This is a genomic window from Ensifer adhaerens, from assembly GCF_000697965.2.
Classification (GTDB): Bacteria; Pseudomonadota; Alphaproteobacteria; order Rhizobiales; family Rhizobiaceae; genus Ensifer; species Ensifer adhaerens.
On record NZ_CP015880.1, the window covers coordinates 3,475,215 to 3,705,900 of the forward strand.

Genomic DNA, 230,686 nt, shown 5'->3' on the forward strand with positions numbered 1-230,686 from the left:
CATGCTTCAGTTGTGCCCGCCTTTGCCGCGTTCCGCAAGACGAGGCGAACCGCCGCACCCCTTTCGAAAGCCCGCCTCTTGCAAGTCCGAAGGCGCGCCCCCACATCGCCATCAGAAAGGTGACGATTATGCAAAGCATTCGCTCTGTTCTCTTTACGGCCGCAGCCCTGACCATCACGTTCGCGGCCTTTGTGCTTACCGCCTCGCTGGCGCTGGCACTGGCCGGCATCGCCGCCGTCGTCGTGGTCGGCAGCGCCATTGCCACCCGGCTGAATTTCAGGCCTGCCCGCGCCACCGCGCGCCCGGCTGCCGCAGGTGCGACCCAGAGCCAGCGCGAGATGCGCATCTGGAACGACGGCCGCGGCACGATCATCGACCTCTGATCCCCCTGGGTGTCGAAATCGATCCCCGGGCGTCGGAATCGATCCCCGGCGATCATTGCAATCGGGCCGATCCGTGATCGGCTCGAACCCTGTTGGTGGCCTTCAAAAACCGTCATGCAGCCGGCCGCGATTTTTTTTCGACCCCATGTCGGATCGGAGATTCCATGTCCGTCCTTGAGGCAGGCCAGCACGGTCCTGGCTCTTCGAACAGGATGGAGAACGATATGGATACCCAGACGCAGCAGCCGGCACCGGTCCTCAACGGCCTTCTGCCCTATCTTCAGGTCGATGGCGCCGCCAAGGCGTCCGAATTCTACCAGCGCGCCTTCGGGGCCAAGGAAGTGGGCCGGCACCCGCTCGACGAGCAGGGCCGCACGATGCACATCCACCTCTATGTCAACGGCAGCTCGCTGATGCTCGCCGATGCCTATCCGGAATACGGCCATCCGCTGGAAAAGCCGCAGGCCTTCACCCTGACGCTCACCGTCGACGACATCGATGCCTGGTGGGACCGTGCGGTTGCCGCCGGCACCGAGGTCGTGATGCCGATCGAGGTGATGTTCTGGGGCGACCGCTACGGCCAGCTCCGCGATCCCTTCGGCGTTCTCTGGGCCATGAACAGCCCGGTGAAGGCAAGCTAAGTCCCTGCAGACAATCGAGATCCGGACGAAGCTCTCGCCGGGCGGGCATTTTCACCCGCCCGGCGAAGCGTATTTGAACAGATTTTCCTTCATTTCGGCGCAAAACTCATCTAAACGCTAGCGCAACATTCTTCTGAAATCGAAGGCCTGAAGTTATGGAAAAATTCGTCAAGCTCACCGGTGTCGCTGCCCCCCTCCCCGTCGTCAACATCGACACGGACATGATCATTCCGAAGGACTACCTGAAGACGATCAAGCGCACCGGCCTTGGCAAGGGCCTCTTCGCCGAAGCCCGCTACAATGAAGACGGCTCGGTCAACCCCGACTTCGTGCTCAACAAGCCGGCCTACCAGAACGCCAGCATTCTCGTTGCCGGCGATAACTTCGGCTGCGGCTCCTCGCGCGAGCATGCTCCGTGGGCGCTGCTCGACTTCGGCATCCGCTGCGTGATCTCCACGTCCTTTGCCGACATCTTCTACAACAACTGTTTCAAGAACGGCATCCTGCCGATCGTCGTCAGCCAGGCTGACCTCGACAAGCTGATGGACGACGCCTCGCGCGGCTCCAACGCCATCCTCTCGGTCGACCTGGAATCCCAGGAAATCACCGGTCCGGACGGCGGTTCGGTCAAGTTCGAGGTCGACGCCTTCAAGCGTCACTGCCTGCTGAACGGCCTCGACGACATCGGCCTGACGCTGGAAAAGGCAACCGCCATCGACAGCTTCGAAAAGACGGTCGGCGCCGCGCGCCCCTGGGCTTAAAACGAAGATATGGCGCGCAAGCTCATCTCCTCGGGCTCGCCCTTCGAAAAGACGGCAGGCTATTCGCGTGCCGTCGCGATGGGTGACTGGTGCTTCGTCTCCGGCACGACCGGCTATGACTACGCCACCATGACCATGCCCGAGACGGTGGAAGAGCAGGCGCGCAATTGCCTGAAGACGATCGAGGGCGCGCTGAAGGAAGCGGGCTTCTCGATGAAGGACGTGGTGCGCAACCACTATTACGTCACTGATGCCAGCTTCGCCGACCGGGTGTTCCCGATCTTCGGCGAAGTCTTCGGCGAAATCCGCCCGGCCGCAACGATGATCGTCTGCGACCTGATCCGCCCGGAAATGCTGATCGAGATCGAGGTCACCGCGCTTCGCGGCTGACCCCTTGATCGCGCCCACCCTCAAAACGATTCCGATTTAAGCCATTATGCGATAGTCCATAGGGCATGACTTCGCCTGACTTACGCTGAACCGGAAGACGCCCATGCAATTTCAAGGCACCGCCGACTATATCGCCGACAAGGACCTGATGATCGCCGTCAACGCCGCGATCCGGCTGGAGCGCCCACTGCTGGTCAAGGGCGAGCCCGGCACCGGCAAGACCGAGCTTGCCCGCCAGATCGCCGCCGCCCTTGGCCTCGAACTCATCGAATGGAGCGTCAAGTCGACGACCAAGGCACAGCAAGGCCTCTATGAATATGACGCCGTGTCGCGGCTGCGCGACAGCCAGCTCGGCGACGAGCGTGTCAACGAGGTCCGGAACTATATCCGCAAGGGCAAGCTCTGGCAGGCCTTCGAGGCCGATCGCCGCGTGGTGCTTCTGATCGACGAGATAGACAAGGCCGACATCGAGTTTCCGAACGACCTGTTGCAGGAGCTCGACCGCATGGAATTCCATGTCTACGAGACCGGCGAGATGATCGGCGCGCGTCACCGGCCGATCGTCATCATCACCTCCAACAACGAGAAGGAGCTGCCGGACGCGTTTCTGCGCCGCTGCTTCTTCCACTATATCCGCTTCCCCGATGCAGACACGCTCGCCCGCATCGTCGAGGTGCATTATCCCGGCATCCGCAAGACGCTGCTTTCGGCGGCGCTCGCCGCCTTCTACGACATCCGCCAGGTGCCGGGCCTGAAGAAGAAGCCCTCCACGTCAGAGGCGCTCGACTGGATCCGCCTGCTCGTCGCCGACGAGGTCGATCCGGCCGACCTCAGGGCCGATGCCAAGACCATGCTGCCGAAGCTGCATGGTGCGCTCCTGAAGAACGAACAAGACGTGCACCTCTTCGAGCGCCTCGCCTTCATGGCCCGCCGCGACGGATGAGGCCGGACGCGCACAAGGTCCTGATCTACGCCACCTGGCAGGACCGCCTGCTGGTCTTCGACGAGCCGGATTTCCCAGACATCGAGCTGCAGGTGCCCGGCGGTACGATGGAACCAGGCGAAAGCCCGGAGACATCGGCTCAGCGGGAATTCATCGAGGAAACCGGGCTGACGCCGCCGGAAGCACTCACCCATCTCGTCACGCAGGACTACCACTACCCGAAGGACGGCAGGACGATCTGTCATCGGCGGCACTACTTCCACATCGCCCTTGCCGGCGAGCAACGGCAGACCTGGATACATCAGGAAATGACGCCCTTTGGCGGCGGTGACCCGATCCGCTTTCGTTTCTTTTGGCTCGGTATCGATCAGGCTGACCGCCGGCTGGGTTATGGCATGCGGGATGCTCTACGCCTGCTGCAGACCAGCCACTCTCCCTGACCCTCTCCCCGCAGGCGGGGAGAGGGGACGAGGACGACGGCTGCCCCCAAGCCGAGACGTGCCGACAGCGAACCCGGCTACCAAGATGGGCCGAACGGCCGCTGAGCTTAACTCGTGGAACGATCGGGTGCGGCAAGGCCACTTCTCCCCGCCAGCGGGGAGAAGTCGCAGCAGCGGGATGAGGGGCAGCCGCCCCCAACGCGAATCGTTTTTCTTGACCCCCGCGGCCCACTCGCGCTATCAAATTCTCCGTGGTGATTTGGCCGGCCGGCTTGCAGCCACGTTAAACAAGTCGCTAAAGGGCCGAGGAAAGTTGGATTTCCGAGGACCGGTCGCGATCAATCGCTGCCGGTTTTTTTGTATTGATCGAGTGGAAGCCCATGCCCATCAAGATTCCCGATACGCTGCCCGCCTTCGAAACCCTCGCGCATGAGGGCGTGCGGGTGATGACCGAGACCGTGGCGATCCGTCAGGATATCCGCCCGCTCCAGATCGGGCTCCTGAACCTCATGCCGAACAAGATCAAGACAGAGATCCAGATGGCGCGCCTGATCGGCGCTTCGCCGCTGCAGGTGGAACTGTCGCTGGTGCGCATCGGCGCGCACCGCGCCAAGAACACCTCGGAAGATCACCTGCTCTCCTTCTACGAGACCTGGGAAGAAGTGCAGGGCCGCAAGTTCGACGGTTTCATCATCACCGGCGCCCCGGTCGAGACGCTCGAATACGAAGACGTCACCTATTGGGACGAGCTGAAGCGCATCCTCGACTGGACCGAGACCAACGTGCATTCGACGCTCAACGTCTGCTGGGGCGCGATGGCGGCAATCTATCACTTCCACGACGTGCCGAAGTATCCGCTGAAGGAAAAAGCCTTCGGCGTCTATCGTCACCAGAACCTCAACCGCTCCTCCGTCTATCTCAACGGCTTCTCCGACGATTTCGCCGTCCCCGTTTCGCGCTGGACCGAAGTGCGCCGCGCCGACATCGACAAGGTGCCGAGCCTCGAAATCCTGATGGAATCGAAGGAGATGGGCGTCTGCCTCGTGCACGAGAAAAAGGGCAACCGGCTCTACATGTTCAACCACGTGGAGTATGATTCGACCTCGCTGTCGGACGAATACTTCCGCGACGTGGATGCGGGCGTGCCGATCAAGATGCCGCACGACTACTTCCCGCACAACGATTCGACCCTGCCGCCGCAGAACCGCTGGCGCAGCCATGCACATCTCTTCTTCGGCAACTGGATCAACGAGATGTACCAGACGACGCCCTACGATCTCGCGGAGATCGGCACCGGGAAAAGCTGAGGTCAGATGTTCATTCCCTTCTTCCTCGAACTCAAGGCAGCGAAGGTCCCGGTCACGCTCCGGGAATTCCTGTCCTTGATCGAGGGGATGGAGGCGGGCATCGCCACCTTCGACGTCGAAGCCTTCTACTATCTGGCGCGCACGGCACTGGTGAAGGACGAACGCCATATCGACCGCTTCGACCGGGTGTTCCAGCACTGCTTTTCGGGTCTCGAAGCAGTCAACCCGATGGAAGCGAGCGAAGAGGCGGTCATCCCCGAGGATTGGCTGCGCAAGCTCGCAGAGAAGCATCTGAGCGAGGAAGAAAAACGCCTGATCGAGGCACTCGGCGGCTTCGACAAGCTGATGGAGACCTTGCGCCAGCGGCTGCAGGAGCAAAAGGGCCGCCATCAGGGCGGCTCAAAATGGATCGGTACCGCCGGCACCTCGCCCTTCGGCGCCTATGGCTACAATCCCGAGGGTGTGCGGATCGGCCAGGACCAGTCGCGCCACCGCCGCGCCGTCAAGGTTTGGGACCGGCGCGAGTTCAAGGATTATGACGACACGATCGAGCTCGGCACGCGCAACATCAAAGTTGCGCTGAAGCGGCTCCGACGCTGGGTGCGCCAGGGTGCCGCCGACGAACTCGACCTCTCCGGCACCATCCGCGCCACCGCCGAACACGGCTATCTCGACGTGGTGACGAGGCCGGAGCGCCGCAATGCGGTGAAGCTTCTGATGTTCTTCGATATCGGCGGATCGATGGACGATCATATCCGCATCGTCGAGGAGTTGTTTTCAGCGGCCCGCAGCGAGTTCCGCCATATGGAGCATTTCTACTTCCACAATTGCGTCTACGAGGGCCTGTGGAAGGACAATCGCCGCCGCCGTGTCGACATTACCCGTACGACGGAAGTGCTGCGCACCTACGGCGGCGACTATCGCGCCATCTTCGTCGGCGACGCTTCGATGAGCCCCTATGAAATCAGCCACCCCGGCGGCTCGGTGGAGCACTGGAACGATGAGGCGGGCGCCCTCTGGCTCTCTCGTCTGACGGCTCATTTTCCGCGCTCCATCTGGCTCAATCCCGTGCCCGAGCAGCACTGGGGCTATACCCAGTCGATCACGATGGTGAAGAGCCTGTTCGAGGGACGCATGTTCCCCTTGACGCTCGCCGGCCTGCAGGAGGCCACCAAGCAGCTGTCGCGCTGACATGTCTGCCGAGAGGTCGCTGTAGCACCTTGAATAGCTGGATGTTTTCGCTCTCAGGCCGGAGACGGCGCCAGGCCGCATTTAGTATGATTTTCCGGTTGCCGTGCCTTTGGAAATGACGCAGGTTGCTGCGATCGCACCGTTGCATGTTTCCTTGGATCCTAACCGAGCCAAGGACAAAACATGCAGCAATTCAAAAGTGTACGGCGACCTTTGTGCGTCTGGGGAGACGCGCAGCGCTGTAGTGGGAGCCAGCGGTGAATATGCATCAGAACACGGAAATCTTCGGCCACCTGCCATCCGGCGAGCCGGTCCATCGTGTGGTGCTCTCCGGTGGCGGCCTCACCGCCCATGTCTTGACCTGGGGCTCGGTGATCCAGGACCTGCGCCTGGAAGGCCATGAGCCGCCGCTGGTGCTCGGTTTCACCGATCTCGAAAGCTATCTCGCCCATTCGCCCTATCTCGGCGCCACGCCTGGACGCTGCGCCAATCGCATCGGCAACGGCCGCTTCACGCTCGATGGCGAGGCCTACCAGCTCGAACTGAACGAGAAGGGCGTCACGCATCTGCACGGCGGCAGCGACAATATCGGCAAGCGCAACTGGACGATCCTAAAGCAGACGCCCGACAGCATCACGCTCGCCATTACCGACCCGGATGGCCGCGCCGGTTATCCCGGCAACTGCAAGGTCACCTGCACCTACCAGCTGAAGCCCGGCGGCGTCTTGAGCGTCGTCTACGAGAGCGAAACCGACCAAGCGACGCTCGCCAATGTCTGCCAGCACAGCTATTTCAATCTCGACGGCAGCGCCGACGCCCTCGGCCACGACATCATGATCGCTGCCGACCATTATCTGCCCACCAGCGAACGCCAGGTGCCGACGGGCGAGATCCGCCCGGTCGAGGGCACTGCCTTCGATCTGCGGGAAATGACGCGGCTCAGCCGCCAGACCGAAGGCGAGCGTATCGCCTACGACCATAATTTCTGCCTTTCGAACGAACGCATGGCGAAACATTCGGTGGCGCTTGCTCGCAGCATCGATTCGGGTGTCACGATGGAAGTGCTGACGACCGAGCCCGGCGTGCAACTCTATACCGGCGCAAAGCTGAACATCCCCGTCCCCGGCCTCGAGGGCCGCCGTTACGGCGCCTTTGCCGGCTTCTGTCTCGAAACCCAGATCTGGCCGGATGCGGCCAACCACGCCGGCTTCCCGAACGCGGTACTTCGCCCCGGCGAGATCCGCCGGCAGGAGACGGACTACGTGTTCATGAAGAGCTGAGCGCGGAAACGGCGACCGGCTTTACCAACAAAGGCAAAATGCAAAAGGAGCCGTCTCGGCGGTCCGAACCACATGGTGCGGACGGCACTATCGGCGCATGGAATGCCTGACGGCAAATGCCGTTTCATTCCAGAAATGACTGTGAAATGAAGTGGTTGGGAGAAATTGGAGCGGGTGAGGCGATTCGAACGCCCGACCCCAACCTTGGCAAGGTTGTGCTCTACCCCTGAGCTACACCCGCTCATCATCCAAGGTCCGGGGGTAGTCGGTGGACCGTGGCGTCGGCGCTGTCTTGCGGCGACGGGCGGTATATGGCCTAAGCGATTTTGGAATGCAACAGGGAAATGACGAGAAATCGAATATTTTTTTGGACACCCTTCGCAAAGCCCGGAAATGCCGCGTTTTCGGCCGGCCTCGCCGCCTGTGAGATTGCGTCCTGACGGCCTTCTCCCCTAAAGCAGAGACGAAACGAACGCCGTGGGGATGAGAATCATGCGTGAATCACAGCCGAAAACCGCCGAAGACCTCTTCAATTTTCTCGATGGACTTGGAATCGAGTATAAGACGAAGAACCACGCTCCGGTTTTCACCGTGGCCGAATCGGTGGCGCTTCGTGACGAGATGCCCGGTGGCCACACGAAAAACCTCTTCGTGAAGGACAAGAAGGACAACTATTTCCTGCTCACCGTCGAGGAGCACGCGACGGTGGACCTGAAGACCGTGCACCAGGTGATCGGCGCGGCAAGCAAGGTATCCTTCGGCAAGCCGGAGAAGCTGATGGAGTATCTCGGCGTCATTCCGGGGGCCGTAACCGCCTTCGGCGCGATCAACGACACCGGAGGCAACGTCAAGGTCATCCTCGACGAGGCGCTGATGACGTTCGATATCGTCAACTGCCACCCGCTTTCCAACGACGCAACGACCTCGATCGCTTCGAAGGATCTGTTGCGCTTCATGGAAGCGACCGGACACGAACCGCTTGTCTTGAAAGTCACGGCCTGACATACGATCTTTGGCGCGAATGCAGTAAGCTGGCGGACGAGCCGGCGAGGAGAGAAGAATGACGGGCAGCGACAATCCCTATGCAGGGTCTTTCGGCACTCAGATGACGGCTTCGGCCTCCTTCGGCCAGCCGGCGCCGGCGGCCGCGTCGGGCGGTGACCTGATCAAGGAAACCACCACTGCCAACTTCACCAAGGACGTGCTCGAAGCCTCCAGGCAGCAGCCCGTTCTCGTCGATTTCTGGGCGCCCTGGTGCGGTCCCTGCAAGCAGCTGACCCCTGTCATCGAAAAGGTGGTCACGGAAGCCGCAGGCCGCGTCAAGCTCGTCAAGATGAACATCGACGATCATCCCTCGATCGCCGGCCAGCTCGGCATCCAGTCGATCCCGGCCGTCATCGCCTTCGTCGGCGGACGCCCGGTCGACGGCTTCATGGGCGCAGTTCCGGAAAGCCAGATCAAGCAGTTCATCGAAAAGATCGCCGGTCCCGCCGTTGACGACAGCAAGGCCGAGATCGAGGCGGTTCTCGCCGACGCCAAGGCGCTCATCGATGCCGGCGATGCCGAGAACGCCGCCGGCCTCTATGGCGCCGTGCTGCAGGCCGACCCGGAAAATGTCTTGGCGATCGCCGGCATGGTCGATTGCATGATCGCGCTCGGCCAGCTTGCCGAGGCCCGCGAGGCGCTGTCCAGCCTACCGGAAGATCTTGCCAAGGATGCCGGCATTGCCGCCATCGGCAAAAAGCTCGACCAGATCGAGGAAGCCCGCAAGCTCGGCGATCCCAACGAGTTCGAACGGCGCCTCGCCGCAAACCCCGATGATCACGAGGCGCGCGTGCTGCTCGCCAAAATCCGCAACGTCGAGGGCGACCGGATGGCTGCGGCCGACCATCTGCTCACGATCATGAAGCGCGACCGGGCTTACGACGACGACGGCGCGCGGCGCGAGCTGCTTTCGTTCTTCGAGGTTTGGGGCCCGAAGGATCCGGCAACCATCGCCGCGCGACGCAAGCTCTCGTCGATCCTGTTCTCCTGAGCCGTCAGACATGTTTTTGAAAGGGGCGCTATCTGCGCCCCTTTTCGTAAGCGGATCCGATCACGATCCATCTTCACCTGTGAAGATCGACGGGCTCGTCCCTTGAGATTTTCAAGCAGCGCACCATCTTTTGATCTGGTTGACCACGCTTCCTTGGCGGGGCAAAGCGAATACCGGCAGGGTCTATCGGAAATGCACGTCGGAAATGCACGCTATCTCGGTCCGAAGGACTTGCCGGAGATCATTCCGGTGTTTCCGCTGACCGGTGCATTGCTGCTTCCCGGCGCCCAGCTTCCCCTCAACATCTTCGAGCCGCGCTACCTCGCCATGCTCGATGACGCCCTTTCCGGCAACCGCCTGATCGGCATCGTACAGCCGTCCTTCTGCGAGGGCCGCAACGACACCGCCACCGGACCGATGCAGGCGCTCTGCGAGGTCGGCTGCATCGGCCGCATCACCTCCTTTGCCGAGACCGGCGACGGCCGCTACATCACCTCGCTCACAGGCGTCTGCCGCTACCGGCTGTTTTCGGAAGTCGGGGGCACCCGCGGCTACCGTCGCTTCCGTATCGGCCCCTTTGCGGCAGATCTCGAAAACCGCGACGACGAGACCCTCGTCGACCGGGCAGCGCTTCTGGCCGCCTTCAAGGCCTATCTCGAAGCCAACAAGCTGAAAGCCGACTGGGAAAGCGTCGAGCGGGCGAGCAACCGCACGCTCGTGAACTCCATGGCGATGATGTCGCCCTATGGCCCGGCGGAGAAACAGGCGCTGCTCGAGGCTCCCGATCTCAAGACCCGCGCCGAAACCCTGATCGCCATCACCGAAATCGTGCTTGCGCGCGACTTCGGCGATATGGACAGCATTTTGCAGTGAGCAACGGATAGATGGATATCAACGCCAGCAAGGTCGATCCGAAACTGCTCGAACTGCTCGTCTGCCCGCTGACCAAGGGACGCCTCAGCTATCACGCCGAAGCCAATGAACTGATCTCGGAAAAGGCGCGCCTCGCCTATCCCATCCGCGACGGCGTACCGATCATGCTGATCTCGGAAGCACGCAAGATCGAGGATTGAGGGCCGCGTCGGCCCGTTACCCGTAGAGTTCTCGACTGCCCCTCATCCGGCCTGCCGGCCACCTTCTCCCCGCAAACGCAGCGAGGCGTCCCCTCTCCCATCCTGCGAGGAGAGGGCTAGTCCTCGGGTTTAACCCGAGGAGAGGGGCAACCCCAGCCGTAAAGCCTCAGATCGGCTGACCCGACAACAACCGCGGATCGGTCTCCCCGGCAATACCGGCCGCCTGGCGGATAAAGAAGCTCTTGAGAGATGGCAGCCGGTCGACGAGGCCCAGGCCGAAATCCCTGGCGATCCGGACCGGGGTGATGTCGTTGGAAAACAGCCGGTTGAGCACGTCGGTCGTAACACCCATGCGGAACGTGTCGAAACGCCGCCAGCTCTGGTAGCGCTCAAGCACCGCGAGCGAACCGATGTCGAGCCCGAGACGATCCGCCTCGACGATGGTTTCGGCAAGTGCTGCCACATCCTTGAAGCCGAGATTGAGCCCTTGCCCCGAGATCGGGTGAATGCCATGGGCGGCGTCACCGGCAAGCGCGAAGCGTGGTTTCACGAAATCGCGGGCAAGCGTCAGGCCGAGCGGAAAGGCCCGCCGTCCGCCGACCACCTTCAGGTGACCAAGCTTGTGGCCGAAGCGGCGCTCCAGTTCTTCCTCGAACAGGAAATCGTCGCCCTTGACCAGGCGTTCGGCGTCCTCGGTGCGCTCGGTCCAGACCAGTGACGAGCGATTGTTCTTGAGCGGCAGGGTGGCGAAAGGCCCGGCCGGCAGGAAATGCTCCTCCGCCGTGCCCTCGTGCGGCCGCTCATGCTCGACGGTGGTGACGATGCCGGACTGGCCATAGTCGAATTCGACGGTCTTGATGCCGGCGGCATCGCGCAGCTTGGAGCGCACGCCGTCACAGGCAACCAAAAGACGGGCCTCCAGTTCTTCGCCGCCGGCAAGCGTAACGGCAACTGCGTGGTCGCCGCTCTTGAAGCTCTCGACCATGGTCGACTGGCGATTGACCACGCCGAGCGCCGAGCAGGCACCGCGCAGTGCGCCGACCATCGCCGTATTAGGCACCATATGGGCAAACGGACGACCCTCGCCGCCGTCACCGTCGAAGGTCAGGAACACAGGCCGCACCGGATCGGCCGCCTTCGAATCGGTAATCACCATGCGGCGGATCGGCTCGGCCTCCGGCGCGATCTCATCCCAGACGCCAAGCACGTCGAGCATGCGCTCGGCCGCGGACGCAACGGCGGAAGCGCGCTGGTCCTTCTTCCAGGCGCCTTCCGGCGCGCCGTCGATCACCATCACGTCGAGATGAGGCGCCGCCTTCTTCAGCGAAACCGCGAGCGAAAGGCCGACATAGCCGCCACCGGCAATCAAGACATCGAGCATCGGCTTTCTCCGTCGCACTTGAGCATCGTTTTATGTCTATATAGATCAATGCCATCGACGTTCCTACCATCGGAGAAAGCCGAAATGTCGCGCCCCACCGAGACCGCCACCCCCATGGATGCGCTGCTGGCCATTCTCGATCTCGAAAAGCTCGAGGAAAACCTGTTCCGCGGCCGTAGCCCGCAGGTCGGCTGGCAGCGCGTCTTCGGCGGCCAGGTGATCGGCCAAGCGCTGGTCGCCGCGCAGCGAACCGTTGATGAGGGGCGTTACGTGCATTCGCTGCACGCCTATTTCATGCGGCCGGGCGATCCTTCCGTACCTATCATCTATGAAGTCGACCGCATCCGCGACGGTTCGAGCTTCGCCACCAGGCGGGTGGTCGCCATCCAGCACGGCAAGGCGATCTTCTCGATGTCCGCCTCTTTCCAGTATGACGAAGATGGTTTCGACCACCAGATCGACATGCCTGATCTCGCCATGCCCGAGACGCTTCCGGGCGAACAGGAACTCAAAGAGAAGTTTCTCGTCCACGCGCCCGAAGCAATCCGGCGCTATTGGGAAAGGCCGCGGCCGATCGAGATCCGGCCGGCGTCGCTGCAGCACTATTTTACCCGCAACGACGGCAAGCCGATCCAGGATGTCTGGGTCAAGGCCGTCGGCACGGTTCCGGACGAGCGCCATATCCAGGCAGCGATCCTTGCCTATCTCTCCGACATGACCCTGCTCGACACCTCGCTCTATGCGCACGGCACTTCGGTCTTCGACCGGAACCTGCAGGTGGCGAGCCTGGATCACGCCATGTGGTTCCACCGGCCCTGCAAGATGGACGACTGGCTGCTCTATACCCAGGACAGTCCGAGTGCGCATGGTGCCCGCGGGATGACCAGAGGCAGCCTTTTTACGCGTTCCGGTGTGCTGATCGCCTCCGTCGCCCAGGAAGGGTTGATCCGGAAAAAGGCATCTGAATAGGAAATAAGCAGAATCTTCGTTCTGCCTATTTTTTAATCTTCTAAAGTGACGATTTTTTGATGCGCCGCAGCAATCGTGCTGCGGCTTTCTTTTTTTCTATTTGTTTTCATTACTTTAAGTCGAGCGTCAGAATCTGGCACGCCCCTTGAATGTCATGGTTCGGTTGCACGGCGCTCTGGCGCTCCGCAGCAAGGAGAGACGGCCTCCGCCGGAGGCGAACAAGGATGAAACCAGATGAAAATTGTGATGGCCATTATCAAGCCGTTCAAGCTCGATGAGGTTCGCGAAGCCCTCACTGCTGTCGGCATCCAGGGCCTGACCGTGACCGAAGTCAAAGGCTACGGCCGCCAGAAGGGACATACCGAAATCTACCGCGGTACCGAATATGCCGTGAGCTTCCTGCCGAAACTGAAGGTCGAGATCGCCGTTCCTTCAGAACTCGTCGACAAGGCCGTTGAAGCGATCGCCGCAGCCGCCAAGACCGGCCAGATCGGCGACGGAAAGATCTTCGTCTACGCCATTGACCATGCGGTGCGCATCCGCACCGGCGAAACCGATTCAGAAGCGTTGTAAACCACGCCGTTCAGGGAGCACTACCTCGATGTCATCACTTAAGCTTTCCACCTCTCTTGGACGCCTGGGCGCAATGACCGCCGCCCTGCTTGCGCCGGCCGTGGCCTTCGCGCAGGAAGCGGCACCGGCGGCGGCCGCAGCTGTACCGGTGCCGGACAAGGCCGATACCGCCTTTATGTTCATCTCGACGCTTCTCGTCTTCTTCATGCTGATCCCGGGCCTCGCGCTGTTCTACGGCGGCCTGGTGCGCGCCAAGAACATGCTCTCGGTGCTGATGCAGTGCACCGTGATCGGCGCGACGATGATGATCGTCTGGGTCGTCTACGGTTACTCCTTCGCCTTCGGCGGCTCGACCAGCCCCTATTTCGGCGGCTTCGCCAAGATGTTCCTCGCCGGCGTCACCACTGAGAGCACGTCGGCCACTTTCTCGGAAGGCGTCGTCATTCCGGAATACATCTTCATGCTGTTCCAGATGACCTTCGCGGCACTGACCCCGGCGCTGATCGTCGGCGCCTTTGCCGAGCGCATCAAGTTCTCCGCAGCCGTGCTCTTCTCGGTACTCTGGGCGACCTTCGTCTACTTCCCGATCGCCCACATGGTCTGGGACGGCAACGGCCTGCTCTTCGGCATGGGCGCGCTTGACTTCGCCGGCGGCACCGTCGTTCACATCAATGCCGGCGTGGCTGGCCTGATCGGCGCGATCATGGTCGGCAAGCGCACCGGCTACGGCCGCGACATGATGGCACCGCACTCGATGACGCTGACGCTGGTTGGTGCTGCCATGCTCTGGTTCGGCTGGTTCGGCTTCAACGCCGGCTCGAACCTCGAAGCCTCGGGCGGCGCCATGCTCGCGACCGTCAACACCTTCCTTGCAACCGCAGCCGCCATCCTTTCCTGGTCGGCCGTCGAAACCTTCACCCGCGGCAAGGCCTCGATGCTGGGCGCCGCCTCGGGCATGATCGCCGGTCTCGTCGCCATCACGCCCGCCGCCGGCATTGCCGGCCCGATGGGCGCGATCGTCATGGGCGTGCTCGTCTCGCCGCTCTGCTACTTCTTCGTCTCTGTCGTGAAGAACAAGTTCCACTATGACGACACGGCAGACGTCTTCGGCGTCCACGGCGTCGGCGGCTTCTTCGGTGCGCTTGCCACCGGCATCTTCGCCTCCTCGTCGCTCGGCGGCATCGGTTATGCCGACGGCGTCACCATGGGCGGCCAGTTCATGACCCAGCTGACCGCGGTTGCCATCACCATCGTCTGGTGCGGCGTCGTCTCCGTCATCCTCTACAAGCTGGTGGACTCGATCGTCGGCCTGCGCGTCTCCGTCGAAGCCGAACGCGAGGGCCTCGACCTCTCGTCGCACGGTGAAGCCGCCTACCACAGCTAAGCGGATCGCGGCGCCGGCAATCCGGCGCCGCCTACAGTCCCGTCGCGATCCGCCCCACGCGGATCGCCCTTGGCCCGGATCGGAAGCTCCGGGCCTTTTTCGTGCCGATCGGTCCGGCTGCGACTGCTATTTTAGCGCCAACTACGCATGGTTAATGTCGCATTAACCGTACACCGCTTAGGTTGATTCCATGGCGCGCAATGCGCCGTGAAGATCGAGACGGGCAGCAGGCAACATGAGCAGAAGCAATCCGGCAGCGCTTGACAGCCGTTCCAACCGGTTCGTGCTAACCACCTTCGTTTGGCGACAGATCGCGTCGCTGGCGGGCTTTGCGCTGTTCGGCGCATTGGCGCTGGCCGTCGCAGCGCTCTCGACATGGAACGTCGCCGATCCCAGCTTCTCCTACGCTACGTCACAAGCGCCGACCAACGTGCTCGGTTACACGGGTGCTGCCTTTGCCGACATCTTCATGCAGTTCTTCGGGCTGGCCAGCGTCGTCGCCCTCCTGCCGGCCGTCGCCTGGGCCCTGGTGCTGATCGGCGGCAAACGTTTCGACAAGGTCTTCAAGCGCCTCGGTCTCTGGTTCGTCGGTTCCGTCCTAGCCGGCGCAGCACTCAGCTGTGTTCCCGCCCCCATCACCTGGCCGCTGCCCAACGGCCTTGGAGGCGTCTTCGGCGACATGATCCTGCGCTTCCCCGCGCTCTTTACCGGCGCCTTTCCGACCGGCACGCTTGCGACCATTCTTGCCTGCATCTTCGCCGTCCCCGCCGCCTGGTGCCTGGTCTATAGCGCCGGCCTGATCGGCGTCAGCGACGAGGAGGAGGAAGAGGAAATTGCCGAGCCGACGCCGAGCAAGGCGCGCACCGTGCGCGACGAACTGGACGAGGACGACAGCGAAGGCCCCTTCACCCTGCTGATGGGCTCCTTTGCCCATATGCGCTACACCATGCACGCGCGCATGCGCCGCATTTTCGGCATGAGCGGCACCCGCGCCACGCCCAAGCGCCAGTACGACGAACCCTATGATTTCAACAACGACGAGTTCGGCACGCTGAACGAACCCGCCCGGCCGAAGCCGATGGCCGCCGGCGACCGCATCGAGCCCTCGCTCGACCGCTCCGAGCGCCGCATCCTCACCCCGCCGCCGATCATGGCCGACGACGAGGATGACGACCTGCCCTTCGACATTGACGAGCGCCGCCCCGCCGGCATTCTGCCTGACGACGAAGACTACGATGCAGCCGCCGACTGGGCGCCGAAGGCGGCACCGCCGAAGCAGGGCCTGCCCAAGGGCGGCTCGCGCGTTTCGACGCCTGCTCCTCGCCCGAAGACGGGCCAGCGCGTCGAGCGCGAAGCCCAGCGCTCCTTCGTCGACGACAACGATGGCGACTTCACGCTGCCGCCGATGCATTTCCTTGCCGAGCCGAAAAACGTCGGCCGCGACGCCTCGCTCTCGCCCGATGCGCTGGAGCAGAACGCCCGCATGCTCGAAGGCGTGCTTGAAGATTTCGGTGTCAAGGGCGAGATCATCCACGTTCGCCCTGGCCCGGTCGTTACCCTCTACGAACTGGAACCGGCGCCGGGCATCAAGTCCTCCCGCGTCATCGGCCTTGCCGACGACATCGCCCGCTCGATGAGCGCGATCGCCGCGCGCGTCGCCGTCGTTCCCGGCCGCAACGCCATCGGCATCGAACTGCCGAACCAGCGGCGCGAAACCGTCTATCTGCGCGAACTCATCGGCTCGCGCGATTTCGAGACCTCCAAGGCCCGCCTTGCCATGGCGCTCGGCAAGACGATCGGCGGCGAGCCCGTCGTCGCCGATCTCGCCAAGATGCCGCATCTGCTCGTCGCCGGCACCACCGGTTCGGGCAAATCGGTCGCGATCAATACCATGATCCTGTCGCTGCTCTATCGGCTGAGCCCCGATCAGTGCCGCCTGATAATGATCGACCCGAAGATGCTCGAACTTTCCGTCTATGACGGCATCCCGCACCTGCTTTCGCCGGTTGTGACCGACCCCAAGAAGGCGGTCGTCGCACTGAAGTGGACGGTGCGCGAGATGGAAGAGCGCTACAAGAAGATGTCGAAGATCGGCGTGCGCAACATCGACGGCTTCAACAGCCGCGTCGAGCAGGCGCTTGCCAAGGGCGAACAGATCACCCGCACGGTGCAGACCGGCTTCGACCGCCAGACCGGCGAAGCCATGTACGAGACGGAAGAATTCGATCTGGCGCCGATGCCCTACATCGTCGTCATCATCGACGAAATGGCCGACCTGATGATGGTCGCCGGCAAGGACATCGAGGGCGCCGTGCAGCGACTCGCCCAGATGGCCCGCGCCGCCGGCATCCATGTCATCATGGCGACGCAGCGCCCCTCGGTCGACGTCATCACCGGCACGATCAAGGCCAACTTCCCGACCCGCATCTCGTTCCAGGTGACCTCGAAGATCGACAGCCGCACCATCCTTGGCGAACAGGGCGCCGAACAGCTGCTCGGCATGGGCGACATGCTCTACATGGCCGGCGGCGGCCGCATCCAGCGCGTCCACGGCCCCTTCGTCTCCGACACCGAGGTCGAAGAAGTCGTCGCCTACCTGAAGACGCAAGGCGTACCGCAATATCTCGATGCCATCACCGAGGATGACGACGAGGATGGCGAGGGCGGCGGCCCGGCCGGCACCTCCAATCTCGCCGATTCCGACGATCCTTACGACCAGGCGGTTGCGGTCGTCCTGCGCGACGGCAAGGCCTCCACTTCCTACGTGCAGCGTCGCCTCGGGATCGGTTACAATCGTGCCGCATCGCTGATCGAGCGCATGGAGCAGGAAGGCATCATCGGGCCGGCGAACCACGCCGGCAAACGCGAGATCCTCGTTCCGACCGAAGAGTAAGTCACCGGACCACAGGGCAATTCCCGCAGATTCGCGTGAGGCGAATGCATTGATAGAAAAGACGCCCGGCGGATGCGGGCAGAGGCTCTGCATAAAGGGCCAAACCGGTAACAGTCATGTGAGAGCGCGAGCGAAAAAGCTCGAAAATGGCGCCTTGAAGGCGCCGCACTTGCGCTCCAGATGATTCGTAAATGAAGGAGACCGAGATGACAGAGACTAAGACTGGCGAGCGCAACCACCCGGTGATGTCGCGCCGCCTCTTCGTGTGCGGGCTTGCGGCACTTGGCGGCATCGGCGGCACCGGTCTCGACCTCGGCCAGGCCTTCGCCCAGGCCCCGAGCGCTGCCCAGAAGATCGCCGACCATTTCTCCTCGGTGAAGACCATGGCCGGCGAATTCGTCCAGTTCGGCCCGCGCGGCGAGCAGACCGGCGGCAAATTCTATATCCGCCGCCCCGGCCGCATCCGCTTCAACTACGAGGCCCCCTCGCCGATGCGCGTCATCGCCGACGGCAAGTCCGTCGTCATCGGCAACATGAAGCTCAAGACCTGGGACATCTATCCGCTGTCGAAGACTCCGCTCAACCTGCTGCTCAGCGAGAGGATCGACCTGACCGGCAAGATGGTGCGCGACGTCAAGGAAGAGTCCGACCTCATCACCATCGTGCTTGGCGACCGTTCGATCTTCGGCGATTCGACCATCACCATGATGTTCGACCCGAAGACCTACGATCTGCGCCAGTGGACCATCACCGACGCGCAGAAGAAGGACACCTCGGTCATGATCTTCAATGTCAAGACCGGTATGGCGCTGGACGACAAGGTCTTCCAGATCCCCTATGACGAGGTCCGCAACAAGCGCGGCGGCTGAACGACATCACGCGCCAAGCCGACCTTCGCGCGTCCATAGGACGCGCGGTTTTTAGTGCGGCCTCGTTCAGGCATTCCTTGTCCCGGCGCGCCGGACCTGCTTAAAGCTCGGGTCAAACATCCATCCCGAGCCGGCCTTCCCTTCGCGAGCGTCCGGCCCCAGCCGATCAGGGAATGACGCATGGCCCTTTCCGTCGCCACTTGGAACATCAACTCCGTTCGCCTGCGCATGCCGCTGGTCGAGCATCTGCTGCAGACCTGGCAGCCTGACATCCTCTGCCTGCAGGAAACCAAGTGCCCGAACGACCAGTTTCCGTCCAAGCCCCTGAAGGCGCTCGGCTACAATCATATCGAGATGCACGGCCAGAAGGGCTATCACGGCGTGGCGACGATCTCGCGCCTGCCGCTGCATGAGCTTAGCGATCGCCGCGACTATTGCGGCATCGGCGACGCCCGCCATCTCTCGGTCGTTTTCGAGGCCGGCGGCAAGAAGATCCGGCTGCATAATTTCTACGTGCCTGCCGGCGGCGATGAGCCGGACCGCACCATCAATCCGAAATTCGGCCACAAGCTCGATTTCGTCGAGGAGATGAAGCTGCTGCACGCCGAAGCCGAAGCCGGCATTTCCTCGATCCTCGTCGGCGACCTCAATATCGCGCCGCTGGAAGACGACGTCTGGTCGCACAAGCAGCTCCTGAAGATCGTCAGCCATACGCCGATCGAAACCGAGGGGCTGACCACGGTCATGAACGGCGGCGGCTGGGTCGACCTGATGCGCCAGCACACGCCATCCCCGACCAAGCTCTACACCTGGTGGAGCTACCGGGCGAAGGACTGGGAAGCTGCCGACCGTGGCCGCCGACTCGACCATATCTGGTCGTCCGCCGACCTCGCGCCGGCGCTCAAGAACGTCGATATCCTGCGCGAAGCCCGCGGCTGGGAGCGCCCCTCAGACCACGTGCCCGTCATCGCGCACTTCGACATCTAGGACGTCATTTTCTGGGCGGCGGCACGCACCTTCGGCGCCCGCTGTTCCATCAAGAAAAACATGACTAAAAGAATCATATTTTTCTTGATGCGCATTTCCAAACGGACTATCCCTCTTGTCGGGCGGCGGGGACACCGCCTCCGATGGCCGCTCAGCCGTCGTTTTCACTGATATTCGGGTGCTTGGCTCTGGCTTTGGCCGGAGGGTTTTCGTGCGCCCGCAAGAGGGCCAGAGATGCCAAAGACCTTGCCGACCACCTTCCTGCGCGCCTCGCGCCGCGCGCTGTCCGCGACCACCGTGCTCGCCGCAAGCGCTGTCGCCGTGATCCTTTCGCCGACAGCGACCCATGCGCAATCGGCCGAAAGCCAGAAGACCACCCGTCTGGAAAAGATAGAAGCGACGGCCGGCAAGGCAGCTGCGGCGATCGCCGAGGATAACGACACGATCGTGCCGACACGCAACGTCTCGGCGCTGAAGACCGACACCCCGCTGATCGAAACGCCCCGCTCGGTCTCGGTGGTCACGCGCAAGGAGCTCGAAGAACGCGGCGTGCAGGACATGATCCAGGCAACGCGTTATGCCGCCGGCGTCACGACCGGCGCCTTCGGCTTCGATCCGCGTTTCGACCAGATCTATATCCGCGGCTTCGAGACGACGACGACCGGCGATTTCCGTGACGGCCTGCGCCAGCCCTACATGAACTACGGCACCTTCCCGACGGAGGTCTACGGCCTCGAGCGGATCGAGATCCTGAAAGGTCCGGTCTCGGTCATGTACGGTGCTGCCGGCGCCGGCGGCATCGTCAACCGCATCTCGAAGATGCCGGAGGAGGAGCCCCACCGCGAGGTCGAGCTGCAATATGGCACGATCGGTCGCGCCCAGGCCGCCTTCGATGTCGGCGGACCGGTAACGGCTGACGGCGACGTCCTCTATCGCATCGTCGGGCTTCTGCGAAACGGCGAGACCAACTACGACGTTGCCGACGATCGTTACCTGCTGCAGCCCTCCTTCACCTGGAAGCCGGACGAAGGCACGTCGCTGACGGTCTATGGCCTGGCGCAGAAGGGCGAAAGCGACGCCAGCCCGCGGGTGCTCGAGCATGACGGCCGGCTGCTGCGCTACAGCGACCCGGACTATGACTACCAGAAGGTCGGCCAGGTCCAGGCCGGTTACAAGTTCGAGCACGAGTTCGACAACGGCCTGACCTTCCGCCAGCACGGCCGCGTCAGCGATCTGGACCTCAAGGCCCGTTACCTGCAGTTCGGGACGGAGGTCGCGCCCGGCGTCTTTGACCGCTCACCCGTCGCCATCAAGGACGACCAGCGCGCCTACCAGATCGACAACCAGCTCGAAGCCAACTTCGACACCGGTGCGGCCTCGCACACGCTGCTGACCGGCCTCGATTACACCTGGATCACCTCGGACTTCGGCCTCGGCTTCGGCGCCGTCGATCCGGCCTATCGCTTCGATCTCAACAACCCGACCTTCGGCGTCGGCGGTCCGACGCCAGCACTTACCAGCTTCAGCGGGCGGGACCTTCGGCAGACGGGCATCTATGTCCAGGATCAGCTGGAGGTAGGCAACTGGCGCGCCGTTGGTGGCCTTCGCTACGACTGGGTCGACCAGACCAGCACCAACAAGAACACCGGCGTCGTCGATCGCAAGGACGATGGCGAACTCACCGGGCAGGCCGGTCTGCTCTACCTCTTCGACAACGGCATCGCGCCCTATGCCAGCTACAGCACCTCCTTCGTGCCGCGCACAGAGCTTTCGGCCGATGGCCGCGTGCTCGATCCGACGACCGGCGAGCAGGTCGAACTGGGCGTGAAGTACCATCCGGAAGGCGAAGCCTATTCACTGAGCGCGGCCTATTACCGGATCGTCGAAAGCGGCGCGCCGCAATACGTGTCCGACCCGTCCCTTCCCGTCGGCTACTACTACAAGTCGGCCGGCGAGGTGACGACCAATGGTTTCGAGGTGGAAGGACGCCGGGAGTTCGACAACGGCCTGAGCTTCATCGCCGCCTACAACTACAACGACGCTGAAATCACCGGAAACGTCGATCCGTCGCTGATCGGTAACGTGCCGTCGACGAAGCCGCGCCATGTCGCATCGCTGTGGGTGAACTATCTTTTGCCCGAAGACAAGCAGCTTGCGGGCCTCAGCCTCGGCGGCGGCGTACGGCTGGCGTCAAGCTCCTACACGTCCGATGCCAACACCGCCAAGAACGGCGGCGCCGTCTATTTCGACGCCTCGATCGCCTACGACTTCGGCGTCAAGAATCCCGAACTCGACGGACTGTCGCTCGCCGTCAGCGCTACCAATCTCGGCGATCGCCGCGAAGAGGTCTGCACCGATGGCTACTGCTATTTCGGCCAGGGCCGCACCGTGCTCGGTTCGCTGAAGTATCGGTGGTAGCGGGAAACCGTAGCGCGGTTCAAGCAAAACGGCCGGCGAGCGCGCCGGCCCGGCGGATCATCGCCTGCAGGTTTTCGCGGATGCGCGCTTCGACGAGCTCGGCCACTTCAGGATATTCCTCCAGCATGCGGCGGAAGAGCGGCCGATTGATGCGAATGACTTCGCTGTCTTCCTCGGCCGTTGCCGTGAACTTACGCTCGACCATCGAGATCAGCGCCAGTTCCGACAGAAGCGCTCCGCGACTGACGGTCGAGACCGTCGTCTCAGAACCGTCGAAACCGGCCTTCGACAGGGACAAGCTGCCGCTGGCGATCGCATAGGCGCAATCGGCCGGCGCCCCCTCGCGAAACAGCTCCTGTCCCTTGAAGATGCGGCGCCGCTCCGCGCCGAAGGCGATCAGCCTCAGCTTGTCCTCGCTGATATCGGCAAACAGCGGCACGTTGGACAGAAGCACGATATCGTCGTTGAGCGCCAAGCGGCTAACCTCCCACGGTCACGCCAGTGCCGGTCCCGATGGACCGGATCGCGCACGCGACCCATGCAAACAACAGTCTACGGAGAACGCGCGAGAAGTGGATTGCCACCCTGCGCACCCCGGCTACGGAACGATCTTGTAGCCGCCGTTCTCTGTCACCAAAATCTCGGCATTGGAAGGGTCCCGCTCGATTTTCTGGCGCAGACGATAGACGTGGGTTTCGAGCGTGTGGGTGGTCACACCGGAATTGTAGCCCCAGACTTCTTCCAAGAGCACGTCGCGCGTCACCACCTTCTGGTCGGCGCGGTAGAGATAGCGGATGATCGCCGCTTCCTTTTCGGTAAGCCGGATCTTCTGGCCGTTTTCGAGCGTCAGCAGCTTCTGGCTCGGCTTGAACGTGTAGGGCCCGACGCTGAAGGTTGCGTCCTCGCTCTGCTCGTGCTGGCGCAGCTGCGCGCGGATGCGGGCGAGCAGTACGGCGAAACGGAACGGCTTCGTCACATAATCGTTGGCGCCGGCCTCAAGGCCCAGAATCGTATCGGAATCGGTGTCGTGGCCGGTCAGCATGATGATCGGCGCCTTGAAGCCGCCCTTGCGCAGCAGCTTCACCGCTTCGCGACCGTCCATGTCCGGCAGGCCGACATCCATGATCAACAGGTCCACCTGCTGGGCACGCGCCGTCTGGATGCCCTTGCCGGCAGTCGCTTCCTGGATGAGGTCGAATTCCTCGTAGAGCGAGAGCTGCTCGACCAGGGTCTCGCGCAGGTCATTGTCGTCATCGACAAGAAGAATGGTACGGGTCGCCATGGGACAATTCCTGTTTGCTTCCGTTTTCAAACTAGCTCAAATGCCTGTGTTGGCAAGCGAACCAGCGTTGCTACCTCTTTATATCCGTAACCGTGCTTATGGTGCCCCCCAAATCACGGGCAAAGCAAAAATCCGTGAGAATGATGCTCAAGAAAACGTCGGGAAGAAGACCAGCCAAATCTGTCATCACCGTGCGCGCCGCACCGCGCGATCGCAAGCGAGCACTTGTCTCGTTCGACGGCCGCGTCGAGCACGCCGCCATCGGGCGAAGTGGCATTACCAGCCTGAAGCGCGAGGGCGATGGCGCCACGCCACGCGCCGCGATGAAGCTGATCGGCGGCTATGTCAGGCGCGACCGCCTCCTCCTGCCGTCGACGCCGCTGCCGACCCGGACGACGCGCACGGGCATGCTGTGGTGCGACGCGACACGCCACGCGCTCTACAATCGCCCGGTCAAGGCACCCTTCCAGCCGAGCCATGAGGAATTAATGCGTGACGACGGGCTCTACGACATCTGCCTGGTGATGGACTGGAACCTGCTCGCGCGCCGGCGAAATGCCGGTTCGGCGATCTTCTTTCACCTGATCCGGCCGGGCTACGAGCCGACGCAGGGCTGCGTCGCCGTCAGCCTGCCGGCGATGCGTCGGCTGATCCCGCATATGCGCCGCGGCACCGTCGTGAAGGTAATCTGACCTCGACGTCCGATCGGCTCAATCGAGCGAACGCGGCGTCACGAAGCGCGCGAGCCTGGCCCCGCCGGACAGAAGCTCACGCCAGCCAGTCGCTTCGAATTCAAGGACGGCAAGCGCCGCCGTCGGAAACTTGTCCGCCATGCGCATACGCAGATCCGCATCGCCGGAGCCGACGAGTTCATGCGCCAGGTCCTCCATGCCGGGATTATGGCCGACGATCAGCAGCGTCCTGATGGCCGGGTCGGTTGCACGAAGCACGCTGAGGATCTGGGCGGCCTCCACCTCATAGATCGCCCGGGTGTTTTCGACCGTGATGCCGGGCGGCAAGGCAGCGGCTACCAGTGTCCAGGTCTCCTGCGCCCGTTTCGCGGTCGAGACGAGGGCGAGATCCGGCACGAGCGCATGCCGAGCCATATAGCCCCCCATCAGTGGCGCCGCCTTGCGGCCTCGCTCGCCGAGCGGTCGGTTGATGTCGGCAACGCCGTCCGGCCAGGCGGACTTGGCATGGCGCAACAGCAGCAGACGGTAGCGTTGCACAGGCAGATCGTCGCTCATCCCATCGTTCTCCCCAATGTGCCTCGGCCCGCACAGCTTAACCCATTTCAGGCGCGCGGGCGGGGAGAGCGCCAAATAAAAAAGGCCGCCCCGAAGGGCGGCCATTGACGCCGGAAAAGCTCAGACCCGGCCTATCTCCATTCGCGGATATCGACGAAATGACCCGCGACCGCAGCGGCTGCCGCCATCGCCGGCGAGACCAGATGCGTGCGGCCCTTGAAGCCCTGACGGCCCTCGAAGTTGCGGTTCGATGTGGAGGCGCAACGCTCGCCAGGCTTCAGCCGGTCGTCGTTCATCGCCAGGCACATGGAGCAGCCCGGCTCGCGCCAGTCGAAGCCCGCTTCGCGGAAGATCTTGTCGAGGCCTTCGGCCTCGGCCTGTTCCTTCACGAGGCCGGATCCCGGAACAATCATCGCCGAAACGGTCGAGGCGACCTTGCGGCCTTCGACCACCTCGGCCACGGCCCGGAGGTCCTCGATGCGGCCGTTGGTGCACGAGCCGATGAAGACGCGGTCGACGGCGATGTCCGTGATCTTCGTGCCCGGCTTCAGGCCCATATAGTCGAGCGCGCGCCACTTGGAGGCCCGCTTGTTCTCTTCCTGGATCTCATCCGGATTGGGAACGATGCCCTGAACCGAGATGACGTCTTCCGGCGACGAGCCCCAGGAGACGATCGGCGGCAGGTTGGCGGCGTCGAGCACGACGACGCGATCGTAATGCGCGCCCTCGTCCGTGTGCAGCGTCTTCCAGTAGTCGAGCGCCATGTCCCAGGCCTTACCCTTCGGTGCGCGCGGCTTGTCCTTGATATACGCGAACGTCGTTTCGTCAGGCGCGATCAGGCCGGCGCGGGCGCCGCCTTCGATCGTCATGTTGCAGATGGTCATGCGGCCTTCCATCGACAGCGAGCGGATCGCTTCGCCGGCAAACTCGATGACGTGGCCGGTGCCGCCGGCAGTGCCGATCTCGCCGATGATGGCGAGGATGATGTCCTTGGCGGTGACGCCCGGCGGCAGCTGGCCGTCGACGCGCACCAGCATGTTCTTCGCCTTCTTCTGGATCAGCGTCTGGGTCGCGAGCACGTGCTCGACTTCCGACGTGCCGATGCCGTGGGCCAGCGAACCGAAGGCGCCATGTGTCGAGGTGTGGCTGTCACCGCACACGATGGTCATGCCCGGCAGGGTGAAGCCCTGCTCGGGGCCGACGATGTGCACGATGCCCTGGCGCTTGTCGTTTTCCGAGTAGTATTCGACGCCGAAGTCGGCGGCGTTCTTGGCGAGCGCCTCGACCTGGATGCGGCTTTCCTCGTTCTTGATGCCGAGGTGACGGTCGGCCGAAGTCGGAACATTGTGGTCGACGACAGCGAGCGTCTTTTCAGGCGCACGGACCTTGCGGCCGGCCATGCGCAGACCTTCGAAGGCCTGCGGACTCGTCACTTCGTGAACGAGGTGACGGTCGATGTAGAGAAGACAGGTGCCGTCGTCCTGTTCGTTGACCAGGTGATCATCCCAGATCTTGTCATAGAGGGTACGCGGTGCGCTCATGGCGGTATATCCATCGAGTTTTCAGAAAAAGTAGGAAAGCCGGCGGCAAGGCGGCCGGAAGCACTGATCAGGAGATCAGGATAGGCGGCTTGTAAGCGCCCCGTGGACGCGCGCAAAGAAGCGTGCCGGCAGGCGCTTGTGGTCCTGCAGCACGACGATTTTCTGCTCGCTACATCCGAATTTGGATTCCATGGCCGTGTTCATATCAATTTTCTGACAGGTCGGCAATTGCCGGAAACGGACTCAGCGCTGCTCCGCGCGCCTGAGCCGCCGCTCCAGCCCCCGCAATCCCAGCGACAGACCGATGGTCAGCACGAGATAGACATAGGCAACGATCGAATAGGTCTCGAAGAAGCGAAAGGAGCCGGAGGCATAGACCTTGCCCATCTGCGTGATGTCGGCGACGCCGAGCACCGAGACGAGCGAACTGTCCTTGACCATGGCGATAAAGTCGTTGCCGAGCGGCGGCAGGATCACGCGGATCGCCTGCGGAAAGATGACGAGACGAAAGCGCTGGTAGCGTGAAAGCCCGAGCGCCTTAGCGGCTTCGACCTGCCCCTTGTCTACCGAGAGGATGCCCGCCCGGAACACTTCGGCGATGAACGCAGAATAGCCGATCATCAGCGCCAGGATCGCCCGCCACATCAAGGAGATGTCGCGCACGACAACCGGCTCCATCCAGCCGGCGCTAATCAGCGGTGCTGAGATGAAATTGGCCGCGACGACGAGCCCCGGCGCGCCGACGAAGGCAATGTAGAACAGAAGCACCAGGATCGGAACGCCGCGGATGACTTCCGTATAGAAGCGGGCGATCTGCCGAAGGGACGAGTGCTCGGAGAGCGCCATCAGCGCGATGCCGAGGCCGAGCGTCGTCGCCAGCACGAAGCCCATGAGGGTCACGAAGACGGTGACGCCAAGGCCCTTGAAGACGACGGTGAAGACTTCCGAGAAGATGTCATTGCTGATGATCACGGCGGCGAGCGACACAGCGATCACAACAAGGGCGACCAACCACCAGGGATAGTCGCCCTTGCCGGACATGTCTGAAGATTGTGGAGCGGCCATAGCCTGCTATCAGCCGCCCATCTTGTATTCGAGGAACCACTTCTTATCGAGGGCGTCGAAGGTACCGTCTTCCTTCAGCGCCTTGATCGCGGCGTTGACCGGAGCCACGAGATCCGAGCCCTTCGGGAAGATGAAGCCGAAATCCTCGGTGCCGAGCGGCCCACCGACGACCTTGAGCTTGCCTTCGGAGGAATCGACATAGCCCTTGGCGGCGACGCTATCGGTCAGGACCACGTCGACGTCGCCGGCCTTCAGCGCCTGAACGGTCGCGCCGAAGGTCTCAAACAGCTTGATGCGCGGGTTCTGCTCGTTGCCATCGAGCATTTCGTAGACGGCGGTGTAGAACGGCGAGGTACCCGGCTGTGCGCCGACGAGACCGTCGGCAAAGGCGCCGAAGCTCTTGCCATCGTTGAAGCGGGCCTCGTCGCTGCGCACCAGCATGAACTGCTGCGAGCGCATGTAGGGGTCCGAGAAATCGACCTTTTCCTTGCGGTCGTCCTTGATGGTGATGCCCGTCATGCCGATCTGGTACTGACCGTCATGCACCGCCTGGATCATCGCGTCCCAGCTGGTGTTCTGGTATTCGACCTTGAAATTCAACCGCTTGGCGATCTCGTTCATCGCGTCGTACTCCCAGCCCTTGGCTTCGCCGGACTTCGGATCGACAAACTGCAGCGGCGGGTAGGCGTTCTCCGTGACGACGACGACCGTCTTGCCGCCGAGGTCAGGCAGGTCGGCGGCCAGCGCCGGTGCAGAAAACGCAAAAGGTGCTGCAAGTGCGGCTGCGATGCCCGCAAGCACGTGGCGACGGATTGTCATTGGAGGAGCTCCCGAAAAGTGTGGCAGCGGAAAATGTCACAAATTCCGTCGAAAAGACAAGCGGATAGTACCAAAAAAGAAAGGCGGCCGAGGCCGCCTTTCCAACAATCCCTAGGGATTGAAATGTTATTCTGCTGCGGCTTCCGCTGCTGCCTTTGCTTCGGCGGCTTCGGCTGCTGCCTTCTCGGCGGCGAGCGCCTGAGCTGCTGCAACCTTTTCAGCCTCGATGCGTGCCTTTTCCTCGGCAAACGCCTGACGCTCGGCTTCGTTCAGCTTGCGGGCGCGCGTGCCGGTGTTCTCGACGATACGAGCCGACTTACCGCGACGGTCGCGCAGGTAGTAGAGCTTGGCGCGACGGACCTTACCGCGGCGAACCACTTCGACGCTCTCGACGAGCGGAGAGTAAACCGGGAATACGCGCTCGACGCCTTCGCCGTAGGAGATCTTGCGAACGGTGAAGCTTTCGTTGATGCCGCCGCCCGAACGAGCGATGCAAACGCCTTCATAGGCCTGGACGCGGGTACGGTTGCCTTCGACAACGCGGACGTTGACGCGGAGCGTGTCGCCTGCGGAGAATTCCGGGAGCGTGCGCTTGGCGGCGATCTTGGCGGCCTGTTCGGCTTCCAGCTGCTGGATGATGTTCATCGGTCTAACCTTTCAAGTTCTTCTGAAACAGCCAGAGCGCTCTCGATGAACCTGTCGGGCCAGCCTTCAGGTCTTGCCGGATACCGGCAGGAGCGGATTCGCCATTCTTTGTTTTGGTCGACGGGCATGCAACCCGAACCGGGGCGGCACTTACACCAATCGCACTGCCTTGTCATCCCCGAAGGCCATAATTTCTAAGGCATCCGCGCCAGGAAAGCCGAATTTATCAGAAAATACGCAAACACGCGCGTGATCATTGTCCGATGCAACGGACTTGCGGCCGGCACAACCACCGGCTATCCCGAGCATGAGGGGTCGGGGGAGACCATGAACATCTTCGAAATACTCATGCTGTTTGCGGCCGGCTTCCTGTCCGGCGTCGTCAATGCCATTGCCGGCGGCGGAACCTTCCTGACCTTCGGGGCGATGACGCTTGGCGGTCTCTCGCCAATCGTCGCCAACGCGACCTCGTCGATCATCCAGTTTCCAGGCTACATCACCTCGGCGCTCGCCTATGCCAAGGAGATCCGCGCCGACAAGCGCTATGCGATCCTGCTCGGCGTCATCTCCGCACTTGGCGGTCTGGCCGGCGCGCTGCTGCTCATCTCGCTCTCCAATGCCTCCTTCCGCGCGCTTGTGCCCTGGCTGCTGCTGGCCGCGACGGCGATCTTCGCTGCCGGGCCGCTCCTGAAGCCCAGGGCCCGCGTCGACGAGCATGCGATCAATCCGGTCGGCATCGGCGCCCAGTTCGTCACCTCCATTTACGGTGGCTTCTTCGGCGCCGGCATGGGCATCATGATGCTGGCAGTGCTGGGACTTGCGACCGGCGGCGGCTATCACCGGCTGAACGCGCTCAAGAACTTCATCTCGATCGTTATTGCCGCGATCGCCATCGTCGTCTTTGCCGCCGGCGGGGTCGTGTCCTGGCTGCACGCGGCAATCATGGTGCCAGGGGCCGCCCTTGGCGGCTACAGCGGCGTCTGGGCAGCAAGACGCGTGCCGCAGGCGGTCATCCGCGCGCTGGTCGTCGCCGTCGGTCTGCTGCTTGCCGCCTATTACTTCTTCACGGGTTGATTAAGAAGATCGGGCCGGCGCTCGGCGGTCAGCCGCCGCGCCTCCGCCTCGCGCCATTTGGCAATGGCGCCATGATTACCCGAGGTCAGCACTGCCGGGATTTCGCGGCCTTCGAAGACCTGTGGGCGGGTGTAGTGCGGATGCTCGAGCAGCCCGCCTTCGAAGCTCTCATGCACACCCGAAAGCTCGTTGCCCATGACACCCGGCAGGATGCGCACCACCGCATCGAGAAGCGTGAGGGCCGCCGGCTCGCCGCCCGAAAGAATATAGTCGCCGATCGAAACCTCTTCGAGGTCGCGGGCGTCGATCACCCGCTGATCGACACCTTCGAAGCGTCCGCAAACGATGACGACGCCGGGGCCGGCGGCGAGTTCACGCACCCGCTCCTGTGTCAGCGGTCGGCCACGCGGGCTCATCAGCAATCGCGGCCGATCGTCGTTCTCCGAGACACGATCGATCGCGCGCGCGAGCACATCCGGCTTCAGCACCATGCCGGCGCCGCCGCCAGCCGGCGTGTCGTCGACTGTGCGATGCTTGTCTTCGGCGAAATCACGGATCTGCACCGGCTCGATCGACCACTGGCCACGCTCGAGCGCCTTGCCGGAAAGCGAGGCGCCGAGATGGCCCGGAAACATTTCGGGATAGAGCGTCAGGATGGTGGCGCGAAACGTCATGGCCGCGATGCTCACTTGCGCTTCGCGGAAAACGGACTACCCGGATCCTGGTCCTTGTCGTCGGTAAGGCCGGCCGCAACCGGATCGACCAGCAGCCGCCCCGCTTCCAGATCGATCTCCAGCACCGACCATTCGGTAAACGGGATCAGCACCGGACGTCGGCCTGGCCCCTTCAGCTCAAGGAGATCGCCGGCGCCGAAATCGAAGACACCGCTGACCTTGCCGTAGCTCGTGCCATTGCCGTCGATCGCTTCCAGGCCCTCGAGATCGGCATAGAAGAACTCGTCCTCGTCGAGATCGTCATCGGGCAAGTTGTCGCGCTCGATGAACAGGTCGAGGCCGTTGAGCGCCTCGGCGGCATTGCGGTCATTGACGCCGCGAAAGCGAACGATAACGACGTTTTTCGCCTCGCGAATCTCCAGCACCTCGAACACACGGCCGTCTGCGCTGTGCAGATTGCCATACTCGCCGAGCGCCGTCGGATCATCGGTAAAGGACTTGACCCTGACCTCGCCGCGCAGGCCCTGCGCCGCGCCGATCGTCGCCATCAGAACCGGGTTTTCGAGTTTGCTCATCGTCCGCATCCGTTTCGGTATATCTCGGTGCACATAACGGAAAACGGGCGGCATGGAAATGCCACCCGTTTCCTTAAGCCACGGCTAGCCGGAGAGCTGCGTCGGCAGATGACCGCCGATCACTCTCCGGACCGTTCGCCGGCTGTTATTCAGCAGCAGCAGCAGCGGCGTCTTCAGCCTTCTGCTTGGCTTCAGCAGCGCGCTCCTGAGCCTTCTTGCCCGGGGCACCCTTGGTCGGGTTGCTGCGAGCCGGGCGCTTTGCGAGACCGGCCTGGTCGAGGAAGCGCAGAACGCGGTCGGTCGGCTGGGCGCCCTGGGCGATCCAGTGGTTGACGCGCTCGGCGTCGAGCTCGACGCGCTTTTCGTCGTCCTTGCCGAGCATCGGGTTCCACGAGCCGATCTTCTCGAGGAAGCGGCCGTCACGTGGGCTGCGGGCGTCGGCAACGACGATCTGGTAGTAAGGACGCTTCTTGGAACCGCCACGGGCGAGACGAATTTTCAGTGCCATTTGAGTAACTCCTTGCAGGCTTTCTTGACCGCTTGGTTCAAGCGGAATGGTTTGTGCCGGCGTTGCCCGCGGAATGCGAGCGATCGGCGGCGATGGCTTCATGATGCCGGATGACTTCCTTGATGATGAAGTTCAGGAACTTCTCGGCGAAATCCGGATCCAGATTGGCATCCTTGGCCAGGCGGCGCAGGCGTTCGATCTGGTATTCTTCGCGCGCCGGGTCGGCCGGCGGCAGTTCGTGCTTGGCTTTCAGAACGCCGACTGCCTGGGTGCAGCGGAAGCGTTCAGCCAGCATGTGGACGAGCGCGGCATCGATATTGTCGATCGACTGCCGGTAGCCCGCCAATTCCTTTTTGATTTCGGGATCAATCATCTTTTAAGCGATCCTCACTTCTTCTTCGGCAGGCCGGGAAGGCCGGGGAAGCCGCCACCAAGACCCGGAAGCTTGGCGCCACCCAGACCTGGCAGGCCACCGCCGCCAAGGCCAGGCATACCGCCCGGCTTCAGACCGGCGGCTTCCGCCTGCTTCTGCAGGGCTTCGAGCTGCTTCGGGTCGAGCTTCGAGAGATCAGGCATGCCGCCGCCACCGAGGCCGCCAAGGCCCATCTTGTTGGCAAGGCCGCCCATCATCTGCTTCATCATGCCGCCTTTGCCCTTACCGCCCATCATCTTCATCATGTCCGCCATCTGGCGGTGCATCTTCAGAAGCTTGTTGATGTCGGCGGCATCGGTGCCGGAACCGGCGGCGATGCGCTTCTTGCGCGAGTGCTTGAGCAGATCCGGGTTGGCGCGCTCGGCCTTGGTCATCGACGAAATGATGGCGAGCTGGCGCTTGAACAGGCTGTCGTCGAGGCCGGCCGCGGCCATCTTGTCCTTCATGCCGGCCATGCCGGGCATCAGGCCCATGATGCCGCCCATGCCGCCCATCTTCTGCATCTGGCCGAGCTGGTCTGCGAGGTCGTTCAGGTCGAACTTGCCCTTGGCCATCTTGGCGGCCATGGCGGCCGCCTTCTCGGCGTCGATGTTCTCGGCAGCCTTCTCGACGAGCGAGACGATGTCGCCCATGCCGAGGATACGGTCGGCGACGCGGCGGGGGTGGAACTCTTCGAGTTCGCCCATCTTTTCGCCGACGCCGATGAGCTTGATCGGCTTGCCGGTGACCGCACGCATCGACAGCGCTGCACCGCCACGGCCGTCGCCGTCCATACGGGTGAGCACCAGGCCGGTGATGCCGACGCGTTCGTCGAAGTTGCGGGCGAGGTTGACGGCGTCCTGACCGGTCAGCGCATCTGCCACGAGCAGGATTTCATGCGGATTGGACTTCCGCTTGATCTCCGCCATCTCGATCATCAGCGGCTCGTCGATATGGGTACGGCCCGCCGTGTCGAGAATGACGACGTCGTGGCCGCCGAGCTTGGCAGCCTGAACGGCGCGCGCAGCGATATCGGTCGGCGACTGGCCGGCAATAACAGGCAACGTGTCGACGCCGGTCTGCACGCCGAGCTGGCGCAGCTGCTCCTGGGCTGCTGGACGACGCGTGTCGAGCGAAGCCATCAGGACCTTCTTCTTGTCCCTGGTCTTCATCCGGCTGGCGATCTTGCCGGTGGTCGTCGTCTTACCGGAGCCCTGCAGACCGACCATCATGATGACGACCGGCGCCGGCGCATTGAGGTCGATGGTGACGCCCTCGGAGCCGAGCATCTCGACGAGCTGGTCATGGACGATCTTGACGACCATCTGGCCGGGCTTGATCGACTTCAGGATCTCGGCGCCGACGGCCTTTTCACGAACCTTTTCGGTGAAGGAGCGCACGACGTCGAGCGCGACGTCGGCTTCGAGCAGCGCACGGCGAACCTCGCGGAGCGCAGCGGAAACATCGGCTTCCGACAATGCGCCGCGGCCGGTCAGTCCATTCAATATGGAACCAAGGCGGTCCTGGAGGCTCTCGAACATTCTCACTTCCTTCTGGTTTCCGGTGGCGATCAACTCGCCGGAAACGTGGGTTCCTTCGCGCAGAAAACAAGGCGCAAAGCCAAAAACCACCCGAGGGCGCCACGCGCTGTCGGGTGTTGACCTCCGGGTTCTCTTTATACCTTTACGGGACCCGGTCGGTGGCTTCGAAGACTTGAGCTTGCGAAGGAATTGGCGCGGATAAACAGGAAAGCGCGGCAAAAGTCAAGGACGGCAGGCAAATGAGGCGCTTTCGGCTCAGAGCGCCTCGTCCTTGCCGGCGTCGTCGAGTTCGCCAGCCAGCTGCTCGAAGGCGGTCGACACCCGCGTCATCACCCGAAGTGCGGCCACCACTTCGGTCTGGTTGATATCGCCGAGCAGGGCATGCAGCAACTCCACCTCGCGGCGATGGATTTCCGCGAACAGATCACGCCCGGCCGCCGTCGGCGCACAAAGATAGGCGCTGCGGTGTTCCGGGTTCGGCCGTCTTTCCAGCAACGTCTTGTCCATCAGCCCGTTGACGACCCTGAGCACGAACTGCCGTTTCATCGACAGGCGCCGTCCGGCTTCCGGCACCGTCAGCGGCATTTCGCAAAAAAGTTCGAGAACCGCCCGCTCCGCCACTGATATGCCGGCACCATCGAGCATATGTTCTGCCGAGCGCTGCATATTGAGATGGATGGAGCGGACCAGCTTCAGGGTCTTGTAGAGACGTTCTTGCGGGTCGAATCGAACGAGCATGGAACCACGATAGCAATCCAGTTGCTGTCTTCAAGAATTTATTAAACCTTGACCTTTCAACCAAGGCGAACCGCCCGGATGAAGACACGCAATCCCTATTACCAAGGTCCCGTCACCGATCATTTCGACGGCACCAGGTTCTTCAATCCCGACGGCAAACCGCCCAAGGGCGCGGCAGATCTCCTGCGCTGGCAGTTCGGCAGCGGCAAGGTGCGCTGGCCCGCGCACAATCCAAGCCCGTTCGCGCCGGTGAAGCCTGAACTCAGCGTCGAAGGCGATCGCCTGCGCGTGACGATGGTCGGACACGCGACGCTGCTCATCCAGGTGCATGGGCTCAACATTCTCACCGACCCCGTCTGGTCGCATCGCGCCAGCCCGTTTGCCTTTGCCGGCCCGCAGCGCCGCAACGCGCCCGGCATCGAACTCGACGACCTGCCGCCGATCGACATCGTGCTCGTCACCCACAATCACTACGACCACCTCGATGTCGAGACGCTGGCAGCCCTTCACGAGGAACATGCTCCCCGCATCGTCACGCCGCTCGGCAACGACACGATCATCCGCCGCGCCGTTCCCGACGTCGAGATCGACGTGGTCGACTGGGGCGACCAGCTCGATTGCGGCGATGACGTCATTCTTCACGCCGAGCCCTGCCACCACTGGTCGGCGCGCGGCTCGCGCGACCGGCGCATGGCGCTCTGGGCCGCCTTCGTCGTGGAGACGCCGGCCGGCAAGATCTACCACGTCGGCGATACCGGCTTTCACGACGGCATCAACTATCGCGCCGCCCGCGAAAAACACGGCGCCTTCCGCCTCGCCAACCTGCCCTTCGGGGCCTACGAGCCGCGCTGGTTCATGCAGGACCAGCACCAGAACCCGGAGGAAGCCGTGCGCGGCATGGTCGATTGCGCCGCCGCCCATGTCGCCGGCCACCATTGGGGTACGTTTCGCCTGACCGACGAAGGCGTCGAAGAGCCGCGACAGGCGCTGGAACGGGCGCTCGATGCGGCGGGCATCGCCCGCAGCCGCTTCCGGCCGCTTCGCCCCGGCGAAATCTTCGATGTACCGACCGGCGGCGAGGGAGCCGAATAAAGGCGGCACTGGTATTTTCCGGGCTTTTCCGCCATATACAGCCCGAATGAAGGATGGCCCGCCCGGAGCGGGCCCGTTTGGACAATCGCGACATGACCGACAACGTGCAATTTGCCAGGATGAACGGGCTTGGAAACAAGATCCTCGTCGTTGACATGCGCGGTCGGAAGGATCGGGTGACGCCGGCCGCTGCGATCGCGCTCAATGCCGATCCGGCAACCGCCTTCGACCAGATCATGGCGATCCACGACCCCAAGGCTCAGGGCACCGACGCCTGGATCGATATCGTCAATTGCGACGGCTCCATGGCCCAGGCCTGCGGCAACGGCACGCGCTGCGTCGTCCAGGCACTGGCCGCCGAAACCGGCAAGAAGGCCTTCACCTTCCAGACCATTGCAGGCATCCTCAACGCCACCGAGCATGAGGACGGCACGATCTCGGTCGACATGGGCAAGCCGGTCTTTGCCTGGGACAAGATCCCGCTTGCCGAGGAATTTGCCGATACGAGCCGCATCGAACTGCAGATCGGACCGATCGACAATCCCGTCCTGCACTCGCCCTCGGCCATGTCGATGGGCAATCCGCACGCCGTCTTCTGGGTCGACAAAGACCCGATGTCCTTCGATCTCGATCGTTTCGGCCCGCTGCTCGAAAACCATCCGATGTTTCCCGAGCGCGCCAACATCACGCTGGCGCAGGTGCTTTCGCCCTCGTCGCTGCGCACCCGCACCTGGGAACGCGGCGCCGGGCTGACGCTTGCCTGCGGTTCGGCGGCTTGCGCGGCTGCGGTCAGCGCCGCGCGCACCGGCCGCACCGGCCGCAAGGTGGCGATCGACGTCGCATCCGCCCCTGCCCCGGCAAAGCTTACGATCGAATGGCGTGAGCACGACGATCATGTCGTCATGACGGGACCTGCCGAATGGGAATGGTCCGGCACGCTGAACCCGACGACCGGCAATTGGCAGCGCGACGAGGCCGAAGCGGGCGGAGCCCGGGCGCTTTGAGCGGCGTCGAGGTCATAACCTTCGGCTGCCGTCTCAATACCTACGAATCCGAAGTGATGCGGGCGGAAGCCGAAAAGGCGGGGCTGAACAACGCCATCCTCGTCAACACCTGCGCCGTCACCGGCGAGGCGGTGCGCCAGGCGCGCCAGGCGATCCGCCGTGCCCGGCGCGACAATCCGCATGCCCGCATCATCGTCACCGGCTGCGCGGCGCAGACCGAAAAGGAGACCTTTGCCGAAATGGCCGAGGTCGACGCCGTGCTCGGCAACGAGGAGAAGCTGAAGAGCGCCTCCTATCGTTCACTGCCGGATTTCGGCGTCTCGGCGGAAGAAAAACTGCGGGTCAACGACATCATGAGCGTGCGCGCCACCGCACCGCAGATGGTCAAGCACATCGATGGCCACGTGCGCGCCTTCATCCAGGTGCAGAACGGCTGCGACCACCGCTGCACCTTCTGCATCATCCCCTATGGCCGCGGCAATTCCCGCTCCGTGCCGATGGGCGCCGTCGTCGACCAGGCGCGCAGGCTGGTCGAGAGCGGCTATTGCGAGATCGTCTTGACCGGCGTCGATGCCACCAGCTACGGCGCCGACCTGCCGGGCACGCCGACCCTCGGGCTGCTCGCGAAGACGCTTCTGAAACAGGTTCCGGAAATCCGCCGCCTGCGGCTTTCCTCGATCGACGGCATCGAGGCCGACAAACACCTCTTCGACCTGATCGCCGACGAGGCGCGCTTCATGCCGCACCTGCACCTGTCGCTGCAGCATGGCGACGACCTGATCCTGAAGCGCATGAAGCGCCGTCATTCGAGCGCCGACGCCCGCGCCTTTGCCGATCAGGTCCGGCGCTTGCGCCCCGATATCAGCCTCGGTGCCGATATGATCGCCGGCTTTCCGACCGAGACCGAAGAGATGTTCGAAAATGCCGCGAGCCTCGCCGAGGACTGCGGCATCGCGCATCTGCACGTCTTTCCCTACAGCCCGCGTCCCGGCACGCCGGCGGCACGCATGCCGCAGCTCGACCGGGCGCTCGTCAAGGATCGTGCTGCGCGGCTTCGCGCCGTCGGCGCGACGCTCTACGCCCGCCACCTCGAAGGTATGGTCGGCAGCGAGCAGACGATCCTGGTCGAGAACAACGGGCTTGCCCACACACAAAACTTCACGCTCGTCGACGCGGCTGACCTGACGCCCCGTGCGCTTGTCCCGGTCTCAATCACCGGCCACAATGGCAAGCATCTGACGATGCAGGTAAAACAGATGGCTGCGGCCTGATTTATGCGGAATTCCTGAATGGCAATGGGTTTCATCAAGAGGATCTTCACCTTCGGCAAGGGCGCGGTGGAGGAAACGAAGCCGCCGGAAGGTGTACCGGAGGAGACGATCGTCTCTGCGCCCGAAGTCGAGGCGCAGCCGGAGCCGAGCTCCGAGGCGGTCGAACCGCCTGCCGCCGTTGCCGAGGCAGAGATCGTCGAAGAGAGCCCGGAAACCGCCTTCGAACCACCTGTCGACATCGAGACCCTGCCGTTGTCCGACGACGATCCGGTGCTTGGGGCCGAGATCGAGACGGCCGGTGGCCCGGCCTCCGACGACGCCGAAGAGCTGGCGCGCGACGAAGCCGCCCCGGTCGAAGCTGTGGTAACGCCGGCCGAGACTGAAGCCGCGATACCCCCCTCTGTCCCTTCGGGACATCTCCCCCACAAGGCGGGAGAGCAGACGGAGACCAAGGCCACAGCTGAGGAAGCAACAGCTGCCACCGAGACTGCGGCGCCTGTTGCGCACAAGGCGCCTGCTCCCTCCGATGAGATCATCGTAGCCTCCCGCGAGGCCGAAATCGTCGAGAGAATCGAAGAAGCTGCTGACGATGCCGAACCCACGGCAAGCGACGTCACGACTGCCGAAGCAGACGAGGTCACGCCAACCGAAACGCTTGCTTCCGAACTCGAGAGCGAGCCCAGCGTGATCTCCGCCCCTGTGGGGGAGATGCCCGGCAGGGCAGACGGGGGTGAAGCCGCAGCCCTCCGCGAAAGCATCGAGACCGCAGAAGCCAACGCAGCAGAAGCCGCCACCGACGTCGCGCCGACCGAGACAGCAGAGGCCGAGCCCACCGCTACGCCCGCTTTGCCCAAGGGCTTCTCCGCCACCGAGCGCAAGCCCAAGGAAGAACCCGTCGCCGCGCCGAAGGAAAAGCTCAGCTGGTACCAGCGCCTGCGCCGCGGCCTCGCGCGCACCTCATCGCAACTGACCGGCCAGATCGCCAGCCTGTTTACCAAGCGCAAGCTCGACGAAGCGACGCTGCAGGATCTCGAAGACCTGTTGATCCAGGCCGACCTCGGCGTCGAAACGGCGATGCGCATCACCGACACGCTCGCCTCGGAACGCTACGGCAAGGATGTCTCGGGCGAGGACGTGTCGCGCATCATGGCCGGCGAGATCACCAAGGTGCTTTCGCCCGTCGCCAAGCCGCTGGAACTCGATCTCAGCCACAAGCCGCACGTGATCCTGGTGGTCGGCGTCAACGGCACCGGCAAGACCACGACGATCGGCAAGCTCGCCGCCAAGCTTTCCGGCGCGGGCCTGAAAGTCATGCTCGCCGCCGGTGACACCTTCCGGGCCGCGGCAATCGAGCAGCTGAAGATCTGGGCCGAGCGCACCAACTCAGAAATCGTCTCGTCCAAACTCGGCGCCGATGCCGCTGGCCTTGCCTATGAGGCTTTCCAGCAGGCGCGCGAGAAGAAGTCCGACGTCCTGATCATCGACACCGCCGGCCGCCTGCAGAACAAGGCGGAACTGATGGCCGAACTCGAAAAGATCGTGCGCGTGCTCGGCAAGCTCGATCCGGATGCACCGCACACCGTGCTGCAGACGCTCGACGCCACCACCGGCCAGAACGCGCTGCAGCAGGTCGAGATCTTCCGCAACGTCGCCGGCGTCAGCGGGTTGATCATGACCAAGCTCGACGGCACGGCGCGCGGCGGCATCCTCGTCGCCATCTCCGCCAAGCACAAGTTGCCGGTCTATTTCATCGGCGTCGGCGAAGGGATCGACGATCTCGAGCCGTTCGAAGCCAAGGATTTTGCCGAGGCGATCGCCGGCGTTGCCGCCTGACGGGACGATCGGGCCTGCGCGTAGTTACGCCGGCCCGTTGCCTTGATATGGTTTTGCCGCAAAGCTGGTGTTATGAGCAGCAGGTACATGCAGAAACAGGACCCCCAGATGTCGTCGATCGAGGCTGCCAAGCCGCAGAAGGAAGTCAGCCCCTTGCTCAAGTTGGTGCTGGAGCTTGGGCCGCTGATGGTCTTCTTCTTTGCCAATTCGCGTGGCGAATGGTTGGCCGGGCATTTTCCGGCGCTCGCCGAACTCGGCGGTCCGATCTTCATCGCCACCGGCCTGTTTATGGCCGCGACCGCAATCGCGCTTGCCGTCTCCTGGGTGCTGACCCGCACCCTGCCGATGATGCCGCTGATTTCGGGCATCGTCGTCTTCGTCTTCGGCGCGCTGACGCTCTGGCTGCAGAACGACACCTTCATCAAGATGAAGCCGACGATCGTCAACACGCTGTTCGGCACGATCCTGCTCGGCGGCCTGCTGTTCGGCAAGTCGCTGCTCGGCTACGTCTTCCACTCCGCCTTCAAGCTGGATGAGGCCGGCTGGCGCAAGCTGACGCTGCGCTGGGGCCTGTTCTTCCTGGTCCTCGCCGTGCTCAACGAAGTGGTCTGGCGCTCGTTCACGACCGATTTCTGGGTCGCCTTCAAGGTCTGGGGCACGATGCCGATCACCATTCTCTTTACGCTCGCCCAGATGCCGCTGATCATGAAACACTCGCTTGACCAGGAGAACGCCGAGTGAGCACGATGCTCGAGGAGAATGACAGCCGCAACCGGCACGCACTCCTCTGGCTCGCCGCCTGTTTTGCTGTTCTCATCATCCAGATGGTCACCCAACATCTGATGGGTCGCCTCTGGATCTGCGAATGCGGCTACGTCAAACTGTTCGAGCCCGTGGTCAAATCCAGCGGCAACTCGCAGCATATCGCCGACTGGTACACACCGTCGCACATCATCCACGGCTTCCTGTTCTACGGCCTCGGCCATCTGCTCCTGCGCGGCAAGCCGCTGACGGCAAAGCTCTTCCTTGGGACCGTGATCGAATCCGCCTGGGAGATCGCCGAAAACACGCCGATGGTGATCAACCGCTACCGCTCGGCAACGATTTCGCTCGACTATTTCGGCGACAGCATCTTGAATTCGACGATGGATACACTGGCCATGGCCGCCGGCTTCCTGTTTGCCGCCCGCATGCCCGTCTGGCTGACCGTAACGGTCGCCATCGTCTTCGAGCTCTTCACCGGCTGGCTGATCCGCGACAATCTCACGCTCAACGTACTGATGCTCGTCTGGCCGCTTGATGCGGTCAGGGACTGGCAGGCGGGGATTTAAGCGGGCTTCGGTCGCCGTCGCAGCCCCTCATCCCGCATCCGCGACCTTCTCCGGCAGATGGGGCGAAGGGACTTGAGGCACTCACTTCATTCCACGACTGCCCGGCAGGGAAGGCACGGTTTTACGCCGTCGATGCGATGCGAGAGTTTAGGGCAACCGAGCGCTACGTGTCTTCTTCGCCCCGCTTGCGGGCAGAAGGAGCCGGCAGGCGGATGAGGAGCAAATCCCTCCCATCCGAATGAGAGCTAATGCCGGGAGCGGTTACGAACCCGCAGTCGCCTTTTCGATCGCCGGCAGCAGACCCGTCTTCACGCTGTTTTCGTCGAACGGGCCGACGCGCTTGTAGAGGATCGTGCCGTCAGCGCCGACGAGATAGGATTCCGGAATACCGTAGACGCCCCAATCGATCGCCGCCTTGCCGCGCGGGTCGACGCCGATGGCGGAGAAGGGATTGCCGAGTTCGCCGAGAAACCTGAGCGCGTTTTCGTTCTGGTCCTTGTAGTTGATACCGACGACGGTCAGCCGCGGATCCTTCGACAGTTCCAGGATGAAGGGATGCTCCTGCCGGCAAGGCACGCACCAGGAGGCCCAGATGTTGACGAGCGTCAGCTTGCCCTTGATCGCCGCATCGGTCAAAGCCGGCATCGGGTGGCCATCGCGCGTCGCACCTTCGAGCGCCGGCATGTCGAGTTTCGGCGCCTTGGTGCCGATCAGCGCGGAGGGGATTTCGCTCACGTCCTTGCCGGAATTGAGCTGGCTCCAGAAGATCGCCGCAAGCCCGGCGAAGATGACGAGCGGCAGCGCCGCCAGCACGAAACGCATGGGGCCGGGTTTGCGCTCCTCGTTACCCGGAGCGGGTGCGCTGCTCATCGTGTTTCTCCGAAAGCCGGTTCGGCCGAGCGCCGGCGGATGCCTGCGGCTTCGAGTTCGGTGAGTTCACGCCGGCGGGCACGACCGTCGAGCACGACCCAGGCAATCAGACCGAGGACCGTCAGCGTGGCTATTCCATAGCTCGTGAAAACGTAGGCGGCGTGGCTCATCATTGTGCGCGGGCTCCCCGTCCGGCAGCACGGGCCGCAAGGCGCCTGAGCGCCGTGACGCGCCGGCGCAGGATTTCGTTGCGCATGGCGGCGATGTGCAGCGTGAAGAACAGCAGCGTGAAGGCTATCGCCATCACGATCAGTGGCCACAGGAACTCCGGATCGATCGTCGGTCCGTCGAGCCGCATGACGCTCGCCGGCTGATGCAGCGTGTTCCACCACTCGACCGAGAACTTGATGATCGGGATGTTGACGAAGCCGACGAGAACCAGAATGGCCGAAACCTTGGAGGACCGCGCCGGATCGTCGATCGCGCGGTTGAGCGCCATCAGTCCGAGATACATCAGGAACAGCACGAAGACCGAGGTCAGCCGCGCATCCCAGACCCACCAGGTGCCCCACATCGGCTTGCCCCAGAGCGAGCCGGTGACGAGCGCCAGGAAGGTGAAACAGGCGCCGATCGGGGCTGCCGCGCGCGAGGAGACGTCGGCAAGCGGATGGCGCCAGACGAGCGTACCGAGAGCTGCCAAGGCCATCACCGAATAGCACATCATCGACAGCCAGGCCGCGGGCACGTGCACATACATGATGCGCACCGTTTCGCCCTGCTGGTAATCGCCTTCCGTCGTGAAGGAAAGCCAGACGCCGGCAACGAAGAACAGCGCCGTCAGCCCGGAAAGCCAGGGCAACAAACGGTCGGCCAGCGCCAGGAACCGCGTCGGGTTGGCGAGATCGCTGAATTTGCGGATGGCCAGGCTGTTTTCGCTCATGGTCGCTCTTTAGCGCTTAAGGCGCCCGCCTGCAATTGATCCGCGTCAATCGCCCGATCACGATCGAGTTGGAACGCGGATCATAAATGTTATCGATCTGAACAGCTTAGCGACAAATCCATGGGAATGCCGCAAACACTTTCGCCCGTTCTGGCCCGATTGCGTCAATCGGACGCGTGCCGAAGTGCTGCGGCGGCGGCAACCGGGCCGATGACGGCGAAGAACAGGGTGATTGCCGCAAGGATCATCAAAGGTGGCAGGAACGGCGCCGGATCCTCGATCGCCGCATAGACAGCGCTGACACCGAAGATCAGCACCGGGATCGCCAACGGCAGTACAAGGATCGAAACCAGCAGCCCGCCACGCGGCAGCGACACGGCAACGGCCGCCCCCACTGCACCGATGAAGGTGATCGCCGGCGTGCCGATCAGAAGCGTCAGCATGGTGGCGCCGATGGCGATCTCGCTCATGTTCATGAAGAGGCCGAGCAGCGGCGAGGCGATCACCAGCGGCAGGCCGGTCGCCGCCCAATGCGCCGCACATTTGACGAAGACGGTGAAAAGCAGCGGCGTTTCCTGCATCAGCATCAGGTCGAGCGAGCCGTCGTCGCGCTCCGCCTGGAACAGCCGGTCGAGGCCGAGCAGCGAGGCGAGCAGCGCGCCGATCCACAGGATCGCCGGACCGATGCGCGAAAGCAGGTTCAGGTCGGGACCGACACCGAAGGGAATGACTGCCACCACAGTCATGAAGAAGAGCACGCCGATCATCGCCCCGCCGCCGGCGCGGATCGACAGTTTGAGATCGCGGAAAAAGAGCGCGATCATAGCGGCAACCTCCGGATCGGCACGCGCGCGTTTTCCGACAATGGGCTTCCAGGCATTGCGACCCTATGCATCATGCCAGTGATCTCCTGCCAGATGCTCGAACCCCGTCATGTGCAGCTCCTTCGTGCGGTCGAGCCCGAGTGGCTGGTGGGTCGCCGCAATGACGATGCCGCCTTTGCCAAGATGCGCCTTCACCAGATCGGCAAACAGCCGGTCGGCGCCGGCGTCAAGCGCTGCGGTCGGCTCGTCGAGGATCCAGATCGGGCGATAGGCAATGACCAACTTGGCCATCGCCATGCGCCGCTGCTGGCCGGCCGAAAGATAACCGAAGGGCAGATGGGCGATATCGGGCAGGCCGACCGCTTCGACCGCCTCGGTGAGCGTGGCGCCGCGCCCCCCGGGCGAATCACCCATGAAGTCTCGCCAGAAGGAAAGATTTTCCGCGACGGTCAGTTCGCGCTTCATCGCGTTGCGGTGTCCGAGATAGTGGCTGAGCTCGGATGGATGGGCGATTTCCGGGGGGCCATTCTCAAGTTTCAGGTGCCCGCTTTCGGGCCTCAACAACCCCGCCAGAACCCGCAGCAAAGTGGACTTGCCGGAGCCGTTCGGACCCGTCACGACAAGGGCTTCCGAGGCGTCGAGAATAAAGGAAATATCGTTAAAAATCAGGTCCTCACCGCGCTTCGCGCTCAACCCTTCAGCCATGAGGCGCATGAATTTTCAGCTTCCCTTCACTCTCTTTGTCGCAGGGCAAAAAAAAGTCCCGTTTCGACCTTCGTTGCTCTGGCACGTTTTGGAGAAATTATCTATAAGGCGGCCAACACGCCAGCGGTCGGCGTGAATTTCATCCTAGCGCCGAACATGGAATGAATTTCCACGTACGGACAGCGGAAATGGCCGCACCCGCATCCCAATTCGCGCTTCACAGGCGCTCGGGCGTTCGTACGTCAGTTTTTGGCGATCAGACGGAACGGGGTATTATCCAGTGTCCAAATCCCTAGACAGCTTCAATTGTCGCTCCACGCTCACCGTCAACGGTGTCGACTACGTCTATTACAGCCTGCCCAAGGCTGAGGCGAACGGTCTCGCCGGCGTTTCCAAGCTGCCCTATTCGATGAAGGTTCTGCTCGAGAACCTGCTGCGCAACGAAGATGGCCGCTCCGTCACCAAGAAGGACATCGAGAACGTTGCCGCCTGGCTCAACGACAAGGGCACGGCTGAAAACGAAATCGCCTATCGTCCGGCCCGCGTTCTGATGCAGGACTTCACCGGCGTGCCTGCTGTCGTCGACCTCGCGGCGATGCGCGACGCCATGGTCTCGCTCGGTGGCGACCCGGAAAAGATCAACCCGCTCGTTCCCGTCGACCTCGTCATCGACCACTCCGTCATCGTCGACGAATTCGGCACCCCGAACGCCTTTGCCCGCAACGTCGAGCTCGAGTACGAGCGCAACGGCGAGCGCTACCGCTTCCTGAAGTGGGGCCAGCAGGCGTTCAAGAACTTCCGCGTCGTTCCGCCCGGCACCGGCATCTGTCACCAGGTCAATCTGGAGTATCTGGGCCAGACCGTCTGGACCCGTGAAGAAGATGGCGTCGTCACCGCCTACCCGGACACCTGCGTCGGCACCGACAGCCACACCACCATGATCAACGGTCTCGGCGTTCTCGGCTGGGGCGTGGGCGGCATCGAAGCGGAAGCTGCCATGCTCGGCCAGCCGGTCTCCATGCTCCTGCCTGAGGTCATCGGCTTCAAGCTCACCGGCAAGCTCAAGGAAGGCGTCACCGCGACCGACCTCGTGCTTATGGTCGTGCAGATGCTGCGCAAGAAGGGCGTTGTCTCGAAGTTCGTCGAATTCTTCGGCCCGGGCCTCGACAACATGACGCTCGCCGACCGCGCCACCATCGGCAACATGGGTCCGGAATACGGCGCCACCTGCGGCTTCTTCCCGGTCGACAGCGAAACCATCAACTACCTCACCATGTCCGGCCGTGAAGAGCAGCGCATCGCGCTGGTCGAAGCCTATTCCAAGGCTCAGGGCATGTGGCGTGACGGTGACGGTTCCGAGCTCGTCTTCACCGACACCCTCGAACTCGACCTCGGCGACGTCGTTCCGGCCATGGCTGGCCCGAAGCGTCCGGAAGGTCGCATCCCGCTCGAAAGCATCGCATCGGGCTTCGCAACCTCGCTTGAAGGCGACTACAAGAAGCCGGGCCAGCTTTCGAACCGCTATGCCGTCGAAGGTACCGATTTCGATCTCGGCCATGGCGACGTTGCCATCGCTGCGATCACGTCCTGCACCAACACCTCCAACCCGTCGGTCCTGATCGCTGCCGGCCTGCTCGCCCGCAACGCGGTTGCCAAGGGCCTGAAGTCCAAGCCGTGGGTCAAGACCTCGCTCGCACCGGGATCGCAGGTCGTCGGCGAATACCTCGCCAAGTCCGGCCTGCAGAAGGACCTCGACGCGCTCGGCTTCAACCTCGTCGGCTTCGGCTGCACGACCTGCATCGGCAACTCCGGCCCGCTGCCGGCGCCGATCTCGAAGACGATCAACGACAAGGGCCTGATCGCCGCCGGCGTTCTCTCGGGCAATCGTAACTTCGAAGGCCGCATCTCGCCGGACGTCCAGGCGAACTACCTCGCTTCGCCGCCGCTCGTCGTCGCCTACGCGCTTGCAGGTTCCGTCCAGAAGGACCTGACCAACGAGCCGCTCGGCGAAGACCAGGACGGCAAGCCGGTCTTCCTCAAGGACATCTGGCCGACCTCCAAGGAAATCCAGGAGTTCATCTTCAAGTACGTCACCCGCGAACTTTACGCGACCAAGTACGCCGACGTGTTCAAGGGCGACGAAAACTGGCAGGCCGTTCAGGTTCCTCCGGGCCAGACCTATGCCTGGGACGACGGTTCGACCTACGTGCAGAACCCGCCCTACTTCGTCGGCATGGGCAAGTCCGGTTCGGGCATCTCCGACATCAAGGGCGCCCGCGTGCTTGGTCTCTTCGGCGACAAGATCACCACCGACCACATCTCGCCGGCCGGTTCGATCAAGGCGGCCTCGCCGGCCGGTGCCTACCTCATCGGTCACGGCGTCGGCGTTGCCGACTTCAACCAGTACGGCACGCGTCGTGGCAACCATGAGGTGATGATGCGCGGCACGTTTGCCAACATCCGCATCCGCAACCACATGCTCGGCCCGAACGGCAAGGAAGGTGGCTACACCATCCACTATCCGTCCAAGGAAGAGATGTCGATTTACGACGCCGCCATGCAGTACAAGGAAGAGGGCGTTCCGCTCGTCATCTTCGCCGGCGTCGAATACGGCAACGGTTCGTCGCGCGACTGGGCTGCCAAGGGCACCAACCTGCTCGGCGTCAAGGCCGTCATCGCGCAGTCCTTCGAGCGTATCCACCGCTCGAACCTCGTCGGCATGGGCGTCATTCCCTTCGTCTTCGAGGAAGGCACGACCTGGGAATCGCTGGGCCTCAAGGGCGATGAGATCGTCACGATCGAAAACCTCGCCAATGTCCAGCCGCGCGAAAAGCGCGTTGCCAAGGTAACCTACGGCGACGGCAGCGTGAAAGATGTGCCGCTCGTCTGCCGTATCGATACGCTGGATGAAGTGACCTACGTCAACAACGGTGGCATCCTGCAGACGGTTCTGCGCGACCTCGCCGCTTAATCGCGCGAGCGCATACAAGGCTCTGGAGCCGGGACGCCGAAAGGCGCCGCGGCTCTTTCTTTGAGGTGCACCGGCCAGCGATCGGGTGCTGGATCGCGCTCACTTGCCACCTCACTCCAACGTGACTTCCCGTTGATGCAGGGGCGTCGTATGTAGTGAACTCCCCCACAAGGAGTAGGCCGCTGGCCGGTAACGAAGTGACGCCATGACATCCGCAGACCGTTCTTTCATTCGCCCTGTTGCACTGGCTTTCGGGCTGCTCGCAGCCGCCGGTGCCCCTGCCGGGGCGCAGGAGAAACAGGCGGTCAAGGGCGTTGTCGAACTGTTCACCAGCCAGGGCTGTTCGTCCTGTCCGCCGGCGGATGCGGCGCTGAAGTCGCTGGTCGACGAAGGCGATGTGGTGGCGCTCGCCTATCACGTCGACTACTGGAACTATCTCGGCTGGGCCGACACGCTGGCATCGAAGGAAAACACCGAGCGGCAATATGCCTATGCGCGCATGCTCGGGCGCAACGGCGTCTACACGCCCCAGGCAATCCTGAACGGCCGCGACCACTTGAACGGCGGCAACTTGCAGGCAATCAAGACGCGGCTGGAAACGATGAAGGCGGAAGGCAAAGGGCTTGCCGTTCCCGTCGGCGCCAAGATCCTCGGCGAAGAAATCCAGATCACCATCGGTAGCGGCATCGGCAAGGCCAATGTCGTCGTCGTCTATTTCGACCGCGCCAAGATCGTGAAGATGGAGAAGGGGGAGAACAGCGGCAAGGAAGTCCCCTATTGGCATGCGGTGCGTGACATACAGACGATCGGCATGTGGGACGGCCAGCCCGCGTCCTTCACGCTGCCGGCGACGGTGCTGACCGAGCGCCCGGGAAACAGCGGCTGCGCGATCCTGCTGCAATCGATGAAGGACAAGGAAACGCCGGGTGCCATCATCGGCGCTGCGGCCGTGCTCGCCGGCCCTCAGGGCAAATTGTAGGGACGGCGAAGCGCAAGGGGTTGGTTCGGCCCGGCAGCATCGAGGGGCTGGGGCTGAGGGTTCGAAGTTACCGGACCGAACCGGCCATAACTGCGTTCGGTGAACTCCCGCAGCATGACGATCTGACCGGACATACGGTGGCAACGACTCTGTCCGTCAGCGCCCGCGAGTTTTGCGATGAATTGGGGCGCCGGTTTGACTGAAATGGGGCAGAGGCAAGAAATGACCTCATCGTCCCATGGCTTCCAGCTTGCTTTTCGGCTCGTGTCAGGCACACTGTAATCGTTCTGTCACAACAGAAGGCCGGATTGCCGATGACCGATGAGCCGGATTTGCCGCAAGGCGAGGCGCGCCATCAGCGCGAGACCACTTCCGAAGTGGTCGTCGATCTTCACGAATACAAGAACGCCAAGAACGCTCCCCCCATCACTTTCCATCGCCGCGAATTGGATCAGATCCTGTGGGTCTACGGCCGTATGGTCGGCGAAGGCGAGTGGCGGGACTACGCGATCGACCACCTGAGGGACCGCGCGGTCTTCTCAGTGTTCAAGCGTTCGGGCGAAATGCCGCTCTACCGGATTGAGAAGAACCCGAAACTGGCCGCGAAACAGGGCGCCTATAGCGTGCTGAACATTCACGGCACGATCCTGAAGCGCGGTCACGAGCTCGCCCAGGTGCTCAAGGTATTCGACAAGGTGCTGAGGCTGGTGGAAACCTGACCAGCGGGAAAGGGTGCCATCAGGAGACGCACGCCGACGTCACGGGCAGCAACGGCACGACCTGCCTACGGCGCGCTGCGAGGCGCTTCGCCGACTGACATTTTTCAGCAAGCGATGGTCACTGGTAGAGGGTGTCCGGATAGACGTCTTCCGGCGGGTCGGTCGCCTGGCCCTCGCCGAGCGCGAGCTGCATGATCGTCGTGTCGAGCCAGCGGCCATGCTTGAAGCCGGTCGCTTTCATCGTGCCCTGGAGTTCGAAGCCGAGCGACCGGTGCACGGCGATCGAGGCCGGATGGGCACCGCCGATCACCGCGACCATCTGGCGGAAGCCGAGTTCCGTGCAACGCCGGACGAGTTCGACCAGCAGCGCCTTGCCGGCACCCTTGCCGCGCGCTTCCGGCGCCAGGTAGATGGAATCCTCGACCAGGAAGCGATAGGCCGTGCGCGTGCGGAAGCCGGATGCGTAGGCATAGCCGATGATCGTCCCGCCCGCGTCTACCGCAACCATGTACGGGTAGCCGCTGCCGATGATCGTTTCGAACCGCGCCCGCATCTCCTTTTCGGATGGCGGGTTGATCTCGTAGGTCGCAACCCCGTGCAACACGGATTCGCGATAGATCTCGGTGATGACGGGAAGATCGGCCAGGGTGGCGTCGCGCAGGGTCAGGGACATGGCTAAAGACTTTGATCCCAAGGTTTCGTCGTCCTTTCACTCCCACGGAGCCCGGACGCTTTCAAGCTGCTTCAGCAAACAAAAAAGGCGGCCGAAGCCGCCTTTTCCGTCTGCTGTTCAGACTTAGTTGTTCCGGTTGCCCATGAACTGGAGCAAGAACATGAACAGGTTGATGAAGTCGAGATAGAGCGTCAGCGCGCCCATGATCGCCTTGCGGCCGGCAACGGTGCTGTCATCGGCTTCGTAGTACATTTCCTTGATCTTCTGCGTGTCGTAGGCGGTGAGGCCAGCGAAGATCAGCACGCCGATCACGCTGATCGCGAAGGCGAGCGCCGAAGAGGCGAGGAAGATGTTGACGATCGACGCGATGATGACGCCGAACAGACCCATGATCAGGAACGAGCCCATGCCGGACAGGTCCTTCTTCGTGGTGTAGCCGTAAAGCGACAGGGCGCCGAACGAGGCGGCCGTCACGAAGAACGTCTGAACGATGCTCTGGCCGGTGTAGATCAGGAAGATCGACGACAGCGACAGGCCCATCAGGGCCGCATAGATCCAGAACGTCGTCTGCGCGGCAGAAACGCTCATGCTATTGATGCGGAAGCTCATGAAGAACACGAGCGCCAGCGGCGCCAGCATCACCACCCACTTCAGCGGGCTCGTATAGATCGCAGCACCAAAGGCAGTCAGCTGGCCATCCGAAAACGCCATTTGGAAGGCCAGGTAGGCCGCGACGCCAGTGATCGCCAGACCAAGCGCCATCAGGTTGTAGACCTTCAGCATGTATGCGCGAAGGCCTTCGTCAATCACGGCACCCGCCTGAGCGCCGGCGGGCGACATTCGGGTTTGGTAATTTCTCAGATCAGCCATTGTTTCCTCATTCAAGCTCCGGTGGAAGTTACGGTGTCGGGCGGCGAATATCGCCCTGGAAGATGAGCTTCCACGCCCAGGCGCCGCTGCGGAGCTCCAGCATGCCTGTGGACAAATATGATGCCGAAACCCGCTGCACACAAGACCCGGCACTCCCGGATTCCGTTGCACCGGACCGATTCAGACCGGCGCAATAGGGATTTACGGTTAACTCGGCCCGGTCAAAGTTCGCGCAGGACCGGCGCCGCCTTCTGCCCGAGAATGCGCCATGTACCGGCAAGTCCGATGCCGACCGTCATCACCAGCGCTGCCACAACCGTCACGATCGCCACGTCGGGCAGGAAGCTCGACGGCAGCGTCATGATGCGGTTGACGACGAACCAGGCGGCGATACCGCCGGCAAACAGCGCAAAAACTGCGGTTGCAAGACCGAGGATCGCGTATTCGTAGCTGAACGCCTTGATCAGCGTCACCCGCGTTGCCCCCAGCGTCTTCAGGACCACCGCATCATGGACGCGCGCCCGGTTGCCGGCCGCAAGCGCGCCGGCCAGCACCAGCACGGAGGCGACGAGCGCCACGGCCGCGGCCGCCCGGATCGCCGTTGCCAGCTGACCGAGCAGCCCATTCACAATGTCGAGAGCGTCCTTCACCCGTACGCTGGTGATCGTCGGATAGGCATTGGTGACGGCCTTCAGGACCGCCGCCTCCTCTTCCGGCGTCGCCGACGGATCGATCACAGTCGCCAGCCAGGCATGCGGCGCGCCGGCAAAGGTGTTCGGCGAGAACACCATGACGAAGTTGATCGACAGCGATTCCCACTCGACATTGCGGAAGTTGGCAATCTTGGCGGTGATGTTGCGGCCGAGCACATTGACGGTGACCGTATCGCCGATCTTCAGGCCGAGTTCGCCGGCCTCCTCGGACGAGAAGGAAACCAGGGGTTCGCCGCTGTAGTCGGCCGGCCACCAGGCGCCTTCGGACAGCGTCGAATTCTCCGGCTTGTTCTTGGCGTAGGTGATACCGCGGTCGCCGCGCAGCACCCATTGGCCTGCAGGCGGCACGTTGCGGCTGTTCACGTCCTCACCGTTGAAGGCGGTGATGCGGCCGCGCAGCATCGGCACCTCGATGACCTTGCCCTTCGGGATCGCCTGGTTCAGCACCGAGCGGAAACCTTCAATCTCACTGCCCTGGATATCGACGAAGAAGAAATTCGGCGCTCGCTCCGCCATGCTTCCGGTGAGTTCGCGGCGCAGATTGCCGTCGATCAGCGCCAGCGTCACCAGAAGCGCCAGACCGAGCCCAAGCGACAGCACCACCGAGGAGGTCAGCGCACCCGGACGGTGAATGTTGCCGATCGCCAGTCTGAGAGCCGGCGAATTGACCCGCGGGCTGCGGCGCGCGAGCCAGGCGATCGCGAGCGCAACGGCCCTGAGCACGATGAAGGCGAAGGCAATCGCGCCGAGGAAGACGAGCGAAATATAGCGGTCGTAAGCCGTAAAGATCGCCAGGCCGGCGAGTGCGGCAAGACACGCGACGGCGCCGAGCAGATAGGGCCAGGCCGGAAAACCCGAGGGATCGAAACCCTGCTGGCGGAAGAGTGCGGTCGCAGGAATGGCGCGCGCCCGTCCGAGCGGCAGGATGGCGAAGGTCAGCGCCGTCAGCACGCCGAACAGGGCGGCAAGCCCGAGCGCGCCCGGATAGAGATGGAAGGCGGTCGAAATCGGCAACAGGTCGGCCAAAAACTGCGCCGCGACAAAGGGGATCAGAGCTCCGAGCACGAGCCCGATAACGATGCCGATCAAGGCGATCATCAGGATCTGTGCGAGATAGATCATCGCCACCAAGGCGGCGGGGGCGCCCAGGCATTTGAAGGTCGCGATCACGCTGCGCTTGGCATCGAGATAGGCGCGCACCGCATTGGCGACGCCGACGCCGCCGACGATGAGCGCCGTCAGGCCGACAAGCGTCAGGAACTGCGAGAAACGCGTGATGTTGGCCGTCAGCGCCGGTGCTGCGTTGCCGCTGGTGCGGATCGACCAGCCGGCTGCCGGCTGGCTTTTCTCCGCCTCGGTGCGAACGGCCGCAACCCCTGCCGGATCGGCGAGCTTCACCTTGTATGTGTGCTCGACGAGGCTTCCGGTCTGCACCAGTCCCGTCGCCGCCAGGGCTTCGTCCGAGACCATCAGGCGGGGCGCGAAGCCGAAGCCGTCGGAAAGCGCATCCGGCTCGCGCGTGATCGTGCCGGCGATCCGGACACGGGCGTTGCCGAGAAGGATTTCGTCTCCGACCTTAACGTCCAGGCGGTCGAGCAGCAGAGGCGCCACGACCGCACCGAAGACATCGCCGTCGCGTGCGATGAGGTCGTGCAGCGGCCTGTCGGGTTGGCTTTCCAGCGTGCCATAGAGCGGATAGGCCGCATCGACGGCCTTCAGTTCCACCAGGGCTTGATTGGAACCGTCGGGCAGCCGCGCCATAGATCTCAGGCCAGCGGAAACCGCAACGGTCCCAAGACCATCGAGATAGGCGCGCTCTTCGGTCGTTGCGACACGATTGTTAAGCTCGAAGCGAATATCGCCGGCGAGCAGTTCCTGACCCTGCGATGCGATCGTCGCTGTGATCGACTGCGACAGCGAGTTGACGCCGGCAATCGCCGCCGTACCCAGCGCAATGCAGGCGAGGAAGATGTAGAAGCCCTTGAGCCCGCCGCGCATTTCACGCAGCGCCAGCCGCAGGGCAAGCAGCGGCCGCAGCCGTACCGAAGGCGCGCCGATCATGCCGAGGCCGCCTGCTGGACCGGCGCCACGGCCACGGGGTCCGCGGCGCCGCCGGCAACGATCTCGCCCGAGCGCACCCGCACCTGCCGCGCGCAGCGGTCGGCAAGGGCGGCGTCATGGGTCACGAGCACGAGTGTCATGCCGCGGTCACGCTGTTCGGCGAAAAGCAGATCGGCGATCTGCCGTCCGGTTTCGGCGTCGAGGTTGCCGGTTGGTTCGTCGGCGATCAGAAGCTTCGGCGAGGGCGCAAGCGCCCGGGCGATCGCAACGCGCTGCTGCTCGCCGCCCGAGAGCTGGCCGGGATAATGGCTGAGCCGCTCGCCGAGGCCGACGGCGACAAGCTCCTTGCGCGCGATCTCGAAGGCGCCCGGGACATTGGCCAGTTCGAGCGGCACGGCGACGTTTTCGAGTGCCGTCATGTTGGGAATGAGGTGGAAAGACTGGAAGACGATGCCGATGTTGCGCCCGCGAAAGTCCGCAACCCTGTCCTCGTCGAGCCGGTGCAGCGGCGTGCCGTCGATGACGATCTCGCCGCGATCCAGCCGCTCGAGCCCGGCAAGCACCATCAGCAAAGTCGACTTGCCTGAACCGGACGGGCCGACGATGCCGACCGATTCTCCGGCATTGATCGTCAGGCTCATGCCTTTCAGCACATGCACCGAGGCGGCCGCCTCGCCCAGCGTCAGATCCGCGTTTTTAAGTTCGATGATGGTGCTGGCCAAGCGAAACAACCCTATATGAAACGAAGTGGGGAACAGAAACGGCATTCGGGATTTAGGAACAGGCCCATGGCATTAAAAGGATTTCAACGGGTTTTCTTGGCACTGATGATGACATTTGCGTTATCATGCACCGCACGCGCCGAGACGATCAGCCTCATCGGGTTCGGCGACAGCCTGATGGCGGGTTATCAGCTCCCGCCGGAGGACGCCTTCCCGGCCCGGCTCGAAAAGGCGCTGAAGGAAAAGGGCTTCGACGTGACGATCGCGAACGCCGGCGTTTCCGGCGACACGAGTTCCGGCGGTCTTGCCCGCATCGACTGGTCGGTGCCGGATGGTACCAAGGGCGTGATCCTCGAGCTTGGCGCCAACGACGCGCTGCGCGGCATCGCGCCTGAAGAGACCCGCAAGAACATCGAGGCGATGATCACCCGGCTGAAGGACCGCGGCATCGCCGTGCTGCTCGCCGGCATGATGGCGCCGCCGAACATGGGCGCCGACTACGCCGCCCGCTTCAACCCGATCTATCCGGAACTCGCCAAAAAATATGGGCTGGAACTCTATCCGTTCTTTCTCGACGGCGTGGTGACGGAGGCCAAGCTCAAGCTCGAAGACGGCATGCATCCCAATGGCGACGGCGTCGGCGTCATGGTCGAGAAGGCCCTGCCCGTCGTCGAGCGGTTTCTGGCAACGCTGAACAAGACGGAGTGATGACATCGTCCACAGTTAAGGCAACGTTAATATTCTGAAGCGTCAAATACCAGTTGCGTGCAGATGCGATGCGTGATTCGCTAAGACATCTGCAAGAGATTCGGGGAGCTCGCCATGCCGAGACTATTCACCGCCCTCGAAATTCCGCGCAATGCTGCAATGAGTCTTTCATTGCTGCGCGGAGGTCTTCCCGGAGCTCGCTGGATCGATGTGGAGAACTACCACATCACCCTGCGCTTCATCGGTGACGTCGACTGGCGCACCGCCGACGAGATCATCGACAAACTCGATCGCATCGAACGTCCTGAATTCCAACTGCAACTGAACGGCACCGGCGCCTTCGGCTCGAAGAAGCCCCACTCGGTCTGGGCCGGCGTTACCAACCATCCGGAAATGTATGCGCTGCAGGCCGAAATCGAGCGCATCTGCCAAAGGCTCGGACTGGGGCCGGACCCGCGCAAGTTCACCCCGCACGTGACGCTGGCGCGGCTGCGCTCCAGCCGTGTCGAAGACGTGGTCGAGTACCTCTCGGGGCGCGGCAACTTCATGACCTCGCTCTTCACGGTCTCCCGCTTCGTGCTGCTCTCGTCGCGCGATTCAGTCGGCGGCGGACCGTACCTGACGGAAGAGGTTTTCCCGCTTCACGAGGTGCGTTCGCCGAGCCTTTCGAGCAACGACGAACATCCGGCCTCCCGCATCTGGTAAAGCGCCTCGAAGGCTTCCCGCCCTTCGTAATAGGGATCCGGCACGTCCCGCAGGTCGCCTGACGCATAATCGAGAAAGAGATGCACCTTCTGCGCCGTGCCATCCGGCGCGAGCCTTTTCAGCGTGCGGACATTGTTCTCGTCCATGCCGAGGATGAGGTCGAAATCACTGAAATCTGCCGCAGCCACCTGGCGTCCGCGCAGCGCAGAAATATCGAAGCCGTGCCGCCGCGCCGTCTCTATCGATCGCCGGTCCGGCGGATCGCCGATATGCCAGGCGCCGGTTCCGGCCGAATCGATCTCCAGCGCTAAAGCCAATCCCTTTTGCACCGCCAACGCGCGCAACACGCCCTCGGCAAGCGGCGACCGGCAGATGTTGCCGAGACAAACGAAAAGAACTCTGACTGGTTTCATGCTATTCAGATTCGAAGGCTGGAGACAGTTGACGCTTATACGCGACAGCTCGGGCTTCGAACAGGCGCATGGGAGGAGACAAGCAATGGCAGCGGAGAGACTGGACGAGGCGACGATTGCCGACAACCTTCACAAGATGGAAGGTTGGGTGCGGGCCGAAGACGGCAACTCGATCTGGAAGGCGTTCCGCTTCAAGAACTTCGTCGAGGCCTTCGGCTTCATGACCGAATGCGCGATCGTCGCCGAGAAGCTCAACCATCACCCGGAATGGTTCAACGTCTACAATCGCGTCGACGTAACGCTGACGACCCATGACGCCGGCGGATTGAGCGAACTCGACTTCAAGCTGGCGGCGCGCATGGACAAGGCTGCGGCAGGCCGCATGCCCGATCATTTGAAATAGGACGCGGAATTCCCATATTGAAAGCGCCGGAGCGCCGCGCGTTCACGAGAACGCCTGGCGCCCGAGAATATAGCGGAAGCGGGACGATGGACGACATCAAGATTGGTGAAATTCTCTTGCCTGGCGAAGAATCCGAGCAGGAGCGGCGGGAAAAGCGCGTGAAGCGCCGCTTCTGGCCGACCTTTCGCCGAGCTGCCCGCCAGATCCCATTCAGCCGCGACCTGGTTGCCGCCTATTACTGCGCCATCGATCCGAAGACCCCGACACGCACCCGCGGCATCCTGCTTGCAGCCCTCGCCTACTTCGTGCTGCCGATCGATATCATCCCCGACGTGCTGGCCGTCGTCGGCTTCTCCGATGACGTTGCCGTCTTGACCGCGGCCTTTGCTGCCATCAGCGGGCAGATCAAGGAAACGCACTATACCAAGGCCGACGAGACGCTGGCCGATACGCCGGAGAGCTGACGCCGGACGCCGCCTGTCCGGTTGTGGCGCCGCATTCCCGCCCGAAAGTCAAACTCTTGCCTAATTCTTTGTGGCATAGATCTGCAAGTGACGCTGGTCGCGCGCTTTGGTGCGGCTGACGCCATGCAATGGCTTGGGGCAGGAAACCTTCTGGAACGGGCATTCCGAGGCAACGCGCATCCTCGATCGAGCCCGGTTCGGCGAAGGCGCGAATCGGCGGTCGAAAGGCACTGTGCGATGGGGCAAACCGCTCCATTTCGGGGCTAAAGCCGCGGTTTTCGGCCACCGTTGACGGTTTGGTAACCTGAATTAAGTCAAAACAAATCAAATCATGACTACGCGTCGCCCGTCTGACCTGTTTCGGGTGATCGAAAAGCAAGAAAAGCGGCAGGACCTCATGTTTGTAAGAAAGATCGCAACCGCAATCGCACTCGTTCTGGCCACCGCCAGCATGGCTGCCGCCCAGTCTCCGACGCGCATCCAGCAGTTCAACGCCTGGGGCGCCTATTCCTACAATGCCGGCGGCGGCAAGGTCTGCTACGTCCTTTCGGTTCCGAAGGAAAAGAGCCCGGCCGGCGTCGACCATGGCGACATCTTCTTCCTCGTTTCCCAGCGCCCCGGCCAGAACATCAGCTACGAGCCTCAGGCAATGATGGGCTATGCGCTGCAGGAGAACTCCAAGGTCAACGTCGTCATCGACGGCCGCACCTTCGTGATGTTCACCAAGGGCAATTCGGCCTGGGTCGAAAATGCTGCCGAAGAGCCGGCACTGGTTGCCGCCATGAAGAACGGCAAGGCCATGTCGGTCAACGCCAAGTCGCGCAAGGGTACCGCGACCTCCTACTCCTACTCGCTCTCGGGCATCTCCGCTGCGCTGAAGCAGATCGAAGCCTGCAAGTAATCGCGAGACCGAAAGTCACGCGTAGGGGCCGGCTGCAAAGCCGGCCTTTTGCGTTCAAGGGGCCTGCCTCGTGACTCCCGGCCAAAACAATGCTAAAGGGCGGCCAACTTGAGAGCCTCCGCGCCCCGATAGGCCGCTTTCGATGGCTCGACCGATTTCAATTCGCGCATCAGGACGATTTCCGGACCCGCTCTCCGGACGGCCTCTCGCCGTATGACAGGACATCATGAGCATGGCAGCCACTGAAATTCTGAACCGGGTGGAAATCGCCAAGGCGCCGCAGGTGCGCGCAGCCGTAGAGGCGGAAAAGCCGTCGCTGATCGGACTTCTGCGCGAGGACATGGCCAAGGCACTGGTCGAAAAGGGCGTGCCGGAACGCCAGGTCAAGATGCGCGTCAGCCAGCTCTGGCACTGGCTCTACGTGCGCGGCGTCTCCGACTTCGATCACATGACGAACGTGTCCAAGGACATGCGCGAGATGCTGAAGCAGCATTTCACCATCGCGCGCCCGGAGATCGTCGAGGAACAGATTTCCGGCGACGGCACCCGCAAGTGGCTGTTGCGCTTCCCGGCGCGCGGCGCCGGACGACCGGTCGAGATCGAGACCGTCTACATTCCCGAGGAAGGCCGCGGCACGCTCTGCATTTCGAGCCAGGTCGGTTGCACGCTCACCTGTTCCTTCTGTCACACCGGCACCCAGAAGCTGGTGCGCAACCTGACGGCCGAGGAAATCCTCGCGCAGCTGCTGCTTGCCCGCGACCGGCTCGGCGACTTCCCGGAGCGCGACACCCCGCAGGGCGCGATCGTGCCGGCCGAAGGCCGCAAGATCACCAACATCGTGATGATGGGCATGGGCGAGCCGCTCTATAATTTCGAGCAGGTCAAGACCGCCCTTCTGATCGCCTCTGACGGCGAAGGCCTGTCGCTGTCCAAGCGCCGCATCACGCTGTCGACCTCAGGCATCGTGCCGGAAATCTATCGCACCGGCGAAGAGATCGGCGTCATGCTGGCGATCTCGCTGCATGCCGTGCGCGACGACCTGCGCGACATGCTGGTGCCGATCAACAAGAAGTACCCGCTGAAGGAACTGATGGACGCCTGCCGCGCCTATCCCGGCCTTTCCAACGCCCGCCGCATCACCTTCGAATACGTGATGCTGAAGGACGTCAACGACAGCCTCGAAGACGCCAAGCAGTTGGTGAAGCTCCTGAAGGGTGTGCCCGCGAAGATCAACCTCATCCCCTTCAACCCCTGGCCGGGCACCAACTACCAGTGTTCCGACTGGGAGCACATCGAGAAGTTTGCCGACTTCATCAACCAGGCCGGCTACGCCTCGCCGATCCGCACACCACGCGGCCGCGACATCCTTGCCGCCTGCGGCCAGCTGAAGTCGGAATCCGAACGCATGCGCAAGGTCGACCGCCTCGCCTTCGAAGCGATGATGATCGCCAATCACGGCGAAGATTGAGACGAAGCGCCTCCTCGGGTCCTTCGTTCCTCGCCCATCACCCATCGATGAAGAACTTTGATGGGTGATGCAGTTCCTATCGATTGATTTCATGTCATCGGTTTCCTAAGAAAGCGGGACATCAATTGGAGGACAACCCATGCGCTCACTTCTCATCGCCCTTGCCGCCACGGTGGCATTCACCCTGCCCGCCCGTGCCGATGAGGTGACCGTCGCCGTAACCGCGATCGTCGAGCATCCGGCACTCGACGCGGCACGCGACGGCGTGAAGGACGCGCTGGCCGCCGCCGGCTACAAGGAAGGCGAGAACCTCAAATTCATCTACGAGTCGGCCCAGGGCAACCCGCCGACCGCCGCGCAGATCGCCCGCCAGTTCGCAGGCGAAGCGCCGAACGTGATCGTTCCGATCTCGACGCCGTCGGCCCAGGCGGTCGTCTCCTCGACCCGCGATATCCCGGTCGTCTTCACCGCCGTTTCCGACCCGGTCGGCGCCCAGCTGGTCAAGGACATGGACAAGCCCGGCGGTAACGTCACTGGCCTCTCCGACATGTCGCCGGTTGCCGAACACGTCGCCCTGATCAAGGAAATCCTGCCGAACGCCAAGTCGATCGGCTACCTCTACAATTCCGGTGAAGCCAACTCCGTTTCGCTGCTCGCGGTGCTGAAGACCGAGGCCGAAAAGGCCGGCCTGACCGTCGTCGAGTCCGCCGCGACCAAGTCGGCTGAAGTCCAGGGTGCTGCCCGTGCCCTCGTCGGCCGCGCCGATGCGATTTACGTGCCCACCGACAACACGATCATCTCCGCACTTGAAGGTGCCGTCGCCGTCGCCGAAGAAGCCAAGCTGCCGCTCTTCACCGCCGACACGGACTCGGTTGCCCGCGGCTCGCTCGCAGCCCTCGGCTTCAACTACTACGACGTCGGCAAACAGACTGGCGAAATCGTCGTTCGCATCCTCAAGGGCGAAAACCCGGGTGATATCGGTGTCAAGGTTGCTGCCGGTTCCGACCTGGTGATCAACAAGAAGGCCGCCGAGAAAATGGGCGTCACCCTTCCGGAAAGTGTCGTAAAGCGCGCAACCCGCGTCGTTGAATAAGGCTTTCGGCCTTTTCAGGTTCAAGTTTGTTGCGTTTTGCCCGCCTCCGTTCCATACGGGGGCGGTTCGCTATGAGGGGCCCGGAACACCGGAGGCCGCTCCAAGTTTCTAAGCCGCACATGCGCCCGGCCGTGCGCCCCATGTGCCAAGCGGGAGCGTCGCGCTCATAAGCACAATCAGGCGCGACAGGTAGAAAAGAGGGTCTGGGGTTGAGTCTAATTGCTTTCTGGGGAGCCGTGGAGCTGGGGCTGGTCTATGCCTTCGTTGCCCTCGGCGTCTTTCTCGCATTCCGGGTTCTCGATTTTCCCGACCTCACGGTCGACGGATCGTTTCCGCTGGGCGCCGCCGTCACCGCGGTCCTGATCATCGCCGGCGTCAATCCGTGGCTTGCCGCCTGCGTGGCGATGGTCGCTGGTGCCGCAGCCGGCATCGTCACGGCGATGCTTAACGTGCGCTTCAAGATCCTCAACCTGCTCGCCTCGATCCTGACGATGATCGCGCTGTTCTCGGTCAACCTGCGCGTCATGGGCAAGCCGAACGTCGCGCTGATCAACGCCGACACGATGCTGTCACCCTTCTACGGCCTCGGCTTGCGCGATTTCTACGTCCGGCCGCTGTTTATCGGCGTGCTCGTGATCGTCGCCGTCATCATCGTCTGGCGCTTCCTTGAGAGCGATGCCGGTCTTGCGATGCGCGCCACTGGCGCCAATGCCCGCATGGCCCGCGCACAGGGCGTCGACACCAACCGCCAGATCTATCTCGGCATGGCGATCTCCAACGCGCTCGTCGCCTTCGGTGGCGCGCTGTTCGCCCAGACCAACGGCTTTGCCGACGTCACCTCGGGTGTCGGCACCATCGTCGTCGGGCTTGCGGCGGTCATCATCGGCGAGACGCTGCTCGGTGCCCGCGGCATCCTGATTGCGCTGATCGGCTGCGTGCTCGGCTCGATCCTCTACCGTATAGCGATCCAGCTGGCGCTGTCGACCGACATGCTCGGGCTGCAGGCCTCCGACCTCAACTTCGTGACCGCGGCACTCGTCACCTTCGCCCTCGTCCTTCCCCGTCTGCGTCGTGGAGGTGCGGCATGATCAGCGTCAACAACATCGAGGTCATCTTCGGCAAGGGCACGCCGCTGCAGAAGCAGGCGCTGAACGGCGTCAGCCTGACGATCGAGCAGGGCTCCTTCGTCACCGTCATTGGCTCCAACGGCGCCGGCAAGTCGACGTTGCTCGGCGTGCTCGCCGGCGATGTGCTGCCAAGTGCCGGCCAGGTGACGATCGGCAAGACAGACGTCAGCCGCAAGGGTACCGCTGCGCGCGCGGGACTCGTCGCTCGCGTCTTCCAGGATCCGCTGACCGGCAGCTGCGGCGCACTCTCGATCGAGGAAAACCTGGCGCTTGCTGCCAAACGTGGCGAGGCCCGCGGCCTCACAGCCGCGCTCGGCCCCAAGCGCCGCGAACATTTCCGCGAACGCATCGCCGAGCTCAACCTCGGCCTTGAAAACCGCATGGGCGACCGCATGGACCTTCTGTCCGGCGGCCAGCGCCAGGCGGTCTCGCTGGTCATGGCGACGCTCGCAGGCTCCGAAGTGCTGCTGCTCGACGAGCATACGGCAGCCCTCGACCCTGGCATGGCCGAGTTCGTGATGAACCTGACGCAGAAGATCGTCTCCGAGCGCAAGCTGACGACGATGATGGTCACCCATTCGATGCGCCAGGCACTCGACTACGGCCACCGCACCATCATGCTCCACGGCGGCGAGATCGTTCTCGACGTCGCCGGCGACAGCCGCAAGGAACTGCAGGTCGAGGACCTGATCGCCATGTTCCGCCGCATCCGCGGCCAGACGCTCGACGACGATGCGCTGCTGATCGGCTGAGTACAGAAGACTAATTCATAACAAGGCCCGGGCATCCAAGATGTCCGGGCTTTTTGTTTTTGTTTACCGCGCCGTCGTCATGAAAATCTTCACCGCAAACACCGAGAAGACGCCGGCGAAGCTGAAATCAAGTGCCCGCATCACGCCCTTGTTGCGCTGCAGCCAGGAGGCAAGCCAGTCGGCGGTGAAGACGACCAGCATGTTCACCGGCATGCCGATGGTGATGAAGAACAGGCCGAGGAACAGAAGCTTGCCGGTGACCGAGGGATCATCGGCGCTGACGAACTGCGGCAGGAAGGTCATGAAGAAGATGATGACCTTGGGGTTCAACAGGTTCACCCAGAAGCCGGCCGAGATGTTGGCAAGCGCCTTGCCTTCCGTCGGCTCGACCTTCTGCACCGAAATGCTGGAGCCGAAGCGCATCGCCTGCACCGCAAGCCAGAGCAGGTAGGCGGCACCGCCGGTCTTGAGGATGGTGAATGCGGTTGGCGAGGCGGTGATCAGCGCCGAGATGCCGAACGCGACGAGCAGCGTATGCACGACGATGCCGAAGCTGGTGCCGAGCACGACGAAGAGCGCGGCCTTCTTGCCCTGGGCGAGCGCCCGGCTGATCGAAAGCGTCATGTCCGGGCCGGGTGTGGCCGCCAGAAGCAGCGTCGCAGCGGCAAAGGTCAGGAGGGTCGGCAGGCTGGGAATGAAGTCCATCGTCGTTTCCTCGGCACGGGGGTCGCCTCCAGTAATCCTGCGCCTGCGCTTTTGCCAGCGGATTCGCATCGTCAAGCGTTCTAGCGCTTGTATCGCCGCAGGTTCTGGCTAAAGTGCCGCAGATTTGCACGCGGCATCGCCGCCCTCCCCAAGACCAGACGGACGGAAACCATGGCATCGCATAAAGACGTGAAAAAGGTCGTTCTCGCCTATTCGGGCGGTCTCGACACCTCGATCATCCTGAAGTGGCTGCAGACCGAACTCGGCGCGGAAGTCGTCACCTTCACCGCCGACCTCGGCCAGGGCGAAGAGCTCGAGCCGGCCCGCAAGAAGGCCGAAATGCTCGGCATCAAGGAGATCTACATCGAGGACGTCCGCGAGGAATTCGTCAAGGATTTCGTCTTCCCGATGTTCCGCGCCAACGCCGTCTATGAAGGCGTTTACCTGCTCGGCACCTCGATCGCCCGCCCGCTGATCTCCAAGCACCTGATCGATATCGCCAAGAAGACCGGCGCCGACGCGATCGCCCATGGCGCGACCGGCAAGGGCAACGACCAGGTTCGCTTCGAGCTTTCCGCCTATGCGCTGAACCCGGACATCAAGATCATCGCGCCGTGGCGCGACTGGTCGTTCAAGAGCCGCACCGACCTGCTCGAATTCGCCGAGAAGCACCAGATCCCGGTTGCCAAGGACAAGAAGGGCGAAGCGCCGTTCTCCGTCGACGCCAACCTGCTGCACTCCTCCTCCGAGGGCAAGGTTCTCGAAGACCCGGCACTGGAAGCCCCTGAGTACGTGCACATGCGCACGATCTCGCCGGAAGCCGCTCCCGACCAGGCCACCGTCATCAAGATCGGCTTCGAGCGCGGTGACGCCGTCTCGATCAACGGCGTACGCCTGTCGCCGGCAACCCTGCTTGCCAAGCTCAACGAGTACGGCCGCGACAACGGCATCGGCCGTCTCGACCTCGTCGAGAACCGCTTCGTCGGCATGAAGTCGCGCGGCGTCTACGAGACCCCCGGCGGCACCATCCTGCTCTCCGCGCACCGCGCAATCGAGAGCATCACGCTCGACCGCGGCGCCGCCCACCTCAAGGACGAGCTGATGCCGCGCTACGCCGAGCTGATCTATTACGGCTTCTGGTTCTCACCGGAGCGCGAGATGCTGCAGGCCGCAATCGACAAGAGCCAGGAGCATGTCGAAGGCGAAGTGACGTTGAAGCTCTACAAGGGCAACGTCATGGTCATCGGCCGCGAGAGCGACAAGTCGCTCTACTCCGACAAGCTCGTCACCTTCGAGGACGACCAGGGCGCCTACGACCAGAAGGACGCCGCCGGCTTCATCAAGCTCAACGCGCTGCGCCTGCGCACGCTGGCCGCGCGCAACCGCTAAGACGACGCGTTTTGAAAAAAGAAGCCTCCGCGACCCGTTCGCGGAGGCTTTTTCGTATGCAGGGCGAAGCGGTATCGATGCCGATGTCGCACCAGATTTCTACTCCGCCGCTTCCGAAAGCGGATCCTTGACCGGCACGGCGAGCGGCTGCGAGCGAACGTTGCGGCGATACCAGACATAGCTCAGGATGCAGACGAGGCCGAAGCATGGAATGATCGTGCCGAGCGCCAGCACCGGAGCGCCGACCGCAGCGGCGATCGCGCCACCAAGCAGCCCCGAGCCCATCTGTACGAAACCCATCACTGCCGACGCCGTGCCAGCGATGTCCGGAAACGGCGCCATCGCCGCCGTCATCATATAGGGCATGACGAAGGCGATGCCGAAGGCATAAATCCCGATCGGCAGCATGACCGAGAGGAAGCTCGGCGGCAGCACGTGCATGGTGTAGGCAAGCGCGAGGCTGGCCGCACCGATGAAGACGAGGCCGGCCGGCACCAGCGCCTGCGGCGTGAAACGCCGCATCAGCAGCCGCACCACCACGGTTCCCGAAAAGAAAAGGCCCGACTGCATCAGCATGCCGACGCCGAACTCGGTCGGTGTCAGCCCCACCGCATTGATCAGTACGAAGGGCAGCATGGTCGCCCAGGCATAAAGTGCGCCGACCGCTCCGCCGATCACAAGTGTCGAGGAAACGAAGCGGCTGTCGCTCACCAACCGCCGATAGGCCGCAAGGATGGGCTTCAGGTGGCCCTTGGCCGGATCCGGGGTCGCGGTCTCGGCCATGAAAAACTGCACGGTGAGACAGGCCATGGCGGCAAAGCCGACCATCAGGAAGAAGATCGACTGCCACCCGAAGAGACCGAGCGCCAGGCCGCCAAGCGTCGGGGACACGGCGGGTCCGAGGGCCAGCATCATGCCGATCATGTTCATGATGCGTGCGGCCTCAGTCCCGGTGAACTGGTCGCGCACGATCGCACGCGCCACGGTCATCCCGACGGAGGCGCCGATGCCCTGCACCAGGCGGCCGGCCAAAAGCACCGCGACGGAAGGCGCAAAGGCCGCCATCAGGCTGCCGACGAGGTAGATCGCCATGAAGATCAGCGTCGCGCGGCGGCGACCGATGACATCGGAGAGCGTGCCAGACACCAACTGGGCAAAGGCGAAGCCGGCGAAATAGAGCGACAGCGTCATCTTGATCGCCGCTTCGCTGGAGGAGAAGGCGCACACCAGTTCAGGCATCGCCGGCGTATACAGCGCCATGGAAACGGGGCCGAGCGCCACCAGGAAGGCACCGATGATGCTTGTGCGCCGCTCGCTCATGCGACGCGTCATTGCGCGGCTCCGACCCGGACTTCGGCCTTCTCCGCTGTCTCCTTACCGGCAAGGCACGGATCGAGCTGACGCAAATTGTCACGCAGGATGCGCAGGTTGGAACAGAGAAGCGCGCGCGCTTCCGAGTCCAGCCCTTCCGTATAGGCATCCATCATTTCGCGAAGACCGGTCATCAGCTCGTTGAACAACGGACCGGCCTTTTCGGTGATGACGACATTCTTGGCGCGGCGATCCGCCGGATCGGGAACGCGGGCGACGAGCCCGTTCGCCTCCAGCCTGTCGAGATAGGCCGACAGCGTCATCGGCTCAATGCCCATGCGTGTGGCGATTTCGGCCTGTTTGATGCCCTCGGTGAGCGCCACCTGGATCAGCGTGCGCGCCTCGCCAGGCGTGATGCCCAGATCCATGGCATTAACCTTGCGGTCGAAGGCCCCGCGCAAGAGGCGCGAGACATCGGTCAGAAGCATTCCAATGGTTTCGGATTCTAGCTTGAAGGGCATCATGATCGTTCACAGGTGATATAATAAGTTTTACTTATCATACCCTGTGAAAACGTTCAACGCGGAAGGCCATCTTTCCCTTGCCAGTTTAACGGTAAAACTCGCAAGGATTCAACGTATTACCTTCGCAATCCCGCGCGGGACCGTCTTTGTTGTGTCTCAGCCCTCAAGCTCCTCGCGCAGCATTTCGAGCTCCAGCCATTCCTCTTCCATGCGAGCGAGGTCGGCACGCAGCTTTTCCAGCTCCTGCGCCAGCTTCGCAAAAGCATTTGGATCTTTTGTGAAAAGATTGGGGTCCGCCATCTTTTCTTCGCGCTTGGCAGCCTCGGCTTCCGCCTTGGCAATCTCTTTCGGCAGGTTTTCGAGCGCGAATTTCTGCTTGTAGGAAAGCTTACCCTTGGCAGCCTTCGGCGCTTCGGCGACAGGGGCCGCCGCCTCGGCCTTGGCCTTTTCCGCCTTCTCGGCCTTGCGCTTCTCCTCGATCGCGCCCTTGCGCTGCGCCATCATGTCGGAATAGCCGCCGGCATACTCGATCCAGCGTCCATCCGGCGCCTCCGGATTGGCCGGCGCAATCGTCGAGGTGACGGTGCGGTCGAGGAAGTCGCGATCGTGGCTGACGAGGATCACCGTTCCGGCAAAACCGGCGACGATCTCCTGCAGGAGGTCGAGCGTCTCGATGTCGAGGTCGTTGGTCGGCTCGTCGAGGATCAGAAGGTTGGTTGCGCGCGCGAGGATGCGCGCCAGCATCAGCCTTGCGCGCTCGCCGCCCGAAAGCTCGCGGATCGGGGTGCGCGCCTGCTCCGGCTGGAACAGGAAGTCCTTCATGTAGCCGGTGACGTGGCGCTGCTCGCCATTGACCAGCAGGTTGTCGCCGCGCCCGTCGGTCAGGTAGTGCGCCAGCGTTTCGTCGAGATTGAGGTCTTCGCGCTTCTGGTCAAGCGTCGCGATTTCGAGATTGGTGCCGAGCTTGACCGTACCCGTACCCGGTTCGATCTGCCCGGTCAGGATCTTCAGAAGCGTCGTCTTGCCGGCGCCGTTCGGGCCGACCAGACCGATGCGGTCGCCGCGGTGCACGCGGATCGAGAACGGCGCGACGATGGTACGCTCGCCATAGGCCTTGGTGACCTTCTCCGCCTCGATCACCAGCTTGCCCGATTCCTTGGCGTCGGCGGCCGTCGCCTGTACCGTTCCCTGCGGCCCCTTGTGGCCGCGATAGGTCGCCCGCATGGTCTGCAGCTCACCGAGGCGGCGCATGTTGCGCTTACGTCGTGCGGTCACGCCGTAGCGCAGCCAATGTTCCTCGCGCTCGATCGCTTTGCCGAGCTTGTGCTGCTCCAGCTCCTCGGCCTCCAGCACCTCGTCGCGCCAGGCCTCGAAATGGGCAAAGCCGCGGTCGAGCCGCCGCGACTGGCCACGGTCGAGCCAGACGGTCGCGGTCGAGACCTTTTCCAGGAAGCGCCGGTCGTGCGAGATCAGAACGAGCGCCGAACGGCTGCGGATCAGTTCGTCTTCCAGCCATTCGATCGTCGGCAGGTCGAGATGGTTGGTCGGCTCGTCGAGCAGCAGGATATCCGGCTCCGGCGCCATGACACGGGCAAGCGCCGCGCGACGCGCTTCGCCGCCCGAAAGGCGCTTCGGGTCTTCCTCGCCGGTCAACCCCAGGTGCTGCAGCAGATAGGCGACGCGATAGGGATCGTCACTCGGGCCGAGTCCTGCCTCGGCATAGGCCTGCACGGTGTCGTAGCCGTCGAAATCCGGCGCCTGGTGCAGATAGCGGATGGTCGCGGAGGGATGGCGGAAGATTTCGCCCGACTGCGCCTCGGCCAGACCCGCGGCAATCTTCATCAGCGTCGACTTGCCCGAGCCGTTGCGGCCGACAAGACAGATGCGGTCGCCCGGTTCGACTTGAAAATTGGCGCCGGCTAGCAGCGGCGCGCCACCGAAGGTGAGGAAGATGTCGTCGAGTTTCAGAATGGGAGGCGCCAAGGCTCAGGCTCCGGAAAGATCATAGGGGCGGGCGAGAACAATGGCGCGACCGCTCTGGAGAGTGAAGCGAAGGGGACCCTCCGCAACGTTGGAAACGGTTCGGGACGAGCCGAACGGCAAGGTGAAATCGTCGAGCGGATAGCGCGCATTGACGATCGAAAGACCGGTAAGCTCGGTCAACCCGAGCACCGAGAAGAGGCAGCCCTTCGGCAAATCAAGGTCGAGCGAGCCGGCCAGCAGCGGATAGGCCTCTTCCTCGCCCGAGGTCATCAACACGGAAAGGCCACGCTCGGCAAGGGCAACAGCATGCAGCAGGTGCATGAAGGCGTGATCACTGCGGGTGCCGCCGAGTGCGCCGGCGAAAATCAGGCGGTCGGCTCCACGCGACAGCGCCGCCTCGACCGCGATCTCCCCGTCCGTCGCGGCCTTCGCCGCCGGATAGGGCTCGCGCGGGACGGAGGCGTAGTCCGCAAGAAGGGCTTCCTCGGTCGAGTCGAAATCACCGACCCAGACATCCGGCACGATGCCGAGCAATCGGGCATGGCGCATGCCGCCGTCAGCCGCAATGAAGCGACTTGCGGCCAGCTGGTGAGCCAGCCGGTCGGTCAGCGAAAGGGCGCCGCCAAGCAGAATGGTGAAGGTCGATCGAGACATGGCAAAGCCCATAGCGCAAAGGACCGCCGAAGGAAAACGAAGAAAACCGTCGAACGAGCGGTTCTCGATATTTTGGTCAGACCATCAATGCCCCTCGGGCACCGGATCGGGGAAAAGCATGCCGGCATAAATGCCGGGGGTCGAATCCGGAATTTCGACGGCGCCGGCCACCCGCTCGTAGAACTTCGCCGGCCCGACGCCGCCGATAATCGCGTAGCCATAGCCGGCCTCGCGCATCGCCGTGAGGCTTGCAAGCAGAAGCGCCTCACCGATCCCCTGCCCGCGCATGCTTTCGTCGACGCCGGTCGGACCGAAGAAGCCGAGTGCCGTTACGTCGTGGCAGGAAAAGCCGACGATCTTTCCGTCATGGACAGCGACGTGCATGCGCGTAGGGGTGGAGGAAAAGGCGGCTTCCGCCTCGCCCGCCCATCCGGCACCGAAAGTCCTTTCGATCCAGGAAACAACCAGGCGGCGCTCCGGCGCCATGGCGCGGCGAATGCTGATGCCAAGGCCAAGCTTCGACTGAGGTTCAGCCGGCAGGGCATAAAGTCGAACAAGCATATCGGGCATGACATTTCCTCCTCGCTGCCGTTGTGTAGCGCAGTTGGCGGCATACGCAAACACGAGCCATTGTGCTGGCCAAGCGTCCCCTTGCTTCGCCGTAAACATCGCTTGCCATGGGACCGAGGCAGCGGTAAATCTCTTGCCGCTCTAACGGGGTGCCTCCCGACCGCATTGCGGCCGGAGGCTGAGAGGCGTCAAAACGCCAACCCGCGGAACCTGATCCGGCTCATACCGGCGGAGGGATTAGACGCGATCGGATCGATACGCCCTTTTCCCATGCAACAACGAACTTTGGGAGAGAGGTCCTCGCCATGTCCAATTCATCGCAACTTAAATTCTTTAGCCGGCTAGCCCTTGCGACGGCCGCGAGCCTTGTTTTCTCCGGCGCCGCGACCGCCGCCGACAAGACGCTGACGGTGTACACCTATGAGAGCTTCATCACCGAATGGGGCCCGGGCGCCAAGGTCGCAGAAGCCTTCGAGAAGACCTGCGAATGCAAGGTCAACTATGTCGGCGTGGCCGACGGCGTCGAGTTGCTCACCCGCCTGAAGCTCGAAGGCGAGGCTTCCAAGGCCGACATCGTGCTTGGCCTCGACACCAACCTCGTTGCGGAAGCCAAAGCAACGGGCTTCTTCGTGCCGCACGGCGTCGAGGCAACCGGCGTCACCGTTCCCGGCAACTTCTCGGACGACACGTTCCTGCCCTATGACTACGGCCACTTCGCCGTCGTCTACGACACCGAGACGCTGAAGACGCCGCCGAAGAGCCTGAAGGAGCTGGTGGAAGGCGATCCGTCGCAGAAGATCGTCATCGAGGATCCGCGTACGTCGACGCCGGGCCTCGGCCTCCTGCTCTGGGTCAAGGCCGTCTATGGCGATGAGGCGGGTGCCGCCTGGACGAAGCTGAAGGACCGCGTTCTGACCGTCACCCCCGGCTGGTCGGAAGCCTATGGCCTCTTCACCAAGGGCGAGGCGCCGATGGTGCTGTCCTACACCACGTCGCCGGCCTACCACATGGTCGCGGAAAACACCGAGCGCTACCAGGCCGCTGCCTTCTCCGAAGGGCACTACATCCAGATCGAAGTCGCCGGCATGACCAAGAACGCCAAGGAGCCGGAACTGGCAAAGCAGTTCCTCGCCTTCATGACCGGTCCGGACTTCCAGTCGATCATCCCGACGACGAACTGGATGATGCCGGTCGCAGCGACCAAGGAGCCGCTGCCGGACGCCTTCAATAAGCTGGTCAAGCCGGAAAACACCTTCCTCCTGCCCTCGGAGGAAGTCGCCAAGAACCGCAAGGCCTGGATCGACGAATGGCTTGCCGCCATGAGCAAGAACTGAGGCCGGATTGTTCGCACTGCGCGAAAATCGCATGACAGTGGTCGCCGGGGCAGCCTGCCTCGGCGTCTTCGTCCTTTTCGTCGGTCTTGCGATCGTCGCCTTGCTGAGCCTGACGGGCGGCGCAAGCGACGATGCGCTGTTTGACGCCTACATCTGGCGCGTCACCCGCTTCACGCTGCTGCAGGCGACCCTCTCGACGTTGCTGTCGGTGCTCTTTGCCATCCCCGTCGCCCGGGCGCTGGCGCGACGGCCGCAGTTCCCCGGCCGCATCTGGCTGCTGCGCTTGATGGCGCTGCCACTCGGACTGCCGGTTCTGGTTGGCGCACTCGGGCTGATCGAGATCTGGGGGCGGCAGGGTTTCCTCAATTCCGGCCTGCGCTGGCTCGGCCTCGCGCAGCCCGTCAGCATTTACGGCCTGTTCGGCATCCTGCTTGCCCACGTCTTCTTCAACATGCCGCTTGCGGCGCGCCTGTTCCTGGCCGGGCTCGAACGCATCCCCGCCGAATACTGGCGCAGCGCCGCCAATCTCGGCATGCCGTCACGGGCACTCTTTCGCTTCATCGAATGGCCCGTCCTGCGCGGCCTCCTGCCGGGTGCCGCCGGCCTCGTCTTCATGCTCTGCGCCACCAGCTTCACCCTCGTGCTGACGCTCGGCGGCGGGCCTGCGGCCAGCACAATCGAAGTGGCGATCTACCAGGCGCTGCGTTTCGATTTCGATCCGCCGCGCGCGATCGCGCTGTCAGCCCTGCAGATCGCCATGACCGGCCTGCTGCTGCTCCTGCTTCGTCATCTGGCGACCGAGCCGGAAGAGGGCATGACCGGTGGCCGCACCGTGCGCCGTTTCGATGGCGCGTCAAGGATCGCGCGCCTGAGTGATGGCACCTGGATCACGCTTGCCTTTCTGTTTCTCGGCGCGCCGCTGGTCGCGGTTCTCATCTCCGGACTCGAAGCCGATCTGCTGAAGCTCGCCCGCGATCCGGCGGTGCACCGGGCGCTGCTGACGAGTGCGGCAATCGCGCTCGCCTCGGCACTCGCCTCCGTCACCATGGCAGCCGTGATGATCCGGGCGGCGGCAACCGCCACCGCGCCGCGTCACGCGACGTCGCTCTCCCACGGCTTTGCCGGTGCCATCGGTGCCAGCACCTCGCTGATCCTCTTGGTGCCGCCGGTGGTGCTGGGCGCCGGATGGTTCCTGCTTTTGCGTCCCTTCGGTGACGTCGCGCGCTTTGCACCCGCCATCGTCGTTGCGATCAACGCGCTGATGGCGCTGCCCTTCGTCCACCGCACCCTCGCGCCGGCAATGGCGACCCATGCGGCACGGTCCGAACGGCTGACGGCAAGCCTTGGCATTCGTGGTTTTGATCGTCTGCGATGGATCGACTTTCCGGCGCTGCGCAAGCCGCTATTGATGGCCCTTTCCTTCGCCATGGCGCTGTCGCTTGGCGACCTCGGCGCCGTCGCCCTCTTCGGCAGCCAAGACATGGTGACGCTGCCGTGGCTGCTCTATAGCCGTATGGGGAGCTACCGCACCGCCGACGCCGCCGGTCTCGCCCTTTTCCTCGGGCTTCTCTGCCTGATATTCACCATCCTCGGCACGGCCAATGACAGCCGGCCGGAAGGACGCAAAGCATGATCGATCCCGTTCCCGCGATAGAGTTGCGCGATGTCGAGGTCCGTTTCGAAACGGCCAAGCTCACCTTCGATTGCACCATCGCCAAGGGGGGCATCGTCGCCGTCGCCGGTGCCTCGGGTTCCGGCAAATCGACGCTGCTCCACCTCATTGCCGGGTTCGAGGATCCCGATCGCGGCGAGGTGCGCATTCTCGGCGAGAACGTTGCCGATCGGGCGCCGTCGGAACGGCCGGTCTCGATGATCTTCCAGGACAACAACCTCTTCGCCCATCTCGACGTCGCGACCAACATCGGCCTCGGCATCGACCCGGCGCTTCGGTTGAGCGCAACCGACCGCGAGAAGATTGAAGACGCGCTTCGCCGCGTCGGGCTCGAAGGCTTCGGGAAAAGGCTGCCGCCGACGCTTTCAGGCGGCGAGCGCCAGCGCGTCGCCCTCGCCCGCGCGCTTGTGCGAAAGCGCCCCCTGCTACTGCTCGACGAGCCCTTCGCAGCGCTTGATCCCGGCATGCGCGCCAGCATGCGCTCGCTCCTGCGGCAACTGCACGCGGAGGAAGGCAACACGATCCTGGTGATCACGCACCATCCCGAAGACGTGAAGGCCCTGGCCGACGGCGTGCTTTTTCTCGACCAGGGGCGTATCATCGCAAACGACAGCCTCGACCGCTTCCTGGCGCGGCGGGACAATGCGGCGATCGACCGCTTTCTCGGCAATACTTGAAGGACGGATCGGATTCTCCACGCCCTTGGCCGATTGCCACAATTTGACCGCGGCGCCATGCGACGCGCGAAATATCCGGCAAGGCGCGAATATTCCCGCATCCGTTGCCGTGATACCACGGGGCAACTATTTCTACCGAGACAAACTAGGCAGGTGGCGCTGAAATCAGATACAGCAAGACCAGGACTGAGAGGTCGCGGCAGAGCAACGCTGCCGGGCTGAAAAAGTAGGACTTTCAACGCTGTCGTTCCACTTGTCCGCAGGATGCGGGCGGAGCGATGGATGGGAACGGGCTGAGGCATGGAGAGGCATACAGTCACACACGACCGGTTCCCGCCGAAGGGCGGACGGCTGCGTGGACGCGCCGTGGTTGCATTGCTTGCGACCACGCTCCTTTCCGCATGCCAATCCGTGATCGAGCAGACCTACCAGCCGACCGTTTCGCCCTCCTCCAATCCGCAGATCGTCGAGGAAGTTCAGAAGAACGATCCGCGGGCGCAGCTGGGCGCGCGCGAACATCCGCGCATCGTCGCAAGCTACGGCGGCGAGTACAAGGACGCCAAGACTGAGCGCCTGGTCGCGCGCATCACCGGCGCGCTGACGGCGGTCTCCGAGAATCCGCAGCAGTCCTACCGCATCACCATCCTGAACTCGCCGGCGATCAACGCCTTCGCGCTGCCCGGTGGTTATCTCTATGTCACCCGCGGCCTGCTGGCGCTTGCCAACGATGCCTCCGAGGTCGCAGCCGTGCTGTCGCACGAGATGGCGCACGTCACCGCCAACCACGGCATCGAGCGTCAGCAGCGCGAGGAAGCCGAAGTGATCGCCAGCCGCGTGGTCTCCGAAGTCCTCTCCTCCGATATCGCCGGCAAGCAGGCGCTCGCGCGCGGCAAGCTCCGGCTCGCGGCCTTCTCGCGCAACCAGGAACTTCAGGCCGACGTGATCGGCGTGCGCATGCTCGGCGAAGCCGGCTACGACCCCTATGCAGCGGCGCGCTTCCTCGATTCGATGGCCGCCTATAGCCGCTTCACGGCGGTCGATCCGGAATCCGACCAGAGCCTCGACTTCCTGTCGAGCCACCCGAACGCGCCGCAGCGTGTCGATCTCGCGCGTCGGCACGCCCGCGCCTTCGGTCCGGAAGGCACCAGCGGCGACCGCGGTCGCGACTATTATCTCGCCGGCATCGACGGCCTGCTCTATGGCGACAGCCCGCAGGAGGGCTACGTGCGCGGCCAGACCTTCCTGCACGGCCAACTCGGCATCCGCTTCGACGTGCCCGCCGGGTTCCAGATCGACAACAAGGCCGAAGCGGTTCTGGCGACCGGCGCCGGCGACATCGCCGTGCGCTTCGATGGCGTCGCCGACACGGGCGGTCGGAGCCTGACAGACTATATCGCCAGCGGTTGGGTTACCGGCCTGAAGCCCGACACGATCCGGCAGATCAGCGTCAACGGCCTGGAAGCCGCAACCGCGCGCGCCTCCGCCGACCGCTGGGATTTCGACGTGACGGTCATCCGCATCGACACGCGGATCTACCGCTTCCTGACCGCTGTGCCCAAGGGGTCGAGTGCACTCGAGCCGACCGCAAACCAGTTGCGTAGCACGTTCCGCCGCATGACGGCCGCTGAGACGCAGTCGCTGAAGCCGCTGCGGATCCGGGTGGTGACGGTCCGGCCCGGCGACACGATCACCACGTTGTCGGCCCGCATGATGGGAACCGATCGTAAGCTCGACCTCTTCCGGGTGATCAATGCGATGCAGGTCAGCTCGACGGTGAAGCCGGGCGACAGGGTGAAGATCGTTTCCGAATAGGATTGAGACAGGCGCAGCTGAAGCACGTTCGGTTGCGAGCGTGAATTGCCTGCCATCTGCTAGGCAAGCACGTCGCGAGGCGCCTGAACGGTCACGAACGAAAGCACGCTGCGCCAATCGTCATCGCCAAATTGACAGCGGACAGTGCCGCTTCCCGGCGCAATGCGGGGTTCCGGCGAATAGTACGGGCATGGCGGCAGACGGTCGACGTCAGGCGGTCAATGAATGCCTGCGGTCAGCGCCGGCGCTCGCGTCGCCAAGGCCGCCCGGAGCTTCTCCAGCGCCCGAGTTTCGATCTGCCGCACACGTTCCTTGGATATGCCGAGATCGATGCCGAGCTCTTCGAGCGTCGCTCCTTCTTCCGTCAGCCGCCGGGCGCGGATGATGCGCATTTCGCGCTCCGTCAGCGCGCACAGCGCGTCGCGCAGCCACACACGAGCCCGTTCGCCGTCGATCATCTCGCTCACCTGCTCGTCCGGCAGCGGCGCGTCGCTGGCGAGGAAATCCAGCCGTTCACCGCCATCGGAATCACTGCCGCCGACCGGCGCCTGCAGCGAGGTGTCGCTGCCAGAGAGACGTGCATCCATCGTCTGCACGTCGGCGATGCTGACGCCGAGGGCAGCCGCAATCTCCTCATGCATAGCCTGCGATGTAAGCTGCCTGTCGCCCTGGGCAAGCCGGGCGCGAAGACGCCGAAGGTTGAAGAACAGGGCCTTCTGCGCCGAACTGGTGCCACCGCGGACGATCGACCAGTTGCGCAGGACATAGTCCTGCATCGACGCCCGGATCCACCAGGTGGCATAGGTGGAGAAGCGGACCTCGCGGCTCGGCTCGAAACGGGCCGCCGCCTCCAGGAGACCGATATGGCCCTCCTGGACGAGATCGCCCATGGGCAGGCCGAAATTGCGAAACTTCGCGGCCATCGAGATCACCAGACGCATATGCGACATGGCGATCTTGTTGCGGGCTTCCTGATCGTTGTCGTTTCGCCAGGCTTGCGCCAGCTTGTGCTCCTCGTCGCGCTCGAGATAGGGCGCCTCCATTGCGATCTTGATCATCCGCCGGTCTGCAGTGAGAGTCTTCATCGATCACTCCGTGACTGGCGCCGGGCGCCATTGCGTGTGAAGTCCAAAAGGCCGGACGGATGCAGTGTCCGGCAGCAGGGGGCGTCTCGCGCCGCGATGTCGAAACTTGAAGAAACGACGCGGCGCCCTAACTTCGAAGTCACGAACCTGAACGGTGACGGGATCACAGAAGCAAGATCGCCCGGCGCGAAAGCGGCGCGCTTCTGCCGGCCTTTATAAATGCGCCCGGACGGCAAAAGTTCCATGCGATCAAAGAAAAAGCCCGGCGCGATGGCCGGGCTTTTTGGTAGTCTCAGTGCAGTCAGACAGCTTATGCAGCTTCGTCCTGAGCGTCGTCTTCGTCGATCGCCTTGCCGCGCTTCGGACCCTTGCTGAGGTTGGCCTCGACGAGGCGAACAGCTTCGGTTTCCGACATCTTGTTGACGGCAGCGATTTCGCGCGCCATGCGGTCGAGGGCAGCTTCGTAGAGCTGGCGTTCGGAATAGGACTGTTCCGGCTGGTTTTCGGCGCGGTAGAGATCGCGCACGACTTCCGCGATGGAAATCAGGTCGCCGGAATTGATCTTGGCATCGTATTCCTGGGCGCGGCGCGACCACATGGTGCGCTTCACGCGAGCCTTGCCCTGCACAACCTTCAACGCGCGGTCGACGAAATCGGTTTCGGAGAGCTTGCGCATGCCGATGCTGACGGCCTTGGCCACTGGCACTTTCAGGCGCATCTTGTCCTTCTCGAAATCGATGACAAAAAGCTCAAGCTTCATGCCGGCGACTTCCTGCTCTTCGATCGCCACGATCTGGCCAACGCCGTGGGCCGGATAGACGATCGATTCACCGGTCTTGAAGCCCTGGCGTGTCGAAGATTTTTTCTGCTGGGTCGTCATTCGTTTCAAAAACTCCCTGTTTCGCGCCGGCCATTCTGGCCGGGGCCGGGTCAGTGAGGCCCGGGATAGACGGGGATACCGCCGGGTGGGTACATCCTGGTCCGTCCAAGGAATGCAAACAGCCTCATAAAATGCGGTCACAACAGAGCAACGCCATGTTGCGTACTAGGGAGAAACCGCGTTTTGGAGATCGTTTGCTTTCGTGATGGTTTTCGGGCGCGCAAAAACACCCTCTGTGGATCAGTAGAAGGAACCTATCACAAAAAAGTGCCGAAATCAATAATTTGCTGCATGGCAGCCATCAAGCCACCATTCTCGCAACTGCGAGCGCGGCTCGTGTTTTCCCCAGCTTTGCGCCCCGGCGGCAGCTTTGCTTCGTCAGCCTCGACGAACGGCGGCGACCGCTTCGTCTCAGTCGCCCTGGCCCGGCTCGGTCGAGAAGAACTTCTCGTACTTGCCTTCGACGCCGTCCATCTCCTTCGCTTCCGGCATCGGATCGCGCTTGACGGTGATGTTCGGCCACTTCGAAGCGAAATCCGCGTTCAGTTTCAGCCACATATCAAGACCCGGCTCGGTATCCGGCTTGATCGCCTCGGCAGGACATTCCGGCTCGCAAACGCCACAATCGATGCACTCGTCGGGATGAATGACGAGGAAATTCTCACCCTCGTAGAAGCAGTCCACGGGGCAGACTTCGACACAGTCCGTATACTTGCAGCGAATGCAATTGTCGGTCACGACATACGTCATGAGGTACTCCAGCCAATGCTCACGTTTGATGGCAGACGGCAATCAATGGTGATGCTCGTCGTCCGCGCATGCTAGGAATGTCCGGCGCGCATAGCTGCCGAAGCAAACCCGATGCACCCAACGTGGGTCTGTCAGGTAAAGGCTTTATGGACCCTTTGCAAGAATATTCAATGCGCGAAACGCCACGGCAAAGGCAGAGTTTTCTAAAGGCTGTCGCGCAAAAGCGCGTCGTGTTTTACAGCCAGCGGCGGGCAGGGTTGGCGGCGCCCATCAGTCCTCGCGCGGATCGAAATCGGGCTTTAGCCGATCGGTTTCCCGCCGCTCCTTCTTCGTCGGCCGGCCCGCTCCGCGCTCGCGCGTGGCAAGCTCGTAGGCCGACAACTTCTCCTTCGGCTGCTCTGGCGTCAGATCGTCGTAAAGCAGACGCGCTTCCTCATAGGGACCTCGCCGCTCACCCGGGCCCACGACCCGAACGATCAGACTGCGCCGGTCGAGCGCAAGTTCGAGCATATCACCCGTCTTCAATTGAAACGACGACTGCGTCACGCGCTCGTCGTTGACGGCGACACGGCCACCCTCGATCGCCTTTTGCGCAAGCGATCGGGATTTGATCAGCCGCGTGAAAAACAGCCACTTGTCGAGACGCTGGCGCGATGCCGGGTTGGACGCAGGCTGTTTTTCCATGGTCTACCTTACTTCTTCATCTGCTCCTTGAGAGCAGCAAGCTTGGCGAAGGGCGAATCCGGATCCACCGGCTTTTCGCGACGCGGCGGACGCGCCTCGAATTTGCCCTGACCCGGCTTGCCGCCGCGGTCGTGACGATCATGACGCTCGCCGCGATCCTGACGCGGGCCGCCTTCCGGCTTGCCACCGTCATGGCGCTTGCCACGCGCCTGCTGACCACCCTTGCGCCCGCCTTCACGTCCTTCGCCCTGGCCCTGGCCCTGGCCACGCCCGTGGCGCTGACCGCCGCGACGCTGGTCGCCCTCGTGGCGGCCACCGCCCTGGCGCTGGTTGTCCTGACGGGTGCCAGGACGCCAGAGCAGAACGGGCTTGGCTTCGACCGGCTCGCCGGTCTCCGTCACTTGGGTCTCGGTCACCTGAGCCTCAGCAGGCTGGGCCCCGTCGGCAGCGACGGCAACGTCAGCTTCGGCCTTTTCGGCCTCGGCAGCAGGTGCCTCGACGACTGCAGTCTCGGCTTCTGCCGCACTGTCGCCGGCATCGGCGTCATCAACCGCAGCGACCGGTTCGGAAGCGGCGGCAGCAGCCGCAGCACCACCATCCTGACCCATGAGGAAGGCCTGGGCCTCCTCGGCCTTGACGCTGTCTGCGCGGTAGCCGAGGCCCTTCAGGATCTCTTCCATGTCGTCGGGCGTTGCACCGAGGATCGAGAGCATGGAGGTGGTCGCTGTAAAGCGGCGACCGTCATAGGCGCCTTCCGGACGCGGCTGCGTGCCCGGCTTCCACTGAAGGAGCGGTCGAATAAGGTCAGCGAGGCGCTCGAGGATATCGATGCGCACCGCGCGCTTTCCGAGGAAGCGGAAACCGGCGAGCTTGTAGAAGGTCCGCTCGAAAGACGGATCGGTAACGACAGACGTACGGCCGGCGGCGAGCATCGGGATGAGGTCGCCATAGCCGGGCTTGTCGAGGCCGTCGTTCTTCAACGCCCAGAGGAGCGTGATAAGTTCGGCCGGCGCCGGCTTCAGGAGCGCCGGCAGGAAGATGTGGTAGGCGCCGAAGCGAACGCCGTACTTGCGGATCGAAGCGCGACCGTCCTGGTCGAGCGACTTGACGTCGTCTGCGACATCGCGGCGGAACAGTACGCCGAGGTTTTCGACGAGCTGGAAGGCGAGGCCCTTGGCGAGACCTTCGAGATCTTCAGCGCGCGAAATATCGTCGAGCGGCTTCAAGACCGTTCCGATGTGATGGTTCACGAAACGCTCGATGCGCGCCAGAACGTGCTCGCGGGCGTTCGCCTGCAGCTGATCGTCGGCCAGCAGGATGACGCGCGGGCGCATGACGTGGTCGCTTGCCGTCAGACGGGCGACGGGATCGCCGAGCCAGCGCACAAGACCATCCGACGAAAGCGCCAGGTCGTTGTTGCCGGAAGCATGCAGCCGCGCGGCGCGTGCCTCAAACTCGAGCGCCAGCGCCTTCTGGGCAGCACCCTGCACAGCCTTGGCATCCGGGCCATCGCCGCCGGTCGCCAGCGTAAACCGGAAACCGGTTAGTTGTCCTACGTGATGACCTTCAACGAAGACATCACCATTCACACTGATTTCAGCTTCCAGCATAGCATTCTCTCTCAGGCGCTTCATGAGCACAGATGTCCTGCGATCAACAAAGCGTTTCGTCAACCGTTCATGTAGTGCGTCGGATAATCGATCTTCAATTTCCCGCGTCTTTTCTTGCCAGTGTGTCGGATCGGCCAGCCATCCTGGCCGGTTCGACACATAAGTCCATGTCCTGATCTGCGCGATTCGCGCCGAAAGTGTGTCGATCTCACCGTCCGTATGATCGGCCCGCCTGACCTGCTCGGCCATGAAATCTTCGTTTACGGTACCGCGGCGGACAAGATCCGCGTAGATCGTCGAGATCAAGTCGGCATGTTGAGCCGGTGTAATGCGCCGATAGTCCGGCAGCGCGCAGGCTTCCCACAGTTTTTCCACCCGCTCGGCATTGGTCGTGATGTCGACGACCTCAGGGTAGCGGGCCAAATGCTCGAACGCCTGCTGGTCTACCGCAGGTAGCGCCCGGGCAAGGCCGGGAACCGTCGGCGCGGCCTCAAGACTCTTCTTCAGAGCGGCAATCGAAGCGTAGTCGAACGCCTTCGAGCGCCACTGTAGTACCTTCACCGGATCGAACTCATGCGCCTCGATACGGTGGACCAGCTCGTTGTCGAAGGGATCGACGCGGCCGGTCACACCGAACGTACCGTCACGCAAGTGCCGGCCGGCGCGGCCGGCGATCTGCGCGAGTTCGGCCGGGTTGAGATTGCGGAACTGATAGCCGTCGAACTTGCGGTCCTGCGCGAAGGCGACATGGTCGACGTCGAGATTGAGGCCCATGCCGATCGCGTCGGTCGCGACCAGATATTCGACGTCACCTTCCTGGTAGAGCGCCACCTGCGCATTGCGCGTGCGCGGCGACAGCGCGCCGAGCACGACGGCGGCACCGCCGCGCTGGCGGCGGATCAGCTCGGCGATCGCATAGACCTCGTCGGCAGAGAAGGCGACGATTGCCGTGCGGTGCGGCAGGCGGGTGATCTTCTTCGAACCCGCATAGAGCAATTGCGACATGCGCGGCCGCTCGACGACGGTGATGCCGGGCAGCAACTGCTCGAGGATCGGCCGCATCGTTCCGGCACCGAGCAGCAGCGTCTCGCCGCGACCCCGCAGGTGCAGGATCCGGTCGGTGAAGATATGGCCGCGCTCGAGATCTCCGGCAAGCTGCACTTCATCGATCGCGACGAAGGACGCCGTCGTCTCGCGCGGCATGGCCTCGACGGTGCAGACCGAATAGCGCGCGCGATGCGGGGTGATCTTTTCCTCGCCGGTGATCAGCGCGACATTGTGGTGGCCGACCCTTTCGACCAGGCGCGTATAGACCTCGCGCGCGAGAAGCCGCAGCGGCAGGCCGATGACGCCGCTGTCGTGCGCAATCATGCGCTCGATCGCGTAGTGCGTCTTGCCGGTATTGGTAGGCCCGAGCACCGCGGTGACACCGCGGCCGCTCAGGATCATGGGGTGAACGGACACGTCATCGATCCCGGGCATTCAGAAATTACGGCAGCGTCTTTTCACGCTGGCGGCAAACACATGCCCACGCACCGAGCCAAACGCAAGGGGCGCCGACAACTAAAACCTATCGCTTGGCATCTCTTAGCCCATTGCACCACCTGTTGTGGTCGGCGCAATCGACAATTGGAACAGCCGTGGAACGAATCGGCGACGAATCGACGACTCATTGTGATTCACTGTATGTTCACGACTACATATAGATTTCAACGCCGAACGTTGCACCACATGCTGAATCTGGAGCTGATTCCGCGCATCAGGCCCTTTGGCGCGCAACAATCCCGGCTCTGCCATTGCCTGACAGGTCCAAGGATTCCGAATCCAAGACTCTGGAAAGCCTGGAAAATTTTTCACGAAATTCGTCAGGGATTCACCCAAGTGAGAGAATGAGAATCGCAGTTTAGAGTCGCGACCAGTGCGGGAACATTCGGCAGCGACTCGCAGACCGCGCGTCATTCCACCTTTGTTCTCCACAAGATATAGTGTCTACGCCCCACTCCGGCAACGGAACTGCCAGCGCAACTTCAGGATTTCGAGCAGGATTTTCAGCGCTGCCGCCGCATGGAAACGGCGCCTCGAAAGGCGCCGTCCGGTAATGTTCGGCTTGTCTGATGCTCAGACGAAAAACTGTCCGCCGTTCGCCGAAATCGTCGAGCCGGTGATGAAGCCGGCATCGTCGGAGGCGAGGAACACCACGCAGCGGGCGATTTCTTCCGGTTCGCCGAGGCGGCCGACCGGGATCTGCGGGATGATGCGCTCGTTGAGCACCTTCTCCGGCACCGCCCGCACCATCTCCGTGCCGATATAGCCGGGGCAGATCGCGTTCACGGTAATGCCCTTGGCAGCCCCTTCCTGGGCGAGCGCCTTGGTGAAGCCGAGATCGCCGGCCTTGGCCGCCGAATAGTTGGCCTGACCCATCTGGCCCTTCTGGCCGTTGATCGACGAGATGTTGATGACGCGACCGAAGCCACGGTCGCGCATGGCCGACCAGAGCGGATGCGTCATGTTGAAGAGACCGGTGAGGTTGGTGCCGATCACCTCACCCCATTGCTCCGGCGTCATCTTGTGAAACATGGCATCTCGGGTGATGCCGGCATTGTTGACGAGCACATCGACCGGACCGAGATCGGCCTCGACCTTGGCGATGCCCTCGGCACAGGCCTGATAGTTGGAAACGTCCCATTTGTAGACCGGGATGCCGGTTTCCTGCTTGAAGGCCTGAGCCTTCTCGTCATTGCCGGCATAGTTGGCAGCCACCTTGTAGCCGGCATTCTTGAGTGCGATGGAAATTGCCGCACCAATGCCGCGCGACCCACCCGTGACCAATGCTACCCTGCTCATATGCGCCTCCCACTTGATCAGTTCAGTTTTTCGAATGCCTTCTGCATCAGCTTTTCGCCGACCTGTTGCCCGTAGAGCCCGGCGGCCGCTTGAAACTGCGGCGTAGCCAGCGCGGACAGAGCCACCTCGCACTTCTCCAGCGCGAGACCCATCATCACCGCGGAGAGCTGCTCCAGCGACACCTTCAATGCGCCGCCGTCATCGTTCAAGGCCGCGACCATCACGTCCTTGAAAACGCTCTCCTCGTCGGAAGTCGTATGTTCCAGCATGCACTCTACCAGCCGCGCCTCGTTAAGAGGCGCGGGATTGGCATGTGCAGAAACGATCGGCGAACCGGCCAGAAGCAGGGAAAATGGAACCCACCTGGCGCTGTTCATGCCGCCAGACCGATCAGAACCGCTCGACGCACATGGCGACGCCCATGCCGCCGCCGATGCAGAGGGTTGCAAGCCCCTTGGAAACGCCGCGGCGCTTCATTTCGAAAAGCAGCGTGTTGAGCACGCGGGCGCCGGAAGCGCCGATCGGGTGACCGATGGCGATCGCGCCGCCATTGACGTTGACGATCGACGGATCCCAGCCGAGGTCTTTGTTGACCGCGCAGGCCTGGGCAGCGAAGGCTTCGTTGGCTTCCACCAGTTCGACATCGCCGATCGCCCAGCCGGCCCTTGCCAACGCCTTGCGCGACGCCGGGATCGGGCCGGTGCCCATGACCTGCGGATCGACGCCGGCGGTTGCCCAGGAAACGATACGGGCGAGCGGCTGGATGCCGCGCTTGGAGGCCTGTGCCTCGGTCATCAGCAGGGTGGCTGCGGCGCCGTCATTGAGGCCGGAAGCGTTGCCGGCGGTGACCGTGCCTTCCTTGTCGAAGGCGGGGCGCAGCTTCGTCATCTGGTCGAGCGTTGCGCCATGGCGGATATATTCGTCCTGGTCGACGGTGACGTCGCCCTTGCGACCCTTGACGATGAAGGGAATGATCTCGTCGGCAAAGCGCCCGGCCTTCTGGGCCGCTTCGGCCTTGTTTTGCGAGGCGAGTGCGAACGCATCCTGCTCCTCGCGGCTGAGTTGCCACTGGCGAGCGACGTTCTCGGCGGTGATGCCCATGTGATAACCGTAGAAGGCGTCGGTCAGGCCGTCCTTGATCATCGTGTCGATCATCTTGAAGTCGCCCATCTTCACGCCGCCGCGAAGATGCGAGCAATGCGGCGCCATCGACATGGACTCCATGCCGCCGGCGACGATGATCTCAGCATCACCGGTTGCAATCTGCTGCATGCCGAGCGCGACGGCGCGCAGGCCCGAGCCGCAGAGCTGGTTCATGCCCCAGGCGGTCTTTTCCTGAGGAACGCCCGCCTTCATCGCCGCCTGGCGCGCCGGGTTCTGGCCTTCGCCGGCCTGCAGCACCTGGCCGAGGATCACCTCGTCGACCTCGGCAGCCTCGACGCCTGCCCGCTCGAGCACGCCCTTGATGACGGCAGCGCCAAGTTCGTGCGCCGGCGTATTGCCAAAGGCACCGTTGAAGGAACCGACCGCGGTGCGGCCGGCGCTGGCGATCACGATGGAGGGATTGCTCATGGGACGTTTCCTCAGATCTTCTTGCCTAATGCAGGCAGACTGGCAAAGCGCGCGACGCAAGTCAAACGCCTTGATGCAGTGCCACAAAAGCGTCACCTAAAACGCAACCGCAAGATTTTGCACTTGCGTCGCCGCAACGCACAAAGACATTGTCAGCGGCGCGCTTTTGCGGATACTCTGAAAAACGCAATAAAGACGGGATGATGGGGGAGAGGAGACCCTGATGGCGAAGCACGAAGGCCAGATCGTTATCAAAAAATATGCGAACCGGCGGCTCTACAACACCGGGACCAGCACCTATGTCACGCTCGACGACCTGGCTGTGATGGTGAAGAAGGGTGAGGACTTCATCGTTCAGGATGCAAAATCCGGCGAGGACATCACCCATTCCGTGCTGACGCAGATCATCTTCGAGCAGGAGTCCAAGACCGGCAACACGCTGCTGCCGATCTCCTTCCTGCGCCAGCTGATCTCGTTCTACGGCGACCAGATGCAGATGGTGGTGCCGAGCTATCTCGAACACTCGATGCAGGCTTTCACCGAGCAGCAGTCGCAGATGCGCGAGCAGATCAACAAGGCCTTCGGCGACACGCCGCTCGGCAAAAACCTGCAGGTTCCGCTGCAACTTGTCGAAGAGCAGGTGCGTCGCAACACCGAGATGTTCCATCAGGCCATGCAGATGTTTTCACCCTTCATCACCGCGCCGCCCGTGAAGGAAACGAAGAAGGCCGAAGCCAAGGATATCGACGAGCTGAAGGAGCAGCTTCGCGCGCTCCAGACCAAGCTCGACAATCTCGGCTAAGCAGGACCACCAGGCAGGAAAACGGTTCCTGCCTTCACCTCACCTGAACAGAGATCGCGGAAATCGGGGCGGCGTCGCCCCGAACCGTCTGGACCTAGAGGCCGATCGACACGTCCCGGCCGGCCGAGCGCATCGACACGGCAAAGCCGGCGATAACATCGATGAAGCTGATGGTCATCAGGATGAAGAAGAGCTGCGTTGCCGCCGGTGCGAGCAGCAGAAATTCGATCAAAAAGACGATGAACAGGATCATCGAGAGCAGATGATCCATCAGTGCGCGGCTGCTCGTGCGCGTCGCTTTCAGCAATTCGACGAAGAGCAGCAGCAGGGCGCCGACGATCAGAAGGTCGCCGAAGCGCATCGTCCAGGTCGCGCCTGATAGCATGGAGAGCGACACCATGTCGGCGTTCAGGCCGGCGAGGCCGCCGAACATTCCGATCATCGCGAGATTGTAGATTGCAAAAGGCAGGATCAGCAGCGGTATGGCAGCAAGCATCAGAACTCCTTGACCGCGTTTATGGTGGACCATGTTTATGCGGCGTCGTCACGCAAGGCGCCAGCGATACCACGGCGTCCAAGCAAGATCATGTCAGATGCAAAACAAAAGGGCCGGCAGAGCCAGCCCTTTGAACCTAATCCGCGAACGGAAACGCTTATGCGCTTTCCTTCGGGGTCAGAACCTGACGGCCACGGTACATGCCGGTCTTCAGGTCGATGTGGTGCGGGCGACGCAGTTCGCCGGAGTTCTTGTCTTCGACGTAGGTCGGGGTCTTCAGAGCGTCAGCCGAACGGCGCATGCCACGCTTGGACGGGCTCGTTTTTCTTTTAGGTACAGCCATTTCATTCTCCACTTATCGGGCAAACACTGTTCAGCAGCCGAAATGGCCGTGTAAAACAGATGTTAATCACGGAAATTTGGCGCGCTTATACATGGACAACTGCCGTTTGACCAGTCCCCACGGGCAATTTTTCGACTCGACCTTTTCAGACCTCGTCTTCGGCGACGACCCACGGCTCTGCGCGGGCGGCCTCCTCCCATTTCAGGAACGCCGGATGTGCCTTCACGCGGTTCATGTAGCCGAGCGTTTCTCGATCCGCAACGAGATCGTAGACGTCGAAGCGGTTAACCACAGGCGCGTACATCGCATCGGCCGCGCTGAAGGACCCGAAGAGGAACGGGCCACCGGAACGCGCAAGCGCCTCCGTCCAGATCTGCTCGATACGTGCCACGTCCGCGCGGACGTCCGCGCCAACGTCCAGCGCCTGCTTTGGCCGACGGATGTTCATCGGGCAGGCACCACGCAGAGCGCGAAAACCGGACAGCATCTCCATCGAATAGCTGCGCGCCCGGGCGCGCGCCTGAGGGTCGGCCGGCCACAGCCCGGCGTCGGGAAAGAGTTCGGCGACATATTCGATGATCGCCAGCGATTCCCAGATAAGCAGGTCCCCGTGGCGCAGCAGCGGCACCTTTCCGGTCGGCGAGATCGCCCGGATCTCCGGATTGCCGGCGGCGAAATCGAACGGAATGACCACGTCCGAGAAATCGATGCCGACTGCCGTCATCGCGATCCATGGCCGCATCGACCAGGACGAATAGTTCTTGTTGCCGACATAGAGTGTAAGTCCGGTCATTTCTGTTCCTTGATTGCTGGTCTCTCCGAGAAAACGATCAGTTCCTCGAAATGGTTCATGTCCTCGAACGAGCAGAAGGCCGGCGGATCGAGCGCGATCACCGGCGCCTGCTCGCGCAGAAAAGCGAGCTGCTCGTCCAGCATCGCCTGCCAGCGCGGCAGCGCCGCATCGTCGAGCCAGTCGACGGGGTAGGCATAGGTGATGTGGAATTGGTAGTCGTCATGATCCGGATGTCGATAGCCGAAGGCTTCCGCGAAAGCGTCGCGCCAGGCCTTGAGACAGGCGCGGTCGGCGGCACCGTCGCCTTCGAGTGCAAGGCCCGTCGGCGTGATCCCGGTCACGCGGGCGCGGAACTGCTCCAGCGGCGCAAAATGCGCAAGCCGTTCGCGGTAGTACGCCGTCATCACCTCGATCGGCGTATCGAGCGGCATGCCAGCCGGCCAGTAAGGGAGCTTCCGGCGGTGTTCGATGATGCCCTGGAAGATCGTCATGTGCAGGCTGGACGGTTGGGTAAAGGCGAACTGCCGCGCCTCGGGCATCGCCATCAACCGGTCGCGCACCGCAAGCACGGCGGCCTCGGACGGCGATCCGGCGGCAACGTGAGACACGACCGTGTTGCCCGGTTCCAGCAGGAAGAGGCCTTGGGTGTTGTAGCGCGTGCCGAGATGTCTCGGCGGGGCATCGTTGGCGCTGCGGCCAAGGGCGAGAAGCGAGGGGGAAATCAGGGTCATGGAGCAATCGGGCCTTTCGAAGGGAGAGAGGCCCAGATGGCAGAACTCTACAACGCGAGCATGACATCGCCCGACGAGCCCATCCAATGAAAAGGTCTGATCCTAATTATAAAGGCAGGTGATGTAACCGCCGGAGCGGCTGGCGCGGCGCTCGATCAGGTTCGCCAGACGCTTGAGACCGCGGCCTGGTTTTCCGGCGTTGCGCTCCTTCGGATTGGGCAGCGACACCGCAAGCAGCGCCGCCTGCCGGCGCGAGAGCTTCGACGCTGAAACCCCGAAATGATGGCGGGCGGCCGCCTCGATACCATAGATCCCGTCGCCCCATTCGGCGATATTCAGATAGATCTCCATCATCCGCCGCTTGCTCCACACGAAGTCGGCGACGACCGCCAGCGGCAGTTCCATGCCCTTGCGCAGGAAGGAACGACCGTTCCAGAGATAGAGGTTCTTGACCGTCTGCATCGGAATGGTGCTCGCGCCGCGGGTGGATTCCCCTTCGAGCGCATCCTCGACCACGCCCCGCATCTGGCCCCAGTCGACGCCGTCATGGGCGCAAAACTGCCCGTCCTCCGACATCATCACCGACTGCACGAGAACCGGGGCGATATCATCGAACTCGACCCATTGCCGATCGTAGCCGCGCAGCAGCACGAGATCGCGCAGCATGAGCGTCGAGACGGGATGGATGAACTCCACCAGGTAGAGAACGATCAGCGCGTAGGGAAGGACGAGAAAGCCCAGGACAGCCAGGACGATCTGGCGGCGACGCGTGCGCAACGTCCGGCGAAGCGAAGACCAGCGACTGGAAGGCAATTCGCCCTCCTCGCGCGCTTCCGGAACGACGTTCGCGGCCTGACTGTTCACCTCGCTGTCCATCCGCTTCTCTTAGTGCATGCGCAGGCAGAGTTGAACGGGCTTTCTGGCAAAAGGCAAGGCGCGGAGAAGGCTGTCCCAGGGAAAGCGCGCGGCTGCGACACGAATCCCCGTTGAAAGCCCTCTTCGCCCATGTCAAAGAGCGCGCATGAGCCAGGACACATCGCCTTTTACCCGTCGCCTCGCCACCAATGCCCGCACCGTCGAGGGTCTGCTGGAACGTCTGCTCGGCCAGACGACGGAAGCCGACGAAATCGCCCGGCCGGCAAACCTGCTCGCGGCCATGCGCCACGGCGTGCTGAACGGGGGCAAGCGTCTGCGCCCCTTCCTGGTGATCGAATGCGCCGATCTGCTCGGCGGCAATCGCGATGCGGCCTTGCGCGTCGGCGCGGCACTCGAATGCGTGCATTGCTATTCGCTGGTCCATGACGACCTGCCGGCGATGGACGACGACGACATGCGCCGCGGCCAGCCGACCGTGCACAGGGCCTTCGATGAGGCGACGGCGATTCTTGCCGGCGACAGCCTGCTGACCTTTGCCTTCGATATCATCGCAGCACCCGAGACAGCGCTTTCGGATGCGCAGAAGGTGGAACTGATCCTGGCGCTCGGACGCGCCGCCGGCCACGGCGGCATGGCCGGCGGACAAGCGCTCGACCTGGCCGCGGAAAAGTCGCCACCGGACGAGGCCGGGATCGTCACGCTGCAGGCGATGAAGACAGGTGCCCTGATCCGCTTTGCCTGCGAGGCTGGCGCCATCGTCGCCGGCGCCGCGAAGGAGGACCGCGCGCGGCTTCGCGCCTTCGGCGAAAAGATCGGCCTTGCCTTCCAGCTTGCCGACGACCTGCTCGACCTTACCGCGGATGCTGAGACCATGGGCAAGGCAACCGGCAAGGACGCCGCCCGTGGCAAGGGCACGCTGGTCGCGCTCAACGGCCAGACCTGGGCGGAAGACCGGCTGGAGCAACTGGTCGCCGAAGCAGAAGCGCTGCTTGCGCCCTATGGAGTGCGCTCGGCCATTCTCGTCGAAGCCGCCCGTTTCATCGCCAATCGCAGGAGCTAGATCCATGAGCAAATACTGGTCGCCGATCGTCTCCAAGCTGAAGCCCTACGTGCCTGGCGAACAGCCGCGCATCGCCAACCTGGTGAAGCTCAACACCAACGAATGCCCCTACGGTCCGTCTGAGAAGGTGCTCGACGCGATCGCCGCGGCAGCGAGCAGCGATCTTCGCCTTTATCCGGACCCGCTGGCGCTGAAGCTGCGCCAGGCCATCGCCGTACGCTATGGCGTGACCGCCGAAGAAGTCTTCGTCGGCAACGGCTCGGACGAGGTGCTGGCGCACATCTTCGCCGGCTTGCTGAAGCACGACGCGCCGCTGCTCTATCCGGATATCTCCTACAGCTTCTATTCGACCTATGCGCGGCTCTTCGAGATCGACACGGTCGAGATCCCGCTCAGCGATCGCTTCGAGATCGATCTCGCCGACTACGACCGGCCCTGCGGCGCGATCATCCTGCCGAACCCGAATGCCCCGACCGGCATCGCTTTGCCGCTCGCCGACATCGAGCGGCTGGTCGCAAGCCATCCGGACCAGCCCGTCGTCATCGACGAGGCCTATGTCGATTTCGGCGGCCAGTCGGCCGCAGAACTGGTTTCGAAATACGAGAACCTCTTGGTCGTCCAGACCTTCTCCAAGTCGCGCGCACTTGCGGGCTTGCGCGTCGGCTTCGCCATTGGCCAGCGCCCGCTGATCGAGGCGCTGGAGCGGGTGAAGGACAGCTTCAACTCCTATCCGCTCGGCCGTCCGGCCCAGGCCGGCGCCATCGCCGCGATCGAGGATGAAGCCTGGTTCGAGGACACTCGCGCCAAGATCATCGCGTCGCGCGACCGGCTCACGGCCGAACTGACAGCGCGCGGCTTCGAGGTGCTGCCTTCGTCGGCAAACTTCGTTTTCGCACGGCATCCCGGCCATAGAGGAGAAACGCTGATGAAGGCGCTCCGCGAGCGCGCCGTGCTGGTGCGCCATTTCGCCAAGCCGCGCATCTCCGATTTCCTGCGCATCACCATCGGCACCGATGCCGAATGCGCGCGCCTGATCGAGGCGCTAGACGAGATCCTCTAAGTTGTCTCGGTGACATTTTCGCCGTTTCAAACAAGCGATGGACTGATCTAGCCTCCGGCGACCGAGCCGGAGCTTGTCTTACATGTTCGACCTGACGCCCTATCTGCCGCAGCTTCTCATTGCCTGGACCGCCTATCTGATCGCGACCGCATCGCCGGGGCCGGCGATCCTGGCGATCATCACCACCTCGGTCAGCCAGGGACGAAAGGCGGGCCTGGCGCTTGCCCTTGGCGTTCTGACGGGAAGTTACACCTGGGCAATGCTGACGGCCTCCGGTCTCTCGGCGCTGATCCGCGCCTATGGCCACGCGATCATCGTCTTGAAGATCGCCGGCGCCTGCTATCTCTTCTGGCTCGCCTATAACGCGCTACGCGCTGCCATGCGCAGCGACAAGAGCGCGATCGTGCCGACGGCAAAGGTGCAGACCTCGCTGAAGCGGCTCTATCTCAAGGGGCTCGGCATCCACCTGACGAACCCCAAGGCGATCTTCTCCTGGATCATGCTGGTGTCACTCGGCATGCCCGCGGGCGCGCCGGTCGGCGTTACCGCCACTTTTATCGGCGGCTGCATGGTCTTGGGTCTGATGACCTTCTGCGGCTTTGCGATCGTCTTCTCGCTCACGCCGGTACACCGCGCCTATCTGAAGTCCAGGCGGCTGATCGAAAGCCTGATGGCCGGTTTCTTCGCCTTTGCCGGCTTCAAGCTGCTGACATCACGGCTCTGAGGCCACAGCGTAGACAAAGCGCGGCTGCTTACTCAGCGGCCGCCTGACCGCGGCCGTAGCGCTTCTCGATATAATCGGAAACCAGCGTCTCGAAGTCGCCGGCAATGTTGGGGCCGCGCAGCGTCATTGCCTTCTCCCCGTCGATGAATACGGGGGCGGCCGGCATTTCGCCGGTGCCGGGCAAAGAGATGCCGATGTCGGCATGTTTGCTTTCGCCCGGGCCGTTGACGATGCAGCCCATGACCGCGACCTTCAGGCCCTCGACGCCGGGATACTTCTCGCGCCAGACCGGCATGTTGCGGCGGATGTCGTCCTGGATCTTCTGGGCGAGTTCCTGGAACACCGTGGACGTGGTGCGTCCGCAGCCGGGACAGGCGGCAACAACAGGGATGAACTGACGGAAACCCATGACCTGCAGCAATTCCTGCGCCACCTGCACCTCGCGGGTGCGGTCGCCGCCGGGCTCAGGCGTCAGCGAAATGCGGATCGTATCGCCGATGCCCTGCTGCATGAGGATGCCGAGCGAAGCGGACGAGGCGACGATGCCCTTCGTGCCCATGCCGGCCTCGGTGAGGCCGAGATGCAGTGCGTGGTCCGAGCGGGCCGACAACATGGCATAGACGGCGATCAGGTCCTGAACGCCGGAAACCTTGGCCGAAAGGATGATGCGGTTGCGCGGCAGACCGATCTCTTCGGCGAGTTCCGCCGAGAGCAGCGCCGACTGCACGATCGTCTCGCGCGTCACCTCTTGCGCCGTCAGCGGAAAACCGTTCGCCTTGTTCTCGTCCATCAGCCGCGTCAGCAGTTCCTGGTCGAGCGAACCCCAGTTGACACCGATGCGCACCGGCTTGTCGTAGCGGATCGCCATCTCGACGATCTCGGCGAACTGCTTGTCCTTCTTGTCCTTGAACCCGACATTGCCCGGATTGATGCGATACTTCGCAAGCGCCTCGGCGCAGGCCGGATGATCGGCAAGCAGCTTGTGGCCGATATAGTGGAAGTCGCCGACGAGCGGCACGTCAAGACCAAGGCGCTCGAGCCGCTCGCGGATCTTCGGCACCGCCGCCGCACTCTCGTCGCGGTCGACGGTGATGCGCACCAGTTCCGAACCGGCCTTGTGCAGCGCGGCCACCTGGGCCACGGTCCCATCGATATCGGCCGTATCGGTGTTGGTCATCGACTGGACCACGACCGGTGCGCCGCCCCCGACGATGACGCCGCCGACATCGACGGCGACGGAGGCGCGGCGGGGCTGCGGATCGAAATCGAAGGCGGAAGACATGAAGGCCTCTTCGTGGGTCACTGAGCCGGGCGAGGATGCGGGCAGAACCCGCATGGACTTTCCTCAACTCGCCCTGGCCATTTGCCCATCAGGTGGATGAGGAAAGCCTGATTGTCAACGGCGACATCATGCCCTGACGGCGATTTGATGGCGCCGTTCCGTCTCAGTGCCCCTTAGCGTGATCCGCATGGATCGCATGGTGCGACAAGAGAAGCACGACGATGAAGAGCAGCGGCACCGAGGCGAAGATGATGGCAAAGCCCGTATGCTCGGCAACGAAGCCGATCAGCGACGGTGCGAACAGCATGCCGGAATAGCCCATGAAGGTCGCGACCGAGAGCCCGATGCCCGGCTGCAGGCCCGGCATGTTGCCGGCGGCCGAGAACGCGATCGGCACCATGTTGGAGATGCCGATGCCGGCGATCGCAAAACCGAGGATGGCGATATAGGCATTGGGCGCCGTGCCCGCGACGATCATGCCGACGAGTGCCGTGACGGTGCAGATGCGGAGCGTCCGTTTGGCGCCGAAGCGATCCCGCACGAAATCGCCGGCAAAACGCATGGTCGCCATGGTGGCGGAGAAGGCGGCAAAGCCGAAGCCGGAAAGCTCAACGGAGGCGCCAAGCTCGTTGCGCAGATAAAGCGCACCCCAGTCGAGCACTGTGCCCTCAGGCACCATCGAGAACAGCGCCATGATGCCGATCAGCCAGGGGAGCGGCGTCATCGGCAGGCGCAGCTTTTCCTTGGCTGCGCCTGGATGCGGCTTGTCAGCCAGGATCATCGGCCAAGCGGCGACGATCAGTACCAGGCAGATCGCAGTGACGACAAGGACATGCGGCAGCACACCGAAGCGGGCCATGAGGAAACCGCCGATACCGGCACCGATCAGGCCGCCGAGGCTCCAATAGGCATGGCAGGACGACATGATCGCACGGCGCATGGATTTCTCGACCTCGACCGCATTGGCGTTCATCGCGACGTCCATCGCGCCGGCAAAACCGCCAAGCAGGAACATGGCGACAGCCGCCGTCCAGACATCGGGGACAAGCGTCAGAAGCAGAAGCAACGGCGACAGGATGATGGCGGTGACCTTGACCACCTTCTGCGACCCCACACGGGCGATGTAGCCGCCGGCAATCGGCATGAGCACCAGCGAGCCAATACCGAACATCAGGATCAACAGGCCGAGCACGCTTTCGCTGATGCCGAGCCGGTCCTTGAATTCCGGGATCTTCGGCGCCCAACTGCCGATGACGAAGCCGTTCAATAGGAAGAGCAGCGAAACCGCCAGCCGGTTGCGGGTCATGTAGCCCTGGCGGACGGTCGCGGAAGGAGAACGTTGGTCCATGGTCTTGCCTCTGTGCCGGGTCGCCCGGCTCAAATTGTGATTTCGATCAGATTTCCATCGGGGTCGCGAACAACAGCCTCATAGAAGCCATCGCCGGTCCATCGCGGTTTTGCGACCAGAATGCCCTTAGCCTCGGCGCGCGCGGCCATCGCCTCGACCGCCTGCTCGCTGCCGAGCGACAGCGCCACATGGGCAAGGCCGGTACGTTCTTCAGCCGGATCGGCCGGCCCAACCCAGGGGCCTTCCATGATCTCGAATGCCGGCCCGTCGCCAAGCGTCAGGAACCGCGAGCGAAAGCCCGGCCGCCGTCGGCTTTCATAGATCTCGCCGACTTCGGCGCCGAAGAAGGACGACCAGAAGCTGGCAATCGCCTCGAGGTCCCGCGTCCAGAGCGCCACATGCGTGATCGTCGTCATTCCGTCTCTCCCGCCATCAGGACCTCTGCCCTTGTCGCCTCGAAGGCCGACCGATGCTCGGCCGACGCATCCGCCTCGAGCAGCAGCGTCACCTTGTCATTGATATCGACAACCCCGTGCGCGGCGGCCGTACCGAGCTTGTCGCTGGTGACGGCGACAACCAGGCGCCGGCTGCGCAGCGCAATGAGCCGTTTGAATTCCGCATCCTCGAAATAGATCGCCGTCAGGCCCGCAGCGGCATCGGCGCCGCAGGTGCCAAGGAAGCAGAGATCGGGCCGCAGCAGTTCCGCGTCGCGCTGCGCCCGCGCACTGATCGCCGCACCGACGGCACGGTTGAGCGGGCCGCCGAGCAGGATCAGATCGACGCCCGGCTTCTCCATGAGCGCGACGGCAATCAGCGGTGTGTTGGTGACGACGGTGACCGGCAGCTCCGGCTCGATCAGTTGCGCGATCGCAAGATTGGTCGAGCCGGCATCGAGGAACACGGTCATATCAGGCTTGATCAGGCCGACCGCCGTGCGCGCCAGCGCCGCCTTGCGTTCCGGCGCCATCGCCACCCGTTCTCGCAATGTGCTGTGGGCCGCCGGCGCGACCGGAAGTGCGCCACCATAGACGCGCTCGCACAGTCCTGCCGCCGCCATTTCCCGGAGATCGCGGCGGATCGTGTCTTCGGAAACGCTGAGCTCGGCCGCAAGATCAGCAGCCAGCACCCGGCCATTGGCCTTCAACCGCTCCTGGATCAGCGTCTTTCGCTCACGAAGAAGGAGTTCCCCTGACATTTTCACCAACCGTGCATAAACGTGCATGAATCGCCATAAATGCGCATAGCAACTTTTGAAACCGTTTTCAAGCCGGCGCGGCGCCCAAATCGGAGGGGCGCGCGAATTTCGACAAACCGTGGCTTTTGCGCGCAATCGGGGTCAATTCGAGGAAAATTCTTCATCAAACGCTCAGGAATTGGTGTTTTATACGCTCAGATCGCCGATTTTTTATGCGATTGTCCGCTCAATCCGGACGACGGGCCGGGCAAGAAAGAAGATGGAAAATCACGATGAAACTCCTCCCCACGCTGTTTGCCGCCGCTCTGATGCAGGTTGCCGCACTTGGCTCCGCTGAAGCCGGCGAGAACCTCGATGCGATCAAATCTGCCGGTGTCCTGAAGATCGGCACCGAGGGCACCTATGCCCCGTTCACCTATCACGACGCCTCCGGCGCGCTCGTCGGCTTCGACGTGGAGATCGGCCACGCCGTCGCCGAGAAGCTCGGCGTCAAGGCTGAATTCCTCGAAGGCAAGTGGGACGGCCTGATCGCCGGCCTCGACGCCAACCGCTACGACACGGTCATCAACCAGGTCGGCATCACCGAGGAGCGCAAGAAGAAGTACGACTTCTCCGAACCCTATATCGCCTCCAAGGCTGTGCTGATCGTCAAGTCGGACAACGAAGAGATCAAGGGCTTTGCCGATCTCAAGGGCAAGAAGTCGGCCCAGTCGCTGACCAGCAACTTCGGCAAGCTCGCAACCGCGTCCGGCGCCGAACTCGTCGGCACCGACGGCTTCGACCAGTCGATCCAGCTCGTCTTGACCGGCCGTGCCGACGCGACGATCAACGACAGCCTCTCCTTCCTCGACTTCAAGAAGAAGAAGCCCGACGCCCCGGTCAAGATCGCCGCTGAGCAGGCCGATGCCGACTTCTCCGGCATCATCATCCGCAAGGGCGAGCCGGAGCTTCTCGAGGCGATCAACAAGGCGCTCGTCGACATCAAGGCCGACGGCACCTACGACAAGATCTCGCAGAAGTACTTCGGCGCCGACGTCTCGAAGTAACCCGATCACTGGGCCCTCGGCCGGTTTCTCAGCCGGCCATTCTCGGCTATGAAAAGCGATCCGTTCCGGACCCCGGGGCGGATCGCGCTTTTTGAAAGGCTCGCCCTTGACCACCTGGCTCCCACTGATGCTGGAATCCTTGCCGTCCCTGCTCTGGGCCGGCCTGACCTTTACCATCCCCCTGACGCTGCTTTCCTTCATCTTCGGCCTGATCCTGGGGCTCGTCACCGCCGTCGCCCGGCTCTTCGGGCCGGCACCGGTCGCCTGGATCGCGCGCTTTTACGTCTGGGTGATCCGCGGCACGCCGTTGCTGGTCCAACTGTTCGTGATCTTTTACGGCCTGCCGAGCGCCGGCATCCTGCTCGACGCCTTCACCGCAGCGCTCATCGGCTTCTCGCTGAATGTCGGCGCCTACACCTCCGAGATCATTCGCGCGGTGATTTCGTCGGTCCCGCGCGGACAATGGGAGGCAGCCTATTCGATCGGCATGAGCTGGAGCCAGGCGATGCGCCGCACGATCCTGCCGCAGGCAGCCCGCGTCGCCGTGCCGCCATTGTCGAACACATTCATCTCGCTGGTGAAGGACACGTCGCTTGCCGCCGCCATTACTGTGCCCGAGATGTTCCAGACAGCGCAGCGCATCGTCGCCACCACCTACGAGCCGCTGATCCTCTACATCGAGACGGCGCTGATCTATCTTGCCATGAGCTCCGTGCTTTCCGCCCTGCAGGTCAGGCTGGAGCGACGCTTCGCCCGCTATGGCGGCTTCCTGGAGGCACGCACATGATCGAGCTCTCCCACATCGAAAAGCGCTTCGGCGACAATCTCGTGCTGAAGGATATTTCCGTGACGCTCGCCGAGGGCACTGTGACCGCGCTGGTCGGCCCGTCCGGCGGCGGCAAGAGCACGCTGCTGCGCTGCATCAACCTTCTGGAGATCCCGACCTCCGGATCGATCAAGCTTGGCGACGAGAAGCTTGAATTCGCCCCTGGCCGCAAGATCGGCTGGACGGCGATCCAGCGTCTGCGCCGGCAGACCGGCATGGTGTTCCAGAACTTCCAGCTCTTCCCGCACCAGACCGCACTCGGCAATGTCATGGAAGGCCTCGTCACCGTGCTGAAATGGCCGGCGGACAGGGCAAAGACCCGGGCAACGGAACTGCTCGAAAAGGTCGGCATGGCGCACAAAGCCGACGCCTGGCCGGCAACACTTTCCGGCGGCCAGCAGCAGCGCGTGGCGATCGCCCGTGCCCTTGCCCCTTCGCCGCGCGTGCTTCTCTGCGACGAGCCGACCTCGGCGCTCGACCCTGAACTGGCGGAAGAAGTGGTCGAAGTCCTGAGCCGGCTTGCCCGCGAAGGCACCACCATGGTCATGGCCACCCACGACCTCCGGCTCGCCTCGCGCGTTGCCGACAAGGTGATCTTCCTCGACGGCGGCCTCATCGTCGAAAGCGGCGCGCCAAAGACGATCTTCTCGGCGCCCGAGCGCGAGCGAACGAAGAAGTTCATTGCCTCGCTCAGCGCTCCGCACGACTACGAGATCTGAAGGGAAGCATTGGGACCGGTTCCATTGGCCTAGGCGCTAAGCAGCCGTCGTCTGATCCATCGCAAAACAAAAAACGGCCGGATTCGCATCCGGCCGTTTTTGTCTGTCCGTGTGGCAAACGCTTACGCGTCGAAGACGATCAGCAGGTCCTTGGCGTCGATCTGGTCGCCGGCGCGCACCAGAACTTCGGCGATCGTGCCGTCCTTCTCGGCATGCAGCGCCGTTTCCATCTTCATCGCCTCGATCGAGAGCAGCACGTCACCGGCCTTAACCGCCTGGCCCGGATGAACCGCGACCGTGGAGATGACGCCCGGCATCGGAGCGCCGAGCTGGGCAGCGTTGCCGCCTTCGGCCTTGCGGCGCACGGCGCTCGTCGCACTGCGGTTGCGGTCCGGTACCTTGATCAGGCGCGGCTGGCCGTTGAGTTCGAAGAACACCTTGACCATGCCCTTCTCGTCCGGCTCGCTCTTGGCCTGGTGCAGGATCACCAGCGACTTGCCGCGCTCGATCTCCGGCTGCAGCTCCTCGCCCGGTCCAAGCCCATAGAAATAGGCCGGCGTCGGCAGCACGCTGACCGGACCATAGGTGTCGGCCGCGACCGCGTAATCGGTGAAGACCTTCGGGTACATCAGGTAGGAGGCGAACTCGAAGTCGTCGACCTTGCGCTCGAGCTTGTCCTCGATCGCCTTGCGCTCCGCGTCGAGATCGGCCGGCAGCAGCAGCGAGCCGGGAACGGCGGTGTAAGCCTTCTCGCCCTTCAGCGCCTTCTTCTGCAGCGCTTCCGGCCAGCCGCCCGGAGGCTGACCGAGATCGCCCTTCAGCATCGAGACGACCGAATCCGGGAAGGCGATATCCTTGGCCGGGTTCTCGACGTCGGCGACCGTCAGGTCTTGCGAGACCATCATCAGTGCCATGTCGCCGACCACCTTGGAGGACGGCGTCACCTTGACGATGTCGCCGAACATCTGGTTGGCATCGGCATAGGCCTGGGCAACGCGGTGCCACTTGGTTTCCAGCCCGAGCGAACGGGCCTGCTCCTTGAGGTTGGTGAACTGACCGCCCGGCATTTCGTGCAAGTAGACTTCCGACGCCGGTCCCTTGAGGTCGCTTTCGAAGGCGGCGTACTGGTAACGCACTGCTTCCCAATAGAAGGAGATGCGGCGGATCCATTCGGGATCGAGGCCCGGATCACGCTCCGAGCCGCGCAGCGCCTCGACGATCGAGCCGAGGCAGGGCTGCGAGGTGTTGCCGGAAAGCGCATCCATCGCCGCATCGACCACATCGACGCCGCTATCGACCGCGGCAAGCACGGTTGCAGCCGCAATGCCCGAGGTGTCGTGCGTGTGGAAATGGATCGGCAGATCCGTCGCTTCGCGCAGCGCCTTGAACAGCACGCGCGCGGCGGCCGGCTTCAACAGGCCCGCCATGTCCTTGACGGCGATCATGTGCGCACCGGCCTTTTCGAGCTCGGCCGCCAATGCCGTGTAGTACTTGAGATCGTACTTCGGGCGGGCCGAGTTCAGGATGTCGCCAGTGTAGCAGATTGCCGCCTCGCAGATGCGGTTCTCTTCAGCAACGGCCTCCATCGACACGCGCATGTTGTCGACCCAGTTGAGGCAGTCGAAGACGCGGAAGACGTCAATGCCGCCCTTCGCCGCCTGGCGGACGAAGTACTTCACGACGTTGTCGGGGTAGTTCTTGTAGCCGACGCCGTTGGCGCCGCGCAAAAGCATCTGCAGCAGCAGGTTCGGCGCGTCCTCGCGAATGCGGGCGAGACGATCCCACGGGTCCTCGGTGAGGAAGCGCATGGAAACGTCGAAGGTCGCACCACCCCAGCATTCGAGCGAGAACAACTGCGGCAGGGCACGAGCATAGGTGCCGGCGACGCGGGCGATGTCATGCGTACGCATGCGGGTCGCAAGCAGCGACTGATGGCCGTCGCGCATCGTCGTATCGGTCAGGAAAACCTGCTTTTCACCGCGCACCCACTCGGCGAATTTCTTCGGGCCGAGCGCGTCGAGCTTCTGCTTGGTACCGGCGGGGATTTCGCCCTGGATGAATGGCACGACGGGCTTGGCCGCATCCGCCGGCGGCTTCGGACGGCCCTTGGCCTCCGGATGACCGTTGACGGTGACGTCGGCGAGATAGGTCAAGAGCTTCGTCGCACGGTCCTGGCGCCGGACCTGCTGGAAGAGTTCCGGCGTCGTATCGATGAAGCGGGTGGTGTAGGTGTTGTTGCGGAACTGCTCGTGGCCGATGATCGCCTCGAGGAAGGTGAGGTTGGTCGCCACACCGCGGATACGGAATTCGCGCAGCGCCCGGTCCATGCGGCTGATCGCTTCCTGAGGCGTGCTGCCCGAGGCCGTGACCTTCACCAGCAGCGGATCGTAGTAGCGGGTGATGTAGGCGCCGGTATAGGCCGTGCCGCCGTCGAGACGGATGCCGAAACCGGCCGCCGAACGATAGCCGGTGATGCGGCCGTAGTCGGGAATGAAGTTCTGCTCCGGATCTTCCGTGGTGATGCGGCACTGCAGCGCGTGGCCGTTGAGGCGGATGTCAGCCTGGTCAGGCACACCCGATTGCGGCGTGCCGATCGCCTCGCCGTCGAGAATGTGGATCTGCGCCTTGACGATGTCGATGCCGGTCACCACTTCGGTGACGGTGTGCTCGACCTGGATGCGCGGGTTCACTTCGATGAAGTAGAACTTGCCGGTGTTCACATCCATCAGATACTCGACGGTGCCGGCGCCGATGTAGTTGGTCGCCTTGGCGATCTTCAGCGAGTAGTTGGCCAGTTCCTGCCGCTGCGCATCGGAGAGGTAGGGCGCCGGCGCGCGCTCGACGACCTTCTGGTTACGGCGCTGGATGGAGCAGTCGCGCTCGAACAGATGCACGACATTGCCGTGGGTGTCGCCGAGGATCTGGCTTTCGACGTGGCGGGCGCGCTCGACCAGCTTTTCGAGATAGACCTCGTCCTTGCCGAAGGCGGCCTTGGCCTCGCGCTTGGCTTCCGTCACCTCGCGGATCAGATCCTTCGGATCGCGAATGGCGCGCATGCCGCGTCCGCCGCCGCCCCAGGAGGCCTTGAGCATGACCGGGTAGCCGATCTCGGCGGCCAGGCGATGGATTTCCTTTTCGTCGTCTGGCAGCGGATCGGTGGCCGGCACGACCGGAACGCCGACGGAAATGGCGAGGTTGCGGGCTGCGACCTTATTGCCGAGCTGACGCATCGTCGCCGGGCGCGGACCGATGAAAATGATGCCGGCGGCGTCACAGGCATCGACGAATTCCGGGCTTTCCGACAGCAGGCCGTAGCCCGGATGAATGGCGTCGGCACCCGAGAGTTTGGCGACGCGGATTACTTCCTCGATCGACAGGTAGCTTTCGATCGGGCCGAGGTCGCGCGCAAGATGCGGGCCGCGGCCGATCTGGTAGCTTTCATCCGCCTTAAAGCGGTGCAGCGCGAGTTTGTCCTCTTCCGCCCATATCGCGACCGTTTTCAGACCGAGTTCGTTTGCAGCGCGAAAAACGCGGATGGCAATTTCAGAACGGTTGGCAACAAGGATCTTCGAGATAGGCAAGTCGGTCTCCTCAATGACTTGATATTGCGGGAAATGCTGCACCCGCGAAATAAAGTATTAGCGGGTCACCGGGCAGAGCGCAATTTCAGATGCGACAGGAAACCGAATGCCTTTCGACTTTAGGAAATCAGGCCGAGACGGAAGGCGATCGCCACGACGTGGTGGCGGTTCTTGGCCTTCAGCTTTTCCTGGATTCCGTTCATGTACCAATCGACCGTGTGGCTCGAAATATCCAGCACCTTGCCGATGTCGTTGGAGGTCAGTCCGTCGGCGAGATAATTGAGGGCTTCCATTTCGCGCCGCGTCATTTGCACTTCGACGCGCGAACCGAGCTCGGCCGAAACCTCGGGGTCGGTCAGGTCCAAGAGCTTCCAGAACAGCCGCTTGGCGATCGAGTCGAACAGGCTGATCTCGACAGGGCTCAAGTCGACGACGCGGCCGCCGACCGTCAGGTTGCCGAGCAGGCCGCGCCGGCCGTGCACCGGGAAGATGTAGCCGTCGTAGAGACCGTGGTTGCGGGCCTCGATCATCATGCTTTCCATGCGCTTGCGATGCGGATCGGAGCGGAAAGCAAACAGCGTATCGCGCCAGCGGAAACCGCGCTGGGCATGGCCGAGATAGCGGATGGTCGGGTCGATCACCACGAACTTCTTGCGGATATAGATCTGCGGCCAGCCCTCGGGCCAGCGACCGGCAAGCAGCAGCCTCAGCGGGTTGTCATGCGGCTTGGGCTGGCGCACGACGCCGTAGAAGTCGAAGCCGCAGCGATCGAGCAGGCGCTCGAATTCAGGGATGATTTCTTCGCGTGTCTTCATCTCCTCCAGAAGCGCGAGAAACTGTACGAGCAGCGTAATGTTCATGGATCACCTTCCAGGTCGATGCATATGGTCGCATTTCCGAATCCGGACATAAAGGCACCGTTCAGCGACCATTCATGTTGCACCCGCGATAATCCGTCATACCACGCCCGGTCTTATGCGAAATATGCAAGAAATCGGAGTTGGCACGACAGATAGCAGACTATGAATATTCTCGCCAAGCTCACAGACGAGCGAAACGGGAAAACGAGTGGCTGTCCTGCGTCCGGCTACGGCTTCCCATTGCCGCAAAAGACCGTCTCAGCGCGGCCCCGAGTGCTCTAACGGCGCGAGGCTTCAATGCTCGCCATGGAGAACCTCGAGGACGCGGGTGCATCCGCCGCAGAAGGTCTGCGGCGCATCAAATCCGGTACCCGGAAGGGGTGAGACAGTGTCATTGTTCCAGGTGTATGCAAGAGCGCTCCAGTATCTTGCGGTTCACAAGTTTCGCGTCTCAGCGATCGTGCTTGCCAACGTCGTTCTGGCAGCGATCACAATTGCCGAACCGATCCTGTTCGGTCGTATCATCGACGCCATCTCGTCGAAGGGCGAAGTCACGCCGATGCTGCTCATGTGGGCAGGCCTCGGCGTCTTCAACACCGTCGCCTTCGTGCTCGTCGCCCGCGAGGCCGACCGGCTGGCCCATGGCCGCCGCGCCACGCTCCTGACGGAAGCCTTCGGCCGCATCGTTTCCATGCCGCTTGCCTGGCATAGCCAGCGCGGCACGTCCAACGCCCTGCACACGCTGCTTCGCGCCTGCGAAACCCTCTTCGGTCTCTGGCTCGAATTCATGCGCCAGCATCTGGCGACCGCCGTAGCCCTCGTTCTGCTCGTTCCGACCGCCTTTGCCATGGACGTGCGCCTGTCGCTCGTGCTCGTCGTACTCGGCGCGCTCTATGTGGTGATCAGCAAGGTGGTCATGAGCCGCACCAAGGAGGGCCAGGCTTCGGTCGAGAACCACTACCACACGGTTTTCTCGCACGTTTCCGACGCGATCAGCAACGTTTCGGTTGTGCACAGCTACAACCGCATCGAGGCTGAAACCCGCGAGCTGAAGAAGTTCACCGAGCGGCTGATCTCGGCCCAGTTCCCGGTACTCGACTGGTGGGCACTCGCAAGCGGGCTGAACCGCGTCGCCTCGACCATCTCGATGATGGCGATCCTCGTGATCGGTACCGTGCTGGTGCAGCGCGGCGAACTCGGCGTCGGCGAAGTCATCGCCTTCATCGGCTTTGCCAACCTGCTGATCGGCCGCCTCGACCAGATGAAAGCCTTCGTCACGCAGATCTTCGAAGCTCGTGCCAAGCTCGAGGACTTCTTCACCCTCGAAGACGCCGTGCGCGAACGCGACGAGCCGGCCGGCGCGACCGAGCTGCCGCCGGTTGTCGGCGAGGTCGAGTTCCGCAACGTCTCCTTCGACTTTGCCAACACGAACCAGGGCGTGCACAACGTCTCGTTCACCGCCAAGGCCGGCCAGACGATCGCCATCGTCGGCCCGACGGGTGCCGGCAAGACGACGCTCGTCAACCTCTTGCAACGCGTCCACGATCCGCGCGACGGCCAGATCCTGATCGACGGCAACGACATCTCGAAGGTAACGCGCAAGTCGCTGCGCCGTTCGATCGCCACCGTCTTCCAGGATGCGGGCCTGATGAACCGCTCGATCTCGGAAAACATCCGGCTTGGCCGTGACGACGCGACGATCGAGGAAGTCATGGCTGCCGCCGAAGCGGCTGCTGCCTGCGACTTCATCGAGGGCCGCACGACCGGTTACGATACGGTCGTCGGCGAGCGCGGCAACCGTCTGTCGGGTGGCGAGCGCCAGCGTGTGGCCATCGCTCGCGCCATCCTCAAGAACGCGCCGATCCTGGTGCTCGACGAGGCGACCAGCGCGCTCGACGTCGAGACCGAGAACCGCGTCAAGGATGCGATCGATGCGCTGCGCAAGAACCGCACGACCTTCATCATCGCCCACCGCCTGTCGACGGTGCGCGAGGCCGACCTGGTGGTCTTCATGGACCAGGGCCGGATCGTCGAGATGGGCGGTTTCAACGAGCTCAGCCAGAGCAACGGCCGCTTTGCAGCCCTGCTCCGCGCCAGCGGCATCCTGACGGACGACGACGTCCGCATGAGCCACACGGCAGCGTAACGCTCGCCCGACGTCAGGCAAATCGTACATCAAGCCACCCGCGGTTAGCCGCGGGTGGCTTTTCTTTTTGGACAAGCGCCGCATCAGGAAGTCTTGTCATTCGCCAAATTGTTGGTAGACGGGAATTCCGGCTTCAATTCCAAGGGAATCACCAATGCCGGATATCTCCACCATCGCTCTGTTTGCCGCCGCAAGCCTCGTGCTGACCGCAACGCCCGGCCCTGACATGCTGCTGATTGCGTCTCGCAGCCTCAGCCAGGGCCGTGCCGTCGGGTTTCTCACCTATGCCGGCATCGCGCTTGGCACCTACTGCCATGCGCTCGCGGCGGCGCTCGGCCTCTCGCAGCTCTTCCTCACCGTACCGGTTGCCTATGAGATCGTGCGCTGGGCGGGCTGCGCCTATCTGCTTTATCTCGCCTGGAAGACGGTACGTTCGCATCCCTCGGGCGCGTCCCCGACGTCGACGCTCAAGCGGCTCTCACGCCGGCGGGTCTTCGGCGAGGGACTGATGACGAACCTGCTCAATCCGAAGATGGCGCTGTTCGTGCTGGCCCTTTTTCCCCAGTTCGTGGACCCGAATGGCGGGTCGATGGTCCTGCAGATGCTTCTGCTTGCGACCATCCTGAACGGGATCGGCTTGCTCGTGAACGGCACTGTCATCCTTGTTGGCGGCCATCTGCGCGCAAGACTTTCCGGCTTCCGGCGTTTCCCGAAACTGCCGCAATACCTTCTCGCCGGCGTGTTCACGGGGCTTGCCTGCCGCCTGGCGCTGGGTTCCCGAACCTGATGCTGACGCACGGTCAAGGGCGGCGCTTGCTACGCCGCCCTTAGCGGTTTGGCAGACGCGATGCCGCGCAGCCATTCAAGATAATAGGCATAGGCAAAGTGCAGGCCGATGCCGGCGAGCACGAAGAGGCTGCCGAAGACCGGGTTCTTCCCTGTCACGAACAGCAGCACCTGGCCGGACATCGCCAGGATCGTGCCGAAGATGAAGATCGGTAGCGAATGCCGGCCGACCACCGCCAGCGGATGGTCGCGGTCGAGTTTGGCGAGGTTGCTGATCCGAGGCGTCACCGCGATGACGTAGCCGAGCGCCAGCACATGCAGCAATCGCGGCGTGGACAGGAAGGTCTTATCAAAGCCTGTCAGAACGGCCGGAAGACCGAAGGAGAGGTCGATGCTCCAGAACGAGAACAAGACCCAGACGGCGGAAACGGCAAGATAGGCACAGGACAGCATGACCAGCCAGGGCCAGCGCGGCAGCGATCCGCCGTTGCGCACATAGGTCATCATCACCACGCCGATGACGAACAGGAACTGCCAGGACCAGGGATTGAGAAACCAGTAGCCCTCGTCGAGGAAGTTCGACGGCACGAACTTGAAGATGCCCGCGGCGAACCACAGCGCGGCCGAGAGCAGAAGCAGCTGTTTCTTGCTGACGCCGTTCAGCCAGAGGATGCCCGGCAGCAGCAGGAACAGCGCCGCATACATCGACAGGATGTTGTTGTAGCCGAGCTGATGTCCCAAGAGCACCATGGCAACGATGCCCTGCTCCGTCTGCTCCACCATCGGGCGGATGTTGATCTCGCCGATCAGGTCCTGCCTTCCGAAGTAGATCGCGCCGCCGGCAAAGATCGCCAGCGTTACGATGCTCGTCATGATGTGGGCGGCGTAAAGCGCCAGGGCCCGGCGCCAGATTTTGAGCGTCATGGCCAGCCGACCGCCGGAGACGAACTTGCCGCCATAGGCGATCCCGACCGAGAGGCCCGAGATTAAGACGAAAGCTTCAGCGGAATCGGAAAAGCCGAAGTTCTTGTGGGTCAGGTATTCGAGATATTGCCCGGGAACGTGATTGACGAAAATCGTCAGAAGACACAGCGCCCTGAACACATCAAGGCGTGTGTCACGCTCCTTCGGAACCAATCGGGCGGACATCGGGTCGACGCCACCCTGAAAAGTCTTTTGCAGCATGCGGTCCGTTTTCCAGGATTTGGCGCCCCTGCCCCATCCCTGTTGAAACGGGTACCGACGTCCCGCCTTTCGCGCGATGCCCGGCACCATGAAGGAGAGCGGGAGGCCATCTGCAGGCGGTTTCCCGCCCGGCACCCCGCTCACGAAATCTACAGCGCCGCGCGTCTTATCAGACGCGCAAAGGTCGCTGTAGGACTTTGAATTCCTGCACGACGCTCAGCCGTCGAGGTCGCGCCGCCGGCAAATCCGCAAAGAAAAACCGGCCTTGCCCTTGCGGGAACAAAGCCGGTTTCATCCTGTCTTCAATGCCGGCCGTTACAGCAAAATGCCTTCATGCGCGTTTTTTGTGACACTATTGTTGACGCTGACGATCGGCTCGCCACTTTTCTTGTCGCGTTCGACCGAAATCTTGTGCCGCGCGCCATTGAGCGTCACTTCGGCCGAGTAGCCGTTCCAGGCTGCCGGCAGCACCGGACGGATGACCAGCCTGTCGCCCTGCCGGCGAATACCGAGGATGCCCTCGACGCCGACACGGTAGAGCCAGCCGGCAGATCCCGTATACCAGGTCCAGCCGCCACGCCCCGCCAGATCGCCTTCGCCGTAGATATCGGCGGCAACGACATAGGGCTCGACGCGATAGTGTTCCGCCGCTTCGCGGTTTTCGGCATGCGAGATCGGATTCAGCATCTGGAAGACCCGCCAGGCCTCTTCCGCCCTGCCCTGTTCGGCAAAGGCCAAGGCGACCCAGGTGGCGGCGTGAGTATATTGCCCGCCATTCTCGCGCACGCCCGGCGGATAGGCCTTGATGTAGCCCGGATCCTGCGACGTCCGCTCGAGCGGCGGTGTGAACAGCCGCACGATGCGCTGGTCGGGGTCGACCAGTTCAGCCATGACTGCGTCCATCGCCTTCAGCGAACGCTGCTCGTCGCCTTCGCCCGAAAGCACGCTCCAGGACTGAGCGATCGAATCGATCCGGCACTCCAGAGCCTCACTCGTGCCAAGCGGCGTGCCATCGTCGTAATAGCCGCGACGGTAGTAGTCGCCATCCCAGCCGGCGGTCGCGAGCGCCTTCTTGAGCGCTTCGAGATGCGCCTCCCAGCGCGTGATGCGCGCCTCGTCCTTGCGCTCGCGCGCGAAGGGCAGGAAGCCACGCAGCGTGCCGGCGAGGAACCAGCCGAGCCAGGTGCTCGTGCCTTGCCCCTTCTCGCCCACCCGGTTCATGCCATCGTTCCAGTCGCCGGCAAGGAACAGTGGCAGGCCGTTCTCACCGGTCCGCTTGATCGCAAGATCGAGTGCACGGGCGCAATGCTCGTAGACGTCGCCGACCTCTTCGGAAATCTCCGGCTTGTAGAAGGCGTCGTGCTGCCCCGCTTCGAGCGCCGGGCCAGTGATGAAGGCAAGCTTCTCGGCAAGGAGATCGGACGTGCCGGTCACCGTGCAATAGCGGGTCACGGCATGGGCGAGCCAGACGACGTCGTCGGAGATCATCGTGCGCACGCCAGCGCCTGTTCCCGGCAGCCACCAATGCTGCACGTCGCCTTCGGTAAACTGGCGGGAGGCAGCGTTGAGGATCTGTGCCCGGGCGAGTTCCGGACGATGGATCAGGAACGCCAGCGTATCCTGCAACTGGTCGCGGAAACCGAAGGCACCGCTTGCCTGATAGAAGGCCGAGCGCGCCATGATGCGGCAACCGAGGCTCTGATAGGGCAGCCAGTTGTTGATCATGGCGTTGAAGGCCGGATCCGGCGTTTCCACCTTCACGATGTCGGTGAATTCGCGCCAGAACGTCTTGTTCGCCTCAAGCACCGTGTCGAACGCGGTCTCACGCAGTTCGCCGATGATGGCTCGAACCTGATCGTCCGTATCGGTATCGCCGAGGATGAACGTGACCTGCCGTTCGGCACCGGGCTCGATGGAAATGTCCGTTGCGACCACCGCGCAAGGATCGCCGTCGACATCGACGGAGCCCGAAAGATCGGCACCAGAAGTGACCGCCTGCGGCGCCAGAATGCCGCCGATCGCGCCCAGGAACTCCCGGCGGCTGGCTGTGTAGCCGGCCGCATCGCCGCCATCGACGGCGAAGAAGGCGGATCGGCCGGCAAAATCGATGCTGTAAGGGTTGGTCGCCACCAGCGCCTCGGCCGTCTCGTCCCATTTCGAAAGGACGAAGGGCGCCGAACGGGCACGGTTGTTGCCAAGTACCCACTCGTTGTAGCCATAGAGCCTCAACTGCCGCGCCGACGCCGCACGGTTGCGGACAGACACGCGGACGAGCTTGGCCGGCAGGTTGCGATGCACCGTCTGGACGACCTCGATCTCAAGGTCGTCCTGGGTGCTGCGGAAGATCGAATAGCCGAGCCCGTGCGCCGTCTCGAAGACGACGGAACGGCGGCGCGAGAGCGCCGCATAGGGCGTGGCGACCGTGCCGCTTGCCATGTCGCGGATGAAGATGGCTTCGCCCGGCCGGTTGACGACCGTATCATTGGTCCAGGGCGTCAGCTGGTAGTCGCGCGAGTTGCGGCTCCAGGAATAGGCCGCACCCTCGGCTGAGATGTGGAAGCCGAAAGCATCATGGGAGATGACATTGATCCAGGGCTGCGGCGTCGCTTCGCCGCCGCGCAGGCGCACGACGTATTCGCGACCGCCATCGGCGAAACCGCCGAAGCCGTTCCAGAAGGAAAGGCCATCGCCCTTGATTTCCGCCGGAGCGGCATCCGCGTCCTCCTGCGGCGCTGCCAGCAGCGGGCCTGAGAACTCGGCGCTCTTTTCGGAGCCTTTCACCGGTGCCGGCGAATAGAGCGAGTTGGCGCGGGCGATCTGGTCGGAGATCGTGCCGTTGCGGGCATGGAAGACCGCGCGCGAGGCCGACAGCAAGGTCGACCACGTCTCCGCCTCCATCAGGTCGCGGCGCACCGAGAAGATGTGCTGGCGCGGACCGTCCGAGAGACCGCGAAGCCTCAGGTTCTCGCACATGGAGTCGAGCGCGTGCTGCATGTCCTGGGCATAGGACGAGGCGCGCTCGTTGATGATCACGAGATCGGCGGTGATGCCGCGGGCGCGCAGGTATTCCTGGGCGCGCAGCGCCTCACGGGCGATGCCGAGATCGCCGTCGTCATTGATGCGCAGGCAGAAGATCGGGTAGTCGCCCGAAATCGCCAGCGGCCAGAGCTTCGACTGAGAATCGAGGCCGGCCTGAACCGTCGCCGAATCGGCGCGCAGATGCATGTCCGGATAGACGAGGTAGCGGCCGAGCATCTGGAAGCTTGCCGCTTCCTGCGAGGTCACGCCGACATGGCGCATCTGCACCTGGCTGCGGGTCCAGGCGTGGATGAGCTCCTGGTTGAAGGTCTCCGGATGGCGGTAGCGATCGATCGCGCGATCGACCTCCTCGCGGCTCGGGGCGGCGATCGTCCAGAAGACGACGCTGACCTTCTTGCCGGCGGGTACGCGCACAACCCGGCGCAGCGACATGATCGGATCGAGCGTGAAGCCGTCCGTGCCGGAAAGCACCGCATCCGTATCGAAGGCAGCGGCTTCGGCAAGCGTGCGGCCCGGGCCGATGAAGCGGCGACGGTCGGTCTCGGCTTCCGTATGGCGGTCGCTACCGGCATTGTCGGTGACGAGATGCGCCACTTCCATGTCCGGATCGCCGGAGCTGCGCTTGTTGCGGCTGACGCGAATGACATCGCCGCGGCGGCTGATTTCCGTGCGCAGGAACATCTTCGAAAACGCCGGGTGTGCGCTGTCGGCCTCGTCAGTCGAAAGCACAGGCTCGGCATAGGAGGTCACTTCGATGAAGCGGTCCTGGGTGCCGGTGTTGAGCAGCATGACCCGGCGCCCTTCGGCATCGTGTTCGGTGGCGACGATGCATTCCACCTCGCTGGTGAGATCACCGACGGTCTTGACGAATTCCGCCTTGTCGTCGCCGAAGCGCGTCAGCATCTTCTCACCGGCCGCGCGTCGCGGCTCCGACGTCGCCGACCACCAGTCGCCGGTCGTCGTATCGCGCAGGAAGATGAAGGTACCGGTACGGTCCTCGACCGGATCCGGCTTCCAGCGGGTAACCGACTGGCCGTTCCAGCGGGCGTAACCGGCGCCGTTGGCCGTCAGCATCACCGAGTAATGGCCGTTGGAGAGGAACACGGTCTCGCGGTCCTGCGAAAGCGGGTTCTCGATGATGCGGACCTCAGGGCGCAGGAGATCGTCCTGGCCCTTGCCGACCGATTCCGGCTCGCGCTTAGCATTCATGATCGGAATGTCGCGCGGCGCCTTTTCCTGCAGCAGCAGTTCGGCGGCTTCGATCACCGGATCGGCGTGGAACCACTCGCGCAGGCGGCCGTTGAAGACGACGTTGGCGACAGCCGCGATCGACATGCCATGGTGGTGGGCATAGTAGTTGCGAACCACCGCGCACTTCTGGCCCTCAGGCACGCGCGTCGGCGTGAAGTCGACGGCGTCGTGGTAGCCGTATGCGCCGAGCGCGCCGACCTCGCGGAGACGCCCGAGGTTGGCGAGCGCCGACTTCGGATCGTACATGCAGGCGAGGATCGAGGCGTAGGGCGCGATGACCGCGTTCTGGCCGAGACCACGCTTGAGACCGAGCGTCGGCACACCGAAGTTGGTGTATTGGTAGGTGAGCTCGTGGTCACGCGCGTTGAAGGCGGCTTCCGAGATGCCCCACGGCGTGCCGAGGCGACGGCCGTGGTTGATCTGTTCCTTCACGACCAGATTGTTGGTCTGGTTGAGGATACCACCCTGACGCTCCTGCATGACCAAAGGCGGCATCAGGTATTCGAACATCGAGCCGGACCAGGAGATCAGCGCACCGCGTGCGCCGATCGGCACGATCGGCCGGCCGAGCTTGTACCAGTGCTCCGTCGGAAGATCGCCCTTGGCGATGGCAAACAGGCTGGTGAGACGGGCTTCCGACGCAAGAAGGTCGTAGCAGGCCTCGTCGAGCTCGTTGGCGTTGACGCGGAAGCCGATCGACAGCAGGCGCCGCTCCGGACGGAACAGGAAACCGAAATCCATCGAGAAGGCGATGTCGCGTGCCCGGTCCTTCATCACCAGCAGGCGCTGGCGCAGCGATTCGATTGCGCCGAGATCGAAGACGCCATCGGCGATATGGGCTTCGCAGGTGGTGACGAGCGAGTTGGCCCACTTCGTCACTTCGCTGCTTTGCGGCGTGCGCACCTCATGGTCGAGATTGACGGTGAGCTTGTGCATGTCGCGCGCCAGAACGGCCAGGTTGATCACGCGGATCGAAGCGAACTCGTGTTCGCGCATGATCGCGGCGAGCGCGTTCTGGAAGCCGACGATGCGTTCTTCGATCAGGCGACGCAACGGACGCACCGTCTTGCGGTCGTCGGGCAGGTCGCGCAGCACCTCCTGAAGGATCGCAGCGACGTCGCCGATACCGGTGAGACTGCCCTGGACATGCGCCGACGGCGCTTCGGCCCAGTCGCGACACATTGACGACACGGCGATCAGATGACCGGCCAGATTGCCGCTGTCGACCGACGAAATGTAGCGCGGCTCCATGGTTTCGAGCGTATTCGTCCGGTACCAGTTGAACAGGTGGCCGCGATATTTCGGCATCCGGTCGATGGTGGCGATCGTCTGTTCCAGCCGGTTGATCGTCTCCTCGAAGCCGATCCAGCCGAAATCGCGCGCCGACATGACGGAGAGCAGGTAGACGCCGATATTCGTCGGCGACGTCCGCTCGGCGAGAACCGGCTGCGGCGTTTCCTGGAAGTTGTCCGGCGGCAGGAAGTGCTGCTCGGCGGTGACGAAGGTCTCGAAGTATCGCCAGGTGCGGCGCGCGATCAGGCGCATCTCGTCGATCGCCTCATCGGAAACGACGAGCTGGTCTTCGGTTTCGGCCGACTGGCTGACGAACCAGGCAACGGCTGGAGACAGGGCCCACAGCAGCGCAAAGGGAATGCCGATGAAGGGCAGGCCGGTGTCGGAAATCGCCGCAAGGGCCAGCGAGATCGCCGACAGCGCCGGCGCAACCCACATGGCGCGGTAATAGTCGCCAATGGTGCCGTGGCCGGCGCTCTGCACCTGCGCGGCCGTGCGCCATTCCAGCATCAGTTTGCCGCTGACGAACGTGCGGTAGAGCGAACGCACGATGGCGTCGCCCATCATCGCCGCATTGTGGGCGATGAAGACGATGCGCAGCGCGACCTGCGCGTTGGCGGCACGGACTTCGTTCAACACCGCATGCAGGTGCGCTCGGGCAACGATGTCGTTGCGGCGCGGCAGGAGGCCGTTGATCAGCGACAGCGTCGGCGCCACGAACAGGCTGAAGATCAGCACGATCTGCCAGATCAGCGCTTCGGTCGGCTCCATGTAGTACCAGCCCATGACCGAGGCGACGAGCCAGGCAAGCGGGATCAGCGAGCGGCGCAGGTTGTCGTACATCTTCCAACGTCCGAGCATCGACAGCCCGTTCGACAGATTGAAGATATAGGGCAGCAGCTGCCAGTCGCCGCGCGCCCAGCGATGCTGGCGCGACATTTCCACCTCGTAGCGGGTCGGGAAGTCCTCGACGAGTTCGACGTCAGTCACCAGCGCGCAGCGCACGTAGGACCCTTCGAGCAGGTCGTGGCTGAGAACGGCGTTTTCCTGGATGCGCCCCTTCAGCGCCGCCTCGAAGGCGTCGACATGATAGAGGCCCTTGCCGGTGAAGCTGCCTTCGCCGGCAATGTCCTGGTAGACGTCCGAAACGGTGAAGACGTAAGGGTCGATGCCGCGGTTGGAGGAGAAGATGCGCTGGAAGGCGGAGGCTTCGCTGCCCGTCGTCAGCGACGGCGTGACGCGCGGCTGCAGCAGGCTGTAGCCGGCGATCACGTTCTGCGTCTTCGGATCGACAACCGGACGGTTGATCGGATGGTACATCTTGCCGACGAGCTTCGTCACCGCATCGCGCATCAGGCGCGTGTCGGAATCGAGCGTCATCACGTACTGAACGTTGTCCGGCACCGTGTTGGCGCCCTGCAGGAACGAGGTGTCGCGGTCACCGCGCAAGAGCATGTTCAGCTCGTGCAGCTTGCCGCGCTTGCGCTCCCAGCCCATCCACACGCCTTCCTGCTCGTTATACAGGCGGCGGCGATGCAGCAGGTAGAATCGGGTCTTGCCGTCATAGGCATAACGCGCCGAGAGCTGAGCGATCTCGCGCTTGGCATAATCGAGCACATCGGCGTCGGTGCTCGATTCCTCGTCCTTGCTGTCAGCCCAGTCGCTGACCAGTGCAAAGTAGATCTCACCGCGCGGGTTGGCGAGATAGTGAACCTCGAGATTGCGCACCAGTTCGTCGACGTGATCGCGCTTGGAAATCAGGCACGGCACCGCAACGAGCGTTCGGGCGTCCTCGGGGATCCCGTCGAGGAACTCGTAGCCGACCAGTCGCGACGGTTTGACGAACAGCGTCACCAGCGTGTTGAACAGGCCCATCGCGCCTTCCGAGGCCGGCAGCGCGAAAAGCAGCAGCATGATCAGCTTCGCGCCACTCGGGATCGCCATCGGGCTGACGAAGGAGTAGACGGCAATCATCGCCAGGATGGTCAGAAGGATGTTCGGCCCGGCGATCGCAAACCAATCGAGCCTGCGGCTGAGGCGAATGATGGTCTGCAGCACCGACGGCCGGTAGCTGATCTTCTTTTCCAGAAGCTTGCGTTGCTTGCCGACGAGGAAGGATCCGACATTCGGCTGCTGCAGCGGCGCTTCCGTCTCGGCCACGACTTCCGCCTCGCGCACCATCTGGATGGCGATTTGCGTCACTTCGAATTCGCTGTGCCCCGAACGGCGCGCCAGCTTTTCGATCGTGTCGCGGTACTTGTTGCGCGACCCGAAATCGAGCGCCGCATAATCGGAGCCTTCACGCAGCGCCGCATCGATCTTGCTGACGCTTTCGAACCAGACGGCCCAGTCGGTGTCGTCGATCTCGCGCAGGCTGCGGATGATGTTGCTCATCGTCGCATTGCCGGACGACAGACGGTTCTGCTCGGCGACCAGCGCGCTTTCGACATCGCTGCCGCGCTTCTCGAGCTGATCCTCGATCCAGCCGATCACGGCGCCCGAGGTCTGCGACCCGTCACGCATGCGGTAGAGCAGTTGCGCGACGAAGGTGTTGTCGGCCGCCAGCGCTTCCGATTCCGCAAGCAGCGTGCGCGACTTTTCCGGATCGCTGAGGCGAATGATCTGGTCGGCGACGTCGTTTGCCTTGCGCCGCATGCCGCGCGAGCGTTCGACGCGGATGGCAATCCGACGCAGGTTCTCGATCAGCACGAAGCGCAGGATCGACGGCAAGGCCCAAAGTTCGCCGATCTTGAAGGTCTCGTGCTTCTGGAAGCCCTCGACCATCGCCGTGATGCTTTCGCGGGTCACCGTGCTGTGGGTGTGGGCAGCGTAGAGCCAGGCGAGCGCCATGGTGCGCGGGATCACCGTGCCCGAAACCGAAATCGTCGGGAGCTGGCGATAGAACCGGCGCGGGAAATCGCGCCGCACTTCCTGGATCGCCTCTTCGACGACGTGATGGTTGTCGAGCAGCCATTCGGCGGCCGGCGTGATCGTTGCCCCGGCCTCGACGTCCGCGGCCGTCGCCCGGTAGACGCGCAGGATCTCGTTCTCGTTCTCGCGATGCCGCGGACGGAACTCGAACGGGAAGAAGCCCGGCAGCGAGGAGACACCCTTGGCCGCGAGATCCTCGCCGCATTGCCGGAGGTCCTCCATCGAAAAGAAGGTGGAGCGGATCGAATCGTTGTAATCGATCTGCTTCGCTTCCGGTTCGCGCGGTGAGGTGGGCGGCGTAGTTTGGAGCTGCATGGGTACGGGTTCTGAATCCAACCGGGGTTGATCGGCCCGGCCCTCGTCGGGGTGCCGGGTTGGCTGCGGTCCTGAGAAATCAGGCTGAGCCGGCGCGTTGCTAGACACGGTCATGTGTCCTCCCATCCACCGTCATTTCCCGGGAAACCGGGATCTGGCGGTAACAGGCACCGCCCTCGACTGGGCATCGGAGATCGCAAAGCCGGCGGCGCATTGGTTTTCAAGGCCGCGGTGATGCATGAAAATGGCATTTTTTAGCCGTGGTGCCAACAGCTTGCAAGGATTGCTCATACAAGATCGGACGTTTTGCGCACAGCCGAATCAAGCCGGAACCGGCCGCTGTGCGCGCCCCCAGTGGCACTTCGATACAACTCTTTCAAATGCCCTCTTTCAAGCTTCATCGCGGGTGGCAGACGAGGCGAAACGTGATGGGGCGAGGAAGGTTCCCACGAATTTTCGACAAAAGCACCACAGGTCAGCCCACCTGCTCGGTGATCCACTCGCGAAACGCCAGGCTGATCGGGTTTTCTAGCTTGCCCTCGGGCACGGCGAGGTAATAGCTGTTTTCCGTCTGCATCGGCCGGTCGAGCACGATCTGCAGCGTGCCGGCGGCAATTTCCTGCTCGATCAGGTAGCGTGGCAAAAGAGCAAAGCCGAGCCCGGCGGTCGCCGCCTCGATCACCATGGAAAACTGATCGAAACGGTTGCCGCGATAAGCGCCGCGCCCGTCCATGTCGTTGGCCTCGAACCATTGCGCCCAGAGTTTTGGCCTTGTGGCGAGATGGAGCATCGGCCCCGTGACGATATCTTCAGGGGAGGCAACCGGATGGGTTGCCAGCATGGCGGGACTTGCGGCGGGCACGATGATCTCACTGCAGAGATAACTGCAGGTCGCGCGCGCCCAGACCGGCTGCCCGTAATGGATAGCCAGATCGAAATTCTGCTCCTCGAAATCGAACGGCGCAGAGCGCGAGGCGATGTTGATCACCGTGTCCGGATGGCGCTTGAGGAAATCGGGAAGACGCGGTACCAGCCAGCGGCTGCCGAAAGTCGGCAATGACGCGATCGAGAGCGTTGAATCCGCCCTGGCAGACGCCATCGCCCGCACCATCAGTTCCTCGGTCTGGTTGAGCAGGCGACGCACCTCCGGCAGAAACTTCTGCCCGGCATCCGACAGGATCACCCGCTGACGCACGCGCTCGAACAAGAGCACCCCGAGCTGGTTTTCGAGATCCTTGATCTGGCGACTGACGGCGCTCTGCGTGAGGTTCAACTCGGCTGCGGCCTGCGTGAAGCTGCCGTGTCGCGCCGCGCATTCGAACGCCTGCAGCGTCGTCACGTCGGGAACCAGTCTTCGGCTCAACTTCATTCCGCCCTCGCATCAACATAGTCAGAAGCAACGCGATCAATGGCCAGTTCGATCGGATATGATCCGAAATGAGAATGACCTTGTCCTTCACCCATAGCGCGAGGCGAGCCCCAGTGAAAGAGAATAGTTTCGTATCCGCCGACGACATCCGCTCGGCCTTTTCCGCAGCCATGTCGGTCATGTACCGCGAAGAGGTGCCGGCCTACGGCACGCTGATGGAGCTGGTCGCCAAGGTCAACGACGATACGCTCGCCGCCGACCCCAAGCTGAAGGAGCGCCTCGACGCGACGGACTCGCTCGACCGCATCTCCGAGGAGCGCCACGGCGCGATTCGGCTCGGCACCCCCGCCGAACTCGCTATGATGCGCCGCGTCTTCGCCGTCATGGGCATGTACCCGGTCGGCTACTACGATCTCTCGACCGCTGGCGTTCCCGTGCATTCGACCGCCTTCCGCCCGGTCGGCGACGCCGCGTTGAAGCGTAATCCGTTCCGCGTCTTCACCTCGCTGCTCCGTCTCGACCTCATCGCCGATGAAACGCTGCGTGCCGAAGCCGAAGTTATTCTGGCCGCGCGCCAGATCTTCACCGCCGGCGCCGTCGAACTCACGGAAAAGGCCGAGCGCGACGGCGGTCTCGACAAGGTGGATGCAGAGCGCTTCGTCTCGGAAGTGCTCGAAACATTTCGTTGGCACGACAAGGCCAATGTCAGCCCCGACATGTACAAGCGCCTGCATGACGCCCATCGCCTGATCGCCGACGTCGTCTCCTTCAAGGGCCCACACATCAACCACCTGACGCCGCGCACGCTCGACATCGACAAGGTGCAGGCGCTGATGCCGGAATACGCGATTGCCCCGAAGGCCGTCGTCGAGGGCCCGCCGACCCGCAAGTGCCCGATCCTGTTGCGCCAGACCTCGTTCAAGGCGCTCGAAGAGCCGGTTTCCTTCAAGGATGCCGACGGCACCTGGAAGGAAGGCTCGCACACCGCCCGCTTCGGCGAGATCGAACAGCGCGGCATCGCGCTGACACCCAAGGGCCGCGCGCTTTACGACGAACTGCTCGACGCCTCGCGCAAGATCGTCCGCCCGGCGGCCGACGGTTCCAACGCGCGCGAATACGAAGCGGCACTTGCCGGGGCTTTCGAGCCTTTCCCGGACACCTGGGCAGGCATCCGCGAAGCCGGGCTCGGCTACTTCAGCTATTCGCTGACGGAAAAAGGCCGCAAGGCCGGCGTCTCCAGCAAGCACGACATCGAAGCGTTGATCGCCGCTGGCCTCGTCCAGTTCGACGCGATCGTCTATGAAGACTTCCTGCCGGTCAGCGCCGCTGGCATCTTCCAGTCGAACCTCGGCGACGGGGCGCAGCAGGATTTCGTCGCCAGCCCGAACCAGAAGCGCTTCGAGGCCGATCTCGGTGCGACCGTGCTCAACGAGTTCGATCACTATGCCGGTATCGAGCAGGCTTCGATCGAAAGCTGCATTCAGGCCTTGACCGGCGCCATCGCTGCGGAATGATGCTTCCCTGATGATCGACCAACTGCACATCGACGCGCTCACCGACATCCTTGGAGACAAGGGTGTCGTCACGCGTCCGGAAGACCTGGAAGCCTACGAGACCGGCGCGCGCTATGATCGCGGCCGGACGCCGCTCGTGCTGCGGCCGGCGACGACCGAAGAGGTTTCCGCCGCTGTCGCCTATTGCGTCACCAACGGCATCGCGCTGATCCCGCAGTCCGGCAACACCGGCCTCGTCTCCGGCTCGACGCCGGATCAGTCGGGCGACGAAGCCATCCTCAGCCTCGACCGGCTGGCAAAACGCTTCGAACTCGACCTCGACAACCGCTCGGTTCGGCTCGACGCCGGCTTCCGGCTGTCCGATCTCAACCGGCGGCTGGAAGAGCACGGCCTGTTCTTCCCGATCGATCTCGGCGCCGACCCGCGCATCGGCGGCATGATCGCCACCAATACCGGCGGCTCACGCTTCCTAAAATACGGCGACGTGCGCCGAAACACGCTCGGCCTCAAGGTGGTGCTGGCCGACGCGGACGGCACCGTGCTCGACCTGCAATGCGACTTGCGCAAGAACAACACCGGCGTTGACTGGAAGCAGATCTTCGTCGGCACCTCGGGCGCCTTCGGCATCGTCACCGAATGCGTGCTCAACCTCGAGCGCCTGCCGCAGCAGACGGCAACGGCACTGCTGGTTCCGGCGAGCGGCGCCCATGTGATGCCGCTGCTGCGCGCCATGGAAGAACGCCTCGGCGCCTACCTTTCGGCCTTCGAGGGCATGTCGAGCAATGCCGTCAAGGCAGCCTTTGCCCACGTGCCGTCGCTGAAAAACCCGTTCCAGGCTGGCCAAGTCCCCGACTACGTCATTCTCGCCGAGATCAGCCGCACCTGGGCACCGCGCGAAGGCGAACAGTCGCTCGACGCCGTGCTGGAAACGGCGCTGGCCGAAATCTGGGAGATGGAGGAGGCACCGCTCGCCGACGCCTTCGTCGGTCCGCCGCACGAAATCTGGGCGCTACGCCACGCGCTGTCTGAGGGCGTCAAGCACCTGGGCAAGCTGATCGCCTTCGATGTCTCCTTCCGCCGGGGTGACATCATGGCCTTCTGCGACCATATGAAGGCCGAAATGCCCTCGAAATTCCCCGACGTGACCGTCTGCGATTTCGGCCATATCGGCGACGGCGGCGTGCACTTCAACCTCGTCGTGCCGAAGAACAGCGATCTTCTCAAGGACGAGACTTTCGAACCCCGGCTACGCGAATGGGTTTTCGCCGTCGCCGTCGAGGAATATCACGGCAGCTTCAGCGCGGAACATGCGATCGGCCGCCGCAATCAGGCCTATTACGACTTTTATACACCAGACAAACTCAAGGACATGGCCGCGGGCCTGAAGACGCTGACCTCGCCGGGAAAGCTCGGCAGTGTGCGTTTCGGATAGGCCAGAGCGGAATGAGGAAAGTGTGTGCGGTCTTCCGCCGACATTTCGCTCCAACGAATGATCTAAACCAATAAAACGGGAGTCAGACCATGAACATCGCAACCAAGAAAGTCGACGTGACCAAGGAAGCCGCGGCGCTTCTCGAAAAGATGGGCGTCGCCAAGGAACTCTACACCGGCGGCGACATGCCGTCCTATAGCCCGGTCACCGGCGAGAAGATCGCGGCCCTCAAGACGGTTTCGGCCGCTGAAGCCGCCGCCAAGATCGACCAGGCGCATGAAGCCTTCAAGGCCTGGCGCCTGGTTCCCGCCCCGAAGCGCGGCGAACTGATCCGCCTGCTCGGCGAAGAACTGCGCGCCTTCAAGGCAGACCTCGGCCGCCTGGTTTCGATCGAAGCCGGCAAGATCACCTCCGAAGGCCTCGGCGAAGTGCAGGAAATGATCGACATCTGCGATTTCGCAGTCGGCCTTTCCCGCCAGCTCTATGGCCTGACGATCGCCACCGAGCGTCCCGGCCACCGCATGATGGAAACCTGGCACCCGCTTGGTGTCGTCGGCGTCATCTCCGCCTTCAACTTCCCGGTCGCCGTCTGGTCGTGGAACACCGCACTGGCGCTCGTCTGCGGCAACTCCGTCGTCTGGAAGCCGTCGGAAAAGACCCCGCTCACGGCGCTTGCCTCGCAGGCGATCTTCGAGCGCGCGCTCGCCCGCTTTGGCGATGCGCCGGAAGGCCTGTCGCAGGTCCTGATCGGTGACCGCACCGTCGGTGAAGTTCTCGTCGACAACCCCAAGGTTCCGCTCGTATCGGCCACCGGCTCGACCCGCATGGGCCGCGACGTCGGTCCGCGCCTCGCCAAGCGCTTTGCCCGCGCCATCCTCGAGCTCGGCGGCAACAATGCCGGCATCGTCTGCCCGTCGGCCGATCTCGACATGGCGCTGCGCGCCATCGCCTTCGGCGCCATGGGCACCGCCGGCCAGCGTTGCACCACCATGCGCCGCCTGTTCGTGCATGAAAGCGTCTACGACCAGCTCGTTCCGCGCCTGAAGAAGGCCTACGGTTCGGTCTCTGTCGGTAACCCGCTCGAAACCACCGCCCTCGTCGGCCCGCTCGTCGACAAGGCTGCCTTCGACGGCATGCAGAAGGCAATCGCCGAAGCCAAGTCGCATGGCGGCACCGTCACTGGCGGCGAGCGCGTCGAGCTCGGTTATGACAACGGCTACTACGCCAAGCCCGCTCTCGTCGAAATGCCCAAGCAGGCCGGACCGGTTCTCGAAGAAACCTTCGCGCCGATCCTCTACGTCATGAAGTACAGCGACTTCGACGCCGTCGTTGCCGACCACAATGCGGTCGCAGCCGGCCTGTCGTCCTCGATCTTCACCCGCGACATGCAGGAATCCGAGCGCTTCCTCGCCGTCGATGGCTCGGATTGCGGTATCGCCAACGTCAACATCGGCACCTCGGGCGCCGAAATCGGTGGCGCCTTCGGCGGTGAGAAGGAAACCGGCGGCGGCCGCGAATCCGGTTCGGACTCGTGGAAGGCCTACATGCGCCGCGCCACCAACACGGTGAACTATTCGAAGGCCCTGCCGCTGGCGCAGGGCGTGTCGTTCGACATCGAATAATCGGCGCACCCAGGTAGGTAGAGACCATGACCATCAACGCAACGGTCAAGGAGGCGGGCTTTGAGCCCGCCTCGCGGATCTCCTCGATCGGGGTGTCCGAAATCCTGAAGATCGGCGCTCGCGCGCAAGCGATGAAGCGCGAAGGCAAGCCGGTCATCATCCTCGGTGCGGGCGAACCGGATTTCGACACGCCCGACTTCGTCAAGGACGCCGCCTGCGAGGCGATCAAGCGCGGTGACACCAAGTACACCGCCCTCGACGGCACGCCGGAACTGAAGAAGGCGATCCGCGAAAAGTTCCAGCGTGAAAACGGCCTTGCCTACGAGCAGGACGAGATCACGGTTTCGACCGGCGCCAAGCAGATCCTGTTCAACGCCATGATGGCGTCGATCAATCCGGGCGACGAGGTGGTCATCCCGACGCCCTACTGGACCTCCTATTCGGATATCGTCCAGATCTGCGAAGGCAAGCCGGTTCTGATCCCCTGCGACGCCTCCTCCGGCTTCCGGCTGACCGCCGACAAGCTCGAGGCCGCAATCACGCCGAAGACGCGCTGGGTGCTTTTGAACTCGCCTTCGAACCCGTCGGGTGCCGCCTACAGCGCGAGCGACTACCGGCCGCTGCTCGACGTGCTCCTCAAGCATCCGCATGTGTGGCTGCTGGTCGACGACATGTACGAGCACATCGTCTATGACGGCTTCCGCTTCGTCACCCCGGCCCAGCTCGAGCCCCGCCTCAAGGACCGCACGCTCACGGTCAACGGCGTCTCCAAGGCCTATGCCATGACCGGCTGGCGCATCGGCTATGCCGGCGGTCCGCGCGACCTGATCAAGGCGATGGCTGTTGTCCAGAGCCAGGCGACCTCCTGCCCCTCCTCCGTCAGCCAGGCCGCTTCGGTTGCCGCGCTGACTGGTCCGCAGGAGTTCCTGAAGGAACGGACCGCCAGCTTCCAGCGCCGCCGCGATCTCGTCGTTACCGGCCTCAATGCCATCGACGGCCTCGATTGCCGCGTCCCGGAAGGTGCCTTCTACACCTTCTCCGGCTGCGCCGGCATGCTCGGCAAGGTCACGCCCTCGGGCAAGGCAATCGCAACGGATACGGACTTCTGCGCCTACCTCCTCGACGACGCCCACGTCGCCGTTGTTCCGGGCTCGGCCTTCGGTCTCTCGCCGTTCTTCCGCATTTCCTATGCGACCTCGGAAGCGGAACTGAAGGAAGCGCTCAAACGCATCGCCGACGCCTGCGCTCGGCTTTCTTGACGAACTCCGGACGGCGCCGAGGCGCCGTCCGCTCCTAGAACGTCGGCGGCGTACAGGCGCTGATCACTTCGCAAGGCACCGGCCCAACGCAGCGGAAACGATGCGGCCGCCGGCTTTCAAAATAATAGGCATCCCCCGGTCCCAGGATCCGCCGCTCATCGTCGACGGTGACCTCGATGCGGCCCGACAATACGATGCCCCCTTCCTCGCCGTCATGCACCAGCGGCACTTTCCCGGTATCGGCGCCCGGCTGATAGACCTCTTTCAGGATCTGCAGGCTGCGGCCGAAGAGGTTTTCGCCGATCTGGCGATACGAAATCGGCCCCTTGCCGATCTCGACCAGTTCCTCCGCCGCATAGAACGCCTTGCGCGGTCGTTCCGGCTCGAAGGAGAAGAATTCCGCAAGCCCGATTGGAATGCCGTCGAGAATACGCTTCAGCGCACCGACGGAAGGATTGGAGGCGTTCGACTCGATCAGCGAGATCGTCGAATTGGTGACGCCGGCGCGCTTGGCCAGTTCGCGCTGCGACAGATTGTGCATCAGGCGGAGATGACGAAGCCGGCTTCCGATATCGACGGTCATATGATCCGAACCCTTGGTGTTCAGGTTGTTCGAAATAGCGCAAACACGCTACAACGGTACAATAAATTTCAATGACTTAACTGACAGCAGAAAAGGACTTGTTTGGCAAATCAAATCATGGCGTCAATCGCCGAACTCAGGAGGATGCCATGAACCAGCACACCAAACCCAACGCCCCCGTTCTCGACAGCTATTGGATGCCGTTTACCGCCAACCGGCAGTTCAAGCAGGCTCCGCGCCTGCTCGCGTCCGCCGAGGGCATGCACTACACCAGCACCGACGGCCGCACGATCCTCGACGGCACTGCCGGGCTCTGGTGCGTCAACGCTGGCCATGGCCGCCGTCAGATCGCGTCTGCCGTCGAGCGCCAGCTGTCGACGATGGATTTTGCGCCCTCGTTCCAGATGGGCCATCCGATTGCCTTCGATTTTGCCGAGCGCCTCGCCGAAATCGCGCCGGGTCCGGAAGGCCAGAAGCTCGACCGCGTCTTCTTCACCGGTTCGGGTTCTGAATCGGTCGACACGGCCCTGAAGATGGCGATCGCCTATCAGCGCGCGATCGGCCAGGGCACCCGCACGCGCCTGATCGGCCGAGAACGCGGCTATCACGGTGTCGGCTTCGGCGGCATTTCGGTCGGTGGCATCCTCAACAACCGCCGCGTCTTCCCGCAGCTTCCTGGCTCCGACCACCTGCGCCACACGCATGACCCCGCGAAGAACGCCTTCGTCAAGGGCCAGCCGGAACACGGCGCCGAGCTTGCCGACGATCTCGAGCGGCTGGTGGCGCTGCATGGCGCCGAAACCATCGCCGCCTGCATCGTCGAGCCGGTCGCCGGCTCAACCGGCGTGCTGATCCCGCCGAAGGGATATCTTGAGCGTCTGCGCGCCATCTGCGACAAGCACGGCATCCTGTTGATCTTCGACGAAGTCATCACCGGCTTCGGACGCCTCGGCGCCGCCTTTGCCACCGACTTCTTCGGTGTAACCCCGGATATGGTGACGGCGGCCAAGGGTCTCACCAACGGTGCGATCCCGATGGGCGCGGTCTTTGCCAGCCGCAAGGTGCATGACGCGCTGATGCATGGGCCCGAAAACGCGATCGAGCTCTTCCACGGCTACACCTATTCCGGCCATCCGGCCGCCTGCGCTGCCGGTATCGCCACGCTCGACATCTACCGCGACGAGGGCCTCATGACCCGCGCCGTCGAGCTGCAGGACGCCTGGCACGACGCCATGCACTCGCTGAAGGGCCTGCCTCATGTCATCGACATCCGCACGATCGGCCTGATCGCCGGCATCGAGTTGCAGTCGCGCGACGGCGCAATCGGCGCCCGCGCCTACGACGTCTTCGTCGATTGCTTCGAGAAGGGCCTGCTGATCCGCGTCACCGGCGACATCATAGCCTTCTCGCCGCCACTGATCGCCGAAGAGAAACATTTTGGCGAGATCGTCTCGATCCTCGGCGATGCGCTGAAGCGCGCCAAGTAAGCCCAAGCGACGCACGACAAGGCAACGCCGCCGCCGAAGATCTCGGCGGCGGCGTCTGCATTTCGATTGCACACCTGAATCCGGCTAACGTCTCTACGCGCGAGGCGCGTCCTAACGAATCAACAGCGCCCGGAAATCGTTGACGTTGGTTCCGGTCGGTCCGGGCACGAAGAGATCGCCGCTCACGTCAAAGGCCGACCAGGCGTCGTGCCGGGTAAGATGTAGACGTGGATCGATGCCAGCCGCCCGCATGCGGGCAATGCTCTGCCCATTTGCAAAGGCACCGGCATTGTCTTCGGAGCCGTCGATGCCGTCCGTATCGGCGGCAAGCGCATCGATCCCCGACACGCCGTCGATATCGAGCGCCAGCGACAACAGGAACTCGCTGTTGCGCCCGCCCTTGCCGTAGTCCTTGCCCGAAATCGTCACCGTCGTCTCACCACCGGAAAGCAGTACGACCGGCTTGCCAAACGGCCGGTCTCTCAGCGCCACTTCGCGGGCAAGCGCTGCATGCATGCGACCGATATCGCGCGCTTCACCCTCGATCGCGTCCGAGAGTATATGCGCCTCGATGCCGAGTTCGCGCGCCTTGGCCGCCGCCGCTTCGAGCGAAACGCTTGCCGAAGCAACGACGTGACACTCATGCGCGGCAAACCGCGGATTGTCCGGATCGGGCGCTGCAGCGGCCTCCGAGCGCAGATGCGTCACCACTTGGTCGGGAAGTTCCATGCGATAGCGGGCAACGATCTCCAGCGCCTCGGCCGCCATGCTGCGATCCGGAACGGTCGGCCCCGAAGCGACGAAGGCCGGGTTGTCGCCGGGTACGTCCGAAACGACCAGACTAACGACACGCGCCGGAAAGGCGGCTGCAGCGAGCCGCCCGCCCTTTATCCGCGACACGTGCTTGCGAACGACGTTCATAGCCGAGATCGGCGCGCCGGAGGCAAGCAGCGCCTTGTTGACGGCGATCTCGTCGGCGAGCGTCAAACCCTCAGGCGGCGCCGGGAGCAGGGCCGAGCCGCCACCGGAAATCAGCGCGATGACCAGATCGTCCGCCGTCAAACCGGCCACGGCCTTCAGCAAGGCATCCGAGGCAGCAAGCCCCGCCTCATCCGGCACCGGATGAGCCGACTGCAGCACAGTGATCGTCTCACACTGTTCGATCGGTCCATGACGGGCGACGACCGTTCCGGAGAAGGGATGCTTCCAGAGCTTCTCGAAGGCGGCGGCCATCTGGCTTGCCGCCTTGCCCGCGCCGACGACCACCGTCCGCCCTTTCGGCGGGGCGGGCAGATGCGCCTTGATCGCCTCATAAGGATCGGCGGCTCGAACGGCTTCCTCGAAAAGCCGGGTCAGGAAGAGGCGCGCATCGATCATGGCGTCCTCAGCCGGCGATTTCGAGATCGTAGACGAAGATGCCGGCAATGCCGCCCTCGGCCGCAGCAACGATCTTGGCGCCGGTCTTGCGGTGCTCCTCGTCTTCCAGATAGGCATCGCGCGCCGCCGCGTCAGTGAAGTCGACGATGAAGCCTTCGGCAAAGCCCTTGTCCATGCCCACTTCCGGGCTGACATTGGCGCCGATATGGGCGGCAAGAAATCCCTGTAGCCGGGCCTTCAGCGCGGCAATCTCCCCGAAGATCACCGCCTTCTCCTCGCTGGAGATTTCGGGGCGGAAGCGAATGAAGACACAATGGCGGATCATGGGGACCTCAACGGATATCGGCGCGGGCGCGCGGGCGGCTGTCGTTGCGTTCGTGGGCGAAGATCGCCGGCGGCAGGGGCTGGCGCTCGCGGATGATGTCGGCGCCCTTCTCCCCCATCATGATCGTCGGCCCGTTGGTGTTGCAAGAGGGAACGCGCGGCATCACCGAGCTGTCGCAGACGCGCAGGCCTTCAAGGCCACGCACCTTGAGATCGAGCCCGACCACCGCCATCGCGTCCGTGCCCATCTTGCAGGTGCCGACGGGGTGATGGTCGGTCTTGGCGTTGGCGCAGCCGTAGTCGAAGAACTGCTCGTCGCTGACGACCGAATTGCCCGGCAGGCGCTCCGCCAGCACGAAGGGCTTTAGCGCCGCCTGCTGCATGATCTCGCGGGCGATCTTCAGGCCTTCGATCGACATCCTGCGATCATGCGGATCCTCCCAGTAGTTGGGATCGATCAGCGGCGCTGCCGCCGGATCGGAGGAGGAAAGCCGCACCGTTCCGCGCGAGCGCGGATGCAGATAGGCGGAGTTCAGCGTCACGCCGGCATTCTTCAGCTTTTCGACGCCCGCCTCGATGCCCGAGCCGAGACCGAGATGGAACTGGATATCGGGCGAGCGGGCGTTCGGATCGGCATACCAGAAGCCACCGGTCTCAAACAGCGACGACGCCACCGGGCCCGAGCGGAAGAGCACGTATTGCAGGCCAGCCCATAGCGTACGATGGAGTTTTGCGACGCCGTCATACGTGTGGTCGCCGGTGCATTCGGAAATGACAAAGAGATCGAGGTGATCCTGCAGGTTGCCGCCGACACCCGGTAGGTCATGTTTTACCGCGACACCCACCGATTTCAGGTGATCGGCAGGCCCAATGCCGGACTGCAACAAGAGCTTGGGTGAACCGATGGCGCCGGAAGTTACCAGCACCTCGCGCTCCGCCCGGATGATCTCGCTGCCCTTGCCGGTGACGACTTCGACGCCGACGGCACGTGTACCCTCAAGCACGATCCGCGCCACGCGCGCGCCGGTGCGAACCGTCAGATTGCGGCGATCCTTGATCGGCGAAAGATAGGCAAGCGATGCGCTCGAGCGGCGGCGATTGCGCTGGGTGAGCTGATAGAAGCCGACGCCCGCCTGCTGGCGACCGTTGAAATCGTGATTGTAGGGAATGCCGAGTTCCTGACCGGCGCGGATATAGGCGTCGCAGATCGGCAGCGCCGCCGTGGGCATCGAGACACCGAGCGGGCCGCCATAGGCGTGATAGTCGTCGGCAAAGCGCTGGTTGTCTTCTGAGCGCTTGAAATAGGGAAGCACGCTGCGATAGTCCCAGCCGGTGCAGCCGTCTTCGGACGCCCAGAGGTCGTAGTCGGCGGCGTTCCCGCGGGTATAGAGCTGGGCATTGATCGACGAGCCACCACCGATGACCTTGGCCTGGGTATAGCGTAGCACCCTGCCCTTCATGTGCTTCTGCGGCACGGTCTCCCAGCCCCAGCTGGCAACGCCCTTGGTCATCTTGGCAAAACCGGCCGGCATATGAAACAGCGGATTCCAGTCGCCGCCACCGGCCTCCAGCAAAAGGACACGGACCGATGGATCCTCGGAGAGGCGATTGGCGAGAACGCAGCCGGCCGGGCCGGCGCCGGTGATGATGTAGTCGTAGCTCATTCCCTGTCTTCCCTCCGCCGTCACCAATTTGGAACGTTCCAAATTTTCGACGTGTTCAATTCAAATCCTGCCCGCTTGCGAGCCTCAATAATCCTGCGCGTTTCCTAGAGACGGCCGATCGAAAGCCCGCCATCCGCCTGGATGACCGAGCCGGTGGCAAAGGCGAATTTGCCGCCGGCAAGCCCGGCCGCGATATTGCCGATGTCATCGGGCTCGCCCCAGCGCCGCATCGGCACCAACCCGCCGTCAATCAAGCCATCGTATTTCGCCGAGACGCCGGCGGTCATGTCGGAGCGGATGATACCCGGCCGGATCTCGAAAACCGAGATGCCGGTATTGGCAAGCCTGAGCGCCAGCCCCTGGCTGAAGGCGGCAAGGCCGGCCTTGGTCATGCAATAGTCGAGCCGCTCGGGCGACGTCATCGTTGCCGAAACCGAGGTGATGTTGATGATCGACCGCGGTGCTACATCAGCCGGATCCGTCAGCATCGAGACGAGCACGGCCTGGGTGAAGAATACCGTTCCCCGCAGGTTGGTGGCGACGATCGTGTCGAAATTTTCCGGCAGCAGATCGAGGAAATCACCCCGCATCACCGAGGCGATGCCGGCATTGTTGACGAGGCAGCGGATCGGACCGAGCTCGGCGCGAACACGCTCGACAGTCGCCGCATGGCCGCTGATATCGGCAAGGTTCGCTTCGATGTAGATCGCCCGGCCGTGGTCGCCGGAAAGTTCCGACAGCGTCTGGGCGGTCGTCGCGTCCGCCGCACCGAGGCCGGTGAGCGCAATATCGAAGCCCTCGCGGGCGAGCGCACGGGCGACGCCGAGACCGATGCCGCGGCGGCCGCCGGTGACGATGGCGACGGGGCGCGTCGATGACGTCATGATCGAAACTCCCTAGTGGCGATATGGTCGGCGACCCTGAGCGCCTGGGCAGCAACGGTCAGCGCCGGATTGACGGCCGCCGATGTCGGCAGGAAGCTCGCGTCGACGACGAAGAGGTTCGGGTGGTCGTAGGCGCGACAGTAGGTGTCGAGCGGCGCATGCTTCGGGTCTTTGCCCATCCGCACCGTGCCGCACTGGTGTGACGGCGTGCGTTTGTCGAAAGCCTGGGACAGCACGATCGGATAGCCGGCTGCCTTGAAATGCGCGCGCATCTTCGCTTCGAGCCCGGACAGCGCCTCCATGTTCGAGCGTCGCCACTGCATGATGATGCCGTTGCCGTCGACCATGATGCGGCTTTCCGGGTTCGGCAGGTCCTCCGTCATCATGTACCAGTCGACCGCATGGCCGGCCATGAAATCGAAGGCAAACCGCGGCGCCCAGAGGGGCGCATTGGCCTTGAGGATGTCGCCGTTGATCTTGCCGAGCAGCTGGACGTTGCCGAGCGGCAGGCCATCCCTGCTGCCGGTGAGGTAATAGTCGTTCAGCATCAGCGTCTTCTGGTAGATGCTGTCGTTGCGCTTGAACGGGTTGATTGCCAGCATGGCGCTGCAATTGTGGTTCATGAAGTTGCGGCCGACCTGGTCGGAGGCGTTGGCGAGCCCCTTGCCGTCGCCGGACCGCAAGAGGATGGCGGCCGAATTGATCGCGCCCGCCGACAGGATTACCAGCTTCGGCGACAGCTTCTTCTTCTCGCCCCTGTGGGTGTAGTGGATCGCCTCGATCCGGCCGCCGGGTCCCGCCTCCAGCGTGTCGACATGCGCCGAGGTGATCAGCTCGATATTGGGATCCTTCAGTGCGGAAGCGAGCGATGCGGTTTCAGCGTCCATCTTGCCGTTGCCGGTGTTCGGAAACCCGTCCCAGGGCGTGCGCCCGCCGGCAAGCCAGGCGTCGATGTCGACGCCGAGCGGCAGCGTTGCCGGATTGAGCCCCTGCGCCTTCAGCTCTGCACGGGCCCGCGCAATCGCCGGCTCGTCCGGCACCGGGCCGAAAGTGTAAGGCGAGCTGTGGAACGGCTCCGTCGGGTCGTCGCCCAATTCGCCGCGCACCTCGAACAGCTGCTCGGCCTTGCCGTACCAGGGCTCCAGCTCCTCGTAAGGGAAAGGCCACGCCGGCGAAACGCCGCCGAGATGCTGCATCTCGGTGAAATCTTCGGCCCGGTATCGCAGGAGCACCGCACCGAAGAGCTTGGAATTGCCGCCGACGAAGTAGAAGTTTCCGGGGTTGAACTCGGTGCCGTCGGGTTCGCGCCACATCTCCCTCGGGCGGAAGTGGCCCTTGACGAAGATCGAGCTGTAGCTGCGCGCCTCCGGCGTATCGGGCAGGCGGTCGCCACGCTCGAGGATGGCGATGCGGGCGCCGGAGCCGGCAAGCCCCGCCGCAAGCGTGGAGCCGCCGATCCCCGACCCGATAATGACGATGTCCGGCTGCTCCTGCATCGTTGGTTACGCGATCCGCTGCTGGCTCTGCGGATCGAAGAACACCGCCTTGTCGAGATTGAAGGCAAGGCGCGAGGTCTGCCCGGGCGCGATGCGGGCATCGGCTCTCAGCCGGGCAACGATTTCCTTGCCGCCGAGACGGGTGACCGCAAAGGTATCGGAGCCGGCCGGCTCGACCACCTCGATCAGGCACTCGCCCTCGGCGACCACCTTGGCATTGCGGTCGGCGCCATCAGGATCGGTCAGCGCTTCCGGACGGATGCCGAAGACGACGTCCTTGCCGGCATAGGCAGACAGTGCGCCGTTGGCCTGAGGCACCGCAAGCTTCAGCGGCTCGGCATTCGGACGCGTCAGCGTGACCGCAATGTCGGAGCCGCTCTTTTCGATCCGCGCCGTCAGCAGGTTCATCGCCGGCGAGCCCATGAAGTCGGCGACGAACATGTTGGCCGGGTTGTTGTAGATCTCGGCCGGCGTCCCGAACTGCTGCAGCACGCCGTCCTTCAGCACCGCGATCTTGGTCGCCAGCGTCATCGCCTCGATCTGGTCGTGGGTCACGTAGACGATCGTCGTCTTCATGCGGTTGTGCAGCCGCTTGATTTCGGTGCGCATGTCGACGCGCAGCTTTGCGTCGAGGTTGGAGAGCGGCTCGTCGAACAGGAAGACCTGCGGGTTGCGCACCAGCGCTCGGCCCATGGCGACGCGCTGGCGCTGGCCGCCCGAGAGCTGGCTCGGCTTGCGATCGAGCAGATGGCCGATCTGCAGCATTTCCGAGACCTGCTTGATCGCCTTTTCGCGCTCCTCCTTCGGCACGCCGCGGATTTCCATGCCGAAGGCGATGTTTCCGGCAACCGTCATGTTCGGGTAGAGCGCGTAGGACTGGAACACCATGGCGATGTCGCGCTTCGAGGGATGCAGATCGGCAACCGAGCGACCGTTGATGGCGATCTCGCCCGATGTGATCGGCTCCAGACCGGCAATGGTGTTGAGAAGTGTGGACTTGCCGCAGCCGGAGGGGCCGACCAGCACCAGGAAGCCGCCTTCTTCGATCTCCAGGTTGATATCCTTCAGGATCTCGAGCGAGCCATAGGATTTGCGCAGGTTGCTGATTTTCAAGAAAGACATGAGCTTATCCTTTCACGGCGCCCGACATCAGCCCGCGAACGAAGTAGCGGCCGGACACGATGTAGACGATGAGCGTTGGCAGGGCGGCGAGGATCGCGCCCGCGAAGTGGACGTTGTATTCCTTGACGCCTGTCGAGGACGAAACGAGGTTGTTCAGCGCGACCGTCATCGGCGTCGAATAGGGGCCTGAGAAGGACGCGCCGAACAGGAAGTCGTTCCAGATGTTGGTGAACTGCCAGATGACCGAGACGACGATGATCGGACCGGAGGACGGCAACAGGATGCGCCAGAAGATCTGGAAGAAGCTGGCGCCGTCGATCTGCGCTGCGCGCACCAGCTCGGTCGGGAACGCTTCGTAGTAGTTGCGGAAATAGAGCGTCGTGAAGCCGATGCCGTAGATCACATGGACGAAGATCAGGCCCCAGATCGAACCGGCTATCCCAAGGATGCCGAGGATGCGTGCCATCGGGATCAGCACGATCTGGAACGGGATGAAGCATGAGAGCAGCAGCATGCCGAAGAAGATGTTGGCACCGGGGAAGCGCCACTTCGTCAGCACATAGCCATTGAGTGCGCCGATGATCGTCGAGATCGCCACGGCCGGCACGACCATCAGGATCGAGTTGATGAAGAAGGGTTTCAGGCCGGTCGGCTGCACGCCGATCTGCGCCGTCGACCAGGCCTGAAGCCACGGCTCGACTGTAAAGGTCTGCGGCAGGTTGAGCATGCCGCCCTGGCGGATCTCGTCGAGCGGCTTCACCGAGTTCACCAGCATCACGTAGAGCGGCAACAGCGAATAGAGCGCAAAGAGGATCAGCGCGGTGTAGATCAACGCGCGGGTGAGGCGGTTGTGCGAAATGATGTTGTCTGGGCTCGGAGCGCTCATCAGCGTCGTGCTCCCCGGATTTCGGAATAGAGATAGGGAACGATGATCGAGAAGATCATCACCAGCATGATGATCGCCGAGGACGCGCCGATGCCCATCTGGTTGCGGGTGAAGGTGTAGGAATACATGAAGGTCGCCGGCAGTTCGGTCGCCTGGCCGGGGCCGCCGCCGGTAAGCGCGATGATCAGGTCGTAGGCCTTGATCGCCAGATGCGCGAGCACCACGAATGCGGAAAGAAACACCGGCCGCATCAGGGGAATGACGATCCGGCGATAGATCGTCGAGGTCTTGGCGCCGTCGATCTGCGCTGCCTTGATGATCTCGTTGTCGACGCCGCGAAGGCCCGCAAGGAACATCGCCATGATGAAGCCGGTCGACTGCCAGACCGCGGCAATGACGACGCAGTAGATCGCGTAGTTGCGGTCCTTGATCCAGTTGAACGAGAAGCTCTCCCAGCCCCAGAGGTGCATGGTGTTCTCAAGGCCGATGCCGGGATCGAGGAACCACTTCCAGGCCGTTCCGGTCACGATGAACGAGAGTGCCATCGGGTAGAGGTAGATCGGCCGCAGGAAACCTTCGGCCCGGATCTTCTGGTCGAGCAGGATTGCCAGCCCAAGGCCGAGCACGGAGCAGATGGCGATATAGAGCGCGGCGAAGATCGCCAGGTTGCTCACCGCCCGCCACCAGTGCGGCAGCGCCCACAGCTTCGAATAATTGCTTAACCCGACGAAATTGTAGGACGGCAGCATCTTGCTGTCCGTCATCGACAGAAAGCCGGTATAGGCAATAAAGCCATAGACAAAGATCAGGACGATGAGGAAGCTCGGGGCAAGCACCAGCTTCGGTATCAGGTCCTGCAGGCGACTGCGGCTATCCATGAACGTTCACCACTTCTGGCGCGGCCGTCGGGAAATCCCTGATATCGGCATCCGCGCGAGGTTCTGGGTATCAAAGCGCCCCTCCCCGTGTCCTGTTGGCCACGGCGGTTCGACGGCGCCTGCATGTCGGAATGGGGTGTCCGGGGCGCCTAGAGTGCGCCCCGGAGCGAGCCCGTTACTTCGCGGCCTCGACGGCCGAGACCAGTTCCTTGACGGCCTCTTCGGACGTCAGTTCGCCGTTGAACTCGCGCGTCACGACGTCGTAGATCGCGTTCTTCACGGCAGCCGGGTTGGCATGGCCATGGGCCATGGAGCCGAAGAGCTTGCCGTTGGTGTTGGCCTCTGCCAGGTCCTTGATGCCCTTCTTGCCGCAGGCGTCGAAGTCCGTGTCCGGAACGTCGGTGCGGGCCGGGACCGAGCCCTTGACCACGTTGAAGGCCGACTGGAAGGTCGGGCTTTCGATCGCCGAAGCCATGGCGAGCTGGGCCGGAACCTTGTCGTCGGCAACCTTGAACATCGCGAACTGGTCGGAGTTGAAGGTCACGGACCCTTGCGTACCCGGGAAGCGCATGCAGACGAAATCGGTGCCCGGCACCTTCTTGGCCTTCAGGAATTCGCCCTTGGCCCAGTCGCCCATGAACTGCAGGCCGGCCTTGTTCTCTATGACCATGGCGGAGGCGAGGTTCCAGTCACGGCCCGAGAAGTTGTCGTCGACATAGGAGCGCAGCTTCGTCATGCGGTCGAAGGCTTCCTTCATCTTGTCGCCGCCGAGCGCTGCCGGGTCGAGATCGATGAAAGCCTGCTTGTAGAAGTCGGTGCCGAGCGAAAGCACGACGGCGTCGAAGATCGTCGCATCCTGCCAGGGCTGGCCGCCATGGGCGATCGGGGTGATCCCCTGGGCCTTGAAGTTGTCGAGCAGGGCAACCAGTTCGTCCCAGTTGGTCGGCTCCTTGCCGCCAGCCTTGTCGAGGGCGGCCTTGTTGATCCAGACCCAGTTGGTCGAATGCACGTTGACCGGCGCTGCGATCCAGTGGCCGTCATACTTCGAGAATTGCTGCAGGGCGGTCGGGATCACCTTGTCCCAGCCTTCCTTGGAAGCGGTCTCGTCGAGGTTGCCGAGTGCGCCTTCCTTGGCCCAGTCGAGAATGTCGAAGCCGAGCATCTGCACGGCGGTCGGAGCGTTGCCTGCGGTGACGCGAGCGCGCAGAACCGTCATCGCTTCCGTACCGCCACCGCCGGCAACCGGCATGTCGGTCCAGGTGATGCCCTTGCTTTCCAGGTCCTTCTTCAGAACGTCGAGTGCGGCGGCTTCGCCACCGGATGTCCACCAGTGCAGAACTTCCACATTTTCGGCTGCGCGCGCGGCGGTGGCCGCCATCATCAGCGCCACAACGGCCGTCGTCGTCATCAACTTGCGCATCGTTTTCCTCCCGTTTGCAAGTTAACGAGGCGGAACCTCCTCCACCCCGGAATTCGCGCCGCTTCAGCCAGCGGCTGGCCATTTAAAACGTTATAAATTCAGCAAGTCAAGCATTCCGCCATTTTGTATTTTAGCACCTTCGGAACCGTTTGAATTTACTGAATTATACAGCTCACATTAGCTATTGCAGTGCAGCACACCATGCCGCGATGCGAGATTTAAAACGTTTTCATGATTCGATTGCCTAAGCCCTCGCACCACGATACAAACACCGCTCCCGCCCGCGTTCAGAAAGACTAGCATTGGCCGATCCCTCCAAGCCCGCCCACGCCGAAGACATTGGTTCTGCCGTCAAGCGCGGCAAGCCGACCCTTCGCACGATCGCGGAAATCACCGGCCTTGCGGTCACCACCGTTTCGCGTGCCCTTTCCGATGCGCCGCAGATCTCGCTCGATACCCGCAAGCGAGTGCGCGAGGTCGCAGACGAGATCGGCTATTCGCCCGACCGCGCCGCCCAGCGCCTGAAGACCGGCCGCACCAATGTCATCGGCGTGCTGCTCGACCCGCACGAGGAAATCCTCGGCTACGGCACCTCGATCATGAGTGGCATCGCCAAGGCACTTCAGGGCACGGCCTACCACCTGATCGTCATGCCGAACTTCCTGAACTCGACCAATGTCGAAGCGGTCAACTACATCACCCGCAACGCGATGGCCGATGGCCTGATCTTCTCGCGCACGGAACCGCTCGATCCCCGGGTCCGATTGCTGTCCGATCTCGGCTTTCCCTTCGTCACCCATGGGCGCACGGAGCTTTCCACCCCACATCCCTATGTCGACTACGACAACTTCACCTTTTCCTACCAGGCGACGAAGCGCCTGATCGCCAAGGGCAGGCGCAAGCCCGCACTGATCAGTGGCCCCGCCGATTTCACCTTTGCCGGCCATCTTCAGCACGGCTTCATGACCGCCGTGCGCGAGGCGGGCTGCGCCTACGAAATCCTCTCGGGCATCGATCTCGACAGCCCGGCAGGCGCCATCCGCGACCGCGTGCGCCAGCGCTATGCCGAGCCCGATCCGCCGGACAGTTTCATGTGCGGCGGCGAAGTCTGCGCGCTCGCAACCATCACCGGCATGAGCGATTGCGGGCTGACGCTCGGACGCGAATACGACATCGTCGCCAAGCAGACCTCGCATCTCCTGAGCGCCATCCAGCCGCAGGTCGAGACGATCTACGAGGACCTGACGGCGACCGGCGAGGACATGGGCCGGGTGCTCCTGCAGAAGATCGGCGGAGAAAGCGACGTCAGCAAGCTGCAGCTGCTGCTCTGTCCGCAGATCCCATCGAGCTTCGGCGCGGCCGGCTGAGCGGGCGAACACGGTACGCAAGGCGGCGTCACGTGACGCTGCCTCCTGCCCCAATGTTCTCCCCATCGTCCGCATGTCCTCTCCTCCCCTGTTTCAGCCTTAGCGCGGCATCCACCAGCCGGTACGCGGCCCCATATGCATGTTGAGCGTCTTGGTCTCGGTGTAATCCTCGACCGAATGCCGGCCGAGTTCGCGGCCGAGGCCGGACTGGCGGTAGCCGCCGAAGGGCAGTTCCGACGCGCCATCCATGAAGGTGTTCATCCAGATGGTGCCGGCGCGCACGCGGCGGCCGATCGTCAGGCAGGTGTCGAAGTCGCGGCTCCACACACCGGCCGAAAGACCATAGTCGATCGCATTGGCGATGCCGATCGCCTCTTCCGTCGTCTCGAAGGTCAGCACCGAGAGAACCGGGCCGAACACTTCCTCGCGCGCCACCGCCATGTCCGGGCGCACGGAAGAAAGGATCGTCGGAGCCATGAACTGGCCCATGCCGAGATCGAGCGCGGTGCCGCCATGGGCAACCGCAGCGCCATCCTTCGAAGCAGCAGAAACATAGCTGGCGATCTTTTCCAGATGCTGCGGCGTGATGATTGCGCCGACCTGGGTTTCCGGATTGAGCGGATCGCCGACCTTCACCTTGGCCGAGAGCTCGGCGATGCGGCGCGTCACCTCGTCGGCGATGTCACGGTGCAGGATCAATCGCGAGCCGGCATTGCAGCATTCGCCGGCATTGAAATAGGCGCCGAAGACGGCGGCATCGATGAATTCGTCGAGATTGGCGTCGGGGAAAACGATCTGCGGGTTCTTGCCGCCGAGTTCCAGCGAGACCTTCTTCAGCGTCTGGGCAGCATTGGCCATGGTCAGGCGGCCGACGCCGGTCGAGCCGGTGAAGGACACCATGTCGACATCCGGATGCGTCGTCATTGGCGCGCCGACCTCCGGCCCCGTGCCGGTGATGATGTTGACCACGCCGGCGGGAACGCCGGCGGCTTCGAGGATTTCACCGAGCAGCAGCGTCGAGGCCGAGGTCAGCTCGGACGGCTTGACGACAGTGGTGCAGCCAGCGGCCAGCGCAAAGGGCAGCTTCTGGCTGACGATCAGGAACGGGAAATTCCAGGGCGTGATGATCGAGACGACACCGATCGCCTCGCGCAGCACGACGCCAAGTGTACCGTCACCGAGCGTGTTGTAGCTTTCGCCATGCAGATCGCGGGCGAGAGCCGCGGCGTAGCGCCAGATATCGGCGGCACCGCCGAGTTCGCCCTTGGCTTGGCTGATCGGCTTGCCGGATTCGATCGCATCGAGATAGGCAAGCTCATCGGCGCGCTCGGCAATGATATCGGCTGCGCGCAAAAGCACCAGCGAACGCTGCGAAGCGGTCATGCGCGGCCAGGTGCCCTCGTCGAAGGCACGGCGTGCGGCAGCAATCGCTTTTTCGGCGTCGGCCTTGGTGCCCGCCTGATAGCGGCTGACGACGACGCCGTGGCCCGGCGCCACGCGCTCGATCGTACGGCCCTCGGCGCTGTCCACCCATTTGCCGTCGATCAGCATCTGGAAGGCGCGAACCTTTTGGCCCTCGATCGGCTTGGGTTTCACGAGCACGGTCATTACCATTCTCCCTTGAATTGGGCTTCACGCTTTTCGGAGAAGGCGGCGACACCTTCCTTGAGGTCGCCGGTCTTGGCGACAAGGATCGAGCCGAGCGCTTCGACTGCGGATCCGTTGTCTTCGCCATTCGCCGAAGCGAGCATCAGTTTCGAAATCTCAAGCGCCGCAGGCCCGCGCTTGGCGACACGCGCCGCGTAATCGCGGGCAGCGGCCAGCACCGTGCCCGTCTCGACGACGGCATCGACCAGACCTTCGCGCAGAGCAGCCTCGGCGGTGAACATCTCGCCGCCAAGCACCATGCGCCTGACGATCTGGGCGCCAAAGCGAGAGACGAGGCGCTGCGTGCCCGACCAGCCGGGAACCATGCCGAGGCTCGTTTCCGGCAGGCCGATCTTGATCTGCGCTTCGGCCAGCCGGATATCGGCCGCCGCCGCCAGTTCCAGCCCGCCGCCAAGCGCATGGCCGTTAAGAGCGGCGATGACGGGCATGCGCAGCGTCGCCAGCCGCTCGAACACGCGATGACCGAACCGTACCCAGTCATGCCCGAAGGCAGGCGCATCCATGCCGCCCCAGGCTTTGATGTCACCGCCGGCCGAAAATGCCTTGCCCTCGCCGGTGAGGATGACGACACGCACATTGCGGTCGGCTTCAATCTCGTCGCAAGCCGATGCCAACGCCTTCAGCATGTCGATATCGAAAGCGTTGAGCTTTTCCGGACGGGCGATCGTCATGATCGCGACAGCACCGTCGACGCCGATGCGGATACGGCCCTCAGCCACGGTCGCCTCCCTGAAGCCGGCGCGCCGGCTTCTTCGGCAGTTCAAGACCAAGCAATGCATCCTGGAACAGACCCGCATCCATGGTCTTCAGTCTGTCGGAAACGATCATTGGGAATTCCGACTGGTCGAGAATATGCGCCTGCAGGTCGACCCCCGGCGCGATCTCGGTCAGCATCACGCCCTCGGGCGTCAGCTTCATCACGCAGCGCTCGGTGACATAGGTGATGTCCTGGCCCTGCTCGATACCGCGACGGCCTGAGAAGGTGACGTGTTCGACCTCGTTGACCAGCTTCTTCAGCTTGCCTTCCTTTTCGATCACCAGTTTGCCGTCGGCGACCGCGAGCTTGGCGCCGGCATTGAACATGCCGGAGAAGGCGATCTTCTTCGCCCGTGCCGTTATGTCGACGAAACCGCCGGCGCCGGCCGTCACATGCGGGCGGAAAGAGAGTTTCGACACGTTGACCGAGCCGTTGCGATCGATCTCAAGGAAGGAGAGCAGCGAGGCATCGAAGCCGGCGCCCTGGAAATAGGTGAACTGGTAGGGCGAGGGCATGAAGGCATCGGCATTGGACGCGCAGCCGAAGGCGAAGTCGAGCAGCGGCACGCCGCCGACAGCGCCCTGCTCGATCACCCAGGTGACCGCACCGTGCAGCCCCTCTTCGAGCAGGATGCGCGGCACATTGGCCGAAATGCCGAAGCCGAGATTGACGGCGCTGCCGGCTTCAAGCTCCTGCGCCACGCGGCGGGCAATGACCTTCTGGATATTGAATTCCGGCACCCGGAAACTGTCGAGCGGCCGGAAGATCTCGCCGGAAATCGCCGGATCGTAAAGCGTCTGGGTCGTCTGTTTCTGGTCGGGATCGACGATGACATAATCCACCAGCACGCCCGGCACGCGCACGTCGTGGGGTTTCAGTGAGCCTTCCTTGGTGATGCGCTTGACCTGGGCAATGACGATGCCGCCATTGTTGCGGGCAGCGAGCGCCTGGTCGAGACCACCGAGATAGGCGCCCTCGTGCTCATAGGTGAGATTGCCGCGCTCGTCCGCCGTCGTCGCGCGGATGATCGCCACTTGCGGCGCGATCGCCTTGAAATAGAGCCAGTCCTCGCCTTCGAACGAGACCTTCTTCACCACAGGCTCAGCCGCGGCCGAAGCATTCATGGCGCAGCCTTCGCGCGACGGATCGACGAAGGTGTCGAGGCCGATCTTGGTCATCACGCCCGGGCGCTTGGCCGCCGCCTCGCGGTGCATGTCGAAGAGGATGCCGGAGGGCACGTTGTAGGCTGCCACTTCGTCAGCGCCGATCATCTGCCAGATCAACGGCGGTTCCGCACTCGACGGACCCGAGGGATAGGAGCCGCCGATGATCTTCTTCAGCAGACCCTTCTTGGCGATATAGTCGACGCCCTTGATGCCGCTCATGTCGCCGGCGGCAATCGGATGCAGCGTCGTCAGGTCGCGTGGGTGGCCGGTCGTCTCGAACCGCTCGCCGATCGCCTTGAGCATCAGATCCGGGCAGCCGAGGCCGCTGGACGAGGAGACCGAAACCACCGCGCCATCCGGGATCAGGGCAGCCGCTTCGGCCGGCGAGATGTGCTTGTTCATCGACATGAGTTCAAAGTCCCGTTTCGATCGCCACGGCCTGGCCGGTGGCCGCCGCCTTGACGACGGCAAGGCCCGTTGCCAGCGACCAGACGCCATCCTCGCCCGTCGCAGATGGACGGCCGTTGCCCTGGGCAGCGGCATGGAAAGCGGAAAGCGCTGTTTCGTAGAGATTGCGGTGGTCGAGCGTCAGCTCGCTCTCGCCATCGGCGTTGCGCAGCGTCACCGTGCCTGTCGGCTTCTGCGTCATCACGTTGCGGCCGATCAGCGATCCTTCGGTGCCATGCACCTCAAGACCGGTCTCTGCGTATTTGGTGGTGAAGGCATCGTGGAACTGTGCGATGACGCCGGAGCGGAAGTGGATGACACCCATGACACCATCCTCCACGCCTTCCTTGCCCATGCCGGCACTGTGACTGATGGCAACGGCGTCGATCGGATCGTCGTTGAGGATGAAGCGCAGCGTATCGGCGTCATGCACGGTGATGTCGAGAATGACGCCGCCGCCGGCGTCCGGCCTCTCCAGTCGCCAGCCCTGGAGATGCGGCGGCAGATAGACGGCGTGGAAGACGCGGGCTGCAATCGGCCGGCCGATCCTGCCCTCGGCGATCGCATCGCGCATTGCGCGGTGGCTGGCGGCATTGCGCAGGTGGTGGTTGGTAGCAAGAACGACACCCGCCTCCTGCGCTGCGCTCACCATGTCACGCGCATCCTCCAGCGTCATCGCCAGCGGCTTCTCGCAGAGCACATGCTTGCCGGCAGCGATCGCCGCCAGCGTCTGCTCGCGATGCAGTTCATTGGTGGTGGAGACATAGACGGCGTCGACATCGGGATCGCCGACGAGTTCGGCAACAGTGGTCACCGACTTGGCGATGCCGTTCTCCTCGGCGTAAGCCGCGCCGCGCTCCGCGCTCGTGCTCATGACGGAGACGACCTCGCCTCCGGCGGCGCGGATTGCGCCGATCACCCATTCGCGCGCAATCGTGCTTGCGCCGATCAGACCCCACCGTGTCATGCCAGTGCCTCCCTTTTTCTCTCGACTGCTGCGCCGCAGCTCTGGCGAACGACGAGACGAACCGAACCGACGATCGCTTCCGGCTCCGCCTTACCGGCCTTGATCTGCTTCAACAGCAGCTCGGCCGCCCGTTGGCCCATGCCTTGTGGATCGACGGACACCGTCGTCAGCGCCGGAACTGCTGTCTTCGCCTCGATCACGTCGTCGAAACCGATAACGGCGAAATCGGCACCCGGCTCAAGCCGCCGGGCCCTCAGGCCATCGCAGACGCCGAAAGCGACCGCATCATTGAAGCAGAGTGCGGCCGTCGGCCGGTCGGCGAGCATCATCGCCTGCTCCACCGCCGTCACCCCGCCGGCACGCGACGGCGCCGAACCGATGATCAGCGATTCCGAAACCGGCATGCCGGCCTCGACGAGCGCATCGCGGTAGCCGCGCATGCGCGCCTCGAAGACGGCGGTGTCGGAAAAACCGCCGAGGAAGGCGATGCGCTGGTGACCACGTTCGATCAGATGACGCACCGCGGCCACGGCACCAGCGTGGTTGTCGGAGATCAGCGAAGAGACATTTGCCCCGGCAATGTCGCGGACGACGAGCACGACGGGAATGCCGCTCTCGACCAAAGGCGCAAGATCGGCCGCTTCGGTGCCACGCGCCGGCGAAATGATCAGGCCGGAAACGCCATGCTCGCGCATCGACGCGACCACTTCGCGCTGGCGCTCGATCTTTTCGCCGGTATTGGCAAGAAACTGCACGAAGCCTGCCGATTGCACGACCGCATCGACGCCGACGGCGAGTTCCGCAAAGAAGCTGTTGGTGAGATCGTTGACGACGATGCCGATGATCTTGGACTTCGATTGCCGAAGATTGGCAGCGCCGCGATTATAGACATAGCCGAGATCGCGGATGGCGGCATTCACCTTGGCGCGCGTCGCCTCATTGACGAGCGAGCTGCCCTGAAGAACGAGCGACACGGTCGACTTCGACACGCCGGCAGCGTGCGCAATATCGATGACCGTTACCCTCTCCTTGACCACAGCATCCTCCCGAATTCTTCTGCCTGCTTTCTTCTTTCATAATTGGAACGTTCCAATTTCGTCAAGAGTTGGCTGATCACTTTTTTCACGTCCGGCCGCGTTCGGTGCAGACAAAAGGCACCTCGAGAAGCGTAGCGACCTGCGGTTTGACGGATTATTTAATTGAATTTAAATGACATTATCGGAGATCCGCAATCGTCTGGAGGAGGATCGCCTCGCCTGAAAAACATTGCCGCTTGCCATTTGGAACGATCCAAAGTATTCCAAGGCAAACGTCCGCGGAGGAGACCAACCCCAATGACAAGCCTGACGCTGCCGCGCCAAGACGGCTCGCTTGAACAGTATCGCCTGACCGGAACGCCGATTGAACGGCCCAACACGCCGCCGACCTTCAACCGCATCGCCTATGCGGCCGCCCATGTGGTCTCGGATCCGCTCAAGGATCTCGATCCCTGGGGCAACCCGGCGATCGACTGGGATGCGACGATGGCGTTTCGCCATCACCTCTGGAGCCTGGGTTTCAAAATCGCCGAGGCGATGGACACCGCCCAACGCGGCATGGGCCTTGCCTGGCCGGGCGCGCAGGAGTTGATCCGCCGCTCGCTCAGCGATGCGCGGCAGGTAGCGGGCGCCGATCTTGCCTGTGGCGCCGGCACCGACCATCTTGCGCCCACCGATGCGCGCTCGCTTGACGATGTGATTGCCGCCTATGAGGAACAGGTCGGCTTCGTCGAAGGCGAGGGGGGCAGGGCGATCATGATGGCAAGCCGGGCGCTCGCCCGCGTAGCGCAATCGGCCGACGACTATCGCTTCGTCTATGGCCGCATCCTCGGCCAGACCAGGCACAAGGTGGTGTTGCATTGGCTCGGCGACATGTTCGATCCGCAACTTCGGGGCTATTGGGGTTCGGAGAATTTCGACCAGGCGCTCGATACGGTGCTCTCGATCATCGAAGCCAACCGCGACAAGGTCGAAGGCATCAAGATTTCGCTGCTCGAAAACGCCAAGGAAGTGGCACTGCGCAATCGCCTGCCCGAAGGCGTGCTCTGCTTTACCGGCGACGACTTCAACTATGCCGAACTGATCGAGGGCGACGGCACGAAGTACAGCCACGCGTTGCTCGGCATCTTCGATGCGGTGGCGCCCTCCGCCTCCAAGGCACTCGCGGCGCTGGCGAAGGACGATCTCGCCACCTTCCGCGGCGTGATCGAGCCGACCGTGCCCCTGTCCCGCAAGATCTTCGAGGCACCGACACAGTATTACAAGGCCGGCGTCGTTCTCCTCGCCTGGCTGAACGGCCACCAGCGCCACTTCACCATGCCCGCCGGCATGCAGTCCGCCCGCGGGGTGCTGCACTACGCCGATATCTTCCGCCTCGCCGACCGCGCCAATGTGCTCGACCGGCCGGAACTGGCGCTCCAGAGAATGAAAAGCCTGCTATCGACCCTCGGCGTGGACCAAAGCGCCTGAGAAAGAGCGGCGCTTGAGAAATGACAGACGGCGCCTTCCGGGCGCCGTCTGTTTTCGATCGGGAGCCGGGCAGGGACCGGCCGGACGATCAGAATGTTGCCGTTAGGCTCATCCAGAAGCGGCGGCCTTCCATAACCGTGTTGAAATCGGTCTGCTCGACTTCCTTGTCGAAGAGATTGTAGACCGCAGCGTTCAGCGTCAGGCCCTCGCCGACATCATATTTCGTGCCGATATCGACCGTCGTATAGGCGTCGTACTTGCGGCCTTGCTGGCCGTTGATCGTCACCGGCTTGCCGTTGGTGCCGATGCGCGGACCGGCGGCGATCTCTTCGCCGTGATAGTTGACGGAAGCCCAAGCTTCTAGCCCTTCGACCGGCGTGTACCAATCAGCCCTGAGATTGGCCATGTGTTCCGGCGTGCGCGCCAGCGGGAAGCCGGCAAAGGTACCGGTCTTCTGTTCGGACTGCGTGTAGGTGTAGCTCGCGCGAAGTGTCAGATCCGGCGTCGCATTCCAGGTCGCGGTCAGCTCGACGCCCTGAATGATCGCGTCGTCGATATTGTAGTTGTACCAGAGGCGGTAGTTCGGGTCCTCGCTCCAGCGCACCGGATTGCCGGCCGAATCCAGCACCATCGAGTTGGAGATCTTGTCCCGGAAATCCGTATAGAAATAGGTACCGCCGAGAATGACGTCGCCATTGTCCCAAACCGCGCCGATTTCATAGCTCGTGCTCGATTCGGCCTTCAGGTTCGGGTCGGCGATGATCACGCCGCAGGTGCCGGTCGGACCATAGGAGCAACCGCCACCGCCGGTCGTATAGGCATAACCCGGCGCGATGCTGCGGATATCGGGCGCACGGAAGCCGGTGGAAATGCCGCCCTTTACCGTCAGCATGTCGGTCGCGTTCCAGACGCCGTAGATGCGCGGGCTCAAGTGGTAGCCATATTCCTCATGATGATCGAGACGCAAGCCCGTAGTCAGCGCGAAGTCATCGACCATGCGCCATTCGTCTTCGGCAAACAGCGCCCATTGCGTCGCCGAGAAGGTCTCGTTCAAGCCCGTGCGTCGACCCGGGTTCTGTCGGAAAGCCGCGCCTCGAAATATTGCCCGCCAGTCACCAGCGTGTGGCTGCCGCCGAGATCGAAGGGAGTGGTGAACTTGCCGTCGATGACGGTGTTGCGCACCTCGGGCGCGCGCGGCTGCTTGACGAAGCGACCGTCTGCGTGGCTGTAGTTGTAGGTCCGGCGCTCCGCCCATTCCTGCAGGATGGAGAAGTCAGACGTCGTCGGTCCCCAGCGCCCCGTATGGGAGAACGACCAGTGATCGCGGTCGTTGTCGTTGTAGGTGCTGACCGCGCGCGGTCCAGGCTCGATCGTCTTGCCGACATTGGCATCGCGGCGAAGCCGTGCGGTCCCGCCTTCGAGGAAGAAGTCATGATCCTCGTTCGGCGTATAGGAAAGCCGCGCCGTCAGATCGTGTTCCTTCGAACCGGTGATGCCGGAAAGGAACCTGTCCTCACTGCGCTTCAGGCCGCGGCCCCAGATCTGTACGCCGAGCGTGTCTTTCAGGATCGGCCCGCTGGTATAGAACGACATTTGGCCCGAATTGCCGAACTGCTTGTGCTGCTGCATCGTGCCGTCGGTGGTAAACGAGCCGGTCCAGCTGTCGGCGACCTTGCGGGTGATGATGTTGATGACCCCACCCATGGCATCGGAACCGTAGAGCGACGACATCGGCCCACGGACGATCTCGATACGCTCGATGGCGGCGGCCGGCGGAATGAAGCTCTGCTCGAAACCGGAGTTGCCATTGGTGCGCGCGTCACGCGTGCTCTGGCGCTTTCCGTCGACAAGAATCAGCGTGTAGGAGCCGGGCAGGCCGCGGATGAAGATGTCGCGCTCGTTGGCGACACCGGTCACCGCAACCCCTTGCGCGTCGCGAAGCGCATCGGTGAGATCGCGGAACGACCGCTTTTGCAGGTCTTCGCCCGAGATCACCGTGATGCTCGCCGGCGCATCCTTGACGTTTTGCTCGAACCCGGTCGCCGTCACCACAATCTGCTCGAGTTCGGTCGCCTTCTCCTTTTCCTTGGCCTTCTGTGCCAAGGCTTCCGTCGGCACCGTCAGCGCCGTGCCGGCGAGGCAGGCGCAGACGAAACGATGTGACCATCCGGCCGAGCCGCACCGGTTCCAGCGGTCCCCTTGCCGCTGCTCCTCGGTTTCGGTCTCAGGCCCCATCCGCTTCATCATCTTCGCCCCGCATATATCTTGAGTAATGAACTCCACTTAGTTATTGGCGAGGGAGACGGTCAACGACGCTGTTTTGGAACCGTTCCAAATACGAAACGACGCAAAACAGCGCCCGCGAATATGCCGGATGAGACAGAAAGGCGGGACGGAACCATGGCGAAAGCAACGGCGAGCGTGACAGGAGGCGCGTCGGCCTCCAACGAACGTCAGACGGATCTGAGCAAGCTGCGCCTGCTCCTGGCGCTGGACGCACTGCTACGCGAAAACAGCGTCAGCCGTGCCGCTTCAAGCGTCGGTCTGCAGCCCTCGGCAATGAGCCGCTTGCTCGGTCAATTGCGTGAGGACTATGCCGATCCGCTGTTCCTGCGCACAGGTCATGGCCTGCGCCCGACCCCGCTTGCCGAGTCTCTGCGGCTACGCGTGCGCGCTCTTGCCGCAGAGACCGAAGCCCTGCTTGACGCACGCGCCGCTGGCTCCGCGTCCGCACCCACACAGACAGGTCACGCCGGCTGGGAAGGGCAGGCACTGACCGACGCACCACCGCTGGCGGTCCGGCCAAGCCGCCTGCTTGAGGGGGAGCCGGCACCGGAACAGTTCGCCGCAAAGCTGGCCGAAATCGGCGACGATGCCGCCCCTGAACGACGATTGGCTCGCTGCATCGCGACTGTCGGCACCGGCGCCGGCCGCAGCCGCCCCTTGAGCAAAGAGGAGGCCGAGGACGCGCTGGCGATCATCCTTGCCGGCGAAGCGGACCCGGTGCAGATCGGTGCGCTGATGACGGTGCTGCATTATCGCGGACCGACGGCGGTGGAGGTGGCCGGTTTCGTGCGCGCCATGCGCCGCCATATCGGCGCAATTGAACCGGGAAACGGCATCGCCGACCTCGATTGGCCCTGCTACCTCTCGCCCAAATTGAAGACTGCGCCCTGGTTCCTGCATGCGGCACGGCTTGTCGTCGATGCCGGGCATCGCGTCGTGCTGCATGGAAGCTACGGTGAAGAGGGTACGGATCGGCACAAGCTGGAGGTGGCCGCTTCCGCAGCCGGCATCCCGGTTTGCACGTCGATCACGGCCGCCAAGACAGCGCTTCGGTCGGCAGGCATCGCCTATCTGCCGCTCTCGGCCTTTGCGCCGCAGGTCTATCGCTTGCTGGGGCTCTATCGGCTGATGGAGATGCGCATGCCGCTAAACGCCGCCATACACCTCATCAATCCGATGGGCGGACGGACAAGCCTGCTCGGCGTCGCCAATCCCTCGAGCCGCACGCTCAGCCGCGACATCGCCATGCTGCTCGGCACGAGAGAGTTGACGATCCTCGGCAACACCCGCGACCACGCTGAGTTCACGCCCTACCGCCAGACGCCCCTTTTCCGCCTTGTCGGCGGCGAAGCCTCCGACGTCATCATTCCCGCGAAAATCGCGCCGCCGGCCGAACCGCGCACCGGCTTGAGCAGCCGCGAATACTGGCAGGCGGTTTGGACTGGTGCTGCCCGCGACGAGCGCGCGGAAACCACCATCATTACGACGGCGGCTGCCGCCCTTGTCAGTCTGCGCAATTACGACGACTTCGAGGCTGCTTGCGAGACAGTGCGGGGACTTTGGAACAACCGATCACGCCGGATGGCGTGATCGGAGTTCCGCGTGGCTCAGGCAGCCAGGCCCTTTTTCGCGAGCATCGCATCCGGGCTCGGCAGTTTGCCGCGAAAGGCCTTGTAGGCATCCTCCGGATCGATCGAGCCGCCGACCGAATAGATGTTGTCCTTGAGGCGGGCGGCCATGGCCGGATCGAAGGCGTTGCCGGTTTCCTCGAAGGCGGCGAAGGCATCGGCGTCGAGCACTTCCGACCACATGTAGGAATAGTAGCCGGCCGAGTAGCCGTCGCCCGAGAAGACGTGCAGGAAGTGCGGGCTGCGATGGCGCATGACGATGGATTTCGGCATGCCGATCTCATCGAGCTTCTTGGCTTCGAGCGCCATCGGTTCCGCCGTCACCGCGGCCGTATGATAGGCCATATCGACCAGTGCGGACGACGTGAACTCGACTGTTGCGAAGCCCGAGTTGAAGGTTCGCGCCGCCAGCACCTTGTCGAGCAGCGCCTGCGGCATCGGCTCGCCGGTCTGGTAGTGCACCGCATAACGCTTCAGGATCTCCGGCACCGTCAGCCAATGTTCGTAAAGCTGCGACGGCAGCTCGACGAAGTCACGCGACACACCCGTGCCGGACACCGAAGGGTAGGTGACGTTGGATAGCATGCCATGCAATGCGTGCCCGAACTCGTGGAAGAGCGTTCGGGCATCATCGAGCGACAGCAGCGCCGGCTTGCCCTCGGCGGGCTTGGCGAAATTGCAGACGTTGTAGATGATCGGCAGCTCGCCTTCGGCGCCATTCTTCAGCTTGAGCTTGTGCTGCGACTGGAACGAACTCATCCACGCACCGGAGCGCTTCGAAGACCGGGCGAAGTAGTCGCCAAGGAACAATGCCACCAGCTTGCCGGATGCATCCTTGACCTCGAAGACGCGCACGTCGGGATGGTAGGCGGCAATGCCCTTCTTCTCCGCCGCGGTAATGCCGAACAGACGCTTGGCGACATCGAAGCAGGCCTCGATGATCTTTTCGAGCTGCAGGTAAGGCTTGAGTTCGCCTTCGGAGAAATTGAACTTCTCGGCGCGGAGCTTCTCGGCGTAATGGCGCCAGTCCCAGGGCATGACGTCGTGATTGCGGCCCTCGTCGGCAACGAGCCGGGCAAGCTCGGCCTCTTCCTCGCGGGCGCGGGCAACCGCCTTTTCCCAGACTTGCATCAGCAGGCCGTTCACGGCAGTGGGCGTCTTCGCCATGGTATCGTCGAGCTTCAGCGACGCGAAGTTATCATAGCCGAGCAGCTTCGCCTTTTCGGCCCGCAGCGCCAGCATCTCGGCGATCAGCCCGCGATTGTCGGTGTCGCCGCCATTTTCACCGCGCGCGATCCAGGCGCGGAAGGCCTGCTCGCGAAGCTCGCGATTGTCGGAGAAGGTCAGGAACGGTTCGATGATCGAGCGCGACAGGGTGACGGCATACTTGCCCTTCTGGCCGCGGTCTTCGGCAACCGCCGCCATGGCGTCGCGCAGGAAGTCCGGCAGGCCGGCGAGCTGTTCCTCGCTCTCTAGGAACAGAACCCAGCTCTTCTCATCGGCGAGCACGTTCTGCCCGAACCTGGCGCCGAGACCGGCGAGTTTCTCGTTGATCGCTGCCAGCCGCTCCTGCTCCGGCTTTGCGAGCTTGGCGCCGGATTTGACGAAACCCTTCCAGTGGCGCTCGAGTACGCGCGTCGCTTCAAGATCGAGGCCAAGCCCTGCGCGCCCTTCCCACAGCGTGTCGATGCGCTTGAACAGCGCCGCATTCATGCCAATTTTCGAATAGTGCCGGGACATCTTCGGCGCGATATCGCGCTCCAGCGCCTGGATCGTCTCGTTGGTGTCGGCGCCGGCCTTGTTCCAGAAGATCGAGGATACGCGCGACAGTTCGTCACCGGCGATCTCCAGCGCAATGATCGTGTTTTCGAAGGTCGGCGCCGCCGGGTTTTCGGCAATCGCGTCGATCTCCGCCTCATGTTCCCTGAAAGCCGCGTCGAACGCCGGAGCAAAATCCTCGTCCTTCACCAGGTCGAAACGCGGCAGGCCTTCGTGGCCGGTCCATGCGGTGAGCGCGGGATTGAGCGGGGTGCTGGTGGTCATCAGAAATCCTTTCGCATGCGGTCCGACGCGGGGCCGGGGAGGGGCGTCGCTTATCTATGACATCAGGACGCGGAGGCAATGGAGGTGGTCGTGAGGGGGCTTGCCGTCAAGGCCTGCGCAAACCGAGAAGCCCGGGGGCAGCGTGCCAGACCGCCTGAACGGCAAAGCCGATGAACAGGAGACCGGAGAGCCGGACGATCGCGAGTTCGTGGCGTCGGTAGAAACGCCGCACGACGGAGGTGCCGATGATGACGATCAGGATCAGATCGGCCACGAGAAATCCGATCAGCGAGACGCCGAGCAGCGCCGGCAGCGCATCGAACTCGAGCGCGTTGGCCGAGCTGGCAAGCAGCGCCGTGAAGGTTGCGAGCGCTACCGGATAGCCCTTGGGATTGGTGAGTCCAAAAATCAGTCCGCGCCTCAAAGGACGCTCGACTGTCACGAGCGCGCGGTTCTCGCCGGCGGGGCGTGCGCGCAATGCCGTCCAGCCGATCCAGCCGAGATAGGCGCCGCAGAAGAGACCGAGGATATCGAAAATCGTCGTGCCGACGGAGCGCGCGCCGACGATTGCGACCAGCGCCAGGGTCGACCAGAGAACGTCACCGGCAAGGTGTCCGCCCATGAACAAGGCGCCTGCCTTGCGCCCCTGGCCGGCGCCGATGCCGAGCAGCGCCAGAAACGCCGGTCCGGGAATAAGGACGTAGGAGAGGGCGGCGAGAAAGGCTCCAATCAGCAGCGTCTCGGACATGGCGGGTTCCCAGTTGTGTTACCCGCATTCGATCCGGAGGCACCGTTTCAGTCAAGAGGAAAGCTAAGCCAACTATAGGAAGACGCGGCTGAGCGCTTGCCGGAAGTAAAGGTCAGGTTCTTGGTCGTGGCGCAGATATGGGCGGCGACGGCGTGAACAAAATTGCGCATGTTTTTCTCCTCGAGGGATCGACGGCCAGGCAGGTACGCGGCTTCTGGGCCATGATCGCAGTGCCTCGACCGATCAGCTGTTCCGTAGGGAACGTTCCGCTCGCGGGCGCGCACAAATCTTTCGTTTCACCGATTTCCCTCGATACGAAGTTGCGCTAGAACGCGGCCGAGTTTTCCCCCCGCGAGAAGGACTATCCATGACTGTGCGCAACCTCTTCCTTCTGCCCGGCGACGGCATCGGCCCGGAAGCCATGGCGGAAGTCCGCAAAATCATCGCCTACATGAATGCCGAGCTTGGTGCCGGCTTCGTGACGGACGAGGGCCTGGTTGGCGGTTCGGCCTATGACGCCCACGGTCAGGCGATCTCGGAAGAGGACATGGCAAAGGCGCTTGCCGCCGATGCGGTGCTGTTCGGCGCCGTCGGCGGTCCGAAGTGGGATGCGGTGCCCTACGAGGTTCGCCCGGAAGCCGGTCTGCTGCGCCTGCGCAAGGATCTCGAGCTCTTCGCCAACCTGCGCCCGGCGATCTGCTACCCGGCGCTTTCCGCCGCCTCGTCGCTCAAGCCGGAACTGGTCGAAGGCCTCGACATTCTGATCGTGCGCGAGCTGACCGGTGGCGTCTATTTCGGCGAACCGAAGGAGATCGTCGATCTCGGCAACGGCCAGAAGCGTGGCATCGACACCCAGGTCTATGACACCTACGAGATCGAGCGCATCGCCGGCGTCGCCTTCGAGCTGGCCCGCACCCGCAACAACCGCGTCTGCTCGATGGAAAAGCGCAACGTCATGAAGTCGGGCGTGTTGTGGAACCAGGTGGTGACCGAGACGCACAAGGCGAAGTACTCCGACGTCCAGCTCGAGCACATGCTGGCGGACGCCGGCGGCATGCAGCTGGTGCGCCAGCCCAAGCAGTTCGACGTCATCGTCACCGACAACCTGTTCGGCGACATGCTGTCGGACGTGGCGGCGATGCTCACCGGCTCGCTCGGCATGCTGCCCTCGGCCTCGCTCGGCGCACCGGATGGTGTCAGCGGCAAGCGCAAGGCGCTCTATGAGCCGGTGCATGGCTCGGCACCCGACATTGCCGGCCAGGGCATTGCCAACCCGATCGCGATGATCGCCTCCTTCGCCATGTGCCTGCGCTATTCCTTCAACCTGGTGACGGAAGCCGACAATCTGGAGAAGGCGATCGCCAACGTGCTCGACCAGGGCATCCGCACCGGCGACATCATGGCCGAAGGCGCACGGAAGGTCGGAACCGTCGAAATGGGCGAAGCCATCCTTGCCGAGTTCAAGGCGCTGTCGGCGTAAGCGACAACCGATCCCGGATCGGCGTCACGCCGACGCCAACAGGCCTACGAAAACCAACACCTCCGGAGCGCATCCGGAGGTGTTTTGCATTCCACGGCCTTGAATTTGCCAAAAGAACCGACACATCGGAAAAAGACGGACCGGGGCCGCCTGGCGCGGGAAGCGCCCTGCATCGTGCCCCGACAGGAACAGACAATTGCCGCGCGATCTGGGTGGCAGGATGGGAGAACCATGAACCGACCACTTGCGGCCACCGGATGGATCGTGCTGACAACAGCCATCCTCGTGTTCGCGCTCATCCCGCTCGATCCGTTCCTGTCACAGCGCGCGCAAGGCCTGCCGGACAACATCGTCACCTTCAATGAAAGGATCACCGATTTCGGTACCTTTGGCTGGATGATCTATCTTTCCGGTATCCTGCTTGCGGGGGCCTTCGTGCTGCGCCGGGCGGCAAGCCAGGGGCCGCTTCAAAACAAGGCGCGCACTGCCCGCGACCTCGCCGCCTATTTCCTTTTGACGATCGGCACCGCCAGCGCGTTGGTGCATACGCTGAAGCTCCTGATCGGCCGGGCACGACCGGAACTCTTTGCCGAGCTCGGCGCCTACAGCCTGACGCCGTTCGCCGCCAGTGATCTCTATGAGAGCTTTCCGTCCGGGCACTCGACTGCGGCCGGTGCGTTTTTCGGCGTCTTCGCCATGCTGCTGCCGAGACTGAGGCCACTCTTTCTGGTCCTGGCGCTGACGATCGGTGTTTCCCGCGTCATCGTTGGCGCACACTATCCGAGCGACGTCGCCGCCGGGCTGCTGCTCGGCCTTTGGACATCGGTGATGATGGCGTTTGTCTTTGCCAAATACGGTCGCCTGTTTCGCCTCGGCCCGGGCGGTTGGCCGCTTGCCGGACGCAGCGAGCCGACCCAATAAAAAAGCCGGCGCGGAAGACCGCGCCGGAGTCAGGAGAGCCATAATAGCTCGGGGAAGATTTGAGGTGCTCCCGGGATTTGTTCTCTCCGGGAGCGCCGGGCTTAATCCATCGCGTGGATGTCGCGATCCTTCGTTTCCGGCAGGAAGAGGAGGCCGATGACCAGCGTGATCCCTGCAAAGACGATCGGGTACCAGAGGCCGTAGTAGATATCGCCCTGGGCAGCACTCATCGCGAAGGCCGTTGCCGGAAGCAGACCGCCGAACCAGCCGTTGCCGATGTGGTAGGGCAGCGACATGCCGGTGTAGCGGATGCGGGTCGGGAAGAGTTCGACCAGCAGGGCTGCGATCGGGCCGTAGACCATCGTCACGTAGATGACGAGCACGGTGAGCACCGCGATGATCGTCGTCCAGTTGACGTTGGCAGGATCCGCGACCATCGCGTAGGTGCCGCCGCCGGCGATCGTGTAGACGGCCATTTCGGTGGCAGCGCCCACTTCATCCTTGGTCAGCAGCTTGTCGGCGATGAGCTTTTCGGCCGGAACCATGGTCTTTTCGCCGCCGCGGACAGCGGCTGCGTCAAGCGACAGTTCCGGGTTGGCGGTGACAAAACCGTCAAGCTTGGCGTCCGGAACCTTTGCCGCGCCACGAACCAGCGGGTAGCCGGCATTGTGGAGCGCCATGTTGGTCTGCTTTTCGAAGGCGGCGTTGGCGGCCTTGGCACCATCGCCAGCAGCGACTGCGTCGTAGCTGTTGATCGTGGTGTCGCCGACCTTGACCGTCGCCGCCGTGCCCGCTGCTGCCGTCGTGACGACGTCGTAGGGAACGGAGTTCTTGGTGAGGAACGCGGTTGCGATGTCGCACGAGGTGGTGAACTTCGCCGTGCCCGTCGGGTTGAACTGGAATTTGCAGTCGCCGGGAGCCGCGGTCACCGTTGCGCGAACGGTTGCCTGGGCTTCAGCGAGTGCAGGGTTACCGGCCCAGGTCAGCGCCTTGAACAGCGGGAAGTAGGTGAGCATCGCAAGCAGCAGACCGGCCATGATGATCGGCTTGCGGCCGATCTTGTCGGAGAGCCAGCCGAAGAGCACGAAGAAGCCGGTGCCAATCAAAAGCGAGGCGGCGACCATGATGTTGGCCGACTGACCGTCTACTTTCAGGACACCGGTCAGGAAGAACAGCGCGTAGAACTGACCGGAGTACCAGACCACGGCTTGTCCGACGACGGCACCGAACAGCGCCAGAAGCGCGATCTTGGCGTTCTTCCACTGGCCGAAGGCTTCCCGAAGCGGCGCCTTGGAGCCCTTGCCCTCTTCCTTCATCTTCTTGAAGGCCGGGGATTCGTTCATCTTCAGACGGATCCAGACGGAAATGCCGAGAAGCACGCAGGACAGCAGGAACGGAATGCGCCAGCCCCAGGCGGCGAAGGCTTCCTTGCCGAGCGCGAACTGCACGAGCAGGATCACCACCAGCGACAGGAACAGACCGAGCGTCGCCGTGGTCTGGATCCAGGACGTGAAGTAGCCGCGACGCCCATGCGGCGCGTGTTCGGCCACGTAGGTTGCCGCACCGCCATATTCGCCGCCGAGCGCCAGGCCCTGCAGCATGCGCAGCACGATGAGCAGGATCGGCGCGGCAATGCCGATCGAGGCAGCGCCGGGCAGGATGCCGACCAGGAAGGTCGACAGACCCATGATCAGGATCGTCACGAGGAAGGTGTATTTGCGGCCGACGAGGTCACCCAGGCGACCGAAGACGAGCGCGCCGAACGGGCGAACCAGGAAGCCCGCGGCAAAGGCCAGAAGCGCGAAGATGTTACGCGTCGTTTCCGGGTAGGAACTGAAGAAGGTCGCGCCGATGTAGACGGCGAGCGAACCGTAGAGATAGAAATCGTACCATTCGAAGACGGTACCGAGCGACGAGGCGAAGATGACCTTCTTCTCCTCGCCGGTCATCGGACGCGTTTTTGCGTCGTCCGCTGTCGCGACATTTGCCATTTTGATAATCCTCCACTCCAAAGGAGCGCCCATTGGCTGGTCCAGCATTCCTCCCTCGAACGTCCGGACGTGGTGCGCCTGAAATGAGGATGTCAGAAAAGTGTCATCACAGGCAGAGATGCTTTCGGCTTATGACTTTCGTCTAATGCGGCGATCGATCGCGGGCAGGGCGGGGGCGTGCCGGCGCGCGGCAATGTCTTGACTCTTCCCCAAAACCGCGTAAGAGCAGCGACGAACGAGGAAATCACCACCATGCGACCGATCGGTCCAGCCATCGCTGCTTTGATCCTGCCGGCTCTTGCCGCGGGGCAGGATGTCGATTTTTCGTTCGCTTGCAAAACAACGGCCAAAACGACGACGAAAACCGTCTGACGTCTCTGGCCCTCCGCTCTCTCCCCGGTTTGGCCGGGGACAGGAACCCTCGCGGCAGGTCGCGCGGTTTCCCCCTCACCCGACGAGGAGAGACAGAAAAGAGAGCTTAGATCATGGGTTTCAAGATTGCAGTCGCAGGCGCCACCGGCAATGTCGGCCGGGAGATGCTGAACATCCTTTCCGAACGCGGCTTTCCCGCGGATGAAGTGGTCGCCCTCGCTTCCGCCCGCTCCCAGGGCACCGAAGTTTCCTTCGGCGACAAGACCCTCAAGGTCAAGAACCTCGAAAACTACGACTTCTCCGACACCGATATCTGCCTGATGTCGGCTGGCGGCGCCGTATCGCTGAAGTATTCGCCGAAGATCGGCCAGCAGGGCTGCGTCGTCATCGACAACTCCTCGGCCTGGCGCTACGACGCCGAAGTGCCGCTGATCGTTCCGGAAGTGAACCCGGACGCGATCGCGCAGTTCACCAAGAAGAACATCATCGCCAATCCGAATTGCTCGACCGCCCAGCTCGTCGTCGCGCTGAAGCCGCTGCACGACCACGCCAAGATCAAGCGCGTCGTCGTCTCGACCTACCAGTCGGTTTCCGGCGCCGGCAAGGACGGCATGGACGAACTCTTCAACCAGACCCGCGCCGTCTTCGTTGCCGATCCGATCGAATCGAAGAAGTTCACCAAGCGCATCGCCTTCAACGTCATTCCGCACATCGACGTGTTCATGGAAGACGGCTACACGAAGGAAGAGTGGAAGGTTCTCGCCGAGACCAAGAAGATGCTCGACCCGAAGATCAAGGTGACCTGCACTGCCGTGCGCGTTCCCGTCTTCATCGGCCATTCGGAATCGGTGAACATCGAGTTCGAAAACGAGATCACCGCTGACGAAGCGCGCGACATCCTGCGCGAAGCGCCGGGTTGCCTCGTCGTCGACAAGCACGAGAACGGCGGCTACGTCACGCCTTATGAGTGCGCCGGCGAAGATGCGACCTACATCTCGCGCATCCGCGAAGACGCAACCGTCGAGAACGGCCTCAACCTGTGGGTCGTTTCCGACAACCTGCGCAAGGGTGCCGCTCTGAACGCGATCCAGATTGCCGAGCTGCTGGTCAATCGTGGCCTCATCAAGCCGCGCAAGCAGGCTGCCTGAAAACGGCATTAGAACCATTCACTCCCGCCAGGCTCTTTCGAGCCTGGCGGGTTTCCTGTTTCACGAGGGGCCGATCCTTCCCGGATTCACGTGAAACCACGATAAAGTTACCTGCCGCTTGCGGTAGGTGACACGGCCGGCGAAGGCTGGCATTTTTAAGAGCAACGAGATTCGGGCTATGACGGGGTATTTCATGCACAGGGCGAAGTGCGCAGCAGTGGGGCTTGCCGCCCTGATTTCGACTGCAGTTTTTCCGGCGGTGGCATCTGCCGCCCAATGCGGCAATGACGGAAGCGGCTTTGAAGCCTGGGTGCAGAACTTCAAGCAGCAGGCCTCCGGCAACGGCATCAGCCCGCAGGTGCTCGACCGTGCACTCTCCGGCGTCTCCTACAACAAGGCGACGATCCGCGCCGACCGCGGCCAGAAGAGCTTCAAGCTGTCGCTCGAGCAGTTCATGCAGAAGCGCGGCGGCCAGGTGATCATTTCCCGCGGCAAGAAGATGAAGCAGCAGAACGCCGCACTCTTTACCAGCATCGAGCGGCGCTACGGCGTGCCGGCTGGCCCGCTGATTGCCATCTGGGGCATGGAAACCGGCTTCGGCGGTTTCATGGGCAAGGAGCACACGCTCTCGGCCGTTTCGACGCTGGCCTATGACTGCCGTCGCTCGGACTACTTCACCAACCAGCTCTATGCGGCCCTGCAGCTCGTGCAGCGCGGCGATCTGAGCCCGGATGCGCGTGGCGCCGCCCACGGCGAGATCGGCCAGACCCAGTTCCTGCCCGCCAACGTCCTGAAATACGGCGTCGATGGCGATGGCAACGGCCATGTCGACATGGTTCGCTCCAAGGCCGACGCGCTGGCATCCACCGCCAATTTCCTGCGCGGCCATGGCTGGCAGCCGGGCGCCGGCTATCAGCAGGGTCAGGCGAACTTCGCTGCGATCCAGGGCTGGAACGCCGCAAGCGTCTACCAGCAGGCGATCGCCATCATCGGCGCCGAGATCGACGGTCTCTAGGATTTTCGTCCTTCGGAACGCATAACCAACCAGACAAAGGGCCCGGTTCGAAAGAGCCGGGCCTTTTTTTGCTGACCGATTACATTCCCGGGCGGGAGAAGTCGCCCGTCACCGGGTCCATCACCCAGAGTTCGCCGGTCGAGATGTCGAACCAGGCGCCGTGCAGGTGGAGCTTGCCCTTGGCCTCGAGGATCTGGACGCACGGGAAAGTGCGCAGATTGGCAAGCGAGTTGCGGATCGAAACCCGCTCGAGCGCACGCTGGCGCTCCGCCTGCGTCATCACGTCGTTGCTCTGGATCTGCTCAGCCGCGGGCCTCAGCAGATGCATCCAGCGACCGATGAAATCGCCCGGTGACAGAGGCTCCGCATCGGGATCGAGTGCCGCTTTGATACCACCGCAGCGGCCATGGCCCATGACGACGATGTCGCTGACGCGCAGTGACTGCACGGCGAACTCGAGGGCTGCCGAAGTGGAGTGGTAGTGACCATCCGGCTCGTAGGGCGGCATGAGATTGGCGACGTTGCGCACGACGAAGAGTTCGCCCGGGCCGCTGTCGAAGATCGTTTCCGGCGCAGCGCGCGAGTCGCAACAGGCAATCACCATCGTCTTCGGCTTTTGACCGGTTTCCGCCAGCGCCTTGTAGCGTTTCTGCTGCTCGCTGAAGCGACCGTTCATGAAGTTGTGGTAGCCGTTCAGAAGATAGTCCGGAAAACGCTGCTGCTGCTTGTCCATCGATTGCTCCGCTCGTGCTTCAAGGCGGCATGGCCGGCTTTCGCCCACCTGCGCCTCCGTCATGAAAATGATCGCGATCTAAAATTCAATCCACGATGCCATAGGGGTGGCGGTCCGTGAACAGCTTCTTCACTTGCGCCGCATCTGATTCGGATGAACCAGTCGGCGCATCTGCACCATCGCCATTGGCGTCGATAGGCTCGACGCGTCCTGCTCGATGGTCAGTTCATCCGCGCCGCGCTTGACGCTCCGCGCGATGATCTCAAATACGCTCGCAGTCGCCATCTGCAAGGCACGTTCCTCTGAAAGTCCTTCAAGGATCCGGGCGAGAAACACCGCCGCCAACAGGTCGCCCGTACCATTCGGCGGGTTTTCGACCAAACGATGTTCGGCAAGCAGGGCGTGGTTGCCCGAGAGAAAGAGATTACCGGTCCCGCCGCTCATCATCGGCACGGCAGACGTCACCAAGACGCGGGCCGGACCGAGGCCGAGCGCTGCGTCAAGGATCGCCGTGTTCGTCTCCAACGTCGCCCCGGCAAGCCAGGCAAGCTCGTAACGGTTCGGGGTCGCGAGATTTGCAAGCGGCAGCAACCGGTCGCGAATGGCAACCGCCGTGACTTCCGGCACATAGAGACCGCCAGCATCGCCGATCACGGGGTCGCAGGCGTAGATCAGTTTGGGATTGCGCTCCTTCAGCGCCGTCACCAGCCGGGCCACGCTTTCGGCCTGTCCGGCCGAGCCGAGGTAGCCCGAAAGCACGGCACGCACCTCTCCGGCCCAGGGTGCTGCCATGAGGTCATCGATCACCGACCCGAAATCCTGATCGGAAATGGTGACCCGCGTCGAGCGGCCGTGGCCCGGATGCCAGGGGAGGATGACGGTCGGGAGGGCCCAGACTGGATGCCCCAGAGTTTCAAGCGCGAAGACCACGGCCCTGTTGCCCACCTTGCCGCGCACGACATGGCTAGAGATGACGATGACGGCGCCGGGCAGGGAAGGCATTTCGGGCATCGACCAGTCCAATCCTACGATCTCGAAACTCTGTTCACCCGACTGTCACCCCCCTGTCAACAGCCGATGGCAGATAGGCTCCGGAGAAGCCTCTGGCGTTTTCGTGCTTTTTCTTCGATTTTCGAGCAATTTTCGCGAAATTACCTTCGATTTAAATGGATTTAAGCTGTTTTCACGTGAAATTCTCCGATTTTGGGCTCGATTTTGCCGAAATCAGCGTAAAAAGCGGTCGCCATTAGCCATGGTTCTGATAGGGTTTGGCCTATCATGAATGGGAGAGACTTCATGGGCGTGAAATACAATCCGAAGCGGGACAGACACATCGACGCAGCGAAGGCGGCCGCCATCAAACTGGGCGTCGAGGCGCTGGCGCCGGAGATCCTCTTCGGTGGGGCCAGCAACGATGACCTCGATCTCTATTCGGCGGACATGCTGGCGCTGACGGCCGCCCATGCCTATCAGGAACTCGCCCGCTGGGATGGCGGCAAGCCGCAGGTTTCCGTCGAATCCGTCGCCGGTGTAGCACCTGGCGGCACCGAGGTGTCGATCATCGCGGTCACCGAACGCAACATGCCGTTCCTCTATGATTCGGTCATGGGGGAAATCACCAGCACGCACCGTGACATTCACCTCGCGATCCACCCCATCCTGGTCAAGGAACCGGGCAAGCCGGCAAAGCTCTTCGATCCCGAAGAGGAAAGCGATCCGTCGCACCGCGTCAGCCATATCCAGATCCATCTGACGAAGCTCGCGCCGGTCGAGGCCGAACAGCTCAGCAACCGCATTCGCGACGTGCTGGAGCAGGTGCACCAGGCTGTGCACGACTGGCCAGCGATGACCGCGCTGCTCGATCATGCGATGCAGGAGCTGGAGGCCTATAACGCCTCGCGCAAGAAGAGCGACCGCGACGAGGCGCTCGCCTTCCTCCGCTGGCTGCGTGACAACAACTTCACCTTCCTCGGCATGCGCGAATACACCTATTCCGGCAAGGGCGGAAAGGCGATGGTCGAGCGCGGCAAGGGCAGGGGCCTCGGCATGCTCTCCAATCCCGATGTGCGCGTGCTGCGCCAGGGCAAGGACGCGGTGCTGACTACGCCTGAAATTCTCGCCTTCCTCGAAAGCCCGGATTTCCTGATCGTCACCAAGGCCAACGTCAAATCGGTCGTCCATCGCCGCGCCTATATGGATTATATCGGTGTCAAGCGCTTCGACGCCGACGGCAATGTCGCCGGAGAACTGCGCATCGTCGGCCTCTTCACCTCCTCGGCCTATACCCGCCAGGCGGCCGAGATCCCGCTGCTGCGCCACAAGATCGAAAAGATCGTCGATCACTTCGGCTACGATCCGCAGAGCCATTCCGGCAAGATGCTCGACAACACGCTCGAATCCTATCCGCGCGACGATCTCTTCCAGATCGATGTCGGCCTGCTCGCCGCTTTCTGCGAACAGATCAACGAACTCGGCGACCGGCCGCGCATCCGCGTGCTGCCACGCATCGACCATTTCGACCGCTTCGTCTCGGTGATCGTCTTCGTGCCGCGCGAACAGTACGATTCGGATGTGCGCGAAAAGATCGGCGACTACCTGAAGACGGTCTATGACGGTCGCGTCTCCGCCTACTACCCGGCCTTCCCGGAAGGGGGCCTTGCCCGCGTCCACTTCATCATCGGCCGCTCCGCCGGCAAGACGCCGCGCATTCCGCAGGCCAAGCTCGAAGAAGCCGTTCGCGGCATCGTCACCCGCTGGATCGACCGGTTCGACCTGCTTGCCCGCAAGGACGGCATCGAGCTCGATGTCGACAATGCCTACCAGTCGTTCTTCACGCCGGCTGAAGCCTATGCCGATCTGGCCGACATCGCCGCCTGCAAGGGCCCGGATCCGATCCGCATCGAGTTCTACCACTATCCCCGCGCCGTCTCGCGGCCGGACACGGCCGAGCTCAAGATCTTCCACGCCAGCGAACCAGTGTCGCTTTCGCGCCGCGTACCTTTGCTTGAAAACCTGGGCTTCCGGGTCATCAGCGAACAGACCTACGACATCGGCGTCAATGCCCATGGCGAAGAGAAGCGCAAGGTCGTGCTGCACGACATGGAGCTGATCCATCGCGATGGCCTTGCGCTGAATCTCGAAAAATCCGGCCCGGCGCTGGAAGAGGCGTTCCTGGCCGCCTGGAACGGCGCGATCGAGGACGACAACTTCAACCGGCTGATCCTGCTTGCGGGCCTCAACGCCCGCGAAGTGACGGTGCTGCGCGCCTATGCCCGCTATCTGCGACAGGCCGGCATCACCTACTCTCAGGGCTATATCGCCGACACGCTGAACAAGTATCCGGCGATTGCCGCCGATATCTTCAAGCTGTTCGTGACCCGCATGGATCCGAAGCTCGAGGAAAAGCCGCGCGCCAAGAAGTGCAACGCGCTGCTGTCGGCGATCGAGGACGCGCTCTCGGCCGTTCCGAGCCTCGACGAGGACCGGATTCTGCGACGCTACGTCAACGCGATCGAAGCGACGCTCCGGACCAACTACTTCCAGCATGACGCCGACGGAAAACCGCGCGCAGTCCTCGCCTTCAAGCTGGACCCGAAGCAGCTCGACGGTCTGCCGGAACCGCATCCGTTCCGCGAAATCTTCGTCTACGGCACCGAGGTCGAAGGCGTGCACCTGCGCTTCGGCAAGGTCGCCCGCGGCGGCCTTCGCTGGTCGGACCGCGCCCAGGACTACCGCACGGAAGTGCTCGGTCTGGTGAAGGCGCAGCAGGTCAAGAACGCCGTTATCGTGCCCGTCGGCGCCAAGGGCGGCTTCTATCCGAAGCTGCTTCCGGTGGGCGGCACCCGCGACGAAATCTTCAAGGCCGGCACCGAAGCTTACAAGACCTTCATCCGCACGCTGCTGTCGGTCACCGACAACATCGTCGGCCAGGATGTCGTACCGCCGGCCGACACGCAGCGCCATGACGGCGACGACCCTTACTTCGTCGTTGCTGCCGACAAGGGCACCGCGACCTTCTCCGACACGGCCAACGGCCTTGCACAGGAAGCGGGCTTCTGGCTCGACGACGCCTTCGCATCGGGCGGTTCCGCCGGCTACGACCACAAGAAGATGGGCATCACCGCCCGCGGCGCCTGGGAGACCGTCAAGCGGCACTTCCGTGAGATGGACACCGACATCCAGACGACGCCCTTCACCGTTGCTGGCGTTGGCGACATGTCGGGCGACGTCTTCGGCAACGGCATGCTTCTGTCCGAGAAGATCCGCCTCATCGCAGCCTTCGATCATCGCGATATCTTCATCGATCCGAATCCGGATATCGATGGGTCCTTTGCCGAGCGCAAGCGCATGTTCGACCTGCCGCGTTCGAGCTGGCAGGACTATGACCGCAAGACGCTTTCGAACGGCGCGATGATCATCTCGCGTGCCGAGAAGTCGGTGACGTTGACGCCTGAGGCGATGGCCGCCATCGGCCTCGACAAGCAGAAGGCAACGCCCTTCGAGATCATGAACGCGATCCTGAAGAGCCAGGTCGACCTGCTCTGGTTCGGCGGTATCGGCACCTATGTGCGCGGCAGCAACGAAACGGACGCCGAAGTTGGCGATCGCGCCAACGACGCCATTCGCGTGGCAGCCGAAGAGGTCCGCGCCCGCGTCATCGGCGAGGGCGCCAACCTCGGCGTCACCCAGAAGGGCCGCATCGGCTTCGGCCTCAATGGCGGCCGCTGCAACTCGGATGCCATCGACAATTCGGCGGGCGTCAACTCCTCCGACGTCGAGGTCAACATCAAGATCGCGCTGGCTTCCGCCATGCGCGATGGTCGCCTGACCCGTCCGAAGCGCAACACGCTGCTCGCCTCGATGACCGAGGAAGTGGGCCACCTAGTGCTGCGCAACAACTACGAGCAGTCGCTGGCGATCTCTCTGACCGCCATGCAAGGGCTCGGCAACCGCACGACGCTCGGCCGGCTCATGACCCGGCTGGAGGCCGACGGCCATCTCAACCGCAAGGTCGAGACGCTGCCGACCGACCAGGCCATGACCGAGCGTTACCAGGCGGGCAAGCCATTGACCCGCCCGGAGATCGGCGTGCTGCTCTCCTACTCCAAGCTCGTTCTCTTCGATGAGCTGATTGCGAGCGAGCTGCCCGACGATCCGTACTTCACGGCGACGCTCGAGCGTTACTTCCCGGGCAAGATGCGCAAGGCCTATGCCGGCGATATCCACGGTCACCGCCTGCGCCGCGAAATCATCGCGACGATCCTCGCCAACGAGGTCATCAACCGCGGTGGTCCGGCCTTTGTCTCGACCCTGACGGACGCCACCGGCTTCCTCTCGGCCGACGTCGTCAAGGCGGCGGTGCTGGCGCTCGACGGCTTCGACCTGCCGCGGATCTATGACGAGATCGACGCGCTCGACAACAAGATCAGCGGCGGCCTGCAGAACATCCTCTACCAGGAAGTCGGCCGCATCTTCACGCTCGTCACCGAGCGGGCGCTGCGCACCCATGCGGCGACCGGCTCGGTCTCCGAGGCCGTATCGCGCCTCGGCGACGGCCTGCAGAAGCTGCGTGCGACCATGCGCACTGCAGTGTCCGGCGAGAGCGCCGAAGAAGCCCGGTTGAAGACGGCAGCCTTCGTCGAGGGTGGCGTTCCCGCCAAGCTCGCCGAGGAAATCTCGGAACTGGCGCTGATGACGCTGGTGCCCGAGATCATGCAGATTGCCGCAGAAACCGGCGAGACGCTGAGCCGCACGGCGCAAGGTTATTTCGCCGTCACCGACACGCTTCGCATCAACCGTCTGCTGGCGGCATCCGATCGCGTTCCGGCAACCGAGCAGTTCGAGGCCATGGCTCTGTCACGCGCCGTATCCGATATCGCGGCGGCACGCCGGGATATCACCGCGGCAGCCCTGCGCGAGCAGAAGAAGGAGCGCAACCCGGTTGCGGCCTGGGAAGAAAGCGAGCGCGTCCGTGTCGCCCAGGCGACTGGCCAGCTGCGCCTTCTGACCGAGAAGGGTGAAACGACGCTTGCCAAGATCACCGTCGCTGCAGGTCTCCTCAACGACCTGGCACGCGGAAGGGCCAAGTAACGGTACCAAAGAGGATGCGGGCAGTTTTTTCGCCCGCGTCCGGTTCCAGACCTTTTGGAATCGGTTCAATTGAAGATAGGCTGCGCCGCGCGTTCGAGGGGACGCGTGGCGCAGTCGTTTCGGGAGGGGACTTTGCAGATTTCGGCCGGGGGGACTGAAGACCAGCCACGCACGTCCCGTGCGGGCATCGGCGGCTGGATGCTGTTCGACTGGGCCGCGCAGCCCTTCTTCACCGTCATCACGACCTTCATCTTCGGCCCCTATTTCGTATCGCGGCTGACGGAGGACCATGCGGTCGGCCAGGCGATGTGGGGCTACACGCTCACGGTTTCGGGCATCATCATCGCGGTTCTTTCGCCGGTGCTCGGCTCGATCGCCGACGCCACCGGGCCGCGCAAACCCTGGATCGCCTTCTTCGCCGTCATCAAGATCGCATCGCTGGCTATGCTCTGGTTCGCAGCCCCCGGCTCGCCGATCCTCTATCCGGCGATCTTCATGATCCTCGCGACGGTCGCGGCCGAGTTCTCGATCGTCTTCAACGATTCGATGATGCCCCGTCTGGCGCCGGAGAAGGACGTGGGGCGCATTTCCAACATCGCCTGGGGGCTCGGCTATCTCGGCGGCATGATCGTGCTGGTCGCCGTCGTGGCCTTGCTTGCCGGAAGTCCTGAGACCGGCAAGACGGCGCTTGGCATCGACCCTCTGTTTGGCCTGGATCCGGCAAAGGGGGAGGATGCACGCATCACCGGCCCGATCTCCGCCGTCTGGTACCTCGTCTTTATCCTGCCGATGTTCCTGTTCACGCCCGATGCCACCAAGGCGGCAATGTCGCTCGGCAAGGCAACCGTCACTGGCCTCAGGGAGCTCAAGGGCACGCTCGTCGAGCTTCGGGAAAGGCGTGGGATCCTGCGCTTCCTGATCGCGCGCATGGTCTTCCAGGACGGCGTCAATGGTCTGCTGGCACTCGGCGGCACCTTCGCGGCCGCGATGTTCGCCTGGCAGACCCTGGAGCTCGGCGTCTACGGCATCATTCTCAACGTCGTCGCGATCGGCGGCTGCCTCTGCGCCAGCTGGCTGGATGCGCACCTTGGCTCCAAGGTGATCGTCACCGCCAGCCTGATCTGCCTGACGATTGCCACGATCGGCATCGTCTCGACAGGCCCCGGCTTCACGCTGTTCGGGCTGCTGCCGCTGTCGATGGAAGATACCGGCGGCCTGTTCGGCACGGCCGCCGAAAAGGCCTACATTCTCTACGGCCTGCTCGTCGGTGTCGCCTTCGGCCCCGTTCAGGCCTCGTCGCGCTCCTACCTCGCCCGCAGCGTCAGCCTCGACGAGGCCGGTCGCTACTTCGGCCTCTATGCGCTGTCCGGCCGGGCCACCTCGTTCCTCGCCCCCGCATCCGTTGCCACGATCACGCTTGCCACCGGCTCGGCACGGATCGGCATGATGGCGCTGATTGCTTTTCTGGTGATCGGCCTGCTGATCCTTCTGCGCACGCCCTATCCGGCCGATGACGGTCGCAAAAAAGCCGCCGCATCCTGGGGAAGCGACGGCTTCTGACTGTTGGGCCTTAGCGGCCAATTCCGGACAGACGCCCAGCGCCCGCCCGACGATCTTAGTGGCGGAAGTGGCGCATGCCAGTGAAGACCATGGCGACGCCATGCTCGTTCGCAGCCGCAATCACCTCTTCGTCACGCATGGAGCCGCCCGGCTGGATGACGGCCGTAGCACCCGCGGCGATCGCCGAGAGCAGGCCGTCGGCAAACGGCAGGAAGGCTTCGGAGGCAACGGCCGAACCCTTGGTGAGCGGCGTTGCAAGGCCCAGCGCTTTTGCGGCTTCTTCGGCCTTGATCGCGGCGATGCGGGCGGAATCGACACGGCTCATCTGGCCGGCGCCGATGCCGGCCGTCTGGCCGTCCTTGGCATAAACGATCGCATTCGACTTCACGTGCTTGGCCACCTTGAAGGCGAACTTCATGTCTTCGAGTTCCTGGGGCGTCGGCGCGCGCTTGGTGACGACCTTGAGTTCGAGATCCTCCACCATGCCGTTGTCGCGCGTCTGCACGAGCAGGCCGCCCGAGACGGTCTTTGCGGCAAGACCCGGAATGCGCGGATCCGGCAGGCCACCGGTCGCAAGCAGACGCAGGTTCGGCTTGCGGGCAATCACGGCCTTGGCCGCATCGCTGACCGAAGGCGCGATGATCACTTCGGTGAAGAGCTTGACGATCTCTTCGGCCGTCTCCGCATCGAGCTCCTGGTTGAGCGCGATGATGCCGCCGAAAGCCGAGGTGGAATCGCAGGCAAGCGCCCGGCGATAGGCTTCGGCAAGCGTTGGCGCGGTCGCGACGCCGCAAGGGTTGGCATGCTTGATGATCGCGACCGCCGGTGCCTTCTCCGGCAGGAACTCGGCCACCAGCTCGAAGGCGGCATCCGTGTCGTTGATGTTGTTGTAGGAGAGCTGCTTGCCTTGCAGCAGCGTCGCCGTGGCGACACCCGGGCGGTTCTCGCCCGTCAGGTAGAAGCCTGCCTTCTGGTGCGGGTTCTCGCCGTAGCGCATCTCTTCCTTGAGTACGCCGCCGATCACCCGGTGACGCGGCATCGGGGTGTCGAGCGCTTCGGCAAACCAGTTGGAAATGGCCGCGTCATAGGCGGCAGTCCGGGCATAGGCCTTGGCGGCCATCTTCTGGCGGAAGGCATAGGTCGTCTTGCCGGAAGCAAGCTCTTCGAGCAGCACCGGATAGTCGGCCGGATCGGTGACGATCGTCACATAGGCATGGTTCTTGGCCGAGGCGCGGATCATGGCCGGGCCGCCGATATCGATGTTTTCGACCGTCGTCGGGTAGTCGCCGCCCTTGGCCCTGACCTCTTCGAAGGGATAGAGGTTGATGATCGCGAGGTCGATGGCGGTGATGCCGTGCGTCGACATGGCCGCAACGTGATCGGCATCGTCACGGATCGCCAAGAGGCCACCGTGAACGCCCGGATGCAGCGTCTTCACGCGGCCGTCCATGACCTCGGGAAAGCCGGTTAGCTCGGAAACGTCGCTCACCGGCAGGCCAGCCTCGGAGAGTGCCTTGTGGGTCCCGCCCGTCGAAACGAGCCGAATGCCCTTTTCGTTAAGGGCGCGCGCGAGTTCGACGACGCCCGTCTTGTCGGAGACGGAGAGGAGGGCGGTGCGGACCGTAACCTCGTTCGGGGCGGGGATTTTCTTGGAGGCGACAGCCACAACCATGCTCCTTTGGCGGCGCCGGACGCCCCGGGAGGAAGCTCCGGCGGTTGAGATGGCTGCCCGTTAGCATAGCTTGCCGGGCGAAGGAACCTCGCCGGGCCTGAAGATCGCGATGAATCTGGATCGGATCGATCCAAATTCATCAATGCGATCGCTCCTGAAACGCGAACGGAAAACTTGAGGCGCTTTCTTGGGCGTGCCTGTCGTCAAGACAGAAGGCTCAGTTCGCGCGTGAAAACGTCCACTGGATCTCCGGCTGCTGCGCAATTGCAAAGGTCACCGTCAGCTGCTGCGAGGCCCGGATACCCGAAGGATCGGCAAAGAAGATATCCTCCTCGACGGCAAGGTCACCATCCTGGCAGGCAAACAGCCAGATCTCGCCATCGGGCGCCGTCAGGAAGATCTCGCGGGCGCTGTTCTGGCGAATGGCGACCGCCGGGTGAATGTGGAACCGCGCCACGGCAATCGCGGTATCGCTTGCCTCCGGGTCGCTGCCGTCGGCGTGCGACAGCCGGTCGCGACCGCGGACCATGCGACCGCCGTTCAAAACACCAATGCCACGCTCGTGGACCAGGCCGAAGGCGGCAAGATAGCCATCGTGGCTTGCGGTCACCGATTCGAGCCCGCCCGCTTCGTCCTTGCGGGCCGCCGTCACGTGCTTGACGCCCGACGTCATGATCGGTCCGAGAAAGCGCGATTGCGAGAAGCGCGACGACGACGTGTCGTTGACCGTCACGGTCGAATGGGCAGCCGTCATCCGCGCCATCTGGCGGAATCGCTCCCCGGCAAACTTCGGGGCGCCGGAATTGACGACGAAGCGCGTCTTGCCCGAGGACATTTCGAAGGACAGGCAGCCGGCATGGGCACTGCGCGACAGGTCTACGGAAAGCGGCCGGCCGGTGTCCATGATGACAACGGTGTTTTCCATGGCCATACGTTCGTAGTGGGCGTGCGGCAGCGAGCGGAAGGGTTCGCCGGCCGTCTCGTCATAGCGCAGCACCGACGCCAGTTCATGCGCCAGAACCGAGGTAGCACCATTAAACAGCGCGAGTTCGCCGCCCTGGTGCCGGAAGAAGCGCAGGGCAGGGTACATCCGGTCGATGCAGGGAATGAGGCGCGACGGCACGTCATGCCCGAGATTAACGTAGGTCTGGCGGAGTGGCAGCAGATCCAGCAACAGCTCTAGGCCCGCGCGCGGACTACGCGAGAAGTGGCTGCCGTCGGGCAGGATCTGGCGGTCGAGTTCGAGATCGAGATGGCGCGATGCCTTGCGGATGGCGCTCGGCGATGCCGGCATGGAAACCGACGCCATGGCAAGCGCAAGCCGCACCCGAAGCCTCTGCTCGCCGTCGCGCACGGTATCGGCGATATGCCTGAGATAGCGTACCTGCAGCGCCAGGCTCTTCAGGAAACGGCGGTAGAAGCCATGCTCGGCATTGCGCAGCACCACCGGCGAATGGGACAGCCAGGCGATGATGCGCTGCGCCATGATATCCGCATCCCAGGCGATGCCGCCGAGATCGCGTCCATGGGTGCCGATCCAGTCGTCGACGATCTGCCGCAGCCGGACGAAACCCGCATCCTCGCGGATCGCCCGCAGGTGCCGCAGCCAGCCGAAGGAATGCAGCCGGGCCGCAAATTCGCGCGACGGCAGATCGATCTCGAACGGCGACTCGCCCTCCGTGTCGAGCACGCGGCCGGCAAGAGGGAAGCGCCCGGCAAGAATTTCTTCCGCGACAAAGGGATCGACGGCCCTCAGATCCGTCGGCGCAACGATCAGGCGATTGGGGGTGGAGCCGGTAAAGCGCAGAGTGGAGACGCGCCCGATCGACAGGCGACGCGACACGCGGCGCCAGCCTTCACGCACATACAGGTAAGAAAGCCTTCGCCTGCCGGAAAACAACATCAACGCCGCCGGTTACCTCATTTCTGGCACGATCACTCACATCATCGGAGCGCGCCAGGACCTCGCGCCAGCGTCCGCATGGTGCCGCGAAGACCATTAAACTTTTATCAATCCTGCCATCTTTGATAGGCTTCCCGGTCGAAAGCGTCAAATGATGCGGTGAAACAGGGCCTTGAGGCCCGGTTCGAGCTGCTGAAAGCTCAGTTTGCGCTGTTATTTGCGCCGAATCACTGCCGCGTAGAAACCATCGAGGCCACTCGAAAACGGTGCATCGAGCGGCAGCATGGCCGGCGTCGTCCGCATTTCGCCGACCGGCGTGATCGCGTCCTCGAGCCCCGGCCAATCCGCTGCGGAAATAGGAACGCGCTCACAGTTATCGCCCGAACCGATAACCCGGGCAACGACCTCTTCGCCTTCACGCGGGTCGAGGGAGCAATTCGAGAAGACGACGGTGCCACCGGGGTTGACCACCGTCAGCGCATGACGAAGCAGCCGCTCCTGCAGGTCGGCAAGCTTTTCGATGTCTTCCGGTCCCTTGGTCCACAACACATCAGGGTGACGTCGTGTCGTGCCGGTCGAGGAGCAGGGAGCGTCGAGAAGCGCCGCATCGAACAGGGCTTCCGGCTGGAAGTCCGCCATGTTGACTTCCTTGGTCTCGGCCTCGAGCCCCAGCCGCTTGAGATTGCCCTTCAGCCGGCGCAAGCGGCTGCCGGACTGGTCCAGCGCCGTCACTTCGGCGCCGGCAAGAATGAGTTGGGCCGTCTTGCCGCCCGGTGCGGCGCAGAGATCGACGGTCCGCTTGCCCTTGAGGTCGCCAAACAGTCGAGCAGGGATCGATGCAGCCGCGTCCTGGACCCACCAGCCGCCATCATCGAATCCGGCTAAGGAAGGGATGGAGCCGGAGAATGCGCCGAGCCGCACAGAGCCGGTCGGCAGGACGGTGCCACCAAGCCGCTCGGCCCAAGCCGCAGGCTCGGATTTGACGGAAAGATCGATTGCCGCCGGCGTCAACTGCGCCTCGGCGATCTTCTCGGCCGCCGCTGCGCCGTAGTGGGCAATGAGGCGCTCGAAGAACCATTCCGGCATCGCCGGAATATGGCGCGTGCTTTCGAGAACGGCTTCCTTTTCGCGCGACAGGCGCCGCAGCACGGCGTTCACGAGATTGGCGAAGCGGCGGTTGCGCGGATCGTTCTGCGCCTGTTCGACGGCGAGATCGACGGCGGAATGATCGGGCACGTCGAGATAGAGGATCTGTGCCGCTGCCACGGCAAGCACATGCTCCAGCGCCCGCGCTCCCTCCGGCAGAGGCGTCTGCAGCAGCGAATTGATCGCAGCCTGCACGCGCGGGAGATGGCGAAGGGCGGAATTGAGTATTGCCCGGACCAGAGCGCGGTCGGCTTCGTTAAGCTCGCGATAGGCCGGGTTGCCGTGCTCGCTGTCGAGCATGCCGTCGAGCGACGTCTTGCGATCGATGACTGCTGCCAAGATCTTCGCGGCGGCCTGACGAGCCCTCAACCCCGGCTTCTCCGGACCACGCGGCGCCGGAGCGGGCTTCTTCGACTTCGCTGCGCCGCCGTTGCGGTGCGATCGTTTCGGACGTGAATCGTTGTTGTTTTCTGCAGACATCAGGACCAGGGACCTTTGGGCGGTTCGGAACCACCGCGACCCCATCCGGTAGAGGGCACAGAGCGCGATTTGCGCACGGGATTATCAGCACGAACCGGCGGCGTCGAGACCGAAGACATCTCCTGCGCCATCTGCTGCAGGGCCGCGATGCGGTTTTCGGTGTTCGGATGGGTCGAGAACAGGTTGTCCATGCGCTCGCCGGAGAGCGGATTGATGATGAACATATGCGCCGTTGCCGGGTTGCGCTCGGCATCGTCATTGTGGATCTGATGGGCGGCGCCTGCGATCTTCTGCAGCGCCGAAGCGAGCGCCAGGGGCTTGCCGCAAATCTCGGCGCCGCGACGGTCGGCCGAGTATTCGCGCGTTCGGCTGATCGCCATCTGCACCAGCATTGCCGCCATCGGCGCCACGATCATCGCGACAAGCGTGCCGATGAAGCCGAGCGGATTGTTGTTTTCACGGTTGCCGCTGAAGAAGAAGGCAAAGTTGCCGAGCATCGAGATCGCGCCGGCAAGGGTTGCCGTCAGCGTCATCGTCAGCGTATCGCGGTTCTGCACGTGCGCGAGTTCATGCGCCATCACGCCGGCGACCTCGTCATAGTCGAGAGCGTGAAGCAGCCCGGTCGACGCGGCGACCGCGGCATTCTCCGGATTGCGACCGGTGGCAAACGCGTTCGGCTGCGGGCTATCGATCACATAGACGCGCGGCATCGGCAGGCCGGCATTGCGAGCGAGGTCACGCACGATGCCGTAATATTCCGGGGCACTGCGCTCATCGACCTCCTGCGCGCGGTACATGCGCAGCACCATCTTGTCCGAGTTCCAGTAGGAGAAGAAGTTCATGCCTGCGGCCATGACGAAGGCGATCATCATGCCGCCCCGTCCGCCAATGGCGAAGCCTACCGCCATGAACAGGGCGGTCATGACTGCAAGCAGCATGGCGGTGCGGACAAGGTTCATCAGGAGGCTCCGGGTCGTCTACGTTTCACGTGAATCAGGGTTCCCGTCCGGGGAACGGCATCCTATATGATGGGTGCAAACACCCAATTCTTCAATATTGATGCTCGAATCCGGATACCGTTCAGATGCAGAACGACAATGACAACGCCGCCGACCGCCCGAAGAAGCCGCTGCCGCCCGCCGCTGTGCGGGCGCTGAAGGAAGCGGAAGAACGGCGTCAGGCGGAGATCAAGAAGGAACTGCCGCAGGAGATCGGCGGGCGCGGAGGTGAAGATCCAGCCCGTTACGGCGACTGGGAGATCAAGGGTCGGGCGATCGACTTCTAAGTTCGGGTCGGGCGCCCGCGCCTGCAACCGCGATCTGAATCCGGCTCACGAAATGGTTCGACGGCCACCTGGCGACGAGAGGAGAACCGCCGCACGTCCAAGAGACGCGCGGCGGTTTTCAACGTCAGGCCTTGTTCTGGCGGTTCGCGATCAGATCATCGACAACGGCCGGATCGGCGAGCGTCGAGGTATCGCCGAGCGCACCGAAGTCATCCTCCGCGATCTTGCGCAGGATGCGGCGCATGATCTTGCCCGAGCGGGTCTTCGGCAGGCCCGGAGCGAACTGGATCTTGTCCGGCGTCGCGATCGGCCCGATTTCCGAACGGACATGCTTCACCAAGGCGGCGCGCAGTTCGTCGTTGCCGATTTCACCAGCCATCAGTGAAACATAGCAATAGATGCCCTGGCCCTTGATCGGGTGCGGATAGCCGACGACGGCCGCTTCCGAGACGAGATGATGCGACACGAGCGCCGATTCCACTTCGGCCGTACCGAGGCGGTGGCCGGAGACGTTCAAGACATCGTCGACGCGGCCGGTGATCCAGTAGTAGCCGTCTTCATCGCGGCGGCAGCCGTCACCGGTGAAATACTTGCCCTTGTAGGTGGCGAAGTAAGTCTGACCGAAACGCGCATGGTCGCCGTAGATCGTGCGCATCTGGCCCGGCCAGCTGTCGATGATGCAGAGGTTGCCGTCGGCAGCACCTTCCAGAACATTGCCTTCGTTGTCGACGAGCTGCGGCTGAACTCCGAAGAACGGCCGCGTGGCCGAACCGGGCTTGAGATCGGTCGCACCCGGCAGCGGCGTGATCAGGATTCCGCCGGTCTCGGTCTGCCACCAGGTATCGACGATCGGCGACTTCTGCTCGCCGACGACGTTGTAGTACCACTCCCAGGCTTCCGGGTTGATCGGCTCGCCGACCGAACCGAGCAGGCGAAGCGACGAGCGCGAGGCGCGCTTGACGAAGTCGTCGCCGGCGCCCATCAGCGAGCGGATCGCCGTCGGCGCGGTGTAGAAGACGTTGACCTTGTGCTTGTCGACCACTTCCCAGAAACGCCCGGCGTCCGGGAAATTCGGCACACCTTCGAACATCACGGTCGTCGCCGCATTCGCGAGCGGACCATAGACGATATAGGAGTGACCAGTGACCCAGCCGACGTCGGCGGTGCACCAGTAGACCTCGCCATCGCGGTAGTCGAAGACATATTCGTGCGTCATCGACGCATAGACGAGGTAGCCGCCGGTCGTATGCAGCACGCCCTTCGGCTTGCCGGTCGAGCCCGAGGTGTAGAGGATGAACAGCGGATCTTCCGCCTTCATCTTCGCCGGCTCGCAATGCGGCTTCACGGTCGCGATTTCCTGGTGGTACCAGAGGTCACGGCCCGGTGCCCAGGCGGTCTTGCCGCCGGTGCGGCGCACGACCAGAACCTTGTTGACGATGACATGCTGCTTGGCCGCGATGTCGATCGCCGTATCGGTGTTTTCCTTGAGCGGGACCGGCTTGCCGCCGCGCACGCCCTCGTCGCAGGTGATGACGAAGGTGGACTCACAGTCGACGATACGGCCAGCAAGTGCGTCCGGCGAGAAGCCGCCGAAGACGACCGAATGGATGGCGCCGATGCGGGCGCAGGCGAGCATCGCATAGGATGCTTCCGGGATCATCGGCATATAGATGGTGACGCGGTCGCCCTTCTTGACGCCATGCTTCTTCAAGACGTTGGCAAGGCGGCAGACCTGCTCGTAGAGCTGGTTGTAGGTGATCTTCTTGTCGATATAGGGATTGTCGCCTTCCCAGATGATGGCAGTCTTTTCGCCATGCGTCTTCAGGTGGCGGTCGATACAGTTGTAGGAGACGTTGGTAAGGCCGTCTTCATACCACTTGATCGAGACCTTGCCTTTGAAGGACGTGTTCTTGACCTTGGTATAGGGCTTGAACCAATCGATCCGTTTGCCGTGCTTGCCCCAGAACTTTGCCGGATCGGAAACGCTCTCCTCGTACCACTTCAGGTAAGTGGCGTTATCAAGCAACGTCCGGCTCTTGGCAGACTTCAACACCGGATAGATTTTGGCGGACATATTTTCCTCCCTACGCATTCCTAGTGCGGTTCGCCCCTCCTAGGGCTCCCCCGTTTCGCGCACATTCATAGCAGGTCAAATGCCCGCCGCAATTAGACAAAAGGACATTTGGAACTGAAGAATTGCAATTTCGCGACAACGACGGTATAGAGGCCCACATTTCCCGGAAATCAGTGGTAGACTCCACGGCCCGCGACACCGGCGCGGCGGACAAAAGGACTATATCCATGGCTCAGCAACTGCTTATGCCCAAGGCGACCGCCGTCTGGCTGGTTGACAATACCGCGCTGTCCTTCGACCAGATCGCGCAGTTCTGCAAGCTGCACCCGCTCGAAGTGAAGGCGATCGCCGACGGTGAATCCGCGCAGGGCATCAAGGGCCTCGACCCGATTGCGACCGGTCAGCTTTCGCGCGACGAGATCGCCCGCGCCGAAGGCAACCCCAACCACAAGCTGAAGCTGTCCGAGCCGAAGGTTCGCGTACCTGATAGCAAGCGCAAGGGCCCGCGCTACACCCCGGTTTCCAAGCGCCAGGATCGCCCGAACGCCATTCTGTGGCTGGTTCGCAACCATCCGGAACTCAAGGACGCGCAGATCTCGCGCCTCGTCGGTACGACCAAGTCGACGATCGAGCAGATCCGTGAGCGCACCCACTGGAACTCCGCCAACCTGACGCCGATGGATCCGGTAACCCTCGGCCTCTGCTCGCAGATCGACCTCGACCTCGAAGTCGAACGCGCTTCCAAGGGCCGTCCGCTGCCGACGGCTGCCGAACTCGGCCAGACACTGGAATCGGCCCAGGAAACCGAAAAGCTGGGCTTCAGCTACGAGCGCGAGGAAGAGAAGGAAATCGACGCCGATGCCGTCTTCGCCAAGCTCAAGTCGCTGAAGTCGGACCGCAAGGACGAGGACGAAGACGATCAGTACTGATCGCCGTCCAGCCCAATGAAAAAAGCCCGGATCGACGATCCGGGCTTTTTTGTTGATCAGTGCTCAGCAACGTGCTCAGTAGGCCGAACCGGACGGGTCATCGAGGTTGTGGCGCTCGGTCCCCTTGAGCGGCGGATTGAAGACGCTGACGAGGACCAGATCTTCGTCCTTGCCGCCGCGCAAGAAATGCTTGTCGTGCTGGTCCAGCACGTAGATATCACCCTTGTTGATCGGGAAGACCTTGCCCTGCATGTCCTCGACCTCGCCGTGCCCGGCGATGCAATAGCAGGCCTCGAGATGGTTGCGGTACTCGAGCAGCGATACCGTTCCGGCGCGCACCACCGTGTGGCAGACGGTGAAACCCATACCGTCCCTCTCGGTGAGCAGGCGGTGGCTAGTACCGCTGCCCCACTCGACGAAATGATCAGTTGCTTCGATTTGCTGCAGGCTGCGGACGAACATGGGCCCCTCCATCTGTAAATATTCCTAATATCCGCCAACTGAAAAGCTCTCTCCCGCCTCGGTTGGAAGCCCAGTATCCGTTGACATCGACAGCCGATCAAACGACGATTCCTCAAGGATTTGATGAGGAAAACTTACAGATGATATTGCCCCCACTCGGCATGCTGCGTGCCTTCGAAGCCGCAGCGCGTCTGGCGAGCTTCTCCCGCGCCGGTGACGAACTGCATGTGACGCACGCCGCCATCAGTCACCAGATCCGGCTGCTGGAGGCGTGGTTCGGCCGGCCGCTCTTCATGCGCGAGAAGCGTGGGGTCAGTCTGGCGCCCGAGGCGGAGAACCTATCCGCCGTGTTGACATCGTCATTCGAGCGCATCGCCGCGGAAACGGAGTTGCTGCGGCTGAACGCCAAGGCGCAGTTGAGCGTTGCCTGCATACCCTCGATCGCCACGCGCTGGCTGATCCCGGCACTCGGCGAATTCCTGCAGCGTCACCCCGAGGTGGACGTCAAGGTCGTCTACGCGATGGCCGAGCAGCAATTGCGGGAAACCGGCTGCGACGTCCTCATCACGCTCGGCGCCGACAAGAGCGAGGGGACCCGCTCCGATCGGCTGTTCTCCCGCATCAATCGACCGGTTGCGAGCCCCCGTTATCTCGAGCGGAAAGGCGCGTTGAGGACACCAGAGGCAATCGCGTCTGCCGATCTGCTGCACGACGAAACGACGTCACGCTGGCGCGATTGGCTGGCAAGAGCAGGGCAGGAGACCACGCAGACGTTGCGTGGCCCGGTTTTCCAGGATTTCAATCTTCTGGCGACGGCGGTCATTGCCGGCCATGGCGTGGCGCTTTGCCCGGTCGAAGTCTTCCGCCGCGAAATCGAAAACGGTGACCTGGTGATCCTGTCCGATGTCGCCACCCTGGAGGACGAGAGCTACTTCCTGATCACCAAAGTCACACGCTCGAAGGCGGCAGCCAGTTTCGCCGATTGGTTCGCGGCCGTTGTGCACGCCTAATACGGAATGCACCTCGCAGATTCATGAGCCGGCTTAGCAATCGTTATACACCGATGCCGCGCCCTTGCAGCGCAACGGTGATTTCGTCGAGGATGACTGGATCGTCGATCGTCGCGGGCATCTTCCAGGGCTGGCGGTCAGCGATCTTCTGGATCGTGGCGCGCAGGATCTTGCCCGACCGCGTCTTCGGCAGCCGCTTGACGCAGATCGCCAGGCGGAAGGCGGCAACAGGTCCGATGCGTTCGCGCACGAGGCTGATGACCTCGCGCTCGATCTCCGACGTTTCACGGGAAACATTGGAGTTTATGACGAGGAAGCCGGCCGGGACCTGGCCTTTCAGGTCGTCGGCAATGCCGATCACGGCGCATTCGGCCACATCGGGGTGGCTGGCGCAGACCTCCTCCATCGCTCCGGTGGAGAGGCGATGGCCAGCCACGTTGATGATGTCGTCCGTCCGCGCCATGATGAAGATGTAACCATCCTCATCGAGGTAGCCGGCATCGGCAGTCTTGTAGTAGCCGGGAAACTCGTCGAGATAGGCCGCACGGAACCGATGGTCAGCATTCCAAAGCGTCGGCAGGCAGCCTGGCGGCAGCGGCAGCTTTACCACCACATTGCCGAGCGTACCGGCGCCAACCGGATGTCCGGCATCGTCGAGAATCTGGACGTCGTATCCCGGCAGCGGAACCGCCGGAGAACCGTACTTTACCGGCAGGAGCCCGAGCCCCATCGGATTTCCCGCCACGGGCCATCCCGTTTCCGTCTGCCACCAATGGTCGATGACGGGCACGCCGAGCGCGTTTTCTGCCCATTGGATCGTGTCGGGATCCGCCCGTTCTCCGGCAAGAAACAACGCGCGGAATTTCGACAGGTCGTACCGGCGAACGTGGGAAGCCTCCGGATCTTCCTTGCGGATCGCTCTCAGCGCCGTCGGCGCGGTGAACATCACCACGACGCCGTGTTCGGCAATGATGCGCCAATAGGTGCCTGGATCCGGCGTGCCGACCGGCTTGCCTTCGAACAGGATCGAGGTGCTGCCGTTGAGGAGCGGACCGTACACGATATAGGAGTGGCCAACGACCCAGCCGATATCGGACGCAGCCCAGAACACTTCGCCCGGCTGCACGCCGAAGAAATTCTCCATCGACCATTTGAGCGCGACCATGTGGCCGCCATTGTCGCGCACCACGCCCTTGGGCTGGCCGGTCGTGCCCGACGTGTAGAGCACATAGAGCGGATCGGTCGAGGCGACCGGAGTACAGCCGACCTCTTCTCCCGCCTGCTTGGCCGCCGCCAAAGCCGCAGCGAAATCGAGGTCGCGTCCCTCGGTCATGGCGGCTTCCGCCATCTCGCGTTGGAAGACGAGGCAATGGGCCGGCTTGTGGGTCGCGATGTCGAGCGCCGCATCCAGCAGCGGCTTGTAGGCCACGGTGCGCCCAGGTTCGATGCCGCAGCTTGCGGACACAATGAGCTTGGCCTGGCAATCGTCGATGCGTACGGCGAGCTCGTTGGCGGCAAAACCGCCGAAAACCACGGAATGCACGGCGCCGATGCGCGCAGCCGCCAGCATAGCAACCGCCGCCTGCGGGATCATCGGCATATAGATAATGATCCGGTCGCCCTTGCCAACGCCGAGTTTCCGGTAGACGGCGGCAAGCGCTGCTACATCGCCGAGCAGAGACGCATAGGAGATGCGCTCGACCCGCCCGGTGACGGGACTGTCATAGATGAAGGCGATTTGCTCGCCACGGCCCGCGGCCACATGGCGATCCAGGCAATTGTAGCAGGTATTGGTGATGCCTTCGGCGAACCAGTGCCCATAGATGCCAGCGTCCGCATCAAATGCACGTGCCGGTCTTTCAAACCAGTCGATCGCATTGGCGGCATTTGACCAGAAACTCTGCGGGTCCGATTTCCAGCCCGCGTACACGTCGGCATAGCGACTCGCCATGTCCGTTCCTCCCTGCGCATATTGCCGGACATGTCCGGCCTCCTCGTGCACAAGGATAGGCTAATGAGAGACGAGGGGAACCCCGACGAAAGCGGTATGTGACGAACGGACCTCAGCGCGCGCCGAAAATGGCCGAACCGACGCGAACGCCGGTGGCGCCGAACTGGACGGCCGTCTCGAAGTCGCCTGACATGCCCATCGACAGCTTCTCGAGCTTGCAGGCAGCAGCCAGCTTCGCGAGCAGGGCAAAATGCGGGCCGGGATTTTCTTCCACCGGCGGAATGCACATCAGTCCCTCGATCGAAAGACCCAGCTCGTTGCGGCAGAGATCCACGAAGGCAACGGTCTCCTCCGGCGCGATGCCGGCCTTCTGCGGCTCCAGCCCGGTGTTGACCTGGACGTAGAGCCTAAGCGCCCGGCCCTGCCTCTGCATTTCGGCCGCAAGCGCGCGGGCGATCTTCTCGCGATCGACCGTCTCGATGACATCGAACAGCGCGACGGCTTCCGCCGCCTTGTTCGACTGCAGCGGGCCGATCAGGTGCAGTTCGAGACCGGATGTCTCGGCCTTCAGCTCCGGCCACTTGCCCTGCGCTTCCTGCACGCGGTTCTCGCCGAAGACCCGCTGCCCGGCGGCAATCACCGGGCGGATGGCGTCGGCGTCGAAGGTCTTGGAAACAGCGACCAGCGTGACGGCACCCTTGGCGCGACCGGCAGACTTCTCCGCTGCCTGAACCCGGCTCACGACATCCTGCAACCGCTCTTGAACTTCCATGGACCTGCTCTCCGACACGGGATTTCCAAACCACTGACCGAGCGGCTTAGGCAAAGTTGAGCCGATTGCCAAGGCCGCTCCGCCATGGACAGGCTCAAATCCGCCAAAGTGTCGCGGCAAACCCTTCAAAAACTTGACCGTCAGGCGGTTTCGTGGTGAAGGTCACCCCAATTATCATGAGGCGCCACTATGCGCCGCAGAACTTCCGGAACATCGAAAAGACATGTCTAGCGAACGATACAATCCGCGTGATGCCGAGCCCCGTTGGCAGCAGGAATGGGATAAGAACGAGGTCTTCCAGACCGAGAACGACGATCCGCGCGAAAAGTACTATGTGCTCGAGATGTTCCCCTATCCCTCGGGCCGCATCCACATGGGCCACGTGCGCAACTACACCATGGGTGACGTGGTAGCGCGCTACAAACGCGCCCGCGGCTTCAACGTGCTGCATCCGATGGGTTGGGACGCCTTCGGGATGCCGGCCGAAAACGCCGCAATGGAGCGTGGCGTGCACCCGGCCAGCTGGACCTACCAGAACATCGCCTCGATGAAGGCGCAACTGAAGGTTATGGGCCTGTCGCTCGACTGGAACCGCGAGTTCGCCACCTGCGACCCCGCCTATTACCAGCGCCAGCAGTACCTGTTCCTGGACTTCCTGGAAAAGGGCCTCGTCTACCGCAAGCAGTCCAAGGTCAACTGGGACCCGGTCGACAACACCGTGCTCGCCAACGAGCAGGTGATCGACGGCCGTGGCTGGCGCTCCGGCGCGCTGGTCGAACAGCGCGAACTGACGCAATGGTTCTTCCGCATCACCGACTTCAGCCAGGAACTGCTCGACGCGCTCGATACACTGGATCAGTGGCCCGAGAAGGTGCGCCTGATGCAGAAGAACTGGATCGGCCGCTCCGAGGGCCTGTCGCTGCGTTGGGAAATCGTCGAAGGCACCGCCGGCGACGCAACCGAGCTCACCGTCTACACCACCCGTCCGGACACGCTCTTCGGCGCCTCCTTCCTGGCGATCGCCGCCGATCACCCGCTGGCAAGGCAGGTGGCGGCCAGCAACCCTGAGGTCGATGCATTCTGCGAGGAATGCCGCCGCGCCGGTACCTCCCTTGCCGCGCTGGAAACGGCAGAGAAGAAGGGTATCGACACCGGTATCCGTGCCAAGCATCCGCTCGATCCGAGCTGGGAGCTGCCAGTTTATGTCGCCAATTTCGTGCTGATGGACTATGGCACGGGCGCCATCTTCGGCTGCCCCTCCGGCGACCAGCGCGACCTCGACTTCGCGCGCAAATATGACCTGCCGGTCGTTCCCGTCGTCATGCCGAGGGACGGCGATGCCGCGACCTTCGCCATTGGTGACGAGGCCTATATCGGCGACGGCGTGATGATCAACTCGCGCTTCCTCGACGGCCTGTCGACGGAAGACGCTTTCGAGACCGTTGCTTCGAAGCTCGAGAAGGAAATGCTCGACGGTGCGCCGCGTGCCGAGCGCAAGGTCAATTTCCGCCTGCGCGACTGGGGCATCTCGCGCCAGCGCTACTGGGGCTGCCCGATCCCGGTCATCCATTGCGAGGACTGCGGCGTGGTACCAGTTCCGAAAGCCGACCTGCCGGTCGTGCTGCCGCCGGACGTTACCTTCGACAAGCCGGGCAATCCGCTCGACCGTCACGCCACGTGGCGCCACGTCGCCTGCCCGCACTGCGGCAAGGACGCCCGTCGCGAGACCGACACGATGGACACCTTCGTCGATTCGTCCTGGTATTTCACGCGCTTCACCGCACCCTGGGAAGACAATCCGACCGACCCCAAGGTCGCCAACCACTGGCTGCCGGTCGATCAGTACATCGGCGGTATCGAGCACGCCATCCTGCATCTGCTCTATTCGCGCTTCTTCACCCGCGCGATGAAGGCCACCGGCCATGTTGCCGTCGACGAGCCGTTCAAAGGCCTGTTCACGCAGGGCATGGTCGTGCATGAAACCTATAGCCGCGGCGAAGGCGCCCAGCGCGAATGGGTGACGCCGGCCGAGATCCGCATCGAGGAGATCGATGGACGCCGTAGCGCGACGCTGATCGAAACCGGTGAGGAAATCACCATCGGCTCGATCGAGAAGATGTCGAAGTCGAAGAAGAACGTCGTCGATCCCGACGACATCATCGCTTCCTATGGCGCTGATACCGCCCGCTTCTTCGTTCTCTCCGATTCGCCGCCGGATCGTGACGTGATCTGGTCGGAAGCCGGTGTCGAAGGATCGCATCGCTTCGTGCAGCGCGTGTGGCGTCTGATCAGCGAAGCGGCCGAGAAGCTGCGGGCAATCGAGGCCGCCCCGGCGCTCGAAGGCGAGGCTCTCGCTGTTTCGCAAGCCGCGCACAAGACGCTGCGCGCGGTCGAGGCCGACTACGACAAGCTCGCCTTCAACAAGGCCGTGGCGCGCATCTACGAGCTCGTGAACACGCTTGCCGCACCGCTGACCCAGGTAGCAGCCGGCAAGGCCGACGCGGCCCTGGCGGGGGCTGTGAAGGATGCGACGACGATCCTGATCAACCTCATCGCACCGATGATGCCGCACCTCGCCGAGGAATGCTGGCGCGAGGTCGGGGGCGAGGGCCTGATTGCGGAACGCGGCTGGCCGGCTTTCAACCCCGCTTTGGTCGTCGAGAACGAAATCACCATGCCGGTGCAGATCAATGGCAAGAAGCGCGCCGATTTGACAATCGCTCGCGATGCGGATCAGAGTGCGATCGAAAGCGCCGTCCTGGCGCTCGATGCCGTCAAGTCCGCGCTCAACGGCAGCAGCCCCAAGAAAATCATCGTCGTGCCCCAGAGGATCGTCAATGTCGTTGTCTGATAGAGCTGGTTTCCGTATCCGGTCGATTCCGGTTCTGGCTGGCGCGCTCATGTTGACCGCGCTCGCCGGCTGCCAGGTCCGGCCGCTCTATTCCGACCCGGTCGGCACCTCGACGGCACTGGCGGCGATCGAGATTTCCGAAGCCACCGACCGTGTCGAGCAGGAAGTGCGTAACGCGCTGATCTTCCTGGCCGCAGGTGGTCAGGGCGAGCCCGTGAATCCGCAGTATCACCTGGCGCTCACCGTCACCCACCGGTCGATGGGCGTGCTCTACGATCAGGCCAAGGACCGCGCCGGCGCCGGCCGTATCGTCGTCAAGGCGGACTACAATCTGACGAAGATCGGTACGGGCGAGACCATCAAGTCCGGCAACCGCACCGCCGTTGCTCTCGTTGACTTCCCGGTCCAGGAATTTGCCAAGGTGCGCGCCGTTCGTGACGGTGAAAACCGCGCAGCCAAGGAACTCGCCGAGCTGATCCGGGCCGACATCGCCGCGGCTCTCAGCCGCTAACGGGTGTCGGCATGAGCGAGGTCAAGTCGCACGAGTTCGACTCCTTTCTCCAGAAGTCAGCCGGAATCTACCGGCTTTTCATCCTCTACGGGCCCGACCGCGGGCTCGTCTCCGAGCGTGCCACTGCAATCGCCGCCCGTTGCGGCGTGCCGCTCGACGATCCGTTTTCCCTGTTGAAGCTCGATGTCAGCGAACTGACGCAATCGCCCGGGCGGCTGCTCGATGAAGTAAACTCGATCGGCCTCTTCGGTGGAGAGAAGCTCGTCTGGGTCCGTGGCGCAGCCAATGAAAAGCCGCTGGTCGATGCGTTGCAGATCCTTTCGTCCGAGCCACCGACCGGAAGCTATGTGATCGTCGAAGCCGGCGACCTCAAGAAGGGCTCCGCACTTCGAAAGATCGGCGAGAGCGCGCGTTCGGTCGCCTGTATCGCCTGCTACAGTGACGACGCGCGCAGCCTGCAGGCGCTGATCGACAAGGAACTCGGCGACGAGAAGCTGGGCATCAGCACCGCAGCACGGCAACGGTTGCTGGAGGCGCTCGGTGGCGACCGCCTGGCCTCACGAAACGAGCTGCGCAAGCTTGCGCTCTACTGCCGTGGCAAGTCCACGGTGGACGAAGAAGACGTGCTCGATATCGTTGGGGATGCCAGCGCCATCTCCGTCGACGATGCCGTCGATGCCGTGCTGAAGGGCGACCTCGATGGATTGCTGCATGCGATGCAGAAGATCACCACATCCAAGACGCCGGCCTTTCTGGTGCTGCAGGCGTGCCTGCGCCAGTTTCAGCAGCTCGATGTGATGCGCGCCGAGATGGATGCAAGCCGCCAGCAGGCGGGGCAAGTGATCGCGACGCTGGGGCGTGGGCTGCACTTTCGCCGCAAGCCGATCGTCGAGGCAGCCTTGAAGCATTGGTCGAGCCCGGCCATCCGCCGCGAGCTCAATCGCCTGCAGACGACCATCTTTCAGAGCCGCAGCCGTGCGAGCCTGGAGGAAAGCCTGGTGCTGCAGAACCTGATGGCGATCGCGGTGCAATCGGCGCGACGCTGACCTGCCTCTGTCGACCCAGTCCCGTTACCGCAGCCTAGTGCTCGAATTTCGCCAACAGGTCTTCAGGCTGCATGAGGGAGATGGGTGGACCTCGCCGTCCGAAATTCAACTGGACGCCAAAAGATCTCATCATATCAAATAATTAGGCGCGCCGCTCGTTGGAGAGACGCGCCATCAATACGCCTAAGCAAAAATACGCACGAGTGGCTTATCGCCGCTCGAGCAGCCGGCAGATTTCTTCCAGTTGATCCAGCGTCTTGTAGGCGATGCGCAAATGACCACCGGATGCCTTGTGGTTCACGGTAACCTCAAGCCCGAGGCTATCCGACAACGTGCGCTCGAGCGCTAGCGTATCGGCATCCTTCTCGTCGCGACGGACGGTCTTGCCGTAATTCGGATCGTTCTGCGCGCGAATATCGTTCTGCGCGATGCGCTCGGCGTCACGCACCGAGAGCCCCTTGGCAATGATCGTCCGGGCGAGGGTAGCCGGATCCGAGGTCGGAATGAGTGCACGGGCATGTCCAGCCGAAAGCGCGCCTTCCGACAACATGTCCCGAACAGGTTCCGGCAGTTTCAAAAGACGCAGGCTATTGGCGACATGGCTTCGGCTCTTGCCGATGATCTCGCCGAGATCGTTCTGCGTATAGCCGTGCTCTGCGATCAACTGCTCGTAGCCAAGCGCTTCGTCGAGCGGATTGAGATCCGAGCGCTGGACGTTTTCGACGATAGCGATTTCAAGCGCCGTGCGATCGTCGACGTCGCGAATGATAACCGGGATTTCGGTGAACCCGGCCAGTTGTGCGGCACGCCAGCGGCGCTCGCCGGCGATGATCTCGTAGCGATCGACGCCGATGGTGCGAGCAACGACAGGCTGGACAATACCATGCTGACGGATCGAATTGGCGAGATCCTGGAGTTCGGCTTCGTCGAACTGACGACGCGGGTTGCGCGGGTTGCGCGATACGAACTCGATCGGCACGCGCCGATCCGGATTGACCGGGGCAGGGGCAGCTGCCCCTGTTTGCAACGGCTGATCCATCTCGCCGATCAACGCGGCCAGTCCGCGACCAAGCCGCCTCTTCGAGCTATCGTCGTTCATATCGTCACCCGAGTTAAATTACGCTACCGAAATGATTATGCCGCTTTGCGCTGGCGCTCGCGTTGAATGACTTCGGAGGCCAGTTGCAGATAGGCCTGACTGCCAGCGCACTTCAGATCATAAAGAATGGCCGGCTTGCCATAGGAAGGCGCTTCCGAGACGCGAACATTGCGCGGGATCAGGGTGTGGTAGACCTTGTCGCCGAGATGCGTCCGCACATCGCTAACAACCTGCTGTGCCAGGTTGTTGCGCGAATCGAACATGGTCAGGACGATGCCCTGGATATCCAGGCTCGGATTCACGGTTCGGCGAATCTGATCCACTGTCTCCAGCAGCTGGCTCAGACCCTCGAGCGCGAAGAACTCGCACTGCAGAGGGACAAGCACCGAATGGGCGGCCGCCATCGCGTTCATCGTCAGCAAGTTGAACGATGGTGGGCAATCGACGAGCACGTAGGAATATTCCATCGCGGCGGGGCTAACCAAGGCCTTGCGTAAACGGAAGACACGATCCGGTTCCTGCGAAATTTCCATCTCGACGCCGAGAAGGTCCATGGTCGATGGAATGATCGAGAGGTTCGGAACGGCTGTCTGTTGAGCGATCTCGCCGATCCCGTGCGATCCCATCATCAGCTCATAGGATGACAGGTTCCGATCGCGGCGTTGAATGCCGAGCCCGGTGCTGGCGTTGCCCTGCGGGTCCAGATCAACGATCAGAACGTGTTCGCCGATAGCCGCCAATGCGGTCGCCAAATTGATGGCGGTCGTGGTTTTGCCGACGCCGCCTTTCTGATTTGCGATTGTGATGATCCGGTTTTTGCGACCAAACATGTTTCCGCTCGCGATCACTGGGCCCTGCGCGCCAGATTTGCGATCTCGAGCACGACAGAATCCGGCTCGACCACGCTTGGATGTTTTACCAGATCAAACTGATAGCGGCCAACGGCTTTGTCGATTTCGCGCTGGTAATCCCGCCCTTTGTGGAAGTAGGCGACCGCTTTCTGCTCCTTCGCCGTCATCCATGGCGCAGAATAGTCGAGCAGCAAGGTCAAATCCGCGAGCGCGCGCGCCGAAACCGCGTCCGCGCGGGGAATCAATGCGCCTGCTTCTTCGATTCGAACCGGGTGAACCGAGCCGCGCGCACCCGTCTCGGCCAGAGCTACACGCAGAAAGGCAGCCTTCTTGTTGTTGCTTTCAACGAGATGGACCCAACCGTCGCCAAGTTCGGCGAGATAGATCGCCGTGATGACACCTGGAAAGCCGCCACCGCTGCCGAGATCGACCCAGGTCTTCGGACCGGGCGACAACTGCGCGAGCTGCAAGCTATCGACAATGTGCCGACGCCAAAGATCCTCGATAGTGGACGGCGCAACAAGATTGATCGACTTCGCCCACTTCTGAAAGAGCTTGGCAAAATGCTCCAGCCGTTCATTCGTTTCACGTGAAACACGCAGTCCGTTCAACACATCGATTGGACTCGCCTTCATTGTACGCCGGCCTTTTCTTCACGTTCTACGGTTCGGTTCTGACGCTTCACCCACGCCAGGATCAGCGATGCTGCTGCCGGCGTCATACCGTCGACCTTCATCACGTGAGCCAGATTGCGGGGCGCCTGCTGCTTCAGCTTCTGCTTCAGCTCGTTGGAGAGGCCCGAGAGCATATCGAAGTCGAAGCCATCGGGTATGGCAAGATTTTCCTCGCGCTGAATGCCGGCGATATCCGCTGCCTGCCGATCCATATAGACCGCATAGACCGCATCGATCTCAAGCGCCTCAACGACGCGCGGACCAATCGACAACAGCTCGGGCCAGATGGGCTGCAAGCCGGCAATCGACTGATCGGGATAGGACAGGATCTCGAAAGCAGTGCGCCGTTGGCCATCCTGGTTGAGCTTAAGGCCATGACGGTTACCTTCAGCCGGGGTTACCGAGAGGCCTTTCAACAGGGCACGTCCTTCGTCGAAACGCGCGCGCCAATCGACAAAGCGTTCGCGCCGCGCAGCCGAGATGCAGCCGACCTCCATTGCAAGCGGTGTCAGGCGCGCATCGGCATTGTCGGCCCGCAGCGACAATCGATACTCCGCGCGGGAGGTGAACATGCGATAGGGCTCGGTGATCCCGCGCGACGTCAGGTCGTCGATCATGACACCAATATAGGACTGCGTTCGGCTGAACACGATTTCGTGACGGTTGGTCGCGGCCAAGGCGGCGTTCAAGCCGGCAACAAGACCTTGCGCGCCGGCTTCCTCATAGCCGGTCGTACCGTTGATTTGACCGGCGAGGAAAAGCCCTGGCATCTTGCGGACGGCAAGGGTCGCGTTCAGTTCACGCGGGTCGACGTGATCGTACTCGATGGCATAACCAGGCTGCAGTATCGCGACATTCTCCAATCCCGGGATCGTCTTGATAAAGGCTTCCTGGATGTCAGCCGGCAGCGACGTCGAAATGCCGTTCGGGTAGATCGTATCGTCGTCGAGACCCTCCGGTTCCAGGAAGATCTGGTGGCCATCACGCTCGCCGAATCGTACGATCTTGTCCTCGATGGACGGACAATAGCGCGGTCCGACACCCTCGATCTGTCCCGAGTACATCGCCGACTTGCCGATATTGTCGGTAATAATCTTGTGCGTCTCTTCCGTCGTCCGCGTCACACCGCAATCGATCTGGCGATTCACGATCCCGTCGGTCATGAACGAGAAGGGCACGGGATCTTCGTCTGGACCTTGCCGGCCAACACGCGCCCAGTCAATGGTGCGTCCATCCAGGCGGGCGGGCGTTCCGGTCTTCAGGCGGCCGAGCCGCAACCCAAAACGCAGCAAGGTTCCCGAGAGCCCGACGGACGGTTCCTCACCGACGCGACCGGCCGGTATCTTCTGATCGCCAATATGGATGAGGCCCTTCAAGAACGTGCCCGTCGTCAGAACAACGGAGTTCGCTTGAAAGCTGCGGCCGTCCTTCATGACGACACCGTGGATGCGGCCTTGCTCTTCCAGAAGGTCGAAGGCATCGCCCTCGATAACGGTCAGATTCTCGATGGCAGCGATCTCCCGCTGCATGGCTTCGCGATAGAGGCGGCGATCGGCTTGCGTACGCGGTCCGCGCACTGCCGGACCCTTACGGCGGTTGAGCAAACGAAACTGAATACCGCCGGCATCAGCGACGCGCCCCATCAAGCCGTCCATCGCGTCGATCTCGCGGACCAGATGTCCTTTTCCCAAGCCGCCGATCGCCGGGTTGCAGGACATAACGCCGATCGTGGATGCCTTGTGCGTGATCAACGCTGTGTTGGAGCCCAGACGCGCAGCCGCAGCCGCGGCTTCGCAGCCGGCATGGCCACCGCCAATGACGATTACGTCAAATTGCATCATTGCCTCTTCTCCGGGGTTGACCCGGCACGAATCGTTTCACGTGAAACACAACGAAGGACTCGCACACGTTGTATTGCACTGGCCTACTGGTTATTTCCCGATACAGAATTCAGAAAATATCACATCGAGAAGGTTCTCAACATCCACGCGGCCGGTTATCCGTCCAATTGCGTCGCCAGCAAGGCGCAACAGTTCCGCGCGTATATCCAGCCCCAAGTCCTGACTTGCCAAGCTGTCGTCGATCGACCGCTGCGCCTGCCGGAGACTATCGACATGGCGCCGCCGCGAAGGCAGCGACAGCGAGGTCCGCCCACTGAGATCCGGCAGGTGCGCCGCGATCGCGTCCAGCAGTCGCTCCATGCCTTCGCCGGTTCTCGTCGAGACCAACACATCCACGGCCCCCTCGCGCCAGCCATCACTGCCGCGATCAAGTTTGGTTCCAACCCGTAGCACGGGCGTCGTGTCGGATGGGAAGTCGGACATGACATCAAAACCGTCCGGCGCATCGGCCAACAGCAAGATCAGATCTGCTCTCTCGATAATTTCTCGTGCGCGACGAATACCTTCTTGCTCTACTCTCTCGTCGGTTTCCCGCAGCCCCGCCGTATCGTAGAGCTTAACGGAGAATCCGGCTAAGGAAACGTCCACGGAAAGAACGTCGCGGGTCGTACCAGCAATCTCGGTGACGATTGCAATGTCACGCTGGGCCAGTGCATTGAGCAAGCTCGACTTGCCGGCGTTCGGCGCACCGGCGATGACGATCTTCAGGCCGTCGCGGATGATCTCCGCGATCGGCGCATCGGCAATATGTGCTGCTATCTCTTGCGACAGCATGGACATATCCTGCCAGATGCGCTCGCTGACCGAGCCCGGCACATCGTCTTCATCGGCAAAATCGAGCTCGGCCTCGATCATCGCCCGCGCATGGGTCAAGCGCTTCGCCCAGCCGGCATAGATCTTTGATTGTCCACCGCCGGAGTGTTCGATCGCGAGCCGGCGCTGCATCTCGGTTTCCGCAGCAATCAGGTCGGCGAGACCCTCCACCTCGACCAGGTCAAGCTTGCCGTTCTGGAAGGCGCGGCGCGAAAACTCACCGGCTTCCGCATGGCGCAAACCCTCGAGCTTCGAGAGTTCCTCAAGCAAGGCGTTTACTGCCGCCCGACCACCATGGATCTGAAGCTCGGCGCAGTCTTCTCCTGTAAAGGAGGCAGGTCCGCGAAAATAGAGAACAAGGCCGCTGTCGATGACATCGCCGTTACGGGACCGAATCGATCTAAATGTCGCCGACCGAGGTGTTGGCACACCACCACACAACGCCTGCAACACCGCTTCGGTGCGCCCGCCGCTGATACGCACGACTGCGACGCCGGCGGGCAGAGATCCGCTGGAAAGCGCATAAATCGTGTGCGTCGCTGTCATGGGCTCACCTGAAAAGACCGCGGACACGCAGGGCGCGTCGATGGTCGATGCAATGGGGATCGTCGAAGTTCCGGACCGGATCGTTCCGCTTCGCGGAGCGCGCTCACGCGGGGCAAACGCTATCTCAATGGGTCGGCGTGCTTATGCCGAAAGAATGCCGAAATTTCAAGGCCTCGCCGTATCCTCGTATTTCACGGTGCGCACGTGTTTCACGTGAATCAGCAGAAACGGTGTCTGTCTGATTGCGGGCCTAGTCGGAGATTGTTGCGAAACCGAATCGAATGACCGGAGAATCCGGCTAAGGTTTCGAAACGAGAAAACCGGCCGACGCGTGGTCGACCGGTCCCAAAGTCGGATGATGAACGCGTCTTAGGTGTTCATCGAGTCGAAGAAATCGCCGTTGTTCTTCGTCTGCTTGAGCTTGTCGATGAGGAACTCGATCGCGTCGGTCGTGCCCATCGGCGCCAGAATACGGCGCAGCACGAAGATCTTTTGCAGATCCTGGCGCGGAACGAGCAGGTCTTCCTTACGCGTACCGGACTTGAGAATGTCCATCGCCGGGAAGATGCGCTTGTCGGCGACCTTGCGGTCGAGCACGATTTCCGAGTTGCCGGTGCCCTTGAACTCTTCGAAGATGACTTCGTCCATGCGGCTGCCGGTGTCGATCAGCGCCGTCGCGATGATCGTCAACGAGCCGCCTTCTTCGATGTTACGGGCGGCACCGAAGAAGCGCTTCGGGCGCTGCAGAGCATTAGCGTCGACACCACCGGTCAAGACCTTGCCCGATGACGGAACAACGGTGTTGTAGGCGCGGCCGAGGCGGGTGATCGAGTCAAGCAGGATAACGACGTCACGGCCGTGTTCCACGAGGCGCTTGGCCTTCTCGATCACCATTTCGGCGACCTGTACGTGGCGGGTCGCCGGCTCGTCGAAGGTCGAGGACACGACTTCGCCCTTCACCGAGCGCTGCATGTCCGTCACTTCTTCGGGACGTTCGTCGATCAGGAGAACGATCAGGTAGCATTCCGGATGGTTCGCGGTGATCGAATGGGCGATGTTCTGCAGGAGAACAGTCTTACCGGTGCGCGGCGGAGCGACGATGAGGCCGCGCTGGCCTTTGCCGAGCGGCGCAACCAGGTCGATGACCCGGGCCGACAGATCCTTCGAGGTCGGAACGTCGAGTTCCATCTTGAAGCGCTCGTTCGGGTAAAGCGGCGTCAGGTTGTCGAAGTGAACCTTGTGACGGATCTTTTCCGGATCGTCGAAGTTGATGGTGTTGACCTTGAGGAGGGCGAAGTAGCGCTCGCCTTCCTTCGGTCCGCGGATCGGACCCTCGACCGTGTCGCCCGTCTTCAGCGAGAAGCGGCGGATCTGGGAGGGCGAGATGTAGATATCGTCCGGACCGGGGAGGTAGTTTGCATTCGCCGAGCGCAGAAAGCCGAAGCCGTCCTGGAGCACTTCAACGACGCCTTCACCGATGATCTCGATATCCTGGGCCGCGAGCATCTTGAGGATTGCGAACATCAGCTCCTGCTTGCGCATCGTGCTGGCGTTCTCCACCTCGAGCTCCTCGGCGAAAGCGAGCAGATCGGTCGGCGTCTTGTTCTTGAGTTCTTGTAGCTTCATTTCAGCCATGAAGGATCCATGTTTGGTATGGGTAGTGGGGAGATGGCGAGTATTCGTTAGGGAGCTGCAGCAGGAAGGGGCAGGCTCTTGTCTTTGTCACAAGCCATGAAGAGGAGATGGCAGAAAATAGCGATTCACGTGAAACCCTGCAAGGGGCTGTCGCAAATTAGAAACGCCTATGACAGGCCGCAAATCGATTAAATTCAGAATGGCTTCACGACGACCATGATGACGATGAGGATCATCAAGACGGTAGGCGCCTCGTTCATCAACCGCCAATAGCGCGCATCGTGCCTGTTCTCGTCGCGCTGAAAGGCGCGCACAGCACGGCTGAAACGCATGTGGACACCGGTCAGCAGCACCACGAACAGAAGCTTGGCATGCAGCCACCCACCCTGGAAGCCATAAATGCTCCAGGCCAGATAAAGCCCGAGCACCCAGGAAATCATCATGGCCGGGTTCATGATGACTTTCAGGAGCCGCAACTCCATCATCTTGAAGGTTTCCGACTGGGCGGAGCCGGGCTCCGCATCCGTGTGGTAGATGAACAGCCTGGGCATGTAGAGCAACGCCGCCATCCAGGACATCACGGCGATAACATGCAGCGCCTTGATCCAGAGATAGAGATCATCCGGGCGCCAGACGAACAGACCGACGAGAAGCGCCACGAACGCACCAAGCGCGATCGCTGCCCTGAGCCGCGCCCTGTTGCCCGGCGCCCGGTCGGTCTGCTTCTCCGCCATCACCGCGCTCCACGAACCCGGGCAACCAGCGCCGAGACATGATCGGGATCGGCCTGCGGCGTTATGCCATGGCCGAGATTGAAGATCAGCGGACCGTGACCGAGTGCGTCGAGAATGCGGTCAATGCCTTCCTCAAGCGCCACGCCGCCGGCAACGACCCGCATCGGATCGAGATTGCCCTGTATCGGCCCTTCCTTCTGCAGATCCTTCGCAAAGGAAAGCGGAACGGTCCAGTCGAGACCGATCGCGTCAGCACCGGTCGCCTGCCGATATCCGTTCAACAGCTGCCCCGCGCCCTTCGCAAAGGCGATGATCCTTGCCTGCGGCCGCTGCGCCCGAACGGAGGCGATGATCCGCTGCACCGGCTTGACGGCGTAGCGGGCGAATTCCTCCTCACCGAGAACACCTGCCCAGGAATCGAAGATCTGCACGGCATCGGCGCCGGCATCGATCTGTCGCACGAGATATTCAGCCGATACATCCGCCAGAAAGCCGAGCAGATGATCGAAGGCTTCGGGATTGCGATACGCGAAGAGACGGGCAGGGGCCTGGTCCGGCGTCCCCTGGCCGGCGATCATATAGGTCGCAACCGTCCAGGGAGCGCCACAGAAGCCGAGCAGGGTCGTTTCCGAGGGAAGCTCTGCGCGCAACCGCGAAACCGTCTCAAAGACCGGCTGGAGGTGTTCAGAGATGCCCTCAGGCTTCAGGAGACGGATACCATCAGCATCGATCGGGTCCATTCGTGGCCCATGGCCTTCCTCGAAGCGCACGTTGCGTTTCAGCGCATCGGGAATGACCAGGATGTCGGAGAAGAGAATGGCGGCATCGAAAGCGTAGCGACGGATCGGCTGCAATGTGACCTCGACTGCGAGATCGGGCGTGTAGCAAAGATCGAGGAAGCTTCCGGCTACGGCGCGCGTTGCCCTGTACTCGGGCAGGTAGCGTCCCGCCTGGCGCATGAGCCAGATCGGAGGAGGTGACACCGTCTTCCCTACCAAAACCTCCAGAACCTTTCTGCGTGTTTCGGTCACGGATCGTCTCTCCCAATTAAAAATCAAAGATATTTAGAAGGTTTCTATTTCTTAGAGTCGGTGGGTATCAAGGATTAAAACAACGCACTGACTTGTCCACGACCGGCGATCACGACGCTCAGCGAAGGGACAATGAGTTCGATCTCTGGAAAAACAGCGTGGTCAATCTCAGAAAGGCATTTTGAATCAGTTCTTTAAGTCGCGTTCGATTTTTGACGCGCCTGTGGAAAAGCAGTTGATATCCGTGACACTTTGTCCGCGCCGTGAGTCTTGTCCACATCCGCCACGAAACAATGTCCGCCGCAGCCCCAATTGTGAATAACTCGGCTGTTTTCCACTTGCCTGGATCCAGGCCCCGTCGTTAGCTGTGTTTCATCCCGGCTTATCAACAGCACCAGGAGAATTGCGTGGAGAACAAGAAAAACTACTTCCACCTTCACCTGATTTCGGACTCAACGGGCGAGACTCTGATTGCCGCCGGGCGCGCCGCCGCGGCCCAATTTCAAAGCTCGCATGCGCTCGAGCACGTCTATCCGCTGATCCGGAACCGCAAACAGCTGCTGCAGGTTCTCGACGCGATCGACGGCGCACCGGGCATCGTTCTCTATACAATCGTCGACCGCGAACTCGCCGATATCATCGATCGCCGTTGCCGCGAGATGGGCGTCCCTTGCGTCTCCGTGCTGGATCCCATCATCGACCTCTTTCAGTCCTATCTGGGATCCCCGTCGCGGCGGAGATCCGGTGCTCAGCATGTGATGGATGCGGAATATTTCGCGCGCATCGACGCGCTCAATTTCACCATGGACCATGACGACGGTCAGCTGCCGGCGGATTTCGACGACGCGGATGTCGTCCTCATCGGCATCAGCCGGACGTCGAAGACGCCGACCAGCATCTATCTCGCCAACCGTGGCATCAAGACAGCGAACATCCCGATTGTCCCCGGCGTACCGTTGCCTGAAAGATTGATGGAAGCGACGAAGCCGCTCGTCGTCGGGTTGATCGCGACGGCCGACCGTATCTCGCAAGTGCGCCAGCACCGGGTGCTCGGAACGACGCAAGGCTTTCACGGCGATGAGTACACCGACAAGGCCTCGATCACCGAGGAACTGAAATATGCCCGGTCGCTCTGTGCGCGCAACAATTGGCCCGTCATCGATGTCACCCGCCGTTCGATAGAGGAAACGGCAGCGGCAATCGTTGCCCTGCGTCCACGTCTGCGTTAGAGCGGATTCGAACAATTCGGGAACTTGAATGATGACATCTTCGCTCGTCCTGGCTTCGGCCAGCCCGTTTCGCCGGGCGCTCCTGGAGAATGCCGGCCTGGTCTTTGAAGCGAAGGCAGCCGAGATCGATGAGCGCGCGCTGGAAAAGCCGCTTGAGGATAAGGGCGCTGCGCCCGAAACCGTTGCTCTGGAACTGGCGGAAGCAAAGGCGCGCGATGTCGCCAGGTATTTCGCAGACGCGCTGGTGATCGGTTCCGATCAGACAATGTCATTGGGGCCGCGGGTCTACCACAAGCCGAAGACCATGGCGGAAGCCGCCGCACATCTGCTTTCGCTCTCCGGCCAGACGCACCGCCTGAACAGTGCCGTCGTCCTTTTGTGTGGCCAAGACGTCATCTGGCGCCATGTGTCTTCCGCCCACATGACCGTGCGCCCGCTGACGGCAGATTTCGTCGAGCGTCATCTAGAGCGTGTCGGCGAAAAGGCGCTTTCGAGCGTCGGCGCCTACCAGCTGGAAGGCGAGGGCATCCAGCTCTTCGAAAAGATCGAGGGTGACTACTTCACCATCCTCGGTCTCCCGATGTTGCCGCTGCTTGCCAAACTCCGTGAACTGGGAACGATCGATGCGTGATTCACGTGAAACATTTGTTAACCACGCCTTCGTCACCGGCTATCCGATCAAGCATTCCCGGTCGCCGCTGATCCATGGCTATTGGCTGAAACAGCTCGGTCTGCCCGGCAGCTATCGAGCGCACGAGGTCAAGCCGGAAGAATTCGCCGCCTTCATTGCCAGCCTCAAGGACGGGACATCCGGTTTCTGCGGTGGCAATGTGACCATCCCCCACAAGGAAGTGGCCTGTCGGCTGGTGGATCAGCCGGATGAGCTCAGCCAGGAACTCGGCGCCGCCAACACGCTGTGGGTTCAGGACGGAAAGGTGCATGCCACCAATACCGACGGCCGCGGCTTCGTTGCCAATCTCGACGAGCGGGCGGCCGGCTGGGACCGGACGTCGACGGCAGTCATTCTCGGCGCCGGCGGCGCAAGCCGGGCGATCATCCAGGCTGTTCGTGATCGCGGCATCAAGACGATCCATGTCGTCAATCGCACCGTCGAACGGGCGCAGGAACTTGCCGACCGGTTCGGTCCGGCGGTGGAAGCCCATCCGATGGGCGCACTCAAGGACGTGATGACCGGCGCAGGCCTGTTCATCAATACCACCTCGCTCGGCATGGACGGCAGCGAAGCACCGGCGATCGACTTCGGCGTTATGGCTTCGAGCGCAGTCGTCACGGATATTGTCTATGTTCCGTTGAAGACGCCGATCCTGGCGCAGGCAGAGGTGCAGGGCTTTGCGATCGTCGACGGTTTGGGCATGCTTCTGCACCAGGCGGTGCCCGGCTTCGAACTCTGGTTCGGCTGTCGGCCGACGGTGGACGCCGACCTTCGACAATTGATTATCGACGACATGGACAGGCACTGATGATTATCCTTGGGCTCACCGGATCGATTGCCATGGGCAAGTCGACGACCGCCCAGATGTTTCGCGACTTCGGCGTGCCGGTGAACGATGCCGACGAGGTCGTGCATCAACTTTATAGCGCCGAGGCGGTGGCGCCGGTGGAAGCGGCGTTTCCCGGAAGCACGAAAGATGGAAAAGTCGATCGCGCCGAACTCTCGCGCCAGCTCATGCAGGCGCCGGAACGGCTGCGCGAGCTTGAGGCGATCGTCCATCCGCTGGTGCGCCGCAAGGAGCAGGAGTTCCTCGCGGAAAACCAGGCCGCCAGCGCGCCCTTCGTCGTCCTCGACATTCCTCTCCTTTTTGAAACGGGTGCGGACAAGCGGGTCGATCGCGTCGTCGTCGTGACCTGTTCGGCCGAGCTGCAGCGCCAAAGGGCGCTGAAGCGCCCAGGAATGACCGAGGAAAAACTTGCGATGATCCTTGCGCGTCAGGTGCCGGACAGCGAAAAGCGTAAACGCGCCGACTACATCATCGATACCAGCGACAGTTTCGACGTCACCCGGGCCCAGGTGAAGGCCGTCGTCGACCAACTCGCAGCCAGAAACGGAGACGCGGATGCGTGAGATCATCTTCGATACGGAAACGACAGGCCTCGACAATCGCGAGGACCGGGTGATCGAAATCGGCGGTGTCGAGCTCGAGAACCAATTTCCGACCGGCCGCACGCTGCACATCTTCATCAATCCCGGCAACCGCAAGGTTCACCCGGATGCGCTCGCCATCCACGGGATCACCGACGAGTCCCTGAAGGACAAGCCGCCATTTGCCGATGTGGTCGACCAGATCCTCGAGTTTTTCGGCGACGCCCGTTGGGTCGCTCACAACGCCACCTTCGACATGGGCTTTATCAACGCCGAGTTTGCGCGTCTGGGCATGCCGCCGATCGCCATCGAGCGCGTGACCGACACGCTGGCGCTTGCCCGCCGCAAACACCCGATGGGGCCGAACTCGCTGGACGCGCTTTGCCGTCGCTACGGTATCGACAACTCGCACCGCGCCAAGCACGGCGCGCTTCTCGACTCCGAACTGCTGGCGGAAGTCTACATCGAGATGATCGGCGGCCGTCAGGCAGCACTCGGCCTTGTGTCCAGCAGATCGACCGATCAGGCAATCGAACTCGACGACGCGCCGATCCTTATCGGCCAGCGGCCGCGTCCCTTGCCGAACCGGCTCTCGGAGGCGGACCTGGCCGCCCACGCGGCGTTGATCGCGAAGATCGGCGCCAAGGCGATCTGGGCAAAATACGACCCCCAGGACTAAGGCAGATACGAAAAAGCCCGGCACATTGGCCGGGCCTTTCGTTTCAGCAATCTGAAATTCGATCAGTTTGCGGTTTCGTTCGAAACCTGGGCGCGGACCTTTTCTTCGGCCATGCGCTGAGCGAACATCTGCGCGAAATCGATCGGATCGATCATCAGCGGCGGGAAGCCGCCGTTGCGGGTTGCGTCGGCAACGATCTGACGGGCGAACGGGAACAGCAGGCGCGGGCACTCGATGAAGAGCAGCGGCAGCATGTGCTCCTGCGGGAAGCCGGCAACGCGGAAGACGCCGCCATAGGCGAGCTCGACGTTGAACAGGACGCGGTCGCCGTCCTTGGCTTCTGCGTTCAGCGAGAGCACGACGTCGAAATCGTTCTCTGCGAGCGGGTTGGCATTGACGTTGACGTTGATATTGATCGACGGCGCCTTGTCACGGGCCTGCAGCGAACGCGGCGCGCCCGGGTTTTCGAAGGAAAGGTCCTTGATATACTGGGCGAGGATGTTCAGCGTCGGGCTCTGCAGCGCGCTGCCGTTGCCGTTGGATGCGGTATCAGTCGTCATAAGGGTTCCTCGACAAAAATAGGTGAGGCCATCTAGCATTTCGGCCTAGGGCTTACAACCCTGCGGGCCCGGCGCTTTCCAGCGGGCGCTGGGTTTCTGCTCCAAGCGGAAAGCGGAAAGCATGCTCCGGAATATGGGCGATAGAGTGCCGTTCGCGCATTCTGTCACCGTGGCCTCTTGGCTAGGGCTGGCGGCGATCGCCGACCTGCGGCGGATCCTCGTCGTCCGTTCGCGAGAATTCGCCCTCATCGAGATCGATGACGCGCGGCGAGGGGCGCGGTTCGTGCGGCCGTGTCCAGCCGGCACCGGATGCCGCGGTCACGATCGTCATTCGCTTGCGCAGGAAACCGGCAACCGCATTTCGAACGAAAGGCAGAAACAGCAGGAGGCCGATCACGTCGCTGACGAAGCCCGGCACCACCAGCAGGATCGCCGCGACGAACAGCAATGCGCCGCCAAGCACCTCCCGGCCCGGGTCGCTACCGTTGCGCGTGGCGTCCTGCATTCGCCGAATGACGGTAAATCCCTGGACTCTCAGCAGGATAACGCCGACAAATGCACTGGCAAGAACCAGCAGCAACGTCATCAGGAGGCCGATCTCTCGGCCAACGACAACGAAACCGGCGATCTCGGCCAGCGGAAGCCCGAGGATGGCAAGGGGGATAAGAAATGAACGCATCGATGCTGCCCGAAAATGAAACCTGGTGTCACATCCCCGTCTAAGGGTGCGACATCGCCATTTGAATGATCTATCCTTGCGGACTATATGGAATAGCCACGAGAAATTCTAACAGCGGTTCCGGGTGGAAATGGGCTCTTTTGACTTCATCACGTTTTTTTTCCTGATCGCCGCGGTGGTCATTTTCCTGCAACTGCGCAGCGTCTTGGGCCGCCGGACCGGGAGCGAGCGGCCGCCGTTTGATCCGTATTCGCCACGCGACATGAGCCAGGGGCCGGAAAACGGCGACAAGGGCAAGGTCGTGCAGCTGCCGCGCCGCGAAAATGCGGACGAAGAAGCAAACCGCTACGAAATGATCGACGCTTTCGCCAAGACCGGAACGACGCTCAACACCCAGCTGCGGGCGCTGAGCGACGCGGATCAGGGTTTCGATCCCAAGGAATTCGTCAACGGCGCCAAGATGGCCTACGAGATGATCGTCATGGCTTTCGCGGACGGCGACCGAAAGACGCTGAAGAATCTGCTGTCCCGCGAGGTCTATGAAGGCTTCGACGCCGCGATCACCGATCGCGAGCGAAAGGGCGAAGTCGTCAAGTCCACCTTCGTCGGCATCGACAAGGCAGATATCATTCACGCCGAAGTGAAGGACAGCGAAGAGAACATCACCGTTCGCATCGTCAGCCAGCTGATTTCGGCGACCTATGACAAGCAGGGCGGTTTGATCGACGGCGACGCCGAGTCGGTTGCGGAGGTCAACGATCTCTGGACCTTCGCGCGCGACATTCGTTCGCGGGATCCGAACTGGAAGCTGATCGCCACCGAATCCGAAAACTGAGCGGACGCGGTACCGATGTCCTATCGATTTGAGCCAGCCCGTTTCGCCGAGCTTCCGGGCTGGCAGCATGATGATCCGACCGCGGTGATCGAGGCGATGCGTCGCTGTCACCAGCATGTCTCGACGGCCAAACCCTATCGCACGGGTTCTCTCGGGATTTCAGTCGACGATCTTTTGCCGGCCTTCTCCGCCTCGCGGCAGCAGGTTGGTAGCGGAGAGAACGCACGGGCGTTTTTCGAAGCGCATTTCGTCCCCTTCCGGATCGTGCCCGAAACGGGTTCCGGTTTTGTCACGGCCTTTTACGAGCCCGAGATCGATGTCCGCGCCGAAGCGGACGAGACCTATCGTTATCCGCTCTACCGCCGACCGGACGATCTGGTCGATGTTCACGATGGCAACCGGCCGGAGGGGATGGATCCCTACTTCGCCTTCGGTCTCTCCGAGGGTGGCCGGATCAGCGAGTATCCGGACAGGCAAGCGATCGAGCAGGGCCATCTGGCCGGCCGCGGCCTGGAGATCGCCTATGCGAAGTCCAAGGTCGAGGTCTTCTTCGTTCATGTGCAGGGTGCCGCACGGCTCCGGTTTCCGGATGGTTCGCGCCGCCGCGTCACTTATTCGGCCAAGACCGGGCACTATTTCTCAGCCGTTGGCAAATTGCTGATCGAGCGCGGCAAGATCGATGCCGCCACGGTTTCGATGATGAGTATTCGCGACTGGCTGGAAGCGCATCCCGAAGAGGTCGATGAGGTTCTCTGGCACAACCGGTCATTCATCTTCTTCCGCGAGGCAGACGTCGAGGACGAGCGGCTGGGGCCGATTGCCGCCGCCAAGGTCTCGCTCGAACCGAACCGCTCATTGGCAGTTGATCGGCTGATCCACACCTTTGGCGTTCCTTTCTTTATCGCGAGCGAGAGCCTGACGCGGCTCGATGACGGAAAACCTTTCCAGCGTCTGATGCTGGCGCTCGATACCGGCTCGGCGATCGTTGGCCCGGCTCGCGGCGATATCTTTACCGGATCCGGTTTCGAGGCCGGTGAGCGGGCCGGAGCGGTTCGCAACGCAGCCGACTTTTACGTCTTCGTTCCCAAGGCGGCCGCGGCCCGTTACGGCCATGGCTAAGGACAAGAAACTTTCGGCCGAGGATCGCATTCTCTGGGGCAAGGTTGCTCGTTCGGCGAGACCGATGGCCGGCCGGCTCGCCGACCTGATGGAGATTCTGGCCGAGGACGAACAGGCAAAACCTCCGGAAGAGGCGAAGGGCAAGCAGCGGCCGCAACAGCCGGCAACAGCTCTCGAGCAGCCGGGCATAGCGCTGACGAAGAAGCTCGGCGAAAAAGTGCATCATCCACTGGAGCGGCCGGTCAAGCGCAAGCTGGCAAAGGGGCACCTGGTGCTTGAGGGCCGGATCGACCTGCACGGCATGATCCAGAGCGAAGCGCACGGACTTCTTCTGCAGTTTCTGCTGCGGGCGCACGAGCGGGGGCTGCGACATGTGCTTGTCATTACCGGCAAGGGCACCTCGTTCGGCAGCGACGGCGCCTTGAAGCGGGCGGTGCCACTCTGGTTCTCGCTTCCCGAATTCCGGCCGCTGATTTCGTCCTATGAGCCGGCCGCCCGTAATCATGGCGGCGACGGCGCGCTCTACGTCCGCCTGGCGCGGGTGAGAGGCAGCGCGCTATGACGCCCTTCGGCCAGGCTCTGCGCGACCTCAGGCGCCGCAAGGGCGTGTCGCAGAAGGAGATGGCAAAGGCGATCGGCGTCTCGGCCGCTTATCTCTCGGCGCTCGAGCATGGAAAGCGCGGTGCGCCGAGCTTCGACTTCCTCCAGCGCGTCACCGGTTACTTCAACGTGATCTGGGACGAGGCGGAGGATCTGTTCCGCATTGCCAACGTCTCCTCGCCAAAAACGGTGCTCGACACGTCGGGTCTGACGCCGGAGCACACGGCCTTTGCCAACCGATTGAGCGAACAAATTCGCGCTTTGTCTCCGGAGACGATCCGCAAGCTGCAAGATGTTTTGGAAAAAGCCACATTTCCTGATAATGACAGGGGATGAATGCTTGTTTCCGGCCGCCGCGCGGCGGTCCGGGATTTGGAACCCTGGACAAATTTTCTATAGTCCAAGAGGCGTCCGAGACGTGATTCGCAACGAATCACCATGTCCGAAGAACCTGGAAAGACCCGTAGCTGAATGACCGACAATCCTGAGACCGAAACCGGCGCCAGCGCCGAATATGGTGCCGATTCCATCAAGGTGCTGAAGGGCCTGGATGCCGTACGCAAGCGGCCGGGCATGTATATCGGCGACACCGACGACGGCTCCGGTCTGCACCACATGGTGTACGAGGTGGTGGACAACGCGATCGACGAAGCGCTTGCCGGCCATGCCGACATCGTGACGGTGTCGCTCAATCCGGACGGCTCGGTGACGGTAACCGACAACGGTCGCGGCATCCCGACTGACATCCATAAGGAAGAGGGCGTCTCGGCGGCCGAGGTCATCATGACCCAGCTGCACGCCGGCGGTAAGTTCGACCAGAACTCCTACAAGGTTTCGGGCGGCCTGCACGGCGTCGGCGTGTCGGTGGTCAATGCGCTTTCGGTTTCGCTCAAGCTGAAGATCCGGCGCGCAGGCAAGATTCACGAGATGAGCTTCACCCACGGTGTCGCTGACGGCTCTCTCGCCGTTACCGGCGACGCCGGCGATGAGACCGGGACCGAGGTGACGTTCCTGCCGAGCAGCGAGACCTTCACCAAGACCGAGTTCGACTACAACACGCTCGAGCACCGCTTGCGCGAACTCGCGTTCCTGAATTCAGGCGTTCATATCATCCTCACCGACAAGCGCCATTCGGACATCCGCCAGGACGAGATGATGTACGAGGGCGGTCTTGAGGCCTACGTCGCCTATCTCGACCGCGCGAAGAAGCCGCTGGTACACAAGCCGGTATCGATCCGCGGCGAGAAGGACGGCATCACCGTCGAAGTGGCGATGTGGTGGAACGACAGCTATCACGAAAACGTGCTCTGCTTCACCAACAACATCCCGCAGCGCGACGGCGGCACGCATATGGCGGGCTTCCGTGGCGCGTTGACCCGGCAGGTCACGTCCTATGCCGATACGTCCGGCATTACAAAGAGAGAAAAGGTCACGCTCCAGGGCGAGGACTGCCGCGAAGGCCTGACGGCCGTGCTTTCGGTCAAGGTTCCCGATCCGAAGTTCTCGTCGCAGACCAAGGACAAGCTGGTGTCGTCGGAAGTGCGACCGGTGGTCGAAAGCCTCGTCAACGAGGCGCTCAGCACCTGGTTCGAAGAACATCCGACCGAAGCCAAGATCCTCGTCGGCAAGGTGGTCGAAGCCGCTGCCGCCCGCGAAGCTGCCCGCAAGGCGCGCGAACTGACGCGCCGCAAGGGCGCGCTCGACATCTCGTCGCTGCCGGGCAAGCTGGCGGACTGCTCCGAGCGTGACCCGGCAAAGTCCGAAGTCTTCCTGGTGGAAGGGGACTCGGCGGGTGGTTCGGCCAAGCAGGGCCGGTCGCGCGAAAACCAGGCGATCCTGCCGCTGCGCGGCAAGATCCTCAACGTCGAGCGCGCGCGCTTCGACAAGATGCTGTCGAGCCAGGAAATCGGTACGCTGATCACCGCGCTCGGCACGTCGATCGGCAAGGACGAGTTCAACGCCGACAAGCTGCGTTACCACAAGATCATCATCATGACGGACGCCGACGTCGACGGCGCCCACATCCGCACCCTGCTGCTCACCTTCTTCTTCCGACAGATGCCGGAACTGATCGAGCGCGGCCACATCTACATCGCCCAGCCGCCGCTCTATAAGGTGACGCGCGGCAAGTCGGCGCAGTATCTGAAGAACGAGCAGGCGCTCGAAGACTACCTGATTTCGATGGGTCTCGAGGAAGCGACGCTGCAGCTTGAATCGGGCGAAGTCCGCGCCGGGCAGGACCTGCGCGAGGTGATCACCGATGCCTTGCGCTTGCGTAACCTCATGAACGGGCTTCACTCGCGCTATAATCGGGCGATCGTCGAGCAGGCGGCCATCGCCGGCGCGCTGAACGTCGAGCTCAACGGCCAGCGCGACGAGTACGAAAAGACCGCCGCCGAGATCGCACGTCGTCTCGACGTGATCGCCGAGGAAACCGAGCGCGGCTGGACCGGCACAGTTACCAGCGAAGGCGGGTTGCGGTTCGAACGCATGGTTCGCGGCGTCAAGGAATTCGCCGTACTCGACATGGCGCTGATCGGTTCGTCCGATGCCCGCTATATCGACCAACTGGCGTCAAAGTTGAAAGAGATCTACTCGGCACCGCCGGTATTGCGTCGCCGTGACGGCGCGCAGGAGGTCAGCGGCCCGCGTGCGCTTCTCGACGCGATCTTTGCCGCTGGCCGCAAGGGCCTGTCGATGCAGCGCTACAAGGGTCTGGGTGAGATGAACGCCGAGCAGCTCTGGGAAACGACGCTCGATCCGAACGTCCGCTCGCTGCTGCAGGTCCGGGTTACCGACGCCACCGACGCCGACGGCCTGTTCTCGCGTCTGATGGGAGACGAGGTTGAGCCGCGTCGCGAGTTCATTCAGGAGAATGCGCTGAGCGTCGCAAACCTCGACATCTGATCGAGGCCTATGCAGAGACATAAAGAAAATCCCGGCCTCAGAGCCGGGATTTTTCGTTGGCGCTTCATTCGCCCTTGAACTGGCCCTCGAAGGCGAATTCGCCGACTGGGTTGCGTTGGCTCGGGATTTCGCGTGCGCGCAGATCGTCCGGCAACGTCGAGGAATCGGCAAGCCGGCCGATCGCAACGGCGGCTTCGACCCGGTAGTGCTCGGGAACGTTCAGGGCGTGCATCGCCTTGTCGCGATCGATACCGGCCATGCCATGGGTGTGCCAGCCCGCGAGCGAGGCCTGCAAAGCGAGGCTGTACCAGGCCGCCCCAGTGTCGAAGGCGTGGGTATAGGCGTGCCGCATCTCGCCGTTCTGTGCTGCATTATGCGTTCTTGAAATCACGATCAGAAGTGCTGCCGCGTTCTTCGCCCAGCGCTGGTTTCCCTCATCGAGCGTGTCGAGCAGCACCGGGAAGCGATCTGTGCCGCGGCGCGCATAGACGAAGCGCCAGGGTTGCCGGTTGCTGGCAGACGGCGCCCAACGCGCCGCTTCGAAGAAGGAAAGCAGGGTTTTTTCGTCGATTTCCTCATTGGTGAAGGCGCGGGGCGACCAGCGCTCGATGAACATGGCATCGATCGGATGGTCAGCTTTTCTGTTGTCGGTCGCCGTCATGGACAAGCCTCTTCTCGGTGTCGCGTGAACCTGGGAACGCCGCTGGACCGACTGGCGGCCCATGGTTTGATTCGTTTCGAACGCTACATGAGGACGGATGGCGAAGAAACGGGTTGGATGCATGGAAACGTGAGCGCCCGCGCGCCTTGTGCGCCTCAGGAAATTGCATAAACGGCGACTCGAGGTCATTGCCGTTTCCAAGAAAAAAGTTGTATAAGTTCTGTAGGATTTGAGAGAGGACGGATCATGTCGTTTAAAGACCCATCATTGTTTCGCCAGGCAGCCCTCGTTGGCGGCGCGTGGATCGAGGCGGACGCGGCAAACGCGATCGAGGTGAACAACCCGGCGACGGGCGAGATCATCGGCCGGGTGCCGAAGCTCGGCGCCAAGGAAACCAGGGCTGCGATCGAGGCCGCGCGCGTCGCCCAGAAGACCTGGGCAGCGCGCACGGCCAAGGACCGCGCCGGCGTGCTGCGCAAGTGGTTCGAGCTGATGATCGAGAACAAGGACGATCTCGGCCGCATCCTGACGCTGGAGCAGGGCAAGCCGCTGGCCGAAGCGACCGGCGAGATTGTCTACGGTGCAAGCTTCGTCGAGTGGTTTGCCGAAGAGGCGCGCCGCATCTATGGCGACCTGATCCCCGGCCATCAGCCCGACAAGCGCATCCTGGTCATGAAGCAGCCGATCGGCGTCGTCGCGGCGATCACGCCCTGGAACTTCCCCAATGCGATGATCACCCGCAAGGCCGGCCCGGCCTTTGCCGCCGGCTGCGCCATGGTGTTGAAGCCGGCTGCCCAGACGCCGTTCTCGGCGATCGCCATTGCCATTCTGGCCGAGCGTGCCGGCCTGCCGAAGGGCCTCTTCAGCGTCATCACCGGTTCTGCCCGCGAGATCGGCGCCGAGATGACCTCGAACCCGGTCGTGCGCAAGCTCACCTTCACCGGCTCGACGGAGGTGGGCGCCGAGCTCTATCGCCAGAGTGCTGCCACCATCAAGAAGCTCGGGCTGGAACTCGGCGGCAATGCGCCGTTCATCGTCTTCGACGATGCCGATCTCGATGCCGCGGTCGAAGGCGCGCTGATCGCCAAGTTCCGCAACAACGGCCAGACCTGCGTGTGCGCCAACCGCATCTATGTTCAGGACAAGGTCTATGATGCCTTCTCCGACAAGCTCGCCAAGGCGGTCGCCAAGCTGAAGATCGGCAACGGTCTCGACGAAGGCGTGATCCTTGGCCCGCTGATCGACAAGGCGGCGCTGGAAAAGGTCGAGGAGCATATCGCCGATGCGACGTCCAAGGGTGCGCGGGTGATCCAGGGCGGCAAGCGTCACACGCTCGGCGGCACCTTCTATGAGGCGACGGTTCTGGCCGACGTCACCCAGGCGATGGCGGTTGCGCGTGAGGAAACCTTCGGGCCGGTGGCGCCGCTCTTCCGCTTCACCGACGAGGCGGATGTCGTCGAGCAGGCAAACGACACCGAATTCGGCCTTGCGTCCTATTTCTACGCCAAGGACCTGGCGCGGGTGTTCCGGGTCGCCGAAGCGCTGGAATACGGCATGGTCGGCGTCAACACCGGGCTGATCTCGACGGCCGAAGCGCCGTTCGGCGGCGTCAAGCTTTCCGGACTTGGCCGCGAGGGCTCGCGCTACGGCATCGAGGAGTTCACCGAGATCAAATATGTCTGCCTCGGCGGCGTTGCGTAAGATACGGTACCCAATCTGAAAAACCGGCCGGAAAGTTCTGGCCGGTTTTTTTCTTTGCCGGTAGAAATCTCGTGATTGCGGGATTGAGGCATCGCTCGTCCCGTCGCATAGCAGGAGGAGACGACCCATGCCGGCACCGAAGAACCCTTTCAAAGCAGCCCTGCGCGAAAACCGCTTCCAGCTTGGGCTCTGGGTGGCGCTAGCCAGCCCCTATGCGGCCGAAGTGGTGTCCGGCAGCGGCTATGACTGGCTGCTCATCGACGGCGAACATGCGCCGAACGATATCCCGCTGCTGTCCGCACAGTTTCGTGCCGTCTCCGCATCGGCGAGCCACCCGATGGTTCGCCTGCCGGTGGGCGATACCGTGCTGATCAAACAGATCCTCGATACCGGCATGCAGACCCTCCTGATCCCGATGGTCGAGAGCCTGGCGCAGGCGCAGCAGTTGGTGCGCGCCACCCGCTATCCGCCCCATGGTATTCGCGGCGTCGGCGCCGCCCTCGGGCGGGCCTCGGAGTTCGGCCGCATCGGCGACTATCTTCAGACCGCCGGCGACGAAATCTGCCTGATCCTGCAGATCGAGAGCCGCGCAGGTCTTGCCGCCATCGACGAGATTGCCGCGCTCGATGGCGTTGACGGCCTGTTCATTGGTCCCTCCGATCTGGCGGCCGACATGGGTTACCTCGGCAAGCCGGGTCATCCGGAGGTGCGCGCGGCGATCGCCGACGCGTTTGAGCGCATCAAGAAGGCCGGCAAGGCGCGGGGCATCATGACGCTCGATCTCGAACAGGCGCGAGACTATCGCGAGATGGGCGCCGATTTCATGGCGATCGGCACGGATGTCACCTCGCTCGTGCGCGCGACGACGGCATTACGCCAGGAGTTTCTCGGCGAGGCGACGTCGGTTCCGAAAAAGCAGGAATCCGGCTACTGATCGCAAATTGCCTGGAGCTCAGGCATGACTACGCCGGGGCTCCAGCGCAGCAAATCGACGATCCGCCGTTCGATCTTTTCGCGATGATGATTGGCGATATCGCCTAGGCGGTGGTTGAGGAACGGGTTTCTGAAGCGTTCCAGCGTCGCGGTCACGTAGTCTGCCGCTTCGCTCTCCAGGCCTTTTGCGGCAAAGGCGGGGATCACTTCGGATTGGTAGATTTTGTCCAAGTGCGCGGCAATGCCGGGGTCGGCCAGGATTTTCCGAACGGTCCCGTTCTGGTCGCGACCTTGCCTAAGCCAGAGCTCGGCGAGCACCGTGTGGCCGAGATTGAGAATGTGAAGCTTCAGCTTCTCGTAAGGCGTCAGGTCATCCACGAGCTTCACGCACGGATGGATGCAAGGGAGCCGCAGGCCGGACTGGTTTTCGATCGCCCAGAGCGCATAAGGTTCGGCAATTGCACCGGCAGGCTCGAGCGGCTCGGAGACGATGCGGTCGACCAGCGTGTTGGCCCAGACGACATCCTTGTCCAGCCAGTCGATAAAGGCGATGTTTCCCATCCGCTCCGCCGCGAGCCGCAGCATCAGCGCCTTCAACACGTCGCCGTTGCGCGACACGAGCTCGCAAGGAAGAATCGTCAGCGGGCGTCGGGCCGCGTCGAAACGCGCCTTCAAGAGCAGGAGCAGCTTACCCGGAAAGGAAAGCGGAATGTCGGTTATCAGGTCGTTGTCGCCGACCTGGTAACCCGTGTCGCCGGTGTTGGAGATCAGGATTTCGGCTTCCTCGGCGATAATCGCCCGGATCTCGCTCCAGTTTTGGGCGGTCGAAAGCGCGCGCGCCACGCTTGTCACTCGCTGCGTCGCGTCGATCGTCTCGCCTTCCTGGATGCCACGGATGATGACGGGAAAGCCTTCCGGCCGGGCAAGGGCTGCAAGGCGCCCAGACCGTTCGCTCGACCCTGTCGTTTGCACGATGGTGATCGGACCGGGCGCTTCCCCCTTCTTCAACGCTTCGCTGATGAAGAGATCGGCATGCGCCTGAAGAAAGCGGCTCGTCCCGAATTGCACGATCGGCGTCGGCATGCATAGGCTCCGATAGCTGGCTATGGAATGGATTGGAGAAGGGTTTCGCGAGCGGACTGAAGGTGTCGCCGGCAGGCCTGTTCCGCCTTGGCCGGGTCGTGCGAACGCAGTGCTTCGATATAGGCGAGGTGTTCTTCGAGCGCGCGGGCGTTGCGCTGGCGGGCATTCGTTTTGTTCCACTGGTAGTGATAGTGGAAGACGATCGCGATGATGTCGTAGAAATCGACGATGAACCGGTTGCTCGATGCCTTGTGTACCAGCAGGTGAAACTGCTCGTCGAGCTCGGAGAACTCCCGGTAGCGATTGTCGATGTCGGCGAGGATGTCCCGGTGCAGAGCCTCGATCTCCCGAAGCTCATCCCACGCCGGATGGTTGTCGGGCAAAGAGACAAAGCGCGCGGCCGAGCGCAGTTCGAACATCTCGCGCACTTCCGTCAGCTCCAGCGCGAATTCGCGGGTGAAACCCTTGAGGATCCAATGGCTGTTCGGCCGCTTCTCGATCAGGCCGAAGCGGCTGAAACGGATCAGGAATTCACGTACGCTGGTCGTGCCGGTTCCAATGTCGCGCGCCAGTTCCAACTCGTTGATCTGCATGCCCGGCTCGGCGCCGCCGGCGAGAATCCGGCGCATGAAGCTGCGCTCGATGATCTCGGCGAGTGAATCCGTCTCTTCCGTCGGAAAATAATCGTCGGGCCGGGGTTGTCTCAGCACGCTCTTTTTGCGCTTGTCCCAGGCTATCAGCTGCAGTTCCTCGAAGCGGCTGAGGATCGCGCGGACCGTCGTCCGGCTGACGCCGAGCATCTGTCCGAGTTCTGGCTCGGAGGGCAGCGAGGATGTGTCCGCCAGCAACTTCAGGCAGCGGTTATAGGCATCCTTGAAGACGGTGTTCTGCTTTGCCATGGGCGACGTCCGGATCGTTCGAAGTTTTCTGCGCTTACGCGGAAGGCTCCTCTATCCCGTCGCTCCGGTTTTGTCTGCGTCTGTCATCCACATCTGTTCCTCCCAAGTCGCTCCGGGGCGTCTCGGCCTGCCGCCGATGTTTTCGCTATAATACCCATTGACGGCTATCTGTCTATTGTAGATAAAAGACAGAACGAAAATCATTTGGGAGAAACCGGGTGTCTGCGCCGTCCACCATCCTGCTCGCACCGGAGGACAATGTCGTCGTGGCGACGCTGGCGATTGCCGCTGGCGACGCCCTGCCGAACAATGTTCATGCAGCAGCGAAAGTCGATGCCGGCCACAAGATCGCGATCCGCCCGATCCGCGCCGGCGAGCCGGTCGTGAAATACGCCCAGGCGATCGGCCGGGCGACCGCCGATATCGCGCCGGGCGACCACGTGCACTCCCACAACCTCGCCTTCGACAAGGATCGCTTGGCGATCAGCCCACAGGGGGTGCCGGAAGCGGCAAGCGATGCCGACAAGGCCCGCACCTTCATGGGCTATCGAAGAGGTGATGGCCGGGCAGCGACGCGCAACTACATCGGTGTCGTCGCCAGCGTGAACTGTTCCACCACGGTCTGTCGCGCCATCGCCGAGGAGGCGAACAGGCGCATTCTCCCGAGATATGAGGGTATCGATGGTTTCGTGCCGATCGTGCACGATCAGGGCTGTGGCATGTCCTCGACCGGCGACGGCATGGCCAATCTGCACCGAACCCTCGCCGGCTACGCCCGCCATGTCAATTTCGGCGGCGTTCTGATGGTCGGCCTCGGCTGCGAGGTCAACCAGTTGACGCTCTATGGCCAGAGCGGCGCCGGCGCGGAGAAACGTCATTTCAACATCCAGGAAGCCGGCGGCTCGCGTCGATCCGTTGAAAAGGCGCTGGGCATTCTCGAGGAAATCGCGGCCGAAGTCGGGAACGAACGCCGTATTGCGATCCCGGTCAGCGAGATCATCGTCGGTTTGCAATGTGGCGGTTCAGATGGGCTTTCGGGCATCACCGCAAATCCGGCGCTGGGTGCTGCGGTCGATATCCTTGCCGCGGCCGGCGGCACGGCGATCCTCTCCGAGACTTCGGAAATCTATGGCGCCGAGCACCTGTTGCGCAGCCGTGCAGTCAACGAAGCAGTGGCGCTGAAACTTGATGGGCTGATTGCCTGGTGGGAGAGCTATGTGGCGATGCATGGCGCCTCGCTCGACAACAATCCTTCGCCGGGCAACAAACGTGGTGGCCTGACCACGATCCTCGAAAAATCGCTCGGCGCCGTCGCCAAGGGCGGCCGCTCGCCGCTGAACGCGGTCTACCGTTATGCCGAACGCGTCACCGAGCACGGGCTCGTCTTCATGGATACACCTGGCTACGACCCGGTATCGGCCACTGGCCAGGTCGCCGGCGGCGCCAATGTCATTGCCTTTACCACCGGTCGCGGCAGCTGTTTCGGCTGTCGGCCCGCGCCGTCGATCAAGCTTACCAGCAACACGGCGCTCTACCGGGCGATGGAAGAGGACATGGATATCGATTGCGGCGTGATCGCTTCGGGGGAGGCGAGCATTGCCGGGCTTGGCCGCGAGATCTTCGACCTGATCATCGAGACCGCTTCGGGCCGCAAGACCAAGAGCGAGCTTTTCGGCTACGGCGATAATGAGTTCGTGCCCTGGCATCTGGGCGCAACGCTCTAATTTGCGTAGGCCTTGGAGGAGGAAACGGGGAAATGCAGACGAGACGGATCGGTCGAACCGACCTATCGGTGACCGAGTTTAGCTTCGGCGCCGCCGGTCTTGGCGGCCTCTACCGCGAATGCACCCGCGAGTCGGCGATGGCGACCCTGGACGCTGCCTGGCAGTCGGGCATGCGCTACTTCGACGTTGCGCCCTTCTACGGCCTCGGCCTTGCCGAGCGCCGCGTCGGCGACTTCCTGCGCGATAAGCCGCGCGACCAGTTCGTGCTCTCCACCAAGGTCGGCCGTCTCCTGCATCCGGTGCCGCAAGACGAGGTGCCGGACTATTCCTATGTGAAGCCGCTCAATTTCGACGTCACCTACGACTACAGCTATGACGGCATCATGCGCTCCATCGAGTTCAGCTACGCCAGGCTCGGGCTCAACCGCATCGATATCCTCTATGTGCATGATATCGGCGTCTATACCCATGGCGCCGCCCGCAATGCGATCTACTTACGGCAGTTGATGGAGGGCGGCCTCAAGGCGTTGGAGGGGCTGAAATCCTCGGGAACGATTGCGGCCTATGGTCTTGGCGTCAACGAAGTGCCGGTCTGTCTCGACGTCCTGCGCCAGGCCGATCTCGACTGCATCCTGCTGGCCGGGCGTTACACCTTGCTCGACCGGTCGGCTGTCGCCGAACTGCTGCCGCTCTGCGAGAAGAAGCAGACTTCGCTCGTCGTCGGCGGGGTCTTCAATTCGGGCATCCTGGCGACGGGACCGGTCGAAGGCGCGCATTTCGACTACATGCCGGCAACGGAAGATATCCGGCAAAAGGTCGGTGCCATGGACGCGGTCGCCCGCGGCATGAACGTGCCGCTTGCCGCACCCGCCATGCAGTTTCCGCTCGCCAGTCCGCAGGTCGCCTCGGTGCTGCTCGGCACCGCCAAGCCGCAGAGCCTGGCGCGCAACATGGCGCTCGTCGAGCACCGGTTTTCCGCCGCCGATTTCGCCGCCTTCGAGCCGTTCACACTGGTCGCACCGGAGCTCGGGGACGAGCCGGTTCGGGTTTAACGGACGGCACTAAAGCGCCGTCTGAAATGCTGTTCCGGCAGCTTGCCAAGCCGGGATTGTTTTATTAGCATTCCAATATGTTTTTTATCGATAAAAGGTCGATAAGCCAGCACCTGCGATCGACCTCCAAGAAGTGGAACACGGTGCACCAAGAGGAGAAACCTGGGATGAGCATTCTGAAAAGCAGCCTTACCCGTCGCGCCTTTACCGCCCTGGCCGGCGCCGCGATGATCGCCGGCATGTCGCCGGTCGCCTCCTTCGCACAGGACGTGACGATCCCGATCATCGTCAAGGATACCACGTCCTTCTACTGGCAGATCGTGCTCGCTGGCGCCCGCGCCGCCGGCAAGGATCTCGGCGTCAACGTGCCGGAGCTCGGCGCTCAATCCGAATCCGATATCAACGGCCAGATCAGCATTCTCGAGAACGCGGTTGCGGGCGCGCCGGCTGCCGTCGTCATTTCGCCGACGGAATTCAAGGCGCTCGGCAAGCCGATCGATGAGGCGGCAAAGGCCGTTCCGATCATCGGCATCGACTCCGGTGCCGACTCCAAGGCCTTCTCGTCGTTCCTCACCACCGACAACGTCCAGGGCGGCCGCATCGCTGCCGATGGTCTCGCTGCGGCGGTCAAGGAAATGAGCGGCAAGGAAGAGGGTGAGATCGCCATCATCACCAGCCTTCCGGGCGTCGGCTCGCTCGACCAGCGCCGCGAAGGCTTCCTCGATCAGGTCAAGACCAAGTATCCGGGCTTCAAGGTCGTCGTCGACAAATATGCCGACGGCCAGGCGACCACCGGCCTCAACATCATGACCGACCTGATCACCGCCAATCCCAACCTTGTCGGCGTCTTCGCGTCCAACCTGATCATGGCGCAGGGTGTCGGCCAGGCAATTGCCGAAAACAAGCTCGGCGACAAGATCAAGGTGATCGGCTTCGACAGCGACGACAAGACGGTCGGCTTCCTCAAGGAAGGCGTTCTGGCCGGTCTCGTCGTTCAGGATCCCTATCGCATGGGTTATGATGGCGTGAAGACGGCGCTCGCGGTCTCGAAGAAGGAGAAGGTCGAGGCGAATGTCGATACCGGCGCCAATCTGGTGACCAAGGCCAACATGGCCGAGCCGAAGATCGACGCTCTCTTGAACCCGAAGGTCAAGTGACGACGGCTGCGGTGGGCGTTGAGCCCGCCGCACCCGCTTGCGGCCGGAACGAGGACCGGCCGCAAGCGATCTCTGCGATGGGAGGAATGCGCAGATGACCGATTTGCAAGAGGCACGCGACGGGAGGACCGAAGGACTGCATGTGGCGACACGCCATCCGGTTCCGAAAGGCGAGCCTATCCTGGAGCTGCGCGCCCTGCAGAAGAAGTATGGCGCCGTCGAAGCCTTGAAGCCGGCGTCGCTGACCTTTCTTTCCGGTGAAGTTCACGCGATCGTCGGTGAGAACGGGGCCGGCAAGTCGACGCTGATCAAGCTTCTGACCGGCGTCATCAAGCGCACGTCCGGTGAAATCTTCTGGTGCGGAAAACCCGTTCAGCTTGGCACGCCGCAGGAGGCGATTGAGCGCGGTATCAATGCCGTGCACCAGGAGGTCGTACTTTGCGCGCACCTGTCGGTCGCGGCCAATATGTTTCTCGGCGACGAGATCAATCGCAACGGCCTGATGCGCAAGCGCGCCATGACCGATGCGGCACAAAGCGTGCTGGATGATCTCGGCTTTAACCTGCCGGCCGGTGCCGTGCTTGGTAGCCTGACGATCGGCCAGCAGCAGCTTGTCGCCACGGCACGCGCGGCCATGCGCGGCACGCAGTTTCTGATCTTCGATGAGCCGACCGCCTATCTCACCCGCCAGGAATCGGCACAGCTCTTCCGGTTGATCCGAAGGCTGCAGGCCGAAGGCGTGACGATCGTCTATATCAGCCATCGCATGGAGGAAGTGTTCGAGCTTGCCGACCGTGTCTCGGTGCTGCGTGACGGCACCCATGTCGGCACCCGCAAGATCGGCGAGACCAATGAGGCGGAACTGATCGCGCTGATGATCAACCGCACGATCGAGCAGATCTATCACAAGGAGCATTTTCCGCCCGGCGAGATGATCGTCGAGACGCGCAACTTGAGCGGTCCCGGTTTCCAGGATGTATCGCTGACGGTGCGCGCCGGCGAGATCGTCGGCCTCTATGGGCTGATCGGCGCGGGACGCAGCGAGTTTGCGCTCGGCCTCTATGGCCGGCACCGACCAACGGCTGGAGAGATCTACTGGCAGGGCCGCAAGGTTGAGATCGCCAGCGAGCGTAAGGCCATGGACCTCGGCATTGCGCTTGCGCCGGAAAGCCGGCGCGACCAGGGCCTCTGCCTCAACCTGCCGATCGGCCTCAACATCAATCTGCCGGTTTTCAACCGGCTGACACGCGGTCTGACGATCAATGGCCAGCAGGAACGGGAAAACGCCGACCGCCAGATTCGCGACCTGAAGATCAAGACGCCGTCACGCCGGGTGCTGGCCTCCGCCATGTCCGGCGGCAACCAGCAGAAGATCGTAATCGGCAAGTGGCTGAGCCACGGCGCCAAGCTTTTCATCTTCGACGAGCCGACGGTCGGCGTCGATGTCGGAACCAAGGCGGAAATCTATCGGCTGTTCGCACGGCTTCTGGAGAACGGGGCGGGCATCATCCTGATCTCGTCCTATCTGCCCGAGGTCTACGAACTGGCGGACCGGCTGCACGTGTTCCGGCGCGGGCGGCTGGTCGCCAGCCACGACTATCGCGCCGCGAGCCATGAGGAAGTGCTGACGCAGGCAATTGGCGTTTGAACCGATAAAAACAAACTTGAGGATGCAGGGAGGAAGACGATGAGTGCGGAAACGGTGGAGAGCGGCGCCAGCGCGGCACCACGCAAGGGCGTGAGCATTCTGTTCGGCCTTACCCTCCTGGGGTTGCTTCTGTTCCTCTGGCTGCTGTTGGGCTTCGCGACCAACAGTTTCTGGACGCCCAACAACATCAGCAACCTGCTGCGCCAGGGGGCGATGACGGCGATCCTTGCGGTTGGCCAGACCTTCGTCATCATTACCGCCGGCATCGACCTTTCGGTCGGTGCCGTGGTCGGCTTCACCAGCGTTATCGTCGCCTGGCTGCTGGCCGCCGGCGTGCCGCTCTGGATCGCCATCATCCTGACGCTCGCCTTCGGTGTCCTGATCGGCGCGTTCCACGCCTTCGGCATCGTGCGCATGGGCCTGCCGCCCTTCATCATCACGCTGGCGACCCTGACCTCGCTCCGCGGTATCGGCCTCTTGATCACCAATGGCTCGACCATTTCGATCACCAATGAGGCCTTCACCAATTTTTCGCGGGCGGATTTCCTGGGCGTTCCCAGCCTGTTCTGGATGGTGATCGTGGTGGCGATCCCGGCCTATGTCTTCCTGCATTTGAGCCGCTTCGGCCGCTATCTCTTCGCCGTCGGCTCCAACAGTGAGGCCGCCCGTCTCTCCGGCGTCAACGTCCACCGCACGATCTATCTGGCCTACATCCTGTCGTCGACCTGCGCCGCCTTCGTTGGCCTGCTGCTTGCCTCGCGCATCGGCATCGGCAACGCCACCCAGGCCGAGGGTTGGGAACTGCAGGCGATCGCTTCGTCGGTCATCGGCGGCACCAGCCTCTTTGGGGCCGTCGGCTCGGTGCACGGGCCGCTGCTCGGCGCCTTCATCCTCGCAACGATCAACAACGGCGCCAACCTATTGAACGTCAACTCGTTCTGGCAGCGCATCATCACCGGCGCGCTGATCATCGTCATCGTCTATTTCGACCAATTGCGTCGCCGCAGCGCCCGCTAGGCGCTGCCGTACTCGAGAGAATTGCCATGAAATCCGTGCTCTGCCCACAACCCGGTCGGCTGGAGGTCGTCGATCGCACACCAATCGAAACCGTGCCGGACGGTTGGGTCCGCCTTGCCGTCAGCCATGTCGGCATCTGCGGCACGGACTACCATATCTTCGCCGGCAAACATCCGTTCCTCGAATATCCGCGGGTCATGGGCCACGAGATCTCGGCAACGGTGATTTCTGGCGGGCGAGGGACGACGATAGCGCCCGGCACGCCGGTCGTGGTCAACCCCTATCTCTCCTGTGGCGCTTGTATTGCCTGCCGAAAGGGCAAACCGAACTGCTGCACGGCCATCAAGGTTCTCGGCGTCCATACCGACGGTGCGTTTTGCGAGGAGATCGTCGTGCCGGAGGGTAATCTTTATCCGGCGGAGGGTCTGTCGCCGGAGGCGGCCGCCACCGTTGAGTTCCTGGCGATCGGTGCCCACGCGGTCCGCCGGGCATCGACGGATGCCGGGTCACGGGCGCTGGTTATCGGTGCCGGGCCAATCGGACTCGGCACGGCGATCTTCTCTCGCATCGCCGGCCATGACGTGGTGCTCGCCGACACCAGTACCGAGCGGCTGGACTTTGCCGCTCGCAAGCTCGGCTTTGCCAAGGGCATCGTCGTGGATGTTGATGCGGCGGCGCGCATTGCCGCTGCGACGGATGGCGACGGTTTCGATGTCGTCTTCGACGCCACCGGGCACGGTGGTTCGATGCAGGCGGCCTTCGCCCACGTCGCCCATGGCGGTACCCTGGTCTTCGTCAGTGTCGTCAAGGACGAGATCCGCTTCTCCGATCCGGAGTTCCACAAGCGCGAGATGACCTTGATCGGCAGCCGCAACGCGACCCGGCAGGATTTCGACCACGTCGTCGCGTCGATCGCGTCCGGCCTTGTGCCTATCGACGCGCTGATCACCCACCGCACCACGCTCGATGGCGCGGTTGCCGATCTGCCGCGATGGGCGGAGGAAAAGACGGGTCTGGTGAAGGCAGTCATCCAAGTGGCGGCCACCTGAGTGATGGCGGCTTTGCTGCATCGCCACAGGGGAGCGTACCCATATTTTCCTGCGGCGAGGCTCCAGGTTTTCCTGAAAACGTCAGGCAGCGTGCCTCAATGCACGAAAACAGCGGAAAACGGCCAGTTTCGAGCAAGCTCGTTTGCAAATCGTCAGGAATCCAGATTCATTCTAGCTTCAGGCCTTGTATCGAGGCGAGACGGGTATATTTGTTGCACTGCACAAGAAAAATGGTAGTCTGGCAGCGATTGCGGACACCAAGACAAACAATCGCAAGCTTGCGTCCGACCGGGAGCGGCGTTGTCGTTGATTGAACCAAGGGGTACGCTTCCCATGTTCTACCAGCTCTATGAACTGAACCACGCAATGATGGCGCCGTGGCGCACGGCAGCCGACGCCATGCGGCTCGCGTTCAGCAATCCGATGAACCCCGTCTCGCACACCTATTTCGGTCGCGCCGCCGCCGCCGGTCTCGAAGTGTTCGAGCGCTCCACCCGCCGTTATGGCAAGCCGGAGTTCGGTCTTCCCGAGACTGTGGTCGATGGTCAATCGGTTTCGATCTACGAACGCATCGTCTGGCGGGCGCCATTCTGCAACCTCATTCATTTCGAGCGTGCGCTTCCCAAGGGCCGCGCGCCCGATCCGAAGGTGCTCATCGTCGCGCCGATGTCCGGCCACTATGCGACGCTGTTGCGCGGCACGGTCGAGGCGCTGCTTCCGCATTCCGATATCTACATCACCGACTGGATCGATGCCCGCATGGTGCCGCTCAGCGAAGGCACCTTCGATCTCGATGATTACATCGACTACGTCATCCAGATGCTGCATTTCCTCGGGCCCGACACGCATGTGATCGGCGTCTGTCAGCCCGCGGTGCCGGTGCTCGCCGCCGTCGCGCTGATGGAAGCTGCCGACGATCCGCTGTCGCCGGCGACGATGACGCTGATGGGCGGCCCGATCGACACCCGCATCAACCCGACCGGCGTCAACCAGCTGGCGGAAGAACGTTCGATCGAATGGTTCCGTGACAATGTCATCATGCCGGTGCCGTGGCCGCAGCCGGGTTTCATGCGCATGGTCTATCCGGGCTTCCTGCAGCTCTCCGGCTTCATGTCGATGAATCTCGACCGGCACCTGATCGCCCACAAGGAGTTCTTCGCCCATCTGGTGAAAAACGACGGCGATGCCGCCGAGAAGCACCGTGACTTCTATGATGAATATCTCGCGGTCATGGACCTGACGGCCGAATTCTACCTGCAGACCGTGCAGGTGGTGTTCATGCAGCACGCGCTGCCGAAGGGCGAGATGATGCATCGCGGCAAGCGCGTCGACACGACCGCGATCAAGAAGGTCGCGCTCTTGACGGTCGAAGGCGAGAACGACGATATCTCGGGCGTTGGCCAGACGAAGGCGGCGCAGACCATCTGCACCAACATCCCGGATCATATGCGTATGCACTACATGCAGCCGGATGTCGGTCACTACGGCGTCTTCAACGGCTCTCGCTTCCGCCGCGAAATCGCGCCGCGCATCGTCGCGTTCCACCGCGAGCATGCGCGCCACGCAAAACCGGTAAAGCAACTGATCAAGGGCGGAAAGTCGGCCTGATCCCGGCTCTTGGGTCGTTTTGACCGCGTAGAGTCAAGGGTTTGTCGGATTCCGGAGGGAGGCGTCTTGCAGAGCCAAGGGCGCCTTCCCACATCGTTTTCATCGGGTCGCATGGGCGGCCCGGATGATTGCGAGGAATCCTGAAGATGAACCAATCTGCAATGATCCGTCCGGATTGGACGCCCGCGACCATCGCCCTGATGGTGCTTGGCTTTGTGGTCTTCTGGCCGCTCGGCCTGGCCATGCTCGCGTACATTCTCTTTGGCGAAAAGCTCAAGACGTTCAAGAAAGACGCAAACGATACGGTGGATGGCATGTGCTCGGCTTTCAAGCGCGGCGGCCGCCGTTCCAACTGGACGCATCGTACCGGCAACGTCGCTTTCGACGACTGGCGCGAAGCTGAACTGGCTCGCCTCGAAGAGGAGCGCCGCAAGCTCGACGAGATGCGCGAAGAATTCGACACCTACGTGCGCGAGCTTCGCCGCGCCAAGGACCAGGAAGAGTTCGACCGCTTCATGCGCGATCGCAAGAATGGTGGCTCGGGTCCGATTGTCGAAGCCCATTAACCTGACGAAACCGCTTCCGGCGTTTCACATGAAACGCCGGATCACTCTCGGCACGCATCCAACCAGCGAACAGTAGGCGAAAGCCCCGCGAATCGGTTAGAAAGCCTGCATGTTCCCTTCCTTCAAGCGGCGCATTCAACCTGCACCACCCGCAACAACGCGGCAGATCGAGGTCGCCGGCAAGTCCCTGCCGCTGACGATCAAGCAAAACGCGCGCGCGACGCGCATGACGCTGCGCATCGAGCCAGGCGGGCGGGCCCTGAAGATGACGGTGCCGCAGGGCCTCCCCGAGCGCGAGGTGAATGCCTTCCTGACACGACACCAGGGCTGGCTGATGACCAAGCTCGCCCGCTTCTCCGGCGAAAGCCAGATCGAGGAGGGCGGTTCCATCCTCATCCGCGGCGTTGCCCACCGCATCGAGCGCACCGGCAAGATCCGTGGGCTCACGGAAGCGATCGTGATCGATGACGAACCGGTGCTGCGCGTCAGCGGTGGCGAGGAACATCTCACACGGCGCATCGTCGATTTCCTGAAGAAGGAAGCGCGCCAGGATCTCGACCGGTTGGTGGCGATCTATACCGGCCGTATCGGCCGGAGGGCAAAGTCGCTTTCGCTCAAGGACACGCGCAGCCGCTGGGGATCATGCTCAGCCGACGGGGCGCTGAGTTTTTCCTGGCGCATTGTCATGGCGCCGCCAAAGGTCATCGCCTATCTCGCTGCGCATGAAGTGGCACACTTGCAGGAAATGAATCACGGGCCCGACTTCTGGGCGCTGTGCGGGAGGCTGTGTCCGGATACGGACGATGCCAAGCGATGGCTCCGCCGCAACGGCACGATGCTTCACGCGATCGACTTCGATTGAATCTTACAGGGCGATGAGCGGCGCGTTATGCGCGGTGGCGCAGCGCTTCGCGGATCTTCTCGTCGGTCTTGTATTGGCTGAGCGCATAGACCGACCAGATCGCCGCCGGAACCCAGCCGATCAGGGTCAACTGCAGGATCAGGCAAATGAGGCCAGCAAAGGGGCGGCCGATGGTAAAAAACTGCAGCCAGGGCAGGATAAGCGCGAGCAACAGGCGCATCAGTCTCTCCGTTGTGGTAAAATGCATATGGTGAAAGCGCGCCTGCCGCGCAAGGGGCGCGCACCCGCCAAAGGACGGGTGCGGGGGCGCTGAGTGACCGCTTTTGCGTCGGTTTTTGGCTCGACTCGCGCGGCATTTCATGCAAGGTCGCTTCTCATGAAAACCCAAGTGAAGATATGCGGGCTGAAGACCGCGGAAGCGGCCGAGCGTGCTGTCGCGCTCGGCGCATCCCATGTCGGCTTCATCTTTTTCCCGAAGAGCCCCAGGAACATCGAGCCCGACGATGCCGGCCGCATCGCCGACAGGATTCGCGGCCAGGCGAAGATCGTCGCCGTCACGGTGAATGCCGACAATGACGAGCTTGACGAGATCGTCTCGGCCCTCAATCCGGATATCCTGCAGCTTCACGGCAGCGAGGACGCGGAGCGACTGCTGACGGTCAAGGCGATGTATGGCCTTCCTGTCATGAAGGCCCTTTCGGTGCGCGAAGCATCTGACCTTGAAAAGATCGATGCCTATATCGGCATTGCCGATCGCTTCCTCTTCGATGCCAAGCCGCCAAAAGGGTCCGATTTGCCCGGTGGCAACGGCGTTTCCTTTGACTGGAAGCTGCTCGATGCGCTTGACGGAAGCGTCGATTACATGCTTTCCGGTGGTCTTAACGCCGACAACATTGGCGAGGCCATGGCGCAGACCAGCGCGCGTGCCATCGATATCTCCTCCGGCGTCGAGAGCGCGCCGGGCGTCAAGGATCTGAAGCTCATGGAATCGTTTTTCAATGCCGTTCGCCAGGCGGAGGCGGGCATGCCACGGTCAGGGAGCAGGACGTGAACCAGGCGCCAAAGTTGAATTCCTTCCGGGGTGGCCCGGACGAGGACGGCCGTTTCGGTATCTTCGGTGGCCGCTTCGTGGCCGAAACCCTGATGCCGCTGATCCTCGATCTCCAGAACGAGTGGGACAACGCGAAGAACGATCCGGCCTTCAAGGCGGAGCTGGAGCATCTCGGCGCGCATTATATCGGCCGCCCGAGCCCGCTCTATTTTGCTGAACGGCTGACGGCGGAGCTTGGCGGTGCCAAGATCTACTTCAAGCGCGAAGAGCTGAACCACACCGGCTCGCACAAGATCAACAACTGCATTGGCCAGATCCTGCTTGCCAAGCGCATGGGCAAGACGCGCATCATCGCTGAGACCGGTGCCGGCCAGCATGGCGTGGCTTCGGCAACCGTCGCTGCCCGCTTCGGCCTGCCCTGCGTCGTCTACATGGGCGCGACCGACGTCGAGCGCCAGGCGCCGAACGTCTTCCGCATGAAGCTCTTGGGTGCCGAGGTAAAGCCGGTGACGGCCGGCAGCGGCACGCTCAAGGACGCCATGAACGAGGCGCTGCGTGACTGGGTCACCAATGTCGACAACACCTACTACCTGATCGGCACGGCTGCCGGCCCGCATCCCTATCCGGAGATGGTCCGCGATTTCCAGGCGGTGATCGGCCAGGAAGCCAAGGAGCAGATGCTCGCCGCCGAAGGCCGGCTGCCGGATCTCGTCATTGCCGCCGTTGGCGGTGGCTCCAACGCAATCGGCATCTTCCATCCGTTCCTCGATGACGAGAGCGTCAAGATCGTCGGCGTCGAAGCCGGCGGCAAGGGCATCGAAGGCGACGAGCATTGCGCCTCGATCACAGCCGGTTCGCCCGGCGTGCTGCATGGCAACCGCACCTATCTGCTGCAGGACGGCGACGGCCAGATCAAGGAAGGGCATTCGATTTCGGCCGGTCTCGACTATCCCGGCATCGGCCCGGAGCACGCCTGGCTGAACGATGTCGGTCGCGTCGAATACGTGCCGATCATGGACCACGAAGCGCTTGAGGCGTTCCAGACGCTGACCCGTCTCGAAGGCATCATTCCGGCGCTCGAGCCGTCGCATGCGCTTGCCGAAGTCATCAAGCGCGCGCCAAAAATGGGCAAGGACGAGATCATCCTGATGAACCTCTCCGGCCGCGGCGACAAGGACATCTTCACCGTCGGCAAGTTACTGGGAATGGGGCAGTAAGATCATGACCGCACGCATGGACAAGCGATTTGCCGATGTTGCGGCCGAAGGACGTCCGGTCCTCGTCACCTATTTCATGGGCGGCGATCCGGATTTCGAGACGTCGGTCTCAATCATGAAGGCGCTGCCGAAGGCCGGCGCCGACGTCATCGAACTCGGCATGCCTTTCTCAGACCCGATGGCCGACGGCCCGGCGATCCAGCTGGCCGGTCAACGCTCGCTGAAAAGCGGACAGACGCTCGCAAAGACGCTTGAGATCGCCCGCCGTTTCCGTGAGGACGACCAGCGCACGCCGATCGTGCTGATGGGCTATTACAACCCGATCTATATCTACGGCGTCGACCGCTTCCTGACGGATGCGCTGGCCGCCGGCATTGACGGCCTGATCGTCGTCGACCTGCCGCCGGAGATGGACGACGAACTCTGCATCCCGGCGCTGGAGAAGGGCATCAACTTCATTCGCCTGGCGACGCCGACCACGGACGACCGTCGCCTGCCGAAGGTCCTCGAAAACACCTCCGGTTTCGTCTATTACGTGTCGATGAACGGCATCACCGGTTCGGCTCTGCCCGATCCGTCGTTGATCGCCGGCGCCGTCGGGCGTATCAAGGCACACACCAATCTGCCCGTTTGCGTCGGTTTCGGCGTCAAGACGGCGGAACATGCAAGGGCCATCGGAGCATCTGCCGATGGCGTGGTCGTCGGTACGGCGATCGTCAACCAGATCGCGTCGAGCCTGACCGAAGAGGGCAAGGCGACCGATGCGACGGTTCCGGGTGTCGAAGCGCTGGTGAGAGGGCTCTCGGCAGGCGTGCGGTCCGCACGTCTCGCAGCAGCCGAATAATTGCCTATATTAGCGCGCACAACCCGAAGGAAATCTTCAGGAGTTACTAAGTGAACTGGATCACAAACTACGTTCGGCCGAAGATCAACTCGATGCTGGGCCGCCGGGAAGTTCCGGAAAATCTCTGGATCAAGTGCCCGGAAACCGGCGAGATGGTGTTCCATCGCGATCTCGAGGAAAACAAGTGGGTCATCCCGCAGTCCGGCTTCCACATGAAGATGCCGGCCAAGGCGCGGTTGAAGGACCTGTTCGACGGCGGCATCTTTGAAGCGTTTCCGCAGCCGAAGGTTGCTCAGGACCCGCTGAAGTTCCGCGATTCCAAGAAATACGTCGATCGTCTGCGCGACAGCCGCGCCAAGACTGAACTCGAAGACACGATCGTCGCCGGTCTCGGCCGCGTCCAGGGCGTCAAACTCGTCGCCGTCGTGCACGAGTTCAACTTCATTGGCGGCTCGCTCGGCATGGCTGCCGGCGAGGCGATCATCAAGGCCTTCGAACGGGCGATCGCCGAGAAGTGCCCGCTGGTCATCTTCCCGGCTTCGGGCGGCGCCCGCATGCAGGAAGGCATCCTGTCGCTGATGCAGCTGCCGCGCACCACGGTTGCCGTCAACATGCTGAAGGAAGCCGGCCTCCCCTATATCGTCGTACTCACCAACCCGACCACCGGTGGCGTCACCGCATCCTACGCGATGCTCGGCGACATTCACATGGCCGAGCCCGGCGCGGAAATCGGCTTTGCCGGGAAGCGCGTGATCGAGCAGACGCTGCGCGAGAAACTGCCGGAAGGTTTCCAGACGTCGGAATACCTGCTGGAGCACGGCATGGTCGACATGGTCGTCAAGCGCCATGATCTGCCGTCGACGCTCGCCCGGGTCCTGAAAATCCTGATGAAGAAGCCGGCGGAAGCCTCGAAGCTCAACGGCGGCACGCAGCCGGCCGCCTTGCCGGTCGCTGCCAGCGCTTGAATAAGCGCTGGGCTGGTCGAACTGCGTAGAACAAAATAATGCATCTCCGCGATTTCTTGTGTGTGGGGATGCTGCAACTCAAGGCGTTACAGCGATCGGTAGACGGCCTATAAGGCGCGCGCTGTAGCAGCCGAGCGTGTCGGGGCGGGGTTAAGAGATGGCAGCGGTGGAAGCCAGCGAAGCGGGCTACGAGATCGAAAAACTTCTCGCCCTTCACCCCAAGGGCTTCGACCTGTCGCTGGACAGGATCACCCGGCTTCTCGCCGCCCTCGGCAATCCCCAGGATCGTCTTCCGCCGGTGATCCATGTCGCCGGTACCAACGGCAAGGGCTCGGCGACCGCGTTTTCGCGGGCGATCCTCGAAGCAGCCGGCCTCAGCGTTCACGTCCACACGTCGCCGCATCTCGTCAACTGGCACGAGCGCTATCGCCTGGGCGTCAAGGGTGGCAAGGGCAGGCTCGTCAGCGATCCCGTTCTCGCCGATGCCGTGCGTCGCGTCGCCGAAGCCAATGGCGGCGAGAAGATCACCGTCTTCGAGATCCTGACCGCCGTCACCTTCCTGCTCTTTGCCGAGCACCCGGCCGACGTGGCGATCATCGAGGTTGGTCTCGGCGGCCGCTTCGACGCGACCAACGTTATTGCCCGGCCGGCCGTCTCGGTCGTCATGCCGATCTCGCTCGACCATCAGGCCTATCTCGGTGATCGGGTGGAGCTGATAGCCGCCGAAAAGGCCGGCATCATGAAGCGTGGCTGCCCCGTGGTAATCGGCCAGCAGGAGGAAGAGGCCGCCCGTGACGTGCTCGTCTCGACGGCGGAACGCCTCGGTTGCCCGATGTTTGTCTATGGCCAGGATTTCATGGCGCATGAGGAGTTCGGTCGCCTCGTCTATCAGGACGAAGGCGGGCTCGCCGATCTGCCGCTGCCGAAGCTGCCGGGGCGCCACCAGTATGCCAATGCCGCAGCCGCCATCCGCGCGGTGCGGGCCGCCGGTTTCGATGTTTCCGAAGCGGCGATCGAGAGGGGCCTCGCGGGCGTCGAATGGCCCGGACGCCTGCAGCGCCTGACCAGCGGTAAGCTCACGCATTACGGGCCCAATGGCGCGGAGATCTGGGTCGACGGCGGCCACAATCCCGGCGCCGGTCAGGTGATCGCCGAGGCAATGGCGACCTTCGAGGAGCGCGAATCGCGCCCCCTGTTCCTGATCATCGGCATGATCAACACCAAGGAGCCGATCGGCTACTTCCGCGCCTTCCTCGATCTCGCCGAGCAGGTCTTCACCGTTCCGATCCGCGGTTCCGATGCTGGGCTTGATCCTGTGGCGCTGGCCAGTGATGCCGCATCGGTCGGCTTCGAGGCTTCGGCGGTCTCGTCCGTTGCCGAGGCGCTGACGGTCATCGCCAATCTGGTCGACGAAGATCCGGCGCCGCCGCGCATCCTGATCGGTGGCTCGCTCTATCTGGTGGGCGATGTGCTTGCCGACAACGGCACGCCGCCGAAGTGATCGGCAGCTGGGACCGCCATCCCGCTTCCAGATTTAAGACAAGAAAAAAGCCCGGCATGCCGGGCTTTCAACGTTTTCAGCAGTGAACTCGCTTTAAGCGACCGCCGTGGAGATCCACGAGGACAGGGCCGTCTTCGGGGCGGCGCCAACCTTGATGTCAGCCACTTCGCCGGCCTTGAACATGGCGAGCGTCGGGATCGAGCGAACGCCGTACTGGGCGGCCAGTTCCGGGTTTTCGTCGATGTTGAGCTTGGCAACCTTGACCTTGCCGGCGAGTTCGTTCGAGATTTCCTCGAGGCTCGGGGCGATCATCTTGCACGGGCCGCACCATTCAGCCCAGAAATCGACAACCACCGGCTCGGCGGAGTTCAGCACTTCCTGCTGAAAATTGGACGTATCGACCTTTACAGTAGCCATAGGCTGCTCCTTGCGTTCGGAATGGCAGTATCCAGATGTTGTGTCTCATGTGAGAAGGCACCGCTGGATTTTCAATATCGGGTATCTCACTTTGTTGCGAGGTCTTCAAGGCTCCTGTCGAGTGCCTGGTCGGGAACGACGTGGATTGCCGGCCCCTCGGTGAAGATCAGCACACACCGAAACGCATGCGCCGGATAAAGCGGCTGCAGGAGCGCGCGGTAGATGGCAAGCTGCGCCGTGTAGGCGAAGGGAATGTCGTTAGGCGATGCCGGCACCTGCCTGTTGGTCTTGAAGTCCGCAATCGTCACGACGCCATCGCGGACGGCCAGCCGGTCGATCCGGCCTGAAACCGCGTGCTCACGCTTGCCGAGCGTCAGCGTACCCATGACCGAAACCTCGGCCCGGCTGCTCACCGAGAAAACTGCGCCGAGGTCCGGATGGTCGAGCACGGTTTCGATGCTGGCGATCAGTGCGGCGCGTTGTTCTGAAGGCCAACTGGGCACGGATCGCTCGAGATAGCGTTCGGCCGCGGCCCGGCGATCGTCTCCCGCCATCGAGGGCAGAACCTGCAGCAGGCGGTGCAGGATGGCGCCGCGCAGCATCGAGAGGTTTGCCGGGGCCTTTTCTGAGAAAAGAGCCGAGCCGACGAGCGCATCGCCATCGTCCTCGTCAACCGCGATGCCGACGCCGGAAGGACTGAGCGGCCGCGGCAGCCGTTTTTGCGGCGGCAGTGGCGTCGAAAGCGCCTTTGGCAGGGCGGTGGCGGGACGGCCCGAATCGGCCGAGCGCGCATCGCCGGAGGGCAGATCGCGTTCGAGCTGCTTCTCGCGCCAGGCATGGCCGGACCATTCCTCGCCGCCGGCGTGAAAACTGGTCGGGTGGCCGCGGCCGCTCTCGTCTCCGGCAAGGCTCGCCTGAACCATAGCGTGCCATGTATCGGTAACGGCCCGCTGGCCGCGATAACCGCAGACGATCAGGCGGTCGGCGGCGCGGGTCATGCCGACATAGAGCAGGCGACGATATTCTTCCTCAGCCAGCGTCTTCAGCCGCTCGCCGTCGGCGGTGATGAGCGAGTTCGATTCCGCGCCCGGCGCGCGCCACACCGGAAGCGGCAGGACGGTGCCGTCTCTCTGGGCAAGCTCCAGGAAGCGAAGAGAGGGCACATGCTGGTTGCTGAACGCCGCCCCGCCGCCATCGGCGAGGAAGACGACTGGCGCTTCCAGGCCCTTGGCCGCGTGCACGGTCATGATCCGGACTTCGTCGCGTTCCTTGTCCTGCTCGCGCTTGACCGTCGGCGCTTCCATTTCCAGCGTCGAGACGAAGGCCTGCAGGCCGGGCAGGCCGCTTCTTTCCTGGTCGAGCGCGAAGGTCAGGAACTCGTCGAGAATGTCGCTGACCTCGGTGCCGAGGCGCGCGAGAAAGGCGGCGCGGCCGCCATGCACGCCGAGGACGCGGGCATAGAAGTCATGCGGCGCCAGCTGGCTTGCGAGCGCCATGTAGGATTTCAGCGTTCGCGCCGTCTGGTGAAACAGGATACCGTCATCGGCTTCATGCTGCAGCCTCTCCCAGAGGCTTTCGCCTTCGCCGCGCCGCGCCGCGAGTTCGAACAGCGCGTCTTCGCCGAGGTTGAACAGCGGGCTTTTCATCAGCGCGGCCAGCGACAGGTCGTCCTGCGGCAACAGCACGAACCGCCCGAGGGCGAGCAGGTCCTGGACGGCAATATGCTTGGTGAGCACCAACCGGTCGGCGCCGGCGACCGGAATGTTGTTGCGGCGCTTGAGTGCTCTCGTCAGAGCATTGACGAAGGCGTCGCGCTTGCGGACCAGTACGATCACGTCGCCCGGGCGCATCGGCCGGCGAACGCCCTTCTCGACGATCGTCTCCTTGCCGATCCAGCTTTCCAGCGTGGCTGCGATCCGGCGGGCGAGGATGTTGACCGGCGCACTCTCCGGCGTTGCGTCGAAGGCGGCGGTCCATTCCTCGTCTGTATCCACCGGTTCGGCGGCAATCACGTCCCAGATGTCGACGGCGCCGGGATGGCCGATGCGGTTCGAAGCATGCACCACGGGCTCGTTGCGGGCGCTGAGGCCTCGCGCATGCGCCGGATTGGCAAAGACGGCGTCAACGGCCGAAAGCACGTCGACGGTCGAGCGGAAGGAGAGCTGCAGGCGGATGGGCTCGAAAGCCTTGCCGCCGTCGCGCACCCGCCGTTCGGTCTCCTGGCTCTCGCGCGAAAACCGCTCCGGACGGGCGCCCTGGAAGGAGTAGATCGACTGTTTCTCGTCACCGACAGCAAACATCGTGCGGGCAGTACCGCGTGCGCTCTCGCCCGAGAAAAAGTCGGAAGCCAGCGCCTGGATGATCGTCCACTGCGCCGGGCTGGTGTCCTGCGCCTCGTCGACGAGGATATGGTCGATGCCCTGGTCGAGCTTGTAGTGTACCCAGGCGCTGACGTCGCCGCGGGCAAAGAGCGCCGCCGTGCGGTTGATCAGGTCCTCGAAATCGAGCTGGCTGCGGCGTCGCTTCAGTTCCTCGTAGTCGGCATTCAGCCGCTCGGCGAGGGTCAGCGCCGCCAGCGTCGCCTCGAACATCCTGAGGATGCTGATGTGATCGATGCAGGCGACGACATGGCGATAGGCCTCGTCCACGAGGTCAATGAGATCGGGGGCAGCCTGCTGCATCGCCTTGTTGAGGAAGGCGGATTGCGCCCGCGGCTTGCCCGTGCCGGTGAAGAACAGATGCCTGAGCCCGTCATAGCGCGCGCTGAGATCCGTCATCTTCGAAACGGTCCTCAGCCCCTCCGCAAAGTCGAGCACCTTCGTGCCGCCGACGCTGGTGGCGAGCGAGAAGTACCTTTCGAGCGCCGCGCCGTTCAAGCCCGCCAAGGGCCAGATCGTCGCCATGGCGCCATCGACGCTTTCCCCCGGCGAAAGCTTCAGCGCCCGGCGCAGCTCGGCCTCGGTGCCGCCGAGCCCGTCGGCATGTTCGAGGAAGACCTGGATCGCGGTTCGGTTTTCGACGATTGCGGCCAGCAGCTTTTCCAGGCCGGTATCGTCGGCGATGTCGAGCACGGTGGCAAAGGCGTGGGCAAGAGCCGGATCGTCCTTGGCCGCGGTCGCGGTCAGCAGCAGCCGGCGCGCATCGGCAAGCAGAACCGCAGCCGCGCGATCGTCGAGAACCGAGAAATGGCCGGCGACATTGGCCTCCAGCGGAAACTGGTGCAGCAGCGCCTCGCAAAAGGCATGGATCGTCTGGATCTTCAGGCCGCCCGGGGTCTCCAGCGCGCGGGCGAACAGGCGCCGCGCCTCCTGCAGCTTCAAGCGCCCGGGCCGCTCGCCCTCAATCGCCTCGATCCGCTTTTCGAGCGTCGCGTCGTCGAGCGTTACCCATTCGGCCAGCCGTTCGAACACGCGATTCGACATTTCGGAGGCCGCCGCCTTGGTATAGGTGAGGCAGAGGATCGCCGAGGGGCGGCAGCCGGCAAGCAGCAGCCGTATCACCCGCTGGGTCAGCACGTGGGTCTTGCCGGAGCCGGCATTGGCCGACACCCAGGCGGAGCGGTCCGGGTCCGAAGCCAGCGACTGCCGGCGCGAAGTCCAGTCGAGCCAGCTTTGAGGCGTCGCCTGTTCGGGGCCGAGGTCGTCATCCCTCATCGCCATCCTCCTCTTCGCTGTCGGCCGTCGACCATTCGGCTACGCGTGCCAGATGGTCGTATTCGCCGCCATAATCGCGCTCTTTCTGAACAATCACGCGCGAGGCAAAGCCATGCTTGCCCGAAAGCAGCGCGCTTAGCAGCTTCCTGAGTTCGGCAAGCGACTCGTCCGCAAGCTGATCGGCCGACTTCGTCTCCTTCGACTTGCTGCCTTCGTTGTTGACCGCTTCCGGTTTGAAGCGCGCGCCCGGTTTGAGCCGGACATAGAGCAGCGACTGTGGGTGGCTGGGCGGCATGTCCTTAAAGGCGCCGGCCTTGAGGGCCGCGGCTTCCAGCGCGAGCTGCGGGTCGAGCAGGACGCGCGCTTCCTTGGTCGATGGGCTGGAGCCGGTCTTGTAGTCGACGATCTCGACGCTGCCGTCGGTCAGCGTATCGAGCCGGTCGGCAATGCCGGTCAGCCGCATGTCGGCGACGCCGAGCTCCATCGATGCCGCCACTTCGGTGCGCGACCGGCGGATGAAGCGGGCGCGGTCCCGTTCCCATTTGATGAAGGCCAAGCCGACGGCGGCAAAGCGCGGCCGCCAGATCGTGTCGATATGGGTGGGCAGTCGCGCCTCGTCGAAAGCCTCGTTCAGCAGCCGGTGCATGACCTCTTCCGCCGCCGGCAACATCAGATCGACGCCGGCGCGTACGAAACGCTCGACGATCTGGTGGTAAAGCGTGCCGCGCTCGGCCGGGCCGGGGTCACTGTTGAACGGCAGCAGCGGATCCAGCCGAAGGATGCGTCGCGCATAGATCGCGTAGGGGTCGCGCCGTAGCCGCGACACTTCGCTGAAAGAGTACTTGCGCGGCTGTAGGTCCGCCGGCGGCTTGGGGGCGGGACGCTCGGCCAGCGGCTGGCGGCCGCCGTCGTCGAGCATGCGGGCCCAGGCGAGATAGTCGGCGCCATTGGCGTGCAGCGCTCGCGTCAGCCGTTCGCCGCCGAGCGCCAGCAGCCGCTGCAGCCAGCGCGAGGCGACGGTGGGTGCTGCGCCCTGGCGCATCGAGCGGGTGAAGATCAGCCGCCTTGTGCCGCAGGCCATCTGGAAGTCGTGCGCAAGCTGGCCGATGCGTCGTTCAGGCGGCTCAAGACCGATCCCCGTCTTCATGGTGCGCGACAGGAACGGATCGTTGGCCGTCTGGCCCGGCCAATTGCCTTCGTTCAGGCCGCCGAGAACCACCAGGTCCATGCTCTGCAGGCGCGATTCCAGCGCGCCGAAGATGAACACCCGCGGATGGCGCATGGAGCGAGGCTTGACCGCGGCGCTGGCCGATAGGGCTTCGACGACATCGCACCATTGCGGCCCGTCCGCGGTCATCTGGCCGTCGGTTTCGATGATGCCGCGAAGGAGAGTTGCGAGCGTATCGGCGGCCTCTCCGGACCAAAGCCCACCGAGGTCGCCACGCTCGTCGGCTGAGGCCGCTTCCAGGGCCTCGCCGGTGCGCATCGCCCAGTCGGCAAAGGTAAATTCGTCCGAGAACACGCGGCTTCCGTCCCGGCTTCGCGTCAGCGCTGAGGCGAGCGGTGCCACCGCGAGACCGATCTTCGCCGCCACGTCGCGGGCCGCCTCAAGCGCGTCATCCCCGATGCCGATGCGCCATTCCGGTGGATGGCGATCGGTCTTGTGCCGGACGATCGCCGCGTCGAGCACGGATCCGAGGACCAGCAGATCGACCGTCGCGGTGCTGCCACGCAGTGCCATGCGTTCCAGCGCGTCGGCCCCTTCGCGCATCCTGTCGCGGGAAAGCCCGAAGCGCGCCAGCGGATGCTTGAGCAGCGCGACGAACGGCACGGGATCGCCGGGGCGCAGGCATGCTTCTAGCAGCAGCCGCAGCAGGCTGCCCTGCGGCGTCGCGATGAGAGGCGTACCGGCGGAATCGTCGGCCTCGATGCCGAAGCGGGCAAGCTCGGCGCCGACCCGCCGTGCGAGATTGCGGTCCGGCGTGATCAGCGCTGCCTGGCTCTCGTCGCTGCCTTCGAGCGCGAGCCGCAAGGCGACCGCGATCGCGGCCGCTTCCTCGCGTTCGTTGGCGGTTTCGATGAGGGCTGCATCCTGGAAGGCTTGCTGCAGCAACGCCGGATCCAGCTCGCTGCGCATCGCGGTCCATGCATTGGTCGCCTTGGCCGGCAGAAGAGCGTGCGACAGGATCTCGGCACGGACGTCGAGGTCGACCTCGGCGACAGCCAGGGCGGTCACGTCGGGCCGCAGTACGCCCATGCGTTTCAGCAGCCTGTAAAAGCCGTATTGCGGGTGGCTGCGGCTTGCCGGGTCCGGCCTGCCGTCAAGGGCGGCGTCGGCGACGATCATGTGCCATTCGGCCTCGCTCATCGTCTGGTCGAGGCCAGGC

199 protein-coding genes, 1 tRNA gene, 1 pseudogene and 2 riboswitches (2 of these 203 only partly in view) are annotated in these 230,686 nt (G+C 63.0%); of the genes and pseudogenes, 100 read left to right on the plus strand and 101 right to left on the minus strand.

Features of this window, described 5'->3' with window-relative positions; genetic code table 11:
* Positions 1-3, minus strand: the 5' portion of a protein-coding gene (locus FA04_RS16910) for an HpcH/HpaI aldolase/citrate lyase family protein (protein WP_034802712.1). The gene continues 903 nt to the left of window position 1, outside the view; only the first 3 of its 906 coding nucleotides appear in the window; its start codon is at positions 1-3; its stop codon lies off the left edge, out of view.
* Between the two features lie 125 nt (positions 4-128).
* On the opposite strand from FA04_RS16910, the gene FA04_RS16915 reads away from it, so the two are divergent.
* From FA04_RS16915 to FA04_RS16955, 9 genes are all read left to right on the plus strand, one after another.
* Positions 129-383 (plus strand): hypothetical protein, encoded by a 255-nt coding sequence (locus FA04_RS16915; RefSeq protein ID WP_034802715.1) that lies wholly within the window; start codon positions 129-131, stop codon positions 381-383.
* 224 nt (positions 384-607) lie between these two features.
* A complete protein-coding gene (locus tag FA04_RS16920; protein ID WP_034802718.1) occupies positions 608-1,024 on the plus strand; it encodes a VOC family protein in 417 nt (138 codons plus the stop codon).
* A 155-nt stretch (positions 1,025-1,179) separates the two neighbouring features.
* Positions 1,180-1,785: a 3-isopropylmalate dehydratase small subunit gene (gene leuD, locus FA04_RS16925; RefSeq protein ID WP_034802725.1), complete on the plus strand. Its 606-nt coding sequence runs from the start codon at positions 1,180-1,182 to the stop codon at positions 1,783-1,785.
* Between the two features lie 9 nt (positions 1,786-1,794).
* Positions 1,795-2,175 carry a RidA family protein gene (locus FA04_RS16930; RefSeq protein WP_034802728.1) on the plus strand — a complete coding sequence of 127 codons (381 nt, stop codon included), beginning with the start codon at positions 1,795-1,797 and terminating at the stop codon, positions 2,173-2,175.
* A gap of 103 nt (positions 2,176-2,278) precedes the next feature.
* Positions 2,279-3,118: an AAA family ATPase gene (locus FA04_RS16935; protein WP_034802731.1), complete on the plus strand. Its 840-nt coding sequence runs from the start codon at positions 2,279-2,281 to the stop codon at positions 3,116-3,118.
* Complete coding sequence (locus FA04_RS16940) at positions 3,115-3,558, plus strand: NUDIX hydrolase (protein WP_034802734.1); 444 nt, start codon at positions 3,115-3,117, stop codon at positions 3,556-3,558. The genes FA04_RS16935 and FA04_RS16940 overlap by 4 nt, the downstream gene beginning before the upstream one ends.
* A 241-nt stretch (positions 3,559-3,799) precedes the next feature.
* Positions 3,800-3,877, plus strand: a riboswitch (SAM riboswitch).
* A 61-nt stretch (positions 3,878-3,938) separates the two neighbouring features.
* A complete protein-coding gene (gene metA, locus FA04_RS16945) occupies positions 3,939-4,865 on the plus strand; it encodes a homoserine O-acetyltransferase MetA (protein WP_034802737.1) in 927 nt (308 codons plus the stop codon).
* Between the two features lie 6 nt (positions 4,866-4,871).
* Entirely contained in the window at positions 4,872-6,056 is a 1,185-nt protein-coding gene (locus FA04_RS16950; RefSeq protein WP_034802741.1) for a vWA domain-containing protein, read from the plus strand.
* Between the two features lie 263 nt (positions 6,057-6,319).
* Complete coding sequence (locus tag FA04_RS16955; protein WP_034802744.1) at positions 6,320-7,336, plus strand: aldose epimerase family protein; 1,017 nt, start codon at positions 6,320-6,322, stop codon at positions 7,334-7,336.
* Positions 7,337-7,502: 166 nt separating this feature from the next.
* On the opposite strand, the gene FA04_RS16960 is transcribed toward FA04_RS16955, so the two are convergent.
* Positions 7,503-7,577 (minus strand) — tRNA-Gly (locus tag FA04_RS16960).
* Between the two features lie 251 nt (positions 7,578-7,828).
* Between FA04_RS16960 and FA04_RS16965 the strand changes: the two genes are divergently transcribed.
* The 4 genes from FA04_RS16965 to FA04_RS16980 all read left to right on the plus strand — a co-directional run bounded on the left by FA04_RS16965 (position 7,829) and on the right by FA04_RS16980 (position 10,444).
* Positions 7,829-8,338 (plus strand): prolyl-tRNA synthetase associated domain-containing protein, encoded by a 510-nt coding sequence (locus FA04_RS16965; protein WP_082572987.1) that lies wholly within the window; start codon positions 7,829-7,831, stop codon positions 8,336-8,338.
* Positions 8,339-8,396: 58 nt separating this feature from the next.
* The gene (gene trxA / locus FA04_RS16970) at positions 8,397-9,371 is read left to right on the plus strand and encodes a thioredoxin (RefSeq protein WP_034802750.1); all 975 of its coding nucleotides are present in this window, start codon (positions 8,397-8,399) and stop codon (positions 9,369-9,371) included.
* A gap of 192 nt (positions 9,372-9,563) precedes the next feature.
* A complete protein-coding gene (locus tag FA04_RS16975) occupies positions 9,564-10,244 on the plus strand; it encodes an LON peptidase substrate-binding domain-containing protein (protein WP_034802753.1) in 681 nt (226 codons plus the stop codon).
* Positions 10,245-10,255: 11 nt separating this feature from the next.
* Positions 10,256-10,444 (plus strand): Trm112 family protein, encoded by a 189-nt coding sequence (locus tag FA04_RS16980; protein WP_034802755.1) that lies wholly within the window; start codon positions 10,256-10,258, stop codon positions 10,442-10,444.
* Between the two features lie 166 nt (positions 10,445-10,610).
* On the opposite strand, the gene FA04_RS16985 is transcribed toward FA04_RS16980, so the two are convergent.
* Complete coding sequence (locus FA04_RS16985) at positions 10,611-11,825, minus strand: ubiquinone biosynthesis hydroxylase (RefSeq protein ID WP_034802758.1); 1,215 nt, start codon at positions 11,823-11,825, stop codon at positions 10,611-10,613.
* A gap of 84 nt (positions 11,826-11,909) precedes the next feature.
* Here FA04_RS16985 and tesB point away from each other — a divergent pair, with 84 nt between their 5' ends.
* The 7 genes from tesB (at position 11,910) to FA04_RS17020 (ending at position 21,918) form a co-directional block, all read left to right on the plus strand.
* Positions 11,910-12,794, plus strand: coding sequence for an acyl-CoA thioesterase II (gene tesB / locus FA04_RS16990; RefSeq protein WP_034802762.1), 885 nt, complete (start codon positions 11,910-11,912; stop codon positions 12,792-12,794).
* A gap of 234 nt (positions 12,795-13,028) precedes the next feature.
* Positions 13,029-13,367: a P-II family nitrogen regulator gene (locus tag FA04_RS16995; protein WP_034802765.1), complete on the plus strand. Its 339-nt coding sequence runs from the start codon at positions 13,029-13,031 to the stop codon at positions 13,365-13,367.
* A gap of 28 nt (positions 13,368-13,395) precedes the next feature.
* A complete protein-coding gene (locus tag FA04_RS17000; RefSeq protein WP_034802768.1) occupies positions 13,396-14,751 on the plus strand; it encodes an ammonium transporter in 1,356 nt (451 codons plus the stop codon).
* 235 nt (positions 14,752-14,986) lie between these two features.
* On the plus strand, positions 14,987-17,644 hold the full coding sequence (locus FA04_RS17005; RefSeq protein WP_034802771.1) for an FtsK/SpoIIIE family DNA translocase: 2,658 nt from the start codon (positions 14,987-14,989) through the stop codon (positions 17,642-17,644).
* 206 nt (positions 17,645-17,850) lie between these two features.
* Positions 17,851-18,513 carry an outer membrane lipoprotein carrier protein LolA gene (locus FA04_RS17010; protein WP_034803111.1) on the plus strand — a complete coding sequence of 221 codons (663 nt, stop codon included), beginning with the start codon at positions 17,851-17,853 and terminating at the stop codon, positions 18,511-18,513.
* A gap of 180 nt (positions 18,514-18,693) precedes the next feature.
* Positions 18,694-19,500: an exodeoxyribonuclease III gene (locus tag FA04_RS17015; protein WP_034802774.1), complete on the plus strand. Its 807-nt coding sequence runs from the start codon at positions 18,694-18,696 to the stop codon at positions 19,498-19,500.
* Between the two features lie 234 nt (positions 19,501-19,734).
* A complete protein-coding gene (locus tag FA04_RS17020; RefSeq protein ID WP_034802777.1) occupies positions 19,735-21,918 on the plus strand; it encodes a TonB-dependent siderophore receptor in 2,184 nt (727 codons plus the stop codon).
* A 19-nt stretch (positions 21,919-21,937) separates the two neighbouring features.
* On the opposite strand, the gene FA04_RS17025 is transcribed toward FA04_RS17020, so the two are convergent.
* Both FA04_RS17025 and FA04_RS17030 read right to left on the minus strand, forming a co-directional pair.
* Positions 21,938-22,393, minus strand: coding sequence for a cyclic nucleotide-binding domain-containing protein (locus FA04_RS17025; RefSeq protein WP_034802780.1), 456 nt, complete (start codon positions 22,391-22,393; stop codon positions 21,938-21,940).
* Positions 22,394-22,516: 123 nt separating this feature from the next.
* Entirely contained in the window at positions 22,517-23,200 is a 684-nt protein-coding gene (locus tag FA04_RS17030) for a response regulator transcription factor (RefSeq protein ID WP_034802783.1), read from the minus strand.
* Between the two features lie 143 nt (positions 23,201-23,343).
* Here FA04_RS17030 and FA04_RS17035 point away from each other — a divergent pair, with 143 nt between their 5' ends.
* The gene (locus tag FA04_RS17035; protein WP_034802785.1) at positions 23,344-23,892 is read left to right on the plus strand and encodes a L,D-transpeptidase family protein; all 549 of its coding nucleotides are present in this window, start codon (positions 23,344-23,346) and stop codon (positions 23,890-23,892) included.
* An 18-nt stretch (positions 23,893-23,910) separates the two neighbouring features.
* On the opposite strand, the gene FA04_RS17040 is transcribed toward FA04_RS17035, so the two are convergent.
* From FA04_RS17040 to rplS, 5 genes are all read right to left on the minus strand, one after another.
* The gene (locus tag FA04_RS17040; protein ID WP_034802788.1) at positions 23,911-24,447 is read right to left on the minus strand and encodes a SixA phosphatase family protein; all 537 of its coding nucleotides are present in this window, start codon (positions 24,445-24,447) and stop codon (positions 23,911-23,913) included.
* 131 nt (positions 24,448-24,578) lie between these two features.
* Positions 24,579-25,988, minus strand: coding sequence for a 3-isopropylmalate dehydratase large subunit (gene leuC, locus FA04_RS17045; RefSeq protein ID WP_034802792.1), 1,410 nt, complete (start codon positions 25,986-25,988; stop codon positions 24,579-24,581).
* A 243-nt stretch (positions 25,989-26,231) separates the two neighbouring features.
* Entirely contained in the window at positions 26,232-27,053 is an 822-nt protein-coding gene (locus FA04_RS17050; protein ID WP_034802795.1) for an amino acid ABC transporter permease, read from the minus strand.
* Positions 27,054-27,062: 9 nt separating this feature from the next.
* Complete coding sequence (locus FA04_RS17055) at positions 27,063-27,872, minus strand: transporter substrate-binding domain-containing protein (RefSeq protein WP_034802798.1); 810 nt, start codon at positions 27,870-27,872, stop codon at positions 27,063-27,065.
* Between the two features lie 126 nt (positions 27,873-27,998).
* A complete protein-coding gene (gene rplS, locus FA04_RS17060; protein ID WP_034802800.1) occupies positions 27,999-28,517 on the minus strand; it encodes a 50S ribosomal protein L19 in 519 nt (172 codons plus the stop codon).
* 327 nt (positions 28,518-28,844) lie between these two features.
* Between rplS and FA04_RS17065 the strand changes: the two genes are divergently transcribed.
* Entirely contained in the window at positions 28,845-29,591 is a 747-nt protein-coding gene (locus tag FA04_RS17065) for a sulfite exporter TauE/SafE family protein (RefSeq protein WP_034803114.1), read from the plus strand.
* Here the strand turns inward: FA04_RS17065 and trmD are convergent.
* From trmD to FA04_RS17095, 6 genes are all read right to left on the minus strand, one after another.
* Positions 29,573-30,265 carry a tRNA (guanosine(37)-N1)-methyltransferase TrmD gene (gene trmD, locus FA04_RS17070; RefSeq protein WP_034803117.1) on the minus strand — a complete coding sequence of 231 codons (693 nt, stop codon included), beginning with the start codon at positions 30,263-30,265 and terminating at the stop codon, positions 29,573-29,575. The genes FA04_RS17065 and trmD overlap by 19 nt on opposite strands.
* 11 nt (positions 30,266-30,276) lie before the next feature.
* Complete coding sequence (gene rimM / locus FA04_RS17075; RefSeq protein ID WP_034803120.1) at positions 30,277-30,840, minus strand: ribosome maturation factor RimM; 564 nt, start codon at positions 30,838-30,840, stop codon at positions 30,277-30,279.
* 145 nt (positions 30,841-30,985) lie between these two features.
* The gene (rpsP, locus tag FA04_RS17080) at positions 30,986-31,348 is read right to left on the minus strand and encodes a 30S ribosomal protein S16 (RefSeq protein WP_034802802.1); all 363 of its coding nucleotides are present in this window, start codon (positions 31,346-31,348) and stop codon (positions 30,986-30,988) included.
* A 37-nt stretch (positions 31,349-31,385) separates the two neighbouring features.
* Positions 31,386-31,721, minus strand: coding sequence for a chorismate mutase (locus FA04_RS17085; RefSeq protein WP_034802805.1), 336 nt, complete (start codon positions 31,719-31,721; stop codon positions 31,386-31,388).
* Positions 31,722-31,735: 14 nt separating this feature from the next.
* Positions 31,736-33,301, minus strand: coding sequence for a signal recognition particle protein (gene ffh / locus FA04_RS17090; RefSeq protein ID WP_034803123.1), 1,566 nt, complete (start codon positions 33,299-33,301; stop codon positions 31,736-31,738).
* 255 nt (positions 33,302-33,556) lie between these two features.
* Positions 33,557-34,039 carry a MarR family winged helix-turn-helix transcriptional regulator gene (locus tag FA04_RS17095; RefSeq protein ID WP_034802808.1) on the minus strand — a complete coding sequence of 161 codons (483 nt, stop codon included), beginning with the start codon at positions 34,037-34,039 and terminating at the stop codon, positions 33,557-33,559.
* A gap of 78 nt (positions 34,040-34,117) precedes the next feature.
* Here FA04_RS17095 and FA04_RS17100 point away from each other — a divergent pair, with 78 nt between their 5' ends.
* From FA04_RS17100 to FA04_RS17125, 6 genes are all read left to right on the plus strand, one after another.
* The gene (locus FA04_RS17100) at positions 34,118-35,131 is read left to right on the plus strand and encodes an MBL fold metallo-hydrolase (protein WP_034802812.1); all 1,014 of its coding nucleotides are present in this window, start codon (positions 34,118-34,120) and stop codon (positions 35,129-35,131) included.
* 92 nt (positions 35,132-35,223) lie between these two features.
* Complete coding sequence (dapF, locus tag FA04_RS17105; RefSeq protein ID WP_034803126.1) at positions 35,224-36,135, plus strand: diaminopimelate epimerase; 912 nt, start codon at positions 35,224-35,226, stop codon at positions 36,133-36,135.
* Entirely contained in the window at positions 36,132-37,406 is a 1,275-nt protein-coding gene (gene mtaB, locus FA04_RS17110) for a tRNA (N(6)-L-threonylcarbamoyladenosine(37)-C(2))-methylthiotransferase MtaB (RefSeq protein ID WP_034802815.1), read from the plus strand. Before dapF ends, mtaB begins: the two co-directional genes overlap by 4 nt.
* 18 nt (positions 37,407-37,424) lie before the next feature.
* Complete coding sequence (ftsY, locus tag FA04_RS17115; RefSeq protein WP_034802818.1) at positions 37,425-39,239, plus strand: signal recognition particle-docking protein FtsY; 1,815 nt, start codon at positions 37,425-37,427, stop codon at positions 39,237-39,239.
* 108 nt (positions 39,240-39,347) lie between these two features.
* A complete protein-coding gene (locus FA04_RS17120; protein ID WP_089044390.1) occupies positions 39,348-39,980 on the plus strand; it encodes a septation protein A in 633 nt (210 codons plus the stop codon).
* 5 nt (positions 39,981-39,985) lie between these two features.
* Positions 39,986-40,570, plus strand: a complete 585-nt coding sequence (locus tag FA04_RS17125) for a DUF2585 domain-containing protein (RefSeq protein WP_034803129.1) — start codon at positions 39,986-39,988, stop codon at positions 40,568-40,570.
* A gap of 261 nt (positions 40,571-40,831) precedes the next feature.
* Here the strand turns inward: FA04_RS17125 and FA04_RS17130 are convergent, their stop codons facing one another.
* From FA04_RS17130 to ccmA, 5 genes are all read right to left on the minus strand, one after another.
* Positions 40,832-41,440, minus strand: coding sequence for a DsbE family thiol:disulfide interchange protein (locus FA04_RS17130; RefSeq protein WP_034802825.1), 609 nt, complete (start codon positions 41,438-41,440; stop codon positions 40,832-40,834).
* Positions 41,437-41,613 (minus strand): heme exporter protein CcmD, encoded by a 177-nt coding sequence (gene ccmD, locus FA04_RS17135; RefSeq protein ID WP_082936522.1) that lies wholly within the window; start codon positions 41,611-41,613, stop codon positions 41,437-41,439. The genes FA04_RS17130 and ccmD overlap by 4 nt, the downstream gene beginning before the upstream one ends.
* Positions 41,610-42,380 (minus strand): heme ABC transporter permease, encoded by a 771-nt coding sequence (locus FA04_RS17140; protein WP_034802828.1) that lies wholly within the window; start codon positions 42,378-42,380, stop codon positions 41,610-41,612. Before FA04_RS17140 ends, ccmD begins: the two co-directional genes overlap by 4 nt.
* Before the next feature lie 164 nt (positions 42,381-42,544).
* A complete protein-coding gene (ccmB, locus tag FA04_RS17145) occupies positions 42,545-43,204 on the minus strand; it encodes a heme exporter protein CcmB (protein WP_034802831.1) in 660 nt (219 codons plus the stop codon).
* Between the two features lie 63 nt (positions 43,205-43,267).
* Positions 43,268-43,918 carry a heme ABC exporter ATP-binding protein CcmA gene (gene ccmA / locus FA04_RS17150; protein WP_034802834.1) on the minus strand — a complete coding sequence of 217 codons (651 nt, stop codon included), beginning with the start codon at positions 43,916-43,918 and terminating at the stop codon, positions 43,268-43,270.
* Positions 43,919-44,189: 271 nt separating this feature from the next.
* Here ccmA and acnA point away from each other — a divergent pair, with 271 nt between their 5' ends.
* From acnA to FA04_RS17165, 3 genes are all read left to right on the plus strand, one after another.
* Positions 44,190-46,880 (plus strand): aconitate hydratase AcnA, encoded by a 2,691-nt coding sequence (acnA, locus tag FA04_RS17155; protein WP_034802837.1) that lies wholly within the window; start codon positions 44,190-44,192, stop codon positions 46,878-46,880.
* 205 nt (positions 46,881-47,085) lie between these two features.
* Positions 47,086-47,859, plus strand: a complete 774-nt coding sequence (locus FA04_RS17160) for a DUF1223 domain-containing protein (protein ID WP_034802841.1) — start codon at positions 47,086-47,088, stop codon at positions 47,857-47,859.
* A gap of 314 nt (positions 47,860-48,173) precedes the next feature.
* Entirely contained in the window at positions 48,174-48,578 is a 405-nt protein-coding gene (locus tag FA04_RS17165; protein WP_034802844.1) for a DUF2794 domain-containing protein, read from the plus strand.
* Between the two features lie 118 nt (positions 48,579-48,696).
* Here the strand turns inward: FA04_RS17165 and FA04_RS17170 are convergent, their stop codons facing one another.
* From FA04_RS17170 to FA04_RS17185, 4 genes are all read right to left on the minus strand, one after another.
* Complete coding sequence (locus tag FA04_RS17170; RefSeq protein WP_034802847.1) at positions 48,697-49,251, minus strand: GNAT family N-acetyltransferase; 555 nt, start codon at positions 49,249-49,251, stop codon at positions 48,697-48,699.
* 123 nt (positions 49,252-49,374) lie between these two features.
* Positions 49,375-50,121 carry a Bax inhibitor-1/YccA family protein gene (locus tag FA04_RS17175; protein WP_034802850.1) on the minus strand — a complete coding sequence of 249 codons (747 nt, stop codon included), beginning with the start codon at positions 50,119-50,121 and terminating at the stop codon, positions 49,375-49,377.
* Between the two features lie 221 nt (positions 50,122-50,342).
* Positions 50,343-52,895: an ABC transporter permease gene (locus FA04_RS17180; RefSeq protein ID WP_051659631.1), complete on the minus strand. Its 2,553-nt coding sequence runs from the start codon at positions 52,893-52,895 to the stop codon at positions 50,343-50,345.
* Complete coding sequence (locus tag FA04_RS17185) at positions 52,892-53,617, minus strand: ABC transporter ATP-binding protein (protein WP_034803135.1); 726 nt, start codon at positions 53,615-53,617, stop codon at positions 52,892-52,894. Before FA04_RS17185 ends, FA04_RS17180 begins: the two co-directional genes overlap by 4 nt.
* 66 nt (positions 53,618-53,683) lie before the next feature.
* On the opposite strand from FA04_RS17185, the gene FA04_RS17190 reads away from it, so the two are divergent.
* Positions 53,684-54,325, plus strand: coding sequence for an arylesterase (locus tag FA04_RS17190; RefSeq protein WP_051659632.1), 642 nt, complete (start codon positions 53,684-53,686; stop codon positions 54,323-54,325).
* A 114-nt stretch (positions 54,326-54,439) separates the two neighbouring features.
* Positions 54,440-55,030 (plus strand): RNA 2',3'-cyclic phosphodiesterase, encoded by a 591-nt coding sequence (thpR, locus tag FA04_RS17195; protein ID WP_034802853.1) that lies wholly within the window; start codon positions 54,440-54,442, stop codon positions 55,028-55,030.
* Here the strand turns inward: thpR and FA04_RS34330 are convergent.
* Positions 54,967-55,443: a low molecular weight protein-tyrosine-phosphatase gene (locus FA04_RS34330; protein WP_082936523.1), complete on the minus strand. Its 477-nt coding sequence runs from the start codon at positions 55,441-55,443 to the stop codon at positions 54,967-54,969. The two genes, thpR and FA04_RS34330, sit on opposite strands and share 64 nt — an antisense overlap.
* An 85-nt stretch (positions 55,444-55,528) precedes the next feature.
* On the opposite strand from FA04_RS34330, the gene FA04_RS17205 reads away from it, so the two are divergent.
* The 7 genes from FA04_RS17205 (at position 55,529) to FA04_RS17235 (ending at position 61,651) form a co-directional block, all read left to right on the plus strand.
* Positions 55,529-55,846 (plus strand): 4a-hydroxytetrahydrobiopterin dehydratase, encoded by a 318-nt coding sequence (locus FA04_RS17205; RefSeq protein ID WP_034802855.1) that lies wholly within the window; start codon positions 55,529-55,531, stop codon positions 55,844-55,846.
* Between the two features lie 86 nt (positions 55,847-55,932).
* Positions 55,933-56,310, plus strand: coding sequence for a YkvA family protein (locus FA04_RS17210; RefSeq protein ID WP_034802857.1), 378 nt, complete (start codon positions 55,933-55,935; stop codon positions 56,308-56,310).
* A gap of 397 nt (positions 56,311-56,707) precedes the next feature.
* Entirely contained in the window at positions 56,708-57,211 is a 504-nt protein-coding gene (locus tag FA04_RS17215; protein ID WP_034803141.1) for an invasion associated locus B family protein, read from the plus strand.
* 232 nt (positions 57,212-57,443) lie between these two features.
* Complete coding sequence (rlmN, locus tag FA04_RS17220) at positions 57,444-58,679, plus strand: dual-specificity RNA methyltransferase RlmN (protein ID WP_034803143.1); 1,236 nt, start codon at positions 57,444-57,446, stop codon at positions 58,677-58,679.
* A gap of 139 nt (positions 58,680-58,818) precedes the next feature.
* Positions 58,819-59,772, plus strand: a complete 954-nt coding sequence (locus tag FA04_RS17225; protein ID WP_034802859.1) for an ABC transporter substrate-binding protein — start codon at positions 58,819-58,821, stop codon at positions 59,770-59,772.
* Positions 59,773-59,981: 209 nt separating this feature from the next.
* Positions 59,982-60,860 carry an ABC transporter permease gene (locus tag FA04_RS17230; RefSeq protein WP_034802862.1) on the plus strand — a complete coding sequence of 293 codons (879 nt, stop codon included), beginning with the start codon at positions 59,982-59,984 and terminating at the stop codon, positions 60,858-60,860.
* Positions 60,857-61,651 carry an ABC transporter ATP-binding protein gene (locus FA04_RS17235; RefSeq protein WP_034802864.1) on the plus strand — a complete coding sequence of 265 codons (795 nt, stop codon included), beginning with the start codon at positions 60,857-60,859 and terminating at the stop codon, positions 61,649-61,651. The genes FA04_RS17230 and FA04_RS17235 overlap by 4 nt, the downstream gene beginning before the upstream one ends.
* Positions 61,652-61,714: 63 nt before the next feature.
* Here FA04_RS17235 and FA04_RS17240 read toward each other — a convergent pair whose 3' ends face one another.
* Positions 61,715-62,356: a LysE family translocator gene (locus tag FA04_RS17240; RefSeq protein ID WP_034802866.1), complete on the minus strand. Its 642-nt coding sequence runs from the start codon at positions 62,354-62,356 to the stop codon at positions 61,715-61,717.
* A gap of 171 nt (positions 62,357-62,527) precedes the next feature.
* On the opposite strand from FA04_RS17240, the gene FA04_RS17245 reads away from it, so the two are divergent.
* A complete protein-coding gene (locus FA04_RS17245; protein WP_034802869.1) occupies positions 62,528-63,745 on the plus strand; it encodes an argininosuccinate synthase in 1,218 nt (405 codons plus the stop codon).
* Between the two features lie 99 nt (positions 63,746-63,844).
* Here the strand turns inward: FA04_RS17245 and FA04_RS17250 are convergent, their stop codons facing one another.
* The 5 genes from FA04_RS17250 to FA04_RS17270 all read right to left on the minus strand — a co-directional run bounded on the left by FA04_RS17250 (position 63,845) and on the right by FA04_RS17270 (position 68,787).
* On the minus strand, positions 63,845-65,077 hold the full coding sequence (locus FA04_RS17250; RefSeq protein WP_034802873.1) for a multidrug effflux MFS transporter: 1,233 nt from the start codon (positions 65,075-65,077) through the stop codon (positions 63,845-63,847).
* On the minus strand, positions 65,074-65,577 hold the full coding sequence (locus FA04_RS17255) for a MarR family winged helix-turn-helix transcriptional regulator (RefSeq protein ID WP_034803154.1): 504 nt from the start codon (positions 65,575-65,577) through the stop codon (positions 65,074-65,076). Before FA04_RS17255 ends, FA04_RS17250 begins: the two co-directional genes overlap by 4 nt.
* Positions 65,578-65,736: 159 nt before the next feature.
* Positions 65,737-67,563 (minus strand): ABC-F family ATP-binding cassette domain-containing protein, encoded by a 1,827-nt coding sequence (locus FA04_RS17260; protein ID WP_034802875.1) that lies wholly within the window; start codon positions 67,561-67,563, stop codon positions 65,737-65,739.
* Between the two features lie 3 nt (positions 67,564-67,566).
* The gene (locus FA04_RS17265) at positions 67,567-68,217 is read right to left on the minus strand and encodes a thiamine diphosphokinase (RefSeq protein ID WP_034803166.1); all 651 of its coding nucleotides are present in this window, start codon (positions 68,215-68,217) and stop codon (positions 67,567-67,569) included.
* An 84-nt stretch (positions 68,218-68,301) separates the two neighbouring features.
* The gene (locus tag FA04_RS17270) at positions 68,302-68,787 is read right to left on the minus strand and encodes a GNAT family N-acetyltransferase (RefSeq protein ID WP_034802878.1); all 486 of its coding nucleotides are present in this window, start codon (positions 68,785-68,787) and stop codon (positions 68,302-68,304) included.
* A 135-nt stretch (positions 68,788-68,922) separates the two neighbouring features.
* A riboswitch (TPP riboswitch) is annotated at positions 68,923-69,041 on the plus strand.
* Positions 69,042-69,092: 51 nt separating this feature from the next.
* On the opposite strand from FA04_RS17270, the gene thiB reads away from it, so the two are divergent.
* The 4 genes from thiB to FA04_RS17290 all read left to right on the plus strand — a co-directional run bounded on the left by thiB (position 69,093) and on the right by FA04_RS17290 (position 74,282).
* A complete protein-coding gene (gene thiB, locus FA04_RS17275; RefSeq protein WP_034802881.1) occupies positions 69,093-70,121 on the plus strand; it encodes a thiamine ABC transporter substrate binding subunit in 1,029 nt (342 codons plus the stop codon).
* A gap of 7 nt (positions 70,122-70,128) precedes the next feature.
* Complete coding sequence (gene thiP, locus FA04_RS17280) at positions 70,129-71,754, plus strand: thiamine/thiamine pyrophosphate ABC transporter permease ThiP (protein WP_257785172.1); 1,626 nt, start codon at positions 70,129-70,131, stop codon at positions 71,752-71,754.
* Positions 71,751-72,470 (plus strand): thiamine ABC transporter ATP-binding protein, encoded by a 720-nt coding sequence (gene thiQ, locus FA04_RS17285; protein ID WP_034802884.1) that lies wholly within the window; start codon positions 71,751-71,753, stop codon positions 72,468-72,470. The genes thiP and thiQ overlap by 4 nt, the downstream gene beginning before the upstream one ends.
* Positions 72,471-72,770: 300 nt before the next feature.
* Complete coding sequence (locus FA04_RS17290) at positions 72,771-74,282, plus strand: M48 family metalloprotease (protein ID WP_034802887.1); 1,512 nt, start codon at positions 72,771-72,773, stop codon at positions 74,280-74,282.
* 218 nt (positions 74,283-74,500) lie between these two features.
* Here FA04_RS17290 and FA04_RS17295 read toward each other — a convergent pair whose 3' ends face one another.
* From FA04_RS17295 to FA04_RS17330, 8 genes are all read right to left on the minus strand, one after another.
* Entirely contained in the window at positions 74,501-75,367 is an 867-nt protein-coding gene (locus tag FA04_RS17295) for an RNA polymerase factor sigma-32 (RefSeq protein WP_034802890.1), read from the minus strand.
* Between the two features lie 310 nt (positions 75,368-75,677).
* A complete protein-coding gene (locus tag FA04_RS17300; RefSeq protein ID WP_034802893.1) occupies positions 75,678-76,247 on the minus strand; it encodes a CarD family transcriptional regulator in 570 nt (189 codons plus the stop codon).
* Between the two features lie 411 nt (positions 76,248-76,658).
* The gene (gene fdxA / locus FA04_RS17305) at positions 76,659-76,997 is read right to left on the minus strand and encodes a ferredoxin FdxA (RefSeq protein WP_034802896.1); all 339 of its coding nucleotides are present in this window, start codon (positions 76,995-76,997) and stop codon (positions 76,659-76,661) included.
* A 270-nt stretch (positions 76,998-77,267) separates the two neighbouring features.
* On the minus strand, positions 77,268-77,681 hold the full coding sequence (locus FA04_RS17310) for an RNA-binding S4 domain-containing protein (protein WP_034802899.1): 414 nt from the start codon (positions 77,679-77,681) through the stop codon (positions 77,268-77,270).
* Between the two features lie 8 nt (positions 77,682-77,689).
* On the minus strand, positions 77,690-80,755 hold the full coding sequence (locus tag FA04_RS17315) for a helicase-related protein (protein WP_034803172.1): 3,066 nt from the start codon (positions 80,753-80,755) through the stop codon (positions 77,690-77,692).
* 654 nt (positions 80,756-81,409) lie between these two features.
* Positions 81,410-82,135, minus strand: a complete 726-nt coding sequence (gene phbB / locus FA04_RS17320; RefSeq protein ID WP_034802902.1) for a beta-ketoacyl-ACP reductase — start codon at positions 82,133-82,135, stop codon at positions 81,410-81,412.
* Between the two features lie 17 nt (positions 82,136-82,152).
* Positions 82,153-82,512 carry a hypothetical protein gene (locus FA04_RS17325; protein ID WP_034802905.1) on the minus strand — a complete coding sequence of 120 codons (360 nt, stop codon included), beginning with the start codon at positions 82,510-82,512 and terminating at the stop codon, positions 82,153-82,155.
* A gap of 13 nt (positions 82,513-82,525) precedes the next feature.
* Positions 82,526-83,707 (minus strand): acetyl-CoA C-acetyltransferase, encoded by a 1,182-nt coding sequence (locus FA04_RS17330; protein ID WP_034802919.1) that lies wholly within the window; start codon positions 83,705-83,707, stop codon positions 82,526-82,528.
* 223 nt (positions 83,708-83,930) lie between these two features.
* Here FA04_RS17330 and phaR point away from each other — a divergent pair, with 223 nt between their 5' ends.
* A complete protein-coding gene (gene phaR / locus FA04_RS17335) occupies positions 83,931-84,509 on the plus strand; it encodes a polyhydroxyalkanoate synthesis repressor PhaR (protein ID WP_034802922.1) in 579 nt (192 codons plus the stop codon).
* A 94-nt stretch (positions 84,510-84,603) separates the two neighbouring features.
* Here the strand turns inward: phaR and FA04_RS17340 are convergent, their stop codons facing one another.
* The 5 genes from FA04_RS17340 to mtgA all read right to left on the minus strand — a co-directional run bounded on the left by FA04_RS17340 (position 84,604) and on the right by mtgA (position 87,748).
* Positions 84,604-85,005 carry a membrane protein gene (locus FA04_RS17340; RefSeq protein WP_034802925.1) on the minus strand — a complete coding sequence of 134 codons (402 nt, stop codon included), beginning with the start codon at positions 85,003-85,005 and terminating at the stop codon, positions 84,604-84,606.
* 157 nt (positions 85,006-85,162) lie between these two features.
* Entirely contained in the window at positions 85,163-85,348 is a 186-nt protein-coding gene (gene rpmF, locus FA04_RS17345) for a 50S ribosomal protein L32 (RefSeq protein WP_034802928.1), read from the minus strand.
* A 145-nt stretch (positions 85,349-85,493) separates the two neighbouring features.
* A complete protein-coding gene (locus FA04_RS17350; protein ID WP_034802931.1) occupies positions 85,494-86,141 on the minus strand; it encodes a glutathione S-transferase family protein in 648 nt (215 codons plus the stop codon).
* The gene (locus FA04_RS17355; protein ID WP_034802934.1) at positions 86,138-86,872 is read right to left on the minus strand and encodes a DUF1868 domain-containing protein; all 735 of its coding nucleotides are present in this window, start codon (positions 86,870-86,872) and stop codon (positions 86,138-86,140) included. Before FA04_RS17355 ends, FA04_RS17350 begins: the two co-directional genes overlap by 4 nt.
* 102 nt (positions 86,873-86,974) lie before the next feature.
* Positions 86,975-87,748 carry a monofunctional biosynthetic peptidoglycan transglycosylase gene (gene mtgA / locus FA04_RS17360; protein ID WP_034802937.1) on the minus strand — a complete coding sequence of 258 codons (774 nt, stop codon included), beginning with the start codon at positions 87,746-87,748 and terminating at the stop codon, positions 86,975-86,977.
* A 145-nt stretch (positions 87,749-87,893) separates the two neighbouring features.
* On the opposite strand from mtgA, the gene FA04_RS17365 reads away from it, so the two are divergent.
* From FA04_RS17365 to FA04_RS17375, 3 genes are all read left to right on the plus strand, one after another.
* Positions 87,894-88,808 carry a polyprenyl synthetase family protein gene (locus tag FA04_RS17365; RefSeq protein ID WP_034802940.1) on the plus strand — a complete coding sequence of 305 codons (915 nt, stop codon included), beginning with the start codon at positions 87,894-87,896 and terminating at the stop codon, positions 88,806-88,808.
* Between the two features lie 4 nt (positions 88,809-88,812).
* The gene (hisC, locus tag FA04_RS17370; protein WP_034802942.1) at positions 88,813-89,868 is read left to right on the plus strand and encodes a histidinol-phosphate transaminase; all 1,056 of its coding nucleotides are present in this window, start codon (positions 88,813-88,815) and stop codon (positions 89,866-89,868) included.
* Between the two features lie 82 nt (positions 89,869-89,950).
* Positions 89,951-90,592: a LysE family translocator gene (locus FA04_RS17375; protein WP_034802945.1), complete on the plus strand. Its 642-nt coding sequence runs from the start codon at positions 89,951-89,953 to the stop codon at positions 90,590-90,592.
* Between the two features lie 28 nt (positions 90,593-90,620).
* On the opposite strand, the gene ispG is transcribed toward FA04_RS17375, so the two are convergent.
* The 4 genes from ispG to FA04_RS17395 form a co-directional block, all read right to left on the minus strand.
* Positions 90,621-91,874: a flavodoxin-dependent (E)-4-hydroxy-3-methylbut-2-enyl-diphosphate synthase gene (gene ispG / locus FA04_RS17380; protein ID WP_034803175.1), complete on the minus strand. Its 1,254-nt coding sequence runs from the start codon at positions 91,872-91,874 to the stop codon at positions 90,621-90,623.
* A 163-nt stretch (positions 91,875-92,037) separates the two neighbouring features.
* On the minus strand, positions 92,038-93,222 hold the full coding sequence (locus tag FA04_RS17385; RefSeq protein WP_034802948.1) for an MFS transporter: 1,185 nt from the start codon (positions 93,220-93,222) through the stop codon (positions 92,038-92,040).
* A gap of 29 nt (positions 93,223-93,251) precedes the next feature.
* A complete protein-coding gene (locus FA04_RS17390; protein WP_034802951.1) occupies positions 93,252-93,638 on the minus strand; it encodes a glyoxalase/bleomycin resistance/extradiol dioxygenase family protein in 387 nt (128 codons plus the stop codon).
* On the minus strand, positions 93,635-94,417 hold the full coding sequence (locus FA04_RS17395; RefSeq protein ID WP_090426332.1) for a DeoR/GlpR family DNA-binding transcription regulator: 783 nt from the start codon (positions 94,415-94,417) through the stop codon (positions 93,635-93,637). Before FA04_RS17395 ends, FA04_RS17390 begins: the two co-directional genes overlap by 4 nt.
* A gap of 272 nt (positions 94,418-94,689) precedes the next feature.
* Between FA04_RS17395 and FA04_RS17400 the strand changes: the two genes are divergently transcribed.
* The 3 genes from FA04_RS17400 to FA04_RS17410 all read left to right on the plus strand — a co-directional run bounded on the left by FA04_RS17400 (position 94,690) and on the right by FA04_RS17410 (position 97,008).
* Positions 94,690-95,463 carry an amino acid ABC transporter substrate-binding protein gene (locus FA04_RS17400; protein ID WP_034802957.1) on the plus strand — a complete coding sequence of 258 codons (774 nt, stop codon included), beginning with the start codon at positions 94,690-94,692 and terminating at the stop codon, positions 95,461-95,463.
* Positions 95,464-95,569: 106 nt separating this feature from the next.
* Complete coding sequence (locus FA04_RS17405; protein ID WP_090426316.1) at positions 95,570-96,250, plus strand: amino acid ABC transporter permease; 681 nt, start codon at positions 95,570-95,572, stop codon at positions 96,248-96,250.
* On the plus strand, positions 96,247-97,008 hold the full coding sequence (locus tag FA04_RS17410) for an amino acid ABC transporter ATP-binding protein (RefSeq protein ID WP_034802963.1): 762 nt from the start codon (positions 96,247-96,249) through the stop codon (positions 97,006-97,008). Before FA04_RS17405 ends, FA04_RS17410 begins: the two co-directional genes overlap by 4 nt.
* A gap of 122 nt (positions 97,009-97,130) precedes the next feature.
* On the opposite strand, the gene pyc is transcribed toward FA04_RS17410, so the two are convergent.
* Together pyc and FA04_RS17420 are read right to left on the minus strand one after the other, a co-directional pair.
* The gene (gene pyc / locus FA04_RS17415) at positions 97,131-100,589 is read right to left on the minus strand and encodes a pyruvate carboxylase (protein WP_034802966.1); all 3,459 of its coding nucleotides are present in this window, start codon (positions 100,587-100,589) and stop codon (positions 97,131-97,133) included.
* A 119-nt stretch (positions 100,590-100,708) separates the two neighbouring features.
* The gene (locus FA04_RS17420; protein WP_034802969.1) at positions 100,709-101,449 is read right to left on the minus strand and encodes a helix-turn-helix transcriptional regulator; all 741 of its coding nucleotides are present in this window, start codon (positions 101,447-101,449) and stop codon (positions 100,709-100,711) included.
* A 388-nt stretch (positions 101,450-101,837) separates the two neighbouring features.
* On the opposite strand from FA04_RS17420, the gene FA04_RS17425 reads away from it, so the two are divergent.
* A complete protein-coding gene (locus FA04_RS17425; RefSeq protein ID WP_034802972.1) occupies positions 101,838-103,595 on the plus strand; it encodes a glucan ABC transporter ATP-binding protein/ permease in 1,758 nt (585 codons plus the stop codon).
* Between the two features lie 154 nt (positions 103,596-103,749).
* Entirely contained in the window at positions 103,750-104,382 is a 633-nt protein-coding gene (locus FA04_RS17430; RefSeq protein ID WP_034802973.1) for a LysE family translocator, read from the plus strand.
* A gap of 29 nt (positions 104,383-104,411) precedes the next feature.
* Here FA04_RS17430 and FA04_RS17435 read toward each other — a convergent pair whose 3' ends face one another.
* The 3 genes from FA04_RS17435 to FA04_RS17445 form a co-directional block, all read right to left on the minus strand.
* Positions 104,412-105,566, minus strand: a complete 1,155-nt coding sequence (locus FA04_RS17435; protein WP_034802975.1) for an OpgC family protein — start codon at positions 105,564-105,566, stop codon at positions 104,412-104,414.
* Between the two features lie 315 nt (positions 105,567-105,881).
* Positions 105,882-114,509: a cyclic beta-(1,2)-glucan synthase gene (gene ndvB / locus FA04_RS17440; RefSeq protein ID WP_034802977.1), complete on the minus strand. Its 8,628-nt coding sequence runs from the start codon at positions 114,507-114,509 to the stop codon at positions 105,882-105,884.
* A 361-nt stretch (positions 114,510-114,870) separates the two neighbouring features.
* Positions 114,871-115,764, minus strand: a complete 894-nt coding sequence (locus FA04_RS17445) for a LysR family transcriptional regulator (RefSeq protein ID WP_034802979.1) — start codon at positions 115,762-115,764, stop codon at positions 114,871-114,873.
* A 113-nt stretch (positions 115,765-115,877) separates the two neighbouring features.
* Between FA04_RS17445 and hglS the strand changes: the two genes are divergently transcribed.
* The 4 genes from hglS (at position 115,878) to FA04_RS17465 (ending at position 121,591) form a co-directional block, all read left to right on the plus strand.
* Positions 115,878-117,278, plus strand: coding sequence for a 2-oxoadipate dioxygenase/decarboxylase HglS (gene hglS, locus FA04_RS17450; RefSeq protein WP_034802982.1), 1,401 nt, complete (start codon positions 115,878-115,880; stop codon positions 117,276-117,278).
* Between the two features lie 10 nt (positions 117,279-117,288).
* Positions 117,289-118,710 carry an FAD-binding oxidoreductase gene (locus FA04_RS17455; protein ID WP_034802984.1) on the plus strand — a complete coding sequence of 474 codons (1,422 nt, stop codon included), beginning with the start codon at positions 117,289-117,291 and terminating at the stop codon, positions 118,708-118,710.
* Positions 118,711-118,799: 89 nt separating this feature from the next.
* Positions 118,800-120,332, plus strand: a complete 1,533-nt coding sequence (gene amaB, locus FA04_RS17460; protein WP_034802987.1) for an L-piperidine-6-carboxylate dehydrogenase — start codon at positions 118,800-118,802, stop codon at positions 120,330-120,332.
* A gap of 26 nt (positions 120,333-120,358) precedes the next feature.
* Positions 120,359-121,591 carry a pyridoxal phosphate-dependent aminotransferase gene (locus tag FA04_RS17465; protein WP_034802990.1) on the plus strand — a complete coding sequence of 411 codons (1,233 nt, stop codon included), beginning with the start codon at positions 120,359-120,361 and terminating at the stop codon, positions 121,589-121,591.
* A 34-nt stretch (positions 121,592-121,625) separates the two neighbouring features.
* Here FA04_RS17465 and FA04_RS17470 read toward each other — a convergent pair whose 3' ends face one another.
* Entirely contained in the window at positions 121,626-122,174 is a 549-nt protein-coding gene (locus tag FA04_RS17470; RefSeq protein WP_034802993.1) for a cupin domain-containing protein, read from the minus strand.
* A gap of 149 nt (positions 122,175-122,323) precedes the next feature.
* Here FA04_RS17470 and aptA point away from each other — a divergent pair, with 149 nt between their 5' ends.
* Entirely contained in the window at positions 122,324-123,661 is a 1,338-nt protein-coding gene (aptA, locus tag FA04_RS17475) for an omega-aminotransferase AptA (protein ID WP_034802996.1), read from the plus strand.
* Between the two features lie 111 nt (positions 123,662-123,772).
* Here aptA and FA04_RS17480 read toward each other — a convergent pair whose 3' ends face one another.
* The 9 genes from FA04_RS17480 to FA04_RS17520 all read right to left on the minus strand — a co-directional run bounded on the left by FA04_RS17480 (position 123,773) and on the right by FA04_RS17520 (position 133,700).
* Complete coding sequence (locus FA04_RS17480) at positions 123,773-125,038, minus strand: glycerate kinase type-2 family protein (RefSeq protein WP_034802999.1); 1,266 nt, start codon at positions 125,036-125,038, stop codon at positions 123,773-123,775.
* A 7-nt stretch (positions 125,039-125,045) separates the two neighbouring features.
* The gene (locus FA04_RS17485; protein ID WP_034803002.1) at positions 125,046-125,363 is read right to left on the minus strand and encodes a Dabb family protein; all 318 of its coding nucleotides are present in this window, start codon (positions 125,361-125,363) and stop codon (positions 125,046-125,048) included.
* A 7-nt stretch (positions 125,364-125,370) separates the two neighbouring features.
* Positions 125,371-127,026: a GMC family oxidoreductase gene (locus FA04_RS17490; RefSeq protein ID WP_034803005.1), complete on the minus strand. Its 1,656-nt coding sequence runs from the start codon at positions 127,024-127,026 to the stop codon at positions 125,371-125,373.
* 104 nt (positions 127,027-127,130) lie between these two features.
* Positions 127,131-127,910, minus strand: coding sequence for a 3-ketoacyl-ACP reductase (locus tag FA04_RS17495; protein WP_034803008.1), 780 nt, complete (start codon positions 127,908-127,910; stop codon positions 127,131-127,133).
* A complete protein-coding gene (locus FA04_RS17500; RefSeq protein ID WP_034803011.1) occupies positions 127,907-129,406 on the minus strand; it encodes an FAD-dependent oxidoreductase in 1,500 nt (499 codons plus the stop codon). The genes FA04_RS17495 and FA04_RS17500 overlap by 4 nt, the downstream gene beginning before the upstream one ends.
* 6 nt (positions 129,407-129,412) lie before the next feature.
* Positions 129,413-130,528, minus strand: coding sequence for an ABC transporter ATP-binding protein (locus tag FA04_RS17505; protein WP_034803014.1), 1,116 nt, complete (start codon positions 130,526-130,528; stop codon positions 129,413-129,415).
* A gap of 4 nt (positions 130,529-130,532) precedes the next feature.
* The gene (locus tag FA04_RS17510; protein WP_034803016.1) at positions 130,533-131,414 is read right to left on the minus strand and encodes a carbohydrate ABC transporter permease; all 882 of its coding nucleotides are present in this window, start codon (positions 131,412-131,414) and stop codon (positions 130,533-130,535) included.
* Entirely contained in the window at positions 131,414-132,292 is an 879-nt protein-coding gene (locus FA04_RS17515; protein ID WP_034803019.1) for a carbohydrate ABC transporter permease, read from the minus strand. Before FA04_RS17515 ends, FA04_RS17510 begins: the two co-directional genes overlap by 1 nt.
* Before the next feature lie 175 nt (positions 132,293-132,467).
* On the minus strand, positions 132,468-133,700 hold the full coding sequence (locus FA04_RS17520; RefSeq protein ID WP_370689582.1) for an ABC transporter substrate-binding protein: 1,233 nt from the start codon (positions 133,698-133,700) through the stop codon (positions 132,468-132,470).
* Positions 133,701-134,014: 314 nt separating this feature from the next.
* On the opposite strand from FA04_RS17520, the gene FA04_RS17525 reads away from it, so the two are divergent.
* The gene (locus tag FA04_RS17525) at positions 134,015-135,079 is read left to right on the plus strand and encodes a LacI family transcriptional regulator (RefSeq protein ID WP_034803036.1); all 1,065 of its coding nucleotides are present in this window, start codon (positions 134,015-134,017) and stop codon (positions 135,077-135,079) included.
* A gap of 99 nt (positions 135,080-135,178) precedes the next feature.
* On the opposite strand, the gene FA04_RS17530 is transcribed toward FA04_RS17525, so the two are convergent.
* Genes FA04_RS17530 through FA04_RS17550 form a run of 5 tightly spaced genes read right to left on the minus strand, consistent with a single transcriptional unit; the run spans position 135,179 to position 141,121 of the window.
* Positions 135,179-136,687 carry an aldehyde dehydrogenase family protein gene (locus FA04_RS17530; protein WP_034803039.1) on the minus strand — a complete coding sequence of 503 codons (1,509 nt, stop codon included), beginning with the start codon at positions 136,685-136,687 and terminating at the stop codon, positions 135,179-135,181.
* Positions 136,687-137,466, minus strand: a complete 780-nt coding sequence (locus FA04_RS17535) for an enoyl-CoA hydratase/isomerase family protein (RefSeq protein WP_034803042.1) — start codon at positions 137,464-137,466, stop codon at positions 136,687-136,689. The genes FA04_RS17530 and FA04_RS17535 overlap by 1 nt, the downstream gene beginning before the upstream one ends.
* Positions 137,459-139,078: an acyl CoA:acetate/3-ketoacid CoA transferase gene (locus FA04_RS17540; RefSeq protein ID WP_090426321.1), complete on the minus strand. Its 1,620-nt coding sequence runs from the start codon at positions 139,076-139,078 to the stop codon at positions 137,459-137,461. The genes FA04_RS17535 and FA04_RS17540 overlap by 8 nt, the downstream gene beginning before the upstream one ends.
* A gap of 4 nt (positions 139,079-139,082) precedes the next feature.
* Complete coding sequence (locus FA04_RS17545; protein WP_034803044.1) at positions 139,083-140,084, minus strand: Gfo/Idh/MocA family protein; 1,002 nt, start codon at positions 140,082-140,084, stop codon at positions 139,083-139,085.
* Positions 140,081-141,121: a LacI family DNA-binding transcriptional regulator gene (locus FA04_RS17550; protein WP_034803047.1), complete on the minus strand. Its 1,041-nt coding sequence runs from the start codon at positions 141,119-141,121 to the stop codon at positions 140,081-140,083. Before FA04_RS17550 ends, FA04_RS17545 begins: the two co-directional genes overlap by 4 nt.
* A 297-nt stretch (positions 141,122-141,418) precedes the next feature.
* On the opposite strand from FA04_RS17550, the gene FA04_RS17555 reads away from it, so the two are divergent.
* Positions 141,419-142,591, plus strand: coding sequence for a dihydrodipicolinate synthase family protein (locus FA04_RS17555; protein ID WP_034803050.1), 1,173 nt, complete (start codon positions 141,419-141,421; stop codon positions 142,589-142,591).
* Between the two features lie 88 nt (positions 142,592-142,679).
* Here FA04_RS17555 and FA04_RS17560 read toward each other — a convergent pair.
* A pseudogene (locus FA04_RS17560) lies at positions 142,680-144,715 on the minus strand (TonB-dependent receptor domain-containing protein).
* A 276-nt stretch (positions 144,716-144,991) separates the two neighbouring features.
* Between FA04_RS17560 and FA04_RS17565 the strand changes: the two are divergent.
* Positions 144,992-146,467, plus strand: coding sequence for a glycosyl transferase family protein (locus FA04_RS17565; RefSeq protein ID WP_082572986.1), 1,476 nt, complete (start codon positions 144,992-144,994; stop codon positions 146,465-146,467).
* Between the two features lie 17 nt (positions 146,468-146,484).
* Here FA04_RS17565 and FA04_RS17570 read toward each other — a convergent pair whose 3' ends face one another.
* The 3 genes from FA04_RS17570 to FA04_RS36400 all read right to left on the minus strand — a co-directional run bounded on the left by FA04_RS17570 (position 146,485) and on the right by FA04_RS36400 (position 149,466).
* Positions 146,485-148,548: a M3 family metallopeptidase gene (locus FA04_RS17570; protein WP_034803053.1), complete on the minus strand. Its 2,064-nt coding sequence runs from the start codon at positions 148,546-148,548 to the stop codon at positions 146,485-146,487.
* 106 nt (positions 148,549-148,654) lie between these two features.
* Positions 148,655-149,296, minus strand: a complete 642-nt coding sequence (locus FA04_RS17575; protein ID WP_034803056.1) for a LysE family translocator — start codon at positions 149,294-149,296, stop codon at positions 148,655-148,657.
* A gap of 47 nt (positions 149,297-149,343) precedes the next feature.
* A complete protein-coding gene (locus tag FA04_RS36400) occupies positions 149,344-149,466 on the minus strand; it encodes a hypothetical protein (protein WP_256385288.1) in 123 nt (40 codons plus the stop codon).
* Between the two features lie 197 nt (positions 149,467-149,663).
* On the opposite strand from FA04_RS36400, the gene leuB reads away from it, so the two are divergent.
* Positions 149,664-150,776 carry a 3-isopropylmalate dehydrogenase gene (gene leuB, locus FA04_RS17585; RefSeq protein WP_064817011.1) on the plus strand — a complete coding sequence of 371 codons (1,113 nt, stop codon included), beginning with the start codon at positions 149,664-149,666 and terminating at the stop codon, positions 150,774-150,776.
* 231 nt (positions 150,777-151,007) lie between these two features.
* Complete coding sequence (locus FA04_RS17590; RefSeq protein WP_034800174.1) at positions 151,008-151,697, plus strand: phosphatase PAP2 family protein; 690 nt, start codon at positions 151,008-151,010, stop codon at positions 151,695-151,697.
* A 101-nt stretch (positions 151,698-151,798) separates the two neighbouring features.
* On the opposite strand, the gene FA04_RS17595 is transcribed toward FA04_RS17590, so the two are convergent.
* Entirely contained in the window at positions 151,799-153,688 is a 1,890-nt protein-coding gene (locus tag FA04_RS17595) for an MFS transporter (RefSeq protein WP_034800173.1), read from the minus strand.
* A 485-nt stretch (positions 153,689-154,173) separates the two neighbouring features.
* Between FA04_RS17595 and FA04_RS17605 the strand changes: the two genes are divergently transcribed.
* Both FA04_RS17605 and FA04_RS17610 read left to right on the plus strand, forming a co-directional pair.
* Positions 154,174-155,208, plus strand: a complete 1,035-nt coding sequence (locus tag FA04_RS17605) for an aspartate-semialdehyde dehydrogenase (protein WP_034800169.1) — start codon at positions 154,174-154,176, stop codon at positions 155,206-155,208.
* A 193-nt stretch (positions 155,209-155,401) separates the two neighbouring features.
* Positions 155,402-156,223, plus strand: coding sequence for a lytic murein transglycosylase (locus FA04_RS17610; protein WP_034800180.1), 822 nt, complete (start codon positions 155,402-155,404; stop codon positions 156,221-156,223).
* A 79-nt stretch (positions 156,224-156,302) separates the two neighbouring features.
* On the opposite strand, the gene FA04_RS17615 is transcribed toward FA04_RS17610, so the two are convergent.
* Positions 156,303-156,956, minus strand: coding sequence for a carbonic anhydrase (locus FA04_RS17615; protein ID WP_034800167.1), 654 nt, complete (start codon positions 156,954-156,956; stop codon positions 156,303-156,305).
* A 129-nt stretch (positions 156,957-157,085) separates the two neighbouring features.
* Complete coding sequence (pdxY, locus tag FA04_RS17620) at positions 157,086-157,967, minus strand: pyridoxal kinase PdxY (protein ID WP_034800179.1); 882 nt, start codon at positions 157,965-157,967, stop codon at positions 157,086-157,088.
* Positions 157,968-158,252: 285 nt separating this feature from the next.
* On the opposite strand from pdxY, the gene FA04_RS17625 reads away from it, so the two are divergent.
* Positions 158,253-163,046, plus strand: coding sequence for an NAD-glutamate dehydrogenase (locus FA04_RS17625; RefSeq protein ID WP_034800165.1), 4,794 nt, complete (start codon positions 158,253-158,255; stop codon positions 163,044-163,046).
* 132 nt (positions 163,047-163,178) lie between these two features.
* Positions 163,179-164,606 (plus strand): MFS transporter, encoded by a 1,428-nt coding sequence (locus FA04_RS17630; protein WP_034800163.1) that lies wholly within the window; start codon positions 163,179-163,181, stop codon positions 164,604-164,606.
* A 55-nt stretch (positions 164,607-164,661) separates the two neighbouring features.
* Here the strand turns inward: FA04_RS17630 and purH are convergent, their stop codons facing one another.
* The 4 genes from purH to htpX form a co-directional block, all read right to left on the minus strand.
* Complete coding sequence (gene purH, locus FA04_RS17635) at positions 164,662-166,272, minus strand: bifunctional phosphoribosylaminoimidazolecarboxamide formyltransferase/IMP cyclohydrolase (protein ID WP_034800161.1); 1,611 nt, start codon at positions 166,270-166,272, stop codon at positions 164,662-164,664.
* Positions 166,273-166,495: 223 nt separating this feature from the next.
* On the minus strand, positions 166,496-168,181 hold the full coding sequence (locus FA04_RS17640; RefSeq protein WP_034800159.1) for a heparinase II/III family protein: 1,686 nt from the start codon (positions 168,179-168,181) through the stop codon (positions 166,496-166,498).
* Between the two features lie 213 nt (positions 168,182-168,394).
* On the minus strand, positions 168,395-169,807 hold the full coding sequence (locus FA04_RS17645; protein ID WP_034800158.1) for an RsmB/NOP family class I SAM-dependent RNA methyltransferase: 1,413 nt from the start codon (positions 169,805-169,807) through the stop codon (positions 168,395-168,397).
* Positions 169,807-170,766 carry a zinc metalloprotease HtpX gene (htpX, locus tag FA04_RS17650; RefSeq protein WP_034800156.1) on the minus strand — a complete coding sequence of 320 codons (960 nt, stop codon included), beginning with the start codon at positions 170,764-170,766 and terminating at the stop codon, positions 169,807-169,809. The genes FA04_RS17645 and htpX overlap by 1 nt, the downstream gene beginning before the upstream one ends.
* 125 nt (positions 170,767-170,891) lie before the next feature.
* Here htpX and FA04_RS17655 point away from each other — a divergent pair, with 125 nt between their 5' ends.
* On the plus strand, positions 170,892-171,092 hold the full coding sequence (locus FA04_RS17655) for a DUF1674 domain-containing protein (protein WP_034800155.1): 201 nt from the start codon (positions 170,892-170,894) through the stop codon (positions 171,090-171,092).
* A 124-nt stretch (positions 171,093-171,216) separates the two neighbouring features.
* Here FA04_RS17655 and acs read toward each other — a convergent pair whose 3' ends face one another.
* Positions 171,217-173,166: an acetate--CoA ligase gene (acs, locus tag FA04_RS17660; protein ID WP_034800154.1), complete on the minus strand. Its 1,950-nt coding sequence runs from the start codon at positions 173,164-173,166 to the stop codon at positions 171,217-171,219.
* A gap of 227 nt (positions 173,167-173,393) precedes the next feature.
* Between acs and FA04_RS17665 the strand changes: the two genes are divergently transcribed.
* Positions 173,394-174,095: a DUF1013 domain-containing protein gene (locus FA04_RS17665; RefSeq protein WP_034800153.1), complete on the plus strand. Its 702-nt coding sequence runs from the start codon at positions 173,394-173,396 to the stop codon at positions 174,093-174,095.
* Positions 174,096-174,170: 75 nt separating this feature from the next.
* On the opposite strand, the gene FA04_RS17670 is transcribed toward FA04_RS17665, so the two are convergent.
* Positions 174,171-174,557: an ectoine synthase gene (locus tag FA04_RS17670; protein WP_034800152.1), complete on the minus strand. Its 387-nt coding sequence runs from the start codon at positions 174,555-174,557 to the stop codon at positions 174,171-174,173.
* Positions 174,558-174,697: 140 nt separating this feature from the next.
* Here FA04_RS17670 and FA04_RS17675 point away from each other — a divergent pair, with 140 nt between their 5' ends.
* Positions 174,698-175,567, plus strand: coding sequence for a LysR substrate-binding domain-containing protein (locus FA04_RS17675; protein WP_418235957.1), 870 nt, complete (start codon positions 174,698-174,700; stop codon positions 175,565-175,567).
* Between the two features lie 43 nt (positions 175,568-175,610).
* Here FA04_RS17675 and FA04_RS17680 read toward each other — a convergent pair whose 3' ends face one another.
* Together FA04_RS17680 and FA04_RS17685 are read right to left on the minus strand one after the other, a co-directional pair.
* Positions 175,611-177,518 (minus strand): propionyl-CoA synthetase, encoded by a 1,908-nt coding sequence (locus FA04_RS17680; RefSeq protein WP_034800151.1) that lies wholly within the window; start codon positions 177,516-177,518, stop codon positions 175,611-175,613.
* 112 nt (positions 177,519-177,630) lie between these two features.
* The gene (locus tag FA04_RS17685) at positions 177,631-178,290 is read right to left on the minus strand and encodes a YggS family pyridoxal phosphate-dependent enzyme (RefSeq protein WP_034800150.1); all 660 of its coding nucleotides are present in this window, start codon (positions 178,288-178,290) and stop codon (positions 177,631-177,633) included.
* A gap of 223 nt (positions 178,291-178,513) precedes the next feature.
* On the opposite strand from FA04_RS17685, the gene leuS reads away from it, so the two are divergent.
* Genes leuS through holA form a run of 3 tightly spaced genes read left to right on the plus strand, consistent with a single transcriptional unit; the run spans position 178,514 to position 182,698 of the window.
* Complete coding sequence (leuS, locus tag FA04_RS17690) at positions 178,514-181,141, plus strand: leucine--tRNA ligase (RefSeq protein ID WP_034800149.1); 2,628 nt, start codon at positions 178,514-178,516, stop codon at positions 181,139-181,141.
* Positions 181,128-181,652 carry an LPS assembly lipoprotein LptE gene (gene lptE, locus FA04_RS17695; protein ID WP_034800148.1) on the plus strand — a complete coding sequence of 175 codons (525 nt, stop codon included), beginning with the start codon at positions 181,128-181,130 and terminating at the stop codon, positions 181,650-181,652. Before leuS ends, lptE begins: the two co-directional genes overlap by 14 nt.
* A gap of 11 nt (positions 181,653-181,663) precedes the next feature.
* Entirely contained in the window at positions 181,664-182,698 is a 1,035-nt protein-coding gene (gene holA, locus FA04_RS17700; protein ID WP_034800147.1) for a DNA polymerase III subunit delta, read from the plus strand.
* A gap of 208 nt (positions 182,699-182,906) precedes the next feature.
* Here the strand turns inward: holA and FA04_RS17705 are convergent, their stop codons facing one another.
* The 8 genes from FA04_RS17705 to hemE form a co-directional block, all read right to left on the minus strand.
* Entirely contained in the window at positions 182,907-183,797 is an 891-nt protein-coding gene (locus tag FA04_RS17705) for a ParB/RepB/Spo0J family partition protein (RefSeq protein ID WP_034800146.1), read from the minus strand.
* Between the two features lie 35 nt (positions 183,798-183,832).
* A complete protein-coding gene (locus FA04_RS17710) occupies positions 183,833-184,627 on the minus strand; it encodes a ParA family protein (protein WP_034800145.1) in 795 nt (264 codons plus the stop codon).
* Between the two features lie 14 nt (positions 184,628-184,641).
* A complete protein-coding gene (gene rsmG / locus FA04_RS17715) occupies positions 184,642-185,283 on the minus strand; it encodes a 16S rRNA (guanine(527)-N(7))-methyltransferase RsmG (protein WP_034800144.1) in 642 nt (213 codons plus the stop codon).
* Positions 185,280-187,163 (minus strand): tRNA uridine-5-carboxymethylaminomethyl(34) synthesis enzyme MnmG, encoded by a 1,884-nt coding sequence (gene mnmG, locus FA04_RS17720; protein WP_034800143.1) that lies wholly within the window; start codon positions 187,161-187,163, stop codon positions 185,280-185,282. The genes rsmG and mnmG overlap by 4 nt, the downstream gene beginning before the upstream one ends.
* Positions 187,164-187,253: 90 nt before the next feature.
* Positions 187,254-188,582, minus strand: coding sequence for a tRNA uridine-5-carboxymethylaminomethyl(34) synthesis GTPase MnmE (mnmE, locus tag FA04_RS17725; protein ID WP_034800142.1), 1,329 nt, complete (start codon positions 188,580-188,582; stop codon positions 187,254-187,256).
* A gap of 369 nt (positions 188,583-188,951) precedes the next feature.
* The gene (gene rho / locus FA04_RS17735; RefSeq protein ID WP_089044254.1) at positions 188,952-190,217 is read right to left on the minus strand and encodes a transcription termination factor Rho; all 1,266 of its coding nucleotides are present in this window, start codon (positions 190,215-190,217) and stop codon (positions 188,952-188,954) included.
* A 194-nt stretch (positions 190,218-190,411) separates the two neighbouring features.
* The gene (gene hemJ, locus FA04_RS17740; RefSeq protein WP_090426326.1) at positions 190,412-190,954 is read right to left on the minus strand and encodes a protoporphyrinogen oxidase HemJ; all 543 of its coding nucleotides are present in this window, start codon (positions 190,952-190,954) and stop codon (positions 190,412-190,414) included.
* Complete coding sequence (gene hemE, locus FA04_RS17745) at positions 190,951-191,982, minus strand: uroporphyrinogen decarboxylase (protein ID WP_034800139.1); 1,032 nt, start codon at positions 191,980-191,982, stop codon at positions 190,951-190,953. The genes hemJ and hemE overlap by 4 nt, the downstream gene beginning before the upstream one ends.
* Before the next feature lie 407 nt (positions 191,983-192,389).
* Between hemE and FA04_RS17750 the strand changes: the two genes are divergently transcribed.
* Genes FA04_RS17750 through dnaQ form a run of 5 tightly spaced genes read left to right on the plus strand, consistent with a single transcriptional unit; the run spans position 192,390 to position 195,991 of the window.
* Positions 192,390-193,211, plus strand: coding sequence for a pyruvate, water dikinase regulatory protein (locus FA04_RS17750; protein WP_034800138.1), 822 nt, complete (start codon positions 192,390-192,392; stop codon positions 193,209-193,211).
* Between the two features lie 31 nt (positions 193,212-193,242).
* Positions 193,243-193,842: a Maf-like protein gene (locus tag FA04_RS17755; protein ID WP_034800176.1), complete on the plus strand. Its 600-nt coding sequence runs from the start codon at positions 193,243-193,245 to the stop codon at positions 193,840-193,842.
* Positions 193,835-194,692, plus strand: a complete 858-nt coding sequence (locus FA04_RS17760) for a shikimate dehydrogenase (RefSeq protein ID WP_034800137.1) — start codon at positions 193,835-193,837, stop codon at positions 194,690-194,692. Before FA04_RS17755 ends, FA04_RS17760 begins: the two co-directional genes overlap by 8 nt.
* Positions 194,692-195,294 carry a dephospho-CoA kinase gene (gene coaE, locus FA04_RS17765; RefSeq protein ID WP_034800136.1) on the plus strand — a complete coding sequence of 201 codons (603 nt, stop codon included), beginning with the start codon at positions 194,692-194,694 and terminating at the stop codon, positions 195,292-195,294. The genes FA04_RS17760 and coaE overlap by 1 nt, the downstream gene beginning before the upstream one ends.
* The gene (gene dnaQ, locus FA04_RS17770; RefSeq protein ID WP_034800135.1) at positions 195,287-195,991 is read left to right on the plus strand and encodes a DNA polymerase III subunit epsilon; all 705 of its coding nucleotides are present in this window, start codon (positions 195,287-195,289) and stop codon (positions 195,989-195,991) included. The genes coaE and dnaQ overlap by 8 nt, the downstream gene beginning before the upstream one ends.
* 62 nt (positions 195,992-196,053) lie before the next feature.
* Here the strand turns inward: dnaQ and secB are convergent, their stop codons facing one another.
* Both secB and FA04_RS17780 read right to left on the minus strand, forming a co-directional pair.
* Positions 196,054-196,551 carry a protein-export chaperone SecB gene (gene secB / locus FA04_RS17775; RefSeq protein WP_034800134.1) on the minus strand — a complete coding sequence of 166 codons (498 nt, stop codon included), beginning with the start codon at positions 196,549-196,551 and terminating at the stop codon, positions 196,054-196,056.
* 181 nt (positions 196,552-196,732) lie between these two features.
* Positions 196,733-197,230 (minus strand): FxsA family protein, encoded by a 498-nt coding sequence (locus tag FA04_RS17780; RefSeq protein WP_034800132.1) that lies wholly within the window; start codon positions 197,228-197,230, stop codon positions 196,733-196,735.
* Positions 197,231-197,360: 130 nt separating this feature from the next.
* Between FA04_RS17780 and FA04_RS17785 the strand changes: the two genes are divergently transcribed.
* The 5 genes from FA04_RS17785 to gyrB all read left to right on the plus strand — a co-directional run bounded on the left by FA04_RS17785 (position 197,361) and on the right by gyrB (position 202,691).
* Positions 197,361-198,065, plus strand: coding sequence for a Tim44/TimA family putative adaptor protein (locus FA04_RS17785; protein WP_034800130.1), 705 nt, complete (start codon positions 197,361-197,363; stop codon positions 198,063-198,065).
* 15 nt (positions 198,066-198,080) lie between these two features.
* Positions 198,081-199,184: a murein transglycosylase A gene (gene mltA, locus FA04_RS17790; protein WP_034800125.1), complete on the plus strand. Its 1,104-nt coding sequence runs from the start codon at positions 198,081-198,083 to the stop codon at positions 199,182-199,184.
* The gene (locus FA04_RS17795) at positions 199,177-199,746 is read left to right on the plus strand and encodes a Smr/MutS family protein (protein WP_034800123.1); all 570 of its coding nucleotides are present in this window, start codon (positions 199,177-199,179) and stop codon (positions 199,744-199,746) included. The genes mltA and FA04_RS17795 overlap by 8 nt, the downstream gene beginning before the upstream one ends.
* Positions 199,743-200,120 carry a helix-turn-helix domain-containing protein gene (locus tag FA04_RS17800; protein ID WP_034800122.1) on the plus strand — a complete coding sequence of 126 codons (378 nt, stop codon included), beginning with the start codon at positions 199,743-199,745 and terminating at the stop codon, positions 200,118-200,120. Before FA04_RS17795 ends, FA04_RS17800 begins: the two co-directional genes overlap by 4 nt.
* A gap of 135 nt (positions 200,121-200,255) precedes the next feature.
* Positions 200,256-202,691, plus strand: coding sequence for a DNA topoisomerase (ATP-hydrolyzing) subunit B (gene gyrB, locus FA04_RS17805; protein WP_034800121.1), 2,436 nt, complete (start codon positions 200,256-200,258; stop codon positions 202,689-202,691).
* Between the two features lie 64 nt (positions 202,692-202,755).
* Here gyrB and FA04_RS17810 read toward each other — a convergent pair whose 3' ends face one another.
* The gene (locus FA04_RS17810; RefSeq protein WP_034800120.1) at positions 202,756-203,352 is read right to left on the minus strand and encodes a nitroreductase family protein; all 597 of its coding nucleotides are present in this window, start codon (positions 203,350-203,352) and stop codon (positions 202,756-202,758) included.
* 246 nt (positions 203,353-203,598) lie between these two features.
* On the opposite strand from FA04_RS17810, the gene gabD reads away from it, so the two are divergent.
* Entirely contained in the window at positions 203,599-205,053 is a 1,455-nt protein-coding gene (gene gabD, locus FA04_RS17815) for an NADP-dependent succinate-semialdehyde dehydrogenase (protein WP_064817012.1), read from the plus strand.
* Positions 205,054-205,180: 127 nt separating this feature from the next.
* A complete protein-coding gene (locus FA04_RS17820) occupies positions 205,181-205,987 on the plus strand; it encodes an aldolase/citrate lyase family protein (protein WP_034801630.1) in 807 nt (268 codons plus the stop codon).
* On the opposite strand, the gene FA04_RS17825 is transcribed toward FA04_RS17820, so the two are convergent.
* A complete protein-coding gene (locus FA04_RS17825) occupies positions 205,981-207,069 on the minus strand; it encodes a mannitol dehydrogenase family protein (protein WP_034801632.1) in 1,089 nt (362 codons plus the stop codon). The genes FA04_RS17820 and FA04_RS17825 overlap by 7 nt on opposite strands.
* A gap of 20 nt (positions 207,070-207,089) precedes the next feature.
* Complete coding sequence (locus FA04_RS17830) at positions 207,090-207,968, minus strand: GntR family transcriptional regulator (RefSeq protein WP_034801634.1); 879 nt, start codon at positions 207,966-207,968, stop codon at positions 207,090-207,092.
* A gap of 218 nt (positions 207,969-208,186) precedes the next feature.
* On the opposite strand from FA04_RS17830, the gene FA04_RS17835 reads away from it, so the two are divergent.
* The 9 genes from FA04_RS17835 (at position 208,187) to FA04_RS17875 (ending at position 218,651) form a co-directional block, all read left to right on the plus strand.
* A complete protein-coding gene (locus FA04_RS17835) occupies positions 208,187-209,692 on the plus strand; it encodes a UxaA family hydrolase (RefSeq protein ID WP_034801636.1) in 1,506 nt (501 codons plus the stop codon).
* Positions 209,693-209,724: 32 nt separating this feature from the next.
* Positions 209,725-210,744, plus strand: coding sequence for an aldo/keto reductase (locus FA04_RS17840; RefSeq protein ID WP_034801638.1), 1,020 nt, complete (start codon positions 209,725-209,727; stop codon positions 210,742-210,744).
* A 167-nt stretch (positions 210,745-210,911) separates the two neighbouring features.
* The gene (locus FA04_RS17845) at positions 210,912-211,901 is read left to right on the plus strand and encodes an ABC transporter substrate-binding protein (RefSeq protein WP_034801640.1); all 990 of its coding nucleotides are present in this window, start codon (positions 210,912-210,914) and stop codon (positions 211,899-211,901) included.
* A 94-nt stretch (positions 211,902-211,995) separates the two neighbouring features.
* Positions 211,996-213,549 (plus strand): sugar ABC transporter ATP-binding protein, encoded by a 1,554-nt coding sequence (locus FA04_RS17850; protein ID WP_034801642.1) that lies wholly within the window; start codon positions 211,996-211,998, stop codon positions 213,547-213,549.
* A gap of 39 nt (positions 213,550-213,588) precedes the next feature.
* Positions 213,589-214,566: an ABC transporter permease gene (locus FA04_RS17855; RefSeq protein ID WP_034801644.1), complete on the plus strand. Its 978-nt coding sequence runs from the start codon at positions 213,589-213,591 to the stop codon at positions 214,564-214,566.
* Positions 214,567-214,592: 26 nt separating this feature from the next.
* Positions 214,593-215,615: a zinc-binding alcohol dehydrogenase family protein gene (locus FA04_RS17860; protein ID WP_034801646.1), complete on the plus strand. Its 1,023-nt coding sequence runs from the start codon at positions 214,593-214,595 to the stop codon at positions 215,613-215,615.
* A 333-nt stretch (positions 215,616-215,948) separates the two neighbouring features.
* A complete protein-coding gene (gene phaZ / locus FA04_RS17865) occupies positions 215,949-217,223 on the plus strand; it encodes a polyhydroxyalkanoate depolymerase (RefSeq protein ID WP_034801648.1) in 1,275 nt (424 codons plus the stop codon).
* Positions 217,224-217,369: 146 nt separating this feature from the next.
* Positions 217,370-217,789, plus strand: a complete 420-nt coding sequence (locus tag FA04_RS17870) for a DUF2852 domain-containing protein (RefSeq protein WP_034801651.1) — start codon at positions 217,370-217,372, stop codon at positions 217,787-217,789.
* 109 nt (positions 217,790-217,898) lie between these two features.
* Positions 217,899-218,651 carry a M48 family metallopeptidase gene (locus FA04_RS17875; RefSeq protein ID WP_034801660.1) on the plus strand — a complete coding sequence of 251 codons (753 nt, stop codon included), beginning with the start codon at positions 217,899-217,901 and terminating at the stop codon, positions 218,649-218,651.
* 25 nt (positions 218,652-218,676) lie between these two features.
* Here the strand turns inward: FA04_RS17875 and FA04_RS17880 are convergent, their stop codons facing one another.
* Entirely contained in the window at positions 218,677-218,871 is a 195-nt protein-coding gene (locus tag FA04_RS17880) for a YqaE/Pmp3 family membrane protein (RefSeq protein WP_034801662.1), read from the minus strand.
* Positions 218,872-219,027: 156 nt separating this feature from the next.
* Between FA04_RS17880 and FA04_RS17885 the strand changes: the two genes are divergently transcribed.
* The 5 genes from FA04_RS17885 to FA04_RS17905 all read left to right on the plus strand — a co-directional run bounded on the left by FA04_RS17885 (position 219,028) and on the right by FA04_RS17905 (position 224,229).
* A complete protein-coding gene (locus FA04_RS17885) occupies positions 219,028-219,702 on the plus strand; it encodes a phosphoribosylanthranilate isomerase (RefSeq protein WP_034801664.1) in 675 nt (224 codons plus the stop codon).
* A complete protein-coding gene (gene trpB / locus FA04_RS17890; protein ID WP_034801666.1) occupies positions 219,699-220,919 on the plus strand; it encodes a tryptophan synthase subunit beta in 1,221 nt (406 codons plus the stop codon). The genes FA04_RS17885 and trpB overlap by 4 nt, the downstream gene beginning before the upstream one ends.
* A 4-nt stretch (positions 220,920-220,923) precedes the next feature.
* Entirely contained in the window at positions 220,924-221,763 is an 840-nt protein-coding gene (gene trpA, locus FA04_RS17895) for a tryptophan synthase subunit alpha (RefSeq protein ID WP_034801668.1), read from the plus strand.
* A gap of 50 nt (positions 221,764-221,813) precedes the next feature.
* On the plus strand, positions 221,814-222,728 hold the full coding sequence (gene accD / locus FA04_RS17900; RefSeq protein WP_034801670.1) for an acetyl-CoA carboxylase, carboxyltransferase subunit beta: 915 nt from the start codon (positions 221,814-221,816) through the stop codon (positions 222,726-222,728).
* Between the two features lie 157 nt (positions 222,729-222,885).
* Positions 222,886-224,229, plus strand: a complete 1,344-nt coding sequence (locus FA04_RS17905; RefSeq protein WP_034801672.1) for a bifunctional folylpolyglutamate synthase/dihydrofolate synthase — start codon at positions 222,886-222,888, stop codon at positions 224,227-224,229.
* A 93-nt stretch (positions 224,230-224,322) separates the two neighbouring features.
* Here FA04_RS17905 and trxA (FA04_RS17910) read toward each other — a convergent pair whose 3' ends face one another.
* The 3 genes from trxA (FA04_RS17910) to addB form a co-directional block, all read right to left on the minus strand.
* Positions 224,323-224,646: a thioredoxin gene (gene trxA, locus FA04_RS17910; protein WP_034801674.1), complete on the minus strand. Its 324-nt coding sequence runs from the start codon at positions 224,644-224,646 to the stop codon at positions 224,323-224,325.
* Between the two features lie 86 nt (positions 224,647-224,732).
* Positions 224,733-228,299 carry a double-strand break repair helicase AddA gene (addA, locus tag FA04_RS17915; protein ID WP_034801695.1) on the minus strand — a complete coding sequence of 1,189 codons (3,567 nt, stop codon included), beginning with the start codon at positions 228,297-228,299 and terminating at the stop codon, positions 224,733-224,735.
* Positions 228,289-230,686: the 3' portion of a double-strand break repair protein AddB gene (gene addB, locus FA04_RS17920; RefSeq protein WP_034801676.1), read on the minus strand. The gene runs 791 nt beyond the window's last position; 2,398 of the gene's 3,189 nt are visible here — the last part of the coding sequence; its start codon lies off the right edge, out of view; the stop codon is at positions 228,289-228,291. Before addB ends, addA begins: the two co-directional genes overlap by 11 nt.

What these genes read in the sequence shown, in the direction of transcription:
- FA04_RS16915 (WP_034802715.1), top strand. Translation starts at nt 129, where the DNA reads ATGCAAAGCATTCGCTCTGTTCTCTTTACGGCCGCAGCCCTGACCATC.
- FA04_RS16920 (WP_034802718.1), top strand. Translation starts at nt 608, where the DNA reads ATGGATACCCAGACGCAGCAGCCGGCACCGGTCCTCAACGGCCTTCTG.
- leuD (WP_034802725.1), top strand. Translation starts at nt 1,180, where the DNA reads ATGGAAAAATTCGTCAAGCTCACCGGTGTCGCTGCCCCCCTCCCCGTC.
- FA04_RS16930 (WP_034802728.1), top strand. Translation starts at nt 1,795, where the DNA reads ATGGCGCGCAAGCTCATCTCCTCGGGCTCGCCCTTCGAAAAGACGGCA.
- FA04_RS16935 (WP_034802731.1), top strand. Translation starts at nt 2,279, where the DNA reads ATGCAATTTCAAGGCACCGCCGACTATATCGCCGACAAGGACCTGATG.
- FA04_RS16940 (WP_034802734.1), top strand. Translation starts at nt 3,115, where the DNA reads ATGAGGCCGGACGCGCACAAGGTCCTGATCTACGCCACCTGGCAGGAC.
- metA (WP_034802737.1), top strand. Translation starts at nt 3,939, where the DNA reads ATGCCCATCAAGATTCCCGATACGCTGCCCGCCTTCGAAACCCTCGCG.
- FA04_RS16950 (WP_034802741.1), top strand. Translation starts at nt 4,872, where the DNA reads ATGTTCATTCCCTTCTTCCTCGAACTCAAGGCAGCGAAGGTCCCGGTC.
- FA04_RS16955 (WP_034802744.1), top strand. Translation starts at nt 6,320, where the DNA reads ATGCATCAGAACACGGAAATCTTCGGCCACCTGCCATCCGGCGAGCCG.
- FA04_RS16965 (WP_082572987.1), top strand. Translation starts at nt 7,829, where the DNA reads ATGCGTGAATCACAGCCGAAAACCGCCGAAGACCTCTTCAATTTTCTC.
- trxA (WP_034802750.1), top strand. Translation starts at nt 8,397, where the DNA reads ATGACGGGCAGCGACAATCCCTATGCAGGGTCTTTCGGCACTCAGATG.
- FA04_RS16975 (WP_034802753.1), top strand. Translation starts at nt 9,564, where the DNA reads ATGCACGTCGGAAATGCACGCTATCTCGGTCCGAAGGACTTGCCGGAG.
- FA04_RS16980 (WP_034802755.1), top strand. Translation starts at nt 10,256, where the DNA reads ATGGATATCAACGCCAGCAAGGTCGATCCGAAACTGCTCGAACTGCTC.
- FA04_RS16985 (WP_034802758.1), bottom strand. Translation starts at nt 11,825, where the DNA reads ATGCTCGATGTCTTGATTGCCGGTGGCGGCTATGTCGGCCTTTCGCTC.
- tesB (WP_034802762.1), top strand. Translation starts at nt 11,910, where the DNA reads ATGTCGCGCCCCACCGAGACCGCCACCCCCATGGATGCGCTGCTGGCC.
- FA04_RS16995 (WP_034802765.1), top strand. Translation starts at nt 13,029, where the DNA reads ATGAAAATTGTGATGGCCATTATCAAGCCGTTCAAGCTCGATGAGGTT.
- FA04_RS17000 (WP_034802768.1), top strand. Translation starts at nt 13,396, where the DNA reads ATGTCATCACTTAAGCTTTCCACCTCTCTTGGACGCCTGGGCGCAATG.
- FA04_RS17005 (WP_034802771.1), top strand. Translation starts at nt 14,987, where the DNA reads ATGAGCAGAAGCAATCCGGCAGCGCTTGACAGCCGTTCCAACCGGTTC.
- FA04_RS17010 (WP_034803111.1), top strand. Translation starts at nt 17,851, where the DNA reads ATGACAGAGACTAAGACTGGCGAGCGCAACCACCCGGTGATGTCGCGC.
- FA04_RS17015 (WP_034802774.1), top strand. Translation starts at nt 18,694, where the DNA reads ATGGCCCTTTCCGTCGCCACTTGGAACATCAACTCCGTTCGCCTGCGC.
- FA04_RS17020 (WP_034802777.1), top strand. Translation starts at nt 19,735, where the DNA reads ATGCCAAAGACCTTGCCGACCACCTTCCTGCGCGCCTCGCGCCGCGCG.
- FA04_RS17030 (WP_034802783.1), bottom strand. Translation starts at nt 23,200, where the DNA reads ATGGCGACCCGTACCATTCTTCTTGTCGATGACGACAATGACCTGCGC.
- FA04_RS17035 (WP_034802785.1), top strand. Translation starts at nt 23,344, where the DNA reads ATGCTCAAGAAAACGTCGGGAAGAAGACCAGCCAAATCTGTCATCACC.
- FA04_RS17040 (WP_034802788.1), bottom strand. Translation starts at nt 24,447, where the DNA reads ATGAGCGACGATCTGCCTGTGCAACGCTACCGTCTGCTGCTGTTGCGC.
- leuC (WP_034802792.1), bottom strand. Translation starts at nt 25,988, where the DNA reads ATGAGCGCACCGCGTACCCTCTATGACAAGATCTGGGATGATCACCTG.
- FA04_RS17050 (WP_034802795.1), bottom strand. Translation starts at nt 27,053, where the DNA reads ATGGCCGCTCCACAATCTTCAGACATGTCCGGCAAGGGCGACTATCCC.
- FA04_RS17055 (WP_034802798.1), bottom strand. Translation starts at nt 27,872, where the DNA reads ATGACAATCCGTCGCCACGTGCTTGCGGGCATCGCAGCCGCACTTGCA.
- rplS (WP_034802800.1), bottom strand. Translation starts at nt 28,517, where the DNA reads ATGAACATCATCCAGCAGCTGGAAGCCGAACAGGCCGCCAAGATCGCC.
- FA04_RS17065 (WP_034803114.1), top strand. Translation starts at nt 28,845, where the DNA reads ATGAACATCTTCGAAATACTCATGCTGTTTGCGGCCGGCTTCCTGTCC.
- trmD (WP_034803117.1), bottom strand. Translation starts at nt 30,265, where the DNA reads ATGACGTTTCGCGCCACCATCCTGACGCTCTATCCCGAAATGTTTCCG.
- rimM (WP_034803120.1), bottom strand. Translation starts at nt 30,840, where the DNA reads ATGAGCAAACTCGAAAACCCGGTTCTGATGGCGACGATCGGCGCGGCG.
- rpsP (WP_034802802.1), bottom strand. Translation starts at nt 31,348, where the DNA reads ATGGCACTGAAAATTCGTCTCGCCCGTGGCGGTTCCAAGAAGCGTCCT.
- FA04_RS17085 (WP_034802805.1), bottom strand. Translation starts at nt 31,721, where the DNA reads ATGATTGATCCCGAAATCAAAAAGGAATTGGCGGGCTACCGGCAGTCG.
- ffh (WP_034803123.1), bottom strand. Translation starts at nt 33,301, where the DNA reads ATGTTCGAGAGCCTCCAGGACCGCCTTGGTTCCATATTGAATGGACTG.
- FA04_RS17095 (WP_034802808.1), bottom strand. Translation starts at nt 34,039, where the DNA reads ATGCTCGTTCGATTCGACCCGCAAGAACGTCTCTACAAGACCCTGAAG.
- FA04_RS17100 (WP_034802812.1), top strand. Translation starts at nt 34,118, where the DNA reads ATGAAGACACGCAATCCCTATTACCAAGGTCCCGTCACCGATCATTTC.
- dapF (WP_034803126.1), top strand. Translation starts at nt 35,224, where the DNA reads ATGACCGACAACGTGCAATTTGCCAGGATGAACGGGCTTGGAAACAAG.
- ftsY (WP_034802818.1), top strand. Translation starts at nt 37,425, where the DNA reads ATGGCAATGGGTTTCATCAAGAGGATCTTCACCTTCGGCAAGGGCGCG.
- FA04_RS17120 (WP_089044390.1), top strand. Translation starts at nt 39,348, where the DNA reads ATGTCGTCGATCGAGGCTGCCAAGCCGCAGAAGGAAGTCAGCCCCTTG.
- FA04_RS17125 (WP_034803129.1), top strand. Translation starts at nt 39,986, where the DNA reads ATGCTCGAGGAGAATGACAGCCGCAACCGGCACGCACTCCTCTGGCTC.
- FA04_RS17130 (WP_034802825.1), bottom strand. Translation starts at nt 41,440, where the DNA reads ATGAGCAGCGCACCCGCTCCGGGTAACGAGGAGCGCAAACCCGGCCCC.
- ccmD (WP_082936522.1), bottom strand. Translation starts at nt 41,613, where the DNA reads ATGATGAGCCACGCCGCCTACGTTTTCACGAGCTATGGAATAGCCACG.
- FA04_RS17140 (WP_034802828.1), bottom strand. Translation starts at nt 42,380, where the DNA reads ATGAGCGAAAACAGCCTGGCCATCCGCAAATTCAGCGATCTCGCCAAC.
- ccmB (WP_034802831.1), bottom strand. Translation starts at nt 43,204, where the DNA reads ATGATCGCGCTCTTTTTCCGCGATCTCAAACTGTCGATCCGCGCCGGC.
- ccmA (WP_034802834.1), bottom strand. Translation starts at nt 43,918, where the DNA reads ATGCGCCTCATGGCTGAAGGGTTGAGCGCGAAGCGCGGTGAGGACCTG.
- FA04_RS17160 (WP_034802841.1), top strand. Translation starts at nt 47,086, where the DNA reads ATGACATCCGCAGACCGTTCTTTCATTCGCCCTGTTGCACTGGCTTTC.
- FA04_RS17165 (WP_034802844.1), top strand. Translation starts at nt 48,174, where the DNA reads ATGACCGATGAGCCGGATTTGCCGCAAGGCGAGGCGCGCCATCAGCGC.
- FA04_RS17170 (WP_034802847.1), bottom strand. Translation starts at nt 49,251, where the DNA reads ATGTCCCTGACCCTGCGCGACGCCACCCTGGCCGATCTTCCCGTCATC.
- FA04_RS17175 (WP_034802850.1), bottom strand. Translation starts at nt 50,121, where the DNA reads ATGGCTGATCTGAGAAATTACCAAACCCGAATGTCGCCCGCCGGCGCT.
- FA04_RS17180 (WP_051659631.1), bottom strand. Translation starts at nt 52,895, where the DNA reads ATGATCGGCGCGCCTTCGGTACGGCTGCGGCCGCTGCTTGCCCTGCGG.
- FA04_RS17190 (WP_051659632.1), top strand. Translation starts at nt 53,684, where the DNA reads ATGGCATTAAAAGGATTTCAACGGGTTTTCTTGGCACTGATGATGACA.
- thpR (WP_034802853.1), top strand. Translation starts at nt 54,440, where the DNA reads ATGCCGAGACTATTCACCGCCCTCGAAATTCCGCGCAATGCTGCAATG.
- FA04_RS34330 (WP_082936523.1), bottom strand. Translation starts at nt 55,443, where the DNA reads ATGAAACCAGTCAGAGTTCTTTTCGTTTGTCTCGGCAACATCTGCCGG.
- FA04_RS17205 (WP_034802855.1), top strand. Translation starts at nt 55,529, where the DNA reads ATGGCAGCGGAGAGACTGGACGAGGCGACGATTGCCGACAACCTTCAC.
- FA04_RS17210 (WP_034802857.1), top strand. Translation starts at nt 55,933, where the DNA reads ATGGACGACATCAAGATTGGTGAAATTCTCTTGCCTGGCGAAGAATCC.
- FA04_RS17215 (WP_034803141.1), top strand. Translation starts at nt 56,708, where the DNA reads ATGTTTGTAAGAAAGATCGCAACCGCAATCGCACTCGTTCTGGCCACC.
- rlmN (WP_034803143.1), top strand. Translation starts at nt 57,444, where the DNA reads ATGGCAGCCACTGAAATTCTGAACCGGGTGGAAATCGCCAAGGCGCCG.
- FA04_RS17225 (WP_034802859.1), top strand. Translation starts at nt 58,819, where the DNA reads ATGCGCTCACTTCTCATCGCCCTTGCCGCCACGGTGGCATTCACCCTG.
- FA04_RS17235 (WP_034802864.1), top strand. Translation starts at nt 60,857, where the DNA reads ATGATCAGCGTCAACAACATCGAGGTCATCTTCGGCAAGGGCACGCCG.
- FA04_RS17240 (WP_034802866.1), bottom strand. Translation starts at nt 62,356, where the DNA reads ATGGACTTCATTCCCAGCCTGCCGACCCTCCTGACCTTTGCCGCTGCG.
- FA04_RS17245 (WP_034802869.1), top strand. Translation starts at nt 62,528, where the DNA reads ATGGCATCGCATAAAGACGTGAAAAAGGTCGTTCTCGCCTATTCGGGC.
- FA04_RS17250 (WP_034802873.1), bottom strand. Translation starts at nt 65,077, where the DNA reads ATGACGCGTCGCATGAGCGAGCGGCGCACAAGCATCATCGGTGCCTTC.
- FA04_RS17255 (WP_034803154.1), bottom strand. Translation starts at nt 65,577, where the DNA reads ATGCCCTTCAAGCTAGAATCCGAAACCATTGGAATGCTTCTGACCGAT.
- FA04_RS17265 (WP_034803166.1), bottom strand. Translation starts at nt 68,217, where the DNA reads ATGTCTCGATCGACCTTCACCATTCTGCTTGGCGGCGCCCTTTCGCTG.
- FA04_RS17270 (WP_034802878.1), bottom strand. Translation starts at nt 68,787, where the DNA reads ATGCCCGATATGCTTGTTCGACTTTATGCCCTGCCGGCTGAACCTCAG.
- thiB (WP_034802881.1), top strand. Translation starts at nt 69,093, where the DNA reads ATGTCCAATTCATCGCAACTTAAATTCTTTAGCCGGCTAGCCCTTGCG.
- thiQ (WP_034802884.1), top strand. Translation starts at nt 71,751, where the DNA reads ATGATCGATCCCGTTCCCGCGATAGAGTTGCGCGATGTCGAGGTCCGT.
- FA04_RS17290 (WP_034802887.1), top strand. Translation starts at nt 72,771, where the DNA reads ATGGAGAGGCATACAGTCACACACGACCGGTTCCCGCCGAAGGGCGGA.
- FA04_RS17295 (WP_034802890.1), bottom strand. Translation starts at nt 75,367, where the DNA reads ATGAAGACTCTCACTGCAGACCGGCGGATGATCAAGATCGCAATGGAG.
- FA04_RS17300 (WP_034802893.1), bottom strand. Translation starts at nt 76,247, where the DNA reads ATGACGACCCAGCAGAAAAAATCTTCGACACGCCAGGGCTTCAAGACC.
- fdxA (WP_034802896.1), bottom strand. Translation starts at nt 76,997, where the DNA reads ATGACGTATGTCGTGACCGACAATTGCATTCGCTGCAAGTATACGGAC.
- FA04_RS17310 (WP_034802899.1), bottom strand. Translation starts at nt 77,681, where the DNA reads ATGGAAAAACAGCCTGCGTCCAACCCGGCATCGCGCCAGCGTCTCGAC.
- phbB (WP_034802902.1), bottom strand. Translation starts at nt 82,135, where the DNA reads ATGAGCAGGGTAGCATTGGTCACGGGTGGGTCGCGCGGCATTGGTGCG.
- FA04_RS17325 (WP_034802905.1), bottom strand. Translation starts at nt 82,512, where the DNA reads ATGAACAGCGCCAGGTGGGTTCCATTTTCCCTGCTTCTGGCCGGTTCG.
- FA04_RS17330 (WP_034802919.1), bottom strand. Translation starts at nt 83,707, where the DNA reads ATGAGCAATCCCTCCATCGTGATCGCCAGCGCCGGCCGCACCGCGGTC.
- phaR (WP_034802922.1), top strand. Translation starts at nt 83,931, where the DNA reads ATGGCGAAGCACGAAGGCCAGATCGTTATCAAAAAATATGCGAACCGG.
- FA04_RS17340 (WP_034802925.1), bottom strand. Translation starts at nt 85,005, where the DNA reads ATGCTTGCTGCCATACCGCTGCTGATCCTGCCTTTTGCAATCTACAAT.
- rpmF (WP_034802928.1), bottom strand. Translation starts at nt 85,348, where the DNA reads ATGGCTGTACCTAAAAGAAAAACGAGCCCGTCCAAGCGTGGCATGCGC.
- FA04_RS17350 (WP_034802931.1), bottom strand. Translation starts at nt 86,141, where the DNA reads ATGACCGGACTTACACTCTATGTCGGCAACAAGAACTATTCGTCCTGG.
- FA04_RS17355 (WP_034802934.1), bottom strand. Translation starts at nt 86,872, where the DNA reads ATGACCCTGATTTCCCCCTCGCTTCTCGCCCTTGGCCGCAGCGCCAAC.
- mtgA (WP_034802937.1), bottom strand. Translation starts at nt 87,748, where the DNA reads ATGGACAGCGAGGTGAACAGTCAGGCCGCGAACGTCGTTCCGGAAGCG.
- FA04_RS17365 (WP_034802940.1), top strand. Translation starts at nt 87,894, where the DNA reads ATGAGCCAGGACACATCGCCTTTTACCCGTCGCCTCGCCACCAATGCC.
- hisC (WP_034802942.1), top strand. Translation starts at nt 88,813, where the DNA reads ATGAGCAAATACTGGTCGCCGATCGTCTCCAAGCTGAAGCCCTACGTG.
- FA04_RS17375 (WP_034802945.1), top strand. Translation starts at nt 89,951, where the DNA reads ATGTTCGACCTGACGCCCTATCTGCCGCAGCTTCTCATTGCCTGGACC.
- ispG (WP_034803175.1), bottom strand. Translation starts at nt 91,874, where the DNA reads ATGTCTTCCGCCTTCGATTTCGATCCGCAGCCCCGCCGCGCCTCCGTC.
- FA04_RS17385 (WP_034802948.1), bottom strand. Translation starts at nt 93,222, where the DNA reads ATGGACCAACGTTCTCCTTCCGCGACCGTCCGCCAGGGCTACATGACC.
- FA04_RS17390 (WP_034802951.1), bottom strand. Translation starts at nt 93,638, where the DNA reads ATGACGACGATCACGCATGTGGCGCTCTGGACGCGGGACCTCGAGGCG.
- FA04_RS17395 (WP_090426332.1), bottom strand. Translation starts at nt 94,417, where the DNA reads ATGTCAGGGGAACTCCTTCTTCGTGAGCGAAAGACGCTGATCCAGGAG.
- FA04_RS17400 (WP_034802957.1), top strand. Translation starts at nt 94,690, where the DNA reads ATGAAACTCCTCCCCACGCTGTTTGCCGCCGCTCTGATGCAGGTTGCC.
- FA04_RS17410 (WP_034802963.1), top strand. Translation starts at nt 96,247, where the DNA reads ATGATCGAGCTCTCCCACATCGAAAAGCGCTTCGGCGACAATCTCGTG.
- FA04_RS17420 (WP_034802969.1), bottom strand. Translation starts at nt 101,449, where the DNA reads ATGAACATTACGCTGCTCGTACAGTTTCTCGCGCTTCTGGAGGAGATG.
- FA04_RS17430 (WP_034802973.1), top strand. Translation starts at nt 103,750, where the DNA reads ATGCCGGATATCTCCACCATCGCTCTGTTTGCCGCCGCAAGCCTCGTG.
- FA04_RS17435 (WP_034802975.1), bottom strand. Translation starts at nt 105,566, where the DNA reads ATGCTGCAAAAGACTTTTCAGGGTGGCGTCGACCCGATGTCCGCCCGA.
- ndvB (WP_034802977.1), bottom strand. Translation starts at nt 114,509, where the DNA reads ATGACCGTGTCTAGCAACGCGCCGGCTCAGCCTGATTTCTCAGGACCG.
- FA04_RS17445 (WP_034802979.1), bottom strand. Translation starts at nt 115,764, where the DNA reads ATGAAGTTGAGCCGAAGACTGGTTCCCGACGTGACGACGCTGCAGGCG.
- FA04_RS17455 (WP_034802984.1), top strand. Translation starts at nt 117,289, where the DNA reads ATGATCGACCAACTGCACATCGACGCGCTCACCGACATCCTTGGAGAC.
- amaB (WP_034802987.1), top strand. Translation starts at nt 118,800, where the DNA reads ATGAACATCGCAACCAAGAAAGTCGACGTGACCAAGGAAGCCGCGGCG.
- FA04_RS17465 (WP_034802990.1), top strand. Translation starts at nt 120,359, where the DNA reads ATGACCATCAACGCAACGGTCAAGGAGGCGGGCTTTGAGCCCGCCTCG.
- FA04_RS17470 (WP_034802993.1), bottom strand. Translation starts at nt 122,174, where the DNA reads ATGACCGTCGATATCGGAAGCCGGCTTCGTCATCTCCGCCTGATGCAC.
- aptA (WP_034802996.1), top strand. Translation starts at nt 122,324, where the DNA reads ATGAACCAGCACACCAAACCCAACGCCCCCGTTCTCGACAGCTATTGG.
- FA04_RS17480 (WP_034802999.1), bottom strand. Translation starts at nt 125,038, where the DNA reads ATGATCGATGCGCGCCTCTTCCTGACCCGGCTTTTCGAGGAAGCCGTT.
- FA04_RS17485 (WP_034803002.1), bottom strand. Translation starts at nt 125,363, where the DNA reads ATGATCCGCCATTGTGTCTTCATTCGCTTCCGCCCCGAAATCTCCAGC.
- FA04_RS17490 (WP_034803005.1), bottom strand. Translation starts at nt 127,026, where the DNA reads ATGAGCTACGACTACATCATCACCGGCGCCGGCCCGGCCGGCTGCGTT.
- FA04_RS17495 (WP_034803008.1), bottom strand. Translation starts at nt 127,910, where the DNA reads ATGACGTCATCGACGCGCCCCGTCGCCATCGTCACCGGCGGCCGCCGC.
- FA04_RS17500 (WP_034803011.1), bottom strand. Translation starts at nt 129,406, where the DNA reads ATGCAGGAGCAGCCGGACATCGTCATTATCGGGTCGGGGATCGGCGGC.
- FA04_RS17505 (WP_034803014.1), bottom strand. Translation starts at nt 130,528, where the DNA reads ATGTCTTTCTTGAAAATCAGCAACCTGCGCAAATCCTATGGCTCGCTC.
- FA04_RS17510 (WP_034803016.1), bottom strand. Translation starts at nt 131,414, where the DNA reads ATGAGCGCTCCGAGCCCAGACAACATCATTTCGCACAACCGCCTCACC.
- FA04_RS17515 (WP_034803019.1), bottom strand. Translation starts at nt 132,292, where the DNA reads ATGGATAGCCGCAGTCGCCTGCAGGACCTGATACCGAAGCTGGTGCTT.
- FA04_RS17520 (WP_370689582.1), bottom strand. Translation starts at nt 133,700, where the DNA reads ATGACGACGACGGCCGTTGTGGCGCTGATGATGGCGGCCACCGCCGCG.
- FA04_RS17530 (WP_034803039.1), bottom strand. Translation starts at nt 136,687, where the DNA reads ATGACCGTGCTCGTGAAACCCAAGCCGATCGAGGGCCAAAAGGTTCGC.
- FA04_RS17540 (WP_090426321.1), bottom strand. Translation starts at nt 139,078, where the DNA reads ATGTCGATGAACAAGCACATCTCGCCGGCCGAAGCGGCTGCCCTGATC.
- FA04_RS17545 (WP_034803044.1), bottom strand. Translation starts at nt 140,084, where the DNA reads ATGACACGGTGGGGTCTGATCGGCGCAAGCACGATTGCGCGCGAATGG.
- FA04_RS17555 (WP_034803050.1), top strand. Translation starts at nt 141,419, where the DNA reads ATGACAAGCCTGACGCTGCCGCGCCAAGACGGCTCGCTTGAACAGTAT.
- FA04_RS17565 (WP_082572986.1), top strand. Translation starts at nt 144,992, where the DNA reads ATGGCGAAAGCAACGGCGAGCGTGACAGGAGGCGCGTCGGCCTCCAAC.
- FA04_RS17570 (WP_034803053.1), bottom strand. Translation starts at nt 148,548, where the DNA reads ATGACCACCAGCACCCCGCTCAATCCCGCGCTCACCGCATGGACCGGC.
- FA04_RS17575 (WP_034803056.1), bottom strand. Translation starts at nt 149,296, where the DNA reads ATGTCCGAGACGCTGCTGATTGGAGCCTTTCTCGCCGCCCTCTCCTAC.
- FA04_RS36400 (WP_256385288.1), bottom strand. Translation starts at nt 149,466, where the DNA reads ATGCGCAATTTTGTTCACGCCGTCGCCGCCCATATCTGCGCCACGACC.
- leuB (WP_064817011.1), top strand. Translation starts at nt 149,664, where the DNA reads ATGACTGTGCGCAACCTCTTCCTTCTGCCCGGCGACGGCATCGGCCCG.
- FA04_RS17590 (WP_034800174.1), top strand. Translation starts at nt 151,008, where the DNA reads ATGAACCGACCACTTGCGGCCACCGGATGGATCGTGCTGACAACAGCC.
- FA04_RS17595 (WP_034800173.1), bottom strand. Translation starts at nt 153,688, where the DNA reads ATGGCAAATGTCGCGACAGCGGACGACGCAAAAACGCGTCCGATGACC.
- FA04_RS17605 (WP_034800169.1), top strand. Translation starts at nt 154,174, where the DNA reads ATGGGTTTCAAGATTGCAGTCGCAGGCGCCACCGGCAATGTCGGCCGG.
- FA04_RS17610 (WP_034800180.1), top strand. Translation starts at nt 155,402, where the DNA reads ATGCACAGGGCGAAGTGCGCAGCAGTGGGGCTTGCCGCCCTGATTTCG.
- FA04_RS17615 (WP_034800167.1), bottom strand. Translation starts at nt 156,956, where the DNA reads ATGGACAAGCAGCAGCAGCGTTTTCCGGACTATCTTCTGAACGGCTAC.
- pdxY (WP_034800179.1), bottom strand. Translation starts at nt 157,967, where the DNA reads ATGCCCGAAATGCCTTCCCTGCCCGGCGCCGTCATCGTCATCTCTAGC.
- FA04_RS17625 (WP_034800165.1), top strand. Translation starts at nt 158,253, where the DNA reads ATGGGCGTGAAATACAATCCGAAGCGGGACAGACACATCGACGCAGCG.
- FA04_RS17640 (WP_034800159.1), bottom strand. Translation starts at nt 168,181, where the DNA reads ATGTTGTTTTCCGGCAGGCGAAGGCTTTCTTACCTGTATGTGCGTGAA.
- FA04_RS17645 (WP_034800158.1), bottom strand. Translation starts at nt 169,807, where the DNA reads ATGTCTGCAGAAAACAACAACGATTCACGTCCGAAACGATCGCACCGC.
- htpX (WP_034800156.1), bottom strand. Translation starts at nt 170,766, where the DNA reads ATGAACCTTGTCCGCACCGCCATGCTGCTTGCAGTCATGACCGCCCTG.
- FA04_RS17655 (WP_034800155.1), top strand. Translation starts at nt 170,892, where the DNA reads ATGCAGAACGACAATGACAACGCCGCCGACCGCCCGAAGAAGCCGCTG.
- acs (WP_034800154.1), bottom strand. Translation starts at nt 173,166, where the DNA reads ATGTCCGCCAAAATCTATCCGGTGTTGAAGTCTGCCAAGAGCCGGACG.
- FA04_RS17665 (WP_034800153.1), top strand. Translation starts at nt 173,394, where the DNA reads ATGGCTCAGCAACTGCTTATGCCCAAGGCGACCGCCGTCTGGCTGGTT.
- FA04_RS17670 (WP_034800152.1), bottom strand. Translation starts at nt 174,557, where the DNA reads ATGTTCGTCCGCAGCCTGCAGCAAATCGAAGCAACTGATCATTTCGTC.
- FA04_RS17675 (WP_418235957.1), top strand. Translation starts at nt 174,698, where the DNA reads ATGATATTGCCCCCACTCGGCATGCTGCGTGCCTTCGAAGCCGCAGCG.
- FA04_RS17680 (WP_034800151.1), bottom strand. Translation starts at nt 177,518, where the DNA reads ATGGCGAGTCGCTATGCCGACGTGTACGCGGGCTGGAAATCGGACCCG.
- FA04_RS17685 (WP_034800150.1), bottom strand. Translation starts at nt 178,290, where the DNA reads ATGGAAGTTCAAGAGCGGTTGCAGGATGTCGTGAGCCGGGTTCAGGCA.
- leuS (WP_034800149.1), top strand. Translation starts at nt 178,514, where the DNA reads ATGTCTAGCGAACGATACAATCCGCGTGATGCCGAGCCCCGTTGGCAG.
- lptE (WP_034800148.1), top strand. Translation starts at nt 181,128, where the DNA reads ATGTCGTTGTCTGATAGAGCTGGTTTCCGTATCCGGTCGATTCCGGTT.
- holA (WP_034800147.1), top strand. Translation starts at nt 181,664, where the DNA reads ATGAGCGAGGTCAAGTCGCACGAGTTCGACTCCTTTCTCCAGAAGTCA.
- FA04_RS17705 (WP_034800146.1), bottom strand. Translation starts at nt 183,797, where the DNA reads ATGAACGACGATAGCTCGAAGAGGCGGCTTGGTCGCGGACTGGCCGCG.
- FA04_RS17710 (WP_034800145.1), bottom strand. Translation starts at nt 184,627, where the DNA reads ATGTTTGGTCGCAAAAACCGGATCATCACAATCGCAAATCAGAAAGGC.
- rsmG (WP_034800144.1), bottom strand. Translation starts at nt 185,283, where the DNA reads ATGAAGGCGAGTCCAATCGATGTGTTGAACGGACTGCGTGTTTCACGT.
- mnmG (WP_034800143.1), bottom strand. Translation starts at nt 187,163, where the DNA reads ATGATGCAATTTGACGTAATCGTCATTGGCGGTGGCCATGCCGGCTGC.
- mnmE (WP_034800142.1), bottom strand. Translation starts at nt 188,582, where the DNA reads ATGACAGCGACGCACACGATTTATGCGCTTTCCAGCGGATCTCTGCCC.
- rho (WP_089044254.1), bottom strand. Translation starts at nt 190,217, where the DNA reads ATGGCTGAAATGAAGCTACAAGAACTCAAGAACAAGACGCCGACCGAT.
- FA04_RS17755 (WP_034800176.1), top strand. Translation starts at nt 193,243, where the DNA reads ATGACATCTTCGCTCGTCCTGGCTTCGGCCAGCCCGTTTCGCCGGGCG.
- FA04_RS17760 (WP_034800137.1), top strand. Translation starts at nt 193,835, where the DNA reads ATGCGTGATTCACGTGAAACATTTGTTAACCACGCCTTCGTCACCGGC.
- coaE (WP_034800136.1), top strand. Translation starts at nt 194,692, where the DNA reads ATGATTATCCTTGGGCTCACCGGATCGATTGCCATGGGCAAGTCGACG.
- dnaQ (WP_034800135.1), top strand. Translation starts at nt 195,287, where the DNA reads ATGCGTGAGATCATCTTCGATACGGAAACGACAGGCCTCGACAATCGC.
- secB (WP_034800134.1), bottom strand. Translation starts at nt 196,551, where the DNA reads ATGACGACTGATACCGCATCCAACGGCAACGGCAGCGCGCTGCAGAGC.
- FA04_RS17780 (WP_034800132.1), bottom strand. Translation starts at nt 197,230, where the DNA reads ATGCGTTCATTTCTTATCCCCCTTGCCATCCTCGGGCTTCCGCTGGCC.
- FA04_RS17785 (WP_034800130.1), top strand. Translation starts at nt 197,361, where the DNA reads ATGGGCTCTTTTGACTTCATCACGTTTTTTTTCCTGATCGCCGCGGTG.
- mltA (WP_034800125.1), top strand. Translation starts at nt 198,081, where the DNA reads ATGTCCTATCGATTTGAGCCAGCCCGTTTCGCCGAGCTTCCGGGCTGG.
- FA04_RS17795 (WP_034800123.1), top strand. Translation starts at nt 199,177, where the DNA reads ATGGCTAAGGACAAGAAACTTTCGGCCGAGGATCGCATTCTCTGGGGC.
- FA04_RS17800 (WP_034800122.1), top strand. Translation starts at nt 199,743, where the DNA reads ATGACGCCCTTCGGCCAGGCTCTGCGCGACCTCAGGCGCCGCAAGGGC.
- gyrB (WP_034800121.1), top strand. Translation starts at nt 200,256, where the DNA reads ATGACCGACAATCCTGAGACCGAAACCGGCGCCAGCGCCGAATATGGT.
- FA04_RS17810 (WP_034800120.1), bottom strand. Translation starts at nt 203,352, where the DNA reads ATGACGGCGACCGACAACAGAAAAGCTGACCATCCGATCGATGCCATG.
- gabD (WP_064817012.1), top strand. Translation starts at nt 203,599, where the DNA reads ATGTCGTTTAAAGACCCATCATTGTTTCGCCAGGCAGCCCTCGTTGGC.
- FA04_RS17820 (WP_034801630.1), top strand. Translation starts at nt 205,181, where the DNA reads ATGCCGGCACCGAAGAACCCTTTCAAAGCAGCCCTGCGCGAAAACCGC.
- FA04_RS17825 (WP_034801632.1), bottom strand. Translation starts at nt 207,069, where the DNA reads ATGCCGACGCCGATCGTGCAATTCGGGACGAGCCGCTTTCTTCAGGCG.
- FA04_RS17830 (WP_034801634.1), bottom strand. Translation starts at nt 207,968, where the DNA reads ATGGCAAAGCAGAACACCGTCTTCAAGGATGCCTATAACCGCTGCCTG.
- FA04_RS17840 (WP_034801638.1), top strand. Translation starts at nt 209,725, where the DNA reads ATGCAGACGAGACGGATCGGTCGAACCGACCTATCGGTGACCGAGTTT.
- FA04_RS17845 (WP_034801640.1), top strand. Translation starts at nt 210,912, where the DNA reads ATGAGCATTCTGAAAAGCAGCCTTACCCGTCGCGCCTTTACCGCCCTG.
- FA04_RS17850 (WP_034801642.1), top strand. Translation starts at nt 211,996, where the DNA reads ATGACCGATTTGCAAGAGGCACGCGACGGGAGGACCGAAGGACTGCAT.
- FA04_RS17855 (WP_034801644.1), top strand. Translation starts at nt 213,589, where the DNA reads ATGAGTGCGGAAACGGTGGAGAGCGGCGCCAGCGCGGCACCACGCAAG.
- FA04_RS17860 (WP_034801646.1), top strand. Translation starts at nt 214,593, where the DNA reads ATGAAATCCGTGCTCTGCCCACAACCCGGTCGGCTGGAGGTCGTCGAT.
- phaZ (WP_034801648.1), top strand. Translation starts at nt 215,949, where the DNA reads ATGTTCTACCAGCTCTATGAACTGAACCACGCAATGATGGCGCCGTGG.
- FA04_RS17870 (WP_034801651.1), top strand. Translation starts at nt 217,370, where the DNA reads ATGAACCAATCTGCAATGATCCGTCCGGATTGGACGCCCGCGACCATC.
- FA04_RS17875 (WP_034801660.1), top strand. Translation starts at nt 217,899, where the DNA reads ATGTTCCCTTCCTTCAAGCGGCGCATTCAACCTGCACCACCCGCAACA.
- FA04_RS17880 (WP_034801662.1), bottom strand. Translation starts at nt 218,871, where the DNA reads ATGCGCCTGTTGCTCGCGCTTATCCTGCCCTGGCTGCAGTTTTTTACC.
- FA04_RS17885 (WP_034801664.1), top strand. Translation starts at nt 219,028, where the DNA reads ATGAAAACCCAAGTGAAGATATGCGGGCTGAAGACCGCGGAAGCGGCC.
- trpA (WP_034801668.1), top strand. Translation starts at nt 220,924, where the DNA reads ATGACCGCACGCATGGACAAGCGATTTGCCGATGTTGCGGCCGAAGGA.
- FA04_RS17905 (WP_034801672.1), top strand. Translation starts at nt 222,886, where the DNA reads ATGGCAGCGGTGGAAGCCAGCGAAGCGGGCTACGAGATCGAAAAACTT.
- trxA (WP_034801674.1), bottom strand. Translation starts at nt 224,646, where the DNA reads ATGGCTACTGTAAAGGTCGATACGTCCAATTTTCAGCAGGAAGTGCTG.
- addA (WP_034801695.1), bottom strand. Translation starts at nt 228,299, where the DNA reads ATGAGGGATGACGACCTCGGCCCCGAACAGGCGACGCCTCAAAGCTGG.